227 protein-coding genes, 5 riboswitches and 1 other annotated feature (1 of these 233 only partly in view) are annotated in these 230,686 nt (G+C 37.4%); of the genes, 79 read left to right on the forward strand and 148 right to left on the reverse strand.

Going from position 1 to position 230,686, the window contains the following annotated elements; translation table 11 throughout:
* Nucleotides 1-289 precede the first annotated feature (289 nt).
* The 7 genes from BK580_RS16640 to BK580_RS16665 all read right to left on the reverse strand — a co-directional run bounded on the left by BK580_RS16640 (nucleotide 290) and on the right by BK580_RS16665 (nucleotide 7,816).
* Nucleotides 290-1,492 carry a putative glycoside hydrolase gene (locus BK580_RS16640; protein ID WP_078381425.1) on the reverse strand — a complete coding sequence of 401 codons (1,203 nt, stop codon included), beginning with the start codon at nucleotides 1,490-1,492 and terminating at the stop codon, nucleotides 290-292.
* A 226-nt stretch (nucleotides 1,493-1,718) separates the two neighbouring features.
* On the reverse strand, nucleotides 1,719-1,895 hold the full coding sequence (locus tag BK580_RS23680) for a hypothetical protein (RefSeq protein ID WP_169865070.1): 177 nt from the start codon (nucleotides 1,893-1,895) through the stop codon (nucleotides 1,719-1,721).
* A 102-nt stretch (nucleotides 1,896-1,997) separates the two neighbouring features.
* Entirely contained in the window at nucleotides 1,998-2,942 is a 945-nt protein-coding gene (locus BK580_RS16645; RefSeq protein ID WP_078381426.1) for an ABC transporter ATP-binding protein, read from the reverse strand.
* A gap of 1 nt (nucleotide 2,943) precedes the next feature.
* Nucleotides 2,944-4,011 (reverse strand): ABC transporter ATP-binding protein, encoded by a 1,068-nt coding sequence (locus BK580_RS16650; RefSeq protein ID WP_078381427.1) that lies wholly within the window; start codon nucleotides 4,009-4,011, stop codon nucleotides 2,944-2,946.
* Nucleotides 4,012-4,033: 22 nt separating this feature from the next.
* Nucleotides 4,034-5,041, reverse strand: a complete 1,008-nt coding sequence (gene opp3C, locus BK580_RS16655) for an oligopeptide ABC transporter permease (protein WP_078381428.1) — start codon at nucleotides 5,039-5,041, stop codon at nucleotides 4,034-4,036.
* The gene (gene opp3b / locus BK580_RS16660) at nucleotides 5,041-5,970 is read right to left on the reverse strand and encodes an oligopeptide ABC transporter permease (RefSeq protein WP_078381429.1); all 930 of its coding nucleotides are present in this window, start codon (nucleotides 5,968-5,970) and stop codon (nucleotides 5,041-5,043) included. The genes opp3C and opp3b overlap by 1 nt, the downstream gene beginning before the upstream one ends.
* Before the next feature lie 154 nt (nucleotides 5,971-6,124).
* Nucleotides 6,125-7,816, reverse strand: a complete 1,692-nt coding sequence (locus BK580_RS16665) for a peptide ABC transporter substrate-binding protein (protein WP_078381430.1) — start codon at nucleotides 7,814-7,816, stop codon at nucleotides 6,125-6,127.
* Nucleotides 7,817-8,152: 336 nt separating this feature from the next.
* Between BK580_RS16665 and BK580_RS16670 the strand changes: the two genes are divergently transcribed.
* Entirely contained in the window at nucleotides 8,153-8,530 is a 378-nt protein-coding gene (locus tag BK580_RS16670; protein ID WP_078381431.1) for a DUF3899 domain-containing protein, read from the forward strand.
* A gap of 43 nt (nucleotides 8,531-8,573) precedes the next feature.
* Nucleotides 8,574-8,793: a binding site (T-box leader), on the forward strand.
* A gap of 66 nt (nucleotides 8,794-8,859) precedes the next feature.
* On the forward strand, nucleotides 8,860-9,852 hold the full coding sequence (gene trpS / locus BK580_RS16675; RefSeq protein ID WP_078381432.1) for a tryptophan--tRNA ligase: 993 nt from the start codon (nucleotides 8,860-8,862) through the stop codon (nucleotides 9,850-9,852).
* 106 nt (nucleotides 9,853-9,958) lie between these two features.
* Here the strand turns inward: trpS and BK580_RS16680 are convergent, their stop codons facing one another.
* The 10 genes from BK580_RS16680 to BK580_RS16725 all read right to left on the reverse strand — a co-directional run bounded on the left by BK580_RS16680 (nucleotide 9,959) and on the right by BK580_RS16725 (nucleotide 20,646).
* Nucleotides 9,959-10,708, reverse strand: coding sequence for a YjbA family protein (locus BK580_RS16680; protein WP_078381433.1), 750 nt, complete (start codon nucleotides 10,706-10,708; stop codon nucleotides 9,959-9,961).
* 96 nt (nucleotides 10,709-10,804) lie between these two features.
* Entirely contained in the window at nucleotides 10,805-11,032 is a 228-nt protein-coding gene (locus BK580_RS16685) for a YuzI family membrane protein (RefSeq protein WP_078381434.1), read from the reverse strand.
* A gap of 186 nt (nucleotides 11,033-11,218) precedes the next feature.
* Nucleotides 11,219-12,136: an oligopeptide ABC transporter permease gene (gene opp4C / locus BK580_RS16690; RefSeq protein ID WP_078381435.1), complete on the reverse strand. Its 918-nt coding sequence runs from the start codon at nucleotides 12,134-12,136 to the stop codon at nucleotides 11,219-11,221.
* Nucleotides 12,137-12,150: 14 nt separating this feature from the next.
* Nucleotides 12,151-13,101: an ABC transporter permease gene (locus BK580_RS16695; protein ID WP_078381436.1), complete on the reverse strand. Its 951-nt coding sequence runs from the start codon at nucleotides 13,099-13,101 to the stop codon at nucleotides 12,151-12,153.
* A gap of 159 nt (nucleotides 13,102-13,260) precedes the next feature.
* Nucleotides 13,261-14,937: a peptide-binding protein gene (locus BK580_RS16700; RefSeq protein WP_078381437.1), complete on the reverse strand. Its 1,677-nt coding sequence runs from the start codon at nucleotides 14,935-14,937 to the stop codon at nucleotides 13,261-13,263.
* A 109-nt stretch (nucleotides 14,938-15,046) separates the two neighbouring features.
* Entirely contained in the window at nucleotides 15,047-16,072 is a 1,026-nt protein-coding gene (locus BK580_RS16705; RefSeq protein ID WP_078381438.1) for an ABC transporter ATP-binding protein, read from the reverse strand.
* A gap of 2 nt (nucleotides 16,073-16,074) precedes the next feature.
* Complete coding sequence (locus BK580_RS16710) at nucleotides 16,075-17,052, reverse strand: ABC transporter ATP-binding protein (RefSeq protein WP_078381439.1); 978 nt, start codon at nucleotides 17,050-17,052, stop codon at nucleotides 16,075-16,077.
* Between the two features lie 438 nt (nucleotides 17,053-17,490).
* Nucleotides 17,491-18,273: a DUF2268 domain-containing putative Zn-dependent protease gene (locus BK580_RS16715; protein WP_078381440.1), complete on the reverse strand. Its 783-nt coding sequence runs from the start codon at nucleotides 18,271-18,273 to the stop codon at nucleotides 17,491-17,493.
* A gap of 157 nt (nucleotides 18,274-18,430) precedes the next feature.
* The gene (gene fabF / locus BK580_RS16720; RefSeq protein ID WP_078381441.1) at nucleotides 18,431-19,672 is read right to left on the reverse strand and encodes a beta-ketoacyl-ACP synthase II; all 1,242 of its coding nucleotides are present in this window, start codon (nucleotides 19,670-19,672) and stop codon (nucleotides 18,431-18,433) included.
* 41 nt (nucleotides 19,673-19,713) lie between these two features.
* Nucleotides 19,714-20,646 carry a beta-ketoacyl-ACP synthase III gene (locus BK580_RS16725; protein WP_078381442.1) on the reverse strand — a complete coding sequence of 311 codons (933 nt, stop codon included), beginning with the start codon at nucleotides 20,644-20,646 and terminating at the stop codon, nucleotides 19,714-19,716.
* A gap of 194 nt (nucleotides 20,647-20,840) precedes the next feature.
* Between BK580_RS16725 and BK580_RS16730 the strand changes: the two genes are divergently transcribed.
* Nucleotides 20,841-21,089 carry a hypothetical protein gene (locus tag BK580_RS16730; RefSeq protein ID WP_078381443.1) on the forward strand — a complete coding sequence of 83 codons (249 nt, stop codon included), beginning with the start codon at nucleotides 20,841-20,843 and terminating at the stop codon, nucleotides 21,087-21,089.
* A 37-nt stretch (nucleotides 21,090-21,126) separates the two neighbouring features.
* Here the strand turns inward: BK580_RS16730 and BK580_RS16735 are convergent, their stop codons facing one another.
* The 5 genes from BK580_RS16735 to BK580_RS23685 all read right to left on the reverse strand — a co-directional run bounded on the left by BK580_RS16735 (nucleotide 21,127) and on the right by BK580_RS23685 (nucleotide 24,470).
* A complete protein-coding gene (locus BK580_RS16735; protein ID WP_078381444.1) occupies nucleotides 21,127-21,315 on the reverse strand; it encodes a ComZ family protein in 189 nt (62 codons plus the stop codon).
* Nucleotides 21,315-22,283, reverse strand: coding sequence for a BMP family ABC transporter substrate-binding protein (locus tag BK580_RS16740; RefSeq protein ID WP_078381445.1), 969 nt, complete (start codon nucleotides 22,281-22,283; stop codon nucleotides 21,315-21,317). Before BK580_RS16740 ends, BK580_RS16735 begins: the two co-directional genes overlap by 1 nt.
* 135 nt (nucleotides 22,284-22,418) lie before the next feature.
* A complete protein-coding gene (locus tag BK580_RS16745) occupies nucleotides 22,419-23,201 on the reverse strand; it encodes a Rossmann-fold NAD(P)-binding domain-containing protein (RefSeq protein WP_078381446.1) in 783 nt (260 codons plus the stop codon).
* A gap of 95 nt (nucleotides 23,202-23,296) precedes the next feature.
* Entirely contained in the window at nucleotides 23,297-24,034 is a 738-nt protein-coding gene (locus tag BK580_RS16750; protein ID WP_078381447.1) for an alpha/beta fold hydrolase, read from the reverse strand.
* A 295-nt stretch (nucleotides 24,035-24,329) separates the two neighbouring features.
* Nucleotides 24,330-24,470, reverse strand: coding sequence for a hypothetical protein (locus tag BK580_RS23685; RefSeq protein WP_169865073.1), 141 nt, complete (start codon nucleotides 24,468-24,470; stop codon nucleotides 24,330-24,332).
* 273 nt (nucleotides 24,471-24,743) lie between these two features.
* Between BK580_RS23685 and BK580_RS16755 the strand changes: the two genes are divergently transcribed.
* Nucleotides 24,744-24,926, forward strand: coding sequence for a YjzD family protein (locus tag BK580_RS16755; RefSeq protein WP_078381448.1), 183 nt, complete (start codon nucleotides 24,744-24,746; stop codon nucleotides 24,924-24,926).
* Nucleotides 24,927-25,012: 86 nt separating this feature from the next.
* Here the strand turns inward: BK580_RS16755 and clpB are convergent, their stop codons facing one another.
* The 4 genes from clpB to BK580_RS16775 form a co-directional block, all read right to left on the reverse strand.
* Nucleotides 25,013-27,607 carry an ATP-dependent chaperone ClpB gene (gene clpB / locus BK580_RS16760; RefSeq protein ID WP_078381449.1) on the reverse strand — a complete coding sequence of 865 codons (2,595 nt, stop codon included), beginning with the start codon at nucleotides 27,605-27,607 and terminating at the stop codon, nucleotides 25,013-25,015.
* Nucleotides 27,608-27,705: 98 nt separating this feature from the next.
* A complete protein-coding gene (locus BK580_RS16765) occupies nucleotides 27,706-27,885 on the reverse strand; it encodes a YjzC family protein (RefSeq protein ID WP_078381450.1) in 180 nt (59 codons plus the stop codon).
* Nucleotides 27,886-28,058: 173 nt separating this feature from the next.
* Complete coding sequence (locus BK580_RS16770; protein ID WP_078381451.1) at nucleotides 28,059-28,370, reverse strand: metal-sulfur cluster assembly factor; 312 nt, start codon at nucleotides 28,368-28,370, stop codon at nucleotides 28,059-28,061.
* A gap of 26 nt (nucleotides 28,371-28,396) precedes the next feature.
* The gene (locus tag BK580_RS16775) at nucleotides 28,397-29,188 is read right to left on the reverse strand and encodes a prolyl oligopeptidase family serine peptidase (RefSeq protein WP_078381452.1); all 792 of its coding nucleotides are present in this window, start codon (nucleotides 29,186-29,188) and stop codon (nucleotides 28,397-28,399) included.
* A gap of 339 nt (nucleotides 29,189-29,527) precedes the next feature.
* Here BK580_RS16775 and BK580_RS16780 point away from each other — a divergent pair, with 339 nt between their 5' ends.
* From BK580_RS16780 to BK580_RS16785, 3 genes are all read left to right on the forward strand, one after another.
* Nucleotides 29,528-30,334, forward strand: a complete 807-nt coding sequence (locus tag BK580_RS16780; protein WP_078381453.1) for a Cof-type HAD-IIB family hydrolase — start codon at nucleotides 29,528-29,530, stop codon at nucleotides 30,332-30,334.
* Between the two features lie 94 nt (nucleotides 30,335-30,428).
* Nucleotides 30,429-30,581: a hypothetical protein gene (locus BK580_RS23690; RefSeq protein ID WP_169865075.1), complete on the forward strand. Its 153-nt coding sequence runs from the start codon at nucleotides 30,429-30,431 to the stop codon at nucleotides 30,579-30,581.
* 3 nt (nucleotides 30,582-30,584) lie between these two features.
* Nucleotides 30,585-30,779 (forward strand): DUF3813 domain-containing protein, encoded by a 195-nt coding sequence (locus BK580_RS16785; protein ID WP_078381454.1) that lies wholly within the window; start codon nucleotides 30,585-30,587, stop codon nucleotides 30,777-30,779.
* A 44-nt stretch (nucleotides 30,780-30,823) separates the two neighbouring features.
* Here the strand turns inward: BK580_RS16785 and BK580_RS16790 are convergent, their stop codons facing one another.
* Nucleotides 30,824-31,669, reverse strand: a complete 846-nt coding sequence (locus BK580_RS16790) for a YitT family protein (protein ID WP_211279042.1) — start codon at nucleotides 31,667-31,669, stop codon at nucleotides 30,824-30,826.
* A 194-nt stretch (nucleotides 31,670-31,863) separates the two neighbouring features.
* Here BK580_RS16790 and BK580_RS16795 point away from each other — a divergent pair, with 194 nt between their 5' ends.
* On the forward strand, nucleotides 31,864-32,730 hold the full coding sequence (locus tag BK580_RS16795) for a DegV family protein (RefSeq protein WP_078381455.1): 867 nt from the start codon (nucleotides 31,864-31,866) through the stop codon (nucleotides 32,728-32,730).
* A gap of 68 nt (nucleotides 32,731-32,798) precedes the next feature.
* Nucleotides 32,799-32,930 carry a DUF3941 domain-containing protein gene (locus tag BK580_RS16800; RefSeq protein ID WP_078381456.1) on the forward strand — a complete coding sequence of 44 codons (132 nt, stop codon included), beginning with the start codon at nucleotides 32,799-32,801 and terminating at the stop codon, nucleotides 32,928-32,930.
* A gap of 117 nt (nucleotides 32,931-33,047) precedes the next feature.
* On the opposite strand, the gene BK580_RS16805 is transcribed toward BK580_RS16800, so the two are convergent.
* Nucleotides 33,048-33,914: a CvfB family protein gene (locus BK580_RS16805; protein WP_078381457.1), complete on the reverse strand. Its 867-nt coding sequence runs from the start codon at nucleotides 33,912-33,914 to the stop codon at nucleotides 33,048-33,050.
* A 334-nt stretch (nucleotides 33,915-34,248) separates the two neighbouring features.
* Here BK580_RS16805 and BK580_RS16810 point away from each other — a divergent pair, with 334 nt between their 5' ends.
* Nucleotides 34,249-34,740, forward strand: coding sequence for a YajQ family cyclic di-GMP-binding protein (locus BK580_RS16810; RefSeq protein ID WP_078381458.1), 492 nt, complete (start codon nucleotides 34,249-34,251; stop codon nucleotides 34,738-34,740).
* A 135-nt stretch (nucleotides 34,741-34,875) separates the two neighbouring features.
* Here the strand turns inward: BK580_RS16810 and BK580_RS16815 are convergent, their stop codons facing one another.
* On the reverse strand, nucleotides 34,876-35,388 hold the full coding sequence (locus BK580_RS16815) for a GNAT family N-acetyltransferase (RefSeq protein WP_078381459.1): 513 nt from the start codon (nucleotides 35,386-35,388) through the stop codon (nucleotides 34,876-34,878).
* Between the two features lie 95 nt (nucleotides 35,389-35,483).
* On the opposite strand from BK580_RS16815, the gene BK580_RS16820 reads away from it, so the two are divergent.
* Nucleotides 35,484-36,353, forward strand: coding sequence for an SDR family oxidoreductase (locus BK580_RS16820; RefSeq protein WP_078381460.1), 870 nt, complete (start codon nucleotides 35,484-35,486; stop codon nucleotides 36,351-36,353).
* Nucleotides 36,354-36,505: 152 nt separating this feature from the next.
* On the opposite strand, the gene BK580_RS16825 is transcribed toward BK580_RS16820, so the two are convergent.
* The 8 genes from BK580_RS16825 to BK580_RS16860 form a co-directional block, all read right to left on the reverse strand.
* Entirely contained in the window at nucleotides 36,506-37,534 is a 1,029-nt protein-coding gene (locus tag BK580_RS16825) for a LacI family DNA-binding transcriptional regulator (protein ID WP_078381461.1), read from the reverse strand.
* Between the two features lie 97 nt (nucleotides 37,535-37,631).
* Nucleotides 37,632-39,170 carry an alpha-amylase family glycosyl hydrolase gene (locus tag BK580_RS16830; RefSeq protein ID WP_078382809.1) on the reverse strand — a complete coding sequence of 513 codons (1,539 nt, stop codon included), beginning with the start codon at nucleotides 39,168-39,170 and terminating at the stop codon, nucleotides 37,632-37,634.
* Nucleotides 39,171-39,270: 100 nt separating this feature from the next.
* Complete coding sequence (locus BK580_RS16835; protein ID WP_078381462.1) at nucleotides 39,271-40,113, reverse strand: sugar ABC transporter permease; 843 nt, start codon at nucleotides 40,111-40,113, stop codon at nucleotides 39,271-39,273.
* Nucleotides 40,113-41,405, reverse strand: coding sequence for a sugar ABC transporter permease (locus BK580_RS16840; protein ID WP_078381463.1), 1,293 nt, complete (start codon nucleotides 41,403-41,405; stop codon nucleotides 40,113-40,115). The genes BK580_RS16835 and BK580_RS16840 overlap by 1 nt, the downstream gene beginning before the upstream one ends.
* 82 nt (nucleotides 41,406-41,487) lie before the next feature.
* Nucleotides 41,488-42,777 carry a sugar ABC transporter substrate-binding protein gene (locus BK580_RS16845; RefSeq protein WP_078381464.1) on the reverse strand — a complete coding sequence of 430 codons (1,290 nt, stop codon included), beginning with the start codon at nucleotides 42,775-42,777 and terminating at the stop codon, nucleotides 41,488-41,490.
* Between the two features lie 302 nt (nucleotides 42,778-43,079).
* The gene (gene dctP / locus BK580_RS16850) at nucleotides 43,080-44,354 is read right to left on the reverse strand and encodes a C4-dicarboxylate transporter DctP (RefSeq protein ID WP_078381465.1); all 1,275 of its coding nucleotides are present in this window, start codon (nucleotides 44,352-44,354) and stop codon (nucleotides 43,080-43,082) included.
* Nucleotides 44,355-44,466: 112 nt separating this feature from the next.
* On the reverse strand, nucleotides 44,467-45,150 hold the full coding sequence (locus tag BK580_RS16855; RefSeq protein ID WP_408055247.1) for a response regulator: 684 nt from the start codon (nucleotides 45,148-45,150) through the stop codon (nucleotides 44,467-44,469).
* Entirely contained in the window at nucleotides 45,134-46,741 is a 1,608-nt protein-coding gene (locus BK580_RS16860) for an ATP-binding protein (protein ID WP_078381467.1), read from the reverse strand. Before BK580_RS16860 ends, BK580_RS16855 begins: the two co-directional genes overlap by 17 nt.
* Nucleotides 46,742-46,828: 87 nt before the next feature.
* On the opposite strand from BK580_RS16860, the gene BK580_RS16865 reads away from it, so the two are divergent.
* On the forward strand, nucleotides 46,829-47,881 hold the full coding sequence (locus BK580_RS16865) for a DctP family TRAP transporter solute-binding subunit (protein ID WP_078381468.1): 1,053 nt from the start codon (nucleotides 46,829-46,831) through the stop codon (nucleotides 47,879-47,881).
* Nucleotides 47,882-48,117: 236 nt separating this feature from the next.
* Entirely contained in the window at nucleotides 48,118-49,875 is a 1,758-nt protein-coding gene (locus BK580_RS16870; protein WP_078381469.1) for an alpha-glycosidase, read from the forward strand.
* Between the two features lie 759 nt (nucleotides 49,876-50,634).
* Here the strand turns inward: BK580_RS16870 and BK580_RS16875 are convergent.
* Complete coding sequence (locus BK580_RS16875) at nucleotides 50,635-51,507, reverse strand: helix-turn-helix transcriptional regulator (RefSeq protein ID WP_078381470.1); 873 nt, start codon at nucleotides 51,505-51,507, stop codon at nucleotides 50,635-50,637.
* A 120-nt stretch (nucleotides 51,508-51,627) separates the two neighbouring features.
* Here BK580_RS16875 and BK580_RS16880 point away from each other — a divergent pair, with 120 nt between their 5' ends.
* The 3 genes from BK580_RS16880 to BK580_RS16890 all read left to right on the forward strand — a co-directional run bounded on the left by BK580_RS16880 (nucleotide 51,628) and on the right by BK580_RS16890 (nucleotide 54,930).
* Complete coding sequence (locus BK580_RS16880; protein ID WP_078381471.1) at nucleotides 51,628-52,992, forward strand: MATE family efflux transporter; 1,365 nt, start codon at nucleotides 51,628-51,630, stop codon at nucleotides 52,990-52,992.
* Between the two features lie 198 nt (nucleotides 52,993-53,190).
* Entirely contained in the window at nucleotides 53,191-53,532 is a 342-nt protein-coding gene (locus tag BK580_RS16885; RefSeq protein WP_078381472.1) for a P-II family nitrogen regulator, read from the forward strand.
* 24 nt (nucleotides 53,533-53,556) lie between these two features.
* Entirely contained in the window at nucleotides 53,557-54,930 is a 1,374-nt protein-coding gene (locus BK580_RS16890; protein ID WP_078381473.1) for an ammonium transporter, read from the forward strand.
* 69 nt (nucleotides 54,931-54,999) lie between these two features.
* Here BK580_RS16890 and asnB read toward each other — a convergent pair whose 3' ends face one another.
* Nucleotides 55,000-56,847, reverse strand: coding sequence for an asparagine synthase (glutamine-hydrolyzing) (asnB, locus tag BK580_RS16895; protein ID WP_078381474.1), 1,848 nt, complete (start codon nucleotides 56,845-56,847; stop codon nucleotides 55,000-55,002).
* A gap of 251 nt (nucleotides 56,848-57,098) precedes the next feature.
* Between asnB and BK580_RS16900 the strand changes: the two genes are divergently transcribed.
* Nucleotides 57,099-57,674 (forward strand): DUF2777 domain-containing protein, encoded by a 576-nt coding sequence (locus BK580_RS16900; protein WP_169865083.1) that lies wholly within the window; start codon nucleotides 57,099-57,101, stop codon nucleotides 57,672-57,674.
* Nucleotides 57,675-57,968: 294 nt separating this feature from the next.
* Here the strand turns inward: BK580_RS16900 and BK580_RS16905 are convergent, their stop codons facing one another.
* Together BK580_RS16905 and BK580_RS16910 are read right to left on the reverse strand one after the other, a co-directional pair.
* Nucleotides 57,969-60,890 (reverse strand): bifunctional diguanylate cyclase/phosphodiesterase, encoded by a 2,922-nt coding sequence (locus tag BK580_RS16905; RefSeq protein ID WP_078381476.1) that lies wholly within the window; start codon nucleotides 60,888-60,890, stop codon nucleotides 57,969-57,971.
* 253 nt (nucleotides 60,891-61,143) lie between these two features.
* Nucleotides 61,144-61,476 carry a YisL family protein gene (locus BK580_RS16910; protein WP_078381477.1) on the reverse strand — a complete coding sequence of 111 codons (333 nt, stop codon included), beginning with the start codon at nucleotides 61,474-61,476 and terminating at the stop codon, nucleotides 61,144-61,146.
* A gap of 168 nt (nucleotides 61,477-61,644) precedes the next feature.
* Here BK580_RS16910 and BK580_RS16915 point away from each other — a divergent pair, with 168 nt between their 5' ends.
* Nucleotides 61,645-62,841: an ornithine--oxo-acid transaminase gene (locus BK580_RS16915; RefSeq protein WP_078381478.1), complete on the forward strand. Its 1,197-nt coding sequence runs from the start codon at nucleotides 61,645-61,647 to the stop codon at nucleotides 62,839-62,841.
* Between the two features lie 77 nt (nucleotides 62,842-62,918).
* Here BK580_RS16915 and BK580_RS16920 read toward each other — a convergent pair whose 3' ends face one another.
* Complete coding sequence (locus tag BK580_RS16920; protein WP_078381479.1) at nucleotides 62,919-63,830, reverse strand: fumarylacetoacetate hydrolase family protein; 912 nt, start codon at nucleotides 63,828-63,830, stop codon at nucleotides 62,919-62,921.
* Nucleotides 63,831-63,978: 148 nt separating this feature from the next.
* Here BK580_RS16920 and BK580_RS16925 point away from each other — a divergent pair, with 148 nt between their 5' ends.
* Nucleotides 63,979-64,155, forward strand: a complete 177-nt coding sequence (locus BK580_RS16925; protein ID WP_078381480.1) for an aspartyl-phosphate phosphatase Spo0E family protein — start codon at nucleotides 63,979-63,981, stop codon at nucleotides 64,153-64,155.
* 38 nt (nucleotides 64,156-64,193) lie between these two features.
* Here BK580_RS16925 and BK580_RS16930 read toward each other — a convergent pair whose 3' ends face one another.
* Nucleotides 64,194-65,369, reverse strand: a complete 1,176-nt coding sequence (locus BK580_RS16930; protein WP_078381481.1) for a DUF418 domain-containing protein — start codon at nucleotides 65,367-65,369, stop codon at nucleotides 64,194-64,196.
* Nucleotides 65,370-65,540: 171 nt separating this feature from the next.
* Here BK580_RS16930 and BK580_RS16935 point away from each other — a divergent pair, with 171 nt between their 5' ends.
* From BK580_RS16935 to BK580_RS16965, 7 genes are all read left to right on the forward strand, one after another.
* Nucleotides 65,541-65,762: a spore germination protein gene (locus tag BK580_RS16935; RefSeq protein ID WP_078381482.1), complete on the forward strand. Its 222-nt coding sequence runs from the start codon at nucleotides 65,541-65,543 to the stop codon at nucleotides 65,760-65,762.
* Between the two features lie 27 nt (nucleotides 65,763-65,789).
* Nucleotides 65,790-66,011: a spore germination protein GerPB gene (locus BK580_RS16940; protein ID WP_078381483.1), complete on the forward strand. Its 222-nt coding sequence runs from the start codon at nucleotides 65,790-65,792 to the stop codon at nucleotides 66,009-66,011.
* Between the two features lie 98 nt (nucleotides 66,012-66,109).
* Entirely contained in the window at nucleotides 66,110-66,727 is a 618-nt protein-coding gene (gerPC, locus tag BK580_RS16945; protein WP_078381484.1) for a spore germination protein GerPC, read from the forward strand.
* A gap of 16 nt (nucleotides 66,728-66,743) precedes the next feature.
* Nucleotides 66,744-66,920 carry a spore gernimation protein GerPD gene (locus BK580_RS16950; protein WP_078381485.1) on the forward strand — a complete coding sequence of 59 codons (177 nt, stop codon included), beginning with the start codon at nucleotides 66,744-66,746 and terminating at the stop codon, nucleotides 66,918-66,920.
* Nucleotides 66,921-66,923: 3 nt separating this feature from the next.
* Nucleotides 66,924-67,304: a spore germination protein GerPE gene (locus BK580_RS16955; protein WP_078381486.1), complete on the forward strand. Its 381-nt coding sequence runs from the start codon at nucleotides 66,924-66,926 to the stop codon at nucleotides 67,302-67,304.
* A gap of 21 nt (nucleotides 67,305-67,325) precedes the next feature.
* Nucleotides 67,326-67,544: a spore germination protein gene (locus BK580_RS16960; RefSeq protein WP_078381487.1), complete on the forward strand. Its 219-nt coding sequence runs from the start codon at nucleotides 67,326-67,328 to the stop codon at nucleotides 67,542-67,544.
* 64 nt (nucleotides 67,545-67,608) lie between these two features.
* Nucleotides 67,609-67,827, forward strand: a complete 219-nt coding sequence (locus BK580_RS16965; protein ID WP_078381488.1) for a spore germination protein — start codon at nucleotides 67,609-67,611, stop codon at nucleotides 67,825-67,827.
* A 331-nt stretch (nucleotides 67,828-68,158) separates the two neighbouring features.
* Here BK580_RS16965 and BK580_RS16970 read toward each other — a convergent pair whose 3' ends face one another.
* From BK580_RS16970 to BK580_RS17075, 22 genes are all read right to left on the reverse strand, one after another.
* Nucleotides 68,159-71,584: an AAA family ATPase gene (locus BK580_RS16970; protein ID WP_078381489.1), complete on the reverse strand. Its 3,426-nt coding sequence runs from the start codon at nucleotides 71,582-71,584 to the stop codon at nucleotides 68,159-68,161.
* Entirely contained in the window at nucleotides 71,581-72,756 is a 1,176-nt protein-coding gene (locus BK580_RS16975; protein ID WP_078381490.1) for an exonuclease SbcCD subunit D, read from the reverse strand. The genes BK580_RS16970 and BK580_RS16975 overlap by 4 nt, the downstream gene beginning before the upstream one ends.
* Nucleotides 72,757-72,838: 82 nt before the next feature.
* Nucleotides 72,839-76,612, reverse strand: a complete 3,774-nt coding sequence (gene addA / locus BK580_RS16980; protein WP_078381491.1) for a helicase-exonuclease AddAB subunit AddA — start codon at nucleotides 76,610-76,612, stop codon at nucleotides 72,839-72,841.
* A complete protein-coding gene (gene addB, locus BK580_RS16985) occupies nucleotides 76,612-80,124 on the reverse strand; it encodes a helicase-exonuclease AddAB subunit AddB (RefSeq protein WP_078381492.1) in 3,513 nt (1,170 codons plus the stop codon). Before addB ends, addA begins: the two co-directional genes overlap by 1 nt.
* A gap of 271 nt (nucleotides 80,125-80,395) precedes the next feature.
* Nucleotides 80,396-81,163, reverse strand: coding sequence for a membrane protein insertase YidC (gene yidC, locus BK580_RS16990; protein ID WP_078381493.1), 768 nt, complete (start codon nucleotides 81,161-81,163; stop codon nucleotides 80,396-80,398).
* Between the two features lie 45 nt (nucleotides 81,164-81,208).
* Entirely contained in the window at nucleotides 81,209-81,463 is a 255-nt protein-coding gene (locus tag BK580_RS16995) for a hypothetical protein (RefSeq protein WP_078381494.1), read from the reverse strand.
* Nucleotides 81,464-81,604: 141 nt separating this feature from the next.
* Nucleotides 81,605-83,113, reverse strand: coding sequence for an acyl-CoA synthetase (locus BK580_RS17000; protein ID WP_235864128.1), 1,509 nt, complete (start codon nucleotides 83,111-83,113; stop codon nucleotides 81,605-81,607).
* A gap of 558 nt (nucleotides 83,114-83,671) precedes the next feature.
* Entirely contained in the window at nucleotides 83,672-84,409 is a 738-nt protein-coding gene (gene fabG, locus BK580_RS17005) for a 3-oxoacyl-ACP reductase FabG (protein WP_078381496.1), read from the reverse strand.
* The gene (gene phaZ, locus BK580_RS17010; RefSeq protein WP_078381497.1) at nucleotides 84,406-85,320 is read right to left on the reverse strand and encodes an intracellular short-chain-length polyhydroxyalkanoate depolymerase; all 915 of its coding nucleotides are present in this window, start codon (nucleotides 85,318-85,320) and stop codon (nucleotides 84,406-84,408) included. Before phaZ ends, fabG begins: the two co-directional genes overlap by 4 nt.
* A gap of 22 nt (nucleotides 85,321-85,342) precedes the next feature.
* On the reverse strand, nucleotides 85,343-86,350 hold the full coding sequence (locus BK580_RS17015) for a 3-oxoacyl-ACP synthase (RefSeq protein ID WP_078381498.1): 1,008 nt from the start codon (nucleotides 86,348-86,350) through the stop codon (nucleotides 85,343-85,345).
* Entirely contained in the window at nucleotides 86,347-86,532 is a 186-nt protein-coding gene (locus BK580_RS17020) for a hypothetical protein (RefSeq protein WP_078381499.1), read from the reverse strand. The genes BK580_RS17015 and BK580_RS17020 overlap by 4 nt, the downstream gene beginning before the upstream one ends.
* Before the next feature lie 11 nt (nucleotides 86,533-86,543).
* A complete protein-coding gene (locus tag BK580_RS17025) occupies nucleotides 86,544-87,542 on the reverse strand; it encodes a branched-chain amino acid ABC transporter permease (protein ID WP_078381500.1) in 999 nt (332 codons plus the stop codon).
* A gap of 4 nt (nucleotides 87,543-87,546) precedes the next feature.
* Complete coding sequence (locus BK580_RS17030) at nucleotides 87,547-88,407, reverse strand: branched-chain amino acid ABC transporter permease (RefSeq protein ID WP_078381501.1); 861 nt, start codon at nucleotides 88,405-88,407, stop codon at nucleotides 87,547-87,549.
* Between the two features lie 13 nt (nucleotides 88,408-88,420).
* Entirely contained in the window at nucleotides 88,421-89,128 is a 708-nt protein-coding gene (locus BK580_RS17035; RefSeq protein ID WP_078381502.1) for an ABC transporter ATP-binding protein, read from the reverse strand.
* Complete coding sequence (locus tag BK580_RS17040) at nucleotides 89,112-89,879, reverse strand: ABC transporter ATP-binding protein (protein WP_078381503.1); 768 nt, start codon at nucleotides 89,877-89,879, stop codon at nucleotides 89,112-89,114. The genes BK580_RS17035 and BK580_RS17040 overlap by 17 nt, the downstream gene beginning before the upstream one ends.
* Nucleotides 89,880-89,980: 101 nt before the next feature.
* Nucleotides 89,981-91,198, reverse strand: coding sequence for a substrate-binding domain-containing protein (locus tag BK580_RS17045; RefSeq protein WP_078381504.1), 1,218 nt, complete (start codon nucleotides 91,196-91,198; stop codon nucleotides 89,981-89,983).
* Nucleotides 91,199-91,416: 218 nt separating this feature from the next.
* Nucleotides 91,417-94,635, reverse strand: a complete 3,219-nt coding sequence (locus BK580_RS17050; protein WP_235864062.1) for a BTAD domain-containing putative transcriptional regulator — start codon at nucleotides 94,633-94,635, stop codon at nucleotides 91,417-91,419.
* 164 nt (nucleotides 94,636-94,799) lie between these two features.
* On the reverse strand, nucleotides 94,800-95,324 hold the full coding sequence (lepB, locus tag BK580_RS17055; RefSeq protein WP_078382810.1) for a signal peptidase I: 525 nt from the start codon (nucleotides 95,322-95,324) through the stop codon (nucleotides 94,800-94,802).
* 124 nt (nucleotides 95,325-95,448) lie between these two features.
* Nucleotides 95,449-96,054 carry a TVP38/TMEM64 family protein gene (locus BK580_RS17060; protein ID WP_078381506.1) on the reverse strand — a complete coding sequence of 202 codons (606 nt, stop codon included), beginning with the start codon at nucleotides 96,052-96,054 and terminating at the stop codon, nucleotides 95,449-95,451.
* Between the two features lie 390 nt (nucleotides 96,055-96,444).
* Nucleotides 96,445-96,867: a VOC family protein gene (locus tag BK580_RS17065; RefSeq protein ID WP_078381507.1), complete on the reverse strand. Its 423-nt coding sequence runs from the start codon at nucleotides 96,865-96,867 to the stop codon at nucleotides 96,445-96,447.
* A 141-nt stretch (nucleotides 96,868-97,008) separates the two neighbouring features.
* The gene (locus BK580_RS17070) at nucleotides 97,009-97,374 is read right to left on the reverse strand and encodes a VOC family protein (RefSeq protein WP_078381508.1); all 366 of its coding nucleotides are present in this window, start codon (nucleotides 97,372-97,374) and stop codon (nucleotides 97,009-97,011) included.
* Nucleotides 97,375-97,544: 170 nt separating this feature from the next.
* Nucleotides 97,545-99,530: a S9 family peptidase gene (locus BK580_RS17075; protein WP_078381509.1), complete on the reverse strand. Its 1,986-nt coding sequence runs from the start codon at nucleotides 99,528-99,530 to the stop codon at nucleotides 97,545-97,547.
* A gap of 182 nt (nucleotides 99,531-99,712) precedes the next feature.
* On the opposite strand from BK580_RS17075, the gene BK580_RS17080 reads away from it, so the two are divergent.
* Nucleotides 99,713-100,090, forward strand: coding sequence for a YhjD family protein (locus BK580_RS17080; RefSeq protein WP_078381510.1), 378 nt, complete (start codon nucleotides 99,713-99,715; stop codon nucleotides 100,088-100,090).
* Here BK580_RS17080 and BK580_RS17085 read toward each other — a convergent pair.
* Both BK580_RS17085 and BK580_RS17090 read right to left on the reverse strand, forming a co-directional pair.
* Nucleotides 100,077-100,802 (reverse strand): DUF421 domain-containing protein, encoded by a 726-nt coding sequence (locus tag BK580_RS17085; RefSeq protein ID WP_078381511.1) that lies wholly within the window; start codon nucleotides 100,800-100,802, stop codon nucleotides 100,077-100,079. The genes BK580_RS17080 and BK580_RS17085 overlap by 14 nt on opposite strands.
* Nucleotides 100,803-100,987: 185 nt before the next feature.
* The gene (locus BK580_RS17090; RefSeq protein WP_078381512.1) at nucleotides 100,988-101,539 is read right to left on the reverse strand and encodes a competence protein ComK; all 552 of its coding nucleotides are present in this window, start codon (nucleotides 101,537-101,539) and stop codon (nucleotides 100,988-100,990) included.
* Between the two features lie 204 nt (nucleotides 101,540-101,743).
* On the opposite strand from BK580_RS17090, the gene BK580_RS17095 reads away from it, so the two are divergent.
* Nucleotides 101,744-101,989 carry an IDEAL domain-containing protein gene (locus BK580_RS17095; RefSeq protein WP_078381513.1) on the forward strand — a complete coding sequence of 82 codons (246 nt, stop codon included), beginning with the start codon at nucleotides 101,744-101,746 and terminating at the stop codon, nucleotides 101,987-101,989.
* 67 nt (nucleotides 101,990-102,056) lie between these two features.
* On the opposite strand, the gene aceA is transcribed toward BK580_RS17095, so the two are convergent.
* The 9 genes from aceA to BK580_RS17140 form a co-directional block, all read right to left on the reverse strand.
* A complete protein-coding gene (aceA, locus tag BK580_RS17100) occupies nucleotides 102,057-103,331 on the reverse strand; it encodes an isocitrate lyase (RefSeq protein WP_078381514.1) in 1,275 nt (424 codons plus the stop codon).
* Nucleotides 103,332-103,362: 31 nt separating this feature from the next.
* The gene (gene aceB / locus BK580_RS17105) at nucleotides 103,363-104,958 is read right to left on the reverse strand and encodes a malate synthase A (RefSeq protein WP_078381515.1); all 1,596 of its coding nucleotides are present in this window, start codon (nucleotides 104,956-104,958) and stop codon (nucleotides 103,363-103,365) included.
* Between the two features lie 185 nt (nucleotides 104,959-105,143).
* Complete coding sequence (locus tag BK580_RS17110) at nucleotides 105,144-106,406, reverse strand: M48 family metallopeptidase (protein ID WP_078381516.1); 1,263 nt, start codon at nucleotides 106,404-106,406, stop codon at nucleotides 105,144-105,146.
* Nucleotides 106,407-106,555: 149 nt separating this feature from the next.
* A complete protein-coding gene (locus BK580_RS17115) occupies nucleotides 106,556-106,864 on the reverse strand; it encodes an AzlD domain-containing protein (RefSeq protein WP_078381517.1) in 309 nt (102 codons plus the stop codon).
* On the reverse strand, nucleotides 106,861-107,586 hold the full coding sequence (locus BK580_RS17120; RefSeq protein ID WP_078381518.1) for an AzlC family ABC transporter permease: 726 nt from the start codon (nucleotides 107,584-107,586) through the stop codon (nucleotides 106,861-106,863). The genes BK580_RS17115 and BK580_RS17120 overlap by 4 nt, the downstream gene beginning before the upstream one ends.
* A 336-nt stretch (nucleotides 107,587-107,922) precedes the next feature.
* A complete protein-coding gene (locus BK580_RS17125; protein ID WP_078381519.1) occupies nucleotides 107,923-108,702 on the reverse strand; it encodes an enoyl-CoA hydratase-related protein in 780 nt (259 codons plus the stop codon).
* A 79-nt stretch (nucleotides 108,703-108,781) separates the two neighbouring features.
* Nucleotides 108,782-110,377, reverse strand: a complete 1,596-nt coding sequence (locus tag BK580_RS17130; RefSeq protein WP_211279044.1) for a fatty acid--CoA ligase family protein — start codon at nucleotides 110,375-110,377, stop codon at nucleotides 108,782-108,784.
* A 147-nt stretch (nucleotides 110,378-110,524) separates the two neighbouring features.
* Entirely contained in the window at nucleotides 110,525-111,511 is a 987-nt protein-coding gene (locus tag BK580_RS17135) for a lipoate--protein ligase (RefSeq protein ID WP_078382811.1), read from the reverse strand.
* Nucleotides 111,511-112,254, reverse strand: coding sequence for an MBL fold metallo-hydrolase (locus BK580_RS17140; RefSeq protein ID WP_078381521.1), 744 nt, complete (start codon nucleotides 112,252-112,254; stop codon nucleotides 111,511-111,513). Before BK580_RS17140 ends, BK580_RS17135 begins: the two co-directional genes overlap by 1 nt.
* A 150-nt stretch (nucleotides 112,255-112,404) precedes the next feature.
* On the opposite strand from BK580_RS17140, the gene yhfH reads away from it, so the two are divergent.
* Nucleotides 112,405-112,539 carry a protein YhfH gene (yhfH, locus tag BK580_RS17145; protein WP_078381522.1) on the forward strand — a complete coding sequence of 45 codons (135 nt, stop codon included), beginning with the start codon at nucleotides 112,405-112,407 and terminating at the stop codon, nucleotides 112,537-112,539.
* Between the two features lie 71 nt (nucleotides 112,540-112,610).
* Here yhfH and BK580_RS17150 read toward each other — a convergent pair whose 3' ends face one another.
* The 5 genes from BK580_RS17150 to BK580_RS17170 form a co-directional block, all read right to left on the reverse strand.
* Nucleotides 112,611-113,009, reverse strand: a complete 399-nt coding sequence (locus tag BK580_RS17150; protein ID WP_078381523.1) for an NUDIX hydrolase — start codon at nucleotides 113,007-113,009, stop codon at nucleotides 112,611-112,613.
* A 26-nt stretch (nucleotides 113,010-113,035) separates the two neighbouring features.
* Nucleotides 113,036-113,389, reverse strand: coding sequence for a hypothetical protein (locus BK580_RS17155; protein ID WP_078381524.1), 354 nt, complete (start codon nucleotides 113,387-113,389; stop codon nucleotides 113,036-113,038).
* Nucleotides 113,390-113,519: 130 nt separating this feature from the next.
* The gene (locus tag BK580_RS17160) at nucleotides 113,520-114,053 is read right to left on the reverse strand and encodes a ribonuclease FAU-1 family protein (protein ID WP_078382812.1); all 534 of its coding nucleotides are present in this window, start codon (nucleotides 114,051-114,053) and stop codon (nucleotides 113,520-113,522) included.
* A 382-nt stretch (nucleotides 114,054-114,435) separates the two neighbouring features.
* Complete coding sequence (locus tag BK580_RS17165; RefSeq protein ID WP_078381525.1) at nucleotides 114,436-115,761, reverse strand: polysaccharide deacetylase family protein; 1,326 nt, start codon at nucleotides 115,759-115,761, stop codon at nucleotides 114,436-114,438.
* Between the two features lie 63 nt (nucleotides 115,762-115,824).
* Nucleotides 115,825-116,529 carry a MerR family transcriptional regulator gene (locus tag BK580_RS17170; protein WP_078381526.1) on the reverse strand — a complete coding sequence of 235 codons (705 nt, stop codon included), beginning with the start codon at nucleotides 116,527-116,529 and terminating at the stop codon, nucleotides 115,825-115,827.
* A 148-nt stretch (nucleotides 116,530-116,677) separates the two neighbouring features.
* Between BK580_RS17170 and uvrA the strand changes: the two genes are divergently transcribed.
* Together uvrA and BK580_RS17180 are read left to right on the forward strand one after the other, a co-directional pair.
* On the forward strand, nucleotides 116,678-119,140 hold the full coding sequence (gene uvrA / locus BK580_RS17175) for an excinuclease ABC subunit UvrA (RefSeq protein WP_078381527.1): 2,463 nt from the start codon (nucleotides 116,678-116,680) through the stop codon (nucleotides 119,138-119,140).
* Nucleotides 119,141-119,249: 109 nt separating this feature from the next.
* Nucleotides 119,250-120,989 carry an ABC transporter ATP-binding protein gene (locus tag BK580_RS17180; protein WP_078381528.1) on the forward strand — a complete coding sequence of 580 codons (1,740 nt, stop codon included), beginning with the start codon at nucleotides 119,250-119,252 and terminating at the stop codon, nucleotides 120,987-120,989.
* 52 nt (nucleotides 120,990-121,041) lie between these two features.
* On the opposite strand, the gene BK580_RS17185 is transcribed toward BK580_RS17180, so the two are convergent.
* Complete coding sequence (locus BK580_RS17185; protein WP_078381529.1) at nucleotides 121,042-121,293, reverse strand: hypothetical protein; 252 nt, start codon at nucleotides 121,291-121,293, stop codon at nucleotides 121,042-121,044.
* Nucleotides 121,294-121,548: 255 nt separating this feature from the next.
* On the opposite strand from BK580_RS17185, the gene BK580_RS17190 reads away from it, so the two are divergent.
* Together BK580_RS17190 and BK580_RS17195 are read left to right on the forward strand one after the other, a co-directional pair.
* The gene (locus BK580_RS17190; RefSeq protein ID WP_078381530.1) at nucleotides 121,549-122,304 is read left to right on the forward strand and encodes a DUF2087 domain-containing protein; all 756 of its coding nucleotides are present in this window, start codon (nucleotides 121,549-121,551) and stop codon (nucleotides 122,302-122,304) included.
* A gap of 14 nt (nucleotides 122,305-122,318) precedes the next feature.
* Entirely contained in the window at nucleotides 122,319-122,660 is a 342-nt protein-coding gene (locus BK580_RS17195) for a GIY-YIG nuclease family protein (RefSeq protein ID WP_078381531.1), read from the forward strand.
* Nucleotides 122,661-122,715: 55 nt separating this feature from the next.
* On the opposite strand, the gene BK580_RS17200 is transcribed toward BK580_RS17195, so the two are convergent.
* From BK580_RS17200 to BK580_RS17230, 7 genes are all read right to left on the reverse strand, one after another.
* Nucleotides 122,716-123,726 carry a LacI family DNA-binding transcriptional regulator gene (locus tag BK580_RS17200; protein WP_078381532.1) on the reverse strand — a complete coding sequence of 337 codons (1,011 nt, stop codon included), beginning with the start codon at nucleotides 123,724-123,726 and terminating at the stop codon, nucleotides 122,716-122,718.
* Nucleotides 123,727-124,434: 708 nt separating this feature from the next.
* Nucleotides 124,435-126,627 (reverse strand): YhgE/Pip domain-containing protein, encoded by a 2,193-nt coding sequence (locus tag BK580_RS17205; protein ID WP_078381533.1) that lies wholly within the window; start codon nucleotides 126,625-126,627, stop codon nucleotides 124,435-124,437.
* Between the two features lie 72 nt (nucleotides 126,628-126,699).
* The gene (locus BK580_RS17210) at nucleotides 126,700-127,272 is read right to left on the reverse strand and encodes a TetR/AcrR family transcriptional regulator (protein WP_078381534.1); all 573 of its coding nucleotides are present in this window, start codon (nucleotides 127,270-127,272) and stop codon (nucleotides 126,700-126,702) included.
* A gap of 239 nt (nucleotides 127,273-127,511) precedes the next feature.
* A complete protein-coding gene (hemY, locus tag BK580_RS17215; RefSeq protein WP_078381535.1) occupies nucleotides 127,512-128,948 on the reverse strand; it encodes a protoporphyrinogen oxidase in 1,437 nt (478 codons plus the stop codon).
* A 24-nt stretch (nucleotides 128,949-128,972) separates the two neighbouring features.
* Nucleotides 128,973-129,914 carry a ferrochelatase gene (gene hemH, locus BK580_RS17220; protein WP_078381536.1) on the reverse strand — a complete coding sequence of 314 codons (942 nt, stop codon included), beginning with the start codon at nucleotides 129,912-129,914 and terminating at the stop codon, nucleotides 128,973-128,975.
* 30 nt (nucleotides 129,915-129,944) lie between these two features.
* Nucleotides 129,945-130,982 carry a uroporphyrinogen decarboxylase gene (gene hemE / locus BK580_RS17225; protein ID WP_078381537.1) on the reverse strand — a complete coding sequence of 346 codons (1,038 nt, stop codon included), beginning with the start codon at nucleotides 130,980-130,982 and terminating at the stop codon, nucleotides 129,945-129,947.
* Between the two features lie 323 nt (nucleotides 130,983-131,305).
* Nucleotides 131,306-133,444 carry a transglycosylase domain-containing protein gene (locus tag BK580_RS17230; RefSeq protein ID WP_408055263.1) on the reverse strand — a complete coding sequence of 713 codons (2,139 nt, stop codon included), beginning with the start codon at nucleotides 133,442-133,444 and terminating at the stop codon, nucleotides 131,306-131,308.
* 265 nt (nucleotides 133,445-133,709) lie between these two features.
* Between BK580_RS17230 and BK580_RS17235 the strand changes: the two genes are divergently transcribed.
* Entirely contained in the window at nucleotides 133,710-134,231 is a 522-nt protein-coding gene (locus BK580_RS17235) for an antibiotic biosynthesis monooxygenase family protein (protein WP_078381539.1), read from the forward strand.
* 38 nt (nucleotides 134,232-134,269) lie between these two features.
* On the opposite strand, the gene BK580_RS17240 is transcribed toward BK580_RS17235, so the two are convergent.
* The 4 genes from BK580_RS17240 to BK580_RS17255 form a co-directional block, all read right to left on the reverse strand.
* Nucleotides 134,270-134,911 (reverse strand): response regulator transcription factor, encoded by a 642-nt coding sequence (locus tag BK580_RS17240; protein ID WP_078381540.1) that lies wholly within the window; start codon nucleotides 134,909-134,911, stop codon nucleotides 134,270-134,272.
* A complete protein-coding gene (locus BK580_RS17245) occupies nucleotides 134,912-135,976 on the reverse strand; it encodes a sensor histidine kinase (RefSeq protein ID WP_078381541.1) in 1,065 nt (354 codons plus the stop codon).
* The gene (gene liaF / locus BK580_RS17250; protein WP_078381542.1) at nucleotides 135,963-136,778 is read right to left on the reverse strand and encodes a cell wall-active antibiotics response protein LiaF; all 816 of its coding nucleotides are present in this window, start codon (nucleotides 136,776-136,778) and stop codon (nucleotides 135,963-135,965) included. The genes BK580_RS17245 and liaF overlap by 14 nt, the downstream gene beginning before the upstream one ends.
* A 170-nt stretch (nucleotides 136,779-136,948) precedes the next feature.
* Nucleotides 136,949-137,623: a phosphatase PAP2 family protein gene (locus BK580_RS17255; protein ID WP_078381543.1), complete on the reverse strand. Its 675-nt coding sequence runs from the start codon at nucleotides 137,621-137,623 to the stop codon at nucleotides 136,949-136,951.
* A gap of 125 nt (nucleotides 137,624-137,748) precedes the next feature.
* On the opposite strand from BK580_RS17255, the gene BK580_RS17260 reads away from it, so the two are divergent.
* A complete protein-coding gene (locus BK580_RS17260; protein ID WP_078381544.1) occupies nucleotides 137,749-138,918 on the forward strand; it encodes a M20 family metallopeptidase in 1,170 nt (389 codons plus the stop codon).
* Nucleotides 138,919-139,150: 232 nt separating this feature from the next.
* On the opposite strand, the gene BK580_RS17265 is transcribed toward BK580_RS17260, so the two are convergent.
* The 3 genes from BK580_RS17265 to BK580_RS17275 form a co-directional block, all read right to left on the reverse strand.
* Nucleotides 139,151-139,873, reverse strand: a complete 723-nt coding sequence (locus BK580_RS17265; RefSeq protein WP_078381545.1) for an EcsC family protein — start codon at nucleotides 139,871-139,873, stop codon at nucleotides 139,151-139,153.
* Between the two features lie 108 nt (nucleotides 139,874-139,981).
* Entirely contained in the window at nucleotides 139,982-141,196 is a 1,215-nt protein-coding gene (locus BK580_RS17270; RefSeq protein ID WP_078381546.1) for an ABC transporter permease, read from the reverse strand.
* Nucleotides 141,189-141,920 (reverse strand): ABC transporter ATP-binding protein, encoded by a 732-nt coding sequence (locus tag BK580_RS17275; RefSeq protein ID WP_328589094.1) that lies wholly within the window; start codon nucleotides 141,918-141,920, stop codon nucleotides 141,189-141,191. The genes BK580_RS17270 and BK580_RS17275 overlap by 8 nt, the downstream gene beginning before the upstream one ends.
* 744 nt (nucleotides 141,921-142,664) lie before the next feature.
* On the opposite strand from BK580_RS17275, the gene BK580_RS17280 reads away from it, so the two are divergent.
* The 4 genes from BK580_RS17280 to BK580_RS17295 all read left to right on the forward strand — a co-directional run bounded on the left by BK580_RS17280 (nucleotide 142,665) and on the right by BK580_RS17295 (nucleotide 145,820).
* Nucleotides 142,665-143,099 carry an HIT family protein gene (locus BK580_RS17280; RefSeq protein ID WP_078381547.1) on the forward strand — a complete coding sequence of 145 codons (435 nt, stop codon included), beginning with the start codon at nucleotides 142,665-142,667 and terminating at the stop codon, nucleotides 143,097-143,099.
* Nucleotides 143,100-143,644: 545 nt separating this feature from the next.
* Complete coding sequence (locus BK580_RS17285) at nucleotides 143,645-143,824, forward strand: DUF3934 family protein (RefSeq protein ID WP_078381548.1); 180 nt, start codon at nucleotides 143,645-143,647, stop codon at nucleotides 143,822-143,824.
* Nucleotides 143,825-144,085: 261 nt separating this feature from the next.
* Nucleotides 144,086-145,168, forward strand: coding sequence for a 3-phosphoserine/phosphohydroxythreonine transaminase (serC, locus tag BK580_RS17290; protein WP_078381549.1), 1,083 nt, complete (start codon nucleotides 144,086-144,088; stop codon nucleotides 145,166-145,168).
* A gap of 127 nt (nucleotides 145,169-145,295) precedes the next feature.
* Entirely contained in the window at nucleotides 145,296-145,820 is a 525-nt protein-coding gene (locus BK580_RS17295) for a tryptophan transporter (protein WP_078381550.1), read from the forward strand.
* A gap of 49 nt (nucleotides 145,821-145,869) precedes the next feature.
* Here BK580_RS17295 and BK580_RS17300 read toward each other — a convergent pair whose 3' ends face one another.
* Nucleotides 145,870-146,052, reverse strand: coding sequence for a membrane protein YhzF (locus BK580_RS17300; protein WP_078381551.1), 183 nt, complete (start codon nucleotides 146,050-146,052; stop codon nucleotides 145,870-145,872).
* A 222-nt stretch (nucleotides 146,053-146,274) separates the two neighbouring features.
* Between BK580_RS17300 and BK580_RS17305 the strand changes: the two genes are divergently transcribed.
* Both BK580_RS17305 and BK580_RS17310 read left to right on the forward strand, forming a co-directional pair.
* A complete protein-coding gene (locus BK580_RS17305) occupies nucleotides 146,275-146,637 on the forward strand; it encodes a YtxH domain-containing protein (protein ID WP_078381552.1) in 363 nt (120 codons plus the stop codon).
* A 97-nt stretch (nucleotides 146,638-146,734) separates the two neighbouring features.
* Complete coding sequence (locus tag BK580_RS17310; RefSeq protein ID WP_078381553.1) at nucleotides 146,735-147,334, forward strand: HTH-type transcriptional regulator Hpr; 600 nt, start codon at nucleotides 146,735-146,737, stop codon at nucleotides 147,332-147,334.
* Here the strand turns inward: BK580_RS17310 and BK580_RS17315 are convergent.
* Nucleotides 147,321-147,659, reverse strand: a complete 339-nt coding sequence (locus tag BK580_RS17315) for a DUF1878 family protein (RefSeq protein ID WP_078381554.1) — start codon at nucleotides 147,657-147,659, stop codon at nucleotides 147,321-147,323. The genes BK580_RS17310 and BK580_RS17315 overlap by 14 nt on opposite strands.
* 214 nt (nucleotides 147,660-147,873) lie before the next feature.
* On the opposite strand from BK580_RS17315, the gene BK580_RS17320 reads away from it, so the two are divergent.
* On the forward strand, nucleotides 147,874-148,431 hold the full coding sequence (locus tag BK580_RS17320) for a DUF3267 domain-containing protein (RefSeq protein WP_078381555.1): 558 nt from the start codon (nucleotides 147,874-147,876) through the stop codon (nucleotides 148,429-148,431).
* A 141-nt stretch (nucleotides 148,432-148,572) separates the two neighbouring features.
* The gene (locus BK580_RS23945; protein ID WP_078381556.1) at nucleotides 148,573-148,758 is read left to right on the forward strand and encodes a hypothetical protein; all 186 of its coding nucleotides are present in this window, start codon (nucleotides 148,573-148,575) and stop codon (nucleotides 148,756-148,758) included.
* Nucleotides 148,759-148,998: 240 nt separating this feature from the next.
* On the opposite strand, the gene BK580_RS17330 is transcribed toward BK580_RS23945, so the two are convergent.
* Together BK580_RS17330 and BK580_RS17335 are read right to left on the reverse strand one after the other, a co-directional pair.
* Complete coding sequence (locus BK580_RS17330) at nucleotides 148,999-149,085, reverse strand: YjcZ family sporulation protein (protein ID WP_078381557.1); 87 nt, start codon at nucleotides 149,083-149,085, stop codon at nucleotides 148,999-149,001.
* Between the two features lie 146 nt (nucleotides 149,086-149,231).
* Nucleotides 149,232-149,318, reverse strand: a complete 87-nt coding sequence (locus tag BK580_RS17335; protein ID WP_078381558.1) for a YjcZ family sporulation protein — start codon at nucleotides 149,316-149,318, stop codon at nucleotides 149,232-149,234.
* A 419-nt stretch (nucleotides 149,319-149,737) separates the two neighbouring features.
* Here BK580_RS17335 and BK580_RS17340 point away from each other — a divergent pair, with 419 nt between their 5' ends.
* Nucleotides 149,738-150,616: a peptidylprolyl isomerase gene (locus tag BK580_RS17340; protein WP_078381559.1), complete on the forward strand. Its 879-nt coding sequence runs from the start codon at nucleotides 149,738-149,740 to the stop codon at nucleotides 150,614-150,616.
* 30 nt (nucleotides 150,617-150,646) lie between these two features.
* Here BK580_RS17340 and BK580_RS17345 read toward each other — a convergent pair whose 3' ends face one another.
* The 5 genes from BK580_RS17345 to BK580_RS17365 all read right to left on the reverse strand — a co-directional run bounded on the left by BK580_RS17345 (nucleotide 150,647) and on the right by BK580_RS17365 (nucleotide 157,665).
* Nucleotides 150,647-150,835, reverse strand: a complete 189-nt coding sequence (locus tag BK580_RS17345) for a sporulation YhaL family protein (RefSeq protein WP_078381560.1) — start codon at nucleotides 150,833-150,835, stop codon at nucleotides 150,647-150,649.
* A 63-nt stretch (nucleotides 150,836-150,898) separates the two neighbouring features.
* Entirely contained in the window at nucleotides 150,899-151,843 is a 945-nt protein-coding gene (yhaM, locus tag BK580_RS17350) for a 3'-5' exoribonuclease YhaM (protein ID WP_078381561.1), read from the reverse strand.
* 262 nt (nucleotides 151,844-152,105) lie between these two features.
* Nucleotides 152,106-153,323 (reverse strand): MFS transporter, encoded by a 1,218-nt coding sequence (locus BK580_RS17355; RefSeq protein WP_078381562.1) that lies wholly within the window; start codon nucleotides 153,321-153,323, stop codon nucleotides 152,106-152,108.
* A gap of 89 nt (nucleotides 153,324-153,412) precedes the next feature.
* Complete coding sequence (locus BK580_RS17360) at nucleotides 153,413-156,430, reverse strand: ATP-binding protein (RefSeq protein WP_078381563.1); 3,018 nt, start codon at nucleotides 156,428-156,430, stop codon at nucleotides 153,413-153,415.
* Nucleotides 156,431-156,435: 5 nt separating this feature from the next.
* Nucleotides 156,436-157,665 carry a metallophosphoesterase family protein gene (locus BK580_RS17365; protein ID WP_078381564.1) on the reverse strand — a complete coding sequence of 410 codons (1,230 nt, stop codon included), beginning with the start codon at nucleotides 157,663-157,665 and terminating at the stop codon, nucleotides 156,436-156,438.
* A gap of 207 nt (nucleotides 157,666-157,872) precedes the next feature.
* Between BK580_RS17365 and BK580_RS17370 the strand changes: the two genes are divergently transcribed.
* Together BK580_RS17370 and BK580_RS17375 are read left to right on the forward strand one after the other, a co-directional pair.
* Nucleotides 157,873-158,892, forward strand: coding sequence for a glutathione S-transferase family protein (locus BK580_RS17370; RefSeq protein WP_408055248.1), 1,020 nt, complete (start codon nucleotides 157,873-157,875; stop codon nucleotides 158,890-158,892).
* Nucleotides 158,893-158,904: 12 nt separating this feature from the next.
* Nucleotides 158,905-159,405 (forward strand): GNAT family N-acetyltransferase, encoded by a 501-nt coding sequence (locus BK580_RS17375; protein WP_078381565.1) that lies wholly within the window; start codon nucleotides 158,905-158,907, stop codon nucleotides 159,403-159,405.
* A gap of 113 nt (nucleotides 159,406-159,518) precedes the next feature.
* On the opposite strand, the gene BK580_RS17380 is transcribed toward BK580_RS17375, so the two are convergent.
* Nucleotides 159,519-160,766, reverse strand: coding sequence for an ABC transporter permease (locus BK580_RS17380; protein ID WP_078381566.1), 1,248 nt, complete (start codon nucleotides 160,764-160,766; stop codon nucleotides 159,519-159,521).
* Nucleotides 160,759-161,661 carry an ABC transporter ATP-binding protein gene (locus tag BK580_RS17385; RefSeq protein WP_078381567.1) on the reverse strand — a complete coding sequence of 301 codons (903 nt, stop codon included), beginning with the start codon at nucleotides 161,659-161,661 and terminating at the stop codon, nucleotides 160,759-160,761. The genes BK580_RS17380 and BK580_RS17385 overlap by 8 nt, the downstream gene beginning before the upstream one ends.
* A gap of 138 nt (nucleotides 161,662-161,799) precedes the next feature.
* On the opposite strand from BK580_RS17385, the gene BK580_RS17390 reads away from it, so the two are divergent.
* Nucleotides 161,800-161,985 carry a YhzD family protein gene (locus BK580_RS17390; RefSeq protein ID WP_078381568.1) on the forward strand — a complete coding sequence of 62 codons (186 nt, stop codon included), beginning with the start codon at nucleotides 161,800-161,802 and terminating at the stop codon, nucleotides 161,983-161,985.
* 129 nt (nucleotides 161,986-162,114) lie between these two features.
* On the opposite strand, the gene BK580_RS17395 is transcribed toward BK580_RS17390, so the two are convergent.
* Entirely contained in the window at nucleotides 162,115-162,879 is a 765-nt protein-coding gene (locus BK580_RS17395; RefSeq protein ID WP_078381569.1) for an enoyl-CoA hydratase, read from the reverse strand.
* Nucleotides 162,880-163,111: 232 nt separating this feature from the next.
* Here BK580_RS17395 and BK580_RS17400 point away from each other — a divergent pair, with 232 nt between their 5' ends.
* Entirely contained in the window at nucleotides 163,112-163,384 is a 273-nt protein-coding gene (locus tag BK580_RS17400; protein WP_078381570.1) for a hypothetical protein, read from the forward strand.
* Nucleotides 163,385-163,524: 140 nt separating this feature from the next.
* On the opposite strand, the gene BK580_RS17405 is transcribed toward BK580_RS17400, so the two are convergent.
* From BK580_RS17405 to BK580_RS17440, 8 genes are all read right to left on the reverse strand, one after another.
* Nucleotides 163,525-163,902, reverse strand: coding sequence for a hypothetical protein (locus BK580_RS17405; protein WP_078381571.1), 378 nt, complete (start codon nucleotides 163,900-163,902; stop codon nucleotides 163,525-163,527).
* On the reverse strand, nucleotides 163,886-164,161 hold the full coding sequence (locus tag BK580_RS17410) for a sigma factor (protein ID WP_078381572.1): 276 nt from the start codon (nucleotides 164,159-164,161) through the stop codon (nucleotides 163,886-163,888). Before BK580_RS17410 ends, BK580_RS17405 begins: the two co-directional genes overlap by 17 nt.
* A 192-nt stretch (nucleotides 164,162-164,353) precedes the next feature.
* Nucleotides 164,354-164,542, reverse strand: coding sequence for a hypothetical protein (locus BK580_RS17415; protein WP_078381573.1), 189 nt, complete (start codon nucleotides 164,540-164,542; stop codon nucleotides 164,354-164,356).
* Nucleotides 164,543-164,604: 62 nt separating this feature from the next.
* Nucleotides 164,605-165,024 (reverse strand): hypothetical protein, encoded by a 420-nt coding sequence (locus BK580_RS17420; protein WP_139364924.1) that lies wholly within the window; start codon nucleotides 165,022-165,024, stop codon nucleotides 164,605-164,607.
* Between the two features lie 268 nt (nucleotides 165,025-165,292).
* Nucleotides 165,293-166,795, reverse strand: coding sequence for a coproporphyrinogen III oxidase (locus BK580_RS17425; protein WP_078381575.1), 1,503 nt, complete (start codon nucleotides 166,793-166,795; stop codon nucleotides 165,293-165,295).
* Between the two features lie 408 nt (nucleotides 166,796-167,203).
* The gene (locus BK580_RS17430; RefSeq protein WP_078381576.1) at nucleotides 167,204-168,064 is read right to left on the reverse strand and encodes a Cof-type HAD-IIB family hydrolase; all 861 of its coding nucleotides are present in this window, start codon (nucleotides 168,062-168,064) and stop codon (nucleotides 167,204-167,206) included.
* Between the two features lie 282 nt (nucleotides 168,065-168,346).
* The gene (locus BK580_RS17435; protein ID WP_078382815.1) at nucleotides 168,347-168,703 is read right to left on the reverse strand and encodes a YlbF/YmcA family competence regulator; all 357 of its coding nucleotides are present in this window, start codon (nucleotides 168,701-168,703) and stop codon (nucleotides 168,347-168,349) included.
* A gap of 96 nt (nucleotides 168,704-168,799) precedes the next feature.
* Nucleotides 168,800-169,933 (reverse strand): DUF445 domain-containing protein, encoded by a 1,134-nt coding sequence (locus BK580_RS17440; protein ID WP_078381577.1) that lies wholly within the window; start codon nucleotides 169,931-169,933, stop codon nucleotides 168,800-168,802.
* A 221-nt stretch (nucleotides 169,934-170,154) separates the two neighbouring features.
* On the opposite strand from BK580_RS17440, the gene BK580_RS17445 reads away from it, so the two are divergent.
* The 8 genes from BK580_RS17445 to BK580_RS17480 all read left to right on the forward strand — a co-directional run bounded on the left by BK580_RS17445 (nucleotide 170,155) and on the right by BK580_RS17480 (nucleotide 177,970).
* A complete protein-coding gene (locus BK580_RS17445; RefSeq protein WP_078381578.1) occupies nucleotides 170,155-171,528 on the forward strand; it encodes a YheC/YheD family endospore coat-associated protein in 1,374 nt (457 codons plus the stop codon).
* A gap of 1 nt (nucleotide 171,529) precedes the next feature.
* Nucleotides 171,530-172,603, forward strand: a complete 1,074-nt coding sequence (locus tag BK580_RS17450; RefSeq protein ID WP_078381579.1) for a YheC/YheD family endospore coat-associated protein — start codon at nucleotides 171,530-171,532, stop codon at nucleotides 172,601-172,603.
* Between the two features lies 1 nt (nucleotide 172,604).
* Entirely contained in the window at nucleotides 172,605-173,963 is a 1,359-nt protein-coding gene (locus BK580_RS17455) for a YheC/YheD family endospore coat-associated protein (protein WP_078381580.1), read from the forward strand.
* Entirely contained in the window at nucleotides 173,960-175,156 is a 1,197-nt protein-coding gene (locus BK580_RS17460; RefSeq protein WP_078381581.1) for a YheC/YheD family endospore coat-associated protein, read from the forward strand. The genes BK580_RS17455 and BK580_RS17460 overlap by 4 nt, the downstream gene beginning before the upstream one ends.
* Before the next feature lie 46 nt (nucleotides 175,157-175,202).
* Nucleotides 175,203-175,415, forward strand: a complete 213-nt coding sequence (locus tag BK580_RS17465; RefSeq protein WP_078381582.1) for a YheE family protein — start codon at nucleotides 175,203-175,205, stop codon at nucleotides 175,413-175,415.
* A 66-nt stretch (nucleotides 175,416-175,481) separates the two neighbouring features.
* Complete coding sequence (locus BK580_RS17470; RefSeq protein ID WP_078381583.1) at nucleotides 175,482-175,670, forward strand: hypothetical protein; 189 nt, start codon at nucleotides 175,482-175,484, stop codon at nucleotides 175,668-175,670.
* A gap of 111 nt (nucleotides 175,671-175,781) precedes the next feature.
* The gene (locus BK580_RS17475) at nucleotides 175,782-176,693 is read left to right on the forward strand and encodes a PucR family transcriptional regulator (RefSeq protein WP_078381584.1); all 912 of its coding nucleotides are present in this window, start codon (nucleotides 175,782-175,784) and stop codon (nucleotides 176,691-176,693) included.
* A 173-nt stretch (nucleotides 176,694-176,866) separates the two neighbouring features.
* Nucleotides 176,867-177,970, forward strand: a complete 1,104-nt coding sequence (locus tag BK580_RS17480; RefSeq protein ID WP_078381585.1) for an ABC transporter ATP-binding protein — start codon at nucleotides 176,867-176,869, stop codon at nucleotides 177,968-177,970.
* Nucleotides 177,971-178,323: 353 nt separating this feature from the next.
* On the opposite strand, the gene BK580_RS17485 is transcribed toward BK580_RS17480, so the two are convergent.
* Nucleotides 178,324-178,566 (reverse strand): hypothetical protein, encoded by a 243-nt coding sequence (locus tag BK580_RS17485; RefSeq protein ID WP_078381586.1) that lies wholly within the window; start codon nucleotides 178,564-178,566, stop codon nucleotides 178,324-178,326.
* Between the two features lie 278 nt (nucleotides 178,567-178,844).
* Between BK580_RS17485 and BK580_RS17490 the strand changes: the two genes are divergently transcribed.
* On the forward strand, nucleotides 178,845-179,048 hold the full coding sequence (locus BK580_RS17490; protein ID WP_078381587.1) for an alpha/beta-type small acid-soluble spore protein: 204 nt from the start codon (nucleotides 178,845-178,847) through the stop codon (nucleotides 179,046-179,048).
* 139 nt (nucleotides 179,049-179,187) lie between these two features.
* Here BK580_RS17490 and BK580_RS17495 read toward each other — a convergent pair whose 3' ends face one another.
* From BK580_RS17495 to BK580_RS17520, 6 genes are all read right to left on the reverse strand, one after another.
* The gene (locus BK580_RS17495; protein WP_078381588.1) at nucleotides 179,188-179,931 is read right to left on the reverse strand and encodes an amino acid ABC transporter ATP-binding protein; all 744 of its coding nucleotides are present in this window, start codon (nucleotides 179,929-179,931) and stop codon (nucleotides 179,188-179,190) included.
* A 17-nt stretch (nucleotides 179,932-179,948) separates the two neighbouring features.
* Nucleotides 179,949-180,650 (reverse strand): amino acid ABC transporter permease, encoded by a 702-nt coding sequence (locus BK580_RS17500; protein ID WP_078381589.1) that lies wholly within the window; start codon nucleotides 180,648-180,650, stop codon nucleotides 179,949-179,951.
* Nucleotides 180,637-181,461, reverse strand: coding sequence for an amino acid ABC transporter substrate-binding protein (locus tag BK580_RS17505; RefSeq protein ID WP_078381590.1), 825 nt, complete (start codon nucleotides 181,459-181,461; stop codon nucleotides 180,637-180,639). Before BK580_RS17505 ends, BK580_RS17500 begins: the two co-directional genes overlap by 14 nt.
* Before the next feature lie 349 nt (nucleotides 181,462-181,810).
* The gene (locus BK580_RS17510) at nucleotides 181,811-182,425 is read right to left on the reverse strand and encodes a TetR/AcrR family transcriptional regulator (RefSeq protein WP_078381591.1); all 615 of its coding nucleotides are present in this window, start codon (nucleotides 182,423-182,425) and stop codon (nucleotides 181,811-181,813) included.
* A 361-nt stretch (nucleotides 182,426-182,786) separates the two neighbouring features.
* Nucleotides 182,787-184,817 carry an ABC transporter ATP-binding protein gene (locus BK580_RS17515; RefSeq protein ID WP_078381592.1) on the reverse strand — a complete coding sequence of 677 codons (2,031 nt, stop codon included), beginning with the start codon at nucleotides 184,815-184,817 and terminating at the stop codon, nucleotides 182,787-182,789.
* On the reverse strand, nucleotides 184,814-186,571 hold the full coding sequence (locus tag BK580_RS17520) for an ABC transporter ATP-binding protein (RefSeq protein ID WP_078381593.1): 1,758 nt from the start codon (nucleotides 186,569-186,571) through the stop codon (nucleotides 184,814-184,816). Before BK580_RS17520 ends, BK580_RS17515 begins: the two co-directional genes overlap by 4 nt.
* Before the next feature lie 761 nt (nucleotides 186,572-187,332).
* On the opposite strand from BK580_RS17520, the gene BK580_RS17525 reads away from it, so the two are divergent.
* Nucleotides 187,333-187,533, forward strand: a complete 201-nt coding sequence (locus BK580_RS17525) for a cold-shock protein (protein ID WP_078381594.1) — start codon at nucleotides 187,333-187,335, stop codon at nucleotides 187,531-187,533.
* Between the two features lie 218 nt (nucleotides 187,534-187,751).
* A complete protein-coding gene (hmpA, locus tag BK580_RS17530) occupies nucleotides 187,752-188,987 on the forward strand; it encodes an NO-inducible flavohemoprotein (protein ID WP_078381595.1) in 1,236 nt (411 codons plus the stop codon).
* Between the two features lie 462 nt (nucleotides 188,988-189,449).
* Here hmpA and thiE read toward each other — a convergent pair whose 3' ends face one another.
* The 12 genes from thiE to BK580_RS17590 form a co-directional block, all read right to left on the reverse strand.
* Nucleotides 189,450-190,109, reverse strand: coding sequence for a thiamine phosphate synthase (thiE, locus tag BK580_RS17535; protein WP_078381596.1), 660 nt, complete (start codon nucleotides 190,107-190,109; stop codon nucleotides 189,450-189,452).
* Nucleotides 190,106-190,909, reverse strand: coding sequence for a bifunctional hydroxymethylpyrimidine kinase/phosphomethylpyrimidine kinase (gene thiD / locus BK580_RS17540; protein ID WP_078381597.1), 804 nt, complete (start codon nucleotides 190,907-190,909; stop codon nucleotides 190,106-190,108). Before thiD ends, thiE begins: the two co-directional genes overlap by 4 nt.
* Before the next feature lie 15 nt (nucleotides 190,910-190,924).
* Complete coding sequence (locus BK580_RS17545) at nucleotides 190,925-191,950, reverse strand: thiazole biosynthesis adenylyltransferase ThiF (RefSeq protein WP_078381598.1); 1,026 nt, start codon at nucleotides 191,948-191,950, stop codon at nucleotides 190,925-190,927.
* On the reverse strand, nucleotides 191,947-192,714 hold the full coding sequence (locus BK580_RS17550) for a thiazole synthase (RefSeq protein ID WP_078381599.1): 768 nt from the start codon (nucleotides 192,712-192,714) through the stop codon (nucleotides 191,947-191,949). Before BK580_RS17550 ends, BK580_RS17545 begins: the two co-directional genes overlap by 4 nt.
* A 1-nt stretch (nucleotide 192,715) precedes the next feature.
* On the reverse strand, nucleotides 192,716-192,919 hold the full coding sequence (gene thiS, locus BK580_RS17555) for a sulfur carrier protein ThiS (protein ID WP_078381600.1): 204 nt from the start codon (nucleotides 192,917-192,919) through the stop codon (nucleotides 192,716-192,718).
* 5 nt (nucleotides 192,920-192,924) lie between these two features.
* Entirely contained in the window at nucleotides 192,925-194,052 is a 1,128-nt protein-coding gene (gene thiO / locus BK580_RS17560) for a glycine oxidase ThiO (RefSeq protein WP_078381601.1), read from the reverse strand.
* The gene (gene tenI, locus BK580_RS17565) at nucleotides 194,049-194,663 is read right to left on the reverse strand and encodes a thiazole tautomerase TenI (protein WP_078381602.1); all 615 of its coding nucleotides are present in this window, start codon (nucleotides 194,661-194,663) and stop codon (nucleotides 194,049-194,051) included. The genes thiO and tenI overlap by 4 nt, the downstream gene beginning before the upstream one ends.
* A gap of 133 nt (nucleotides 194,664-194,796) precedes the next feature.
* Nucleotides 194,797-194,903, reverse strand: a riboswitch (TPP riboswitch).
* Between the two features lie 58 nt (nucleotides 194,904-194,961).
* Nucleotides 194,962-195,762 (reverse strand): energy-coupling factor transporter transmembrane component T family protein, encoded by an 801-nt coding sequence (locus BK580_RS17570; RefSeq protein WP_078381603.1) that lies wholly within the window; start codon nucleotides 195,760-195,762, stop codon nucleotides 194,962-194,964.
* Nucleotides 195,743-197,215 carry an ABC transporter ATP-binding protein gene (locus tag BK580_RS17575; RefSeq protein ID WP_078381604.1) on the reverse strand — a complete coding sequence of 491 codons (1,473 nt, stop codon included), beginning with the start codon at nucleotides 197,213-197,215 and terminating at the stop codon, nucleotides 195,743-195,745. Before BK580_RS17575 ends, BK580_RS17570 begins: the two co-directional genes overlap by 20 nt.
* A gap of 12 nt (nucleotides 197,216-197,227) precedes the next feature.
* Nucleotides 197,228-197,809, reverse strand: coding sequence for an ECF transporter S component (locus BK580_RS17580; RefSeq protein WP_078381605.1), 582 nt, complete (start codon nucleotides 197,807-197,809; stop codon nucleotides 197,228-197,230).
* Between the two features lie 12 nt (nucleotides 197,810-197,821).
* Nucleotides 197,822-198,505: a thiaminase II gene (gene tenA, locus BK580_RS17585; RefSeq protein WP_078381606.1), complete on the reverse strand. Its 684-nt coding sequence runs from the start codon at nucleotides 198,503-198,505 to the stop codon at nucleotides 197,822-197,824.
* 153 nt (nucleotides 198,506-198,658) lie between these two features.
* Nucleotides 198,659-198,765, reverse strand: a riboswitch (TPP riboswitch).
* A gap of 186 nt (nucleotides 198,766-198,951) precedes the next feature.
* Nucleotides 198,952-200,952: a transglycosylase domain-containing protein gene (locus tag BK580_RS17590; RefSeq protein ID WP_078381607.1), complete on the reverse strand. Its 2,001-nt coding sequence runs from the start codon at nucleotides 200,950-200,952 to the stop codon at nucleotides 198,952-198,954.
* A 268-nt stretch (nucleotides 200,953-201,220) separates the two neighbouring features.
* Nucleotides 201,221-201,322: riboswitch (purine riboswitch) on the forward strand.
* Between the two features lie 127 nt (nucleotides 201,323-201,449).
* Between BK580_RS17590 and ade the strand changes: the two genes are divergently transcribed.
* The 3 genes from ade (at nucleotide 201,450) to BK580_RS23695 (ending at nucleotide 204,441) form a co-directional block, all read left to right on the forward strand.
* On the forward strand, nucleotides 201,450-203,183 hold the full coding sequence (ade, locus tag BK580_RS17595; protein WP_078381608.1) for an adenine deaminase: 1,734 nt from the start codon (nucleotides 201,450-201,452) through the stop codon (nucleotides 203,181-203,183).
* A 101-nt stretch (nucleotides 203,184-203,284) separates the two neighbouring features.
* Complete coding sequence (locus tag BK580_RS17600; RefSeq protein ID WP_078381609.1) at nucleotides 203,285-203,797, forward strand: universal stress protein; 513 nt, start codon at nucleotides 203,285-203,287, stop codon at nucleotides 203,795-203,797.
* Between the two features lie 155 nt (nucleotides 203,798-203,952).
* Nucleotides 203,953-204,441, forward strand: a complete 489-nt coding sequence (locus BK580_RS23695; protein ID WP_078381610.1) for a hypothetical protein — start codon at nucleotides 203,953-203,955, stop codon at nucleotides 204,439-204,441.
* A 116-nt stretch (nucleotides 204,442-204,557) separates the two neighbouring features.
* On the opposite strand, the gene BK580_RS17610 is transcribed toward BK580_RS23695, so the two are convergent.
* Both BK580_RS17610 and BK580_RS23700 read right to left on the reverse strand, forming a co-directional pair.
* Entirely contained in the window at nucleotides 204,558-204,887 is a 330-nt protein-coding gene (locus BK580_RS17610; RefSeq protein ID WP_078381611.1) for a hypothetical protein, read from the reverse strand.
* A gap of 13 nt (nucleotides 204,888-204,900) precedes the next feature.
* Nucleotides 204,901-205,053 carry a hypothetical protein gene (locus BK580_RS23700; RefSeq protein WP_169865088.1) on the reverse strand — a complete coding sequence of 51 codons (153 nt, stop codon included), beginning with the start codon at nucleotides 205,051-205,053 and terminating at the stop codon, nucleotides 204,901-204,903.
* Nucleotides 205,054-205,230: 177 nt separating this feature from the next.
* Between BK580_RS23700 and BK580_RS17615 the strand changes: the two genes are divergently transcribed.
* The 4 genes from BK580_RS17615 (at nucleotide 205,231) to BK580_RS17630 (ending at nucleotide 207,163) form a co-directional block, all read left to right on the forward strand.
* On the forward strand, nucleotides 205,231-205,827 hold the full coding sequence (locus tag BK580_RS17615; RefSeq protein ID WP_078381612.1) for a TetR/AcrR family transcriptional regulator: 597 nt from the start codon (nucleotides 205,231-205,233) through the stop codon (nucleotides 205,825-205,827).
* Nucleotides 205,827-206,168 carry a DMT family transporter gene (locus tag BK580_RS17620; protein WP_078381613.1) on the forward strand — a complete coding sequence of 114 codons (342 nt, stop codon included), beginning with the start codon at nucleotides 205,827-205,829 and terminating at the stop codon, nucleotides 206,166-206,168. Before BK580_RS17615 ends, BK580_RS17620 begins: the two co-directional genes overlap by 1 nt.
* Before the next feature lies 1 nt (nucleotide 206,169).
* Nucleotides 206,170-206,484, forward strand: coding sequence for a DMT family transporter (locus tag BK580_RS17625; RefSeq protein WP_078381614.1), 315 nt, complete (start codon nucleotides 206,170-206,172; stop codon nucleotides 206,482-206,484).
* Between the two features lie 448 nt (nucleotides 206,485-206,932).
* Entirely contained in the window at nucleotides 206,933-207,163 is a 231-nt protein-coding gene (locus BK580_RS17630; RefSeq protein WP_078381615.1) for a hypothetical protein, read from the forward strand.
* A gap of 58 nt (nucleotides 207,164-207,221) precedes the next feature.
* Here the strand turns inward: BK580_RS17630 and BK580_RS17635 are convergent, their stop codons facing one another.
* Nucleotides 207,222-208,124, reverse strand: a complete 903-nt coding sequence (locus BK580_RS17635) for an aldo/keto reductase (RefSeq protein WP_078381616.1) — start codon at nucleotides 208,122-208,124, stop codon at nucleotides 207,222-207,224.
* 195 nt (nucleotides 208,125-208,319) lie between these two features.
* On the opposite strand from BK580_RS17635, the gene BK580_RS17640 reads away from it, so the two are divergent.
* The 3 genes from BK580_RS17640 (at nucleotide 208,320) to BK580_RS17650 (ending at nucleotide 213,009) form a co-directional block, all read left to right on the forward strand.
* The gene (locus tag BK580_RS17640; protein WP_078381617.1) at nucleotides 208,320-209,162 is read left to right on the forward strand and encodes an STAS domain-containing protein; all 843 of its coding nucleotides are present in this window, start codon (nucleotides 208,320-208,322) and stop codon (nucleotides 209,160-209,162) included.
* A 179-nt stretch (nucleotides 209,163-209,341) separates the two neighbouring features.
* A riboswitch (cobalamin riboswitch) is annotated at nucleotides 209,342-209,536 on the forward strand.
* A 164-nt stretch (nucleotides 209,537-209,700) separates the two neighbouring features.
* Complete coding sequence (locus BK580_RS17645) at nucleotides 209,701-211,947, forward strand: ribonucleoside-diphosphate reductase subunit alpha (RefSeq protein WP_078381618.1); 2,247 nt, start codon at nucleotides 209,701-209,703, stop codon at nucleotides 211,945-211,947.
* Between the two features lie 18 nt (nucleotides 211,948-211,965).
* Nucleotides 211,966-213,009, forward strand: a complete 1,044-nt coding sequence (locus tag BK580_RS17650; RefSeq protein WP_078381619.1) for a ribonucleotide-diphosphate reductase subunit beta — start codon at nucleotides 211,966-211,968, stop codon at nucleotides 213,007-213,009.
* 61 nt (nucleotides 213,010-213,070) lie between these two features.
* Here BK580_RS17650 and BK580_RS17655 read toward each other — a convergent pair whose 3' ends face one another.
* The 4 genes from BK580_RS17655 to BK580_RS17670 form a co-directional block, all read right to left on the reverse strand.
* Complete coding sequence (locus tag BK580_RS17655; protein WP_078381620.1) at nucleotides 213,071-213,331, reverse strand: hypothetical protein; 261 nt, start codon at nucleotides 213,329-213,331, stop codon at nucleotides 213,071-213,073.
* Between the two features lie 132 nt (nucleotides 213,332-213,463).
* Complete coding sequence (locus BK580_RS17660) at nucleotides 213,464-215,113, reverse strand: DUF2339 domain-containing protein (protein WP_169865091.1); 1,650 nt, start codon at nucleotides 215,111-215,113, stop codon at nucleotides 213,464-213,466.
* 90 nt (nucleotides 215,114-215,203) lie between these two features.
* On the reverse strand, nucleotides 215,204-215,983 hold the full coding sequence (locus tag BK580_RS17665; protein ID WP_078381622.1) for an undecaprenyl-diphosphate phosphatase: 780 nt from the start codon (nucleotides 215,981-215,983) through the stop codon (nucleotides 215,204-215,206).
* 18 nt (nucleotides 215,984-216,001) lie between these two features.
* Entirely contained in the window at nucleotides 216,002-216,586 is a 585-nt protein-coding gene (locus BK580_RS17670; protein ID WP_078381623.1) for an undecaprenyl phosphate transporter UptA, read from the reverse strand.
* 199 nt (nucleotides 216,587-216,785) lie between these two features.
* Here BK580_RS17670 and BK580_RS17675 point away from each other — a divergent pair, with 199 nt between their 5' ends.
* The 4 genes from BK580_RS17675 (at nucleotide 216,786) to BK580_RS17690 (ending at nucleotide 219,386) form a co-directional block, all read left to right on the forward strand.
* Entirely contained in the window at nucleotides 216,786-217,139 is a 354-nt protein-coding gene (locus BK580_RS17675) for a hypothetical protein (RefSeq protein WP_078381624.1), read from the forward strand.
* A 503-nt stretch (nucleotides 217,140-217,642) separates the two neighbouring features.
* Nucleotides 217,643-218,062, forward strand: a complete 420-nt coding sequence (locus tag BK580_RS17680; RefSeq protein ID WP_078381625.1) for a hypothetical protein — start codon at nucleotides 217,643-217,645, stop codon at nucleotides 218,060-218,062.
* 57 nt (nucleotides 218,063-218,119) lie between these two features.
* A complete protein-coding gene (locus BK580_RS17685; RefSeq protein WP_078381626.1) occupies nucleotides 218,120-218,773 on the forward strand; it encodes a hypothetical protein in 654 nt (217 codons plus the stop codon).
* A gap of 418 nt (nucleotides 218,774-219,191) precedes the next feature.
* Nucleotides 219,192-219,386, forward strand: coding sequence for a hypothetical protein (locus tag BK580_RS17690; protein WP_078381627.1), 195 nt, complete (start codon nucleotides 219,192-219,194; stop codon nucleotides 219,384-219,386).
* Between the two features lie 40 nt (nucleotides 219,387-219,426).
* Here BK580_RS17690 and BK580_RS17695 read toward each other — a convergent pair whose 3' ends face one another.
* Both BK580_RS17695 and BK580_RS17700 read right to left on the reverse strand, forming a co-directional pair.
* Nucleotides 219,427-220,581, reverse strand: coding sequence for a 1-deoxy-D-xylulose-5-phosphate reductoisomerase (locus tag BK580_RS17695; protein WP_078381628.1), 1,155 nt, complete (start codon nucleotides 220,579-220,581; stop codon nucleotides 219,427-219,429).
* A gap of 150 nt (nucleotides 220,582-220,731) precedes the next feature.
* The gene (locus BK580_RS17700; protein ID WP_078381629.1) at nucleotides 220,732-221,730 is read right to left on the reverse strand and encodes a hypothetical protein; all 999 of its coding nucleotides are present in this window, start codon (nucleotides 221,728-221,730) and stop codon (nucleotides 220,732-220,734) included.
* 268 nt (nucleotides 221,731-221,998) lie between these two features.
* Between BK580_RS17700 and BK580_RS17705 the strand changes: the two genes are divergently transcribed.
* From BK580_RS17705 to BK580_RS23705, 4 genes are all read left to right on the forward strand, one after another.
* Nucleotides 221,999-222,619, forward strand: coding sequence for a hypothetical protein (locus tag BK580_RS17705; RefSeq protein ID WP_078381630.1), 621 nt, complete (start codon nucleotides 221,999-222,001; stop codon nucleotides 222,617-222,619).
* Nucleotides 222,620-223,071: 452 nt separating this feature from the next.
* Nucleotides 223,072-223,173: riboswitch (purine riboswitch) on the forward strand.
* Nucleotides 223,174-223,317: 144 nt separating this feature from the next.
* Nucleotides 223,318-223,905, forward strand: a complete 588-nt coding sequence (locus tag BK580_RS17710; RefSeq protein ID WP_078381631.1) for a xanthine phosphoribosyltransferase — start codon at nucleotides 223,318-223,320, stop codon at nucleotides 223,903-223,905.
* Nucleotides 223,906-223,931: 26 nt separating this feature from the next.
* Nucleotides 223,932-225,461: a SulP family inorganic anion transporter gene (locus BK580_RS17715; protein ID WP_078381632.1), complete on the forward strand. Its 1,530-nt coding sequence runs from the start codon at nucleotides 223,932-223,934 to the stop codon at nucleotides 225,459-225,461.
* Between the two features lie 152 nt (nucleotides 225,462-225,613).
* Nucleotides 225,614-226,273, forward strand: coding sequence for a hypothetical protein (locus BK580_RS23705; RefSeq protein WP_169865094.1), 660 nt, complete (start codon nucleotides 225,614-225,616; stop codon nucleotides 226,271-226,273).
* A gap of 230 nt (nucleotides 226,274-226,503) precedes the next feature.
* Here the strand turns inward: BK580_RS23705 and BK580_RS17725 are convergent, their stop codons facing one another.
* Nucleotides 226,504-227,319 carry an undecaprenyl-diphosphate phosphatase gene (locus BK580_RS17725; protein WP_078381634.1) on the reverse strand — a complete coding sequence of 272 codons (816 nt, stop codon included), beginning with the start codon at nucleotides 227,317-227,319 and terminating at the stop codon, nucleotides 226,504-226,506.
* A gap of 145 nt (nucleotides 227,320-227,464) precedes the next feature.
* Nucleotides 227,465-228,196, reverse strand: a complete 732-nt coding sequence (locus BK580_RS17730) for a DUF3784 domain-containing protein (RefSeq protein ID WP_078381635.1) — start codon at nucleotides 228,194-228,196, stop codon at nucleotides 227,465-227,467.
* Nucleotides 228,197-228,457: 261 nt separating this feature from the next.
* Here BK580_RS17730 and BK580_RS17735 point away from each other — a divergent pair, with 261 nt between their 5' ends.
* On the forward strand, nucleotides 228,458-228,826 hold the full coding sequence (locus BK580_RS17735; protein ID WP_078382816.1) for a hypothetical protein: 369 nt from the start codon (nucleotides 228,458-228,460) through the stop codon (nucleotides 228,824-228,826).
* A 100-nt stretch (nucleotides 228,827-228,926) separates the two neighbouring features.
* On the opposite strand, the gene BK580_RS17740 is transcribed toward BK580_RS17735, so the two are convergent.
* Nucleotides 228,927-229,439, reverse strand: coding sequence for a TVP38/TMEM64 family protein (locus BK580_RS17740; protein WP_169865097.1), 513 nt, complete (start codon nucleotides 229,437-229,439; stop codon nucleotides 228,927-228,929).
* Between the two features lie 554 nt (nucleotides 229,440-229,993).
* Here BK580_RS17740 and BK580_RS17745 point away from each other — a divergent pair.
* Nucleotides 229,994-230,206, forward strand: a complete 213-nt coding sequence (locus BK580_RS17745; RefSeq protein WP_078381637.1) for a hypothetical protein — start codon at nucleotides 229,994-229,996, stop codon at nucleotides 230,204-230,206.
* Between the two features lie 85 nt (nucleotides 230,207-230,291).
* On the opposite strand, the gene BK580_RS17750 is transcribed toward BK580_RS17745, so the two are convergent.
* Nucleotides 230,292-230,686: the 3' portion of a hypothetical protein gene (locus BK580_RS17750; protein WP_078381638.1), read on the reverse strand. 82 nt of this gene lie beyond the right edge of the window; 395 of the gene's 477 nt are visible here — the last part of the coding sequence; its start codon lies beyond the right edge, outside the window; it ends in the stop codon at nucleotides 230,292-230,294.

Below are 230,686 nucleotides of genomic sequence, written 5' to 3' on the forward strand. Positions count from 1 at the left end.
GTATCACCTTTGGCAGAAAGGACTTTGTTTTGAATTGCAAACTCATCCAGTGATACCTAGCCTTCTATGAAGTTCGTATTCCTCAGACCGGAAGTTTGCCGCCCGCTTCCTTCAGATTCCACGTCACCATGGACACCCTTGCGTTAAGCTAACCGTTACTTCTGCCTTCACAGTTCGGGACTTGCACCCTATAGATTGCACCCATGCCGGGCGCACAATATTAAAAAGCTGCCTCATAGAAGGCAGCTTTTTAGTTGGTTGACACGGCAAAATATAAAGAACTTGAGAATTAATCTCCTAAAGGTTTAAAATTCACACCATCTGTATAGGTATTTCCTGCATTCCATAATAGAAACTCATCAATCCCATTTTCGTTTAACGCTCGAATTTGATCTTCAATTTCCTTTTTACCATATGGAATATAGTTTCCAGATCCAAGCCAGGTTGCAGTAAAGTCTTGAATCCATGGCCTTGATACTGGTCTGTTTTCCAGTTCATCTAGCTTTTGATTTTCGAATTTAGCATATTCTGCAATAATTTTATAAGGCTCTAAGTCAGGCTTTGCAACACCAAAATATGAAGTCCAATGGCTTGGATAAATCATGGATGAAATAACATCGACATGCTCAGAAATTCGAGAAAAGTTTTGCCCAATTCCTGGTGCTTCTGGCAAGGTAGCTGTATAGCCGAAAATATCAACCGATACTTGAATATTGTATGGCTTTAAACGCTCCCTAGCATACTCCACAAAATCCGTGACAGATTCCACTCGCTTTTGTACATTATCCATCTCTTCATTTTTATATTCACCATAACTGTATTTAAGTGAAGTATCTCTTTTTTCAAATCCTTCGGGATAACGAACATAATCAAACTGGATTTCCTGAAAGCCCATTTTCGCCGCTTCAATTGCTATATCAATATTGTAATCCCATACTTCTTTTAAGAATGGATTAACAAATGCCTCTCCTCTTCCGTTTTTCCAAACCTTACCATTATCAACAAATGATAAATCAGGACGTTTTTCAGCTAAAACAGAATCCTTAAAAACAACGATTCTTCCTATCGGATAAACTTCCTTCTCTTCTAATTTCTTCATCATTTCTTGAGGATCTCTAATGTAAGGCTGAGCAATATCCAAAAACGGAGATTCTTCCTCAGGAATATACGTTAAATATCCATGATCGTCTTTAATGTCTATGACCATCGCATTTAGCTCACTGGAATCTATCAGGTTCAATAATCTTTCGAATCTTTCTCCCCCAGCAGAGTGGGCAGTGACGTAAATTCCTCTTACAGCATCCGGATAATTGAACTCATAGCCAGAGTCGAATGCAAATCTTGCTAACGATACGGGCAGTTCTCGCTCTTCTACAGATATTTTTTTCGTTCCATGCTTTCCAACCTGAAGAGTCTCTTCAGCATGAGTTGGCGAAAAGCATACTATGCTTAATGCAATTGTTGCAGCTAAGCCTCCGAACCATTTCTTCATAACTCTCCCCCATTCTCTTTGTCTCTTTTCCTGTAAAGTTGATTATAAAGGAAAATCGCCATTATTATCGTAATTTCAGCAAATTTCTCCAAAAATGCTACTAGAGCCCTAGAGGAAGCTGCATAATAATTCTCTATTAAAATGAAGTTGAATTAGTATTAGTACTGTAAGTTAAGCTGCTTCTTTGAATGGATGCTTTGTACTATTTTATTAAATCATTGTCTACTTATGTATGAAATGTGGAGGAAGGTTGCATTCTTCCGAAAGTCAGCTTTATTCGTCCAGTTTCCCCTTTTATTCGTCCGAAATCCGGCTTCATTCGTCCAGTTTCCCCTTCCATTCGTCCGAAATCCGACTTCATTCGTCCAGTTTCTCCTTTTATTCGTCCGAAATCCGGCTTCATTCGTCCAGTTTCCCCTTCCATTCGTCCAAAACTAATCCGACGCCACCGTAAGGGAGTAAAAAATAAACCGACCCTCTATAAGGGGCCGGTCATTATAATCATTTATTTTCCACTATATTCAGCTTGATATTTCTTATACTCTTTCTCAGAGCATAGGACAAAATGACCAGGTTTGATTTCACGTAATTCAAGCTCTTCGTTTTCGCTATAACCATGAGACTTCGGATCATATGCTACACGTTTACGCTGACGCTCTGAATCTGGATCTGGCTGAGGAATAGCCGATAATAAAGATTTAGTGTATGGATGTATAGGATTATTGTAAAGCTCATTGCTATCAGCAAGCTCCACAATTTTCCCGAAATACATAACTCCAATTCTGTCACTTATATATTTCACCATTGACAAGTCATGGGCAATAAAGAGATAAGTTAATCCCTTTTCCTTTTGCAGTTTTTTCATCAAGTTTACTACTTGGGCTTGAATCGAAACGTCTAAAGCTGAAATTGGCTCATCGGCAATGATGAAATCAGGATCTACAGCTAAAGCTCTTGCAATCCCAATCCTTTGACGTTGCCCACCACTAAATTCGTGTGGATAACGACCTGCATGTTCTTTATTTAATCCAACTGTCTCTAATAGGTCGTATACTTTTTGCATACGCTCTTTTCTAGTTTTAGCCAGACCGTGAATATCGATTCCTTCTGCAATAACATCTGCAATCGTCATTCTTGGATTTAAAGATGCATATGGATCTTGGAAAATCATTTGCATTTTGCGATTGAATTTTAGTAGCTCTTTTTTGGATTTCTTCCCATGAACGTTTTCACCTTCATAAAGAACCTCTCCATCTGTTGCATCATATAGGCGAATAATAGTACGCCCTGTTGTAGACTTTCCACAACCTGATTCCCCTACAAGACCTAACGTTTCACCGCGATAAATATCAAAGTTCAAACCGTCTACAGCACGAACCATATTAGGTTTTCCTTCATTGAAATATTGCTTTAAATTACGAATTTCTAATAGCTTTTCATTTGTCGCCATGTTATTCACCGTCCTTTATCATAACAGGCTTTTCGAAATTATTAGGCATTTTACGTCTACGCTTTTGAACTGCAACTGGCGGCTCAACTTTTGGAGCGTCTTCATGTAATAACCAAGTTTTCGCAAAGTGAGTTTTAGAAATTTGGAACATTGGAGGCTCCATTTCCAAATCAATTTGCATCGCATATTCGTTACGAGCCGCGAACGCATCTCCAATTGGTGGATCCGTTAAATCTGGTGGAGTACCAGGAATCGCATAAAGTTCCGCCTCATCACCTAATTCTAAATCTGGCATAGAGCTTAATAATCCCCATGTATATGGGTGCTGTGGATCATAGAAAATTTCATCCACTGTTCCCATTTCAATAATTTGTCCACCATACATAACGGCAACTCTATCTGCAACGTTCGCAACCACACCTAAATCATGTGTGATAAAAATAATAGAGGTTTCAATCTTTTGCTGTAGATCTTTCATAAGATCCAGAATCTGTGCTTGGATAGTAACATCAAGAGCAGTTGTTGGTTCATCTGCAATCAATACTTTAGGATTACACGCTAAGGAAATAGCGATAACTACCCTTTGTCTCATTCCACCGGAAAATTGATGAGGGTACTGCTTAAAGCGTTCTTCTGGCATCGGTATTCCAACTAAACGAAGTAAGTCAATCGCTTTTTCTTTTGCAGCACCTTTACTTACTTTTTGGTGTTTAATGATTCCCTCCATGATTTGTTTTCCAACAATCATCGTAGGGTTAAGTGACGTCATAGGATCTTGGAAAATCATCGCAATATCTTTTCCTCGTATGCCTTGCATAGCTTTTTCAGATAGCTTTGCAAGGTCTTTTCCATCGAATAAAATTTCTCCACTTTTTATGTTCGAGTTATTCTTTGGTAGAAGTCGCATTATTGTTTTCGTTGTGACAGATTTCCCTGACCCAGACTCTCCAACAATCGCTAAGGTCTCCCCTTTTTTCAAGTCAAAGTTAACGCCTCGAATTGCTTTAACCTCTCCTCCAAATGTATCAAAAGAAACGTGTAAGTTCTTCACTTCAAGAATTTTTTCCATGTTCCATTCACCTGCCTTTTTACTAATCCTTCATTTTAGGGTCTAATGCATCACGCATACCATCTGCAACAAGGTTGAATGCAATCATCAATAAACTGATAATAATTGCTGGGTAAATCATGATGTGTGGGAAAATTTGCAATGATTTATAACCGTCTTCAATTAACGTACCAAGGGATGCCATCGGTGGTTGAAGACCTAAACCGATAAAGCTTAAAAAGGCTTCGAAGAAAATCGCACTTGGTATTGTGAACATTGTGTTGATTATAATAACACCCACAACGTTTGGCAGTAAGTGTCTTGTGATGATTTTATTGTCCGACGAACCAAGTGTTCGCGATGCAAGTACAAATTCTTGACCTTTAAGTTTCAATACTTGTCCCCGGACGACTCGGGCCATTCCGACCCATCCCGTTATAGTAAGAGCAATGATAATGGCTAATATTCCCCGTTCCATTACTAAAATCATTAAGATAACGATAACAAGGTTAGGAATACCTATCAATACTTCAATGATACGTTGCATAACATTGTCGACACGACCACCATAATAAGCGGAGATTCCACCATAAGCAACTCCGATAACCATGTCTATTAATGCTGCTAACAAGGCAATAAATACGGACACTCTAGTTCCTTCCCAAATACGCGTCCATAAATCACGACCTAGACCGTCTGTTCCAAACCAGAAATAGTCGGTGACACCACGTTGCTCATAAACATCCACACCATTTCTAGTTCCGTCCATAATACCTAAGTTTTCAATACCTGGTACCTTTGCAGGTAAATTGGCTCTTAATAGATTTTGATCATTGAAACCATGACTATTCATGAAAGGTCCAAAAAGAGCTAGAAACGTAATCACGAAAAGGATAAAAACTCCTGCAATTGCAGCTTTATTTTTCTTTAATCTCAACCAGCCAGTTTGCCAATACGTTAAACTTGCTTTGGAAATTTTCTCGCTTTTATTAGGATCTTGTTTTGCTGGGTTAAATAACTCTTTAGGAAGTTTTTCATAATTGTTATTCATTATTTTTTACCTCCTGCTAAACGAATACGCGGATCGATAATTCCATAAAGAATATCAACTATTAGTACAATAAAGATAAATAAAGCAGCAAAGAATAGCGTTGTACCCATGATTACTGGATAATCATTTGTCATGATAGAACGAACAAACTGCTCACCAAGTCCTGGAACTGCAAATATTTTTTCAATTACTAATGTACCTGTCATTAAACTTACCGCAAGTGGACCTATTACTGTAACTACTGGAATTAATGCATTACGTAAGGCGTGCTTAAACGCAATATCAAACGAAGATGCACCTTTTGCTCTTGCTAATGTAATATAATCAGAGCCTAATACCTCGATCATTTCCGTACGCATGAAACGTGCTGCAATAGCGATTGGGAACATAGATAGCGCTATTGTAGGCAGAACGGTATACTCCCAACCACTCCAAAAGGCCACTGGGAACCATCCAAGCTTTACTGCAATATAGTATTGTAATAATCCAGCGAAAACGAAAGATGGTATTGACTTACCAAGAACCGCTAAAATCGTCGAACCGTAATCAACCCAAGTATTTTGTTTAAGGGCAGCAATTACCCCTAAAAATATTCCTATAATTGTTCCAACAAGCATGGCCTGAAAGCCTAATTGTGCAGAAGGACCAATACGTTGCATAATTAGATCGGTTACATTTCTGTTGTCATATTGAAAGGAAATACCTAGATCCCCCTGTGCAAGACTTATAATATATTTTGCATATTGTACTGGTACAGGATCATCAAGACCATATTTTGCATAAAGGATTGCTTTTTGCGCTTCAGTCATTTTTTCCTGCATAGTAAACGGAGTACCTGGCATAAGTTTCATTAAGAAGAATGTAAAAGAAGCGATTATAAATAAGGTGATAATCATATAAAGAATACGCTGCAGCAAGTACTTAGTCATTTTCGCACCTCCTATAAAAATTTGAATAGTCGAATTGTATATAATTTTCCCTAAAATTCGACAATTTGAATACAGGGAAAAAGAGAGTATATAATCCAATATACTCTCTTTTTCTTTAGTTTCAAAGAAATAAATTTATATCAATATAACTTTATTAGTTTTTACCGCTAATGTATGCCCACTTGTAGCTGAAATCAGGACCAAAATTATGCATGTATACGTTTTGTACGTAAGGCTGCCATAATCTTGTAGTACCACGTTGATAAATTGGAGCAATAGCTGCATCTTCGTCAATAAGAATACGATCTGCTTCTTGCATTGCTTCAAAACGTTTTGCTGGCTCATTAGCATAAGTTGTCATAACGTCTTTTAATAATTTATCATATTCTGGGTTAGAGTAGCCCATTTTGTTATTTCCACCATCTGTAATCCAAAGGTTAGCGAATGAAATTGCATCTAGATAGTCAGGACCCCAACCAGCTAATTGCATGTCATAGTCCATTGCTGAATCTAAATCAAGTCTTTGAGCAAATGGTACTTCTTTCAATTTGATTGTTAAACCTGGTAGGTTTGTTTCAAATTGATTTTGAATATATTGTTGCATATTTTTTGCTGTTTCAGTGTCTCCACCAAGAATCTCAATTGTTAAAGAATCAGTTCCTAACTCTTCTAAACCTTTTTCCCAAAATTCTTTTGCTTTTGCAGCATCGAATTTGTTGAAGTCACCATGTTTGTCACGGAAATCTTCACCAGTTTCAGGATGTTGAACGAATCCAACAGGAACAGAATAGTTAGCAGGTACAGATCCATTGTTTAGTACAACATTAGCTAAGTCTTCTTTATTAAATGCCATAGAAAGCGCTTTACGGATATTTAAATTTGCTAAAGCTTCATTTTTTGTTTGGTTCATTTTAAACCAGAAAATTGTTGGCTCTAAATAAGAAACGATTGTTGGATCTTCTTTGTATAACTCTACAAATTCAGAAGTTAATCCAGGTGAGATATCAATTTGCTTTGCAGTATAAAGGTTAACCCCTGTAGAAACTTCTTTAACTACTTTTACATTGATTTCATCTAAGTTAACTGTTTCAGCATCCCAATAGTCTGCATTTTTCTTCATTTTCCAACCTACTTCATGCTCCCAGCTATCTAATACGAAAGGACCATTGTAAATCAGGTTTTCTGCTTCTAATGCATACTTGTCACCTTGCTCCTCAACAAAACCTTGATGTTGTGGGAAGAATGTAGGGAATGTCATTAAAGATTCGAAATATGCTACCGGTTGTTCTAATGTTACTTCTAGTGTGTTATCGTCTAATGCTTTAACACCAAGCTCTTCTAATGGAAGATCTCCAGCAGAAACTTTTTCTGCATTCATAATTTTACCATTCATCATATATGGTCCATATTCTGAACCAACTTCAGGGTCAACAGCACGCTGCCATCCAAAAACAAAGTCTTTTGCAGTTACAGGATCTCCATTAGACCATACTGCATCTTCACGTAATTTGAATGTATAAGTAAGACCATCTTCACTTACTTCGTGACCAGTTGCCATACCTTCAACAACCTCGTCGTTTTCACCAAGTCTGTAAAGACCTTCAAAAACGTTGTTCATTACGTTAAATGCTACTGCATCTGTTCCTTTAACTGAGTCCATTGTCGGAATTTCAGCAGAATCTAAAACATTAAGTACTTGAGGGCCAGTTGGTTCTCCCTCACCAGCAGGAAGTTCTTCCCCTTGTCCATTGTTGTTCTGTGCTGAATTTCCACCGCCACAAGCAGCTAAAAATGCACTAAGTACAAGTGAAAGCGCTAAAAGTAATAAATATTTTGACTTTTTCATTTACTTGACCTCCTAAAAAAATATGTCGAATTTTGTTCATCAATTGAAGTAACGATTTTCATTATACAAGTTTTCTAAACATTGTGCATTCATAATTTTAACAACAATTTAATAAAATACTGATTTTTCAAGATTAATCATTACAAAAATGGTTCTTTGTACCTATAAAATATTCGGTATTAACCTGCCTTTTATTACATTTTCTTTACAAATATTGCGTTATATTTACATATATTTTTTTACAAGTAATCCCTTTTGTATTATCTTTAAGTTTGTCATTTTCTATTCATTTCTTTACAATACATTTTAGTAACATTTTTCTATGTAGGAGGACTTATGAAAAAATCTTATAAACCAACACTCATTTTTTTCTTTATTCTGACACTAACAACTATCCTGTTCGGTTTTCTTTATTATGGAACTTTCAACTTACTAGTTTTTATTAATACTTCTTTCTTCTTTTCAGGATTATTTCTTTCCCTTTCCTTACTTATTCTTGTCACAAAAAATGGATTTTTTGATGGAATAACATTTGGATTTCGAAAAATAATTGCATCAAGGCAAATGGATAAAGATTTAGAAAATGATATTCGAAATGAGATGAGACCTCCCTCTGAATTAGTAGATCCTATTAGTTTATTTCCCATGTTTACTGGTTCATTTTTGCTTTTTTTATGTATGATTTTCTCTTTATTTGGCTATTACTATAGTTGATATTTACCAATAATTAAGCTATAATATAGAATACTTAATATATCCATTTGCAATGATAAAGAGTAGTACTAAACTGCTTAGTTTACTAGAGAGTTTGTGGTTGGTGGGAACAAACAACTAACGTTTAGGAATGGACTTTTGAGCATCATGCCGAACAGAAATTAGTAGGCACTGACGTTTCCTTACGTTACAAGGCAAAGTGATTTCAGCAATTTTTTTGCTTGAAATAATAAGGGTGGTACCACGGTCCATTCGTCCCTTTATGGGGACGGATGGGCCTTTTTGTATGCATTTTTATTTAATATCCATCATCATTAAGGAGTGAAAATATGAAAACTATATTTTCTGGCATTCAGCCAAGCGGTAATGTTACATTAGGAAATTATATCGGTGCAATGAAGCAATTTGTCGAATTACAAGATGAGTATAACAGCTATTTTTGTATCGTAGACCAGCATGCTATTACAGTCCAGCAAGACCCAATCGAGCTTAGAAAAAACATTCGAAAACTTGCAGCTCTCTATTTAGCTATTGGTTTAAACCCTGAAAAAGCAACACTTTTTATCCAATCGGAAGTTCCAGCACACGCCCAATTAGGCTGGATGATGCAATGCGTTGCGTACATCGGAGAATTAGAACGTATGACGCAATTCAAAGATAAATCAGCTGGAAAAGATTCCGTTACTGCTGGTTTATTAACTTATCCACCACTTATGGCAGCAGATATTTTGCTATATAATACTGATTTAGTACCTGTTGGAGAGGACCAAAAACAACATTTAGAACTGACACGCGACCTCGCTGAGCGATTCAATAAAAAATATCGTGACATACTGACTGTACCTGAAGTGAAAATCCCTAAAGTAGGCGCAAGAATTATGTCGTTAGCTGAGCCTACGAAGAAGATGAGTAAATCAGATCCAAACCAAAAATCATTCATTTCTTTATTAGATACACCTAAACAATTAGAAAAGAAAATAAAGAGTGCTGTTACAGACTCTGAAGGTATTGTTAAGTTTGATAAAGAAAACAAGCCAGGAGTTTCCAACCTACTTTCTATTTATTCTATTCTAGGAAATAAAACAGTAGAGGAATTAGAGATCTTCTATGAAGGAAAAGGTTATGGAGATTTTAAAGGCGACCTAGCCGAAGTAGTTGTAAATGCACTAGAACCAATTCAAACAAAGTATCATGATTTAATTGAATCTGACAAACTAGATGCGATTCTCGACGAAGGTGCCGAAAGAGCGAACCGAGTAGCAATGAAAACTTTAACTAAAATTGAGAATGCCATGGGCTTAGGAAGAAAACGCAAACGATAACAATATAAGCGTGGTTAACCAACTAGTTCATGATCAACTAAAAAAGAGGCCGAAAAAGTGCTCAACACTTTTTCAGCCTCTTTTTATTTTATTGCCTCGGAAACAATTAATTTACCTTTGGATGTTGCTCTAGTTCCCAAAGTTTTTCAAAGAAGGGTTGTCCTTTTACTAAATGCTCACAAAAATGCTGATGTTTTAGTGACCAGCCATGTCTTGTTTCCTCAAATAGTTGTACCCAAACTTCGTCAAATGACATTTCTTGAATTTCTCTATAATGCACAGGGTTCCACTCTGTATACCAGTAACGAACCTCTGCAACATTACATGTCGATTTTAATTGATCTAAAGCCATAAACAAAAGCTGCTTTAATTGGCGTTCTTTTCTTGTTAGCCCATTCATAATCTCTGGTGATGGTGAAAGAATATGATACTCCTTCTCCATTTTTACGTTTTTTGTAAAAGGATAATCTGCATAATCGCTGTTTTCAATCATGTCATAGACTAATTGCTCTTGCCTTGGAATAAGTCTACTCTTCCTAATTGGAATATTGTATCCAATCGTGTCGACTGCTAGAATTCCTAACCCATCTGTCACAACAAAACAATAATCCAATTGAATCCGTTCATGATTTTTTCGAATATAGCTTTTTTGAAAAATTTCTTCAAGTAAAGATTGAGGTAGCTCTTGGAGGTCGTTTTCAATGTAGTTGAATAGAACAGACTCTACTTTTAATAATGGAACTTGATCTAACAATTCCACACTATCGTCTTTTCTCCATTCGTGAAAATGGCAAACATTATACCCGTTTTCTTCTCCTTCAAACCAATTTACCCATACGTCATGAAGATACAACATATCATACCCCTCACTTCACATCTACTCTTTATTTATCCAACAGTATTGGCAGTGAAGTGCAAAATTATTCCATAAAAGCCAGATATTTTTTATGAATTAGTCTAAATCTCGAAATATAGGGTTTTCATGTTGAGGAATGTATAAGCTTGAAGCAACAACAATAACTCCTAGAGGCAACAGATAGCACTCAACTCTCGTAGTAATAAAAAGAAAAAACTCTATCATAGTAGTTCCGGTTGCGAACAGGTTTAAATATGCTATTGTACTAATTCCTCCTGCAACAGCAATGCCAAATCCAGCTAAGAAGAAAAAAATTCTAATCATCAGCCATCCCTTATTAATAGATATCTCTTTTTCATGCTAACAAACTCCTTGTCCACACTTGTACTATCATTTTATGTAAAAATCCTAGAGATGATGACAATTTTATAGAAAACAGGTAGCAGGATTAATCATAGTAAGCAAAAAAAAGACAAAAAAGAAAAGTCAAGATTTACTCTTGACTTTTCTTTATTCGTTAATCCTTGGATCAAGTGCATCACGCAAGCCATCACCAACAAAGTTAAAACTTAGAACTGTTAAGAAAATTGCTAAACCTGGGAATAATGGATACCACCAATGTTTTAACATGATTGTAAAGTTCTGTGCATCTTGCAACATATTGCCCCAACTTGGTGTTGGTGGTTGAATCCCAAGACCTAGATAACTTAGTGCGGATTCAGCAAGGATAACTCCTCCAATAGCTAACGTTGCAGCAACAATGATTGGCCCAAAAGCATTTGGAAGAATATGAGAAAAAATTATTTTATAACTTCTTGTACCTATCGTTTTAGAAGCTAATACAAATTCTCTCGTTCTTAATGATAAGAATTCCCCACGTACTAGACGTGCTGTGCTAGTCCAACCAGTTAGTGCAAAGATTATAATTAACTTGTCCACTCCTGGTTGAAATATAGTAACAAGTGTAATTAACAAGAATAAGGTTGGAATCGAAAGAATTATATCTACAATACGCATTAGAATGGAATCAATTAATCCTCCAAAATATCCCGCTATTGCTCCAACACTTACACCGATTGTAATGGAACCTGCTACTGAAGCAAAACCTACTAATAAGGAGATTCTTGCCCCATACAATAAACGTGCGAAAACATCGCGTCCAAAACGATCTGTCCCTAGCCAATGCTCACCACCAGGATCTTGAAGTTTATTTAGTAAGTTTTGTTCACTGTACGAATGTGCTGTAAGCCAAGGTGCAAAGATTGCTCCAGAGATAATAATAGCTAAGATAATAGCTCCGATTACAGCAAGCTTATTCCGCAGAAACTTTCGTATTGTTATTCTCGTTAGCGTATCAGGTTTTGCCTTTAAATTGGGGTCTAACGATAGATTATTATTGTTTGATTGAGGCGATGTTTGAGTTTGCATCGATGTTCCCCCTTCTAGTATTCAATTCTTGGGTCAAAGACTGCATAGAGAATATCTGCAAGTAAGTTCCCGATAACTACTAAGACCGCTGAAATTACTGTTAGTGCCATTATGACTGGATAATCACGCTGAAAGGCAGAGTCAAGGAATAATAACCCAATCCCAGGCCAGTTGAATATTTTTTCCGTAATAGCTGCTCCACCAATAAAGGAAGGAAGCATTAATCCAAAAATAGTGATTACAGGAATTAATCCATTACGTAAACCATGCTTATATACAACTTTGTTTTCCTTTAAGCCTTTAGCTCTTGCTGTACGCATATAATCTTGACTTAATACTTCTATCATACTTGAACGTGTATATCTCGTTAACCCCGCCATGTCAGCAGTAGCGAGTACAAATGCAGGTAAAATTAAATGTTTTATTCTATCTACAATACTAAAATCGGCATTTAAGGTAGCGACACCACCAGTTGGTAACCATCCCAACTGTACAGCAAACACCATGATAAGAATTAAACCAATCCAAAAGTTAGGGGTAGCTAGTCCTACAAAGGAAGTAATGGTTACAGAATAATCGGTTAGACTATAACGCTTTCTAGCTGCTATTACTCCAAAAGGTACCGCAACCACAACTGCTAATATTGTAGAGACAATCATTAGCAATAATGTATTAGGTAATCGGTTCATGATCATTTCACTAACTGGAACTCCACGACGTATCAAAGAAGTACCAAAATCTCCTTGGACCATGTTTCCAACCCATTTGATGTATTGTTCATGCACTGGATCATTCAATCCATATTTTTCCTCAAATTTCTTCATATCTTCAGCACTAATATTAGGATCCATCATCAGGGACGAGGGGCCACCAGGAGCCATTTGGATAATGGCAAAGGATAATATTGTGATACCGATAAGTAAGGGAATAGCCATTAAAGAACGGCGAATGATATATGAGATCATAGCTGATTCTCCTTTTCTGTCTTTACTTTAACGGGGTCGTTAACGTGAATGTTCTATATAAATATTGGAGGCTATTCATAGCTCCCAATATTACTGTCAATTTTCATGAAAAGAGGAAAGGAATTTCTCCCTCTCCTCCAATCTCAAGGCTAATGGCTATTAGTCTTGTTTTAACCACCATTCATTGATTTTGTAGAAGTCATCCTTCGCGTGGAAAACATATCCTTCTAAACCAGCAGGCATAGCACGGTGTACGTTTGGATAGTACAAGAATGTGTATGGTTGCTCTTCAGCAATAATGTTATTAACTTCAACGATGTAGCCTTTACGCTCATCTTGATCCATTGTACTCATGTTAAGATCCATAAGCTTATCAGCCTCTGGGTTAGAGTAATTAACGAAGTTTAATCCTTCTTCAATTTCTTTCGTGTGGAAGATTCCACTTGGATCTGGATCAGTACCTAAGCTCCATCCTAAGATGATAGCATCGAATTTCCATGCAGGAGGGTTAACATCCGCTAAGAATGCAGACCATTCCATAATGTTTGGTGTAACATTAATTCCGATTTCTTTTAATTGTTGTTGAACAACAACCGCGATGTCTTCACGTACTTTGTTACCTTGGTTAGTTTTTAATTCGAACTCGAATTTTTGACCGTCTTTTTCAAGAGTTCCGTCAGCACCAGGAGTCCATCCAGCTTCTGCAAGTAAAGCTTTTGCTTTTTCAGGATCGTATTCGAATTTAGGTGCATTTGAATCATCATAAGCCCAGCTTAATGGAGATTCAGGGAAGTGAGCTACTTCTCCATCACCATTCATTACAGATTGAACGATAGTTTCTCTGTCAATTGCATGAGTTAAAGCTTGACGAACAGTTTTTTCTGCGAATAAAGGATTACGTAAGTTATATCCTAAGTATGTGTAAGAAAGAGCTAAACCAGATTCGATTTTTAATTTCCCTTGTGTTTCCCATTCTTGAACTGTTTCTAAGTCAGTAGAAGGTACAAGAGAGAAATGTACGTCTCCAGTGTTTAATTGAGTTAATAACTGATCAGCATCAGTTACAATTTTGTAAGTAACAGTATCTAGATATGGACGACCTTCATGATAATCATCAAAAGCTTCTACTTTTACATATTGTCCATCAACCCACTCAACAAATTTGAATGGACCAGAACCGATAGGAGATTTAGTATTGAAATCATGCTCCCCTAAGTCAGCTACAGGCACATCGCCTAAGATATGTTGAGGTAAGATTCCATAACCTAAAGTTACATGGAAAGCTGGATCAACAGAGCTTAAAGTGATTTTAACTGTTAATTCATCAATGATTTCAACAGTAGAGATTCTTTCGAAATAACCTTTACGTGGACCATCATAGTCTTCATGTAATGGAATATCAAAAGTAAATTTAACATCTTCAGCAGTTACAGGCTCACCATCGTGGAAAGTTAAACCTTCTTTTAATTTTAAAGTATGAACTAAGCTATCTTCTGAAACATCCCAGCTCTCAGCCATAGATAATTCAGGTTCAAATTCAGTGTTACCACTCACTAAGGAGTCAAACACAAATCCTTCAATTGCAGAACTTGCAGTATCTGCAGAGTAAAGTGTGTTGAATAGTGTTGGGCTTCCAGAAGAACCGATAATTAGGTCTCCACCTTGTTGTGGTTCATTGCTATCTGCTGGTTTCTCTTCAGTAGTACCACCATTATTATTGTTGTTGTTATTGTTATTATTGTTTGGACTAGTTCCGCTGTTGTTAGAAGAACAAGCAGCAAGGAACAATGATAGCACTAATGTTAAAGCGATTAGAATTAATGACTTTTGCTTCACGTTTAACTCCCCCTTAAAATTTTAATGTTCTGAAAATGAAAGGTAAAGAATATTTACTTTTGAGATTATCTCCCCCTTTCAATGGGTATATATTTTATGTACTTGTCACCTAATCGTATAGGTGACAAGCAACAAAATGATTTGGTTTAACCTCTTTAAATTGAGGTACGATTTGTTTACAGGAATCCATCGCTGCTGGACAACGAGTATGGAATACACATCCCTGTGGCGGATTCGCTGGACTTGGAAGTTCACCTTTTAGAACGATGCGCTCACGCTTCACTTGACCTTTACGACGAGTAGATGGTACTGCTGAAAGCAAGGCTTGAGTATAAGGATGCATTGGTTCACTATATAAATCATTTTTGCTTGCAAGCTCCATCATTTTTCCAAGGTACATAACTCCCACTCTATCGCTTATATGACGAACAACACTCAAGTCATGGGAGATGAAAATATACGACAGTCCCATTTCCTTTTGTAAGTCCTGCATTAAGTTGATAATTTGGGCTTGTATGGAAACATCCAATGCTGAAACTGCTTCATCAGCAATAATCAGTTCCGGATTTAATGCAAGTGCTCTCGCAATCCCAATACGCTGACGTTGTCCACCTGAAAACTCATGCGGATATCTGTTTATATAAGATGGATCTAATCCTACTTTTTCAAGCAATTCTTGCACTTTTTCTTCTCGTTCTTTACGAGTAAATAGATTATGTGTGTTATACGGCTCTTTTAAAATAGATCGTAATGTCTTTCTAGGATTTAACGTTGCAAATGGATCTTGGAATACCATTTGTATATCACGTCGTACTGTCTTTCTAAGTTCACTCTCACTCATTTTTGCAATGTCACGGCCCTTGAAGATGATTTCACCTTCTGTGGGTTCGTATAGACGGATTAGTGTTCTTCCTGCAGTTGATTTACCACAGCCTGATTCCCCTACGATACCTAATGTCTCACCTTTTTTGATAAAGAAGTTAATATCGTCCACTGCTTTTACGTTTCCAACATGTCGTTGTAGCAAACCTGCTTTAATTGGAAAGTACTTTTTCAATCCTCTTACTTCAAGGAGGTTATCGGCAGAATTATCTGTTTGAATCAAATCTACATTTTGCGTATCTGTTGATATCATGCTTATGCCCCCTTCCCATCATATAAGAAGCATCGAACCGAACGATTCCCTTCTTTCTTTTCAAGCGCAGGCACTTCTGAAAAACAGCGGTCAAACGCTTGTGGACAACGCGGGGCAAAGCGGCAACCTACTGGTAAATTTGTTGGCGGTGGTACATTCCCTTTAATGGATTCCAATCTTGAAATATCAGCTTCAATACTTGGAATCGAATTCATCAATCCTATTGTATATGGATGCATTGGTTCATCGAATAAATCGTCGACTGATGCTTCTTCGACTACTTGACCGCAATACATAACTACTACTCTATCAGCTATCTCTGACACAACACCTAAATCATGAGTAATCAAAAGGATAGAGGTATCAAACTTATGACTTAAGTCCTTCATTAAGTCCAAAATTTGAGCTTGAATCGTTACATCTAATGCAGTAGTAGGCTCGTCTGCAATGAGTAATTTGGGATTACAGCTCATTGCCATTGCTACCATAACCCTTTGTCTCATCCCACCAGATAAGCGATGTGGGAAGTCATTTACAAGTTGTGCAGCTCTTGAAAAACCAACAAGTTCTAACATTTCAATTGCTTTTTTCATAGCAGTTGTTTTCGTCATTTTTTGGTGAAGCATTAATACTTCGATAATTTGTTCCCCGATTGTTAAAACAGGATTTAACGATGTCATCGGCTCTTGGAAAATCATAGAAATATCATTACCTCGTACTTTACAAAGTTGATTTTCTGTAAGCTTCACAAGATCCTTGCCATCAAATAATATCTCTCCACCTACGATTTTTCCTCCTGGGCTAGGTACGAGTCCCATTATAGAAAGCGAGGTTATCGATTTACCTGACCCTGATTCCCCAACCAGTGCAACAGTTTCTCCCTTCTTTATGGAGATATCTACACCATCTACTGCTGGAATAGCTTGCTTTTTTCTAAAAAAGTGAGTTTGTAGGTTTCTCACTTCTAATAAAGCTGACATTTAGCCTTCACCATCCTTTTCTCTTTCGATGCATGGTCTGTATGATGTCTCAGTAATTCCATTTGTAATTTAATTGTTAAAATATTTAGTTAATTATTAACATAAATATTACAAATTTATTAAACTACCATTTGTTACTTGATGTATTCGTTCATTCTTGCTGGATTTCCATGCCAATTATTACAGTATTAATTCCCGGTTAGCTTGAACTTCACCTATAAAAACTAAATTATCGGAAAATAATTATCGTCTGTTTGTATAGTATTACAGTTTCGTTACAGAATCAAGCTAATTTTGAAAATTAACTAAAAATTTTTTAAATTGAGACTTGCAACAATCTTCTACAAAAACTGATTATATACAAATAAAAACAAAAAAACTAGCTTTATTTGCTAGTTTTCTAATTTTTTTGATATTATCATAACATTCCTTAAAGAATTATATTTCTAGTAGGTTCCTTACATCTGACAAACTCAGTTTCATGAGTAAAGGATAAGAAACTTTGTCTTCCTGCAACAGTTTTTGAATTAAATAAAAACCTACACAATAGCCAACCATCTTAGGGTAAAATCCTTTTCCGTATAAAATCTTCATATGTTCTCTCTCGTTTTTTTTCAAATCCTTATTAGGTAAAATAATCCTTTCAAGAAAGTTTTGAAGTTCCTTCGAGTTGTAATAGTTGGTCCATTTTGCTGTATATTTTTCGCCTAAGTGATGTTTCACTGCACTTTCTGCCAATCCTTCAATCAAAACGGATTCGACTAATGTGTAATGATCATCATTTTTTTTATTGTTTGCTAGCACACAAATGTGATTATATTCGTGTGTAAAAAGAGCTCTTAATTCATTTACTTCTATATCTACTGGCAAAAACAGAAATAGCTTATCTTTAAAGGCCACTCCTGATTTCCCTTTAAATTCTCTCTTTATTTGAGTATTCTGTTCATCAGATGGAAAAATAAAGATAGGGATATCAGGGCCATTCCATATTTTCTTTAATCTCTTCCATTCTTTTAATACAATGTTCCAGCAATCAAGATTAATCAATTTCTCCACGGTCTCTTTCCCATTTTGTACAGGCCGGTACATGCCATGCATAATTAAATAGTCATAAAGTTCCCGCTCGGTTACGTCCTCAAAATATTTAAGAAGCTTTTTGGAGATGTTCAATGGTTGATGGTAATCCTCTTCTAACCATCGATCTGTATGAATTATACTCATTTTCTACATCCCTTTTCTTCACTTTTCCACATTGTATGATAGCTGTTACAAAAAGGTGAAGTAAGGGTTGGATCGTCTTAATCCGCTTTCTTTTATTCAAAAAAACATCAGATTCTCTATAAAAGAATCTGATGTCTTTGCTTATTTCCAAAAAGAATTATTTTTCATAGCGTTTAAATACGATTGTTGCATTATGCCCACCAAAGCCAAGGGAGTTACTCATTGCTGCCTTAACCTCTTGGTGACGGGCAACATTTGGTACGTAATCAAGATCACACTCAGGGTCAGGTGTTTCATAATTAATCGTTGGAGGGATGATGGAATTTTCGATTGCTTTAATAGCAAAGATTGCTTCTACTCCCCCTGCCGCTCCTAGAAGATGTCCAGTCATGGATTTAGTTGAGCTGATTGCTACCTTTTGTGCATGCTCTCCCATTACTTCTTTGATCGCGAGCGTTTCGAACTTATCGTTATATTCTGTACTTGTTCCATGTGCATTAATATAATCAATTTCATTTGGTTGTAGTCCAGCGTCATTAATTGCCATTCTCATAGCACGAACGCCACCTTCTCCACCAGGAGCAGGTGCTGTGATATGATGGGCATCTCCAGTTGCACCATAACCAACGATCTCTGCATAAATACGTGCTCCACGTGCCACTGCATGCTCTAAATCCTCGAGTATTAATATTCCTGCTCCTTCACCCATCACAAAGCCATCTCTGTTTAAGTCAAATGGTCTGCTAGCAGTTTTAGGATCAGCATTGAAAGAAAGTGCCTTAGCAGAACTAAAGCCAGCAAACGCCATGTCTGTTAAAGGAGCCTCAGTACCTCCTGAAACCATCACATCAGCATCGCCTCGTTGGATTACTTTAAATGCATCCCCAATGGAGTTCGTCCCGGTTGCACAGGCAGTCACGGTACAAGAGTTTACTCCTTTTGCTCCAAGTGCTATTGAGATTTGACCTGTTGCCATATCAGGAATCATCATTGGTACAAAAAATGGACTAACACGACGAGCACCTTTTTCTAAAAAGGTTTTATACTGTTGTTCAAAAGTTTCCATTCCACCGATACCGGAACCTACCCATACCCCTACTCGCGGAGCGATCTCATCAGTAATCGTTAAGTTGGCATCTTTCACAGCCATTAAGGAGGCTGCTATAGCATATTGAGTGAAGCGATCCATTCGGCGGGCTTCTTTTTTATCCATATAATCTTCAGCTTTAAAATCTTTGATTTCTGCAGCTACTTTAGCTGGGAACATTTCACTATCTACTCTTGTTAAGAGACCTACTCCAGATACACCATTAATGGCATTTTCCCAAGCCTCATTTACATCTTTTCCAATTGGTGTTATTGCACCTAATCCTGTTACAACTACTCTTCTTTTTTGCATTACGTTGTACTCCTTCCAACACTATATCTATTATGTTAATCTTATTTTCCCCATCTTAAGGCAATTGCACCCCAGGTTAATCCGCCACCAAATCCTACCATAACTATAAGGTCGTCATCCTGGATTTTCCCATTTTCCAATTCCTCCACAATAGAGATAGGAATGGATGCTGCAGAGGTATTTCCGTATTTATTGATTGTTTTGGACATTTTCTCTTCAGGTAACCCTAATCTCTCTCTTGCTGCTTCCATGATGCGAATATTTGCTTGATGTGGGATTAAGTAATCGACATCTTCTTTAGTTAACCCAGCTTTTTCTAAAACATTGATAGCAGACTCACCCATTTGTCTTACTGCAAACTTAAACACTTCACGACCATTCATAATGATTGTCTCATCTTGGTATAAATGCTTCGCTCCTGTTCCGTCTGCTCCAAGCTCAAATGATAGAATACCTCTTCCGTCTGATACTGGTCCTATTACTACTGCACCGGCTCCATCACCGAATAATACTGCTGTATTTCGATCTTCCCAGTCCACAATTTTAGAAAGCTTTTCTACACCTACTACTAAGACATTCTTGTATGTCCCTGCTTCTACAAACTGTTTCGCAGTAATAATTGCGTACATAAATCCTGCGCATGCAGCACTTATGTCAAAAGCATTTGCCTTTTTTGCACCTAAGCGTTCCTGGATCATACAGGCTACAGATGGAAAAGGATTGTCTGGTGTGACCGTTGCCACAATAATCATGTCCAATTCCTCAGCAGTAATCCCAGCATTTTCTAACGCTTTTTCCGCAGCAAAAAATGCCATATCTGAAGTATTTATCTCATCGCTCGCTATTCTTCTTTCCTCTATACCAGTTCTCGTTTTTATCCATTCATCCGTTGTATCTACCATTTTTTCTAAGTCAGCATTTGTTAGTACCTTTTCAGGTACATATCTCCCGATTCCAACTATACCTGCATTCATAGAAATAACACCTAACTCTCTTTTAATATCAAATATTATGACTTGGTACTAATTTTAACTCATTATTTTGATATTGACAATATATATGTGCCCTAAAATGGTTCTTCTTATCAAAATGAGCCAAATGCCCAACCATTTTTCTACTGGTTGCATACACTATTTGTGACAACCCAGTTAGTTATGAGGTGAATTAATTGAGTGAAGATCAAAGCAAAAAAGAGGAGAAAGTAGAGGACATTGACCCCTTTACAAGGATGATGTTTGGTCGGCCAATAAAAAGTGAAAAAGTAGAACCTAAACCAGAAGACTCTTCCAAGAAAAAAGTCGGTGAGGAATATTATGCACTAATTGAACAAGTTGATTCTATCATGGAATCTGTAAATAAATTAAAACCGATGTTAAAGGAATTTTCTCCATTGATCGATTATTTCAAGAAAAAATAAGAAAAGAGACTGATATCTTTGTCAGTCCCTTTTTCTTTTACTCTATATCTAATGCATTTTGCTTTCCTAATTCGTATGCTTCATCCATTACTTTTGTAAGAAGCGAAACTAGAGGCTGGATGTGCTGAGGTTGTAATTCTAAACCAGTTTCATCAAGCATCTGCTTAGCCTCAGGTAAATATTTCATTGCGATTGCCATATATTGCATTGTTCTATCTTGTTCCATTAATCAGACCCACTTTCTAATTGATTTGGTAATAAACCAGATTCTTTATAAACAGCAATATGTTTATTTATTTCTTCTTGATATTCTTTACTCACCAGTGGACTATATGTACCTAAGGATATTACCTCATCCTCAAAATCAAAGTAAATATTACCAGAATTTAGCTCTCCTGCTAGGAATCGCTTGGCCACTAATACATATAACTCTGGGACATGTTGTACAGTACTGGTCAAAACAGTATTTTCTCCTAAATCAGATTGATCGGATACAAAACCAATGGCATAGAGCCCTTTATCCTTTAATGTATTAATAACAGGAATATTGAAACCATCTCCTGCTGGATAAACAATATCAACCTCTTTTTCAAGCATTCTCTCAAGCTTTACAGAAGCTATTTCAGGATTATCCCAATCTTGGGTATACTCTATGTAAACTGTTGCATCTGGATTTTCATATAAGACACCCTCAAAAAAACCATTTACTTCTGGCTGCCATTCAAATGCTGCGATAATACCTAGATTATTTGTTTGGGACATCTTCCCAGCAATCATTCCACCAAAAAAGCCCATCGCATTTGCATTGAAATTCAAACTTGTAACATTATTACCACTAACATCTGAATTAAAACAAACAAAGTGAATATCTGAATATTCCTCAGCTATATCACTAAAAACCTGCGCATATTCACTACCATGACCAAATATAAGATTAATTCCTTCTTTTTCGAAATCCTTTACCGCCTTTTTAATAGCATCTTCACTAATGATACCTTCTTGATAAAAGACATCCACATTAAACTCTGATTGTATACGCAAGAGACCCTTATACCCTTTTGTCCCCCATACCTGATCACTAATAGTATCTGGAACTAACATTCCAACCTTTTGTAACTGAGTATCTGGATTAGGTTGTCCACAAGCTGCTAAAAAGAGAAAAACGAGGAGAAATAACCCAATTGGTTTTTTCATGATGAAACACCACCTTAGTTTTTCGGAAAAAAATCCCATTTTCTTCTTATATATATGATTCCTCTTTTATTGTACATCTCGAGAGACGAAAGGAAAAGTTAAATTTTCAGTTTAATATGTTTACAAAGTAATCTATCACAAATTCAACTTCAACCTTTTTGCTGTATTTTTTCTTTGATTAGATAATGCCTCCAAAATACTGATCGTTGAATTAATATAAAAAACTTCTTCGATTTCCTCTTGTTTATCCTCTTTCAGGTCTAAATTACTCTTTTCTATAATCGTAAAATTCAGCTCTTTGGCAATTGCTTCTAATGCTTTTTTCTCCTTATTTACTAAAGAGATAGAATGACCGATATTAGGTCTTTCCCCTAGCGTTAACAGAGCTTCTGCCAAATCATCCACATATAAAATATTGTCTTGTAGAACTTCTAATTTATCATTTAGGGGTTCCTCTGATATTTCTTCAATAATTCTCTGCTGAATTGGTTCGCTATCTGGCTGCCAAGGTCCAAAAACGGATGGATACATAACTAGATGAACATTTTCAGTCTTAATTATCTCTTGCAGTTTCGTTCTGCTTACGTCTGATTTTACTGGTAAAACAAAAAATACCTTCTTCGCTTTGTTAGCAATTCCCTGAAAACTACTGATTTCCTCTCTAACAAACACATCTTCTTTCTCTAAACAAAAGTAGGCAACATCAAATTCTGTTTCCAAGAATTCATCATCTGGCTCTTGCTTTTCTTGAAAATGGAAGAAGGCATTTCTTCCAATTTCCATTAGCTTTTCTTCCGCTTGGTCATTAGGACTTTTAGTAAACGCAATCCCTACTACCTGAACTTCCTTTTTTATTAATTGCTTGCATAGTGCAAAACCAATAAAGTTTGTAGCACCCACTACCATAACATTTCTCATTTCACATTCACCCCAGCCGTTGTTATAGATATTGTATCGTATGCATATAGACATAATAATAGTCCCTACCATTTATGTATCCAGATAGGGACTTCCTATAAATGCTGCTCATATTTTTTAAAGAATTGACAGATTGAATTTCCATAAGAGTATCTTTTTTCCATCAGGTGATACGTAACGGAGATAGGTATGTTATTTCTTTGTCTTAGTTCCTCGTACCTTTTACAATGTAAATTCGGATCAAATGTATTATTCGTTGTTGTTTGCCATATCTTCACGGGTAGAGGACTTTGAAATTGTCTAAGTGCCGGGAAATTCCGAAAGGTATCTAAGCTGTCTACCGATATACCATATGCCATCGCTAACTCTCTTTTTAATTTCTTGAAAAAGAATTTTCTATCTTTCTCATGTTCTATTTGCGCTTGTAAATCAATACAAGGATTAATTAAAGCAATTGATCGAATTTGTTCCTTCATGATTTCCGCTAATTGTAGTGCTGTTAGCGCCCCCATACCTTCTGCAAGTATATGGATTTTATCATTTAAAATTTCTTGCTTTTGGATAATATGATAAAACTGCCTTGCTTGCAATACTGACTTCTCGCTTCCCCAATGGATTCCAAACAAATTAGAATAGAAAACAGTATAGCCTGCTCTAACGATTTCCTCGATTATTCGATTTCTGCCAATGTGCTGGATCCATAAGCTGTTTTGTTCATCCACGAAATGATTAGTATCTCCTATAATTAACACACCGAATCCGTTAGGTTTTTCCGGCACATGCACCGCATTCCACTGTCCGCCCATTTGAAAAAAGCGTTTGTTACCATTCATTCTCCTCACCTAGCCTCCAGATTACATACTCGTATACTTCATGCTATGTAAATCAATCCTGCTCTGACAAAGGCAAAAGGCTGAAATTACAAGAAAAGCGAAGTCGGCTCGTTCAGCTCCGACAAGCATAAGAGGGTTTCTGATAGTGGTCATGCACTTAGACCGCTATCAGAAATCAGCTTATGACTCGAGGAGCTAGCCGACGCAGCTAGACACCAAGAAAAGCGAAGTCCGCTCGTTCAGCTCGACAAGCAACTGAAAATAAAAAGGAAAGGCAAACGCGATTACCTCTTCCTCAATTTGCCTCATATTGAAGCTCTTGTTTTAAACGATTCAATGTTTCGACTCCAAGTTCTGTCAAATTACTCTCTTCTTGCGCTAAGAGCATTTCTAACTCTCTGAATTCTAGCTCCCGTCTTTTTTCATCACTGTTCATAATAAAACAACCCCTTTTTCGGAAAGCTTTAATATTTTTACATTTATTATATGCTTCATTTGTGATAAAATATCCTCTGAATACAAAAGCGGAAGCACCTCGTTCAGACCTGAACCTTGAGCTGCGAAAATCTTCACCTTTCTGGTCTATTTTAACCGTAAGTTACGGGAAGCATAATCGTAGAAGTAACGGGCTAGGCGTTGAAGCTAGACGTAACAAAATATTATCCACTTTACGTTAACCTAATTTCAAAAGAATGGAGGGGAAGTCAAGATGCGTGCATTTTGGACTATTTTTTGGTCACTTCTTCTAATAAACATGGTATCTTATGTTGTTGCTAATATGCAGGGGGATACATACAACTACATTCTGTCTTCAGCTGTAGCTGTAGTCTTCGCTGTCTTAGTTATGTTAGTTGGGGAAGCGTTACCAAACGAACCTGTAGAAAAACACTAAGCGTTTAGATCTCTACCATTTAATTGTAAGGTGAAAAAGAACTTGCTCCTAATGTGGACAAGTTCTTTTTTTATTTTCTATAATTATTAATTAGTCGCTAATTCTAGTTTTCCTTCTTTTATATCAATAATAATTTCTTGAAAATCTTGGATGGTTCCTTTTATGATTTCTTTCGCAATTAATGTTTCGATGTGTTTCTGAATAAATCGCTTAAGAGGACGTGCGCCGTAAACAGGATCAAATGCACGATCTGTAATGTGTTTTTTTGCTTCTTCTGTTATTTTTAAGGTTAGATGCTTATCTTCTAGCCTTTTTTGTAATTCTTTTATTAGTTTGTCCACGATTAATCCAATATTGTTTTTAGATAACGGAGAGAATATCACAGTATCATCTATTCGATTTAATAGCTCTGGACGAAAATGCCCCTTTAATTGCTGCATTACTTTATCTTTAGTTTCCTCTGAAAGCTCCTCACCAGAATCTTCCAACAAATAGTGCGAACCAATATTGGAGGTCATAATAATTACAGTATTCTTGAAATCCACTGTTTTCCCTTGGGAGTCGGTAATTCTTCCATCATCTAGTAATTGCAATAAAATATTAAAGACATCAGGATGAGCCTTTTCAATTTCATCTAATAAGATAACGGAATATGGTTTTCTTCTCACTGCTTCTGTTAACTGACCACCTTCATCATAACCGACATATCCAGGAGGGGCTCCAATCAATCTAGAAACCGCATGCTTTTCCATATATTCAGACATATCTATACGAATAATGTGTTCTTCATTATCGAAAAGTGATTGTGCTAATGCTTTCGCTAACTCGGTTTTTCCTACCCCTGTAGGACCTAAGAAAATAAAAGAGCCAATCGGACGATTCGGATCCTTTATTCCTGCTCTTGCTCGAATGACTGCTTCTGACACAAGCTGCACGGCCTCTTCTTGCCCTACCACTCGTTCATGTAATATATCTTCTAACTTAAGAAGTTTCTCTCTTTCTCCTTCTACTAGCTTCGTTACAGGGATTCCCGTCCATTTTGCTACAATACCAGCAATTTCTTCCGCTGTTACTTCTTCTCGTAAAAGCCTGTGCGCCCCTTTTTCTTTCTTTGCTCGTTCCTCAAGTTGTGAAAGTTCTTTCTCCATGGCAGGTATTTTCCCGTGCCGTAACTCAGCCGCTTTGTTTAAGTCATAATTGCTTTCCGCGGTTTCTAGGTCTCTTTTTGCTTTTTCCAACTCTTCTCTTTGTTCTCTCACATGTTGAATAGCATCCTTCTCAAGCTGCCATTGCACCTTCATGCTAGACGATCGTTCTTTAAGATTTGCTAATTCTTGTTGCAATTGTTGTAATCGATCTAAGCTTGCTTGGTCTTTTTCCTTTTTTAATGCAGCTTCTTCAATTTCCAATTGCATAACTTTTCTCGTTACTTCATCTAATTCAGATGGCATCGAATCAATCTCAGTTCGAATCATCGCACAAGCTTCATCAACTAAGTCAATGGCTTTGTCAGGTAAAAACCTTTCTGAAATATACCGATCAGAAAGGACCGCTGCTGTTACTATCGCACGATCATGAATATTGACTCCATGATGAATTTCAAATCTTTCCTTTAATCCACGTAAAATGGAGATCGTGTCTTCGACGGTTGGTTCTTCAACAAGTACTTGTTGAAAACGACGTTCTAGCGCTGGGTCCTTTTCGATATATTTACGATGCTCATTTAAGGTAGTTGCACCGATACAATGCAATTCACCGCGAGCGAGCATTGGCTTTAACATATTACCAGCATCCATTGCGCCTTCAGTTTTTCCTGCGCCAACGATGGTATGAAGTTCATCGATAAATAGTAAGATTTGACCATCACTCTTTTTTATTTCATGTAAAACAGCCTTTAATCTTTCTTCAAATTCACCACGATATTTTGCACCTGCTATTAATGAGCTTAAATCTAAGGAGAATATTGTTTTATCCTTCAATCCATCTGGTACATCTTTTCTAACAATTCGTTGGGCTAAACCTTCGACAATTGCTGTCTTTCCCACTCCTGGCTCTCCAATTAGTACTGGATTGTTCTTCGTTTTCCTAGAAAGGATTCGAATAACTCTTCGGATTTCTTGGTCCCTCCCTATAACAGGATCAAGCTTCCCGGCTTTAACTTCCTCAATCAAATCTCTACCATACTTTTTTAGCGATTCATATGTATTTTCTGGTTCTTGTGATGTCACCCTTTGGCTCCCCCTTATCTCTAAAATTGCCTTTTTCAATTGGTTTTCAGATATTGAAAATGTACTTGTGAGTTCTTTCCATTGATAATTATGATGTTCCTGATTAAATAGAGCGAGTATCACATGTTCGATGGATAAATACTCATCCTTCCACTCTTTTTTCCATTCCTCAGCTTTTTGAAACACTTTATTTAAATGATTTCCCACATATACATTAGTAGTTGTCCCACTTATTTCTGGTTTAGTTTTCAGAAGACTAATTATTGCTTCCTGAAGATTATTTACATCCACATTTATTTTCTCTAAGATTCTTCTTCCTAAGCCATCTTCTTGCTGTAAAAGAACAAGGAAGAGATGCTCTGCTTCTATCTGTTGATGACCACGCTTTTCTGCTAGATCTTTCGCTTTGACAATTGCCTCTTGTAATTTGGTGGTCATGTTATTTATATCCATTTTAACACCCCGCACATTAAGTTTGACCTTTCCTGACCTTATATATTTATTATAATCCAAAAAACGTCATCCTATCAAGAAGGATGACGTTTTTCTCATTATGGCCTACGTTTCTTTGCCCACAAACGGTTATGGTTCGAAGTCTCCGGGAAGGTGTCGCCCGCTTTAAGATGCAATTTCTGTGGGTTTTTCACCATACTCCCTGTTTCTCCTATTTCCAAGTAAATACCGTTGTTAGGGGCTTTTTGTCCAGGTTTGAATTGTTGATTTTGGCCCATTCTATTCCCTCCTATAAAAAGCACATGTCTCATTCACTTCAGGTAGATGGGGTATCTGAGATTATTGTATCTCCATTCTATTTTTCCCAAAGTGTTATTTTTCATGTCACCATTTTATGTAGGAGAATGGATAGATGGTTTGATCCACTGCCACAACAAATTAATTAATGGAATTAATCTGTTACATTCAAAGCAATCTTTGCTAGTCTGGACATCCGTTCCTTACCCCATGGTGGATTAAACGTAATATTAACATCCACTCCATTTACTCCCTCGATTGGAGATAGCTTGTTCTTAACTTTTTCTACAATCTCTCCAGCAAGTGGGCAACCTATGGATGTTAAGGTCATCGTAATGATAGCTTGTTTGCTTTCATCCATATCCACATCATATACTAACCCTAAGTTGACAATGTCAACGCCTAGCTCTGGATCCTCAACCTCTTCTAATGCTTCCATAATTTTATCTTTCAATGCTTCCTCCATCTAAAATTCGCTCCTTCTCAATCCTTTTATGAGTTGCTTTTCACCGGGCTACTTAAATGAGTAGCAAACCAATCTACGGTTGCAAGTACACCTTCTCGAGTAACTTTATGCTCTGCACGATCATCTACAATTAGTTTTATATTTTCTGGTTTATTTTTATAATGACCCTTTATATTATTTATAAACTCTAAAACCGGTTCAATCGGAACTTCTTGATCCTGTGATCCGTGCCAACAAAATAGCGGCCTCTCGCTCATACACTCTATATCTGTTGAAAGATCATATTTAGCAAGTTGCTCCACATACTGTTCGATTTCTGATTCATTGAACGGTAAAACTAGACCCATTTCCGCCACTTTTTCTATTTTCCATTTTGCAAACTCTTGATAGCTTGGACTCCCCATTAAGCTAACGGCAGTCTTTATCCATGGGTATTTTTTTAGCGCACCAAATGTAATAATTCCACCCATTGAGGTTCCGGCCACACCTATAGAATCCTCTTCAGCTAGCTTTTCTTCAAGAAGGTGATTTTTCAGTAATTCTATTTCATAAATGGATTGTATGACAATATCCCAAAACGCTTGCATCATTTCATTTGAGCGTAATCCATTATCGCGCTCTCCATGATGAATGCAATCTGGTAAAATAACGCGAAAACCTTTTTCAGCTAGTAAGTATGCGTAATGCAAGTTATTTTCCTTCGCACTTTGAAAGCCATGTATAAATATAATGGTTGGTTTTGGTTCTGCAAACGATATTGCTTCACTTATATGTAAAAACGATATTGCTCCTGTATTGCCTTTGGTTACATTAATCAATTTTTTTCCCCCTTGGATTCACAATTAGCTTTTTTCTTACTGGATATACTGATAATGTTAGGTTATCTTTCGAACTTCCTGTTGATTTTCCGTGCCAGGCGTTCGCTTTCCGCGGGCGGTCCGGGAGCCTCCTCGGCCTGCGGGGTCTCCCCTGTCTCTTCCTCCCGCAGGAGTCTAACACCCTGCACTCCGATCAACAGGGGAGACGAGTTAAACATGAGCTTTAAGAAAGCCGTTTTTTTATTTCATCTATTGGTCCAGTTTAACATGTAGACAGGTAAAATTAAAAAAGGTTACACTTAGATGGAATGAGAAATATTTTAAAGGAGGCTGGTTGCATTGGAAAAGCATTTAATAGCAGTTGACCTCGATGGAACATTATTAACCGATGATAAGAAGATATCACGTCGAAACAAACTTGCACTACAAAAGGCTAGAGAATTAGGTCATGAAGTGGTTATCGCAACAGGGCGTCCTTATCGTGCTAGTGCCATGTACTATGATGAATTAGGTTTAACTACTCCAATTGTTAATTTCAATGGCGCATTTGTTCATTTTCCAGGCAATGATGCTTGGGGTGTCTATCATGAGCCTCTCGATTTAAAAACGGTAAAAGATATTCTTGAGGTAAGCGAGAAATACCAAATACATAATATTTTAGCGGAAGTGATTGATGATGTTTACTTTCATTTCCATGATGAAAAGTTATTAGATATTTTTGGTTTTGGTAACCCAAAGATTGAAACTGGTGATTTGCGCCAAGTTCTTCAGAAGGATCCAACATGTATCTTAATTCATGCAAATGAAGATGAAGTAACAAAAATCAGAAATTATTTAACCGACGTACATGCAGAAGTCATTGATCACCGTCGCTGGGCTGCTCCTTGGCACGTAATCGAAATCGTTCGTATCGGATTGAGTAAAGCAGTCGGTTTAAAACGAATTGCTGATTACTATAAAATTCCACCAAGTAATATCATTGCTTTTGGAGATGAAGATAATGATTACGAAATGATTGAATATGCAGGTACAGGAGTTGCAATGGGAAATGCAATTAACGGGTTAAAAGGAAAAGCGAAAGAAATAACCCTAACAAATGAAGAAGACGGGATTGCTGTCTTTTTAGAAGATTATTTCAAGTTATAATCCTGACCAAAATTTGCCCATTATATTTTTTCTTAATTGTCTCACACTATATAGTGGACGCTTGTTGTCCTATATGAAAAGGGGGGCTTTCATAATGGGTAGAAGCAGCAAATCCAAACGTTTTGTACAACAAGGTAAAAACTCTGTGCAGTTACATGATCAACAAATTCCTTATCATTTAACGATGGAACAAGCAGAAGAGCGGAAAGCCAAATCGGCTCAACAAAATTCGCTTGGAGGGTTTTAGATTATGGGCAATCAGCTTTTTCAATCCGCACGTGAGGCTGTCATGAATGCGGAAAAAGCCAACCAAAATTCTTCATCCGTACAAAATGCTATGAATGTTGCAAAAAACGCATTATCGTCCGCCTATTCAAACACTAATGAGGCTGAACAGCGCCAGCTTCGTGAACTACAAGAACGTTTGCAGAATTTAGAGGAATAAAAGAAAAATAGCATGGCGCCGTTTGTGGTGCCATGCTATTTTTTTCAATCCTTACGGAAAAAGCCGAAAATCCCTGTAGTCTGAACAATATTTGTAAATGCATTTGGATCTGCTTCTTTTATTATTCGTTCCAAATCATATAATTCATAACGAGTAATAACCATCATTAACATTTCTTTGTCCTCGCCTGTAAAAGCACCTTGAGCAGGAATCGAAGTGATCCCTCGCACCATTTTTCCGTGTATTGCTTCCTTTAATTCCTTGCCTTTTTTCGTTACAATCATCGCTGTTAGCTTTTCATGCCTAGTATGAATTGCATCAATCACTCGAGTGGAAGCATAGAGCGTAACAAGTGTATACAAGGCTTTTTCCCACCCAAACACTAAACCTGCTGTCACAATAATGACAGCATTTAGGGCAAAGAAATACGTTCCAACAGGCTTATCCTTCATTCGTGATAATATCATTGCAATAATATCTAAACCACCTGTAGATGCTCCCCATTTTAACGTTAACCCTACACCTACAGCAGCAATAACTCCACCGAATACTGCATTTAAGAGAATATCATCATTCACCTTATAAATCGGAACTATTTCTAAAAACACGGACATTAAAAAGACGCTTAAGAAACTATAAATAGTAAAAGACCTGCCAACCTTTTTCCACGCTAAGATAGTAACCGGAATATTTAATAAAAATAATGTAATACCAGTTGAAATTGTAAAGGGCAAATAGTCCTCAGAAATACGGAAAAATAACTGGGCGACCCCTGTAAATCCACTTGCATATACATCTGCAGGAATTAAAAAGAAATTCATTGCAATCGCATTTAATAATGCTCCAATTAATACAATTATTACTTTTTTACCATGTTGCTCTATCATCATAAAAAATCATTACCTCCTACCAACCTTCTGCCCTATTTTATGTATCTTTCCTTTTTTTACCCATTTCAAACGATAATCACAATTTCTTTTCTTGAAGAGTGGTCATTTAATAGGTAAACTAAAAAAAGGAGTAATTTTCCTAGATAGGAAACAAAAACTACCATGCTTGTTAGTATAATAAAGAAGGTGACAGAATGACAATAAAAATTATTGCAGATAGTGCATGTGACTTACCAAAAAGTTTTTTTGATCAGAATCATGTGGAGCTAATTCCACTTAAAGTACTATTTGGGGAAACAGAATATGAGGATATGGTAACCATCGATTCTAAAACGGTATATGATGCAATGCGAGAAGGTCAAGTAGTCAAAACTTCGCAAGCATCCCCCAACTATATGAAAGAGCTTTTCACAGAGATTGCCAAAAAAGAGGAAACAGCAATTTATATTGCCTTCTCCTCTGAATTATCAGGAACTTATCAAACTGCAGTACTTATGCAGAATGAGGTATTGGAAGAATTCCCTACGCTTAACTTAACCATTATTGATTCTAAATGTGCTTCATTAGGCTTAGGACTGGTAGTAAAGCATGCAGCAGAACTCGCAGAAAATGGCGCATCCAAAGAAGAATTATTAGAAGCAATCTCCTATGATTGTGCACATGTAGAGCATGTTTTCACCGTGGATAATTTAGACTACTTAGCTAGAGGAGGTCGTGTTAGCAAAGCTTCTGCATTCGTGGGAGGTCTCTTAAATATTAAGCCCTTGTTACATATGGAAGACGGTAAGCTTATCCCTTTAGAAAAAATTCGTGGTCGCAAAAAGGTTTTACGACGCATGCTAGAAGTAATGAAGGAACGAAATGGTTTCTCTACTGTCAATCAACGAGTAGGGATAAGTCATGGTGATGACGATGTAACCGCTATTGCCCTCCAAGAATTAATTCAAGAAGAATCAATATCTATTAGCAATTTTACGATTCATACCATCGGTTCTGCTGTCGGAGCTCATGCTGGTCCAGGAACCATCGCACTTTTCTTTCTTAACCAAAACAAAGCTTAACTTCCTGACACATAGAAAATTCGTACTTGGATATCCTATTCCTATCTACTGTTGAAAGGGGTAGGACTATGCCACATACTAGTGATAACGATAAAAAAGCCCAAGACAATAATGCAAAACGGCATGAAAAAAACATGGAGCGCGAAAAAAGCCGGCAAAAAGGCAAGCGCCAATATTCTAAAAAAACCGATCATATTTAACTAAAAAACAAACGCCTGGAACGAACATTAACCAGGCTAGCTAATCTAACAAAAAGTGCCAAGCAAATTTGCCTGGCACTTTTTGTTTAAATAAAATTGTTGGCGAAAAAGAAATCCTTACTCAGCTTCATTCTCATTCTTCTTAAAAGTCCACCCATCCTTTTGAGTGACAATCCCCTCTTTTAAAAGCTTCCCTAGTGCACGTTTAAAAGCAGCTTTACTTATTAGGAACTGCTCCTTAATATCTTCAGGCGAACTTTTATCGCTATATGGCATTGTTCCCCCACGCAATTCTAAGTAATCTAAAATTGCTTGAGAATCGTCATCCATTGCATCCTGTTTCCTTGGTAGTAAGGATACGTTTATAGTGCCATCATCCTTCACATCAATAATTCTACCCTCCACGATTTGGCCTAATCTTGGCTCTACTTTTCGCTCAGAGTTATGAATGAACCCAACATACCCTTCATTCGTCACCATATAGCTTCCTACTTTTAAAACTCGATAAATGGTGCCTTGAATGTTTTGGTTTAAAATTGTAGTAGGTGCTTGGATAGAGCGATCTAGCATAACATCCTGTGATGCAAGTTTACCGATCAATTTACCACGACGATCTGTTTTTACGCGACACAATAATAAATCTCCTACTTGTGGCCAAACATTTTGGTGAAGCGGCAGATCTTCTTCTGGGATTAAAGCATCCTTTGCAATTCCAATATTGATAAATACTCCAAGTCCTTGCAATACCTCTACTACTTCTACCCATTCATGTCCATCTAACCCTTTAGGTACTGTCATCGTTGCTGTAACACGGCTTTTATTATCCGAATACAGAAAAACTTCAACCGATTCATCTTGCTGTAATTCTCTTGTCGCTTCATTTTTGTGAAGCAGAATTGTTTCTTCGCCATCTGTAAGCATATAACCAAGTGGCGTTTCTCTGTCCACTGTTAATTCCAACACTATTCCTGTTTCCATACTCATCTATACCATTCCTTTTCATTCATTTATATACATTAGATTTTTTAAATAGATTGTTGTGTTTCGTTCACCGTTTCTTCTTTAAAGACTCTGTTAAAACACCGCTGTACTTTAACAGAAATTCTTTATAAAGGTTTCCTTTTCGAAAAGACCCATGATAAAAAGTTTAGTGATAGCAAAAAAGTAACAACGTTTTTTGAAAAAGCCTTATGTAAAGTTTACCTAACTTTCATTAAGTTGTCCAAACTGCTATATTCTACTATAATTAAGGACAGAAAGCGATGTTTTTATTCCATTGCCTTTTTGAAATATATTAAACCTTAATGGAGGGATCCCCTTGGCTAAAGAAAGCTCCTTTGATATTGTATCAAAAGTAGACTTATCCGAAGTAACAAACGCAATTAATATTGCCTTAAAAGAAATTCAAAACCGCTTTGATTTTAAAGGCTCTGTAAGTGATATTAAGCTAGAAAAAGAAGAACTTGTCCTTCTCTCTGATAGTGAATTCAAGCTTGATCAAGTAAAAGATGTCCTAGTCAGCAAAATGATCAAAAGAAACGTACCAACCAAAAACATTCAATATGGAAAAATTGAGGATGCTTCTAAAGGAGCGGTCCGTCAACGTGGCACTCTTGTACAAGGCATCGACAAAGAAAACACAAAAAAAATCAACACCATTATCAAGAACTCTGGACTAAAGGTCAAAACACAAATTCAAGATGACCAAGTTCGTGTTACTGGTAAAAATCGTGATGACCTTCAACAAGTAATGGCAGCCTTAAGAGCGGCAGATTTAGACATTGACCTTCAGTTTACTAACTATCGATAAGAAAAACTGAAACTAGAACTAATCCCTGCATAGTAAAAGTATGCAAATCTTACTTAGTAAGAAGAACTACATAGTGCCAGGTCCATTTAGTTTGGCTCCTGGCACCTAATTTTTCAAGCATTCGGTTTTTCTTCTTTATTTCACAAACTGCCCCATTACATATTCGTCTGCGTAAGTCCCATCTTCAAACTTCGCATGCTTCTCTTTTTTCCCTTCCATATTGAACCCGAGCTTTTTGTATAAATGAATCCCTCGGTCATTGTGAGAAAAAACTTCTAAACTTACCTTTTCAATTTGTGGATCTTGAGTTGCCCAGTCAAGTAATATTTGTATCATCCTCTTGCCAAGACCATTATTGCAATAAGCCTCTTGAATACTTATTCCGAAATGGCAGATATGCTCGACTCTTTTTCTAGATCCTCTTCTAGCATTGAGCATTCCAACAATATGGTGATCTTGTTCCGCTACAAGCACTAAGTTGTTTTTTTCTTTATTATCCTCGATCCAGGCAATCTCTTCTTCTACGGTGATTGTATATTCTTCAGGTGCAGTAAGCAGATTTCTACTTTCAGAAAAAGCTATTTTGCAATGCTCAATAATTTTTGCAGCGTCATCTTTTGTAGCCTCGCGAACAATAACGGTAGACATCTTCTCCCTCATTTCCTAAAAAAGTAATCTATCTATAGTTAGGATAAATTATAAGCTTTTTTCCAATAATACGAAAGATTAATGGAGGTGTTTTTATGACAAATCAACAACAGCAACAACAAACTTTGCCTGCTCAGCACCAAAATCAGCAGCCTGGCATAGAAAGTCAAATGAATCCCAAACCTAAATCGGAGGACCCTCAGTACAAGGGGAGTGGAAAGCTCAAAGATAAGGTTGCCATAATTACAGGTGGTGATAGCGGAATTGGAAGAGCCGTTGCTATCCTCTTCGCAAAAGAAGGCGCAGATGTGGTAGTTACTTATTTAAATGAACATACAGATGCGAATGAAACGAAAAAGCAAGTAGAAGAAGAAGGTCGTAAGTGTCACTTAATCGCTGGAGATATTGGACAAGAGTCTGTATGTAAAAAGATAATAGAGGAATGTATGTCGACATTTAATAAATTAGATATCCTTGTTAACAACGCAGCAGAACAGCATCCACAAGCTAGCATTGAGGATATTACAGCAGAGCAACTCGAAAAAACATTTCGCACCAATATCTTCTCATTTTTCTATTTGACAAAAGCAGCGCTTCCTTTCTTAGCTAGTGGTAGTTCTATTATCAATACTGCTTCTATTACAGCTTACGCGGGAAATGAAACTTTACTGGACTACTCTGCGACAAAAGGAGCAATCGTTACTTTTACCCGTTCTCTTTCTATGCAATTAGTTAGCAAAGGGATTCGCGTAAATGGCGTTGCCCCTGGCCCAATCTGGACACCACTAATCCCTTCTACCTTCTCAAGTGAAAAGGTTGCAAGTTTTGGGGCTAATACGCCAATGAAGCGACCAGGACAACCCGAAGAAGTCGCCCCTAGCTATGTTTTCTTGGCAAGTGATGACTCATCTTATATGAGCGGACAAATGCTACATATAAATGGCGGTACTATCGTGAATGGGTAAGGTTCACAATTGATTGGATGAAAATACAAAAAGCCCTTAACTTTGTGAAGTATTGGAAACTACGAGTTGAGGTGCTTTTTGGGTGGACATCCTTTGTCCAATAACCCTCCATAACTCAAAAAGCCAGCCATGACGGCTAGCTTTCCTTTATGTTAGTCACCTTTAAATTCTTTACATGTTTGACGTATTACCATATTATGAGGGATCGTTATACGTTTTGTTGGCTCTGAAGGATCTTTTACCATTTGAATTAATGTCTTTGCCGCCTGGAAACCTAGCTTAAAAATATTAATGTCCACAGATGTAAGAGGCGGTCTTGCTACTTCAGCTAATAAAACGTTATTAAAGCTGACAATCGACATTTGATCCGGGACTAATATTCCCATATCATGCAAAGTATTTAAAATACCTAATGCCATTAAATCGTCTGCTACCACAAGTGCGGTTGGTGGTTCGTCAAGTGATAATAGCTCTGAAATTGCCCCTTGACCGCCTTCTTTTAGGAACTCCTCCTGAATGATATATTCATCTTTGTAAGGAATTGCTGCATTTCTTAATGCCTTTTCATACCCTAATAAACGATCAATTGTAACAACTAGATGGATACTCCCCCCAACAAAAGCTACCCGTTTATGCCCTAGTTCAATTAGGTGTTCGGTTGCCTCTCTTGCCGCACGATAGTTGTCATTATCAACATGAGTGATTTCTTCCACTTGTTCAAATGGTTTGCCGATTAGCACAAATGGAAAATTCTCCTTTTGTAAATACTTGATTATCTTGTCTTCTACAGCGGAATAAAGAAGGATAACTCCATCAACACGACGTCCCTGTACCATCTGCATGACACCTTCGTAAATTTCATCTTCCGTTTCTCCAGTAGACATTTGCAGCGCGTATTGCTTTTCATGAGCTGCTGTACTTATTCCCCTTAACACCTCTGGAAAAAATGGATTTTGAAATGTTTTATCTGCAGAAGCCGGCATGACAAGCCCAATAACCTGAGTCGATTGGTTTGCCAAACTTCGAGCGATAAAATTCGGGTGATACCCTAACTCTTCCATTGCTTCTCTCACGCGTTTTTTGGTTTTTTCACTTATGCGTGGACTGTTTGCTATCACACGAGAAACTGTGGAAGGTGCAACATTGGCGATCTTTGCAACATCTTTAATCGTAACTGCCATGCACCTTTCCTCCCCTTTAATTATAAAACTTTTTTGTAAACGGATACATATTCATCGTGAGGCATATCCTCAAAAAGAGAATAAGCTCACCAATTAATTAATCGTTATGCTTCTTTCTTCGTACTACTGCAGCCACGATAAACGCTACAAATCCACCATAAATAAGCACCATTGCCCCTACAAAAGGAACATTTATACCAGAGTCTTCTTTTACTGTGTAAATTTCAGCCGACTCTCGGTCTAGCCCTATCATATAGTGTCCGTCTGAGTTTCGTACTAACTCATCACTTAAAGTTCCGCGCAATTCTAGGTCATCCCCGAGAAGCTCCATTTCAATAGGTGCTACTTGAGTTCCGGTAGTATTATTAATGGCGATTATCGTTGTTTCCTCTTCATATTCACGTTTAATAATCGCCATGCCACCTTCTTCATACAGCATTTCGATTGTACCATGTGTTAAACTAGGCATATTTTTTCGCAGCTCAGCAAGCTTTGAAATATAGTCGATAATTTCTTTATCTGCTCGAAAATTCATATCTCGACGGTTGTCAGGATCCGCTCCGCCATCAAGGGCAATCTCCGTTCCATAATAAATGATTGGAATCCCCGGGGTTGTATACATATAAGCCAACGCAAGCTTTAATCTTGCTGGTGGATATTGCTTCTTTTTTATAGCGGCTCTTGTAAAACGTTCCACATCATGATTATCAAGGAATGTTCCTAGCACATATGGATTATCGTAAAAATTTTGATTGTGTGCCCATACTGTATCCAAGCGACTTAATGATTGATTAGGCGCTGAGAACACACGTGTTAATTCGTTGTATAGTGGAAAATCAACGAATGAATCGATTCCTGTTTCCTGATAACCTGCCACATAACGTGGGTCATCATTCCATACCTCTCCAATTAAAAAGAAGTCTTCCTTCACCGTCTTCATTTCCTGTGAAAACTCCGTCCAAAAGTCTTTTGGAACATGTTTTACTGTATCTAGTCGATACCCATCAATATTCGTTTCCTCAATCCACCATTTCGCCATATCTAAGAGATAGCTTCGAACCTCAGGGTTTTCCTGGTTTAAATCAGGCAACCCAAAAATCCAGCCATTTTCCACTTGTTCTTGGTCATTCCAATCTCTAATATCTTTGTTTGGATGAAACCAATCTTCTTTATCTTTTTCTTCTAACCAAGCATGTTGATAGCCCGTATGATTCACTACTAAATCGACGATTATTTTCATATCGCGTTTATGTGCCTCTTCTACAAGTTCTTTAAATTCTTCAAGCGTACCAAAATGCTCTTCCACATTGTAGAAATCTTCAGTCCAATAGCCATGATAACCTTTTTCTTCATTTTGAACGATTGGGGTTAACCATAATGCAGTAAATCCCATGTCTTTAATGTAATCTAGCTTATCGATTATTCCACGAAAATCTCCCCCGTGGTAGGCTTTGGGATCATCACGATCTACATCATAATCATTTGATGTGTCACCATTGTTGAAACGGTCAATCATTATAAAATATATAATCTCATCTTGCCATGCGTGTTCTTCTTTTTCAGCTTTTACAGGTTGGACAAACCAGGCAGAAAAAAGAAGAAACGGAACGAGAATGAGCCCCATCACTCTTTTCATCAATTCCGCTTCCCTCCCTTAAATCGTTTTAGTATTTTTAGCTATGCGTTCCTTCTATATAAGAGAACTTTTGCTTTCCATAAACGATTATATACTATTATTATCCTTTTGTACCACCGGCAGTTAATCCAGCAATAAGATAACGTTGAAGGAATAAGAACATTAACGCTATCGGGATCGCAATTAAGATAGAACCAGCAGCAAATCTAGTAAAGTTATTTGCAAATTGGTCGTTGATGAAGTTAAACAAGCCAAGTGCAAGTGTGAATTTTTCAGGATCCCTCAAAATAATTCGTGGTAAGAGGAAGTCCGTGAATGGCGCCATGAAATTGAATAGTGCAACTACCGCTAAAATTGGCTTTGCAAGCGGAAGCATAATTCTAAAGAATACGCCAAAGTGACCAGCACCATCCATTCGTGCAGCTTCATCTAGCTCTTTTGGAATCGTATCAAAATATCCCTTTACAAGCCATGCATTAAATGGAATTTGTCCTCCAATATAAACTAATGTCAGTCCTACTAATGAATCATCAAGACCAATCATATTTAAAAGAATGTAGATTGCAACCATCGCCATTAAGGCTGGGAACATTTGCAATAATAAAAATGCGTACAATCCATATGTTCTTCCTCGGAAACGGTATCTCGAGAAAGCATACGCGACAAATGATGTTACCACTACAGAGAAGAAAGAATTTGCTACTGCTACCATTACACTGTTTTTATACCAGAGCAAATAGTCACTTTGTGGTGATGTAAACAACCATTTGTAATGAACAAGAGACCAGTTCTCAGGAATCATCGAAGCTGAATACAGACTTGTACCTGGATTTAACGATAATCCAATTGTCCATAACAACGGATAGGCAATAATGATGAACATGAACCCGATGAATAAGTAGATTAAGGATACCTCAATCTTAGATTTTGTGTTTGTGTTCATTAAATATTACCCTCCTCTTTAAACGAACGAGTGCGACGGAACTGGAAGAAGGCAAACCCTGCAACAATTAGTCCTAGTAAAATAGAGATTGCTGCTGCCATATTATAGTTGTTCGTCTCGAACGTTAATTTATAAACCCAGGAGATTAGAATGTCTGAGCCACCGGCATTTTGCCCGCGAACTGCTGGTCCACCTTGGTTAAATAAATAAATGATAGTAAAGTTATTAAAGTTTCCTGCATACTGCATAATCATTAATGGAGCAGTAGCGAATAAAATGTGCGGCAATGTGATAAAGCGGAATTTTTGAAAACGAGTTCCTCCATCAACATCTGCTGCCTCATACCAGTCTTTCGAGATACTTTGTAGAACTCCAGTTAATAATGCAAATACAAATGGGAATCCTAACCAAGTTTGAATCATGATTATTGCGATTTTTGTATAAAAAGGATCGGTCAACCATGGAAGTGCCATGTTTATCGTGCTTAAGATGTCACGGTTAATTGCACCAAAACGATCATTAAACATTGCTGCAAAAATTAAGATGGTAACAAAAGCAGGCACTGCCCAAGGTAAAATTAACATCGTACGAATAAAGCGTTTATATTTAACACGGGGGTCGTTAACAATTAACGCTAAAAATAGTCCTAGTGCGATTTGTAATGTTGTTGCAACTACGGTCCAAACTATTGTCCAGGAAAAAACACTTAAAAAGGTTGATTTCCAAAGTGGAATCGATACCAGATTGGTAAAATTCTCAAATCCTACCCAGCTTAAGAGATTTCTTGGTGGTGAGTTGTATAGATTATAATCAGTAAAAGCTAAAGAAACCATGAAGATTAGTGGTAATACTACGATAAAAATCAACATGATTAGGCCTGGAATAACCATAAAATATGGGAATCCTGTATCGTAGAAATTCTTTAAAGCTTCCCTAACGGAAGGTTTCGTTTTTCCAATCGTAATATCGATAGCATTATTTCGAGCATCCACTACATTTAAATAATAGAGTGCTACAGCAAAAACAGTAATGATAATGGAAATTAATCCCTGAATTAATAAAAAGATAGAGTGGTCAACTCTAGGTATTTCACCTAGTGTGAAGATTCCCCAGTACCCAATATTTAAGAAGTTCCAAAAAGTAATTAAAAATGCAGCTTCAATGATGATGAATGTAATACCTTTCGCATATCTGCGGTTATATAATTGCCCTAACCCTGCAAAAACTATGGAAAGGATCATCGCTAAGGTTGGGTTATGATTCCGCATTTTAGGTGTTGCTGTATCAGACATAGCAGATCCTCCTTGTTAAAGAATAAGGGTGGATAGACAAGCTTTAAAGCTTCATCTATCCACCAACTCTAAATGCTTTTAATTATTGAGCTCCACTTGCGGTTATATTATCCTCTATTTGCTGAACAGCTTCAGATAATACTTCTCCAACATCATCACCATTTGCGATAAATTGAAGTGCACTTCCCATTGGATCCCAAACTTGTTGCATTTGTGGAATGTTAGGCATTGGCTCACCATATTGAGTTTGCTCTGCGAAAGCACCGATTAGTTCATCGTTAGCAATTTCTTCGCTATCAAGTGCTTCTTGTAACGCAGGCATTTCTCCAGCAGCTGCATAATATTTCATCGCATTTTCATACTTTGTTGTGAACTTCATTAAATCAATAGCCCACTCTTGATTTTCAGAATAAGAGCTTAACATCCAAGTTTTTACACCTACGAAAGATTTAGGAACATCACCATTATCTAGCTTAGGTAAAATAGCAGTACCTAATTTATCTCCTAAAGCTTCTTTATAAGTTGGAATATTCCAAGGACCTGTAATAACTGACGCAACTTTTCCATCTGTGAATAATCCATTCATGATATCACCGTTGATTTCTTTCGGAACGTAACCATTAGAGAACCATGATTGTACTAATTTTCCACCTTCAACTGCGCCTTCATTTGCTAATCCAATATCCTTAGCATCGAAGCCAGAACCATCATTATTGAACACATATCCACCATTTCCAGCGAAGAAAGGATAGATGAAATAGAAGTTTGTTGCTTCCATTAAGAAACCATATTTATCTTGAGCTTGATCTGTATTCTCTTCCGCTACTTTCATAAGACCTTCCATAGTCGCTACTTCTTCAGCAGAAACTAGATCTTTATTATAGAATAAACCATAAGTCTCAATAACATGTGGTACTCCATATAATTCTCCATCTACTGTAACTGCATCAATAGCAGTTTGGCTATAAAGTTCAGCATCTTCACCTAAATCGATAGGATCTGCTAGTCCTTGAAGAACGATATCACCGATACGATCATGTGGTTGGAAGAAAAGATCCGGACCTTTTCCAGCAGGAGCATCAAGCGCTAAAGCTGTGATTTGGTCTAACATAGAAATTCCATTGGCTTCTACTTTAATTCCTGTTTCTTCTGTATAAGCAGCAAATATCTCTTCTAAAGCTGCTTTTTGTTCTTCTTGATCATTTACCCAAACTGTTAGCTTTTCTGGTTTCTCTACACCTTCAGTTGTGGTACCTTCACCCTCAGCTTCATTTTTTCCACCTGCATTGTTTGTTTCACGTTGTGGACCACAAGCAGCTAATACGCCTAAAGTTAAGACTGCAATCATTAACATTACTAGGAACTTTTTCATTTTGACCCCTCCGTCATGTAAGTATATCTTTTTACTAGATTGTACAAACGGTTGCACTTTCATGTAAGCGAAATCATATAGCGCTTACATTTACAGTGAAAACGATTGCACAACTTTCATTTTTATTATACATGTATTCGCCCAATTGACAAACAGTTTTTTTAAAAATATTAAATAAATAGTTTATAACCTTATCAAAATCGTAGATTCCAAGCGCTTTTATTAAGGTAAATAGTCTAGAAAAATATTTTCAGAAAGAAAACACGATGGGTACGCTCTCCCATCGTGTTTTCTGCAATTTATTATGCACTTTCCTTCAATACATTCATTTCTGCGATTGCATTAGTGCTTTTTGTTTCATCAAATTCATTTTCAGCCTTTGCTACAACAATTGTAGCAATTCCGTTTCCAATTAGGTTGACGATTGCGCGCCCTTCACTCATGAAGCGGTCAACACCGAGTAGCAATGCCAAACCTTCAAGTGGAATAACTTGCAAGGCTGCTAAGGTGGAGGCAAGAACGATAAATCCACTTCCCGTAACACCTGCCGCTCCTTTAGACGTTAGCATTAATACAAGAATAATCGTAATTTGTTGTCCGATTGACAAATCTATTCCAAAAACCTGCGCTAGGAACACGACAGCCATCGATAGATAAATAGACGTGCCATCCAGATTGAAGGAATAGCCGGTCGGGATAACAAGACCGACAACAGATTTAGAACACCCATAGCGTTCCATTTTATTCATCATTCTAGGAAGAACAGATTCTGAAGAGCTTGTTCCTAGTACAATTAAAATCTCATCCTTAATGAACTTCAAATAGTTCCAGAGACTAAAACCATACATTTTACATATTAAATTCAGTACGACAAAGATGAATAAGAACATGGTTACATATACAGCTATCATCAGCTTTCCAAGCGGAACTAGTGATGCTAATCCGAAATGTCCAATCGTATAGGCCATTGCTCCAAAAGCACCTAGTGGAGCAGCTTTCATTATATACCCGATGATTTTAAAGAATACATGTGAAAGCTTGTCTAGGAAATCAATAATTGTCTTCCCTTTGTCACCAAGTGCTGCAAGGGCTACACCAAATAAAATAGAAAAGAATAAAACTTGTAAAATATCTCCCTTTGCAAAAGCATCCACCATGTTAGAAGGTACTATATGAGTGACAAATTCAATCCAATTGAGACTTTGTCCACCATCTTGTGTATATTGTGATACATCCCCTTTTTCTAATTCATTAAAATTTAGGCCAGCGCCTGGTTTCATAAGATTAACGACAACTAGACCAATCACAAGCGCTAATGTAGTAACTACCTCAAAATAGATAAAAGCCTTTCCTCCAACTTTCCCTACCTTCTTCATATCTCCCATTTTTGCGATACCAAGAACGATGGTTAAGAAAATAATAGGTGCAATTACCATTTTTACTGCATTAATAAAGGTATCTCCTACTGGCTTCATTTCTTTACCAATATCCGGCCAAATGAGTCCGACCATTACCCCGATGAAAATCGCCGTTAAAACTTGAACTGTTAAGTTTTTAAAGACTCTTAGTTTTTTCACCCATCTCATCTCCTTTGTCTGACTATTCTATCTTAATAGAATGATAGCGTTTTCAAAGTAGAGTGAGAAGTTTATGGTCATAACGGATGTTTTGTTCATTTTGGTCTTCGTTTTACTTGTTCATGACATACCGATTAACAGGTCTACCAACACCCCCATATTGAACATCTAGCTTAATGACACTTGTTTTTTCCAAGTAATCTAAGTAACGCCTCGCAGTCACTCTTGCAATGCCTATTGAATTAGCCACTTCCTCTGCAGATCGTGGTTTAACTTGTTCTCGTAAAAAGGTAATGACTTCCTTTAAAGTGAAATCATTTAAACCCTTTGGCAGGTTCTCTCCGCCTTTTTGGGCATTTTCAGTATAAAGTAGCAGATCAAGTTGCTCCTGTGACATCGTTCCCGATTCTTTTAGACTCTCTCTGTATTGGCGATATTTTTCTAACGCTTGCTTAATGCGACTGAACTTGAACGGCTTTAGTATATAATCCATCGCTCCATTTTGTAGCATTAGTTTAATCGTTTCTTTATCCTTTGCTGCTGAGACGACTATTACATCTGCATTTATTTTCTGCTTTCTCAATTCCTGCAGGGTTTTAATCCCATCCTTTTTCGGCATGAATACGTCTAAGATGATTAAATCCGGTTGCATTTTTTTTACAAGCTGAATACCCTCCTCACCATTTCCTGCTACCGCTTCTACAACAAACCCTTCAACACTAGTGATGAATTCTTTATTAACCTCCTGAACCATTGGATCATCCTCGATAAGTAGCACTTTAATTTTCTCTACCATGTGCTCCATCCTCCTCTTCCATTGGAAATGTAATAATGAATGCTGCTCCTTCACCTAGTTGAGATTGCACTTGTATTTCTCCTCTGCCTTTCTCCACAATCTGCTTTACTAAATATAAACCGTAGCCAGTCCCTCCATCTTTGCCTGAAGTAAATCCTTTTTCAAAAAGTTTCGGTAAATGTTCTTCATGAATACCGTAGCCATTATCTTCGACTAAAACAGAACAAGTGTCTAACGTTTGTTCAATACTGACAACTATTCTTTTATCAGCTGAATCGGATATTTCCAAAGAACCAAAGGCATTTTCAATCAAATTCCCTAACAATAGCACAAAGTCATGATGATCTAAACCACTCGGAAACTCCTCGAGATTGCTGTTTTTATCAATCTGTACTTCTATATCTAGCTCTTTTCCCCTTCTTACCTTGCTTAATAAAAGACCTGCTACTGCATCATCTTTAATAATTTCATTCAAGAATCCTGAGATATTTTCCAATCCTTCTGAAGCTTCAAAAGCAAGCTCAAGTGCCTTGTTAGATTTTCCAAGCTGGATTAAGCCTGCAATTGTATGTAACTTATTCATATGTTCATGGTTTTGTACTCTCAGTGCCTCTACAAAGCTTTTTACACCTGTCAACTCCTCAGCAAGCTTTGCAACTTCTGTACGGTCTTGAAAGATAGCTACTGCTCCAATTAATTCATTTTCTTTTCTAATTGGTATGCGTGTGCTTAAAATCACTTTTCCGCTCACTAATATTTGCTCATTATAAACTGGTTCATTTTTTTCGACTATCTCTGGAAGCCTTGTGTCCTTTAATACAGACCTAATTGGTTTCCCAACAACATTACCCGTCACTTGAAAAACCTTTTTAGCTTTTTCGTTAAAAATCGTGATGACGTCCTGATTATCAATAGCGATTACCCCTTCATTCATCGCATGAAAGGTAGCTGTTCTTTCTTCAAAAACCCTCTTAATTTCATGTGGCTCAAGCTGGAACATCTGTTTTTTTATATGATTAGCAAGCATATAGGAACCTATTAATCCAAGCAATAGTGTCAAGATGACAATAAAGGAAATTTCGCTCGCAAAATTCAATAAAAGGTCCTTATAACTGAGAATTTTATTACCTACCACTACAACACCAATCTGATTTAAGTCACTATCCTTAATTGGATGAAAAGCTCGTATTACTGTTCCAATCTCACCTCTTGCTTTAGAGAAATAAATATGTTCTGCAAAAGCTGCCTCCTCATCTTCGCCCTTTGAACGAAATCCAAGCATTTCATTAACGGGGTGAGCATAACGAACTCTATCCATATTCATGATAACTATATAATCTGCCTCATTAATAATCCGAATTTCTTCTACAACTGGATTCACCGTCTTCCATCCTCTAGTCTCATGAATGCCCACTTTCACATCTGAAAGCTCTGCCACTGTTCTGGCAGTATTCATGGATCTGATTCGTAATTCCTTTTCCTCTTGCTGCTGAATATTAGCAATAACGATGATTCCGCCTATTAATAAAGAAAGAATAACGACACTATAGGATAAAAGCGTGATTTTCCAACGGATAGGCATTTGCTTCATAATCCTCCCCCTTTTCTATATATGTGCTTTACGAATAATGGACTAGAAGAGTATCATTACATAAATGGGTAAAGAGGTGATACGTTGATGAAAAGCACTTATAGCTTTATCCTTCTTTTTAGCATTGTTGCTACCGTTTTCATTTTTGGATTCCTTCCACATTTCACTCAAGAGGAATTGCCATATGATGATGACCAAGAAGGGCTCAGTAAACAAATTGTCTTCAAATTTAGCCATGTTGTCGCTGAAAACACTCCAAAAGGACTGGCAGCTGCCAAATTTGCTAAGCTTGTTTCCGATAAATCAAATGGCAATATTAAAATTGAAATATTTCCTAATGGAAGTCTGTATTCTGACATAGAAGAAATCAATGCACTCAAGGAAGGCCATGTTCACTTTATTGCGCCCTCTACTTCAAAGCTTGGAATGCTTTCTCCTAAATGGGGTGTCCTTGACTTACCTTTTGCCTTTCCATCTGATGCTGCGATTACCGAAGGGCTCAATGGACCAATTGGAACAGAACTTCTTCACTCACTGCAAAGAGATGATATTAAAGGCCTTGCACATTGGAGAAACGGCTTTAAGCAGCTCACCACTAATAAGGGCCCTTTAATCACTCCGCAGGATATAGAAGGTCAAACCTTCCGTATTATGCAAAGTGGAGTATTGCAACAACAATTCGACCGTTTGAATAGCCATGCTATACAAGAATCCTTTAATTCTACTTACAAATTGCTAGAAAGCGGTAAAGTCGATGGTGAAGAAAATACGATCTCAAATATCTATTCTAAAAAATTTTATAACTTACAAGAGTATTTGACAATCAGCAATCACGGATATTTAGGTTATGCCGTTATGATGAGTGAAAAAGTTTGGGAACAACAAACGGAGGAAACAAAGAGAATTTTAATAGAATCGATGGAAGAAACAACATCCTGGAACACACACCATTCAATTAAAATGAACAACGAACAATTAGATCTTATAAAAGAAAAATCTCCAATAAAAATTTATGAACTGACAGAACAAGAAAAAGAGCAGTGGAAAAAGGTCCTTGATCCTGTCTATGATACCCTTACTCCTCAAATTGGAAAAGAGTTGGTAGATGAGATAAAGAAGTTACGCAAACGATATGAGTGAGAAATAAAACTCTGAGCATATAAAACTGCTGCTCAGAGTTCTTTTACACATTTTGCCCCCTTTTTAACATCCTTGACTATGCAGTGAGATAAAGCATGCGGACAGATTCACTTTTCATTGACATCCAATCCAAATTGACATACCCTTATGGTGAATGAAATGGCAATGAAGCGATTTCAACCATTTTTTTCTCACACAAAATGCAAACGATTGCATGAAGGAGAGGTTGAATAAAAATGCTAAAAGAAGCGATTTACCATCGTCCCAAAAACAATTTTGCTTACGCTTACAACGACACCACGCTTCATATTCGATTACAAACAAAGAAAGATGACGTGGATACTGTAGAATTAATTCATGGCGATCCATACATCTGGGAAAAAGATCAATGGGTTTCTACTAAAAAGCCCATGACCAAATCTGGTTCCGATGATCTATTTGACTATTGGCTCGCAGAAGTGACTCCAGAATTTAGAAGAATGCGTTACGGTTTTTCCCTTACTTCAAAAGATGAAAAGCTAACATATACAGAAAAAGGGTTCTTTGTAGAAGAGCCAAAAGACTGTGGTCTCTATTTTTGTTTTCCTTTCTTAAATAAAGGAGATGTGTTCCATGCTCCTGCTTGGGCGAAGGATACTGTATGGTATCAAATTTTCCCTGAACGCTTTGCGAACGGGAATAAAGCAATCAATCCAGAAGGTGCCTTGTCATGGGGAAGTACAGAACCTACGACAACTAACCTCTTTGGTGGTGATTTTGAAGGTGTTATCGAGCATATCAACCATCTTGTGAACCTAGGGATAACTGGTATTTATTTCACTCCTATCTTTAAAGCCCGTTCTAATCACAAATACGACACGATTGATTATATGGAAATTGACCCACAGTTTGGTGATAAAGAAACTTTTAAAAAGCTAGTAAAAACTTGTCATGCACACGGTATAAAAGTAATGCTAGATGCTGTTTTTAATCATAGCGGATTTTATTGGGCTCCTTTTCAAGATGTCCTTAAGAATGGGAAGGATTCTAAGTATAAGGATTGGTTCCATATTTGGGACTTCCCAGTACAAACAAAGCCAAAGCCAAATTATGATGCCTTTGCATTTGTTTCCGATATGCCGAAATTAAATACGGAAAACCAAGAAGTGAAAGATTACTTATTAGAAGTAGGTCGCTATTGGGTCAGAGAATTCGATATTGATGGCTGGAGACTTGATGTTGCGAATGAGGTGGATCATCAGTTCTGGAGAGAATTTAGACATGCGGTGAAAACTGAAAAAGAAGATGTTTATATCTTAGGTGAAATTTGGCACGATTCCATGCCTTGGCTTCAAGGTGACCAATTCGATGCAGTCATGAATTACCCATTCACCACAGCTACACTAGATTATTTAGCTAAAAATAAAACAAAAGCAGAGGATTTCGCGCATTCGATTTCAAAAGTTCTACATTCCTACCCTGTGAACGTGAATGAAGTAGCCTTTAACCTTTTAGGAAGTCACGACACTCCTCGTATTTTAACCATTTGCGAGGACGATAAAAATAAATTAAAGCTATTATTCTTATTTCAACTTTCCTTCATCGGTGCACCTTGCATCTATTATGGAGATGAAATCAGTATGACCGGTGACCAGGATCCTGGTTGTCGTAAATGTATGATTTGGGAAGAGGAAAAGCAAGACCTAGATATGTTTGCATTCGTTAAGAAATTAATCCAACTGCGTAAAGAAAGACCAACCTTTGGTAATCATGGAGATATCCGCTTTATTGAAGCAAACAACGAAACAAATCATGTAATATATGAAAAAACCTCTAGTGACGAAACAATATTGTTTATAGTAAATAATAGTGAGCAAGATTTAGTTGTAACATTGCCCGAGAATACAAAAGGGAAAGTATTGCGCGACATCTGGAACAACAGTGAATTTGCAGCCGATGCAGACTCCTTATCTGCCAAATTACCCGCGTATGGCTTTCATATTTTTGCTTATTAAATAAAGGCACTTAGGGTTTGTGCCCTCTGTTTGCTTTTTGGAGGTTTTGAGGGTACGATCACCATTGATCGTTCCCTCTTTTTGCTTTTTTGGCTTTTTGAGGGAACGATTACGACCTGATCGTGACCCCTATTTGCTTTTTCGACGTTTTGAGGGTACGATTACGCTCTGATCGTGACCTCTTTTTGCTTTTTCTGCTTTTTGAGGGTACGATTACGACCTGATCGTGACCTCTTTTTGCTTTTTCAGCTTTTTGAGGGTACGATTACGCCCTGATCGTTCCCTCTTTTTGCTTTTTTGGCTTTTTGAGGGAACGATTACGCTCTGATCGTTCCCTCTATTTCCTTTTTTGGCTTTTTGAGGGAACGATTACGCTCTGATCGTGACCCCTATTTGCTTTTTCGGCGTTTTGAGGGAACGATTACGCTCTGATCGTTCCCTCTTTTTGCTTTTTCAGCGTTTTGAGGGTACGATTACGACCTGATCGTTCCCCCTATTTGCTTTTTCGGCGTTTTGAGGGCACGATTACGACCTGATTGTTCCCTCTATTTTCCTTTTCGACGTTTTGAGGGCACGATTACGCCCTGATCGTGACCCCTATTTGCTTTTTCGGCGTTTTGAGGGCACGATTACGCCCTTATCGTTCCCTCTATTTGCTTTTTCGGCGTTTTGAGGGTACGATTACACCACTTGAGAACACTTTTCCTATATTTGCTTTTAAGACGTTTTTCATAGAATCCCTTGCTGCCACCCCTGCTGTTATTTCCGCTGCACTAATCTCCTATATTCCATCGGCGTTGTCCCTTCCACCTTTTTAAACAACTTTGAAAAATAAGTAACATCCTCTATTCCGACTTCACGTGAGATGGTAGATACTTTATATTCCGTTTCTACTAGCAATCGTTTAGCTTGGTGTAATCGATAATGTGTTAAGTATTGAATCGGGCTAATTCCGATCGTTTTTTGCATGCAACGTGTTATGTAATCAGGATGAAAATTAAGTCCTTCTTTTAGCGACGTCATTGTAATTGATTTTTGATAATTTTCTTGTATTAGTTTCATAGCAAGCTCACAAACTTTTTCTGTTGCACTTGGAATGGAGAATGCTTCCTTTTGAAGCTGTAAAATAAAATCGGAAAAGTATATTTGCTGTTTTAAATAGTCATCAGGGACATGTGCATCGCCTTCTCTGAAACTCAGCATGTTATCAAGCTGTTGCTCTACTATCTCTCTTCTTTTCACTTCTCCATGCTGCGGAATATGAAAAAGGTAATGCCCTTGTTCGATGAAAGTTGGCTCTTTTTTGTATACAAAGGACCAATCCAACTCTTTGTCGGCAACAATTTGATAGTCATCATTAGGTATGACAAAATGTAGCCAAAAATAGGTGGTATCCTCTTCACAGTTTTTGTAGCCAACATGATGTTTCCCTGGTACTAAAATTACGTATTGCCCTTCTTGAACTTCAAATCGTTCCTCGTCCTCTTCCATATAAAGCGTGCCTTTTTTTACATACAAAAGATCAAATACGGTAAACACTCGGGAGAAATGGCTCTTCCCTTTCTGGAACGTAAACTCTCCACCCCTTATAAATGTTGGAAATGGGGGAATGGAAAACGCTATCATTGACATCTTCTACACCTCAAGTCGTAATACTCCAATTAGAATCGAATTCATCTCTTTCTATTATAATAAATACCGGTTAAACTATAAATTGTTTTATGTCGGAATCATCAAAAGGAGTAACCACCTATGAAAGATCAGAATACGAAAAAATTGACCCTTTTTGCCTTGACTTGGCCTATATTTATAGAAGTATTATTACACATGCTGATGGGTAATGCTGATGTTTTGATGCTCAGTCAGTATTCAGATGAATCAGTAGCTGCTGTCGGAGTGGCAAATCAACTTCTGTTTATGATTATCGTTATGTTCGGTTTTATCGCAACAGGTACTTCCATTCTCGTTGCACAATATTTAGGAGCGAAAAATCGAAAATCAGCAGCAGAAGTAACTGTGGTATCCATTGGAGCTAATTTACTATTTAGTATCGTTATCAGTATTGTCCTCTTTGCCTTTAGTTCAAAATTATTACTCTTGATGAACCTGCCTCCAGAATTATTATCAGAAGCGGATACGTATTTAAAAATAGTGGGGGTTTTCTCATTCGTTCAAGCACTAATTATTACGATGGGAGCAACCATTAGAAGCTATGGATTTACAAGAGACGCGATGTACGTCACCATTGGAATGAATATTATTAACGTCATCGGTAACTATTTATTTATTTTCGGACCTTTTGGAATTCCCGTCCTTGGGGTAGAAGGTGTGGCAATCTCCACTGTTATAAGTCGTGCACTCGGAATCATTGCCATTACTGTCTTATTGTTTAAACGTATCGAAGAAACACTTCCGTTTAAACAAATATTTTCTTTACCGATTGAGCATTTAAAAAATCTATTAAAAATAGGAATCCCCTCTGCCGGGGAGCATCTATCCTATAACATCTCCCAAATCGTTATAACCTATTTTATCGTAATGATCGGAACAGAGGCGCTAACTACAAAAGTATATGCGCAAAGCTTGATGATGTTTATTTTCTTATTCGGCATAGCCATTGGGCAAGGTACGCAAATTATGATTGGTCATCAAATTGGTGCTGGTCAAATAGAAGATGCCTATAAGCGTTGTATTAAAAGCTTACGTCTTGCAATTTTAATATCTATCTTAACAGCCATTCCAATTGCTATATTTTCAGATACACTATTAGGTTTGTTTACGAGCAATCCTGACATCATTGCACTTGGAGGGACGTTAATACTTCTTACGATTATTTTAGAACCTGGTCGTTCCTTTAATCTCGTTGTTATTAATTCCTTACGTGCAGCAGGTGATGTTAAATTCCCAGTCTATATCGGAATATTATCGATGTGGGGCGTTAGCGTTACTGTCTCCTATATACTAGGTATTCATTTTGGACTCGGACTGATTGGTGTTTGGATTGCCCTTATTTTAGATGAATGGCTTAGAGGGGTACTGATGCTTTGGCGTTGGAAATCAAGAATCTGGGTAAATAAATCCTTTGTCGATGCAAAAAAAGCTAAAACTGCTTCTTAATATAACTTTCCATAGCCTCCAATTTCGGAGGCTTTTTTGTGTTTTCATCACTTTGTCAGCTTTTCTTACACACTTGTAAACGTTTTCGCCTGAATTTTTCGAAAATTCATATTGCATCTTGAATAAAAATGCAATATGATAATAAACATATCATATGATGTTAGGAAATATAACACGAAATAATAAGGAGAGATTTGAATGAAAAAGGTAGAAGCAATTATTCGCCCAGAAACATTTCGCACCCTTCGCGAACGTTTAGTAGAAGTAGGAATAAATGGCCTTACCGTTTCCGAAGTAGCTGGTTGCGGTCAGCAAAAAGGACAACAAGGAGTGTTTAGAGGAAATACTTTTGAAATCAATCTACTCCCTAAAGTAAAAGTGGAAATGGTTGTTGAAGCAGAATTTGTAGACGAAATCGTTCAAATTATTCAAGAAACATGTAGTAGCAATTCAGTAGGTGATGGAAAAATCTTTATTTATCAAATAGAAGATGCTATTAGAATTCGCACTGGAGAAAGCGGAAAGCTAGCAATCATTTAGTCTAATCACGGGAGGATGAAGAAAATGAAAAAGAAAATTGGCTTACTAGTAACAGGAGGCTTATTACTTGGATCCACGGCACATGCGCAAACTCCTACAGTTGAGACTTTAAGTATTTCCATGGATATGGTATGGATTATGGTCGGCGCACTTTTAGTATTCTTTATGCATGCTGGATTCGCCATGTTAGAATCTGGGTTTACTAGATCAAAAAATTCCCTCAATATTTTAATGAAAAACATCTTAACTATTTCGATTGGTTCTGTTCTATATTTAATCGTTGGTTACGCAGTGATGTTCGGTTCTTCAGCAGGCGGCATTATAGGAACAGAAGGTTTTCTACTAGCTGGACATGAGGGAGAAATTGGCTTCTTCGTTTTCCAAGCCATGTTTGCAGCTACTTGTGCTACCATCATTTCTGGGGCTGTTGCTGAGAGAATGAAGCTTGGAAGTTATGTTCTCTTAACGATTGCCATGACAGCATTTATCTATCCAGTTGTTGGACATTGGGTTTGGGGAGATGGCTGGTTAGGATCCTTAGGATTTACAGATTTCGCTGGATCCACCGTCGTTCATTTAACTGGTGCATTAGGAGCTTTAGTTGCCGTTCGCTTCTTAGGAGCAAGAATCGGGAAATATTCCAATGGCAAAGTGAACGTTATTGCTGGTCATAATATACCTTTAGGTGCATTAGGTGTATTCATCCTATGGTTTGGTTGGTTTGGTTTTAACGGAGGTAGCACATTAGCTGCTGATCCTGAACTTATCCCACATGTTGTAACCACTACTTTATTATCTGCCTCTGGCGGGGTAATTGCTTCTGCATTGTATTCGAAATTACGTTACAAAAGAATTGACGCCACACTTACACTAAATGGCGCCCTAGCTGGTTTAGTAGGGATTACAGCCGGCACTGGAGACGTTTCTCCAATCGGCGCTCTTATCATCGGTCTTATAGCTGGGGTTATCTTGGTCGAAGCTGTTTCATTCATTGACCGCGTCTTAAAACTAGATGATCCTGTAGGAGCAATAGCAGTTCACGGAGTATGTGGTATTTGGGGTACACTTGCTGTTGGATTATTTTCTACTTCAACTGGTTTATTTTACGGAGAAGGATTTGGTCAATTAGGTATTCAAGCTATTGGAGTTATTGCTGTAATGGCTTGGACCATCGGCTCAGTTGGTATCTTCCTCTACCTGGTTACACGTGTTAGTAAAATTCGTGTTTCGAAGGAAGAAGAAATCGCTGGACTTGATTTCGCTGAGCACGGTTCTTCCGCTTACGAATTAAAAGAATCCGTTTTCTCTGATAACAACAGTTCTACACCGGAATTCGGAACAGGACTTGTTCATCGTTTAAATAACTTAGGTACGAAACCTAAGGCTAAGCAAGTTTAAAGAGCAATACTTAAAAATGATTATAACAAAAAGCGATCCTAGGTTATTGCACCTTGGATCGCTTTTCTTTTATTCCTTAACAGACACTCCATACTCTGTAAACCACACATGAATCTGAGCTAAATGCGCTAATAATTGTGGCCCTGTCATTAGTTGCCCAAACCACGGAACTTGAAAAGCATTTCCATCTGTATTTATAATTTCCTGAAGCTTTTCCTTTTGAAAAAATTCCAGTAATGGCGTATTTTTATCAAGAAGAATATCATTCAACCAATTTTTTACGACCTTCGTATAAACCGGATGATGCGTTTTCGGGTAAGGACTTTTCTTACGATAAAGCACCTCATCGGGTAATACCCCTTCTAACGCTTTTCTCAGTAACCCTTTTTCTCTATTGCCGTACATTTTCATATCCCACGGAATATTCCATACATATTCAACGAGTCGATGATCGGCAAATGGTACACGGACTTCCAGACTAGCCCCCATACTCATACGGTCCTTCCGATCGAGTAACGTGGTCATAAACCAAATCATATTCAAGTAAAATAATTCTCTTCTTTGTGCTTCTAATTTACTTTCCCCATCTAAACGAGGAGTTTCTGCGACTGTTTCTTCAAATTTAGCTGTTATATATTCATCTAACCGAAGTTTTTTCTTCCATTCAGGTCGTAGTAGCTCCATTCTAGCATCAGTAGAACGCATCCAAGGAAAATTACTAGCCGCTAAGTCTTCTGGACGATGGAACCACGGGTATCCTCCAAAAATCTCATCGGCACATTCCCCTGACAAACTAACAACATAGTTCTGCTTAATTTCCCGACAGAACCAAAGCAATGATGAATCAATATCTGCCATTCCAGGTTGATCCCGAACTAGCACAGCCTCTTTTAAATTAGCCGCTAAGTTTTCTTGCGAGATTACCGAATAATGATGAACCGTTCCAAATGTGTCCGTCATTTTTTGAATCCAGTACTCGTCAGAATTTGGCTGAAATTCATTCGCTTTAAAATACTTATCATTTTCCTCATAGTCTATCGAATAGGTATGCAAAGGAGGCTTTCCTTCTTTTTGAAAAGAATTCGCTGCAATAGCAGTGATTGCACTAGAATCGAGACCCCCTGAAAGAAAGGTACAAACTGGTACATCAGATACTAATTGTCTCGTTACAGCATCTGTAAATAAATAACGAACCTTTTCAGCAGTTTCTTCTAAGCTATCTGTATGGGGCTTGCTTACTACATTCCAATAACGTTTTACCTTTAGTCCATTACGCGAATAGATTAATAGATGCGCAGGACGTAGTTCATTGATATCCTTAAACAAACCATGGCCCGGTGAACGCGATGGTCCTAACCCAAATATTTCTGCTAATCCATCAAACCCTACCGCACTTGTCACAGATGGGTGTGCTAAAATGGCTTTTATTTCTGAACCAAATAGTAACCTTCCATTCTTCTCATGAAAAAAAAGCGGCTTTACTCCAAGTCGATCTCTTGCGATAAACAACTGCTCTTTTTCTTCATCCCAAACCGCAAAAGCAAATATACCATTTAGATGATGGACGCACTCTTCCTTCCATTCCAGATAAGAAGTAAGTAAAACTTCCGTATCAGAATGTCCACTGAAGGTATACCCCTTCTTTAATAGCTCTTTTCTTATATCTTCTGTATTATAAAGCTCACCATTATAACAAATCGTATAGCTTTTACCATTTTTCACTCTTGTCATTGGCTGTTTTCCACCTTGAGGATCTACTACGACTAAACGCTTATGACCAAATGCTACATGCTCGCTCATCCAAATATTTGTATCATCAGGCCCTCTAAACGCTAACGTTTCAGCCATTTTTTTAACAATGTTTTCCTCATGTTTGATTGATTTCTGATAATCTATCCACCCAGTAATTCCACACATATCGTGCCATCCACTCCTTTACTAAACAGAAACAAGGCTTTTTTATACTATGCGATTAGGGCTTATACCATGAATTATTAAAGCGTTTCATCTTCCTTTTTCCTGTTTGTCTATCTTCCATACTATTTTTATAAAGAATGGGGAATGTAAGAAAGACGAAGGGTTCTTGTTTAAACGGCTAGAAAGTAGGACAGAATTGGGAAAAAGAAGAATTTACGTTACACTATATGTTTCGCACTGGAGGAAAACCTGTGAATCTTCAAAAAAGAAAAAACATTATATACGGACAAAAACGTTCTTATACATGCGGCACAGTCGAAAATATTAATGAACAGTGGATTTTTTTTGATGCAGAAGATGATGAGGCCTTCTTGCTTGAGGAAATTACGGAAGATGGGATTGAAATCCTTCTGTCGAATGAATGGGTACCAGGTGTCCTGTTAGAAACAAGAGAGGTTTTACTACATACTCAACATCTTTACGAACTTAATAATGGAGATGCTGTAAGGGTCCGAAAAAGACTTCCTCTCCCCTATATGGAATTATTAGAAGAGTTATCAGAAGATGCTTTTAATCATTTTACTAAGCTATTGAATTCGATCAAGATCTCGCTATATGATTGTATTTATTGCTACAATACTATGCAGTTTCTAGATGAAAAGAATCAAAGTGGGGTTAATTTTTTAGTGTATGATAACGAGACCTTTATTTGTAGTGTTCAACATCACTTTTCGAGAGGGAAGCATCGTTCTGATCGTTTTGAGTATACTTTACAAACTGGAAAACGTTATATGTTTACTAATTTAGAGAGACGTAAGGCGGAATAAGTTGGGGTGTTTGTCTCCGATATATAAAAAAGTACCGTTCCCTGTAGTTCAGTTTGCAGGAAAACGGTACTTTTATTTTATTAGCTACCTTGAAAATAAAGGGGCACTTTTGAACACCCTGTAGATCTCCGTGCCAGGTGTTCGCTTTCCGCGGGCGGTCCGGGAGTCTCACACCTTGCACTCCGATCTACAGGGGAGACCGATTAAACATTGCCTTTAATATAAATCTTAGCTTCTTATCTTCATCCGTCATGGTGCAGGTTTGATTTGCATGTTGAGTTTTGGTATGGACATTTAATTTAAGCTTGGATGGCGTTTTTCGATAAATTTTACATAGTTTTCAGCTGCAAGGGGTTTGGATAGGTAATAGCCCTGTGCGACATCACATGTTAAATGATGAAGTAACTGTAGTTGCTCTTCTGTTTCTATTCCTTCAGCAATGACTTTCAAATTTAACCCTTTTCCCATTGTAACAATGGCGTTAACAATTGCGACGTCTTTAGAATCAAATCGTAAGTTTTTGATAAAGGATCTGTCTATTTTCAAATTATTTATAGGTAAATCTTTTAAGTAACTTAAAGAGGAATATCCTGTACCAAAATCGTCTACAGAGAGTTGCACCCCAAAATCTTGCAGTTCTTTCATAACCGCAATACTATAAGTTGCATTTCTCAACATAACACTTTCTGTAAGTTCTAGCTGCAAGAAACATGGTGCTAGACCACTTATATCCAAGGCTTTTTTTACCTCTTGAATGAAAGTTGGTTGTTGAAATTGATAAGCCGAGACATTCACAGAAATAGTAAAATCCCCTAGCCCTTTGTCATGCCATTTCTTTGCTTCTTGACAAGCAGTTTGTAAGACCCACACCCCTATGTCTGTAATAAGACCCGTTTCTTCTGCTAATGGGATGAATTCTGCTGGTGAAACTAATCCCAACTTCGGGTGATCCCAACGAATTAGTGCCTCTGCGCCAAGTACAGCATTTGTTTGTATTTCGATAAATGGTTGATAACACAAAAAGAATTCATTCTTTTCTAAAGCTTTTCTTAAATAACTCTCTAATTCAATTCTGAAAAGAGCTTGATTGTTCATATCGTTAGAGTAAAATTTAATGCGGTTTCCACCCAACTTTTTCGCTTGATTCATAGCCGCGTCCGCATTTTTCAAGAGGCTATCTTCATCAACACCATCATCCGGATATAGACTTACTCCTAAGCTAGCTGTCACATAAAATTCTTGTTCATGATACAAAATGGGCTTATTTATCGTATTTAATAGAGCTTGTGCAACATCAATCACTTCATCCATATTTTGAAAAGAAGTTAATGAAAGGATGAACTTATCGCCACCAAATCTCCCTAAATAACTATTAGTTGGAAGGATTTTTCTAATTCTCTCAATAATTGATTTTAACAATTTATCTCCTACATAATGCCCTAAGCTATCGTTAATAATTTTGAAACGGTCAAAATCAATAAACAGTACTGCTAATTTGTGTTTGTTCTTTCTTTTCTTTATTTCTCTGAGATCTTCACTTAATCGATCGCTGAAATTTTGCCTGTTCGGTAAGGATGTTTCTGGGTCAAAATACGCTAAGTAAGCGACGCGTTCTTCCGCTTTCTTTTGGGCCGTAATATCTCTTCCAATTGCATAAATCCCTGCCCGCTCCCCATTCACAATAATGGGTATATGTTTAATTAAATACGTTTTTTCTTGTCCATCTCTTTCCTTAAGTTCGACTTCATAATTTTGTTCAATACCCTGTAAAGCTTTATAAAAATGATTAGTTACCCGTTCTACATCCTTAGGCTTTAAAAAATCCAGGGCATTCTTTTTTAAAATTTGCTTCTCAGAAAAGCCGAAAATTTCAGAGAATCTGGGGTTAACACTTAGAAATCTCCCAAATAAATCAATGGAGAATACAATATCTGAATTATGTTCAAATAATGATCTGTACCTTTGTTCTGAGTTTTCAACATTTTTATTAAGCTTTAGTATGTCTTTAGAGGATGCATTAATTAATTGGGTTAAAACGATAATGGCTTTAGATTCATCTGGAATATCATAATTAATAGTAACGGAAGGGGGGGTTTTCACTTCATTTGTTTCACTCAGTGCAAGATAAATGGTAGAAAAACTTACATACTCTACCTTGCCTTTTGCTGGATTATCAATTTCACCATAACAAAAGAAGCCAAATGTAGGTGCAATTTGCTCGAGAGCTTCTATTTCTTTTTGTACATAATGATGAAAATAACGTCTTCTAGCCGTGCAGTTAAAAATGAGAATCGACTCTACTGGATTTGTTTGTAGCTGATCCACTTTTTCTTTTGTAGATTCTATAATTCCTTGTGCATCTGCATAGGAAAATGTAAATTCTTCCCCTTGTATCACATTTTTGTCTACTTTTAGAGATCCACCATCTTCTATTTGAAGGGCAAATAGGGGGACCTTTTGACCATTTTTAATTGTCATCATCGGAAATTGAGCACCGCTTTGAGGCAGCCCTTGCACAAAATGATCTCCCAAATATTTTGTTAAAATATCTAATGGTTTTTTATTATTTATTTCATAGATAATCTTTCCCTTTGCCTTTGTAATCGTAAAGGTTGAGCCAACTTCCTTCCAACCATTGTTGGAAAAGGGGCTAACAATTAGTTCTTCACTATTTAAAGCAATGGCTACTAGTCCACTATTTGTCACATGCTCATTTAACCAAACTAAGGTTTCTTCAAAATCCCCATTTGCTCCTGCAAAAGCTCCAAAAATGAGCGTGTCATGAGAGACTTTAGATAACCCCTTTACTAAACTGTCATAATCAAAATGGAGTCCGTTTGCTAAAATCAACAAAAGCTTGGTTTTATCTGTAAGCATCTTTTCTGTAATATCTTTACCTAATTTATCAAGTGAATGATAGTGTTCTAACGGGAAAAGAGATGTATGGATACTTGTTTTTTCAAATACTAAAAAAGAAATCACTACTTGATTAGATGATACTTTTCCATTACATATCTCACCATCGGTTGTTGCACCCACTATAGAAACTAAAGGGAGAGCATTCTTTATTTCACTAATCATTTCATTAATCGTTTGTTTCTCCATAATCCCAGAATACATTTGAACAAATACAGTAGAATCTTCATTAATTCGATGTTTATGAATAAATGGAACTATATCTTTTGATTGAGTGCAGGAGAGATTGAAAGTTTTCATAAGTAAGAACTCCTATATGTTCTACATCTTTTTACAAAACAAGTGTTTATTTTACATTTTATTCATTATAACTTTACCATAGTTAGTGGAAGGAAAATACGAAAACTTGAAAACATTCGTAGAAGAATATCTTACCTTTTAAAATTTCCTATAACCTTTAGGGGCAAGCCGCTCAGCTAGACAATAACCTAGTATTTTATGTAAAAAAAAGAAGTGTCAGACCTATGTCCAGCACTTCTTTTTTACGGTTATACTACAAACTAAATCCTAAATGAATTACATAAGCTAGAGCCGCCAGGAAAATAACCCAGAAAACTACGGTCGATTTTTCTTTTCTAGTACGAACAGAGATCATCTCCATTAATCCTATTACAACAATCCCTAAAGCAGCTTTTAAGAAATATTCCCCTGTAATATTTATCTTGAATAGTAGTTGAACTCCAGTTACTACGATTAATATGTAGAACACTCTTAAAATCATGGAAACTATTTTAGCTCCCTTTGCTTTCCCACTTTTTTGTAATACAAGAGCTACTACAAATAAAATCAGTGCGATCGCCCACGTTGAAATATGTGCATGTGTCATGCTTTCCCCTCCTTACCTATATAAAAATTGCAATACTTTTATCATATCATGTTTTACTAAAAAACCTAAATAAATCGACTTTTTTCCCTTAAGATAAGCTTTTGATTTTTATCAATGATATAATACTTTTTGAAAGCCATTACATTGCTAGATGGAGGTATTTCATATATGACAACAAAAACACATGATATCATTAGTATGACAGAAAAATTTGGTGCCAATAACTATCATCCACTTCCAATCGTTATTTCGAAGGCAGAGGGTGTTTGGGTGGAGGATCCAGAAGGCAATAAATACATGGATATGTTAAGTGCTTATTCTGCCGTGAACCAAGGACATCGTCACCCAAAAATCATTCAAGCCTTAAAAGATCAAGCTGACAAAATTACTTTAACGTCTCGCGCGTTTCATAATGATCAGCTAGGTCCTTGGTATGAAAAAGTAGCACAGCTAACAAATAAAAACATGGTTCTCCCAATGAACACTGGCGCTGAGGCAGTAGAAACTGCAGTAAAAGCTGTACGTCGCTGGGCTTATGATGTAAAAGAAGTACCTGTTAATCAAGCAGAAATTATCGTATGTGAGGACAACTTCCACGGTCGTACAATGACTGCTGTATCCATGTCTTCTAGCGAGGAATACCAAGAAGGGTTCGGTCCAATGTTACCAGGAATCAAAGTCATTCCTTATGGAAGCATTGAAGCTTTAAAAGCAGCGATTACACCAGATACGGCTGCCTTTATTTTTGAACCAATTCAAGGTGAAGCTGGTATTAACATTCCAGAAGAAGGCTTTTTGAAAGAAGCTTATGACGTTTGTAAAGCCAATAATGTCCTTTACGTTGCAGATGAAATTCAAGCTGGCTTAGGTCGCTCTGGAAAACTATTTGCTTGTGATTGGGAGAATGTTGAACCTGACATGTACATTTTAGGAAAAGCATTAGGTGGTGGAGTATTCCCTATCTCTTGTGTTGCTGCAAATAAAGAGATTCTTGGTGTTTTCAACCCAGGCTCTCACGGCTCTACTTTTGGTGGAAATCCACTTGCCTGCGCCGTTTCTATTGCAGCATTAGAAGTATTAGAAGACGAAAATCTCGTAGAGCGTTCCTTTGAGTTAGGAAACTATATGCAAGAAGAATTGCGAAAAATAAACAACCCTATCATTAAAGATATTCGTGGAAGAGGTTTATTTATCGGAGTTGAACTCTCAGAAGCTGCCCGCCCATACTGCGAAAAGCTAAAAGAAGAAGGCCTTCTATGCAAAGAGACTCATGAAACTGTCATCCGATTTGCACCTCCTCTTGTTATCTCTCAAGAAGACTTAGATTGGGCAATCGATAAGGTGAAGAAAGTATTAGCTGTATAACATAAAAGTTAAAACTGACCAGGCCGCCTCCAACGTTATATTTGGAGGCGGCCTGGCTCATTATGCATCTATTTCTGTTACGCTTTTTCCACCTGATTTATTAAACTACCTATCCCTTCCACATAAACCTCAACGATATCTCCCTTTTTCAAAAATCTTGGTGGCTTAAAACCTTTCCCAACTCCTGCAGGCGTACCAGTGGCTATAATATCACCAGGTTCTAACGTCATTCCTTTAGATAGCGTTGCAATTATTTCAGGGATAGTAAACATCATGTAGCTAGTACTAGCATCTTGCCTTGTTTCCCCATTTACCTTTGTGCTTATCTGTAGCATATGCGGATCTTCAATGGCTGATTTATGAACAAGCACTGGTCCCATCGGACAAGTTGCATCTAAACTTTTCCCAAGAAAAAATTGCTTATGGCGCGCTTGCAAATCTCTTGCTGTAATATCATTTATAATTGTATAGCCAAACACAAAATCCATTGCCTCTTGTTCATCTATCTGTCTTCCTTGCTTACCAATAACAACTGCTAGCTCCCCTTCATAATCTAATTGGTCTGTTAGTTCTTTATGTAATAAAATGTTTTCTTGATGTCCTATAACCGTGGTTGGAGCTTTGGTGAAAATCATAATATGTTCTGGGATATCGCCCTCACTTCCCATTTCGAGGACATGATCTTTATAATTTTTACCTACACAGAAAACATTCTTACTCGGCCGTGGAATAGGGGCAAGTAAGGTAACCTCTTTCATTTTACGAAAATAGGAAGTGGAATCTTTTTGTGTAAATACCCAATCTCTTAAACTTACTACAATCTCTATAAATTCTTCTCCCAGTTTAAGGCATTCTAGCAATGTGCTTGGAAGCGTAATTCGTCCATTCTTTTTCTCTTCTATTAGCTGTAAATCTAGAATAAAACCTTGTGATTCATCTGTTAATCCGATAAAGGTCTTCCCCTCATAAATGGCCGTTACAAAGTGCATATTATCGACTCTCCTTATTTTATCGAAACGTTTTTTTGTTGTATCTTGTAACATTATGACTTGTTTTATCGAAGTCCTTTTTTTCTTATCCATACCGTGCCATAATAAGGACAATCGCTTGCATCTTATTATATTGGAGTAGAGTCTTATGTTAGCCTTTAAAATTGAAATGAAAAGAAATCAAATGATTCACTATGCAAAAGAATACGGGTTTACCGCATCAGAAACAGTTAGATGTAGTCAGGAATTAGATGCTCTTCTTAACAAACAATGGAAACAACAAATACATTCCATTCGGGCAAATAAATATTCCTTTGCGCAATGAACAAAGATGTGAGTGACCCACTCACATCTTTATTCATGTTATTTTTTCCTGAATACTGACCTGCTGCCATAAGTTCCTAGTCGCCAGAGCCATTCAATTGGACCATAATGAAAATGATCTAACCATACTTTACTTAAACCAATTTGAACAAGAAACACTCCTATTACTAAAAGTAAACCATAGAAAGGATTGAAATTCCCATATAAACCAAATCCATAACTATAAAAAATGAACGTACATAAAACAGACTGGAATAAATAGTTAGTTAAACTCATTTTTCCTACATACTTTAGCGGAGAAAGTAGCTTCAAGCCAAAATCCTTCCTAGTAAGTAGAACCACTGTTAAGAAGTAAAACAGAGCACTTGCTGGTCCACCAAAAGAATCCTGTAAATATTCTGTGACAATATTTTTATCTGAATAATATGGAAGAAACTTAAAAACTAATGCCAAAAGGAACGTAACTACCCAGAGCTTTTTTAACATACCAAGTTTATCATCCAATTTTTCTAACCAATTATCCTTGGCCGCTGCTGCTCCCAATAAAAACATCGGCAGAATAGAGATTATAATAAATAGTGTGTTCCCTCCGAAGTTAACAAAAGACCAATCTGCCACCCTTTGCTTCGTTATTTCAAAAAAAGATCCATTTGCATATACCTCTAAAGAATGCATCGCAGATCCCTGCAAAGTGGCATAGATACTTTCATCCATTACCATCATTACCATAAATAATAATAAAGACATAATGACTGTCGGTATTATAATAAGTAAGATTCCGGTCCAGACCAATGCTTTAGAAGTCATATTTCTCATCGCAAGTAATAGGAAGCCAATTACTGCGTATGTAATGAGTATATCTCCATGCCATACAAAAAAGGCATGAATACAACCAATTAGTAGTAAGACAACTAATCTTCTAGAAAAATATTTTGGTACCGATAAGTTTTTCTCTTCCAAACGCTTAGTAAAGATGATGAACCCATACCCAAATAAAAAGGAAAACAACGTATAAAAACTAGCTTGGGCTACGATATCAACGAAATTCACTGCCCAAATATCTAATGGCTTCGTCCAGTATGTATGTGGTTCTATGTATAAAATAGGCGAAAAAAATGATGGCATATTCACGAGAAAGATGCCAAGTATTGCTAATCCTCTAATAATATCTAAAGCTATAATTCTATCTTTTTCTTGTATTGGTACTGCTCGCATTAACATTCCTCCCTTTTATGTTTACCTATTTTATTATAACTACTTTTCCTGAATATTCCTATATTTTAACGTACACTTGTACAATTTCACAATCACATACTCACCTTACCGGGCATTTGTCATAGGATATAGTGAAAAGCACGATCATTATTTTAAAAGGAGTCAATACTTATGCCAGCAATAGTCGGAGCCGTGAATGTAAACAGTATAGGAAACTCCGCAGTTTTTCACATAGGCGATGTTTTTCAAATGTCTCTGTATAGCGAAGCAAAAACATTTGCAGGAGCCGGTAGCTTTAATACTGGTGACCGGATTACAGTTAGCAATACAAACAGTCAAACCAACACCTATGATCAGGATCTGGTAGATCAACCAATTGCTCTAAATATGTAAACTCTCTTTAAATAAATGGGGGATAGTATGGCTACAAATTTTTTTATTCACCAAAACATTGTCATCCATCAAATTAAAATAGGCGGAGTAACCAACTCTTCAGTCTTTCAAATAGGAAGTGCCGGAGTCATTAAATCACTTTCAAATCTTTATAATACCGGAGACTTTAGTGGTCCCGCTCCGACTTCAAGTGCTGAGATTCAGCAACTAGAGGGTCCATATGTACCATTAGTCGGACCAATAAGATAATCTAACTTCCATTTGGGCATTCACCCAATACACTTTATTTGCATACAGTATTAATGCCAGAGAAGCGTGCTGGGTAAGTAAACGGAAGGGGTGATCGAATGTATTATAATTATCAGTATTTTTATGAGTCCCAGCAACAAATTAAGCAGCTACAGGATATTGTTGAAAAGCAATCAAAGCAAATAACCACACTTGAAGAAATCCTGAAAAAAATGCAACAGGAGATCATCCAAATTAAACAGAAACCTAGCATGAATATCGAAAAGATTGAATACAAATTTGACCAACTTAAGGTTGAAACATTAGAAGGGACACTTAATATTGGCCTTACTCCTGGTTCTACTGGTGAAATTGAAGACTTTGTTGTAACCCAAAACAATCTTGAAGTACCTGTTCCACAGAGAAATCAACAGCTTGCTAAGGAGATTGAAACGGATATACGGAACCAATTAACCAAAAACGGCCAAGACACCATAAAAGGATTAGCGAAAAAACAAGGAAAAGTACTCGAAGAACATTATTATGATTTTATGATACAGGACGTTTGCAAGCAATTACCAAGTCGGATTAATCATTGTTTAAATACAGTAACCTCTGAAGCGTTGGAAAAAGGCTATAGTGATGAAAAAATCAAAGCAGTTACTGTTCAGCAATTACAAGCAGATATGAATAAAGCATTCGCTACCTTTATCCAAAATCTCCCTCAAAATAACTAAAGTGTGGTGCAAATAAATGAATTTTCACGTTGTCAATCATGGATTACAGGTTGACCATATCGACGTCTTAGGGGTTTCTTCATCATCGATTTTATTGGTTGGGGATACACAGACAATATGTTTAACCTCTTATTTTGATACTCCACCAGAATCACTCATTATTGGTCCATTTGTACCTTTAACTGTAGAGTAGTAGATGATGAGAATATCACGAGTGAACGAAGTTGGGTTGATGGCACTCGCCTTTAGCTCTACCTTTCATATTGGGGATTCCTGTTATATAAAAGCCGATTCGAAAGCACTAGCAGTAAAACGAGAATTCCCGCGATTTTATGGGAATGAAGGGAATTTCTCTGCCTACAAAGTATTTACAGAAAACACTCCTACACCTGTTATCACAGAAATGGTTTCGATGCAGATATCTAACCAAAATCCTGATATCTGTGTAAATCGACTTACTGTCAATGGTGTTTCTTCTTCCTCGGTTTTACAAATCGGCTCTACTCAAACAATTTGTGCGAATTCTAGAGTCAAACACATTCGTCAGCTTTTAGGGAAGCATGCAAAATACAAATAATCATCAGTTAGGAGAATTAATATGCCAGCAATTGTAGGTCCTGTGCAAGTAAACAGCGTCGGGGGCGGAACGTTGAATTTCGGAGATTCCTTTTATATCAGCCCAAAAGATACCGGAAAATCTCATGGGGGATCTGGTTCCTTTAATACAGGGAATTTCATTAATGCCAATAATGGATTAAGCGCAACTAATACGATTGATCCAGATGTTAATGATCAAAATATTACTGCTAATGAGTAGTTAGGTTAACATATCTTTTTGTTTCACATATAGTGTACTATCACAAAAATAAAGGATGTCTTACATGCCAGCGATAGTCGGTCCCGTAGCAATTAACAGTGTTGGTGGCGGAGTTATTAATTTTGGAGATTCGTTCTATATCTCTCCTAAGAGTGCATCCAAAACCTCAGCAGGCTCTGGTTCCTTTAATACCGGAAATTTTATTATTACGAACAATGGACTTAGTGCTACAAATACTATTGATCCAGATATTAATGATCAAGAAATCGTCGCAAATAATTAGATTCTTATTTATATATAGCAAATGCCAGACCTTTTATATAGGTACTGGCATTTGTTTATTTTAATTCTACCCTACCCTGAAAAAAAGTAGGTTATCTGTGAAAACACCCTGATGATTTCCGTGCCAGGCGTTCGCTTATCCAGAGGGGCGCTTGTGGAGCCTCCTCGGCTTTGCCTGCGGGGTCTCCACAAAACGCTACTTCCCGCAGGAGTCTCACGCCTTGCACTACAATCATCAGGGGAGACGGGGGGATATTTGACGGTCCACTTTTTCATTATCCATGGTGCGATTTTCAGCATCTATGGGAAGTTTGAGTGACCAATAATAAGGTTTAAAGTTCTTCTAATTTAACGGTGGATCCTTTGCCTGTTGCGTCAGCTGGTGTTACGACTAGACGTCTTGGTAATCGGGCTCTTAGCTCCTGGACGTGACTGATAACTCCTACTGCCAGATGATTGGATTGTAGCTTTTCTAATGCTGTTACAACCGCGTCTAATAGTTCATGGTCTAATGTTCCGAAGCCTTCATCCAAGAAGAAGAACTGTAATGGGTATTCCCCTCTCAGCTGTATTTGAGCCGATAATGATAAGGCTAAGGCAAGTGAGGTTAGGAAGGTCTCTCCTCCAGATAACGAGGAAACAGGTCTCCTTACTCCCCCATTAGCATCATCTCGTATGACAAATCCGCCTTGAGAATCCATTTCTAACGCATAGCGCTGACGTGTAAGATGACCGAGTCTTTCCGATGCATCTCTGCTAATTTGAAGAAGCTGTTCTTCCGCCAAATATTCCACAAAGCTATTTCCTTTAAAGACAGATTGAAGCTTCTGAAATGCTTGTGTTTCAACCGTTAGCTTTTCCTTATTGTCTTCTAAAACTCTATACCTCTCATTGCGTTTCTCTATAGAAGAAAGGTGTTGAAAGGCTGCACTCTTCGCTTCTATTTCTTCTCGTAGCTTTTGCCTTTTCGCCTTTAGGCTTTCCTGAAGTTCTAACCATTCTGCTTCCTTTATCTTTTCTTCTCCAATTAAGGAATTTAAACGTTCCCAATCCTTTTCTATCGCGTTACGCTCTTCCCAATATTGTTGCACCTTCTTCTGCCATGAAATCTTGTATTCAAGGAATAGAATGGCTTTCTCTACCTCAGCCTTTGACGAAAAAGCAGCTTCCTCCAAAGCACGTGACCATTTTTCTGCAAGATTTTTTTGACGAGACGTTGTTTCTTCTAGCATTTGCTCGCTTTGCTTCACCCTTTTGTCATACTCATGGTAGTTAGTTTGAGCGGAATTCCATGCTTTGTAGGATTCTGCCTCTAACTCATTAATATTTGCTACATCTTGTTCCACCTGCTGCAACAAACGAGAAACAGGCTCATTCCCTGCAATGCTACTTATCTCAGCTTTTGTTTCTTCCATACGAGCACTCATTTGCTTTCTTTCTAGATTATCTTGAAAAAGAATTTTCTCTGCTTCTATTCTAGTTTCTTGCACTCTTTTAAGCTCTTTTTCTTTCTCTTCAATAAAATCCACACTTTTATTAATTCTTTCCTGGAGCTCTTTCATTTGTTTTTCTACTTCTTTTGCATGATGGAACTGCTGCTCAATCTCCTCGAAGCTTTCTTCAGCAAAGGTCGCACCCCAAATAAGTTGCTGCTCATCCAAATCTGCTTTTATTCCTTGCATCCTTGAACTCCAAGTAGACCATTGTTCTTCATAAGTTTGCTTTAATTTTTGAGATTCGTTCCAAGCGGATGTCCATTTCCTTAAAGCTTGATCAAGTCGCACTTTTTTCTCTTGAGTATGAATCATATCCTGAAGCAGTGCTCTCTGTTCAGCTTCAATATCATGGTATTTTTCTATTAACAGTGCAGCCCCTTCACTTGTTGCATCATATTGTTTTTCCCATTGCTCTATTTTCTCACCTGTTGGACTTGGGCTAGGTAATGACCGTTCACCTTCTAAATCGCGATATAATTCAGTAGCAACCTGCTCTAATTTCAACTTAATTTTGACATTCTCTTGCTTTTCCTGCTGAAGCAACGAAACGAGCCTCTCTAATCCGTTGTCTTCCTTACTACTTGCAATTTCACGCATTCCATCATGTGTAGCACGATTAGGATGATCGGTCGATCCACAAACTGGACAAGCTCTTCCTTCTTCAAGAGATGTTGCTAAATCGAGTGCGAGCTGATGTATTTTCATGGATTCATCTAATCTTTTTTCGTCTAAAAGCTGCTGCTCCACCTGTTGGCTTAACCAATCCAACTGAAGGGTAAGCTCGGAAGATTTCGCATAATGTTTTTCAGTGTTTGAGAAACACGCTAGCATTCCTTCTTTCACCTTTGTAAGCTCTGCCTCTGCCTTTACATTTTCTGCTCTAAACTGATTCATTTTTCCAGATAAGGTTTGAACTTCCTCATTCGTTTCAGTTAGTTTTTTCTCCACCTGAATTATCTCTTGTTTTTTGTCAAATGCGAGCTGAAGCTTTTCAAACCGATTTGGAGCAAGTGAATTGGAAGCTAACTCTACTTTTAGGCTTTTTTGCTTAGTTACTGCCTTTTGATACAGTTCTTTTGTTTTTTTCTCGTGAAGCTCTACCTCGGCTAATTGTTCTTGCTTTTTCACAAGATTTTGATCAAGTTGTTCCAAATTAGTTTGAAGAACTTTCATTCCTTCTTCTAGCTTTCGAGCTCTTTCTAGCTTTTCCTTCTTTGAAAGAAGTGCTGGTTGTTCCTTTTCCTTTTTCTTTCTCGCAACTTCATAAGCTTCCATAGCTTGGTGCAAAGCCTCTTTTGCAGTATGGTACATTTTTTTATCTTCGCCAAACTTAGTACTCCATCGCTTTAATGCACTTTCTATCTCTGTAAGATCATCTAATATTGGCTTAATCGCAGTAGCACGATCGGCAAGAGAAAGTTTCGTTTCAAGGTCTTTTATCGCTGGTTCCTGTTCTTGATAACTAAGGAGAGAATCTTCTACCTTCTGTTTTTCAGCTTGCCATTCCCATTTTTTCTTTTTCTCTTCAAACACCACTTCTAGTTGCTGTAAGCCCATTTCCGAATTTTCAACGCTATTAGCTATTTCTTTAAAAGCTTTTTTAGCCTCTTTTACTGCAATGTCAGAAGCTTCTCCAAGTCCTAGCTGTTCGGCATGTATTTCACCAAGTATACGTGTCTTCGTTTGAAGTTCGTCCTTTATTTTGCGAGAAAGCTCATCCCCGTATTTTTCTAATTGAAATAAACGTTGAAGCATTTGCCTTCTATCTGCTCCTTTTAAAGAAAGAAATTCGGCAAATTTCCCTTGAGGGAGTACAACGGCGCGAGTAAAATCATCAATCGTGAGACCGATTATCTCTTGAATAGCAGCGTTCACTTCACTTGCTTTATCCGCAATAACGATATGCTCTTCATGCTTGACCTCGGATAAGCGACAAATCCCCGATTTCACACGAATATCATCGGTACGTTTAAAAGAGCGCTCTACTTTATATCGTTGTTTGCCTTTTGCATTCTCTAATTCAAAAAGGAAAGACACATCTAACACATTTTCTGCATGGTTCATAATTCCTTGTGTATTATTAGAAGCACGTTCGACCTTTCCATACAACGCCAAGGTCATCGCATCTAAAATCGAGGATTTACCACTACCCGTCGGACCAAAAATCCCAAACACTCCACCTTGACATAGCGCTTCAAAATCAATAATCTGTTTTTCACGGAAACTCTGTAATCCTGCTACCGTTAACGTTATTGGCTTCATTCTGCCCCCTCCTTCCTTTCTTCATTTAATAAGGATAAAAATAAATGAACTAATTCTTCTTCCGGCTCGGCCCCACCTGTTTGTTTTTCATAAAACCTTACAAACAGCTCTTCAATCGGTATGCTATCCATTTTTACTGCTGTTAGCTCCTCTACCATCTCTGGAAAAATTGGTCGGATATGGAGTATTCCTTCATGAAGCTTCCGAATACGATGTATTTCTTCCATAGATAATGCGTGTTTAACATGTATCTCTAAATCAATCCATGCATTCGTATCCCTTCTTTCTTCTAACCATGTGAAAACCTGCTGTAAACCTTCTGTTGCTTTCCACTTTACTAAAGGCTTGCCACTAGATAAGTAAATTTCCTGTGTGCGAACTTCTTTTCCTGGCTCAGCATCTATAATTGTGACACTCTTTGTATAGCCTGCTTCTGAAAAGCTGTATGCTAAAGGTGAGCCCGCATAGCGAGCAGTTGTTTTCGCCCTTTTAATCGTTTGAGGACGATGTAAGTGACCAAGTGCGACATATTGAGCTTGATGCGGTAAGCTTTCAGCAGCAACCGTAAACGCCCCACCCACCTCAATTGGACGCTCTGAATCAGTAGAACTACCACCTGCTACGAATAAATGACTCATGGCCATATTGACAGAATCAGGAGTAAACTGCTCACACATCTTTTCAAAAAGCTGACGAATCCGAGCATCATATTGATCCCTTATTTGCTTTTCGTCAAATTGCTCGGATAGTACTTCATTTAATCGTGATTCGGATGGATAGGGTAAAGATGCAAGTTTCAACATTTCATCTGTAGTAGGAATATAAATCGTTTGAACATCCATTGTAGGATAGCCTAACAAGGAGATATTTTGAGTGGCAGCAAGTGGCCAAGACGCGGACAAGCGATCAGGATTATCATGATTTCCAGCAATTACTGCAACTGGACGCTTCCCTTTGTTTGAAAGCTGCTGTAAAGACTCATAAAATAATACTTCTGCTTGTGCAGGAGGATTTACCGTGTCATAGACATCACCTGCCATTAAAACGACATCTATTTTTTCTTCTTCTACAATCGCTAAAAGCTCCGCTAAAAATTGTGCTTGCTCTGGCAATCTACTTCTTCCTTCTAATGTTTTACCTAAATGCCAATCGGCCGTATGAAGTATTCGCAACTTTACTGTCCCCTCCCAATTAAAAAGAGCTCAAGCTGACATGTCTGCTCTCTTAACATTTGCTTGAGCCCTTGCCTCTCTTTTATTCAATTTTCACTAAATGACTCCCATCAAAGAAATACAAGTATTTAGCTGTAAGTTTTTTATTCCATATTTTCTCTACTGCTGTTCCATATAAAGTAACTTGCTCTATATAGCGATTTCGTAGAATAGGTTCCGCCTCTTTGAACCCATTAGCAAATCGAGTGGAAATGGCATCTGTTTTGTAATCAATTAATACTAATCCGTCCGCATCTTCTAATAGACAATCAATTACCCCTTGGACTAATACTGTTTCTTCCTTTAATTCTTCTTTATCACCAATCTCATTGCCCTGTAAAGCGAAACTAAATGGTACTTCACGATGTACTTTCTCCGCAAGAAGCATCCGCTTACCAATTGGTGTCATAAAGAATCCTTCGATCGCATCGATATTAACCACTTTTGCTTGTTCACTTGTAAGCAGTTCTTTTTCTACCATCTGCAGGATTTGCGCTTGTACTTCCTGACGATCCAAGCTGCTCTTCGTTAAATCGATGTTTTGCATCACTGTATGCATGGCAGTCCCTATTTCAGATGGCGAAAGGCTCTTCTTTTGTAAAAATGCTGGACGGTCTAAAAAGTACTTGCGCTCAGTTTGAATAAAGGAATGATCTGCATAAGGGTCCTGCTGTTCCTTCATTCTCTTTAATTCTGAAACAGATTGCTTAGAACGATGCTTACTAGCTTCCTTATATGGATATTGCCAGTTTAGTTGCTCCCTTACTTGTTCTTTCAGTGGGCTTTCTATATCAACAGGTATACCTTGCTTTACCTTATCAAGTAAATTATTTTCTTCCAATTTCTCAACTTCTATTTCCTCAAGTAAATCCTGTACATTTATAATAGAAACCTTCCAAGAAGCATGATGGTTCGTTATCTCAACTGGAATTAACGATGGCACCTCACTACCAGCTCTTAGCTCTGCTGTATCCTTATGGCGAACTAATGCTGGTCCCACCCAATCCATATAGGATTTAACTCCAGCACGCGCATAATCTGGTAGCAGCCAGCTTTCGATTGTCACATATTCGTTCCATTGGGTTTGAGATTTTTCAAAATCTTTTACAGTACCCACTAAATAAAGTTTTTCCTTTGCCCTTGTTAACGCTACGTAAAGCACACGCATCTCTTCTGCGATAAGCTGTGCTTTCGCCTTGCGTTTTAAAGCTAATTGCAAAATAGTTGGATACGTAATTCGTAAGCGAGCGTTCACATACTTTGATCCAAATCCAAGCTCTTTATCTAACAGATAACTGCTATTTAAATCCATCATATTAAATTGCTTTGATAAACCTGCCACAAACACAATCGGAAACTCTAGCCCTTTACTCGAGTGGATAGTCATGAGACGGATAACATCCTCCTGCTCTCCTAGGGCTCTTGCTGCTCCTAAATCCTCGCCTCGATCTTGCATTCTTTCAATAAATCGTAAGAAACGAAACAGGCCACGGAAGGATGTAGCTTCATATTGACGCGCACGATCGTATAAAGCCCGCAAATTAGCTTGACGTTGTTTACCACCTGGCATTCCTCCGACATAGTCATAGAAATGCGTATCTTGATAAATTTTCCAAATCAACTCAGACAATGCACCTTCTCTAGCTGCAGTGCGCCATTTCTGTAGCAATTCATGAAAGATCTGTACTTTTTTAATCGTTTTCTTTTCTTCTAAACTATCTGGAGCTTTTTGCAAGAAGGCAAGTAACGCTTCAAAATAAGATCCTTTTCTTTGTTGAATTCGGATAGAGGCTAATTCATTAGAATCAAGTCCAATAATCGGTGACCTTAAAACCGAAGCCAATGGAACATCTTGATAGGGATTATCTATTATTTTTAATAGCGAAACTAGGATCGCTACCTCCGTTGCTTCGAAATAACCCGTACTTAAATTAGCATATAACGGAAGCCCCTCTTGTTTAAATTCCTCGATAAACTGTGGCGCCCACGGCATCGATCTCATCAAAATTACACAGTCTCGAAAAGTGATTGGTCTCATTCGTTTTTCATTTTTATCATAAATCTCATAGCCAGATTGGATAAGGTGTTTAATCTTTTGGGCAATCATTTTCGCTTCAACCTGTGCCGTTTCTAACTCTGCTTTATCAAAGCCTGTTGCACTACCCTCTTCTTCAAATTCATTGGTGACATCCGTTGTAGAAGAATGGTCGCTACGGTCTAACAGTAATAATTCTGCTTCTCTATTAGTAGCTTTTGGATAATTGGTTGCTCCAAATTTCAATTCTGCGTCTTCATCATACTCAATTTCTCCAACTGTTTCGCCCATGATTTGTTTAAAGATAAAGTTGGTCGCATCTAGCACCTCAGGGCGTGAACGGAAGTTCCGGTTCAAGTCTATTCGAAGTCCCGTTCCTTCTCCATCTGTGTTAAACCTCTTATATTTACTTAAGAATAGAAATGGTTCGGCTAAACGGAAGCGGTAGATTGATTGCTTAACATCCCCAACCATAAACATATTCCCAGCTTGCTCTTCATCTTTTGTAACAAGTTTTAAGATAGCTTCCTGTACCATGTTGGTGTCTTGATATTCATCTACTAACACCTCTTTAAAAGTAGATTGGTATCTTAACGCTGCTTCAGATCGTTCCCACCCATTTGTTGTTTGTTGGCGAAGAACACTTAAGCATAAGTGCTCTGTGTCTGAAAAATCAACTAAGCCTTTTTCTTGCTTTAAGCTACTAAACTTACTGCCATATTCATTTACGAGATTAACTAGAATTCTCATAACTGGCGCCAGCTCTTCTAAATCCTTGAGGTAAGATTCTGGTCTTCTAGCAAAAAGCTCATCTTTTATCCCTTGAAGCATTCCTTTTGCTTTATTACGGACTTTTGTCCAATCTTCAAGTAACCCTTTATCATATCCATCACCACGACAGGTTTTGGCTCTTGGAAAATCAAGAGACTGCATTTCGTCATATAAAACACTCCAGGATTGCAAAAGAGCTTTTTGAAGTCTTTCCAACTGGGCCAAATCCTGTTCGATATTTTCCGCACGAGGAGCAGGACCCCCTGGTTCGAGAGTGATGCCCATTGCTTTATTCAGGAGACTGTCCACCCCCTGAAATTGAAGCTCTATTTCTTTTTTTAACATCGAAATGAAGGGAAGTTCGTCTAAGGTAAGCTCATTTGTTGATTTGTAGAATGCCACTATCTCCTCTAACCATAACTCAGGAGCAGGGTTAGCTCTTGAAAATTCATATAAGTCTAACACTAATTTTTGAAGTGCTCCATCAGTTCTATCATTTGTATAGCGATCGACCAAATCGAAAAATGCATCATTATCTTCCTTACCATATTCTTCTTCAAAGACAGCCTCAAGTACTTCTTCCTGCATTAACTGAATCTCTGTCTTATCTGCAATTCGAAAGCTAGGGTCGATATCGATTAAATAATAGTATTTTCGCACTACCTCTAAACAAAAGGAGTGGATGGTTGAGATTGATGCCCGATTTAACAAGCTTAACTGTCGTCTTAAATGAAGGGAGGCTGGTCGTTTTTCCAGCTCCTGTTCTAATGCTTCTCCGATTCGGTGCCTCATCTCAGCAGCGGAAGCATTAGTAAACGTCACAACAAGTAATCGATCGATGTCCACATGCTCCTGAACAATCTTATGGATCATTCGTTCAACAAGGACTGCTGTTTTTCCAGATCCTGCTGCTGCCGCTACTAAAATATCTTTGCCACTGGAGACAATCGCTTTCCACTGTTCGTCTGTCCATTGAGCATCCTTTGGTTTTGGCAGTAATTCCATTCCCATTACTCACCGCCTCCTTCCATTTTTCTTTTCATTGCTTCCATCACTTCTTCTTTTGGAAGATTGGATAACGTTCTATAATCATTCTCTTCTAAGGAAGTATCAAACTGACAGAAAGATTTAAATGAACAAAATGTACATGGAATTTGATTCTTTAACTTATACGGGGAAATTGTTGTTTCCCCCTCTGATATCTTCATCCCAATTTCTTCAAACGTTTTCCGCACATAGTCCCTAAGCTGAGTAAATTCCTGTTCACTTGCAACAGAAGAGTTAGAATAAAACCCTCCATTACTTTTTAACCCAGCAGCCACAATCTGAGAATGTCCCTGTTCTAAGGTTTGATCCATTAAGCGAACTGATTCCTCATCTCCGAGCAATAGACCTTTCATTTTAAAGCTTTTAAAAATTTCTTCTTCAATGATATCCTCCGGAGCCATTCCGTTTGTTTTAATCATTGGGTTATGAACATGGAAATAAAGCACGCCAGCAGGTGTTGCTTGACTCCCAATCCATCCTTCTGAATGCGTAATAACAATATCTAAGTACGTCAGCATTTGTAATGCTAATCCATAGTAAACCTCTGTTAAATCTAACGCCTTATTGCTTGATTTATAGTCGATGATTCGTAGCAACAAACCATTCGTTCCTTCCGCTTTATCGACCCGATCTATCCTTCCAATAAGCTCCATGGTCACACCATTCGGGAGATTGACCTGTATCGGTGGAAGCTCTTCTTTTTGGCCAAAGCCAAGTTCCAGACCAATTGGCGTAAACTTACTAGCTTTAGAATGTTCACTTAGAATTTGTGATGCTCTTGTAATAATTGTTTCTAATTTTTTCTTAATATAATGAAAACGATTAGAGCTAAGTAAAATTTCTCCCTGCAGCCTTGGTGCTATAATATTTACCGCTTCCTTTGCTAACACTTCACACTCTTGCTTTGTTAACGCCTTCCAATCACTACCATTTTGACGTAACTGATCGGAAATATGCTTAAGCGCAGCATGAAAAAGCTGACCAATATCAGGGGCTTCTAGTCGATAGATTTTTCGATCCTTCAACTTTAATCCATGTGAAGCAAAATGTGAAAAAGCACATGCACTAAATTTCTCCATACGTGAAACACTTGCTTCCATATGGTCGCCATACAACTTCCTACTAACTGGAACGGTTAGTTTATTAGCTTCATTTTTGTAAAATAAACTTCGTAACACATGTTCTGTTCGATCATTCCACTCTTCGTTTTCTAAAAGAATGTTGTATACATCCCACCAAATAGGTTCAACTGGATATTTTTTCATCCATGTTTGCAGCTGTACCGCTAAATTAGATAGTGTAGTAGAAGGTGTATGAACGAACGTTAATTGCTCTTCTTGTGTGAGTTCTCCTGGTTCATTAAGCAACAGCTTTTCCTCTAGTTGAGGAAACATTTCTTTTACTCGTTTTATATAGGATGAAGGTAATAAAGCTTTTCCTTCTTCATCTGCTAATGAGTAGCTTATATAGAGATGCTGAGTAGGGCTTAAAAAAGCGGAGTACACTAGAAAATGATCATCTAGTAATCTTTCCAAACTAGAAGGAGCAAGCTCTAATCCGTAGTTCGCTAAAAGCTCTCTTTCATCTTCTGATACAAAGCCTTCATCCTTAATTTTGGCTGGAATAACCCCTTCATTGACTCCAATTACAAAACTATGTTTAATATCGGTTAGACGAGATAGGTCAAAGTTCGCGACAATGACTTGATCAATAGCTGGAGGGACAAGACTAAAACGTAAGCTTTCTAGTCCACTTTCTAGCATTTTCGTAAACATAGCCATGGAGGTTGGTTGCTCCCCAATCAGTTCGACCATTTGATCTAATAATTGGATAATAGCTTTCCATACTTGTTCATGCTCTTTTGCTGCCGTTAAGTTCCCTTCCTCTTCTGCTCTTTTCATTCGAAGCTCTAGCTTTTGTGGGACTTGAAGATCCGTTAGGTATTCGTATAACGCTTTGCAGTAGCCCATTATTGACTTGGATTTCTTCCAGCGTTTCTCCAGCATAGAGAGTGGCTCTACAATCATATCTCTTAGCTCATTAATTTCACGTTCATATGCCAATTCTTCATCTGTCTGTACATATGGTCCTTCTGAGTCAATACTGAAAAAACGACGATATGTCCATGGCTCTTTCATCGTCCACTTCTTCCCTTGAATCCCATAGGACAAGCAAAAATTCTCAAGCTTGTCTGTTTTTTCTCTCATTTCATTCATATCTTGATCCACTGCGTAGAAGAAATCTGTTTTCACACAACGGAAGACGGACTCATAGCGCCAATTTCTCGAGATTACCTCTAAACTTGAACGTAAAAGCTCGACTAAAGGGTGATGGAGCATTGTCCTTTTCTGATCAACGAAAAATGGGATATCAAAGTCCTTGAAAATCGTATTTACTAGATCAATATAAGATTCTGCATTTCGCACAATTACCGCAATGTCCTTATAACGATTGCCCTGGTCGCGCACGAGCGATGTAATTTCTCTTGCAATCCCTTCTATCTCAGCTCTTCTATTAACTGCTTGTAAAATAGAAACCTGACCTTGAGTCGGATAAACGACAGTTGGTCTAACATCAAAATATTGTTCTAAATGGCGTAACGAGTCAGACGCCAGAAATCGATAAGCATCCTCCATCAAAATAGGTGACCCAAGCTGACATCCCTCTTCTAATGCAAGGTGACGGAGCTTTTGATAGGTCGTTCCTGTTGTTCTAAATAGATGCAAATCATATGGTGGTTCCTCATCATAAGGCTTGTCTAACGTTAGCGCTATGATAACGGAATTTGCATGAAGCATTAACTGCTTTAAGACTTCAATTTCCTGTGGTGTAAAGCTATGAAAACCATCTATATAAATATCAGCTTCTTTAATATAAGAGGAGTGAGGAATTTTTTCCGCTAGGAGCTGTAAATAATCTTCGCCATCGACATACTTTCCTTCTAACAGATGCTCAAGTTGACGGTACACCACTAAAATGTCTGTTAATTTTTTGGCAAGCATTTTTTCATGATCAGATATTGTGGAGTCTTCTCCTATTCGAACAATTTCTTCTTGTAGTAAATCCGGTGTTATACAATACCGTTTAAACTCCGTTACCATACTCTCCATCTGCTCGATAAAGCCAAACTGGTCAGCAGACCTTCCAAATACTTGGAATTGTCCTTTATGCTCTTCTATCACTTTCCTTAGTAACATGTGGATTCCAGTTTGATCTATATGAAACCGACTAATACCGCCGACCTCTTGTAAGATCCGCCAAGCTAAACGGGTAAAACTAAAAACTTGAGCTCGAATCATCCCGTGTACTTCTGGTGATTGAACGATTCCATATTCCGATTGAAAAGTCATTTGCTCTGGAACTAAATAGATAATCGGTGGTCCTTCTGGTTTTTCCTGTAACTTGTGAAGGATTTGCTCGTTACACCATTTGGTTTTTCCACTGCCTGTTCTCCCAATTAAAAAACGAATTGACACCGCATGTCCCCCAAACTATTATATCGATAAAATAAGACGGCGACCCATCATTCACTGGCTCGCTCTACTTGATTATTCTTTTTTTATAACTTCCATTATTATTATTCTCTTAATTATTGTACTGAAAAATTGGACATATTGCCAACTTCCAAGATACAATTTTTGGATGATTAGATTTCAATAGCTACGATTCATTCTTCATTTTCCTTATCCCTTATAAAAATAAAAAACACTTGAACTAGAAGATTCATTCAAGTGTTTTTTCTATAGTCTAAGAGGTTACTGCTGGTACCTCTTTTGTTTCCTTTAATAGCTTCATGCGTTTTTTCAGATAGAGCCCTTGTCCAATTCCGAAGAGATTTCCTATTACCCAGTATAATGCTAAAGCAGAAGGTAACGTCAATCCCGCAATCAGAATGAATACAGGGATAAAATTCATCACCATTTTCATTTGCGGTTGAATCTCATCCGTCAGTGTTACTCTTGTTTGTATAAAAGTCGTAATTGCTGCTACTACAGGTAAAATATAATAAGGATCAGATTGTCCTAAGCTAAACCAGAGAAACGAGTGCTCTGCAAGCTCTGTCGTTCTTCCAATTGCATAGTAAAACGCCATAATAACTGGCATCTGAATCATAATTGGTAAGCAACCGCCTAAAGGGTTTACTTTATGGGTTTGATAAAGTTCCATTAATTCCTTTTGCATTTTTTGTTGGTCGGCAGGATCTTTTTTATCCTTATATTTATTTTGAATTTCTTGCATTTCAGGGCGAATCTTCTGCATGGCAAGTGTGCTTTTTTGTTGTTTCATTAAAAGTGGCAAAATAACTAAACGAACCATAATAGTTACCAAAATAATAGATAATCCATAATTACCGCCTGTCCAATCAGCGACAGACGTCAACAGAAGAGAAAGGGGATAAACGAAATAGTGATTCCAAATCCCCTGACTATCTGCCGTAATCGGCTCACTCATATTACAACCTGTTAACACAACCAATAACAAAATAGGCATCAACGCCATAACTAATTTCTTCATTTTCTTTTCCTCCTACTATTTCTCAAAATTATTCATTTGATTAAGTTAGTAGAAAGAAGGTTCCTCTTCATCCTTGTTAGCTTCTTTAGTAGGTCTTTTTCTGAAAACAAATGTAAACAACTTTTTTCTTTTTCCATTCACATAATGGACCGTGCTTACACTTTTATCTATGGATGTTGATAAAGTGCGAGACTGATACATAATCTGTTTGGATTCTAAATAAAAACAATAAGTGACTAAACAAAGTAGAGTTGCTGTCACATATGGAGCGTATAGTAATAAATCGAGATAAAATTCCATTTATAGAAACTCACCTTCGTGGTTAGTTTGTTTGTGTTAGTTAATAGTACGAGCATAAGTGGGTAAAAGTTTCATTTAAAGTATTTCCGTATAACAAAAAGATACACCTAGTTAGCGAAAAATACTAGGTGTATCTTTTTGTTAATTCTTTAATTCTTTGTTTACCTCTTCACAGGAAAAGATTTCTTTGTAGCAATGGCTAAGAGATTTTTTATCTATTTTACCAACTACGGTTTTAGGAATGTCTGGTACAAAGACAAATCGTTTCGGAATTTTAAATTTCCCTAATGTTCGAGAACAAAATGTAGTTAGTTCCCGCTCAGTGACAGGACTTTTCAAAGAAACCACGGCAAGGACCGCTTCTCCCCATTTCGGATGCGGAATTCCTACCACACTAACCTCTTTAATTGCCTCATGCTGGGTAAGCGTTTGTTCCACTTCGGACGGATAAATATTCTCTCCCCCAGATATTATTAAATCCTTTACCCTGCCAACAATGTAAATGTAACCATCTTCATCTCTTCTTCCTAGATCTCCAGTACTTAACCAGCCATCTTCCTTTACCTTTTCAGTTTCTTCTTGTTTTAACCAATACCCCTCAAAAACATGGCGGCCCTTCAAATAAATTTCGCCCACTTCGTTAATGGCTGCCTCTTGGTTTCGTTTTTTCATAATTTTCACATCGTTAAACATCATCGGCTTTCCAACTGACCCTTTTTTTCCATATGCTTCAGTAGGATCGATATAGAAATTATTTGGACCGGCCTCTGTTAAACCATAGCCTTCTTTGAATAATATCCCTTTTTGATAAAACACCTCATACACTTCCAGTGGGCAAGGTGCTCCCCCTGACAGAAAGGTTTTCATAGTTGGAAAAGTCTCTAATTGAAAACGCGGGTGTTCAATTAATAGGTGGTACATGGTCGGAACCATTAAGAGGACAGTACATTGGTAATAATTTAATAAATCTATCACTTTATCAACCTGGAATTCTTGCATCAAAACAACCGTCCCACCTGCCATTAATAGCGGAGTTGACAAAGCATTTAACCCTCCAGTATGAAACATTGGCAAACAGGTGAGGGTCACATCTAATTCATTAATCCCCCAACTGACAATCGTATTTATTGCATTACTAGCTATATTTTCATGTGTTAAAATCACTCCCTTTGGCTTACCAGTCGTTCCGCCAGTGTAGATAATAGCTGCACGGTCATTTATAGTGACTTGGATACTATCTAAAGAAATACTGTTGGTAGGAGGTAGTCGTTGTAAGTCTACTAAAGAAATTATCGGACACGGCGCATTCCGAATGTTTTCCTTGTATGCAGACTGCACGATGACACATTTAGCCTCACAGTCTTCTAAAATATACACTAGCTCCTCTTCCGACAACCGCCAGTTCAGTGGAACAAAAATGGCACCTAATTCGCCACAAGCAAAAAGCAAATCAAAATAAACAATATCATTTGAAGATAATAACGCTACCCTATCCCCTTTATTTATACCGAGTGAATGAAGTCTACCCTTCATATCTAGCGTCCGTCTGTACACTTGTTTATAATTCCATCGCTCTCCAGTTTCACCATCAATTACGGCGATCCTTGTTGGAGACAGTTGTGAACGTTTCTGCAACCACGAACTATCCATAGCCACTTCCATCTCTCCCTTACACGTTACAAGTTATACTCACTATAAGAGAATGAAGTTACAAAAAAGTTACAAGGTCAGCTTATTGGCATCTATCGGAAGGCTGTTTTCGTAATGTTTGTTGCTAAAAAACAACAGGCAAATTAAAGAGGATGGGACATTAATAAAATCCCCATCTCTATTTACGAACGATTTAATCTAAATGCCCTTTTAAAGTACACTTTTGATTTTTAGAGTACCTAGCTGTTGATTGGAGCACAAGGCGAAGACTCCTTGCTTAGAGGTAGCGTTTTGTGGAGACCCCACAGGCGAAGCCGAGGAGGCTCCACAAGCGCCCTCTGGATAAGCGAAGCCTGGGGCGGAAATCCACAGCGGTGTTTAACAGAACCAAACTAAAAAAATCCGAACTAATGCAAAACTCTACTTAGAATTTCGCATAATAGTTCGGATTTTTCTTTAACAAATATTCTCTTGTCCCAGCCTCTTCCTTAATCTAAAAGACTACGAGCTCAACATAAACAAAGTGCTCCCTTTCACAATCTTCCCCTTTACTTAAAATCACATCATAATTCCACCATCGACATGTAATACTGTTCCATTGACATAATCAGACTCATCTGATGCCAGATATAGATACGCATTCGCAATGTCACTTGGCTTCCCTAAACGCTGTAATGGAATTACTTGAACAAGACCTTGTATTACTTTTTCCGGTACAGTTGCGACCATATTTGTTTCAACAAAGCCTGGAGCCACGGCATTCACATTAATACCTTTTCGTCCAAATTCCTTTGCCCACGATTTGGTCATCCCTACAACCGCTGCTTTTGATGCCGCATAATTTGTTTGTCCGACATTCCCATAAACACCAGAAACAGAGGAAGTATTAATGATTTTCCCTTTCCCATTTTCGAGCATATAAGGGACCACAGCCTGCGTACAATTAAAGACACCATTTACATTAATGTCCATGACTTGTTGGAATTCATCGCTGCTCATTTTCAACAACATATTATCCCTTGTAATGCCTGCATTGTTTATTAATATGTCAATCTTTTCAAATCTTTCTTTTACCATGCTGACCATTCCTGTTACTTGTGCTTGATTGGCTACATTCACTTGAAAAAATGCTACCTCTCCCTCTGCTTGTAGTTCTGCTGCTCGTTGTTCGCCAACTATTGCATCATAATCTACTAAAGCTACTTTTGCTCCTTCTCGTAAAAATACGCGAGCGGCTTCTAAACCGATTCCATTTGCTGCACCCGTAATAATTGCTACTTTTCCTGCTAATCTCATTGATATGTTTCCTCCTGTTTCTGCACAAATGTTGTAATCGCTTCCAATAGTTGTGGCAAATCATCCACTAATGCAGAGTGACCGCATCCCTTTAACGAAACAAATGTCACTTTTTCACCTAAGTCTTCCAGGATTTCATTTGTCATCTGCTTTGAAATTACTAAATCTTTTTCTCCAGCTAATACAAGGACAGGGATGTTTATTTTACTAGTTTCATTCGTACCAGCCTTTAACCCATTATGCTGATTACTAATATTAAATGTATTCAGTGCATGCAAAATTTCAGGATAATTACGTTGAGTCAGCATATCCTCTAAATATGCTTCATAACGAGCTTCTTCAGGCCTATTGTCATGATAGATGGCATAATCCCAGATCATTCTAAGAATCTCTTTATTCTTTGTTTCATAGGCTTGGGTAATGACAAGGGTCCTTGTTTTATCCTGTAAAATTTCTTCATAGTTAGAAAGCCTCTTTGTCAAATCAGGTTGGCCAGCTTCATTTGTTTCATACAACGGATATCCTCTCGTAGAAGCTGAAGCAAGTAGGATAAGTTTTCTACAATAGCCTGGGTTGTCCGCAACAAATTGCATGCCTACGGCTCCACCTGTTGACCAGCCGATAATAGCGAAATTAGTGAGCTTGATAGCATCGACAAAAAGCTTGATATCAGCTGAAAATTCTTTAATAGAATAGAGTTTTTCATGATAAGTAGATTCCCCAAATCCACGCATGTCTAGCGCAATTATGTGATAGGCCCGGTCCATGTTTTCCATGACAAGATCCCAGTGTTTGGAGGAGGTCATATTTCCATGAATCAATACTAATGTTTCCCCCTCTCCCTTCCGCTCCCTATACCCAAATGTTTCACCGTTTGTAAGTTTCACCGTTTTCTGTTCGATTACAGTCAATTTCTCGCCCTCCTACTTAAAGTTATCCCCATCTTATTGTCGTTGCTCCCCATGCATATCCTATTCCTGCGCTTACTAAAACCACAATGTCACCAGGTTTTAACTTCCCATTTTCTTCGGCCAACTCTAACGAAAGAATTTGATCAATCTGCCCTATGTGACCATAGTCTTCTAAATAAATAGACTGTTCTTCGGACAATCCGAGTTCCTTTAACACGTATTGATGGGCGGACTTTTTCATATGAAGAATACCTAAATAATCTACATCAGCTTCAGTTAGGCCACTCTTTTTTAATGAACCTCTAACAACTTGAAGGAAATTGTCCATCGATTTTTCTTCAAGTCTGCTTTTCATTCCATCAGGATCCAACACATCTAGCTTATTCAGCCTATTTTCAAGCGCAAGTTGTGAAATAGGATGCTTCGTTCCGCCTGCAACCACTACCACATCCTTTGAAAAAGAACCGTCTGTTATGATGTTCGTTGATAAAAGTTCATTCTTCTCATAGTTTTTCTTTAAAAGTATGGCGCCTCCACCTGCTCCTAAATTGAACATAAAACGAGTCCGGGCATTTTCATAGTTGATAAAGTCTTCATTTCGATACCCACCAGCTAGTAATACGGTATTCATTGCTTCATCTGCAAGCATCAGGTCTTTTGCAATTTTCAAAGCCATAATGGTCGTGCTACAGCGTAACGCCATATCAAAACCAATTGCATTTACTGCTCCTAGCTCCTGTTGCATATATAATGCCGCCGTCCACAATGGATACTCCTTGTGCTCTTCCCCAATATAAATAATTAAATCAATTTCTTCGGGAACAATTGCTGATTTCTCTATGGCTTTACGTGCCGCCTGAATTCCCATTTCACACGTATGATCCTGACTGGAAGCTATTGGCTTTTGTTTAATACCCAGCTTTTCCTCCACCACATATATAGGTATTCCAGATTTTTCTGAAATCTCCTTGCTTGACATGAAATTTTCCGGGATGAAAATTCCTGTACTAACAATTCCAATGGATGTCATAACTTTCGCCTGCTTATAACAGCTTTCATATATTCATAACCTTCTTCTAAGGAAGTAACCGTGATTTCTTCCTCTCCTTGGACATGACTAACTGTAATTCTCCATACAGGTTCCACTTGATTCCCATCAATCAAACTTGCACATCGCACGACAAAAGATGCAACTTGAGGCTGAGCGATCATCGTACCCCCTCCTAACCTGATATATTATTTTCATTTTTAATCGCTGTTTGCTTGGCTTTTCTTTTTCTCCACCACATTCTAATTGTTCCGATAATACCTTGTGGGAAGAACATGACAATCAGTATATAAAGAATGCCAAAGAAGATTATCCAACGTTCAAATATCCAATGAACCTTTGCTAGATCGGTTAACCAGTGATGAGCAAATTCTATTAAACCAGCCCCTAATATAGCCCCAACTAATGTTCCAACTCCACCAATAATGGTCATCAATAATGCATCCAGTGTGACATCTACTGCAAAAACGGAGGTGTTTACATAGCGTAGTGTTAACACATAAAGACTTCCTGCAAAGCTAGCAACCACACCTGCTACGACACTTGCTATGACTTTATAATGAAGAACATGATATCCTAAAGATTCGGTGCGGCCTTCATTTTCCCGGATAGCCTGAAGTACTCGCCCTAATGGAGAATGAATAAACCTTCTTAATAAGAGGAAGATAACTACCATTAAAAACAAAGCAAGAAAATACAAGGTCATTCGGTCCCTTAAAGGATCTGGAATAGAAAATGTAAACCCATCATTTCCATATGTGAGAGATCTCCATTTTTCTGCAATTACTAAAAAAAGACCTGAAAAAGCAAGCGTCAGCATGGCATAAAAATGACTTTTTAATCGTAAAGAAAGCATCCCTACTAAATAACTAATAATTGCTGCAAGAACCGCACCCACTAAAACCGCTAACAATAGCGTTGCAATCGTACTATCAAATTGTTTTAGCATCACGCCAGTAGAATAGGCACCAATACCAAAAAACATCGCATGGCCAAATGAAACAATTCCTGTATATCCAAGTAAAATATCATAGCTCATTGCAAAAATAGCAAACAAGAAAATTTGTGTGAACATAATTAAGAGTGTACGAGAGTCAGAGACATAAGGTAGCGCAAGCAGCATGATAAAAATAAGGAAATACACAATGTTCGGCTTGGTTATATATCTGTTCATGCCCTCACCCCTTTACTCCAAATAAGCCTTGTGGACGGAAAATTAATACGATAGCCATTAATAGCATATTTACTGCTAATGCTAAGTCCGGTACATAATATGCCATAAAGGATCCGCTCAATCCTACTAAAATTGCTGCAAGAACAGAGCCAGTTATACTCCCCATTCCACCTATAACTACCACGATAAATGCTAATATCCCAAACTCTAATCCCATTTCTGCATAGATAACACCTGAGTAAGGGCCAAGAAGCATCCCACCGAGTGACGCCATTGCTGCTCCCACCATGAAGACTAGCATAAAGACTCGCTTAATATTAATTCCAAGTGCTTGCACCATTTCCTTATTGATGACTCCTGCACGAACGATGAGACCGATCTTCGTATTTTTTAGAATATAGTAAATCGTAACGAAAATTAAAGCTCCTACGACAATAATAAACAGACGGTATTTGATAATGATGATATCACCAAATTCCCAACTCCCACTAAAATAGGATGGTGTTCTTGCACTTAGCTGATTTGGGCCAAATACAACTTTAATCATTTCACTAAGTACCAACATAACCCCTAAAGTAATGAGAATTTGCTGTACGTGATTTCCATAAACCGGTTGGATAATGAATCTCTCTAAAGCAAAACCAAGAATAAGTCCAGTTCCAATTGCCACAAGAATACCAATTATAAAACTTCCTGTTGTGCTATATGCCCATATACCTGAAAATGCCCCCCATGCAAATAGCCCTCCGTGAGCAAAGTTTAGTACATCCATGAGACCGAATATCAATGTTAAACCTGCAGCAAGCAAGAAAATCAGCATGCCTGTCGCTAATCCATTTACAGCAAGATTAATAAAAACTTCCAACACGCTTCCCCCCTTACGCTATTCCCAAATAATTCCTTCTAAGCTCTTCATTCTCTTTTAGCTCATCCATTAAACCGTGATGGACGGTTCTTCCATCATCTAAAATATAAAAACAGTCTCCAATCGTACTTGCCATATGAAAATTCTGCTCTACTAGGATAATCGTGGTTTCATTTTTCATCTGTTGAATGGAATCCATCACCTTTTCTACCATGATGGGTGCCAACCCCTTACTAGGCTCATCAATTAGCAATAGCTTACTGTTATTCACATAGGCTCGGGAAATTGCGAGCATTTGCTTCTGACCACCACTCAAATTCCCCCCACGTTTTTTCCAGAATGTCTTCAAATCAGGAAACAAATCTAGTATCCAATCTAGACGAGCCATGGATGCGTCATCGTTCTTTCTCATTGCTACCTTCATATTCTCTTCTACTGTTAATTCGCCAAATACTCCTTGGTCCTCAGGCACAAAACCAATGCCTTTTTTGGCTATTTCATACGTAGCTAAACCAACTAAGTTTTGACCATCAAAAGTGACAGAGCCCTTTTGTGGTGGATTTAATCCCATCACACTACGAAGGGTGGTTGTTTTCCCTGCCCCATTTCGACCTAATAATACCGTTACCTCCCCTTGTTTTGCTTCAAAATCTACACCTTGCAAAATATGAAACTGTTCGATAAAGGTTTGAATTCCTTCTACCTTAAGAAGCGTTGTCATCATAGAGACCTCCCAAATACGCCGATTGCACAGTGTCATTATTCATAATCTCTTCAGGGGTTCCATCTGCTAAAAGCCTTCCATTGAATAGGACTGTCACAGAATCCGATAAATCTAAAATCATATCCATTTTGTGCTCAATTAATATAATGGTCCGATCTCCCTTTGTTTTAATCAATTTGATTACCTCTAAAATGGTCGGTACTTCTTCAATAGACATTCCAGCTGTGGGTTCATCCAAGAGCAATATTTCTGTCTCCAATGCGAGAAGCATCGCAATCTCAAGCTTGCGTTTTTCACCATGTGCCAAGTTCTTTGCTAGCGAATGTGCTTTCTTTTCCAAAAGCACAGTTGATAATAGCTCCATCGCACGCTCCTCAAACTCTGTGAAACGCAAAAAATGCGAAAACATATTGTACCTTACTCCTTGTTGGGATTGAACTGCTATTCGCACATTCTCTAAAACAGTTAAGTTTGGAAATACATTGGTTATTTGAAACGATCTTCCAATCCCTTTTCTTGTTCGCTTCATCGGCGTTAATTTCGTGATATCTTCCCCTTTCCAAATAACCTGACCTCTTGTTGGCTTTAACTGTCCACTTAATAAATTGAAGAAGGTCGTTTTTCCAGCACCATTAGGACCAATAATCGATTTAAACTGATTAGGCTCTACAGCGAAGTGCACACCATCCACTGCGATATGTCCTCCAAATGCAATAGTTAAATCCTTTGTTTCTAATATTGGATTCACCCTGCTTCTCCTCCCTTTTTGTATGTACTCCCGAACATTAGCATGAAGGAACTTTAGAGCACGCTCCAAAGTTCCTTTCTCTTTTCAAAAATAGTACTATATTAATTTCTCACAGGTGGAGCTGTTTCCTCTGGAGTAAGCTCTCTAATAAGTACTGGAACAGGATGGTCTATTCCATCTACTTTTTCTAAACGAACAGCATATAAGGTTTGTAAGGCTTGATGATCTTCTGGACGGAATGTCATTTGACCTTTTGGTGTGTCAAAACTCATCCCCTCCATCGTTTCAATAATAAGGTCTGTGCTTGTTTCTCCTTCTGTTTTCTTTAAAGCTTCCACTATCGCGATTGCTGCACTCATTCCACCTGGAGTGAACAGATCTGGAACGTCTCCATCGTACTTTTCTTTATGTTTTTCTACTAACCAATCATTAATTGGATTATCCGGTAACGTATGATAATATACCGAGAATCCTTCCATACCAATTAATTGTTCCATTGTGTAAAGTGCCGCAATATCTGGTGCGCCTGTAGATATCTTGATACCTCTTTCTTGCACTCTCATATCAGAAATTTGATTCCAAGGAGAGTTTGCTCCTGCCCATACTACAAATAGATAGTCAGGTTTTGCATCTAAGATCTTTTGAATATTTGATGTAAAATCTGTTGCTGTTGGATCTGCATATTCTTCTAATACAATATCTGCCCCAAGTGCTACCGCTGCTTCTTTAAATGCTGCCACTCCATCATGCCCAAAGGAGTAATCAGGCGCTAATGTAGCAATTTTCACTCCTTCACTAGCAATCGCTGCTGCTCCTGCTACAGCATCTTGTGAAGAGTTACGCGCTGTCCGAAAAATGTATTTATTCCAATCGGCACCAGTAATACTATCTGCTACTGCCGGCTCTACAAGCATTACTTTTTCATATTCTTCTGCTAGTGGTAAAACCGCTAATGTATCTCCAGAGCTCGATGACCCAACTAAGAAATCTACTTTGTCATCTTCTAGAAGCTTAGTTGCCTTTTGAATCGCTACTTCTGGTTTCGTTTCTGTATCCTCTACTACAAATTCAATTTTGTGTCCGTTCACTTCCATTGTTCCTTCTGTTGCATACTCTAATCCTAATTCAAAACCTCGTACCGTCTGTTTACCATAACTCTCCAATGCCCCTGTTAAAGAAGCGAGGACCCCAACTTTGATTACCCTTTTATCTTTATCTTCACCTGATGAATCAGAGTCTGTCCCTGCATTACTATTACAGCCGGCAAGAACTAACACAATCATACTGATAAGAAGAAACCCTATTTTCCACCTCTTCATTACCCTTCCCCCTCAGAACTTTAATTTGTAAAAGTTGTACTCTTATCGTAAGAGTGGAAGGTTACAAATGAGTTACAAGTTTGAGATATTAGATATTTGCTGGAACAGAAGCAAAAATGTTGGAGCTGGACGTCAAAACCCTTGCCTTCCCCTTGAACTTTTTTTATACTTCCTTACTCTAAAATAAAAAACCCGCCGCTTAGACAGGTTTTTCAAAGTTAGTTCGCTTTCCCTAGAATCAAATCATACATTTGTTTTGTTGTAGACATCGGTTCGACCCCTAGTTCATTTTCCAAATAATTTTTACATTTCGCAAACCACTTTATTGCTTGAGATCGATTATTTTTTTGATAATAGCAAAACATTAGTAAGCGATAAGCCTCTTCCCATGTTGGATCTTTTTCAATTATTTTCTCACAGTAAAAAATCGCTTGATCAAACTCTCTTCGTGCAACTAGTAGCTGTGCGAGCTTTTCACAACATCGCAAATAATAGACCGATAGCCGCTCGCGTTCATTAAGACACCAATCAGCATACTTTTGCTCAGGAAGAAAATCACCTTTATACAAAGCTAAGGCTTGCATTAACAAGGATATTGCTTTGTTTGCCTCCTTCTCCTCTAATCCAATATTAGCTAGATTTTCAAACTCTACGCAGTCAATCATATAGCCACTGTGTTGATTTAGCCCATAGGTACTGCCAATACGCTGAACAAAGAAAGGTTCCATCCTTGCCTTTCGATCTGGCTCTAATGCATTATTAAGTGCATTCAATACAACTTTAAAGTCTCTAGCCACCGTCTTTTCAGCGATATTGGGCCATAGAGCCGCAAAAATCTCATCCTTCACTAATTGTTTTTTTCGTTTTGTTACAAAAAACTCCAACAACTCTTTTGCTTTACCACGTTGCCAATCTTTCGACTCTATCTCCTTTTGGCCCAGCCAAACTCGAAACGTGCCTAACGTCTGTATTTTCAATGTATAGCCTGGATGATTTTGTGCATTTGAAAAGCCTAACTCGTTTAACAATGACGTCACATAGGAGCGTTGAATATCACTTTTTTGTGCTTTCAATAGTAGCGGCGTGAACTTTTGTAGATCTCTTGGTCCAAAGGTAGTTCGATTAAACAAGATATATTCATAATTGCCTGTTTGTATGAAAGTCAAAAAACGGTTCATAGACTCTGAAAACATGGACCATTCTTCTTTTTCAAAAAAATAAATAGCTTGCCAAAAATATAAAAGCACCGCTCCATACTCATCGCCACATTTGTTTAGTAGTTTATATGCTCGAATTCCATAATATTCTACTTTTTCCCATCGTTCATTCATAATCGCTGCTATTTTCATAGAGAGATAGATAAGACCAGAAAGCCAGTTATCCTTCACCTCTTCGGTTTCCTTTAAGGCTTCTTCCCCGCAAAGGATTGCTTTTTCATATGCACCCTGATTAGCATATAAAAGACAAAGTCCCATATTCGCTTCTGCTTTTCCTCTAGAGATATTTAACTCATCCATAATAGTTAATGCCGTCTCATAGCATTGTTTGGCAAGTGTTACATCATACATCTCCATTAGTTGAACAGCATGTCCTAAACGAATCCAACCACAGGCTTCAACAAAAGGTGCTTGTAGCTTAATGCCTTGTTTAATTCCCGCATCCGCTAATTTTTTTGCCTGCTCTGCATTTCCCATTAATGCTTCGACTAAAGATAACAAAAGATCTGTTTCTCTATGAGACTGTGGTAATATCCCTTCTGCTTGTGCCTTTTTCTGAGAGAGTAATAGCTTTTTAGCTGACTGTAATTTCCCTGAACGAAGCATAATACGCGGCTCTAAATTACTTTCTTTATATGTAGCCTCGACTTTATCAAACCATGCCAACGCTTTGGAAGCTTGACCAGCATTTATCAAGTTCTCTGCCATGATTGAGTAGAGCTGATTTTGTTCCTTCTTATCTATTTTTATAGTATTCATAAGCTGAATGGCTTCCGAAAGGAGCCTCTCCGCTTTTATTGGTTGAATGGTATCTAAGTAAATTTTGGCTATTCCTTTCAACGAACGAATAGCCGCTAGTTTATCTTCTGAAGCCTTGGCAGCTTGCAGTGCTAATTTATACGCGTTTTCTGCTTCTTCATATTGACAACGATAGCGATAGATTTCACCTTGGATATACCAGAGCATATAATACTTTTCTTTTATAGGATCATTAATAATTAATAGTTTTTCTAAAATATACGATAACTGTCCCTGTTCAATTAGTTGAGAACCATATTGATGAATTAAAGCAGCAATGGCTGAATAATCCTCTATCTTTTCAAAGTGTGAGAGCGCTGCGAGAATTTCCTGTTGCTTCATATACCACTTCGCACAACGTTTGTGAAGTAGCCTATATTGACTCTCCTGGGTTCTTAGCCTTCTTTCAAGAAACTCCTTAAATAATGCATGATATCGATATTGATTAGTTCCAGTCACGCTTATAAAGATATGTCGCTCCGCCAAGGATTGCAGAATATAGTTTGATCCACTAATTCCCAAAACCTCATCACACATCTCACCTGTCATAATTTCTAATATAGAAGTTTGTTCTAAAAACTGCTGAACCATTGGTGTTTGTTTAGTATAGACCTCCATCGCCAAATATTTAAATAGGTCATCTAATGTTCCTTGCGATGCTTCAATGTCATTTGTCATCGGTTGTTCACTTAATCGTTGGCTCAATAAACCTATTGCCATAACCCATCCCTCTGAAAGAGAATATATTCGCTGAACCTGTTCTTCTGTAACATCCACCAAATAAATATCTTGTAATAATACTTCTACTTCTTCTTTGGAAAACTTCAAATCAGCCTCGGTAAATTCTAACAGCTCATTCTTCACTTTCATTGCCGTCAGAACATCCCAGTTAGGGCATTCTCGCGTGATTAAAACAACATGCAAATTTACGGGTATATGCTGAAGCAGCCAATGAAACCACGTAACGATTTCTTGATTAGACTGGATTAAATGAAAATCGTCTATTACAAAAATATGTGGGGAATCAATAAGGGAAATTTCATTAATGAATAACGAGCATAGATCCTGAATTTCTTCATCACGAATATAGCGATCCATTCTTTCCAAGTAACTAAGTATCTTCTCCCCAAAATCCCCCCTCACCCTCCTAATAGCATGTACCACATATCGGAGGAATGGGATTAGCTCATCATCAAATGAGGTGGCTGTATACCAATATGTAGGGGTATCAAAAGTAGGGATAAAAGAAGCTATTATCGTACTTTTTCCATATCCAGGACCTGAATGCACAATGGTTACATTATAATTCGTAACCGCTTTCATTTTTCTCGCTATCTTTGCTCTTCGTAACACATAATCCTTTATAATCGGTGGCGTTATTTTTGTTTGGAGGATCGTATTGGTATCAGATGAAGTCATCATCCAACCCCCTGTTCAGAATATTTAATCTTTTTATTTTATTATAATCGATAAATAAGAAGATATATAACTTTTTTAAGTCTTTTCTTAATCAACGGTTATTATTTACAGGGTAGCCAAAAACATAAAAAAAGAACAACTCATCATGTTTAAGTTGTTCTCCCATACTATTTAAATCTTGTACCAAAATCATCTACCGGCCAATAACGCACATGAACCTTTCCTACGATATCCTCTATTTTAATAAAACCAAAATGACGGCTATCTAAACTACTAAGACGATTATCTCCTATCACAAAAACATGTCCTTTTGGGACTGTTTCTTCCCCTGTTAGTTCTTGTAAAGAAAAATCACCAGTGAAATTCCCACCAAAGACTCTTAAGTGTTCGGATCTAATGAATGGTTCAAGAACTAACTTATCATTTACATAAAGCATATCTTTCTTATACTCTATTTTATCTCCGGGTAACCCAATCACTCTCTTCACATAATCATCTTCACTCATACCTTGATGAAAAACCACCACATCAAAGCGCTCTGGCATGGAGAAGGTGTAAACCATTTTATTCACCATTAGGAAGTTACCTTCTTCTAATGTAGGATTCATCGAATGTCCCTCGACAACATAGTTGGAGAAGAACAGGGCGCGAATCATAATAACCAAAAGGAAAGAGACAATTAACCACTTCATTGCTGATTTATGTTGCTTTTTTGTTTTCTCTACTTTCAAATTATAACCCCCGAAGTTAATCTGATAGGTCTATTGTACCAACACTAATATATTATCATAATATACTGAATTATTGTAAATATTCTTATTTATCTGCAGAAAGTTGTAATCTCAACTCTACTTTTTTTCCAATATACCATAATACAAACATAATCGTTAGAGCCGTAATCGTTTTAATTGGTGCGCGTATAAAGGAGATTAAATCGTAACCAATATAACTGATGGTAAAAATCATCACCATTTTTCCTGCAATTAACGCAAGGAAAAATTGATAGAATTTTATCTTTGACAAGCCTGAAACAACATTAATCAAAAAGGATGGGGTGAATGGAAAACACAATAAGAAAAATATTGGTCCAAATCCATGTCGTTCTATCCATGACATCATCTTTCGAACTTTCTCTTTTTTAAGCAGCTTTTGGACCCATCTATATTTTTTCAACTTTGTTACACAAATATAGACAATGACTGCACCAACCACTGCACCAGTCCAAGAAATTAAAAAGCCAACCCATAATCCAAATGCCGCTGCATTTGCCATCACAATGACGATTAACGGCAAAAAGGGTAAGAACGCTTCTAAAACGACCAATAAAAATCCAGGGATTGGTCCAAAAGATTTATACTCTTCTAGTATTTCTAGTAAATTTTCTAATGTAAGTAATTCCTTTAAAAAACTTATGATTTCCATTTAGGTTAGCTCCGCTTCTGTCCAATCTTTCTTCTCTTATTGTACTAGTTATTCCTTCATTCACCCAATAAATTACACCTAATTTTAACATTTTCTTAAAGTTTTTTTCTATAGTCAAGAATTATCACAATTGTATATACTCTAAATTGATAATTATCTAACAGTTTAAATAATGGCTCTGTTACTTCTGTCTAAGGGAGGAGAGGGACAATGGAGATTTACAGGGAGTTAACAGGAAACTTACCTATTTTCGGGATAGACTAAATAAAAAATAACCATCTATTTTACCTGAATAAAATAGATTGGTTATTTTTTGCTAAGTAACTATATTCATTTCGCCTTTAAAAGAACCTGAACTCGTTTTCGACGATTCTTTCGATTTAGTAAAAGCTACGCTTGGTCTTGATTATCAGCAGCTTCCTCCATATGAAATACTTCCCATAAGTGACCGTCAAGATCTTGAAAACTCCACCCATACATAAAACCATGATCGATTGGATCATTATAGGGCTTAGCACCAGCATCTAATGCTTTATTTACAATCTCGTCCACTTTATCTCTGCTAGCAGCCGAAATAGCTACAATAACTTCGGTACTTTTGGTTGCGTCTACTATTTCTTTTTTAGTAAACGTTTTAAAATAATCCTCTGTCAATAACATTGCAAATATACTCTCACTAATCACCATACATGTAGCATTTTCATCCGTAAATTGCGGATTAAATTCAAAACCCACTTTTGAAAAGAACTCAATCGATTTATCCAAATTTTTTACAGGTAAATTCAAAAATATTTTATCTGCAGTTAATGCCATTCCTTCACCAACCTATTCTATTTTTTAAATTGCGACGCTCTATATTTCAATCCCTACTTAAGCAAGTAACAAATAACAATGCGTAGTAACCTTATTAAAGTATACGAAAGGAGATGCTACTATTCATTTATTCCATTGTTATCACTTGCGTTGTGTAAACGCCCAGCGGTGTCCATCCACATCATCAAGCTCAAACTCCACATCTCCCCATGGACGAGTAAGCGGTTCTGTAATGGGCGAACCTCCACTTTGGTGATCTATTGGAGTCAGACCGTTTGCTTTCACAAAGTTAAAGTGTTGGACTACATCCTCTACCGCCGCATGTACTTCCGTGTCCGCTGGGTTCACACTTTCTGCAGGATGCAACATTATAAGACCACTTCCAAAATGGAACCAATGCATCCCCTCGTATCCGTGTGAATACGTAAACCCCGCTTTTTCGTACCATTCCTTTGATTTTTCTGTATCTATACAAAACAATACAATTTGATCTAGTCCTTTAATCATCTGTTTTCTGCCTCCGGAATATTTTATCATCACTTACCACTCTTTATAATTCTGGAAAGTTCCCATAAATCCTTTTAGAAAATTGAATATATTTCTTCTATTAATTACTAATTCAAAATCCTATTGAAAAAAGGGCCCTCTATAAACGAGGTGCCCTTCTTAAAAAACTTTTACACTTCCAAATACTCCACAAACCAATTCTTAATATTATCTAATCGATGGATGCGCAACGCAGGGTTCCCGCTTCGAGATAATTCATGATTGGAATCTGGGAAGCGCACAAATTTCGTTGTCTTCCCTTGCTTCTTCAACGCAATAAATAATTGTTCAGCTTGCTCAATGGGACAACGATAATCCTTTTCACCATGTAGAATTAACAATGGAGTATTTACATTTGCCACATATTTTATTGGGGAATGATCCCAAAGCTTTTCTACTTTGTCTTCCATATTTCCTTTTACTTCCCACTCGGAGAAATAGTAGCCAATATCACTTACTCCATAAAAACTTAGCCAGTTGGAAATCGAGCGTTGTGTAACAGCAGCTTTAAATCGATCTGTGTGGCTGACCACCCAGTTCGTCATAAAACCACCATAACTGCCCCCGGTTATTCCAAGATTTGTTTCATCAATAAAATCAAACGTTTCTAAGGCATAGTCCATAGCGCTCATTACGTCCAAATAGTCTTTCCCACCATAATCACCACGAACTGCATCTACAAACTCTTGACCGTAGCCGTGACTACCACGTGGATTGGTAAATAGCACAACAAAACCTTGGGCCGCTAACGTTTGGAATTCATGAAAATACGTATTGGCATACATGGCATGTGGCCCACCATGGACTTCTAGAATCGTCGGATATTTCTTTCCTTCTTCAAATCCGATCGGCTTCATTACCCACCCATGAATATCCCAGCCGTCTGGAGCTTTGAAGTTAATTGGCTCTGCAATGCTAATCTCTACATCCTCTTTCCAAGCTTGATTCGCATTTGTCAGCTGCTTTTTTGTTTGATTTTTAAAATCAAGGTGATACAATTCACCAGGATCAGCCGAATTACTAATTCCAACAATCGCTTCATGCGTACCAGTTAACATGGATACAGCGTAAACATGCTCATCTGGCAAATGGATTGGATACACAGCACCATCTAATGAACCATAGGAAATTCCTGTCCCACCTTTATCACTTATGACGAAGTAGAAACCTTCACTGTCTTCGGTCCACATTAACCCAGGATTCACATTACCCGAGTGAAAATCACCGATTGCAACATCGCCAACTTCTATATCTAGATTCTCAGTTAAACATTGTAGCCCTTCTGCTGCTATCTCGTACACCCATACTCTTGTCAAAGTCGCGCTTTGAAAATCTTTTTCATGACCTAAGAAACCAAGATATTTTCCATCAGGGGACCATGTAATCGTTGAAAAGTACCCATTACTCTTCGTCACTTTCTTCTTTTCTTTCGACTCAAGCTCCATTATGTACACATCGGATACTAATGTTTCGTCTGGATTTTCTTCTAGATTCGTGACGAAAGCAATGCTTTTCCCATCTGGCGACCAAGCAGGACTGCCATAATCTCTGTCACCATGAGTGAGAAGTGTCAGACTTTTTGACTCTAACTCTAAAACAGCTAAATGATCGTTTTTCTTATCTAGAAAGCCTTTTGCATCTGATTTATAGCGTAATTTTTCCACTACTAGTGGTTCTGGCTTTTTCTTCTGCTCATTCACTTTAGAGTCTGGTTGTAAATCTTCTTCTAATTCTACTGATGTACTAAACAAAATTTTCGTACCACAAGGAGACCAAATGGGATTTCTAGCACCATACTTACAGAAAGTTACTTGCTCCGCTTCTCCTCCATCAACCGGCATCACGTAAATTTGTGCCTTTTCATTACGGGTGGAAACAAAAGCAAGCTTACTTCCATCTGGCGACCATCTTGGAGTAGTTGCTCTACCTTTTCCCGTTGTAAATAGCTTTGCTTCTCCTTCTAGTGTGCCTACATATATTGAGGATTGATACTCATTTTCCTCCTCGTTAATGGTAGTTTGCACATATGCGTAGTTACGAGAAGCTTTGTCCCACTGCGGATCGGTTAATGATGTTAATCGAAATAAATCTTTTGCTTCTATTTTGCGTCTTGTCATTATCAGCTCTCCCTATGTATAAATTTCTATATCCTTTATTTCGACATTAGAAATAAATACCCTCTAACAAAATAAGAAAAAGCTCGAATTTTTTCAAACTCAAAATCAGCTTGCATATTTTCATTGTTTTAGTATAAAATAAATACGAACAAACGTTCCGTTCAGAAAGGAAGGATTATAGTATGACAAGACTATCTAAAGAACAAATACAACTCTTTGAACAAGCAATCTATCTTCCTTTATTACTTATTGTCCTTGAAAAAGATACGAGCATTATAAGCAAAAGCACCATAAAATTAAAGGAACCTTACCTTATGCTCATTGATGAAGTGATGAAAAGTGTGCAACTCCAGTTAAAACAAGTCAAATTAAACATGAAACAGCAAAAAATGAAGCTGCATAAGCTAAGCCAAGATGAATCCTTTACCATGTACTCCTTTTTATTTAATGGTTATGAGGAACAACATAACTATTTTAATCCTAGAATTCGTAATAAAGTGAATGACATGCTGATGCATTATTTAGCAAAAAAAGAGGAGAAATTAATTAGTGAAAAATAGGGACCACTTCTGTTGTATCCGGATTTTCTAAACATACATGTAGTTTATTTTGTTCATTCACAGCCGCATAGAACACGTCTTTTACATTGGCCACTTTCAATTTCAAAAGCTCTTCTCTTAGCCAGGACTCATTCAACCCTTTAAAGGCCAATGTATCATAGAGGAGTTTCCCTTCAATGATTACTGTATATTCAATGGAATGAGGCTGTGAATCAGTACGCACATGCTCCACCTTTGCTACTTCCTTTTCTGGATTTAATTTCACAGATAATTCCCCATTCGCTTCAATTAATGCAAAGTGAACATCCTCCACTTTAAATACATCCTTTTGTCGAAGCATTTGTAGAACATTGTCTATGGAATAGCTTATTTTACGCATGTTTTTTATATGAAATTGCCCTTCGTATATAACAAGAGTAGGCTCAAAGGATAAAAGTTTGCCGATTCTACGATTCTTAATCTTCCACCAAGCTATCACTTTTTGTAAAATTGCAATGCCAATAATTGCGCCCACTGTAGGAAAATGATGAATTTCTGGATCAGCGATGTCTGCCCCTACCACTGATCCAAGCGTTAAAATTACAAGGAAATCAAAAACAGGTAATTCACCAATTGAACGTTTGCCCATAAATAAGGTCATCACGAGCATCAAAGGTAAAATAGTCACAATCCGAAGAAGCACCTTTAACAAATCCATGATAAGTTCCACCATATACTTCCCTCCTTTTCCATACACTTATCGTTTTTCAAAAAAGGGAACATATACACAGAACTAGCAAACTTAGGGATTTATTTTAACTTGATTGTGATCAAACTGTTTTATAACGCTACATGATCAAGAAAAGAGAACATAAATAAAACCAGAACATCTTATTCTGGTTTCATCTCATCAGTTAATCATTTATCATTTTTAGAACGATACGAAGCACCAGGTGGCGCTATTCTAGAATCTCGATGTTCCAATCCGATAACATGCCCATTCACGCGCTGGTAGAGCCTAGTTCTTAAAAAGGAAGCACGCTGCATTTGCTTTTCAAATGATTGGGGTGAGAGTGGTAGTTCCACCTCTTCTTTGTTCATAAATTTGACGTATGTATTTGATATAGTAGTTGGATGAGATTCTAAAACATGATGAAGTGAAATCCAATTACATTCATCATTTTTAGGTGAAGATGTTGGAAAGAAATATAAATCACTCATTGGATCAATCGCAATAGGTGGTTTGTGCGTAAGCCCAGCAACCATCCTACTCCCTTGCTTTCTTCCTTCATAATTTGATCCATAGTAGCTACAGCTATTTTCAACTATCATTAAGGGAGTTAAGTCTACAAATAGTTCTCCTTCTACCTCTAATACTTTAGAATAGAGCTTTCCCCCTTTTTCTACTGAAAGAATTGCCATTGTATAGCGATTAATTTCATATTCTGTTACGAAATTGACATCATTCACCAATCTTCACCCTTTCCACTTTTATTATTTACTTTTTTTGAAAATACAGCACGAAAGAACTAGTAAATTGTCTATTTATGTATATTTTTACAAAAACAAACCATAAAGTAAAGAGTTTTTATTTTTTTCTAAATATTTTTAATTTTTGTTGATTTTATAGAAGTTCCTCAATATACTATTAAAAAGGCTCGAGGTGAGGAACTCATGAAGAATGAGAAATCTTATACGGAATTGATGAAAGCAAGAAAGATGAACAAAAAGATATCCGTTGAAGCCTATATGATGAATATTTATGTCCAGATGATTATTGACGAGTCACTCTTCCACTACCACAAGAAACTCCTCCAAGAAAAAATTGATAATGCCATCGATTCGAAAAATCTTTCACAGTTTCATTCCTTAAGTACAAAATACAAACAATTCTTGATCGACTGGGGCGATTCTGCATAATGAATCAAAGTAAGACGTAAAAAGGAGAAGAGTCGATAACACCTCTTCTCCTATATTCATTCTACATTTAGAATTGCGCTTCCTCTGTTGAGCCTGTTAATGCTGTTGTAGAAGACGTACCACCTGAAACAACCTTAGCTACTTCATCAAAATACCCTGTTCCAACCTCTCGCTGGTGACGAGTTGCTGTATAGCCATGCTGCTCACTTTCAAATTCAGCCTGTTGCAGTTCAGAATACGCCCCCATTCCGCGATCACGATAGCCTCTTGCTAGCTCAAACATACTATGATTGAGCGCATGGAAACCAGCTAGTGTGACAAACTGGAACTTGTAACCAAACTGGGCAATTTGCTGTTGGAAGGTTTCAATCGTTTCATCATCCAATTTAGATTTCCAGTTAAACGATGGAGAGCAGTTATAGGCGAGAAGCTTTCCAGGAAATTGCTCATGAATGGCATCTGCAAAAGCTTTCGCTTGCTTTAGATTTGGTTCTGACGTTTCACACCAAATGACATCTGCATAAGGGGCATAAGCTAATCCACGCGCAATCGCTTGATCAAGACCTGCTTTCGTTCGGAAAAATCCCTCTGGCGTCCGCTCTCCCGTTAAAAATGGTTGGTCATATTGATCGATATCACTAGTAATTAAGTCAGCAGCATCTGCATCAGTTCGCGCAATCAACACGGTTGGCACTCCCATTACATCCGAAGCTAAGCGAGCAGAAATTAAATTCTTAACAGCTGTTTGAGTAGGCAATAACACTTTTCCACCAAGATGACCACATTTCTTCTCTGACGATAGTTGATCCTCAAAATGAACACCAGATGCACCTGATTCGATCATGCCCTTCATAAGCTCAAATACATTCAGCTGCCCCCCAAAGCCTGCTTCTGCATCGGCCACGATTGGAGCAAAATAATCCACCTCTTCTTTGCCTTCTACGTATTGAATTTGGTCAGCGCGCTGCAAGGCTTGATTAATTCTTTTTACTACATGAGGTACACTATTTGCCGGGTAGAGGCTTTGGTCTGGATACATATTTCCTGAGAGGTTAGCATCTGCCGCAACTTGCCAGCCACTTAAGTAAATAGCCTTTAAACCAGCTTTAACCTGCTGAATCGCTTGATTTCCTGTTAAAGCTCCAAGGGCATGCACATATTCTTCGCTTTTAAGAAGGTTCCAAAGTTTTTGTGCCCCTCTTTTGGCTAAAGTGTGTTCAATATCAATGGATCCTCTAAGGCGCAGCACATCCTCTGCACTATACGGTCTAGCCACTCCATTCCATCTTTGTTCAAGCTCCCAGCTTTCATCTAACTTTGCGATTCTTTCTTCTCTGTTCATCTTTTTCTCCTCCTTGTTTTCTTTTTATCTATTAATCTTCCAACAAGCGATATGCAGGAAGTGTTAAAAACTCCACAAATTCATCATCCTCAATTAGCTGTTCGAACAAAACAGCAGCCTGCTCTAATGTTCCTGATTTAAAGCGATTCGGACCAACCTTTTGCTGAATTGCTTGCTTTTCTTCTTGAATCATATCCTTCACGAGCCCAATGGTAATCTTCGTACCACTCTCTATTTTTGCCTCTGGATGCCTCACCCATTGCCACACCTGTGAACGCGATATTTCAGCAGTCGCCGCATCCTCCATTAAGTGAAAAATCGGAACTGCCCCATTGCCATCCAGCCATGCCGTGATATATTCCATGCCAACATGAATGTTTTTACGTAGTCCATCTTCTGTTATCGTTCCTGCAGGTAGCTGCACTAGCTCCGCTGCATTTGCTTTTACATCTTCTCGTTTACGATCCAGCTGATTTAGACCCTTCATATGTTCATTGAACACTTCTAAAGCCACAGGAACTAAGGCTGGATGGGCTACCCAAGTCCCATCATGACCATCTTTCACCTCACGCAGTTTATCCTCCCTCACCTTGGAAAATGCTATTCCATTAGCTTTCTCATCATTTTTCACAGGAATCTGAGCTGCCATTCCTCCAATAGCATGAGCACCTCGCTTATGACAAGTTTGGATAACTAGCTGTGTATACGCTCTCATAAAGGGCACCGTCATCGTTACTTGACTTCTTTCAGGAAGCAAATAAGATGGTGTATTTCTAAATTTTTTAATAAAGCTAAAAATATAATCCCATCTCCCACAATTTAAGCCTGCTGCATGTTCCTTTAGCTCATACAAAATTTCATCCATTTCAAACGCAGCTGTTATCGTTTCAATAAGCACGGTAGCCTTAATCGTCCCTTGAGCAATACCAAGCTCTTGCTGGGCGAAAACAAATACATCGTTCCAAAGTCTTGCTTCTAAATGACTTTCTAGTTTCGGAAGATAAAAATAAGGACCACTTCCGTTTGCAAGTAATTGCTTAACATTGTGATAGAAATATAATCCAAAGTCGAAAAGACTTGCTGAAATTGGTTCCTGATTGATGAGAATATGCTTTTCTTCTAAGTGCCAGCCACGAGGTCGAACAAGTAAAGTAGCGATTTCTTCCTTCAGCTTATACTCCTTGCCATTTGCCGCTCGAAAATCAATGCTTCTTCTAATTGCGTCCCTTAAATTAAGCTGTCCTTCGATTAAATTGCTCCAGGTTGGCGATGTCGCATCCTCGAAATCAGCCATAAAAACCTTGGCCCCTGAATTCAAGGCGTGGATAATCATCTTTCTATCAACTGGACCAGTGATTTCAACTCTCCTATCCTGCAGATCCAATGGAATAGGACCTACTTGCCAGTCTCCTTGACGAATGTGTGAGGTGCTTTCTAGAAAATCTAATTTCACACCCTCATCGATTTCCTGTTGCCTTACTTTTCTTTTTTCAAGAAGCTCTTTTCTGTCTTGATTAAAATTCGTGTGAAGCTTTTCAATAAAAGAAAGAGCCTCCTGTGTTAGTACAGCTTCATAGCCATTTTTCCATTCACCTGTTACAACAATGCTTGATGTGCCTGCGTTCACGTAACTTACTACCTCCTTTTGTTATGAAACAGTTAATCTATTTGTTTTGTATTATATAACAGATTTTTCAAAATAAAAAGCCCTTTTTGGATTTCTTTACTAATTTTTTTCGACAAACCGAAAAGTAGAAGCGGCTCGCTCAGGCCCGACAAGCAAAAAAAGAAGCGAAGCAGGTAACAATCGTCCTACTCCTCTTCTTCTAAAATCTTTTCTAAATTGGCAATACGGTCCACAATCGGCGGGTGTGTATAACGCAACCACTTTACTAAAGCTGGAGGATTCACTTCACTTAAGCTCGACCTTGTGATTTCTTGAAATGCTCCGATTGCTGGTTCCACCTTTTCGGTTAATTCAATTGCATATTGATCTGCTGTCTGTTCTTGATGTCTCGATACTGCATTCGTTATCGGACTGGCTAGAAACAAAACAAGTGACAATAACAGCAAGAGTAACGGGAGAGATGCTAGCTGATTTAAACTAGTGATCCTCAAAAATTGACCCCATTTATTAATAATTCGCCTTGCACTCCAATGAACAAAATAAAAAGCGAAAAAAGAAAACACAATGTATCCAGTTATTCCAATTACAATATGATTCAAGACGTAATGTCCCATTTCATGCGCCATGATGAAAAGAATTTCATCCTCATTCAATCGAGTTAGCAATGTATCCCATAAAACAATGCGAGAATTCCCTCCTACTCCCGTCACATAAGCATTAATGCTATTTGTTTTTTGCGCCATATTCACTTCGTACACACGATCTGCTGGTATATCTGATTCAGCAGCAAGAGCAAGAATTTTCGCTTCTAATTCTTTATTCTGTAGCTCGGTAAAGTCGTTATACAAAGGATCAATGACCACCGGCTGAATGTACATCATAAAAAACACAAATGGAATAAATAATGCCCAGGCAATAACCCACCATCTTTTCTCAAAGCGACGAATAAGAAAATAAATAACCGCTACAACAATCCACATGAGGAGAATGCCTTCCCAAAAGCTAACGACCTGATCACGCATCCAATGTGAAAAGGTTTGAACCGTTATGTTATAGCTTTTAGAAAGAAAGAAGCGTAAATAGCTAAGAGGAAAACTAACAAGCGTCGCAAAAAATGTCAGCCAAAACACATAAATCCCAGCCTGTAGCCACTTATACTTTACTACTTTTTCCGACCAGCCCTGTATAGCTCGGGCACCACCTAATATAAGAAGGAGAAAATAAAAGACCCAATCAATAGGGAGAGAGATGAAATACATCATGTTACGTATCTTCGAGTATTGCTCCGATTGAAAAAGCTCCTCCGACGATAAAAACGTTTGAGGATCAGCCTTTGTTCCAACAAGATGAGCCGGTAATGAGGTGTCTGCACCTAACCAAATATAATAAACCATTGCCAACACATATACTAGATAACCTAAAATCGTAAAGCCTACTATTTTTTTCATCTATGTAATCCCCTTTTTCTATAAATCACACTTATATATAGCATATGGCAGATAGTAAAGATTTATAAGTTTTCAAAGTTAATTACAATATAGAACATACAAAAGACACCGTGATAAGCATTTCGCCCTATCTCGGTGTCTCTTTATTTTCATCCGACTATCCACGAATAAACACTTAAAGCCGCAATCGCACTGATAACGACTAAAATAACGTTCGCACCTAAATAGGCGACTACTAATGCTACGACTACTCCAATAACTCCATACATAATATCCTCATTGATTAAAAAGATTCCAGGAACAATCAAAGCTCCAAGCACGGCATATGGGACATTTTTCAACACAGATTGGATAAAAGGAGGAAGTTCCTTGCCTTGAAACATAACAAATGGAATTAGTCTTGGCAAATAAGTGACGACAGCCATTCCGACAATCATAATGATAATCATATTATTCATGGACCTCTTCCCCCCTTAGTTGATGTTTTTCTAAAGATGAATTCAATGCCGACTGCACTAATGATTGTTGCTAGAACAATGGACCACCCTGGAGCAATACTTAATACTAGTGAAAAAATAGTATTTAGAATCGCGGCAGTTCCTGCTAGAACAACGACCTTGCGATGCCTTTTTAATGACGGTACAAGTAAACCAATAAACATCGCATATAATGCAACAGCCATACTTTCCTGTAACGAGGCAGGCAAACTACTCCCTATTACATAACCAATCCCTGAGCTTACCACCCAGCTTGAATACGCGATAAAAATGACACCAAACATATATCCAGTTTGAATTGTCCCTTCTTTCGTAGCCGCCACAGAAAAAGTTTCATCCGTAATCCCAAAGGAATACAACGCTTTTTTCCAGAGCGTTTCCTCCTCTACCTTTTCATTTAGAGAAGCACTCATTAGAAAGTGTCGGATATTCAAGATAAAGGTAGTCATCACAATCTCAAATACACCTGATCCTAATACAATCATATTTAAAGACATATATTGAGCAGCACCAGCAAAAACAAGGAGACTCATTAATACTGTCTCAGAAATTGTAAGACCAGCCGATTTCGCCAAAAGTCCGAATGTAATGGCGATAGGTATGTATCCAATCGCAATGCTCGCCCCTGCTTGTAGCCCATTTCGAAATGCTGTGCTATTTCTCGTTGCAATTGTTGTTGCCATTCTACATTTCTCCTACATCAGTATTTTTGTTATCTACTAATATACTAATTTTTAGCAAGATTTGTAAAGAGTATTTCGAATTTCGTTATTTAGTAAAAAAGTTGGGCTTTATTAAATTTTGTGCTTTTTTAGAAGAGAATGATTACTTATTTCATCGATTTCTAGTAAAATTCATTCTCCTACTACATAGAAGCTACAAAAGCTCCCCAAAATTCCCCATATTGACAGGACATTCCGGGTCTATCTAACATTTCCCAAAATAGAGTATGTAGAAAGCAGCAAAAGAAAAAGTGCCACCCTTAATAAAGAGCAGCACTTCCGATTCCAAGTATCCAGCTATTTCCCCTTAAATTCCGGCGCCCTTTTCTCTTGAAACGCGACTAGAGCCTCGACGCGATCCTCGGTTGGGATAATCACCTCATAAGCCTTACGCTCAATCTGTAAGCCTGTTTGCATATCGACGCCCATTCCTTGTCTAATGGCAAATTTAGCTTGTTGAACAGCAACTGGACCGTTTTTCAGCATCTCTTGAGCAAGCTCCACAGCTCCAGCCAGTACTTGTGAGCTATCATCTACTAATCTCGTAACCAACCCGAACTGATTAGCTTCTTCTCCTGTAAAGCGACGGGCAGTCAAGATTAATTCCATTGCTTTAGCTTCCCCAATAATACGCGGCAGACGCTGTGTTCCACCTGCACCTGGAATGATGGCTAAGCTCGTTTCGGTTAACCCCATCTTCGCATCACGCGATGTAACACGGAAGTCACATGCTAGTAAAAGCTCCATGCCCCCACCAAATGCGTACCCATTGATGGCAGCAATCGTCGGCTGTGGCAAATCGGCAATGCGATTAAATACATCGCCAATTTTATACACATTTCGACGAACCTGTTGCTCAGTTAAATTTCTTCTTTCCTTCAGATCCGCTCCAACACTAAATGCTTTCTCCCCAGCAGCCGTTACAATAACCACTCGTACTTCTGCATTCGTCCGAAGCTCCTCTGCTACATTCCCTAGCTCTACCAACATATCATAATTAAACGCATTCATCGCATCAGGTCGATTCAGCGTCACCGTCGCAATATAGTCTTTTATTTCTACTTGAATGAAAGTCATCTGTGTCATCCTCCCTGAGATTGTTAGCGGTTACAAAATTCGCTATTTTTATAGATTCTCTAAGAGGTGCGAAAATCCTTTAAACTCCTAGCTTTTCTTTCAAAGCTCTGCGTAATATTTTCCCTGTCGTATTCTTTGGTAACTCTTCTAAAAATTCAATGGAGGACGGGACTTTATATTTTGCCAAACGCTCCGCACAATAAGCAATCAACTCAACCTCTGTCATTTCTTCTTTAAAAACAACAAAACACTTTACTGCTTCACCGAGCTGGGGGTCAGGCACCCCAACAACGGCTACCTCCACGACACTCTCATGCCCATACAAAACCTCTTCCACCTCACGCGGATACACATTATACCCACCAACAATAATCATATCCTTTTTACGATCGACAATGTAAAAGTAGCCCTCATCATCCATTCTTGCTAGGTCACCTGTGTATAACCAATTGTCACGAATGGCATGAGCTGTCTCCTCAGGCATTTTGTAATAACCTTTCATTACATTTGGTCCACGAACAACAAGTTCTCCTACATCACCTGGGGTGACCTCTTCGCCAAACTCGTTCACCACTTTATTTTCCACATTCGCAATCGTTGTCCCAATCGATCCTGGTTTTCTTGGCTTGTCTAATGGGTTAAAGCAAGTAACAGGAGATGCTTCGGATAAGCCATATCCTTCTGAAATAATAACCTTATATTTCTTTTCGAAATTTTGTAGCAGCGCAACAGGCATCGAGGCCCCACCAGAAATACATAGGCGTAGCGATTTTAAATCAGCAACCTCTCCTTGAGATTGCAGTAAGAAATTGTACATCGTTGGTACTCCAGCAAACACCGTTGCCTCGTATTTTTTCACGATCTCAAAAATAGCCTGTGGGCTAAATCTTGGCACAATAATCACTGTCGCTCCATTCATTAATGGCGCATTAAGGGCAACCGTTAAACAGAACACATGAAACATTGGTAACGTCGCAATCACTTTGTCACCATCATTCATTTTTAAGAAATCAGCAGAATCTTTCGCATTACAATACAGATTCTTATGAGTTAACATCGCACCCTTTGGTTTCCCAGTTGTTCCTGATGTGTAAAGAATAACTGCCACATCATCGTCTTGTAATTCTGGGCCAGTGTATGTATGGCTACCCGCAGAAATTATATTTGTAAACGATTTCATTTTCGGGTATATAGAAAGCTTTTCAATAGGAAAATCCGCTACTTTTTCTTTACCAGTTGGAGTTTCACAAATAATAAAATGTTCCGTCAAAGGTAGATGCACGTGAAGCTTTTCAAAAAGTGGAACGAGAAGGTCTAAGGTGATAACAGCTTTTACATCGCCGTCTTTCAAAATGTAGTGTAGTTCATCAGGTGTATAAATCGGGTTAATTGGAATAACAGTCGCACCTAAACGGGCTGCACCATATAGACCAATAACATAATAAGGAGAATTTCCAACAACTAGTGCGATATGATCTCCATGTTTAATCCCCATTGCTTCAAGACCCGAAGCAAACGCATTGATTGCTGCATTTAGTTCTGCATACGTTTTCGATTCCCCTTCAAAAACATATGCCGCTTTCATTGGATTTGTTTTGGCTGTTTGAGCCAGCTGTGATGAAATATTCAAAAGCACATCTCCCCTATCTATAAAATTGAATGACCATTCATTCATCTCCCAATAATCATTATAGTAGATTGCTCTCGCTCTGTCATTAATTATGTCAATAAAATTCAAATTTTCTGATAAAGTATACTAACAAAACAATTTCTCCCAAATATATAAAAAGAACGTGAAGTTTTATCCTCCACGCTCCTTTAATTAATATATTAGATCTAACAATTCTTCCCTAGTAATATTACCAAAATAATGTTTTACATCGATTCCCTCAATAGCTTGGTCGATTTCAGCTTTTTCGTATTTGACACCAGTAAGTAATTGTTCGATTTCTCCAATATCTCCAACGCCAAAGAAATCGCCATAAATTTTGCAGTTTTCAATGGCGCCTTTTGTTACATCAAGACGAATATCAATTTGACCAACAGGGAAACGGTGGGAGTGCTGCAAGTTAAACTTTGGTGATTTCCCGTAGTTCCAATCCCAATTTTGATAACGTTCTTTCGAAAGCTCGTAGATATTCTTCCAATCCTCTTCCGTTAATTCATACGTTGGAATATCCTTAGTTTTGAAAATCGCTTCTAATAGAAGCTGACGGAATTGCTCGATGGTTATATCCTCTGTTAAAAACTCTTTAATATTTGCTACACGACTTCGAATCGATTTGATTCCCTTCGACTCAATTTTATCCTTTTTCACATTTAAGGCAGACACCACATGCTCAATTTCGGAATTGAAAAGTAAGGTTCCATGACTGAACATACGCCCTTTTGTCGAGAACTGCGCATTTCCAGAAATTTTTCTGCCTTCCGCAAGAATGTCATTACGACCACTCATTTCCGCTTGAATCCCTAAACCATTCAGTGCCTCAATAACAGGTGCGGTGAATTTTTTAAAGTTATGAAAGCTTTCGCCATCATCTTTTGTGATAAAGCTAAAATTCAGGTTACCATGATCATGGTACACAGCTCCTCCACCAGAAAGGCGGCGCACGACATGAATTCCGTTATCCTCCACGTATTTCGTATTAATTTCTTCCACACTGTTTTGATTCTTTCCAATAATAATGGAAGGCTCATTAATATAAAACAGCAAATACGTATCTTCAATGTCTAAATTTTTCAACGCATATTCTTCAATCGCAAGGTTAATTCTTGGATCTGTAATCCCTTTATTATCAATAAAAAGCATCATTTATTTCCACTCTCCCATATGTATCCTTTGTGTGCTAATGCGATTTCACCTTGATAGATAGTTGAGGCTTCGACAACAAGGTCACCTATATTCCCAAAGTGAGGTAAATGTGTAAGTAAAAGCTTTGGTACCTCAGAGGCCTTCGCAACTTTTGCAGCATCATGACTATTCATATGACCTGCTGCCTGGCCATTTTGATGAGCGTATAAATTACATTCTGAAATAAGCAAATCCGCTCCCTTTGTAAAAGGAATAAAGGATTCTTGATAACTTGTATCCGCCGTATAAACAAAAGAGCTATTCTCAGCAGAAACCTTCATGGCATAACATGGAACAGGATGGCTCGTTTTCAAAAATTCAATCGTAAATGGTCCCACCTGCAAGGCCTGAGTTGGATCATAGGCCACTCCTCTTGTATATTCCTTGTGAGATAGACTTGCAAATCCCTTACTGTCTTCTTGATGCCCATAAATCGGCAGCTGTGTAACAGACTTCCCCATATAAAAGGAAATCAATCTCGCAAACTGCAATGGACCAATATCAGCCACATGATCATGATGATAGTGAGATAAAATAACCGCATCTAAATCTGTGACATCTATGTAATTCTGAAGCTGTGCTAATACACCACTTCCACAATCAATTAACAAACGAAAATTATTATGCTCGACCAAATACCCAGATGTTGCACTATTTACAGCGGGGTAACCGCCCCAATACCCTACAACAGTAAGCTTCAACCTTACATCACCCTTTACATATTTCTTCTTGATAAGAATATCATAATCACACCTAATTTCCTATTTTGTTAGTTGTTTTAAAACAGATGTTGACAGTACAAGCTCTGTTATAATACAATAAGTACAAATAACAAAACGGAGGGTGATAACATGTTGATTAAAAGTACAGAATTTTTCAAGACCTTACCACCTAAAAAATGCGTAGAATGCAAAAAAACAATGGATGAGCAGCACGAATGCTACGGCAACCATTGTACGAATTGTTTATCGAGTCAGTTGAAATAGATTAATAGATACTTTATAGAAGCAGGATATCCGCTATTAAATAAAGCGGATATCCTGCTTTTTAATATGTATCAAAACTTTGTGATAGATTGAATACTTTCCGCAACTTTAATAGGTCTTATATCTATAAAAGATAACTTGCTAATCTCCAACCAAACTGGCTCATACTTACCTCTATTTCTGTTCAAGTCCGTATACTCATCTCCTTGACCAGTACCTATCACACCTTCCAAAATATCAGCCAGATAAAAGTATTGCGTGCCTTTATATTCTACTTTCTCCAGACATTTCTTAACATTAATTATCACGCCCAATTCCTCGAAGGCTTCTCTTTTCGTTGCCTCTTCTGGCGATTCCCCTTTATCTATCCCTCCACCAGGAAAGACATAATAAACAGAATTATTTATAGTTCTTTTTATTAATACGACCTTATTATCTTGTAGAATAACTGCTGAAGCTCTATCTCTCATACACGTACTCCCTTTGCTGAATTTTTTTAGCTATAGATAAAGAAGAAGTAATACATAAGCGCCAAAAGACTAGCAAGTGTAATTAGAAAGGCTCCCCTTTTCACACTAGTGCCCCACATTTCTAAGCCACCATAAAACCAAGAAGTAATTATCAAAAAAACACCGATATGTCTGATAAATTCCTTGGAAACTCCTATACTTGTAAAAAACAATAATAATCCAAGATATCTTGGCAGAATACCTAAAAGGCACGAGGGAGTTTTAAACTCCTTCCAAAATTGCGAGCGTTCTTTTTGATTAAGCTTTTTATACTCTTTAATAAGTAAAAAGCATGGTATTCCCCATAATATGCACAAAAAAAACACACTTATTAAATCCATCCATCATTCCTCCAACAGTTTTAACTTTCAACCGTTGTAATATATTCCATAATCTCAATATTTTTCCCTGCTATTTATCTTGTTATTTCTACATCGGTAGTTCGAAGGCCCTGCTCCGCTCATTGATAATCTATACTAACCACTGAACGATATTCTCATGCTTATATCGACACTTAGCTTCTGAAATGATGTGAGATAATAGCGGGGTTAATCTATGTAATATTTCCTGAACCTCTCCACCTTCAAACCGCTCAAGGGGTTCAACTAGCTCCTCCTCATCCAAAATTACATAATCTCCATTTGGAAAAACCAAGATATCTATAATTAAATCCTCAAAAACTACATATTGGTCCGTGAAGGAGGTATTTTTTACAATATTAAAATAGGCGCCTAAATAGTTCCCATTCGAGTCTCTCCAAATATATAAATTGTAGGGATGATCCTTCCAATAATAAGCAATGGTATAGCAGCCTTTCGTTACGGTTAGTTCATCCTTATTTGTAGTCATGGTAAAAGGGGTTTCGATTCGATGAAATAGCACCATCTGCTCACTTTGTTTTTCTACTAGCACACAATGGTGCTCGACCACAGAAGAATCATAGCGGATTTTCCTTTCAGTGATGGGATAGCCTCTTCTAAGAGTAAATGTTGGATCGATTTTCATTCTTTTCTCTCCTCTTTGTGATAAAAAGCTTTCTCGATTTCCTGTTTCCAAGGAAAACCACCAGTCATCTTGAAAAATTTATAAGTCTCAGTGTAGCATTACGATACCATCGTCCGAAAGGCATTAAAAGAGGACAAATCACTTCAAAAAAGAACATATCACCTTCAAAATACCTTCCAAATGAAATTTTTTACTCCGAAGCGTGCAATTCTGGTCTGTTTTAAGCCGTAAAAGGAAAAATTTCGGGTTGATTCAACTCATTTTATAGTTTACCTAACACATCTCGGAGTTTACCTAACATATCTCGAATTTTATCTAACACTCTGGAAAGGACGGTTCGCTAGACTAATTTAGCCTAGCTCATTTTCCTTTATGAAAGGCATTACTGATAAGCTTTAATTTTTAATAGAGTTTCTAAATCTACTATTTCGAAATTCTGTTCTTTTAAGGCTTCGATCATGATTGGTAGAGCTTTTGCTGTCTCTATTTTTTCTGAATCGGAGTGCATGAGAATGATATCGCCATTTCGGACGTTTGCGATAACGTTGTTCACAATATTAGCTGACTCCATTTGCGACCAATCAAGGGTATCAATGGACCAAAGCACAATGGAATATCCCGCATCCTCCGCAGTAGATACAACTTTTTTAGTTGTTGCTCCATAAGGAGGTCGGAGGATAGCTGGTTCTTTTCCGGTTACTTCCTTAATGGCATTTCCGGCTTTTTCTATTTCTAGTTGCAGTGCCGCTTGATTTAATGTTGTTAAATCCACATGGTTATAGCTATGACTTAAAACTAAATGTCCCTCTGCATCAGTCCGCTTCACAACGCCTGGGGACTTCTCCACTTCACTACCTAAATAGAAAAAACTCCCCTTTACTTGGTATTGCTTTAATACATCTAAAATTGCCGGAGTAACCGATTGATCTGGTCCATCATCAAAAGTGAGGGCCACCATTTTCTGATTCGGTCCATTAATATAGACATTTTTCTGCTCTCGTGAAAAGGTAACAATTTCTTTGCGCCATTTTTGCATACTTTTCCAAGCCTTAGCAGATAACTGATTCGAAGTTCCTTTTATATCAAGAAGATATTCCTCGTTCTCCTCTCCGGCCTGTGCTAACGCGCGACTAGAATGAAAAACAGACAAATGGGCGACTCCTTTCTCCTTCAAAGGAATAATCATTTTCAGCTCAATGTTTTGCGCTAAATTAAAGACATAAATCCGTTCATTATTGCCTCCTCTTACATCCGTCGGCTTTCCAAGTTCCTCTTCTAATAATTCATAGGTAATCTCACGAAGGTCCTTAGAGTAGGATCGAATATCAAAAACCTCACCGGCCTCGTTATACCCAATCGTCACCTGCTGAGTAGGAAAGCTCGCATAATAGCCATGACCCGCTTGATCAACCTGATCAGGCTCGCCCCATTCCTTTTTCACGGTTTCTATTGTACTTTCCATGACATTAAAAGAGCTTTCCTTAATCATTCCTTTTTGCGCCGACGCGATGATCTCCTTAAGAAGCTTGTTAACAGACGCTACATCATTAGAAGGTTCATTTTCATCCTGATTATTAGGCTCTTCTGTTTCTTCCTGACTTGGTTGATTATTCACTGGCTCTGACTCCCCTGTTTCACAGGCAGACAAGATTAAGCTAATAGTTAAACATATTACGAACAAATATGTAGGAATTTTAAAATTAATCATTTACTTTCCTCCTTAATTATCCCTGCTCCCATAGGTATCCAACTACTAAGAAAAGACCCTAAACTAACGATCCTTTTGCTCTACTATCTCACACAATTTATGTAAATAATACATACCACGAAGCTGTTCTTTAATTAAATAATCCTTATATACTAGAGAATCTCGGACAATTTTTATAGCATGTGCTAGATTAAATAAATCGACTTCTTTTAAGACATCTCGGACAACCTCTAAGGAATACACGGCTGCTTGCACGGTTCGGATAATTAGTAGCTTCCGCAAATCTGCTTGACTATATTTTCGATAACCACTATTTGCATCCCTATCTGGTTTAATCAGTTCTTCCTTCTCCCAATGTCTCAAGGTCGAATCAGCGACTCCTATTCTCTCTGCTGCTTCTTTTATCGTATACCATTTTTTATGATTAAACGAAGAAAAGCTATTTAACTCTTCCAGCTCCAAGATTTGCAACGCTTCCTCTGCCTTTCGTTTTTCCTTATGTAACCGTACTTGAACATCATTCACAATCCATAATGCATCTGTTACTTTTTTTTGTTGAATCAAGGGCATAATGTCTCTAACCACAGTCATACCAAAGCCAGTATTCATCGCACGAATACACTCAAAATAAGCAACATGCTCTTCTGTATAAATTCGGTAGCCATTTTCCTTTCGCTCTACCTTTGGAACAATGCCCCATGATTCATAATGACGTAGTGCACTTGTACTAATGTTTAATTTGCGTGCAATATCGATTGGTTTTATCATTGACTCTCTCCTTCATTAAACATTACTCCAAAACATTAAAGTGCTTAGACGGATTTATGCTTATAATATTAATACGTATTATGTTTAACTTTAGCAATTGCATTAATGTTATACAATAGATATGTACAATAAAAAAGGAGGAAAATAAATGAGAGATACCATTGAAATTATTGGAGCACGAGAACATAACTTGAAAAATGTGTCCTTACATATCCCAAAGCACAAGCTTGTCCTACTAACAGGACCTTCTGGATCTGGGAAATCTACCTTGGCCTTGGATACATTACAGAGAGAATGTCAACGTCAATACATGGAGTCGATGGGAATGACCACAGATGCCTATAGCAAACCAAAGGTCGATTCCATCATTGGCTTATCCCCGTCTATAAGCATTGGCCAGCATGTAACAAACCGTAACCCTCGCTCCACAGTTGGAACCATCACGGATATGTACACTTATTTACGCCTTATTTTTGAAAAGCTTGGCGAGCGCCCTTGCCCAAACTGTCATCAGACTATTTTTCCAACGATTGATAAAGAATCCTATGAAGAAGAAACCGGCTTTAAACAGTTTATCCAATGTCCAAACTGTCAGCACCGTTTAGAAAAGCTAACGCGAAGCCATTTTTCTTTTAATAAGCAAGAAGGCGCTTGCCCTAGCTGTGATGGGTTAGGGAAAAAGGTAGATATTCGAATCGAAAGCGTATTTCATGAGGATTTAAGTATAAAATTTGGTGCGGTTTCTATTTGGAAGGGTGCTTATAGTGATTACCAAATAAACATTGTCCAAGCTGCTGCTGACTATTATGATCTAGGCCTGGATATCAACCAACCATTGAAGGATCTAGACGACAGAATACGAGAATTATTATTTTACGGAGTCGAAAGTGAGCACTTCTCCTCTCACTTCCCGGATAAAAAGCCTCCAAAAACCGTAAGTGGGGGTAAATTTGAAGGGGTATTAACTGGAATTTGGCGCAGATATAAGGAAAAAGACGGACAGTCTGGTGAGGCAGCCCTTTTCTATTCGAAAACATGTCCAGAATGTGATGGAAAACGCCTTAAAGAAGATAGCAGGCAAGTAAAGGTAGCAAACGCTTCTATTACAGATGTGACTAGCTTTTCCCTAGAAGAAATGAAAGATTGGCTCAAACAGCTCGAACACGCCTTGCAAGCTGCCGATATCACAATTGTCGATACTTTTCTTCACGACTTACAAAAGAAGGTAACACGAATCATCAATGTCGGCTTAGGATACTTATCATTGGAGAGACAAACTATTACGTTATCAGGTGGAGAATCTCAAAGGCTTCGCTTAGCTTCGATTCTCGGATCTGCTCTAACTGGTGTCCTGTATATTTTAGATGAACCAACAGCTGGTCTTCATCCTAAAGATACAAAAGGCTTAGTAAAGGTCATGAAGGAATTGCGGGATTTAGGGAATACCGTATTAGTAATCGAGCATGATTTAGAGGTAATGCGTGAAGCCGATCATGTGATTGACATCGGACCAGGGGCTGGTAAATATGGTGGAACCGTTGTAGGGCAAGGTACGTTACAGGAACTAATGGAGCAAGAGCTTTCGATAACTGGAGCCCACCTTAAGGAGCAACGACCTACTCCTGGGCTCCGTCGCATGGGAAATGGTCATCAGGTCACGGTACACCATGCGACCAAACATAACTTAAAGGATGTGACCGTCTCCTTTCCACTTGGCTGCTTTATCTCCGTGACTGGTGTATCAGGTTCAGGAAAGTCCACTTTAGTGTTTGATATACTTGCCTCCATGGAAAATGGTTACTATGAAGGCTGTGATAAAATTACAGGATTTGAAGCAGTTGAAAATCTAATTATCGTGAATCAATCACCGTTAACTCGCATGCAGCGATCTAATATCGCTACTTATTCTGAAGTGTTTATCCTTATCAGAAATCTATTTGCTAGCCTTCCAGAAGCAAAGGAACAAAAGCTTACACCGAAGGATTTTTCCTTCAACACTCCTGGCGGAAGATGTGAGCATTGCCAAGGACTTGGCTTTGTTACGACCAATATGCACTTTCTTCCTGATGTCGAGGTAACCTGCCCTGTTTGTAAGGGTAATCGCTTCAAAGAACATATTTTAGCTATCACTTTTAAAGGAAAATCGATTTCTGAACTACTCGATTTATCGATTGAAGAAAGTCTTCCTCTATTCCGTGACCATAAGAAAATCGCCATTATTGTGGAGCTTTTATGTGAAATTGGGTTAGGTTATTTAAATTGGGGCCAATCTGTTACCACTTTATCTGGCGGAGAGGGTCAGCGCTTAAAGCTTGCAAAAGAGCTATATAAAGAAAAATCGAACCATACGCTCTATTTGTTAGATGAACCTTCCACAGGTCTACATCCAGGGGACGTCGAGAAATTACTTCTGCTTCTCAATAGATTAGTGGATGCTGGGAACACCGTGATTGTCGTCGAGCATAATAGTGAAGTAATCCGCCAAACGGACTGGATTATTGATCTTGGGCCTGAAGGTGGAGATGCTGGAGGAGAAATCATCGCTCAAGGAACACCAGAAGAAGTTTCAACGATAAAAGCATCCCATACAGGTGCATATTTACAACTTTAATTACTGTTACATGATAGGATAGAGAAGGATGAAGCATTCGGGAACATATAGGACTATCTTCCCGAACACTTCATTCTCGTTTAATTTTATATAAAGGAGTTACACAATTTTGGAAAACAAACAAAAAAAGGGACTCAAACCCTTTATCACCCTAATACTCTCTACTAAAATCCCTAAATTAGCCCTCACAATAGGTTTAATAGGTAGTATTTTAACAACACTTGTCAGTCTTTCTATCCCTCTATTAACAAAAGAGATGGTCGATGGCTTCTCCGCAGATTCATTAAATATTTATCTCATTATTGCTATTGGAGCTGTCTTTATCATACAAGCAGTAATCGATGGATTTTCCACTTACTTACTTGCGTATGTCGGACAGAAAATTGTTGCGAAGTTAAGAGAAATCATGTGGGTTAAGCTCATTCGCTTACCTGTAAGCTATTTTGATAAAAAAACAAGTGGGGAAACGGTAAGCCGTGTCGTTAACGATACAGGAATTGTGAAAGATTTAATTTCCGCTCATTTCCCTCAATTCATTACAGGGGTTATCTCCATAATTGGTGCCATCATTATCTTGTTTATTATGGATTGGAAAATGACGCTTTTAATGTTAATTTCCGTTCCGATTACGACACTCATAATGATTCCACTTGGGACGAAGATGGCCGCTATTTCACGTGGCCTTCAAGATGAAACAGCAACCTTTACAGGCAAGGTCCAGCAAACATTAAGTGAAATTCGCTTAATGAAAGCATCTACTGCTGAGAAAACAGAAGATAAAAAAGGAATCAACGGTATTGAAAAACTACTGAGCTACGGATTAAGAGAAGCGCGCATCTTTGCCCTTATCGGCCCGCTTATCTATACGATTATCATGTTTGTCATCGTTGTGATTATTGGCTATGGCGGGATTCGGGTCGCAGAAGGTTCGATGACAACTGGTTCCCTTGTTGCATTCTTACTTTACTTATTCCAAATTATTTACCCAATTACGTCCTTTACGATGTTCTTTACGCAGCTCCAAAAAGCAAAAGGAGCTACCGAGAGAATTATAGAAATCTTAGAAATAAAAGTAGAAGAAGGACAAGATGGCTTGGAAATGGATATCTCTAATCAAACGGTATCTGTAAAAAATGTATCTTTTGCTTATAGTGGTGAGGAAGAACCCGTACTGAAAGATATCTCTTTTGATGCAGAGTCAGGAACAATGATTGCTTTTGCCGGCCCAAGTGGTGGAGGAAAGACTACCATGTTCGGACTAATCGAACGATTTTACGAGCCGACAAGCGGAGAAATTTTTATTGGGGATACACCAATAAAAGAGTTATCGATGGATTCATGGAGAAGTCAAATTGGTTATGTATCTCAAGACAGTCCAATGATGGCAGGTACGATCCGTGAAAATCTTTCTTATGGCTTAAAGAATATCGAGGATATCCCTGATGAACGTCTCTGGGATGTAGCGAAAATGGCCTATGCGGACCAATTTATTAAGGAATTTCCAAAAGGTTTAGACACGGAGGTTGGGGAACGTGGTGTCATGCTTTCAGGTGGTCAAAGACAAAGGATTGCGATTGCCCGTGCATTTTTACGCGATCCTAAAATCCTCATGATGGACGAAGCAACGGCAAGTCTTGATAGTCAATCCGAAAGCATTGTTCAACAAGCCTTAACACGACTAATGGAAGGTCGAACAACATTTGTTATTGCCCATCGCTTATCAACCATTGTTAATGCAGATAAAATCATCTTTATCGAAAAAGGCCAAATTACTGGTATTGGTACGCATCAGGAAATGGTCCAAACTCATGATTTATACCGTGAGTTTGCCGAGCAGCAGTTAACCTAATTAAGAGAAAAAGCCCGAATGAATGTTGACATCATTGGGGCTTTTCTTATTGTTATCGCTTTTTTAGCTTTCCATCTCGCTCATTACCATGTTTAAAATTTCCCGTAATTTTTGCTAAAATAAGCTGCTCTTCTATTGTGTTACCTTCTACTGCTTGTAATCTACCTAAAATTCGCTCTGCATCCTTTTCCTTTACCACCATTATTTGCTTTCCTTTATAGCTAATAAGCACGGTCCCCTTTTTCGTAGCTTGGTAGCTAAAAGGCTCTTCCCCTAATCTGTTTCGTTTATCTATTTCGCTCATGTAAAGCCTCCTAATTAACTGATAATTATTTATATTATACGCTATTTGATAAAGGAGTGGTCTTATTCGATAGTAAATTACTCACATTCCTCCTGCATCCGCCGACTAAATATTGATCCAGCATATCAGATAATGCATTTATATGAAGCTAATTGACATAAAACTAACATTCGTTTAATATGTTTATTAAATAAATAAACATTTACTTAAAATGTTTATTTGTAACCAAAACAATAATAGTGGGTGTATAGGAAAATGAAAAATTTAGATTTTTTTTGGAATGCTTCTCTTGAAGAACTAAAACAAGGATATACAGAGGAAAAAAACAACTTCACATGCCTTTTATGTGAGGAAAAGATAGAAAAGGGTATCATCTATCCTTATGAGAATACCCTTTACGAAGCAGAGAGATATATGCGTCTTCATATTGAGTTTACCCACGGATCAGTGTTTGAATATTTAATCGGACTTGATAAAAAGATTACTGGTCTGACGGATCATCAGAATAATCTCCTTCGTCTTTTTTTTCAGGGTAAAGATGATGTAGAGATCCAAAAAGTGTTGGGGATCGGTAGTGCTTCCACCATCAGACAGCACCGCTTTGCATTAAAAGAAAAAGAGCGCCAGGCAAAAACGTTTTTAGCTATGATGGAATTATTGAAAGAACAGGACAAACATACACCAGCTTTTGTTCCGCTGCATAAAACTGCCACGATGGTGGATGACCGCTATAACATTACCGAAGAAGAACAAGCTGAGGTGGTAAACAAATTCTTTCCTGGAGGACTACAGGAAGGCTTAAAAAAATTCCCGCTAAAAGAGAAACAAAGACTAATCATCCTTCGGGAAATTATAAAACTTATAAATTCGGAGAGAACCTATACAGAAAGAGAATTAAACGAACTATTAAAAACTGTCTATGCGGATTATGCAATCATTCGTAGGTATTTAATTGAATATGGCTTTTTAGATAGAAAATCAGATGGAAGCCAGTACTGGTTAAGAAAATAAGGAGCGTGGATAAAATGGATCGAAAGAAAGAGCTGAAACAATTATACAAAGAAACACCGATAGAAGCAGGAGTTTATCAAATCAAAAACAGCAGAAATCAAAAGCTACTTATTGGTAGCACAAGAAACTTGAAAACCTTAAATGGGCTAAAATTCACCCTCGAAACAGGAACAAATACTAATAAAGAACTTCAAAACGAGTGGAAGCATTTTGGGAAAGAAGCCTTTGAGTTTGAAATATTAGAAGTGTTAAAAAAGAAAAATGACCCCTATTTTAATGAAAAGGAAGAACTGGAGAAGCTATCGAATAAATGGCTTGATAAGTTGCAGCCATATGGTGAGCGCGGCTATCATTAATAGGAATGAATAAAATAAAAAGAGCACCATCCCCACAGTGCTCTTTTTGAAAATTCTATACGTAAACCCCTTGTTTGACCGTTGATTCTCGAATAATTAATTCGAGATCGTATTCATAAATTTCTTTATGGCGATAGCGCTTGGAGCGCACCTTTTCCATCATGACTTGAAAGGCTTTGCGAGCCATTTCTTCAATTGGTTGGTAAACTGTCGTAATAGATGGTTCGACCAATTCCGTAATGGCTTGATTATCAAATCCAACAACAGCTAGATCCTCTGGTACCTTCCAATCATGTTTCTTAGCTTCAGTTATTATCCCAGCGGCTACCTCATCTCCACCGGTAAAGATTGCAGTTGGTTTTTCCTCTAAAGCTAAAATATCTCGAAGAATTCTTCTCCCATCTTCAATGGTAAAAGCATTTTCAAAAATAAATTCGTCTTGAAATGGTACATCAAACTCTGCCAACGCTTTTTGAAAGCCCGCTTCTCTACTTTTTGCCACATTACTTTTATTTCCACCAGTACAGTAGGCAATTTTTCGATGACCAAGCTCCAATAAATGTTTAGTGGAAATATATCCCCCATATGTTTGGTCTAATCGAACAGATGGAACTTGTGCTTCCTCTTCAAACTCATTGCATAAAACGATAGGTCCATATTCTAAAAATGGTTCAATCACCTTCCAGTCGTTTTGAATCGAAGAGAGAATAATGCCGTCTACTTGTTTCGTTTTTAAAAGGTTTAGGTAGTCTAATTCCTTTTTCGTGGAATATTTCGTTTGACAGATGATCAGTTGATAGCCGTTTTCTGCTGCTGCCATCTCCATTCTTTCAATTAATTCACTGAAAAACGGGTTCATGACACGCGGAATTAACAGCGCAATCATTTCTGTTCGTTGACTACGTAAGCTTCTTGCCGATGAGTTTGGAACATATCCCAATTCACTCATTGCATTCATTACAAGCACTCGTTTTTTCTCCGAAACATACGGGTGGTTATTAATGACACGGGAAACTGTCGTTCTCGATAATCCTGCTAGTTTTGCTACATCTTCAATCGTTGCCACGAGTCTTCCCACCTTACACTAGAATTTAATATTATCATAGAATAATTGAAATCGTTTTCATAACTACTAGTATAAAAGGAAATGTAAGTGTTTTCAAGATTAATTTTACTTTTTTATAGAAAAAGGCTTTTAAACTTCACTTAGTTCTTAGGATTTAATATTCTTTTACTAATATAGGATTTAGTAAAAAAGCTACCCTGAAAAAAGATAGAGCACTGTTGAACTCCCTTTCGATTTCCGCTCCAATCTACAGGGGGGATGGGGATACTTAACATTCCCCTTTTTCGTCATCTGTGGTGCAATTTTTCTTTGAATGGAAGTTTACGACTTTCGCTTCAGTCACCAGCTCGGGATAGCCATATCTTTTAACAAAGCCAATAAATAAAGAGACTGGGAGAAAAGTGTTTTAGTCTAAGGAAAAACCCGAACTAATTTAAGTTTTAAGATCAAATTAGTTCAGGTTTTTTTATGTGTTCAACTATAACGTTTAATTTTTACGTTACTCCAGCGGTTGATTGGAGTGCAAGACGAAGACTCCTGCTTAGAGAAGTGGCCAATGTGAGACCCCGCAGGCGAAGCCGAGGAGGCTCACGAGTCACCACGGAAAGCGAAGTCTTGCACGGAAATCAATAGCGGTTTTTAGAGCCGGTACTTAAATTGTTCGTCTTTTGTAAGAGTTTTTTTAGTTTTGTCACATCCTCTTTATGATTATCCCTCTATCACTCTATGTTCTTTTCTAAATTTACGTATAAAATACATCCAAGTTCCAGCTATTAATACTGTAATATAGCCAAATAGGATGGCTGCGTTTTGCCACATAAATGCATAGTCTCCACTTGAGATAACTGCTTTAAATCCAGCTACCGAATAGGTCATTGGTAAAAGTGCATGGAAGATTTGGAGAGAGCCAGGGATTAGTTCTAATGGGAATGTCCCTGCACTTGTTGTAAGCTGCAAAATTAGGATAATGATTGCGACAAATCGCCCAGGATCCCCGAGTAAAGTAACTAAGAACTGGATTAAGGCAATAAACGATAAAGATGTAATGATACTAAATAGGATAAATAAAGGAACGCTTTGTACCTCTATGCCTAGTCCTAATAATAGTACCGCATCTGCTAATAGTGCTTGTGCTACTCCAACTGTTGCAAGAACACTAAATTTCCCAAGAAACCAGCCCGTTCCAGAAGTTGGAACCTGCTCTGTTTCTCTTAATGGATAGACAATGGATAACAACAATGCCCCGACAAATAATCCTAGTGATAAAAAGTATGGAGCAAAACCGGTCCCGTAATTTGGAACTTCATTGACTACTTCAGATTTCACCTTAACTGGGTCTGCGAACATCCCATAGGTGTCCTCATTCCCCTTTACACCACCGGCTTTCTCTGCGGCATCACTTAGTTTGGTTTCTAGTTCTTGTGTGCCTTCTCCAACTTGTTGTATTCCTTGATTTAATGTTTCAGACCCTTTTGCCAATTCTGCTGTACCTGTTTGGAATTGCTTAGAACCGTTCTCTAGCTCACCCATTCCTTCTAAAAGCTTTTGGCCCCCTTGTGTAAGTGCCTGACTTCCTTGTGTTGCTTCCGCTAATTTTCCGCCGAACGTCGACATACCATTTATAATTTCTGTTTGTCCATTCAGTAATTCATTGGAACCTTTTGCTAATTGATCAGCCCCATTAACTAGTTCTGATAAACCTGAGGCTAACTGTTTTTCTCCTTCCGCTAGCTGTGATAAAGAAGTTTCAGTTGTAACTAGACCACTTTGAAGTCCTTTTACTCCTTCCCCTAAAGCACCAAGACCTTGAGAGAATTGTTCGCTTCCTTTAATGATTTCCTGTAGATAAGCTTCTACTAATGCTCGCTCATTTTCATCTGCTTCTGCTAACATAGGTTGAAGTAATTGTTGGAATTCCTTTAAATTACTTGATAGCTGTCCGGATTTTTGCTTGACATTTTCCACTTCCGTTTGGATGACCAATCCGCCACCAGATAATTTCTTCGCCCCTTCTGCTAGTTGGCCAGATGCCTTGAAAAGTTCTTGTTGTGCGGTATACGCTTTTTCTAATCCCGCTTGACTTGCTGCAGATCCTTGTTGCAGTCCTTTCATTCCTTCTAAAAGTTGATTGGTTCCATCAGCCAAGCTTTGGTGTCCTTCTTGCAATTGCCCTAGCCCATTTGCTAATTTTGCGTTCCCAACATATAGTTCTTGAACGCCACCATAAGCTGATTCAATTCCAGTACTAAAAGTAATCGATTTTTCAGCAGCTTGTAATAATGCTGCTTTCAAGTCACTAGAGCCGTCTCTCAATTTTGAGATACCTTCATTTAGTTCCTTTGTACCATCTGTTGCTTGCTGGAATCCCTCTGCCATCGTTTCGATATTTGTAAACATTTCTTCTGCATAAGTAGTGACTAACTCATTGGAAACTTCCTCTTTAATTTTTTCCACGGCAGTAGAACCTATTTGTGAGGATAAAAAATTATAGCTCTCATTAGGGATGTACTTTAACTCCATTGGAATCGGTTGTTCATCCAATAATGTCGTCGCTCGTTTTGAAAAATCCTCTGGTATTTCAATTACCATATAATAGCGTTGCTTTTCTAGCCCTGCATATGCCTCGTCCTTTGAAACAAATTCCCATTCAAAGGCTGGGTTATTCTTCAAGTTATCAACAAGATCTTCTCCAATGGCGAGCGTTTCACTCTCAAATTCAGCTCCTTCATCTAGATTCACCACTGCTACTGGTAGATCATCTAATCGTTCATACGGATCCCAGAAGGCCCATAAAAACATCCCACTATATAATAAAGGTATAAACAGTACAGCTAACACTGGAATCAGAATCTTTTTATTGGAAAAATGGTCTTTCCACTCTGATCCGATAAACTTATTCATAAACTATTCCTCCAATAAACTTTTTGACCAAAATTCTCATTTGGTCATTTTATTGTAAATAATAAAGGACTATCAAGTAGACAATCCTTTAAAAAAGTATAACTCAAATAGTTGAGCAATCTTTTCTTTTGATAATGGTGGGTGATTTGCTTCCCAGTCGACGATTAAAGCAAGATAAAATTTAAGCATTAAAAAGGCGGTTACTTCTGAATCACACTCCATAATTTCCGCTTTAGCTATCGCTATCTCAATCTTTTCTTGAATATAGCTAATGATTACCTGTTCTACTTTCCTCAGCTCATCTTTCACAATTGGCGTTCCAAGCTCTTTCTCCTCTTGGATTAGTTTCACTGTAAGTTGATGTTCATTTCGAAACTCCAATATTCGGGTAAGTGCTCGGTGGGCATTTTCATAAAAGGAAAGCTCAGGGTCTATCGATTCGTCAGCAACTCCCTTCATTTCCTTAATAATATTGGATACGATTTCTCCAAAAAGCTTTTCTTTATTCGAGTAGAACGTATAAATCGTTCCTTTTCCGACATTTGCTATTTTCGCAACTTGGTCCATAGTCGTTGCTTTATAGCCGAACATCGAAAAAGATTTAGCGGCAGCTTCGATTATACTTTGTTTTCGATCCATTTTTATACCCCCTGTACAACCAATATGACCGAAATTCTAATTCGGTCATCTGGTCATCATTATATCCTGTGCAGTTTTAAATAGCAACTAAAAAAATTTATTAGAAGAAAAAGGTTTCTTGAAAAATGCCAGGACCTAACTCGTCGTCGGCCTTCACCACTAAAAAAACCTCCAATTTATTTAACCACACAACGCTAAAAAGCTGCCCAATTTGTCAGGAAAACCTAACCTTGGGCAGCTTACACTTATTTTATCGTAACTAGTTCTTCAACCTTCAATTGCGCTAATACCGCTGACACGACCGCTTTTCCTTGATCTATACAATCCGGTAAGCCAACGCCTTCAAAGGAGCTTCCTGCTAAGTAGACTCCTGGCATCTCTTCTGACAAACGCTCATTTATTTCCTTTAGCATTTTTTTATGTCCTACTGCATACTGAGGCATTGCTTGCTTCCAACGACTTACAATCGTGAAATCAGGGGATGCACCGATATCCATAATTTTATTAAGATCATCTAATACTACCTGTTTGATTTCTTCGTCACTTTGTTCAACGATTGCTTCATCACCAGCTCTTCCAACATAGCAGCGCAAGAGAATTTTTCCCTCTGGAGTCGTGTGTGGCCACTTTTTATGGGTCCAGGTACACGCTGTGATTGTGTAATCACTATTTCTCGCAACCACAAAGCCTGTTCCCTCGACATCATCTTTAATCGCTGACGCATCAAAAGCCATCGCTACTGTCGCTACAGACGTAGATGTCATTTTTTCAAGAGGCGCTATAGAAGTGACATTCGGTAATATGTTTGCTGTTGCAAAGTGTGGAGTAGTAATAATAACACTGTCAGATACCAGTAACTCTCCATTACTAAGCGAAAGCTCATAACGCTGTTCATCTAGCTTTTCAAGCTGCTCCACTTTCACTGCCTTTAACACTTTCACATCAATTAAGCTCTTCTCGATCTCATCTACAAGAGATTGTAGCCCACCTGTTAAGGTTTGAAACATCCCTTTTTTCGATTTCGGTTGGTTGGCAGGCTTTTTGGGAGTTGTTTGTTTCATACCTAGTATGAGACTTCGATACTTTTGCTCAACCTGTTGGAATTGAGGGAACGTAGCTTGTAAGCTTAATTTATCAATATCACCTGCATAAATGCCTGATAATAAAGGTTCAATTAAATTCTCTACTACTTCATCTCCCAATCTTCTGCGAAAAAAGGCGCCTAATGATTGGTCTTCCCCATTATTACCTGAAGCTGGTAAAACCAAATCTGCTGCTGCTCTCATTTTACCCATCGTAGAAAATAAACCAGTCGTTACAAAAGGAGATAACTTAGTTGGAATTCCCATTACCGCTCCTTCTGGCATTGGATAAAGCTGACCTTTTAGAAGGATATGAGCTTGACCAGTTGCATTATTGGTCAAGTGATTCTCAAGGCCCACTTCCTTTATTAACTGAGCCGCACTAACCTTTCTTTCAAGGAAAGAATCTGGCCCGCGTTCAATCGTAAAGCCATCCTTCTTAACGGTTTGCATTTTCCCACCTAAACGATTGCTTGCCTCGATGAGTATTATATCTATATTTAATTTGTTCTCTTTAATTGCTTTTTGAAGATAATAGGCGGCAGAGAGACCCGTGATTCCTCCGCCGATGATGACAACCTTCTTTTTCTCCTCATTCATGGTATCATCGCCTTCTTAGTTAGTTTACTGGTTATGCTTTTTTAACTCTTCTAATACAACAGAAGCCATTGCATCGATAAACTCTGGTTGAGTGTTCGGCATTTCAGGACGATAGTATTTCGCATCAAGCTCATTCGTGACAACCTTACATTCTATATCATTGTCATACAACACCTCTAAATGATCTGACACGAAACCTACAGGTGTGTAAACAAAGGATGTGTAGCCTTTCTCTCTATGAAGGTCCCGTGTAATGTCTTGTACATCTGGACCTAACCATGGATCAGGAGTGTTTCCTTCACTTTGCCATGCGATACAATAGTTCTCTATTTCTGCACCTTTTGCGATTAAATCTGCTGTTTCTTGCAACTGATCGCGGTATGGATCACCCATTTGAATAATCTTCTCAGGTAAGCTGTGGGCAGAAACAATCAGTACTGCATTCTCTTTTTCCTTAGCATCCATCCCATCGAACGTTTCCGATACTCGCTTCACCCAATAGTCAATAAACTTCGGCTCTTCATACCAGCTTTCTACAGAATAGATTGCAGGACCACCGATTTTGTCAGACTCCTCTTGGGCACGATTATTATAGGATTTGATGCTATAAGTAGAGAAATGTGGAGCAAGTACGATACTTACCGCTTCTGTAATACCATCTTCCTTCATTTGTTTAACAGCATCTTCTACGAATGGCTCTATATGCTTTAAACCTAAGTAAACGTTAAATTCAACCTTATCTTGTATCTCATTTAAATGTGCGCCAAGTGCATCTGCTTGCTCTTGTGTAATCTTGGCTAGCGGAGAAATGCCTCCGATTGCATCATAGCGGTCACGCAAGTCTTGAAGCATTTCATCAGAAGGTTTTTTTCCTCTGCGAATATGTGTATAATAACGCTCTAAATCTTCCTCTTTATAAGGAGTTCCATAAGCCATCACTAATAAACCCATTTTCTTTTTTGCCATTGTATTTTACACCTCGGTCTTTTTATCTATCTATTTAGAAGTATAATCGTGAACAAACTGCGCTAAACGTTTTAATGTTTCTGGTTTCACTTCTGGGAATACTCCGTGCCCAAGATTAAAGATATAGCCTGGTTGTTGCATGCCCTGGTCTAAGATTGCTTTTGTCTTCTCTTCAATAACTTCCCATGGAGCAAGCAAGATAGCAGGATCTAAGTTACCTTGAACAGTTTTAGTAATGCCGCGCTTTCTTGCTTCTGCTATTGGTAAACGCCAATCTAATCCAACGACATCTAACGGTAAGTCATGCCATTCGTTTGCTAGGTGACTTGCACCAACACCAAACATGATTAGTGGGACATTTTCTTCTCTTAAAGAAGAGAAAATACGCGTCATCACTGGTTTGATGAAATAACGATAGTCTTCTATATTTAATGCGCCAACCCAGCTATCAAAAATTTGAATCGCCTTTGCTCCCGCATTAATTTGAGAACGTACATACGTAATTGTCATATCAGCCAGCTTGTCCATTAATGCAAACCATGCTTTTGGTTCTGCATACATGAATGCTTTTGTTTTGTTATAGTTCTTAGATGGTCCGCCTTCAATCATATAGGAAGCTAATGTAAAAGGTGCACCAGCAAAGCCGATTAAAGGAACATCTAATTGTTCTTTTGTTAATAATCTGATTGTATCAAGTACATAAGGAACGTCCTCTTCTGGATTGATTTCTCCCAGCTTCTCCACGTCTTGTACGGAACGAATCGGATTGTCAATAACCGGTCCAATTCCAGATTTAATTTCCACATCCACTCCGATTGCTGGCAGTGGACTCATGATATCCTTATAAAGAATTGCTGCATCGACATTATATTGATCAACAGGAAGCTTTGTTACATAAGCACAAAGTTCTGGTTGGTGAGTAATTTCAAAAAGTGAATATTTCTCTTTAATTTTTCTATATTCAGGTTGAGAACGGCCAGCTTGCCTCATATACCATAATGGAACATGCTCCGTTGCTTCTCCTCTACATGCTTTTAAAAATGTATCATTAAACTTACTTTGACTCACTGTAATGACCCCTTCCAATTCTCTTCTTTATTACGTTTCACTTCTGTCATTTTACACTATACCTATAAATGTAAAGAAAGTATAGAAGTAGCGCATATTGTTCATAAAATAGACGATTTATTTAGCAAATACCATGAACAATCTACGTATTTACTCCAATATTTTTTTGCTTCCAGTGGAAAGTCTATAATCATTAGAATGATAAAAGGATGTACCTACAAATCTGTACATCCTGCTATCGGTTGACTTAGGTTAAGAAATATAAGGAGACAGTTAAAAATTAACATAACTGTTCGTTACCAATCACCCGCTCGTTCTATCTATTAGCGAAATGTCGGTTTTACCATTTTTGATGGCTCCCCTTCTTGCTCAGTTTGAATATTATAAGGTACTACATAATAGGAAGGAGCGGAAAAAACATTTACATGTTCAATTTCAAACGTACCTTTTCCTGTTACTTCATCAACCAGTGTTACCGTCTCATCGTCGACAGAATAGATACGGTAGACAATGCGCTTGTCGTCGGACGTGGACCAGTTTAAAACAGCTGTGAATAATCCGAATGCTCGAAAAGTCATCGACGCATTTATCTCATCTATAGAATGCAACTTAATCGGCTCTTCTAAATCAATCACTCCTACGGGTACGGAGAACATTTGATTGTCTAACCCAGATTCCCTAATGATATCTTTAAACAATTTCGTTGGAAAGGATCCACCACCTGTTAAATACTGTTCCTTTGTTGTCACATCATACCCCATCCATACTGTCCCAACGATAGTTGGCGTATAACCGACAAACCAAGTATCCTTAATCGCGCCTTCCACATTAGGATAATTAGTTGTTCCTGTTTTACCTGCTAAGTCTCCCTTAATAGAACCTGCTTGTGCAGTTCCCTCTTCCACAACACCTTCTAGCATTCTTGTCATCGACCAAGCGGTTTGTGGACTGAACACTTGTTTTTCTTCAGTTTTTGCACTTGCTATTACTTCACCACTTCTATTTTTTATTTCTTTAATAAAATGTGGTTCTACAACCTTTCCGTTCTTCCCAAAATTCCGATAAGCTTTCGTTAATTCTAAAGGAGTTACCCCTTCTTTTAATCCCCCGAGTGCAATTGCTAAACCGTTATCTGGAATCGAGAGGTCCATTTTTTCTAAATAGCCCTTACTTTTTTTAATTCCTAGTTCATTTAATGTCCAAACAGCTGGGGCATTTAAAGAATCTCTAACAGCGTCATACATCGATACTTTATCTAGATATTTATGATGATAGTTTCGAGGTTCATAGCCATCATAGGATAATAGCTTGTCCGTTAATAAACTATATGGTTCATAAGTCGCTTCTTCTATTGCAGGAGCATAAACAGCAAGTGGTTTAAAGGTGGAACCTGGCTGTCTTTTAATTGAGACTCGGTTAATGCCTTGAGTTACATAGTTGCGTCCTCCCATTACAGCAAGCACACCACCTGTATCTTGATCCATTAAGACGAACGAACCTTCCACACTCTCTTTCTTTCCTGGAAAATATTCATCTTGTTGAAAGAGTTCGAATGCAACATCCTGTGCAACGACATTCATTGGCACGGTAATTGAATAGCCACCTCTATGCAACTCTTCATTCGTTAAGCCATACAAAGCTGCTGCTTCCTCTACCACCATATCTATATACGTTAAATAAGCTTGATTTTCTTTCTGTTCTACAATCTGAACGCCTAACGTTTTTCCTTGCAAGGCGATAGCCTCTTCTGCTTCTAAAAAGCCATTCCTATGCATCAAGCTAATGACTAGATCTCTTCTTTCTTTCGCCACAATCGGATGATTTATCGGCGAATAACCATTAGGAGCTTTAGGCAGTGCCGCCAATAATGCTCCCTGCTCAATGGTCAAATCCTTTGTACTTTTATTAAAATAAAACTTAGAAGCTGCCTCAACACCATAAGCACCATGCCCAAAGTAGATTTGATTTAAATACATCTCTAATATTTCATCTTTTGTATAACGTCGCTCTAGATTAATAGCGATGACGGCTTCCTTTGTCTTACGAAGCCAAGATTTTTCGTTGGTAAGAAAGACGTTTTTAGCAAGTTGTTGTGTTAAGGTGCTTCCTCCCTCCGCCTTACTTCTTGTGATGATATCTCGATATACGGCTCGTCCAATAGCACGAACATCAATACCACGATGTTCATAAAAACGCTGATCCTCCACCGCTACAAACGCTTGCTGTACATGTTTGGGAATTTCATCAATTGTAACAATTTCACGATTTTCAAAGAAAAGCTTTGTGATTGGCTTCCCTTCTTCATCCACTAAAGTTGTAGTGGAATCCATAATCAGCTTTGTATCATCAATTACATAATTCCCTGCAAAGATAATCATGATATACCCGATAAGTCCAAGGAAAATGGAGCTAATTAGTACGATGGGTAGGAGAAAATATTTATTTGAAAAAAACCTATTAATATTTGGTATACTACTCGACTTCTTTTTTCTTGTGAATCTCTCCATGATGTTTACCTCCTCTTAAAAAGCGGTAATAATAAGAAACGTGTGTATGATTTAGGTACTGTAGTATTTATGAAAGATTTGTATTTCTTTTCTAGTTATTAAAAATAGAGCATACTTTAATAAGTACAAATTTTATTTTAGCTTATAAGAGAGAATCTTTCTTGCATTTACCTTATTTTGCTATAACATGCATTATATTAAACATGAGGGGCGATGAAAAATGAATTTTTATATGACATTTGGCACAGCAGGTTTTTTAGAAGGGATACAAGAAGGAATAAAGGACGGAGAGTTATTACTAATGCATGGTGATGATAATACCGTTCTCATGCACGAAACTCCAGAACAATCGAGCTTTAAATCAGGCAAGAAATACGAAGTGTTAGATGCTGTAGGAGAGCTTTCAAAAGGCAGTTATGCAGTATTGAATAATATTCCGGTAACTGATGAGGGGCGGCCAGTCTTTGAATATCGTTTCAAAAATCGAGCGGGATTGATAGAAAACGAACAAGGCTTTGCGGCTATTAGAGTTTTACGTCCAATGGATTCTGATACTTATGTCATTTTGACACTTTGGGAAGATATCAAATACTTCAAACAATGGCAGGAATCCAAAGCATATAATAAAGCACATGAAAAACGTGAAAATTCAGAAGGCGGAGAGCAAAAACAACAGGTTTTTCCCCGTCCATCTTACGTAACAACTTATCATGCACAATTACCAGAAGAAGAAAAAGAATAAAAGTACAAAAAATAGGAAGAAGTAGAAGGGAGTTCCTTCTACTTCTTTCTTAAAACCCCATGCCGATTAGCGTATATCGCTGCTTGAGTCCGATCTGCAACTTCTAGCTTACTCAAAATATTGCTAACATGTGTTTTTACAGTTTTTACACCAATAAAGAGCGCTTCACTAATTTCTTGGTTTGTTAATCCATCACCTAAACACATTAATACATCCATTTCTCTATCGGTTAAACTCTCATGCGGTAATTTTGAAGGACTTCGAAAGCGATCCATCATCTTGCTTGCTACTTTAGGCTCAATAACAGGTTCATTTCGAACTGCTTTCTCAATGGCACGGATAATATCCTCCGCCCTTGCCGTTTTTAATAAGTAGCTATACGCTCCCGCTTCAATCGCTGGAAAAACTTGTTCGTCATCATAGTAGCTTGTGATAATAATAATTTTGCACGTTGGATGAAATTTTATAATTTCTCTTGTTGCATCAATTCCTGTTCCATCCTCCATTAATAAATCCATTAAGATCACGTCAGGCTTTTCCTTTTTTGCCAATTCAATCGCCGCTTTGCCACTAGATCCCTCTCCTACAATCCTAATAGTAGGCTCAGTAATCAAATATGCTAATAATCCTTTACGAACCATATCGTGATCATCTATAACTGCAACCCTGATTTTCTCCACTTATAATTCCTCCCCACTTACCGGAATATGAATTTCTATATGTGTACCTTCCCCAGTCTTAGAGCGAATTGTAAATTGACCACCAATTTCTTCGCAGCGCTCGCGCATATTATGGAGCCCATATGAAGCTTGTTTTTGATGATTTACTTCAAAGCCCTTACCGTTATCACTAATAAATATGTATACATACTGATCATCCTTTTGATGCATGTCTATTTTGACAATGGTTGCATCTGCATGTCTTAGAATATTAGACAGCGCCTCTTGAATAATACGAAATAAGTGGTCCTCTGTTGCACTTGAGAGAGACAATATTTCTTTAATATCATGCTCAAATGTTATCGGTGTTCGTTCTTCTAATTCTTCCAAGAGCTTATGAATCCCTACACAAAGCGTATCGTTTGTTAAAGAAACAGGGCGCAAATGTAGCAATAAAGCCCTCATCTCACCTTGTGCTTGAGCAGCAATGGCTGCAATATCATTTATTTGCTTTTTCGCTTCTTCCGGATACATATCAAACATCCTAATAGCAGCGGAGGACATTATACTTAACGCAAATAGTTGCTGACTAACAGAATCATGCAGCTCCCTCGCTAGTCTTTGCCTCTCTTCAATCGTTGCAGCAGTATGTGCTTTTAACGCTAATTGATTTTTTTCTTCTGCTAGCTTTTGTAAGGATCTTACTTGATTTTGAATTTTATTTGCTAATTGATTAATGTCTTCCGATAACCGTCCTAATTCATCCTCTTCCACAACATTAATTCGTTCTGAATATTTCCCTCTTCCAAGTGTAGCTATAAAGGTGGATATATCTTCTACTCTTTTTTTCAAATAGCTACTGTGCCGGTAACCGATATAGACACTTGTCACAACGGAAAGCAGTAAGCTAATACCCGTCATAACGAAGGTGATGGAAACATTGATTTTCATATCCGGAAATAGTAAGACCATTAGTTGAAGAAAGATGAAAAACAAGGAAGAAGAAACAATCGCTACTGTGATAAAGGAACGAATTAACCAAAAACGTAAACTGTTTATTTTTTTTTGTTGTTTAGATTCGATCAATTCGCACATCCCCTATTTTTAAATCTAATGCGATATTTAATTTTCTAGTAGCACTACTATAATTTGGCGATTCATAGATAATTCTAGAGCTTTTCCCCTGTGATACTTCATCAAATACTCTTACTTTCCCCATCTTTACGTAAGCATCTATTCTGATTGGTAAATCTTCCGGAACAAGCATTTTTAAGTCCGCTACCATCCCTTTTATTTCAATAGGGGTTTCTTTATCTGGAATATAAGCTTTCGAAAAATCAAAGTAGTAATCCCCTACAACCGTTTTTAGAGTTAAGGGCTCGACCGACCAATTAGGTTTATTCATTTTTATTTCCCCAATAGTAATGACTTTTTTGGGTGGGGGTGGCTTTTTAATTTCTTTGTAGTTTGGCTCGGTTTGATACTTTGGCACCTCGTGATCCTCAGAGAAAAACGTAAAATCATGATCTCCTTTTGTAACGGTAACTTTTACCGGCTTTTTTCGTATAAAAAGTTTGATACCTAAATAAATAAAGAGCAGCGGCCAAAGCTTCCAGATCATGCTTAATTCAAAATGGATAAGCCCGACACGATCTAGAACAAGCAGTCCTCCAAAAACAAGGAGGGTCACACTAATAAAAAGTGCTTGTTTTCTTCTATAAATCGTATCGATCATTAGTTTTAAACCGTATAATACTATCAACACAGGAAAATATGTGACAAATAACGTTTTAATTTCCAAGGAAATGACACCAATATTAACAAGAAGTAACATGACCCCTATAAAAACAAGCATAATTGCAATTATTTTCTGATTAAAAGTCGCCATAGTTTCTGTTTCTATCCCTCCTTTATCTTTTATTAGACATAGTATCCTAGAATTCCTTTTTGTATAGTATTAGTTTACTATTTTCTTCTTATAATTAAACCAACCTGTAGTTCGTATGTTTATCCGTCTTTAGACGGAATTATAATAAAAAAAACAGTGCATCCAAGTAGCTACACCGTTTTTTTTCCGAAGAAATAATGTAATCTTTCATAGAGTAAAATTCCCACTAAGAGGCACAGATATCCTGCTGCATAACCTGCCAATACATCAGAAGGATAATGATAATTAAGGAAAATTCTACTCGTACCAAGTAAAAAAATAAAAATAATTCCAGATATAAGTACTAATAAGCGGCGTCCACAAGTTTTCAAATAGGTAAGTAAATAGTAGACTAGGAGACCATAAAAGAATAGCCCAATCATAGCATGTCCACTTGGGAAGCTAAGACTTTCTGCACCTGGACCAGTCATTGGTCGCTCTCTTCCAGTGAAATCCTTTAACCATTTATTAAGCTCGTTTACTATTATTACTCCCCCAACAAGAATCCCCATTGCTATATAATCCTTTGCTTTCCACCAAATGAAAACAATCGATAATAGCATGACAATAATAACTCCTGTTTTGTCGCCAAGGGTTGTAAAGAGATGAAAGAAATTCACTAGCCAAATTAGTTCCCAACCATTTACGGCATTACGAATAGCCGCATCAAAAGCTATCGTGTTTTCTGCGACTATTTGTTGAAAGGACCAAAAGAAGAACAATCCACAGAGAATAAAAAAAGAAAGTCTGCTCCATGTCCTAAACTTAGGTATCGCCTCTTGCCTCTGCGCTTTTTCAGCTTGCATTCTATCTCCTCCATAATACTTTCTACCTATCCATCATACTGAATTTCGAAAAATATGACTATTCTTTTTTATAAGACTCATATAAAATACTATAAAACTAGTATTTTTTCTGAAAGGGGTACACCATGTTAACTAAACTAAATGAACTGTTAGAAAATCATTATGATGAAATGGTGGAAATAAGACGTTACTTACATCAATTCCCTGAACTATCGTTTAAAGAGTTTCACACTGCTACCTACATAGCTGATTTTTACAAAAATCTCGACATCCCGGTACAGACGAATGTAGGAGGTAATGGTGTTGTAGCGAAAATAGTTGGGGCACTACCGGGCAAAACGGTAGCACTTCGAGCAGACTTTGATGCACTTCCGATTCAAGATGAGAAGGAGACAGAATACAAATCCAAGGTGCCAGGTGTAATGCATGCATGTGGACATGATGGACATACTGCTACATTACTTGTATTGGCTAAGTGCTTGAACGAGCTAAAAAATGAGCTGGAAGGGACCGTGGTTCTTATTCACCAGCATGCGGAGGAATATGCTCCAGGTGGGGCAATTGCCATGATACAAGATGGATGTTTAGACGGAGTCGACGTTATCTTTGGTACTCATCTATGGGCCGGTTCTCCTCTTGGTAAGATCCAGTACCGTGTTGGTCCAGTGATGGCTGCTGCTGATCGCTTTTCAATTAAAATTCAAGGTTCTGGAGGACACGGAGCCCAGCCACATAAAACGAAGGATGCAATTGTTACTGGAGCACAATTAGTTTTAAACTTACAACAAATTGTTAGTAGAAGAGTGAATCCCATTGATCCAGCAGTTATTTCTGTTGGTACGTTTGTTGCCGAAAATGCTTTTAATGTGATAGCAGACTCCGCAAGAATAGAAGGAACAGTCCGAACCTTCAATGATGAAGTACGAGATCAAATTGAAGCGGAGATTGATACTGTTGTATCTGCAACTTGTGCCCTCAATGGCTCCAGCTATGAATACAATTTTGATCGTGGTTATCCAGCAGTTGTAAACCATAAAGAGGAAACAGACTATTTAGTAGAGGTTGCGACAAACGTTGCGGATGTTGACAACGTCGAGGAAACCGAACCTCATATGGGTGGAGAGGATTACGCTTACTACTTAAGGCATGTGAAAGGTACCTTCTTCTTTACTGGCGCCAAGCCTGAAGGAGTAGAAATAGCTTATCCACATCATCACCCGAAGTTTGATATTAATGAAAAAGCACTATTAGTCGCAGCTAAAACACTTGGTGCAGCTACTGTATTATATAAATAATTTTTTAGACGCCGTACTTTTCCAAGTCCGGCGTCTTTTTTTTAGGCTCTTTTCGTAAAGGTTGTTGCTTTAAGTCGGTAAAAAGTCGGTATTGGGACTTTTTACCAGTCATTTTGCTTGGGAAATTGATGAGAGTACTTCCATTACTGATGGAAAAGAGCACGATTGCAACGTTTATAACGGGGTGATTTCTATTTACGAAAAGCAACAAAGTATGCGAAAACAGCCTTTTTTATGACATGAGCCCTTGTTCTTTTAAATAGCGCATCCGATAACAATTCATCGCAGTCTTCCCTAAATGATCTAAGAAATTATAGTTTGCATAGGCACCTACAATTGCACCAAATCCTGGTATCATCTGAAGCATCTTAATTAAATCAATGTAATCTCGATATTCCTGTTGAAAAACCTGCCAGTCTAATTCCTTTACTTCCTCTTTATTTTGTTCCCAGTTATCTATGAATGCAAGCATCTCTTTGCGATGATCATCCCCAGAAAATGCTAGCTGAAAGATATAAAGAATAAATACGCGTTCTTCATAGTTTTTTATGTTATAACCATAAATGGACGCAACATCAAAAAGAAATTTCATTTTGATAGAAAGCAGTAAAGGAAAGTCTGCAAGAGCTAATAATAATCCTCCTGCTCCTGTACCTGCACCTTCCACAGCAGCCGTTCTCTTGTATTTATCTAATTTTTCAAGCACATGTTTATCTTTTTCCTCTAATGATAAAAGCGTTATATCTTCTCTTATTTTAGTTGTAATATTACTGCCCACTAAAGTTGCCTGTACCATCTTTTTGATACTTTCTGTCATCACAGTGTGTACTTTTTCTGGAATCATGGCATTTATTTTATTTTGTGCCCCTTTTGAAAGACGTTGAAACATGGTTGATTTTTTCCGCAACTGTAATTTCCATTTTGTTACTTCGTGTACTAAATTTTGTTCGTACAAGGAAAACACTCCTCCTAATCATTGTGATTATATATACGTTGTTTAGAACAATTGGTTTCAACAAGTACAAAAATACACACAAACGACAACCAGTCGTCTGCGTGTATTTTACAATGATGCTATTTTCTTTTTTATTACTCCATGTACGTATAGACTAGCAAAAAGAAGCCCACCAACTAACACGATTACCACTTCTATCCAAGTCGCAACAATTGCTACTAAAATACTTAGAAGAATGGTCTGCACAATAAGTATCAACTGGAGCATTTTTAGAAACGATTTGCTTCTTTCTTCCTCTTTTACCGGGTATATAGAGAGCCATAATTTATTGTAATGATGGCGCCACATTGGTACTAATTGAAATGCTGTTAAATATAACACGAATAAAGGTGCAATGTATGTCGCATATCCGACAGGCAGCAAGAGAATGAACACTCCACCGATAACTAATAGTCTAAAAAACAGCCCAAAATAATCGCCTGATCGCAGGAATGTTCGTAAATAGAGATATTTATACGACTGTTTTTGATGATAGGACGCAACAGGCAATACAACATCTAACCACTTTCTTCTCTTCACCTTTTCCTTTAAACCAGGAACATCGACAAACAGATTCGCAACACGATAGAAAAGCTGCATTCTTTTTGTTTCATTTTCAATTAAGTATTCCCATTTCCAATTTAACTTTTTGGAGGCTTGTTGGAAATAGATAAACAAAAATGCCATGATGACTAAGACTAAACCAATAAATATGGAGTCCGCTCGTACAAAAACTAAATACAGAAGAGCAAAGTTTAAAAGGAGACGAATCCACCAATCTGCCAAGCGCACTTTCTTATTTGTGTAAAAACTCATAAGCCAAGCCATCCATAAATTCCATGCTTTTATCACAAAGAACAATAAAATAATCCCTAACACTGTTTGAATCGTTGCATCTGTTAGCGTAAAGAACAACGGAACAGATACCCCAAACACAAGAAGCAAAAAGTAGCTTTCTAAAAGAATCGAATATAAAAATGATTTTTTAATATATGGCTTTAACTTCTCCTCAAGTGGGAGTAGAAAAACCAAATCCGGGTCCTTCAAAAAGGTGTGAATACTTCCTCTTGTCATCAGTAAAGAAAGGACTAATCCCATAAGTAGTGCGTACGGAAAGTCAGGTGGTACAACCTCGAGCCAATTTTGATAGGCAAGCGCTAAGCCGCTTAGCAAAAAAATCATGACGATCACTAGATGATCATTGAACATATACCTTAAGTATTTGCGAGTATCCTTTATATATTGATTGAACCTAGTTTTCCACAGCTGATCTACATTAATCATTGTTTTCTTCCTTTGTTAGCTGGATATAGAGATCATCTAATGAAGCACGTGGCATATTGAATTCTTTTCTAAGGTCCTCGAGCGTTCCTTTTGCTCGAACTTCTCCTTCATGTAAAATAATAAAGGAATCGCAATACTTTTCAGCTGTCGCTAATATATGAGTCGACATTAGAATTCCAGCACCACTCTTCTTCGCTTTGTCCATAATTTCAAGTAAAGAATGAATGGCAAGTGGATCCAATCCAACGAAAGGTTCATCCACAATATAAAGCTTCGGCTCAATTAAGAATGCAGCAAGAATCATCACTTTCTGCTTCATTCCTTTTGAAAAATGGGCTGGAAACCATTTAAGACGCTTTTCCATGCGAAACTCTTTAAGCAAAGGATGAAGACGTGCCTCAAACGTCTCCTTTGACAATCCATACGCCATTGCCGTTAACTCTAAATGCTCATAAAGCGTTAACTCATCATAAAGAATGGGTGTTTCAGGAATGAATGTAAATGTAGAACGATATTTCGTCGTATCATCCTGAATCGAAATACCATCTATTTTTATGGATCCCTTCTTCGGCTCCATCGTCCCAATCACATGCTTGATTGTCGTACTCTTCCCAGCGCCATTCAACCCAATCAATCCAACAAGTTCATTTCTCTTCACCGAAAACGAAACATCCTTCAACACTGCCTGATTCGTATATCCACCAGTCAACCCACTAATCTCCAACAAATTAACAGACACATTCACCAACAACCTTTCCTACTTACAACTATATATAGATACGTACTACACAAAAATAAAAAATCCTGCTGAGGTCTGGCCCCTAAAAATTATTTTTAATTTTTTTTTTAACAATAACATAATTTTAACGTAAGTGTGCATGATAAGGAAGGAAGGGGAACGGAGGGCAAGAAACAAGCCTTTAAGGTTAACTTTTTGAGAATGAGGTGGCTGTCCAAGACAGTTTTGCTGAAATCGCAGAAGTTACATTAATTTTCTCTCGTCGTTGTGGGACTTAACCGGCTACAACAACTCGATCATCATGGACTGAACTCCTGCTGATCATTTAAAATGAGGTGTTTACGGGCGACTCTTTATTCTTAAAGTATTAACCGTGAGTATTCATTTTGAAAATGAGGTGTTCGTCAAAGACTCTTTAGTCGAAATCCAAGTTACTAATGTCTAAAAAACTAAGTAACAAGGGGATGGTTGTTTTGAACAGGATAGCTGATAATTAGACACATTTTTAAAAAATCAAATGAGGTGTTTATCAAACACAGTTATTTGTAAGCTAAAAATGTTGTTTAAAGGCTTCTCCTAATTCAGATAGAGAAGCTTGTTGCCCTCCTTCCCTTTCTTTAAAGCAGAAGCTCTCCGCTTCTGCTTTTTAATTTCCACATCCAGCCAATCACATTATGCTTCCTCGTCCAAAACATGGTAAAATAGATAAAAAATAAAGAGGTGAGAAGGATGCAAGATTGTATTTTCTGTAAAATTATAGAGGGAGATATCCCCGGTGCCAAAGTATATGAAGATGAACATGTATTAGCTTTTTTGGATATAAGCCAAGTAACAAAAGGTCACACTCTCGTTATCCCAAAAGTACATAAAAAAGATATCTACGAACTTACGCCAGATATTGCAGCAAACCTTTTTAAAGCAGTACCAAAAATCGCCAAATCGATTCAGAACCAATTCCATCCAATAGGTTTAAATCTTCTTAATAACAACGGTGAAGATGCTGGACAATCCGTCTTCCATTATCACATTCATATCATTCCGCGCTACGGAAAAGGCGACGGCTTTGGTGCAGTTTGGAAGTCAAACCAAAGCGAATATACATCAGCTGACCTACAAGAAATCTCATCAAAAATTGCTGCTGGAATAGAGTCAACAAAGGATTAAATTAAGAAATACCCAAGTGCGCTACAAATTCAGCAGTGGATTTCAGAAATTATGGAATCTCACTGCTTTTTGTATCTTAAAGAGAAAAATATGTTATGGTTGATAATGCTCTATTTAAATCTGGTGAACAAAATAATTCCCCCTTTAGATAGAGTTATATCGGACTTTTAGAATATTTAAATGGAGTAAGTATTAAACACCTAACAATAAACCACCTTATAACCTGCGTTAACGCTTACTGTTGCACCATGGATAATAAAAATGAAAAAGCGGAATGTTAAGTTTCCCCGTCTCCCCTGTTGATTGAAGTGGAAGGTGTGAGACTCCTGCGGGAGAAGCGTGTTTCGGGAGACCCCGCAGGAGCGACAGCGACGAGGAGCCTCCCGGACCGCCCGCGGAAAGCGAACACCTGCAACGGAGATCAACAGGGAGTTCAACATGCATCCTACTTATCTTCAGGGTAACATTTTATAAAGTCGGTTTTCCAAATAAATAACTAACCCATAACAGATGTCTAAAGGAACAAGAAAAATGGAGTTGATTTTATGAGTAAAGCAAAAAGTAAAGGCGGCGGAACTGGCCGAGGAACTGGAAAAAAAGGATGGAATCGTTGGCAGACAAGTGCCAACAAGGCAAAAACCAAACCCTATAAAAGCAAAGGCGTAAAAAACCGCACGGAGACAAAAACCACTAACAATAGTAGTGATAACTCCGAAAATCAGTAAACTCTCATAATAGAGAATAACGATAAGTGCTCATTCATTTTAATTTTGGATGGCACTATTTTTTATTTCTCCTCTAAAATCTCCTTCATATATCCCAATTGGCAAATCACCCGTTTTCAAACAACTACACGATTTGTTTTTTCGAATACACAACACCACAGTACCACTTTTTATTTTCTAAATATTTTATGTATTCTCACACGATTCATGGTAGGATATATAATAATATTTTCATAGAAAGCATTGGAGGAGAGTCAATAAATGAAAAAGGTATATAATTTTAATGCCGGTCCAGCAGCACTTCCTAAAGAAGTTTTACAAAAAGCACAGAGTGAGTTACTAAACTATCAAGAAACAGGTCTTTCTGTAATGGAATTAAGCCATAGAAGTCCTCATTACGAGCAGATTCAACATAACGCAACAGAACTTCTGAAAAAACTAATGAACATACCAGAGAATTATGAAGTTCTCTATATGCAAGGTGGCGCAAGTCTGCAGTTTTCTGCTGTACCTTTAAACTTTCTTCCAAGCGACCAGACAGCAAATTATTGCTTAACAGGTTCTTGGTCAGAGAAAGCTTTGAAAGAAGCAAAAAGAGTTGGTAATACACATATTGCAGCTACTTCGAAAGAACAGAACTATACTCATATTCCTAATTCTTTAAACCTTTCTGACAATCCTGCTTATCTACATATTACGAGTAATAATACTATCTTTGGTACCCAATGGAAATCCACACCTTCGATCCCCTCTTCCATTCCTTTGATAGCAGATATGTCTAGTGATATTCTCAGCAAGCAGATTCGTATAGAAGACTATTCTCTTATCTATGCAGGTGCGCAGAAAAACCTCGGACCATCTGGCGTCACGGTAGTGATCATCAAAAAAGACTTGCTAGAACAATGCTCAACTAATCTTCCTACTATGCTCAACTATCAGACATACGCAAAAAACAACTCACTCTATAATACCCCTCCTACATTTTCCATCTATATGCTGTCATTAGTATTAGATTGGGTAGAGAAACAAGGAGGTATCACAAAAATAGAACAAATAAACGGTGAAAAAGCAAACACACTATACCATGTAATTGACTCTAGTAATGGCTTTTACCACGGCCCTGCTCGAAAAGATAGTCGTTCTTATATGAATGTAACGTTCACCTTACCTACTGAAGAATTAACGACTACCTTCTTACAACAGGCAAAAGAACATGGCTTTGTGGGACTTGCTGGACATCGCTTAATAGGCGGTTGCCGAGCTTCCATTTATAATGCCGTACCAATAGAGGATTGCAAAGAATTGGCAAAATTCATGGAACAATTCCGTACCAATTTTATGTAAATCACTATTTTTCTCTTCTCAAAGAGCGAAAAGATTTGTATAATAGCATTTATAATCTGCATTAGACAATGAGTGTACTAATGGGATTATCAAAAAAAAGAGTAGTAGAGATGAGGAGAGTTGAGTAATGAAAACAAAAACTTTAGTGTCATTAGCTTTATTGGTAGGAATAGGTGCGGTACTTCATACGATAGTTCCTCCATTTATCCTTGGAATGAAACCAGATATCGGATTAACGATGATGTTCCTAGGAATTATTTTATTTCCTGAAAAGAAAAACGTTTTATTGATTGGGATTACAACAGGCTTGATTTCTGCTTTAACCACTGGATTTCCAGGTGGACAAATACCAAACATTATTGACAAACCTATTTCCGCATTTTTATTCTTTTTCATGCTATTAGCATTGAAAAAGGTAAATAAACCATTAGTAAAAGCGGGATTACTTACTGCAATCGGAACAGCAATCTCAGGAGCTATCTTTTTAACGACTGCCTTGATGTTTGTTGGTTTACCTGGTGGTGAAGCATTTTCCTTTTTCTTTATCACAGCAGTATTGCCGGCCATAGCCCTAAACACTGCACTTATGATAATCATCTATCCAATCGTAACCTCGATTGCAAAACGATCAAGAATTTCAGCATCAGCTTAACTTAAACAAGGGATGGATCCTAATTGGATCCATCCCTTTAAATTTTGAGTTATGTGATGGTAAATACAAGCACCCCTAACAAAAGTGTAGCGACACCTGCTCCACCAATAACGAGGGCTTTTTGCTGCAACACTTTTTTGGGTGGATAAACTCCTGCTCTCTGAGAAGCGAGAAAATAGTTCCCGCCTCCAAATAAAAGCAAAATACTTATCATAATTAATACGCCTGCCATACTACCGCCCCCCTTTCTCCATATTTATGCATGGAAACACTTTCTTATGAACATGTCTTTCTCTATTTAATAGAATCCATTTCAACATATTTCTTTACTAATTAATAATTTCTTCCACATAAGTAAATAATAAATAGAGGAATTTTTTCATAAATGTTGAATTATATAATAATCTTAGGGTATTGAACTATACTTACATAATTTTAATACGAGGTGATAACAATGAATGGCAAATCATTCATATATGGAATTTTGATTGGAAGCACAGTTGCAGGAATAGCTACATTACTATCCACTCCTTCTTCTGGAGAACGAATGCGTACAAGAGTTAAAAGTACAAAGCAACAAATTCAAGTAAGTTTAAATGAATTGAAAGAAGAAGCGTTAGGGATAAAAAATCAAGTTTCACAAGCGGTTGAGGAGAGTAAAACTGTGGTCACTAGTCTATCTAATGATCTCAAAACCTCCGTTGAATTATGGCAAAATTCAATCCAACCACATAAAGACACTATTCAACAAAATATTGCATTAGTAGAACAAGAATTGGAAAAATTGGAAAAAAGCTTAGTGAAAAATACAGAGTGAAATAAAAATTTTAATTTTTTGTAAATTTTGACCTTTATTAATTTTTATTTTATTGTCATAATAGATAGTAATATATTAGAAAAAAGTAGGTGAGTTCGTGAATACACAGAATGGTCAGTATTCATTAAAAGAAGCAATGCTTTTTAGCCAACGTGTCGCCCAGTTAAGTAAAGCTCTATGGAAAACAATTGAGAAGGACTGGCAGCAATGGATTAAACCCTATGATTTAAATATTAACGAACATCATATTCTCTGGATTGCCTATCATTTAAAAGGGGCTAGTATTTCAGAGATTGCTAAGTTTGGAGTAATGCATGTCTCAACCGCCTTTAACTTCTCTAAAAAACTTGAAGAACGTGAATTATTACAGTTCTCAAAAAAAGAAAATGACAAACGGAACACTTATATTGAATTAACGGAAAAAGGGGAAAAAATCTTACTAGATTTAATGGAAAGTTATGATCCTAGTAAAAATTCCGTATTTAGTGGGGCACTTCCAATGCATGATTTATACGGAAAATTCCCAGAGCTATTGGATATCATGTGTGTCATTCGTAATGTATATGGCGAGGATTTCATGAAGATTTTTGAAAGATCTTTTAATAATATAGAAGAAGATTTTGTTGAAATCGATGGTAAACTTTCCAAGAAGGTTCACGAGCCCGTAGAACAAAATGAAAGCGTTACTTCTTCTTAATAAGCTTTAAAAATTCTAACATAAGGGGCTCGAACATCCCTTGCTCATACATTGCCTGAATTGTTTCTTCTAAAGGTAAGTTGGGATGTAGAAGTTGTTTATATTTAGTAAGAAGCGGAGTGAAGGTAACAAATCCTTCCGCTTTTTGCTTTTTCATCTCTATGCTCAATTCTTCACATAGTTTTAGTAGATATGTAACATTATCCCTACTCAATTTTCCTCGTATAACCAAAATGTCAAAAGGATACTGATCTACCCTTACTTGTTTTAATAATAACTCCATATGATATTCCAGTTTAGCCATTCTTTCTTCTAAATTACTCATTTTCGTCTTCCTTCTGCTAATTAATTAAGTTTTTTCTTTTTACCTTTGGTACAACTGCTTCTGCAATTCCTATTCTACCCTATAATTCTCCTTGTACCAATATTTAGATAGAGGTCTCTGAAAAATAAATTAGCGACACCTATTGATTTTCACATAAAAAAGGCGTAAATTATTTTAGTAATTTTAACTCGCAAAATTGGAAGGTGAATTAACCATGAACTGCTGGAAATCCATTAATATTACAAGACAATATGGAATCCATCGCATCATTCTCATTTCATTTATTATCGCTTTACTTTCATTTATCTTGTTCTTTCTGTCCTTTAGCCTTATTTTTCAAGGGGAGGCTGTTTCTTCCCACTTTTTCGGTTGGTTCTGCCTGGCAATAGCCAGTATATTTCCATTGCATAAGCTTTTCCATGCATTACCCTTACTCGCAACAAAAAAAGAAATGAAATTCCGATGGGAAATTATAGGGTTAATCCCCTTAATTACGCTTAAAATTCAAAAACCATTTTCTAAAATCCAATCATACATTGTCTTTTTAACACCTTTCGTTTTCATCACATTTATCATGATTTTATTAGCGACAATATTTCCTAACTATTATCATTATTTTTCCATACTAGCTGCTCTAAACATTGGACTTTGCATACCAGACTTACTTTATGTAAAACAAATCCAAGCTGCACCACGTTCATGCCAAATCGAAGAACTAAACAATGATGGTTATGATATATTAGTAATAAGTGAGAATGAGATAGCGTCCTAACAGTGCTTTAGGATACTACTTCATATTTTTGTAAAAGTTTTGAATTGTCAAGGTATCTTTTTTCTTAAATCTTTGGTAAGGTTGTATGTATAGTAATAGAATATTTTCTTATAACAGGAAGCCAAGAAGGAGGGATCTTATATGGCTATCTTATTTATCGTGGTGGCTGTATTTATACTCTTCTACATAAACAAGTTAACTAATGCATTATGTGTTCAAAAGGAAATTCCTGAGGAGCGACAACCTAAAGTTTTCCGAACCATCAATGTACTAATAACTATTCTATTGATTTCTTCTTATGTAGATATCTTATTAAAATCTCTGTAACTATTGAATTGGCTTGCGACTTACTTGCTTAGCCTACGCTCTAGCTAGGATTATTGTAATTGAATGTAAAAAGCACTGTTCCATCTATGGAACAGTGCTTTTTTTTCATATACTTTCTCATTTCTAAGAACAAAAGCGTTGGCATTGGCCGTAATAGTCCATGTTAAATGTACACTCACCTGGCGTTTTTTATTCTAAGAAAAAAGGCGAGGAATCTCTCCCCCACCCCTGTTGGTTATATTAATATAACCAAGCTGCACCTACGATTACTAATAAAATGAATAGTACCACGATTAACGCGAAACCACCTGCATATCCACCTGACATCTTATTTCCTCCTTTTGTTTTATAAAATGAAACTTCCTTGAGTGAGGTTTTCATTCCCCACTTTAGGTTTAGTTGAACCAATCGGGGTGTTAACGCCCGTTAGCCTTCCCTTGAAGGTCGGACGGGTGAACTTGGATAAAATGTATTTAGTTTAACCAAGCTGCACCTACGATTACCAACAAGATAAACAATACTACGATTAACGCGAAGCCACCTGCATATGGAGTACCCATCTAGTAACACCTCCTTTTTGAGTTGTTACGATATCTTATGCAACAATTTCTTAGGAGGCATAGGCGTTTATCCTGCCTCTAAGGTTTTTTACATGAAATCTTAGGGCTTTTAAAATAAGTCTAAGTATTTCATGTTTCTGTTTATCATATGTGGGTTAAAAAAAATGGATTGGACGTTTACCCATTTTTTTTAAGAAAAAAGCAGATAACCCATTTCTTTAGGAGATTAATTTTGTCACCGTAAGAAAACAGGCCTGCGCCATGACTAATCCAATTAGAAATGTTCTTCTTACATAGTAAGAACCAAACCCAGGACAAATTCCTTATCTTTCATCATTACTCAGAGTTGAAATTTCTTTATATTAGGAGATTATGCTATAGTATAATTTGTACGTTTAATACATATGGGAGTTGTTAGAATGAAAAAATGGATGATTGCTTTTACTGCTACAACAACTATCTTAGCTCTTGCTGCCTGTAACAATGAGCAAGGAGAAAATTCTGAAGTTGTCGTAGAAACCACTGCTGGAAATATTACACAAGCAGAACTATATGATGCGATGAAAGAACGCTTCGGGGAAGTAGTGCTACGGGAGTTAGTGTATGAAAAAGTCCTAGGTGAGACGTATGAAGTAACGGATGAAGAATTAGATGCACGAGTTAGTGAATTAAAACAAGAATTAGGTCCACAGTTTGACATGGTACTTTTGCAAAGTGGATTTAAGGATGAGGAACAACTAAAGCAAACATTGCGTATTTCTATGCTACAAGAAAAAGCAGCAATGGCTGATATCGAACTTACAGATGAAGAAGTTCAAGAATATTATGATGCAATGAAGCCACAAATCCGTGCTAGTCACATCTTAGTAGCTGACGAGTCAACAGCAAAAGACATTAAGAAACAGCTTGACGAAGGTGCAGATTTTGCTGAACTTGCCAAAGAGCATTCAACAGACACCGGATCTGCTGCAAATGGTGGCGATCTAGATTGGTTTGGTGCAGGTAAAATGCTACCTGAATTCGAAGAAGCTGCTTTTAGTTTAGAAGTAGATCAAATTAGCGAACCTGTGGAAAGTATGTATGGGTTCCATATCATTAAAGTGACTGATAAAGAAGAAAAGCAACCGCTAGAAGAAATTCGTGCAGATGTTGAAAATGATTTACTCCGCTCTAAAGTTGGAAAAGAAACAGTAGATGCTGCTGTCAAAAAGCAAATAGACAACGCAAAAGTAAAAGTCAAAGATTCTACCCTTAAAGATACCTTTAAAGAAGAAGCAGAAGAAACAACAGAAGAATAATAAAAAGCTGGAGCATTTTGCTCCAGCTTTTTATGCGTTTGTACTATTAGAAAAGATATGCTTTCTCTTTTCCCGTTCCTCTTGAATTCTATCCATGTAGACTTGTCCTTCTTTTTCAATGATGACAGTTTCTACCTCTCTATCTTCTTTGGCTGTTCTTAGTGTCATATAAGCACTAAAGCAGATTCCAATCACCACAAGTAACATCCACCAAGGCATTATAGTTCCTCCTTCCAATCTTGCTAGTATATTTATATGAAAGAAAGAGTAAACCTATTACCCTTAGTTATGAAAAGTAGGTTTATAGAAGGAGCGGTTATCCATTGCAAAGATTCTTTCCGAATAGTCACCAGGCTTCACTCGTTCAAGTGCACGGTCTAGCATATTCATTTTCGCGTCAATATTATCAATATAATGTAAGATTTCCGCTTCTTTTATTAGAGGTAATTTGGGACTTCCCCACTCTAGCTTTCCATGATGACTTAATACTAGATGTTGAAGAACCATTACTTCTTCGCCTTGAATGCCTAATTCATCGGCAGCTTTTCCAATCTCATTCACCATAATGGAAATATGACCAATAAGATTCCCTTCTATCGTATATGTAGTAGAAACAGGTCCAGAAAGCTCCGTTACTTTTCCTAAATCATGTAAAATGACTCCAGCATATAATAGATCCTTATCTAATGTTGGATATAGGGTACTAATCACTTTCGCTAAATCTAGCATCGAAACTACATGATAAGCTAAGCCTGAAACAAATTCATGATGATTTTTTGTTGCGGCAGGATACTGCAAAAAGTCCTGCTGATGCTTCTTTAAAAGATGACGGGTAATCCGCTGAATGTTCGGGTTCTTCATCTCAAAGATTGCTTGAGTTATTTTGTCCATCATTTGTTCTTGTCCGAGCGGTGCTGTTTCAATAAGATCTGAAACCGTCACTGTTTCATGATCTTCCTTTGGCTTTATTTTACGTATTTTCAGTTGGTTACGTCCTCTATAATGATGGATATCCCCAAGTACTCGTACAATACTTTGAGGGCTATAGAGCTCCTCATCCCCAGCTGAAGCGTCCCACAGCTTTGCTTCTATTTCACCACTTTTATCTTGAAAAATAAGCGTTAAGAAAGGTTTACCGTTACTAGCAATCCCTTTTGTTGCATTTTTTATTAATAAATGAACATCCACCTGTTCGCCGACCTCAAAGTGGAGAATCCCCTTCTTCATGTACTACTCCCCCAGACTTGATAAATATAATATAGTATAGCATAAAAAGAAAAGCGGAGGTGGCTTGTTCAGCTCCGACAAGCATAAGAAGGGTTTGGTAAGAGGTCATGCACTTAGACCTCTTACCAAACACAGCTTATGACTCGAGGAGCTAGCCACCGCAGCTAGACAATAAGAAAAGCGGAGGTGGCTTGTTCAGCTCCGACAAGCATAAGACGACTTGCCTAGGATGAAGCTTTTTTACCTCCAGAGCAAAATCGAATTATGACTCTACCGCTACAGTTCTTTGTTTTCTTGCTAACCAAATCTTTGTCATAATTAAACCAAACAACATCACAAAAGAACCAAATAAATAAGGTATATGGATATTGATTTCAAAGAAAATTCCTGCAAGAATTGGACCAACTACATTTCCTAAACTTAAAAACGAATTATTCAACCCCATCACAAGCCCTTGTTTAGTGCCAGCAAGCTTAGATATAAAAGAATTTAAAGATGGTCGTAATAGAGAGTTCCCTAAGAAAAAGATGCTAGTTGTTAAAAGAACCAACATAAAGTTAGTTGCAAGAGTCATTAGAACAAAGCCTATCGCACTTATTAAAAGGGCCCACGTTACTACTCGTTCTTCCCCAAATCGCTTCGTAAGCCTACCTACAAGGACTCCTTGTACGACAGTACCAACTACACCTACTAATAGAATAATCAATCCTACATCACTAGGGTTATAGTGATAACGCTGCATCGTGTAGTAGCCAAAGATAGATTGAAAATTGGCTAATCCAAAACTCATTATAAACACTAAAAGTAATAGAAAGCCTACAGGACTTTTTAATGCTTTTCCCATTACAACGAATTGGTTGTCTTGTTTTTTCCCTGCTTCTAGAAGCACATCTTGTTCTCTTTTTTCCTTTGGATAAGATTCAGGTAAAATAAGTATAGACAAAATTCCAGCAAGTGTTGCGGCAATACCAGCTACAATAAACGGAATGGCTAAGTTAATTTCCCCAAGCCATCCTCCTATTCCCGGTCCAACTACGATTCCTAGCCCCATCGCTGCTCCGAGGATTCCCATCCCTTGGCCACGTTTTTCAGAAGTTGTCACATCCGAAACATAAGCCATAGCTGTCGGCATTAATGCTGAGCCAAAAATACCAGCAAGTATTCTAGATAGAAATAACATCCATAGTCCATTGGCAAAGGCAAAAACAAACTCCGCAACAGCAAATCCAAATAAACCAATGGTGATTAAAGGCTTTCTCCCAATTTTATCGGAAAGTCTTCCCCATATTGGAGCAAATAAAAACTGCATGAAGGCAAAAACCGCAACAAGCAATCCTAATATGCGGGCATTTGCACCGAATAACTCCATATAAAAGGGAAGTATTGGAATAACCAGTCCTATCCCTACCATGACGATAAATAAATTAAAGCTTAATAGTAATAATGGTGCTTTTTTGCTTGATACAAGTCTTTCTTTCATTACATATTCCTTTCAACGACTTCCTTTTTTGTTTATACAAGCTTAGCGTTCGTCTTTTCGTAAATCAATTATAAACTAGTACGAACATCTCAAACAGAATGTGGAACGTGAGCATGTTCCATATTATACACACTTACATTTCCTTCTTTTTCAAATAGATGTTTCATATGCTTATGACAAGTAAAAAATAATAATTGTTCTCCCTCTTCTGTAAGCTTCCTCATTAGACTTATTGCTTGATACGTCCTCTCTTGATCAAAGTTAACGAAGGTATCATCCATCATAAATGGAAAACGTTGTTGCTTACTCCAGACAGATGCAACAGCAAATCGTAATGCAAGATAAAGTTGCTCTATCGTTGCTTGGCTGAGCTCCTTTGGCTCAAATGTTAATCCGTTTTTATGCTTTACCATTAGTTTTGTCTCTAAGTTGGAATCATAAACTTGAACATATTCCTCTTTCGTTAAAAAGCTAAAATATTGAGATGCTTTGTCCAATACTTCAGGAAGCTTTACGGAGCGGTAAAAGTCCATTGTTTTAGCAAGAAGCTGTTGTGCAGTCGAAAGAACGGCCCATTTTCGTGCATATTCCTGTAGTTTGCCTTTCGAAAGCTCCAATTGCTGTATAGCATCCGAATAGGTGCCTTCTTCTTCTAATGACCGTACCGTTTCGACATTTCTAGTTTTCAATTGATACAGGAGTGACTTTTCCTCTTTTAACTCCGTAAGTTCTTTTTCAAGCTCTGCTTTATCCCTCTCCCAAATAGCATTGGTTCTCCCCTTAACTAATGGGAACCCAAAAGACTTCTCCAATTGTAAGAGTTGAGAATTTACTAGAGTTTGTTTTTGTTCTAATATAGTTGCTTTCTGATAAAGTTGATGTTTCACTCGAAAGTCTTCTTCTGAAGATGCATGTGCCTGTTTCATTAAGCTATTAACTTGCTTGTTTACTTCATTCCACTGAATGGACAATAATTTTGCTTCTTCGTCTATTGCTATTATCTTTAGTTCAAGTTCATTTCTCAGATGCTGTAGCTTTTTGTTTTCTTGAAGTTGTCCTTTCAAATAATAAAAGGCTTCCTCTATTGATGTCGTGGAAAAACTAACAATAGCTAACAGCTTATTAATCTCAATTTCAAACTGCTCCACGATAGCTTGATACATTTGAATTTTTGCCACTAAGGATAGTTTTTCGCTAATTCCATTTTTAATTTGAACAGCCCGATCAAAAGCCTCTTCCAAATGACTGATTGGAATAGATTGTAGACGCCGTAGTTTCATCCAATCCACTATTTTCTCTTCTAACGTAAAATGTTCCTTCTCCCACTCCTCATACTGACGAATTATTCTGTCATAGGCTCTTTCACTTTGAGCGAGTAAAAGTCGTTCTTTTTGAAGAAGTTGCTGTATCTGCTCTTCTTTTGCCAGAAGAAGTTGATTGGCTTCTTTATTAGTTCTATATGGTGATTCATACAACTTTTCTTTTAGACTAGCTAGTTTTACTTTCAAGCCTGCTTTTTCTTGTTCTAGGCGGGCTAGGATTGAACTTTGATTATTAGAGAATAAAAGAAAGGCTCCAATTGTAGCTGATAAAAAGAAGCAGAGAAGCGCAAATAATAAAAGATCTTGCATATATAAACCTATAGAACCAACACTACCTATCACTACACTCGTCCCAGCTACAAGTTTTCTTTTCTTCATACTATTTGTTAAGTCTGCCTGATGATGAGCTAATTGCTTATCCATCTGAAGCAGCAGTTGCTCATGAATTGTAATTTCTCTTTCTAACTGATCTGTGGATTGCTCTTTTATCTCCTTACGCACACGTTGTAATAGCTCAGAAGGTTGTTGTTCTTTTTCTAAGGAAGTTATCTGTTCTTCATGTTGTTCTAAGTCGTCTTTTGCTTGTTGAAAATGCTCATCTAGTCGCTGCTTCTGCAGAGATAGTTTCTGCTGTGTTTGCAATACCTCTTTTAACTGAGCTCTCGCAGCGAGACTTGTATCAATTTCCACTATTTGTTTTTCCGTATATCCATCCCATGATAACTCAGTGGTCCAAACTTGGATTTGCTTTATACACCGTTGCTTTTCTGCTCCTAAAAGTCCGATTTGCTCGGTGGCTTGCTGATGCTTATGAAGATTTGTTGACAAGCCCTCTATTCGTTCTTCCAAACTTAATAAATCATTATTTATTTCTATTCTCTCTATTTTTCCTTCTAGTAAAGCTTTATCTTGGTCTAACTTTTCTAGTTTGGAATGGTAGATAGTCTGTTCTGTTAGCAGTTTTTCAAGCCTAGCGATCCCATCTGTCGGAAAGCGTGGGTAGTCTCCTAACGTTGTAAGTTCTGCTTGAATTTGAACTAATTGATCTTGAATAGGCTGCATAACTAGCATTGCTTCAATCTGGCGAAGTTCCAAGGAAAGTTTCTCTTTTTCTATGTCTATCACGCGAAGCCTTTCTTCGGATTTCTGAATATCTTTCTGAAGTGTTTCATAGTGTTCTAGCTTTTGCTTCCATTTCTGTACTTCCTTCTCCTCTTCTCGAAGGTCTGTAAGCAATTTATTAATAATAGGCTTTCTTCCACTTGGTTTAAATTGTTCATCTAAAGATTTTACTAGCTGATCAGAAATTCGCTGTAACTTATCCGTACCGATTAGGCCAGAGGAAAATAAATATCCACCTAACTGTTCCACATCGATAAGCTTCAAGTTTTGCATATCCATAATGTTGAAGGAAAAGATACCTTTATAGATACTTTTATCTAAACCTGCAAGTACCTGTTCTAAAGGATATTCGTTACCTTCCTTGTCTAAAACGCTAACATCTCCTACTGCCTTTCCGGCTATTCTTTCTATTGTTAGCGTACTCCTATCATGGGTTTCTATATGTAGCTTGCCACCATATTTAAATCCTTTTTTCGGTTCATATCTAAGTTCTGTTTGATTTTTAGTTGGAAAGCCAAACAGAATCGCGTGAATAAATGCCATTAACGTGGATTTTCCAGCCTCATTTCTTCCATAGATCACTTGAATTCCTGGGGAAAAGGAATCAATTTTTATATTTTCTAATTTCCCATATCCGTAAATCTCTAATGCTTTTATTTTCAATTATCTCACCCCTTTTCCCCCTCTAGAAATTTTGTTACCAACCACTGCTCGGCTTCTTCTAATATCGCTTTCTTTTCCTCTTGGTTAAATGGCTCTAAGAAATGCCTTGCCTCTGAATGTTTGAATAAAGACGATAAAAAAACATCGATATTATCCGTTTGATCTACTACTTGATAAAAGTCTTGATAAAATGATTTTTCTTTTAAAACCGCTTTCGAATAATCGGGTGTAGTTTTATTAGCAAATGAATAAACATACTGAAAAGATATACTATCTGCTTCTCCACTATTTAAATATAAAAGCATATCCTCTAGTTGGCTTTCGTCTAGAAGATGAGAATAAAGCGGACCACTTCCGGATAGGGTTAATTGAATAAGAGATTTTTTAAACGTTTTTCTCGTTTCTTCTATTATGTCTTTTATAGCTTGTATAAGTTCATCCATTGTCTGAAGTGACTCAATTGAAAGGTCTATATTTCTCCAAATTATTGATGCAGTTTCTACAAAGGACAACGTTGCTTCTCGATGACTTAGCTCTACTAGATAACAACCTTTCTCCTCTGTTTCTTTTTTGTTTCGTCCTTGGATATTACCCGGATAAACAATTGGAGGCTTACTGCATAAAATTTCCTTTTTATGAATGTGTCCAAGAGCCCAATAATGAAAATCCTTTTCTAAAAGCTCAGATAATGTGAAAGGTGCATAAGGGTCATGCTCCTCTCTACCAGATAAATTTCCATGTAAAAGACCAATATGAAAGGGTACTTGATCCCTTTTTTGATATTCACTTGTTTTATTTTGAAGGATATGACGCTGATAATAACTAAATCCATAAATATTTGCTAGGTGAATCCCATTTTTCACAAAGGGTTTTACCTCAACATTTTCTCCAAAAATATGAACATTTTTCGGATACCGAAAGCTTTCATGACCCTTAGTTAGAAAATCATGATTACCATGAATCACGTAAACTGCAATGTTTGCCTTTTCTAATCGAAGAAATTCCTCTCTTAGTTTTGCTTGAGCTAGGAGGCTTCGTTGTTCCAAATCAAATAAATCCCCTGCAAGAAGCAGAAAATCAACCTCTTTCTTTATCGCTACATCCACTAAGTTAGTAAGCGCGATAAATGTACTTGCTCTAACCTGTTGAAAAATCTCATGTGGTAGATAGTTTAATCCTTTAAACGGACTATCTAAATGTAAGTCTGCTGCATGAATAAATCGAATAGAGTTCATTATATTACCTCATCATTCACTCTTTTTCTCTATTTTACCATGCCAGAAATACGAATGCACGTTCGGAAAGATAACTTCCCTATATTTAATTTATATAGTAAGCACTTCACTGAATAAATTGACTGAAAACTCCCAAAAGTAATAAAATACCTTATAAGCTTCTTTTTATAACATACAAACCGCTCACTATTAAGGGGATGAATTAAAGTGAAACAAAATAACCAAGTAGGATCAACAAAAAGTGTTCCGATGAAAGCAAATGAAATTTCTTCAGACGGATCTTTCAAACGACAAACTAATAGATTTATCACTCCTTTCGGAAACAATTCTAACGAACTTCCAGTTGAGGCGAATCGCTATCGTCTGTTATGGACCGCAGCTTGCCCTTGGGCCCACCGAACGGTGATTGTTCGAAAAATCCTTGGACTAGATAATGTTATTAGTTTAGGCACAGCAAGCCCACTTCGCCCCAAAACCACACAAGTAGATTGGGAGTTTTCTCTTGATGAAGGTGGCGTCGATCCTATCTTAGGCATCCAATATATGAGCGAAATCTATCAAAAGACAGATTCAGAATACAAGGGTAGGCCAACTGTTCCTGTGATGGTGGATCTTAAGGCTCAACAGGTGGCAAATAATGATTATTTTAGACTCACCAACTATTTTGAAACAGAGTGGAAACCATTCCATAAAGAGAATGCACCGAACTTGTATCCAAAGGATTTATGTGGAGAAATTGATGCTTTAAACGATGTCATTTTTCACGACATCAACAATGGGGTGTATAAATGTGGTTTTGCCCTTTCTCAAGAAGTTTACGAGGAAGCATTTGACCGTTTATTTGCTAGATTGGATGAACTCGAAGAACGTCTCTCTACTCAACGGTTCTTATTCGGAGATTACATAACAGACTCTGATGTACGCCTGTATTCTACGTTAGTTCGTTTCGACGTCGCTTACTATACTGCATTTCATACAAATAGAAACCTTATAAAAGAATTCCCGAATTTAGGTGGATATGTGCGTGATTTGTACCAAACTCCAGGATTCGGAGATACAACTGACTTTGACGCTATTAAACAGCATTATCATGTTTCAATTACAATTTTCGTAGATAAAGAGGATGTGAAAATACTTCCAAAAGGTCCGGATCTATCCGGCTGGAATGCCCCGCACCATCGCGAAACCTTAAGTAATAGCAAAGAAAAATTTCTAATCGATAACTGAGGAGTGGATGAAATGATCCTACGAGATGCACTCACAAGTGAATTACTATTCATCCGGCAACAACGTGTGGCGGCTTATAGTGAATATGCAGACGCCCTTCCTGAAGACCATTGGAACGCACTAAAACAATCGATTCTTTCAGAAGCAGATTTGCAACCAGGAGTAGAAATAATCGTAGCGGAAATTGCAGGTGAAATAGTAGGAAGTGTTGTATTATTTCCTCCTAAAATAAAAGCATATGAAGGATTCGGTGATGCACTGGACCATTCTGAGATAAGAATGTTAGCTGTAGCCCCTACTGCCCAAGGCAAGGGAGTGGCCTCTTCCCTAGTAACTGAATGCATGAACCGAACAAAAAATAAAGGTCATCGCTCCATTGGCCTACACACCGGTGAATTTATGGCAAACGCCATCAAGCTTTATAAACAATTCGGATTTCAACGGATACCAGAACATGATTTTGAGCCAGCAAATGATGGGATTATTGTAAAAGCATTTCGGTTGGATTTTTGATAAATAAAATGGGCTTGGAGGATAGGAGTAACAGTAATGATAGTTGCTCCTATCCTTTCTTGCCTTTTAAAAAAACAAACCCCAAATGTAAAATTCAGGGTTTGTTTGTCATATTATTTTTCTTTTGTAAGCTGCAAAGCTTTCTTAATATCCTTCAGTGATGAGGTCTTTCCATACATTAGTACCCCGCCACGATAAACTCTTGCTCCGAAAATGGCAAGAAGAATTATTGTTGTAACTAGTAGTCCAATTGACAAACTAATTTCCCATAATGGAACTTCTAGCATTCCTACTCGCAAAAACATAATCATTGGAGCAAAGAATGGAATAAAGGAGGTTACTTGAATAAATGTATTATCTGGGTTATTTAATCCAAACATTGAAATCATAAATCCAGCCACAATAAGTAAGGTCATCGGCATGATCATTTGTTGAATTTCTTCAATTCTGCTTACTAGTGAACCAAGAAATGCAGCAAATGTAGCGAATAAGAAATAGCCGAGTAAGAAGAATACGACCGCATAAACAATTGTAGAAATTGGTAGATCACCAACACCGAAATATTCAAAAATCCCACCTGTCATACCTTCTAGATTACGGCTTAATGAAAAGGATCCTATAATAATCCAGAAGGCCATTTGCGTAAGACTTAACAGGGCAATTCCTAGTATTTTTCCGAACATGTGCATAATTGGGGAAGCAGAGGAAATAAGAATCTCCATTACTCGTGAAGACTTTTCAATCGCCACTTCCGATGCAATCATACTCGCATATAAAATAACGGTGAAGTAAATAACAAAGAGCAACACATAAACTAAGCCACGAGCTTGATCTAACTCTTCTGCTGTTTTAGCTGACTCTTCTAAAGAAATAATATTAAATGTAATGGGTTCATAAAGAGTAGCGATTTCCTCTTGCGTGAGACCAATTTGATTCGTTGCTATTTCTACCTTTATTTGTTGAAGTGCTTGTTGTACTTGTGAAATAGTTATCGTATCGGTGATGGACGATGCTTTGTACTCCCCTTGAGGTAATCCAGCGTCATCAAACCTAACAACTAAAAGTCCCGCATAGTCTCCATCTCTTACCTTGTCGTCCATATCAGACAAATCAGTTACCTGCTCGACCTTCCAATCATCAGATATAGTCGATAACTGTGCTTCTAACAATGGCGCAGCAAGATTATCTTCATCATAAACCGCAAGGATCTTTTCTTCTTCTTTATCAAAGAAATTAATAATCATTGGTAAATTCGAAAGCCCAACAATCAGCAATGTCGTGATGATGGTCGTGATAATAAATGATTTAGATTTTAATTTACTCAAATACGTATGAAGTAGAATCGTAAAAAACTTATTCATGATAGGATGCACCTACCTTTTCAATGAAAATATCATTTAAGGATGGTTCCTCTAGAATAAATTTCCTCACATTGCCTTTACCAGTAATCTGTTTCAGAATTTCTTGAGAAACCGCTTCATCGTCTATTTGTAAAATAATTCCCTCTGCTGTATTCTTCGCTTTCGTAACTCCTCTAGTTGAGGTTAAATAATCCAAATCAAAATCCGCATGAATAATGACATTTTTTCGTCCGAATGATCGCTTTATATCACGAAGGGAACCATGTACGACCGGCTTTCCATGATGCATGATACATAAATGCTCACAAAGCTCCTCGACATGCTCCATTCGATGGGAAGCGAATACGATCGATGTTCCCTGATTTTTTAAATCTAACACTGCTTCTTTTAGCAATTCCACATTTAGCGGGTCTAAACCACTAAAAGGTTCATCCAAGATTAATAGCTTCGGTCTATGAATCGTAGAAGCGATAAATTGGATTTTTTGTTGATTTCCCTTAGATAGCTCCTCTACCTTCTTGTTCAAATACTCCGGTACTTTAAAGCGCTCTAACCAATAGTCCAGCTGTTTAAGAATTTCTGATTTTTCCATTCCGCGCAAGCGCCCTAAATAAATTAATTGTTCTTTTACCGTTAGCTTTGGATAGAGTCCTCTCTCTTCAGGCAAATAGCCAACTAAATGACTTTCCTTATATGTAATAGGCTTCCCTGCCCAGGAAATTTTACCGTTCGTCGCTTCCAATAATCCTAGTATCATTCGAAACGTAGTCGTTTTCCCAGCTCCATTGGCACCGAGAAAGCCAAACATCTCGCTCTCTGGAATCTCTAAAGATAAATCATCAACCGCCACATGATTACCGAATTTTTTTGTTACACCTTGAATTTGTAAAGCCATTAAGCAGCCCTCCTCTCTTCTCTAATACCTATACGTAAGAAAAGACAATTAGTTTCATATTTTTTTTACAAAAATGCGATCCAATAGTAAAATAAAAATAATGAATGAAGATTCATTGAGCTAACTGGAGGGATAAAGATGGGGAAATATACGTTAACGGTGTTTAGTAAGTCAGGGGAAACTTTATTAGACGAAAGCTTTGAAGCAGCAAATGAAAAGGAAGCGAAACAAACAGGAGAAAAGAGATTAGCAGAATTAAATTATTTAGATTCCACACATCGCTGTACGAATGCAAGTGGGAAACTCGTTTTGTTTCACCGTTAAGTTAGTTGGCTAATACTATCGTAATCTCTAAACCCATATGGGATTTTTTGATTTCTTCTACCCTTACTTAATAGTTAAAAAGCGCTTAGGTTTATGTTTCCTAAGCGCTTTTCCATTCTGACTTTATTATTATTTTGCAAAATTCGGCAAGCGCTTTTCTAAAAATGCTCGAATTCCTTCTTTATGATCGTCAGACTCCCGCATTCTTCGTTGTGCGTTCTTTTCGAGCTCAAGAATTTGCTGAAGATGCGGCAAGGATGTTTTCGTATAGATTGCTTTTGTTTCAAGCATCGCCTGCAGAGGTGCTTGGAGAAGTGCTTTCACTTGCTTTGTTATCGCTTCCTCCATATTGTCAACTACTAAACGATCAACCAATCCCATTTCCAATGCAGCTTGTGACGAGATGGTTTTTCCTTCCCAGATCACTTGCTTCGCCTTCGCTTCACCTAATCGCTTTTCCATGAAAAAGTGACCACCACCATCTGGGATGAGTCCAATTTTTATAAAATTCATTGCTAGTTTGGTAGAGCTATGAGCCACTACAAAGTCACTAGCAAGCGCCAAGCTGAGACCTAAACCAGCTGCCGCTCCATGAAGGGCACTAATTGTAATTTTTGGCATCGTATAGAGGGTAGTAATAATTGTCGAAATATCATCCATTACATCCTCAAAATTACCTTCATCCTCTTGTACCATCATCTTAATGTCCCCACCAGCACTAAAGACATTTCCACTTCCTCTCAAAACAACTACTTCAGAATCATCTTTTGCCAACTTTGTTAATTCTTCTGCTAAAACTGTCAGCATCTCCACATTTAGCGCATTTAAACTTTGCGGCCTATTCAACTCCACTATAGCCACTTTCCCCTGCCTAGTTACCTTAACCGTCTTCATCAACCTCACATCCCCTTCTTTTATTCTCGTGTATCATATGTGCTAGTATCATTATAATATGAAAGCGCTAAATAATGAATGATTATTCATTCAATAATATAGAATTCCTCCTTTAGATAGCTAAAACCTTCTACACTCCATCTTAAGTGCCTACTTAAAAAAGGAAAAAAGCGCTCCTTGTCGAAATTACTTTAGAACATAAATGGAAATTTATCACAAGGGGTTGGAAAAGTTGAGTAAAAATCTTATCACCATATCTATTATCTTTTTTGGAATTTGTTTTCTGATTGGAGCATGGAAAATTGCTGATGCCTTAGAAATAATTGGCTACAATAACCATACAAACATTCATACAACAGAAGAAGAATATAGATATGAACTAATTGTCGTAAATGAAAATAACATCATTTTCTTTGATAAAGCAACCGGGGAACATTGGAGAAAGTTTATTGATAGTGAAGAAGGGCCAACCGAATGGGAAAAACAACGAATCCCATGGGAATAGCCTACTTATCAAATCACTGTATTAAATAAAATGGTCGGTTTATAAATAAGAAAGGAACCTCTGATCTTCAGAAGTTCCCTTACTTATTCAGTAAAAGGCTTGTTTAACAGAGCCTTAATTTAAAGAGAAATATAGGATAATTATCGCTTTTTTAATAATTCTTCTATTAAAATCTCTGTATTTTCTTTATCTAATGTTCCATTTAGCTCCATTAGATTGGTGCTTAAAATGGTTGCAGTTTGATCTTTTTCAAACCAAATCCTGTATTCAAATGATTTTTTCGGCTTATTTTCTTCCAATTTCATAAAAAGAGTTGCTTTTATATCCTCTCTGCTTGCCATCAATACCTGACGAGTAGGATACCACTTAACTTGTTCAAAAATATTTTTCAGTTCATTTAATGTTTTTTCATCTGTAATCCTCACTTCGATACCATAACTTCCATCTTCAGCGACTTCTTGAACGTCCAATCTAGTTAATTGTTTTTCTAAGGGATTTTCTTCATTGGCAACGTCCACGACGACTTCTCCATAGCCATCTCGATTTATTAATGACAAGCCGATAGATCCATGACTTGAAAGATTTAATCTCTACTCTTGTTTCATAGTTCTTGTAGCACCAGATAAACACATCTTGTACTATATCTTCTGCTAGCTTCCATTCCTTCACATAGTTATAGGCTAACTTGGTGAGGCGTTCACCGTACTCATCCATCATTAACTCCAGCCAGGCATCTCGATCTTCCAAAGCACCTTCATTCTCCCTGATCTTTCTCACACGCTTCTCACCTCATTCCAATTTAATGCTAAGACGAATAAGTTAGGTGTTGGTTTCATTTTTTTTGAAAGATACTACGATAATACTCCTGTTTTTTCAGAAAAAATATGGGAACCTCTGATTTTCAGAAGTTCCCTTTCGGCAGTATTTTATGAGCGTTCCAGTTAGTCGAACTAAAAATAGCTAATTAGCTCATCCTTTCTTTTTTAAGATAAATAACTCTCTAATAAATGCACCTAAAGGTATTGAGAAGGCTATAACTGCAATTAAAGATATATTTTTAACAAAGGAAAATGGATTAAAAATAACTTGTAAGCTATGAAAAATAATTAAAATACCAAACAATATGCTGAACATAATTAACTGCTTTTTTTCTTTCACCTTTTACTCTCCCCTCATTAAACTAAATTTCCCATTGTAGATGAGAAAACGCCCGTGGATACTTAGTGCTCTTCCTCTAATAAACTATTAAGTTCCTCCTTAAGTTCCTGAGCATTCAATATTTTATATGTTCTACGCTTACTTTCAGGCCCTCCAGGCTCATACCAAATATTAAATTCACCTAATAATATAAACTTATGGGAGCTTTGATTATGGTCTAAACTAATTTGAGTATGAATCTTATCCGTATGATACGGAAAGTAACTTTTAAATGTTCTTTTGGATTTGTACTTACTTAATATGTTAATTAATTTCTTTTCATCAACTGAAACTTCGATCCCATTATTCTCTACCCAATATATATGAATATTTTCCGTCTCACTAATTATGTTCTTGGGGCTAAAAATATGTATCAACATAAATAAAACTAAAGCTGTGATGATCGTTGTTAGAATGATACTCAGCCATCTTTTTTTGTTCAAACTCATTCTCCTTCCTCTAGTGGTCATTCCTACAACAAGCACACAAAAATAGTATTAGATCGCTTTCTGATTTACACAATAAGGCTATGAATCTACTTCCACTATACAATTTAACAACCATTATTTTTTACAATAACATAAAAACACCAATTTATATGACATATTAATTGCATAATGACAAATAAAAATGACCAAACAGCTAGGTTCCTATCCATAAAAATAGCCGGTCAAATTCATCTACGAATTAGACCGGCTATTCAACCAGTAGTTACTTCTCCACTACCTCACCAAAAAACAATTCATCCAGAATCCGTATCTTTTCCTCTGTATAATGCAAAAATCCGTCATTATAAGACTTTGGATCCTTTGGGTTAGCAAACCTTGTAATCTTTCCAGTCGATGGATGCACAAATTTACTAGATGCCCCACAACCAAGACCGATAATCGTTTGCTTTTCTTCCATAATCATGATGTTATAAATGCTATCTTGACCTGGAAGGGAATAGCCAACATTTTCAAGATTTCCAAGGATATTTTTTTGACGATAGAGGTAGTATGGTACATAATCATGCTCTCTCGTCCACTCTGTTGCCATATCCATCATTTTGCTAATCTCGTTGCGATCCGCTACTTTATATTTCCGCTTATTTTGAGTCATCTCAGATGCACGTTTAAAGGAAAGTGTATGAACTGTCAATGATTCTGGCATAAGCTTTTCGGTTTCCTTTAGGGTATGGTCAAACTCCTCCACACCTTCTCCAGGCAACCCGATGATTAAATCCATGTTAATATTGTTCATGCCGAATTCACGTGCAAGATGAAACTTATCAATCGTCTCCTCTACAGTGTGATGGCGTCCAATTGCCTTCAATGTCTCTTGCGTATAAGACTGAGGGTTAATGCTAATTCGGTCGATATTCCATTTTTTCAAAACTTCCAATTTCTCAGGAGTAATCGTATCAGGACGGCCCGCTTCCACTGTTACTTCACGAACTTGATCCATGTCCGGAAATGCTTGATACATTTCTTCATACAACATGTCCATTTCTTGTGCCGTAATACTTGTTGGAGTTCCTCCGCCATAATAAACCGTTGTAATTTTTATACCTTTTTCTTTTAACCATGTCCCGATCTCTTTTATTTCATGATGAAGTCCGCCTAAGAAGGAGTCGACCTTTCCTTGCTTGCCATTAATTGCATAGGCTGGGAATGTACAGTAAGCACATTTTGTCGGACAAAAAGGTATCCCAATATAAATGCTCACTTCCTTACCAAGCTCGTAAAGGTCAGGAACAACAGAAAGCTGACGTTCGACGATTTCTTGCATAAGTGCTATTTTTTCATCCGTAATTAAATAATCCTCTCGAAGTTGCTGATGAACCTTCTCTTTTGCCTCGCCATTGTGAAGCTTCGAATGAAGTAGCTTTGTCGGTCGTATTCCCGTCAATATGCCCCACTTTTGAATGATTCCGGTATATTCCTGAAGTAGCGTTAAATAAACATAAGAAACGGCTTGCTTCTTACGTTTAAAACGCTCTTTTTCGATGGAATGCGCCAAGTCTTTTTCGTGACTAGCTGTGTAGTTATTCAGCTCTCCCTTCACAATAAAAGACTCTGCCTCTTCCATTATCGTAAATGTTACTACTAAATCAGCTTCATTCAATTTATTTTCCGTAAATGATACTTCTGTTTCTTCAAAAAACAAATCCGAAATTAATGATAACGGACGCTCATATCTATCATCAGTCAATCCTTGTATAACAATTTTCAACAAAATCACCTTTCAATCCTCGCATTTTCACTTTCTCTAGTGTAACGGAACAAAGAAGCCTTTATCAAGCATGACTAAAAAGAAAGTGAAAGCCCACCTTTGCTTCCGCCTCAAGAACAAAATCGCGAACGCGAGTTTACCTTAATAGATCACGCTCTGATTATGCCCTCTTTTTCGCGTTTTTCGGGTTTGAGGGGTCGATCACGTTTCGATCGTTCCCTCTTTTCCGTATTTTTCGGGCTAGAGGGCACGATCACGCTTTAATAGTTCGCTCTTAATATAACTATTGAACTACACTAACCTTGAATTAACCTTGTAATGTAAATTCTTCCACTAATCGGACATTCCTATAATTTCCTATACAATATAAAAAGAAAAGCCCACTAATGAGCTTTCCTCCCAATTCCATTAAATTTTCAATCTATTTAAAAATGCTGCCCTTTGCTGTTTCCGGAAATGCTCTTTAATCATATAGGCGACACCGGACTCGTCATTCGTACGCGTAATCCAATTCGCCACTAGCTTTACTTCTTTTGGCGCATTGCCCATCGCTACACCTAATCCAGCAATCTCAATTAATGGCAAGTCTTCTAGACTATCTCCAATTACGACCATTTCCTCTGGACGAATTTTCAACACATCTCCTAGGGTTAGCAAGCCATCTAGTTTTGTTCCCCCATCTGGTAAAATATCCACTTTTCCGTCTGCGTGTACCTGTACTTCAATATCTTTAAATGCAGATTTCAAGGTCGATAGCACTCTTTCCCGTTCCTCTGGCTCTGTAAAATAAACCTCCATTTTAGGAGGAGCAATTGGGTTATCAATGAGCGTATCTCCTAATGATTCTACAAATTGCATCGGATAGATTAAAGGATCGCTCGAACCTAAAACTGCTCTCGCCATTAAGTTGTTGGCTCCTCTAAGTCGATTTCCAATCGAATAACGCTCATGCAATATTCTAACAGTACAATCATAGTTTTCTAACACCTGCACTAGATTAAATGTTTTGTCTTCTGATATGCGCTTCACATGGAGAGGCTGATCTAGTTTAGAGGCAATAAATGCTCCCCCATGAGTGATTAAAAAGGTGTCTAACTTTAAAGATTTAGCTACCTTCTTAGCAAAGGCAAAATTCCTGCCTGTCACTAACGTTACATAGACCCCTTTGTTCTTTACATACTCGATGGCTTCCTTTGTTTCTTTTGCTAATCTTCCATTCGATTTCAGCAAGGTTCCATCAATATTGATAGCTAATAAGCGGTATATCATGGAGAGGCCTCCTTATCTAAGATGTTTGTACTTACTGATATGAGTATGAATGACTACGTGAAAATAGAACAAAGAAGCCCTCGAAGGATTTGAAAATAGTACGTCTCATTTGAACGGAAGGAAACATTTAAAAAAGGCAAGAAATTAGGAAAAATGTCTAATAGAAGCTGCTATATAATCTAAAGTATGTGGTTTTTCCGTTGAAAGTCTTATTCTGTCTGACACCCTTCCTATTCAAGAGAAAAGAAGCGCACCGCAGTACGCTTCTTTCCTTTCCCATAATTAGTTAGGGTCTACATCGCTATACAATTCTTCCAAAGGCTTCATAATGATTTTGTTTAGCTCACTCACCGTCATGCTCATGCGTTGCTCTGCTTCCATTAGCTTTGCAATGCTTTCGTTTTGTTGTACGAGTGCTACTGTTTTTTGAGCTTGATCTATTTCCTCTTGCGTGATCTCTTGACCGCTCATTTGCTTTTGTTGTAATTCTAATTGAATGTTACGGAAGTTTTCAAACATCCCTTTTGTCGACTCATCTGCAAAAACCTCTTTATATAAATGTTGAAGATTTTTGAATTCATCACTTTCTCTTATCACTTTTTCTAGCGCATATGCTGCATCATAAATATTATTTGACAAAACAATCATTCCTTCCATTTTCGCCCAACTTTAGAGGCATGCTAGTGACCAGTATAACAAACCTCTCATAGTCATTCAAACAATTCACTGTCTGACCTAAATGAAAAGGACAAAAATCCCTTGTAAAAGACCAATCATACCTCCTAGTAACGCACCAAGATAGGTAATCATTTTCAACTCTTTTCTGCTAACGGAAAGAACCATTTCTTCTAATTGTTGTAATGAAAAAGTTTCTACTTGTTCACGAATAACGTCTTCAAGCTGTAATTTCTCGAGTAACTCCTCTAACTTTTCCATAATTAATTGGCTTCCCATAGCTAAAAGGGATGGTACGAACTTTTCCATCAGCCATGGATAAGCCGGTTGTACCACGTCCGACATGCTTTTGGTCATCCATCCAGGTATATTTAACGTCCGATCAAATGCTGAATGGATGCTAGAAAGAATGGTTTCTTTCGTTATTTTCTCTTCGACTTCTCCAATATCCATCGCTTTTACTTTTTCCCATTCACTATAAAAGACCTGTAATAGAACATCTTTTGTGCCATCATGCTTTAAAAATTTTATGATTTCGGGCTGTAACTTATCAGCAATACTATAATTCCCCATAAACATTTGAACCATATTTCCGAGCATACCCCGGGTAGCGATAAAGTCCTGGAACATCTTTGTTACCTGGCTTTTTCCTTCTGGACTCTCGAAATAATCGATACCTTTTTTCAATATATATTCTGCAGCCATTGGAATATTGCTTTGTACAGAATGAATAAGACTTGCTGGCAATACTTGCTGCAACGGCTTTGAGCGCATTCCCATCAACACTTCTTCATATTTGGATTCCACTATTTTCTCCATATTTCCCTTTAGCAAATTTTCCGCATCTTCTATACGGCATTTTGCTAATAACTCACTTACTGTCATCCCACTATCTAAAAATCTTTGAAGCTCCACCTTGACCCATTGTTCCATTTTTTCCTGAAACGAACTATTCTCTAGCTTACGTTTCATACTTTCACCGGTTAACAAATGCTCCATCACTATTTTTCCAAGCTGCTCTGCAAGCTCCTCTCTTCTCTTTGGAAGCAATCCGGGTGTGAATGGAACTCTTTTACCAAAAACGTATAACGGTTTATACGGTCGAAAAAGCATACGTATTGCCAATGAATTAGTTAGACCACCGATTAAAGCACCTACGATAACCATTGTTGAAATTACAAAAATCATTTTCATTTATATACAACCTTTCTCTTACACATAATTCAGCCATTTTCATACAATAAAGGGAAACTTCCAAGTGTGTGACTACATTCTTCACACCAAGTTAGTTGAACCACTCGAGGTGTTAGCTACTGTTACATTTCAATTGGAAATAGGACACTAACACCCGAAAAAACAAACATTATATATAGCTTCTACCTGCCCTTACCACAGGTAGTAAATGAGGGAAAACCATGAACTTTCAAGTAGTAAGAGTAATTCCTTTTGAAAGTACCTATACAGTACCAATTATACAAATAAGTGAAGCTTTAGCAAAAAAATTGAAGCTTCCCCCTACTATTTCATTACTTGAATTGCAATGTAGCCGGAATACAATATCTGCTCCTGTCGTATGTATCAAGGGAGAGGATTATACAATGAGACTCGACCCTACTATTCTACACACTTTATTGCTTTTTGAGGAAGAAAAAAAATACCTAATCACCTACGACTCAAAACGAATGAGGCTGCTCATCGGCCCAGTCATTGGGCTTTTAACAGAAATTACAAGCAAGGAAGAGAATATCGACCTTAAATCGATTCAAGCATACAGTATCGAGCTTGCCAATTATTCCGAAGAGATAGGTGCTATTTTTTATGTTTTTTCTGTTCCTGAAAACTGGAGCAAACCTCAGATAGAAGGCTATTTTTTTGAAAATAATGTCTGGAACAAAGCGATTCTTCCTTTTCCACAAGTCATTCATAATCGCCTTCATAAACGTACGAATGAGAAGCGCCAATTGTTTCAGCAATTTTCTAAACAATTACAGGATTGGAATATTCCTTATTTTAACGACCATTTCCTTGATAAATGGACGGTATACGATCAACTTAAAGAAGCTGAGCACCTTCAGCCCTATTTACCGGAAACCATTTTATATTCAAAGGATGTTTTAAAAGATTGGCTTGATAAGTATCCAAGTCTTTTTCTAAAACCTATTAATGGCAGTCAGGGGAAACAAATATTTAAGGTTTGTAAATTAGGTGAGGGATTTTCATTAAGCTATTCTTCCATTCAACAAGAAGTATCTACAACTTACAGTACTTTCACAGAATTGTACAAGCGACTTTCCTCACATATCAAGAAAAAGCGCTATATCCTGCAGCAAGGACTCGAATTATTCGATTTAGAGGGCCGACCTGTAGATTTTCGCTATCTTTGTCATCGAGGCGAAAATAATCGATGGCGTGTCACCTCCTCTACTGCAAGGGCGTCTAAATCAGGACATTTTGTTTCAAACATTGCCCAAGGTGGCGAAATGCTCTCGGTTTCAAAAGTATTACGTACTAAACTCGAAAAAGAAGAACTTGCACATCTACGGCAACATTTAAAGGAGCTTGCATTAGAAGTAGCAAATGAAGTGGGAATGGCTTCAGAAGGAATCTTCGGTGAACTTGGAATTGATTTGGCCATCGATCAATCTGGTCGCCCATGGATTATAGAAGTAAATACGAAGCCCTCTAAAAACTTGGATAGCATGTCCCGCTCCTCTAGTATTCGACCATCAGCTAAAGCTATTATTCTCTACTGTTTATACCTTATCAATGAAAATGTGAAGGAGGCTTAATATGATTGCCCTAGGTGTACTTTCTTTCACGAAACCAACGACATATATGACTAAATTGGCACAACATGCGTCGAACAGTTCGGTATCTCTATATTATTTATCACCCGAGCAAATAAGCGGAGAGGATACTATTAGTGGAATGCGTTTTTGTCCAGCAAAACAGGAATGGGAAAATGCCATGTTTTCCATTCCTCCTTTTATTTATGATCGCTGTTACTATGTATCGAAAAAAGCACAATCTAACTTAAACAAGGTAGAAAAGTTAAAACAACGAAGCGATGTACAATTTTTAGGGTATGGACTCCCCAATAAATGGATTGTCTATCAAGCATTATCCAGTAGTCCGACACTCCAATCCTTTTTTCCTTATACGCAAAAGCTTTCTTCAACAGCCGATTTCTTAGCCCATCTGGCGAACCACTCTATTTGGTTGCTTAAGCCTATTCATGGATCGCAAGGGAGGGGACTTATAAAAATCGAAAAAAGAAACGGACTCTACATGATTAAGGAAGTAAAACAACCAGGGGAACAGCTCTTCACCTTTACGACAACCTCCCATTTTCTTCAATGGTTACATACTAGAATGAAGACCACAACATTCATTTTCCAACCCTTTTTACCGCTTCAAAATAAAGAAGGGTACCCTTTTGATCTCCGATTACTAATACAAAAGGACGAAAACGGGAATTGGAAGGAACGAGTTAGAGTACTTCGAACTGGCATTAAGCATCATATTACTTCAAATTTAGCTGGAGGAGGAAAAATGATTCCTTTTTCCTCCTTACTTCAAAGTCTCCCTCTAACGTATAAGAGAAAAATAGAAGAAGATATTCAAACAGTTATTGATACTCTTCCTCTTGAATTAGAAAGAGCATTTCAACCTTTATTCGAATTAGGAATCGATCTTGGTTGGGATGCCAAGCAGAATTTATGGATTTTAGATATTAATTCAAAGCCAGGTCATAAGATAGTATCAATGGCCTCGAAGTTTGTGCAAAAAGAGATATATGAAGCACCAAGCAAATATAGTCATTACTTAGCTACTTCATTAGGAAACAAAATGGGAGTTGAATAATATGAAAGCACTCTTATCTGTAAAATGTAAAACAGAATGGAAGGATTATAAGGTATCACTTCCAGAAACACTTAAAGATTGGAATGTTTCATCGATTGCTTTTGGTACGCTACAATTTCCATGTCAGCCTAGTTATCATTCGGGAAGAAATTTATTTCTCTCTCAAAAACTATTTGACGATTTAAAGATTCCCTATGAAGGAAATATACATCTTTTTATTCATGAAGAAGTGCTCCACCTAGGTCCACTAATCGGGATCTTTACTGCAGGATTTACAAATTCCATTCTGCGCCCAATTGGAGAACGCACCTTGTTTTTTTCAAAGCTATTGTCAACTGAGAAAAAAGTCGGTGCCTACGTCTTTCTATTCGGGGCAAACCATATTAATTGGGATGAAGGGACAATGGAAGGCTATATGTTCACTGATCAAGGATGGTGCAAAAAGATCGTCCCTTTTCCACATGTTGTATACGACAGACTGCCCAACCGTCGAACCGAAAAGCATAAACTCTTAACGGAAACGAGAGAAAAAATGCAAAAGGATTACTCGATTCCTTGGTTCAATCCCGGATTCTTCAATAAATGGGATATTCATCAAAAGTTGATGATTGAAGAAAGCATTGTCCCCTACTTACCAGAGACAGATAATAAAATTACGATTGAAAGGTTGGAGAAATTTTTAACTAAATACTCCTTTATCTACTTAAAGCCAACCAATGGTAGCTTAGGGCTAGGTTTGTACAAAATAATCTATAATCGTGAGGAAGATCTTTATTACGTTCGGTTTAAAAATGCAGAATTCCAAAATAAATTACAACGATTTACATCCCTAGAAACCCTACTCGGCTCTATAATGAAAAACAAAGACTTATCAAGCTACCTTTTGCAGCAAGGAATTCCATTAATGAAAATGGAAGATTCCTATGTTGATTTTCGTGTGCATACAAACAAAGACGACAGTGGAAAATGGATTGTTAGTGCGCTAGCAGCCAAGCTGAGTGGAAAAGGGAGCGTAACGACCCATCTCAATAGTGGCGGCCAAGTAAAGACCATCCCCGAGCTTTTTCCAGAAGAAGAGGAACAAATAGAAGTGATTCAGAAATTAACACAAGCCTCCTTATTAATAAGTGAAGCCATAGATACACATCTACCTGGCTTTATCGGGGAAATAGGCTTTGATTTTGGAATGGATAAGGAGAAAAAAGTATGGTTTTTCGAAGCCAATTCCAAGCCAGGCAGATCGATATTCTATCACCCAAAACTAAGAAACGAAGACATGCTTACTCGAAAGCTTTCCATTGAATATGCCGTCTATTTAACCGAAAAAACAATCCATTATCCAGATGGTATCTTCTCATGAAACAGCTTTATTACGACTTAAATAAACAATCCTGGTACCATAATTCGCCTAACGTTGAAGAGAATGTTTCTCTAGGCAAATATTATTCTGTACCATACAAAGATACTCACCCTACAGATTATCAACCATTTTCATTTCTTTTTGATGACAATAAAGCAGGGCCTCTTATTGGCATTTTAGCAAGCCCTAAGCAAGAAGGCTTTATCGGAAATATCGGGTTGTTTAAAAGAATTCAACGATCTTTACATCAGACTGGAGGGATTTCCGTCGTCTTCACTCCAGATAAGCTTACCGAAAATGGAATCAATGGCTATTGCTATCTTCCTACTCATAATCATTGGATAAAAATGAACGCTCCTCTTCCAGATCTCATTTATAATCGATTGTATAGCTACGAGGATGAAGAGAAACATTTAGAACATGTCCAAAACCTTGCAGATTTATATCATATTCCATTATTCAACCCACAATTTTTTGACAAATGGGAGCTTTATTTACAATTAAAAAGCCATGAAGAACTAGCTGCCCACCTCCCTCATACAGCATTATTGACCGAAGAGGCATTAGAAGAATTTCTTTTTAACTATCCAGCAGTCTATGTGAAAAAGAGAAAAAGTACAAAAGGGAATGGTGTTTCACTAATTGTAAGAAACGGCTATACTTTTTTATTAAAGACGACTTCTACGAAAACCATTTTGTTCCCTACTATAAAAAAGCTTGCCCAATATTTTAACAAAGAAGGAACGCTGCCCTCCTATATTGTACAGGAGGCGATTCCCACGATCCCTTTTGATGGAAAGAAATTTGATTACAGAATCCTTGCTCACTTAAAACAGAAGCATTTTGTGGTGACAGGGATTGGAGTCAGAGTTGCCCATACACAACAGGTGACTACTCATGTTCCAGCAGGTGGAGTCATCGCAAACGTGGATGACTTACCTCACTCCATTGATCTAACTAAGATTGAACGCCTCATAAAACAGTGTGGAAAGCAGCTTCTTACCTTCTATGATGCGCTTGGTGAATTCTCTGCTGACCTTGGGGTAACACAAGATGGCAACTATTACTTATTCGAATTAAACGCAAAGCCGATGGATTTTGATGAGCCCACAATAAAAAAGGCTTCCATTGATAGGCTAACTAACCTTTTCTATGAACAAACGATGAATCAAATAAAGGATTTCACCCATTAATGTCGAAACTATTATTACCTTAGAAATAACGTTCAGGAGGAACAGCATGATTTCACATTTCCAACTAAAGCCACTATATAAAAATAACCAACTCCCAGGCTGGCACCTTTCCTTCTTTTACAAAGGGCAAAATTTAAAGGCTATTTATCACAAAGATGGGAGAATTGAATGGGACCCTTCCTTTTCCTATTCTGATGAAGATAAACAAAAAATTGAAATCCAAATACATGAGCTTATGCTTTTTCATGTGTATGAATAACATAAAAGTGTATATGTATCGTTTCCCCTACTCCTACACATACTAAGAGTATAGGAGGGAGCTATAATGCCACATAAAAAGAAAAGCAAAAAACCATCAGAACCAAGCTATGAAGGGCGCGAAGATTACTTCATGGATGTAGATCGTATGATTAATGAAGGTATGGCAGGCGGAAACGTTTACGAACGCGACGACTATACCAATATTGAAGAAGCGCGAGACCTTATAAAAGAAGATCCACCAAATGAATCATAACCCCACTCTTCCTTATCTAGGAGGAGTTTTTTAGTTTTGTGACATACACTTCTTTTTAAACTCCCCTCTCCCTTTGGTATAATAGGTAGAACAAAAGAAAGAAGGGTATCTATGTATAATCAATTAAAAAGAATTTATAAAGACTCGCTTCTTCAAGCAAGCATTCCACATAGCTTTGATCGCTACGAATGGTTCCTCTCCCCTTCTAACGATTATTTCGGAATAGAAAAAAACAGGTTAGAAGAGAAAGAAACCTTGTTGTTAGAAACATTCTTACAAAAGGTAACAGAAAACCAATTCTCACTGACTACTACAGAAAAATGGTGGCATTCTCTTTTATTTCAATACGAACATAGAGTAGACTCATCGCCCTACTCAGTTAATGAATACTGTCGCTTTATTCACTTTCAATTCTCTGAGCCTTTTTTACATAAAGAAGAGTGGAAAGAAGCACTAACTGCTTTTTTCAATTCGAAAATAGAACTCATTTGGGAGACCGCGACATCAGGTGTTTTAATAGAAGTTTTTTCAAACTCTCCTAAACCTGATGAAACCATTTCGTTTTCCGACATAGTTGATACGACAGCAAGTGATTTTTATACAAATGTAAAGCTTTATCTCGGTGCAATAACCACGATTAACAAAAAGACTAAAGAACTTTATCTATGGGAAAAACAGTGCTTCACACTTTCGCTTAAAGCTAGAAAAAAGAATGCGATCCACACCTTTGAACAAGCAATTCCCTATTTAATTACAGGACAATTAGACAATGATTTAATTGCACAGATTAAAATGCTTTTTGGACCTGTGTTTGAAGACGAACAGGAATTACTTCAAAGTATAAAGATTTATATCGAAAACAATCTCAATGTTTCCTTAACTGCAAAAAAACTATTCATGCATCGGAATAGTCTTCAATATCGGATTGATAAATTCTCAGAACGAACTGGGATAGACATTAGAAACTTTCAAGGAGCATTGGCTACTTATCTCGCCATTATCATATTAGAGACAGAAAGATAAATCTTCCTTAGTTGCCATTTTAAATAGGGAATGTGAGTGATTGATCTGGGTCAGGGTAACGTTGCACAAAAGCGTTACCTTTTTTTGTGCAACTTGTACATTTACGAAATGTATCCGTTTTCGGTAGACTTATAACAAGAAAAGAAAACGATTTCATAGGGGGACATTAAATCATGGCTGAATTAAAATTAGATCATATTTACAAGGTATATGAAGGCGATGTAACAGCAGTAAAGGACTTCAACCTACACATTAAAGATAAAGAGTTTATCGTATTCGTAGGTCCATCTGGTTGTGGTAAATCTACAACTTTACGTATGATTGCAGGTCTTGAGGAAATTTCCAAAGGGGATTTCGAAATTGACGGAAAAAGAATGAATGACGTAGCACCAAAAGACCGCGACATCGCGATGGTATTCCAAAACTATGCGTTATATCCACATATGAATGTATATGATAACATGGCTTTCGGATTAAAGCTTCGTAAGTTCCCAAAAGAAGAAATCGATCGTCGTGTAAAAGAAGCAGCTGCAATCTTAGGATTAGAGCAATACTTAGATCGTAAACCAAAAGCTCTATCTGGTGGTCAACGTCAGCGTGTAGCTTTAGGACGTGCTATCGTTCGTGATGCAAAAGTATTCTTAATGGATGAGCCTTTATCTAACCTTGATGCTAAGCTACGTGTAGCGATGCGTGCGGAAATTTCTAAGCTTCACCAACGTTTACAAACAACAACTATCTATGTAACGCATGACCAAACAGAAGCAATGACAATGGCTACACGTCTTGTAGTAATGAAAGATGGGATCATTCAACAACTTGGTTCTCCAAAGGAAGTATACGAAAATCCAGAAAACGTATTCGTTGGCGGATTTATCGGATCTCCAGCAATGAACTTCTTTACTGGTAAATTAGAAGATGGCTCATTCTTACTAGGCGAGCAAAAAATCTCTGTTCCAGAAGGAAAAATGAAAGTATTACGTGACCAAGGTTATGTTGGAAAAGAAATCATCCTTGGAATTCGTCCAGAAGATATCCATGATGAGCCTGTATTCATCGAAGCTGCTGTTGGCTCTACTATTAGCGCAGTGATTGAAGTTGCCGAATTACTTGGTGCTGAATCCATGTTATACTCTCAAATTCACGGCCAAGACTTCGTAGCACGTGTTGACTCACGTTCTGATGTGAAACCACAACAAACACTTCAGCTTGCATTTGATATGAATAAATGTCACTTCTTTGACGCTGAAACAGAATCTCGTATTCGTACAAAATAATAAATGACCCAACCCCTAACCAGGCTACTTCTCCTCTGAAATAGCCTGGTTTTTCATTCTCCAACTCTGCTAAACCCCCACTGCTCATTGAAGTACAAGGCGTGAGACTCCTGCTTAGAATGCTAGTCGAAAAAAAATACCCATGCATAGATAATGAAAAAGTGGACCGCCAAGTATCCCCCGCCTCCCCTGTAGATCGGAGTGCAAGGTGTGAGACTCCTGCGGGAGGAAGGGACAAGGGAGACCCCGCAGGCCGCTAGGCCGAGGAGGCTCCCGGACCGCCCGCGGAAAGCGAACACCTAGCACGGAGATCTACAGGGTGTTTAATGTGCTACTCTTATTTTCAGAGTAGCCTATTCTTTCACAGCAATCATTTGCTCACTATCACACGTTGGACAACTTATGACATGCATACAAATATTATCATCCAAACTACTCACATTTCCATCTACCATCTTCAACAACTCAATCTCCATATACGCACTATAATCATCTAAGAAATCTGTAACCTTACCAGCATCAACAAGAAGATCCCCACAAGAAGAACAACTTTGTTCATATTTCTCAAATCCATTACATAACGGACACATCCCCATACCTGTTCCTCCATTTTTCAACTTTTCATGTTTCCCTTATCTTTACTCAAAAAAATTCAATTATGCTTTGGAGCAGGAGAAGCTTAATAAAGTTATTAAATCCAACTACCAAAAATTACCTGATGAAAATACGAATAAGGATTTTAAGAAATTCCTATAATACAAGTAACCTCTTATTCACAAATGGACCAAGCCGAGAGGGTAACAGTAAACAACTGTTGAACTGGTGCAAACCCAGTTGGTCCAGCCAAAACTATATTTCGAGGAGATGAATCAACATGGCAAACCAATCAAGAAATTCGTCTAATCAATTAGTAGCACCTGGAGCACAACAAGCACTCGATCAAATGAAGTATGAAATCGCTTCTGAGTTCGGAGTAAATCTTGGTGCTGACACAACATCTCGCGCTAACGGATCTGTTGGTGGAGAAATCACAAAACGTCTAGTTCAAATGGCTGAACAGCAATTAGGCGGAAGATAAGCTTTTAGCTTTTATGTAACAGCATAATTTTATATGTATGGCTCAAGGCACCTCATTTTATTGGGGTGTCTTCCTAGTTTTCCATATATAAATAGAAAAAACCCAGAAACCTTTGCTTCTGGGCATCTTTACTCTTCTATTAAACTCCACTGCTAATCAACTGTAAAAATTGCTTTGTCCGTTCTGCTTTTGGTGCTTCAAAAATTTCTTGCGGTGTTCCTTGTTCAACAATTACGCCATTATCCATAAAAATTACTTTATCGGCTACTTCGCGAGCAAATTTCATCTCATGTGTGACAACGACCATTGTCATTCCTTCTTGGGCTAACTCTTTCATTACTTTTAACACTTCTCCAACTAGCTCTGGATCAAGGGCTGAGGTTGGTTCATCAAAGAGCATAACCTTTGGCTCCATTGCCAATGCTCTGGCAATTCCTACCCGTTGCTGCTGTCCACCTGAAAGCTGAAACGGATAGAAATCGGTCTTATCTGCTAAGCCAACCTTCGCAAGTAAACGCTTCGCGCGTTCTTCCACTTGGGCTTTCGGTTCTCTTTTAACCGTAATCGGCCCTTCCATGACATTTTGGAGGGCGGTCATATGTGGAAAAAGATTATAGCTTTGAAACACCATCCCCGTTAACCTGCGAAAGCTTGCAATCTTACTTGAAGCTACTTTGGAAGTGAAATCTAAAGCTTGACTATCTATATTCACTTTTCCGGAAGTAGGGGTTTCTAAAATATTTAAACAGCGTAATAAGGTGGTTTTTCCCGATCCAGAAGGGCCAATGACAACCACAACCTTCCCCTGTTCAATATTTAAGTCGATGCCTTTTAGCACTTCTAACTCCCCGAACTGTTTATATAAGCTCTCTACTGCTATCATTATCCATGAGCTCCTTTTTATTTTGCAATATAGCGATCTAAGCGACGTTCCAATTGACCTTGAACTAAGGACAATCCAAAACAAATTACCCAATATAACATGGCTGCTTGAATATATAATAACAAGAATTCATAATTGGTAGCTGCTATTTCTTGTGCTTTTCGAAACATTTCCGCTACAAGGATAAGTGATGCGAGTGATGTATCCTTAACTAAACTGATAAATGAATTAGACAAAGGCGGAATGGAAACTCTTGATGCCTGTGGTAAAATAATTCGTTTAATCGCTTGGGGATATGTCATACCCATGGAATAAGCAGCCTCCCATTGTCCCTTTGGAATCGAGAGAATAGCGGCACGGATTATTTCCGAGGAATACGCACCCATGTTTAATGAAAATCCGATGACTGCTGCTGGAAATGGATCAATGGTGATTCCAGCCGATGGTAATCCATAAAAAATAATGAATAACTGCACTAATAATGGTGTTCCTCTAATTATAGATACATAAATCCGTGCGATTATTTGTAACGGCTTAATACCTGAAATCCGTGCCAAAGCAGTTAAAACCGCAATAACTAAGCCTATGCTAAATGAAATCAACGTAAGTGGAATGGTATTATAGAGAGCTCCCTTCATCAGTGGAAGAAGGGAACTCTGAGCAATCGTTATTAATCTTTCTAGACGTTCAGGATCTGCAAATATACTAGTTAAGTACATCTTCACCAAACCATTTCTCTGCAATCTCTGCGTATGTGCCGTCTTCGATAATTTCAGCAAGTGCTGCATTTACTGCTTCTACAAGCTCTTCATTACCTTTTCTAAACATAAATCCACTCTGTGCTGCATTTTCGTGCTCTTCGACAATTTTAATCGCTGCATTTGGACGGTTCTTTTGGAAGTCTAGAACCGATAATTTATCATTAATCGTTACATCTACACGTTTTGAATTTAAAAGTTCAATTGCTTGGTTAAACCCATCAACACCTTCAATAACTGCACCATACTCACGTGCTAAATCTGCATAGTTACTTGTCAAGGATTGTGCTGATTTTTTACCTTCAATATCTGCAAAACCATTTATTTCTTCATTATCTTTATGCGCTACTACTACCGCAGCTGATGTGATATAGTGCTCAGAGAAATCATATTTTTCTAGGCGGTCTTCTCTAATACCAACTTGATTGGCAATCATATCAAAACGCTTTGCATCTAACCCTGCAAACATTGCGTCCCATTGTGTTTCCATGAATTTTGCTTCCACACCTAAACGTTCTGCAACAGCTTCTGCAACTTCTACATCAAAGCCTGTTAATTTTCCTGAATCGTCATGAAAAGTGAATGGAGGGTATGTACCTTCCGTACCAATTAATAATGTGCCTTCCTCTTCCACTTTCGATAATAGGTTGTCCGTTTCTTCGGATGGCGTTGTATCCCCGCCAGTTGTTCCGTTATTGTTATTAGTACCACAAGCCGCTAATACAACGACAAACGTTAATAATAGAGTAAATATAGTAAGTAATTTCTTCATTACATTAAACCCCCAGTATTCTTATCAGAATTGTTTTTTGCAACATATTGTATATTATATAAAGAATTGAATCTTGTCAAAGACTTTGTTTCATTATTTATCTTTTCCTAATCATGTTATAAAAATGAATAAAAAAGAGAGCCCTTTTAGTTGCTTTTAAAGCTTTGTATTATTCCTATACCCAAGTTTTCCATTAAATAACTAGTTCAGCGGGATAGCTTCCATAAAGAAAACGCAGGGGCTTCGAAACACCCTGCGTTTTAAGGAATATATAAGTTAATTTCTAAAAAAACAAGCTAAGTTTAGATTTTATCCTTGTTGTATTCTTCTACCACTACCATTCAAGCCTTCATTCTTTATAAAGACCTTTTTTTAACATGTTAATTTCTAACGTATAGTTTTTTAAGGATTCATCAAATGGTATTTCCTTTGCAAAAACTTGTATAAGATTTTGCAATGTTACTGCCATAATGATTTTTATGAGATGAAACACTTCCTGTTCATCCGCTATGTTCAATTTTTCAAAATTAATTAAACGAATGACTTCCAAAAAGTGATGATTAAACCTTTCTTCACTAACAATCTGAGATAATGTATTTTCCACCTTATAATTCATATTCAAAAAAGCATTTCTGAAAAAATTGCGATTTTCTTTGTTTTGGAACTTCTTAATCATAAGTTGAAAAAATTCAATAAACGTATTGAATAATTCACCATCTTGTTCTTTTAAAATTGAAATAAATAGCTCGTTGTCCTGTGTTGAATATTCCTTCAATAAGTAGAAATACACATCTTCTTTATCTTGAAAATATTGATAAAAACTTCCTCTAGGAATTCCAGCTTCTTTTATAATATTGGAAATTGATGCTTCAAACAGTGGAACTCTTGAAAATTCTTTCTTTGCTGCATGTATTAACTTGTCTTTTTTATCTATTGGCAAATTAAAAAAGGTTTGTTTAGGCACTTTTTACACTCCCATCTAAACTTTGAAATTACTTTATTTATTTATAACATTTAATGAATCACCTAATAAACCACTAAATAAATCAAGTAAAACTGACTTCATGAGTCCAAAACACCTCAAGATGACACGATGTCATATAAAATGAATAAACCAATGATAAATGACAAAATGTACTATGTCAATATAACACATGACATTTTGTCACACCATTCTAAAAACCAAATGAAACTAGCAGATCACTTAAATTTTAAATTGCCATAGAAAAAAGACGAATCCCAATACGAATTCGTCTTACCATTGACTTGCTATTTATTCTATATCTGAATCGAATTGCTTAGAAAAATCCATTTCTTGTAATGAATTACCCCGCAAGCCCTTTACTGCCTTGCTGAAGCTCATACATTTGATAATATCTACCTTTTAATTTCATCAATTCTGCATGGTTGCCTCGTTCCACAATTTCGCCACGATCTAATACTAAAATTTGATCGGCATTTTTAATAGTAGAAAGACGGTGTGCAATGATAAAAGTGGTTCTTCCTTTTTTTAATACCTCTAATGCTTTTTGGATGACAGCCTCTGTTTCTGTATCGATGCTGGCTGTTGCTTCATCTAAAATTAGAATAGCTGGATCAAATGCTAAAGCTCTAGCAAAAGAAATGAGCTGTCTTTGACCAGAAGAAAGAGTGCTTCCCTTTTCAATTACAGGCTCCTCTAACCCTTTTGGTAAAGCCGATATGAAATCCATAGCCCCTACATCCTCTAACGCTTTTTTCACTTTATCCATCGCGATAGATGGGTCCTCTAAGCTAACGTTGGAAGCGATCGTACCGGAAAATAAGAATGGATCCTGTAATACTATTCCCATGTGCTGTCTAATTGCTTGTTTCGATAATTGTTGAATATCCTCTCCATCAATAAGAATCTTCCCTTTTTCGATGTCATAAAAACGAAACAAAAGATTCATGATAGAGCTCTTACCAGACCCTGTGTGTCCAACTAGTGCGACTGTTTCACCTTTTTTGGCATCAAACGATATATCTTTCAGGACATATTCGTCTTCCTTATATCCGAAAGATACCGATTCAAACGAAACATTCCCTTCATAGCGAGGATACTTTTCATCTGCCACCTTAACACCAGCTTCATCCATCAGCTCAAATACTCGAACAGCTGATACTCTAGCCTGCTCTAAATTGGCCAACTGATTAACCATTCCAGTAATTGGACCGAACATTCTACCTAAATAATCAACAAAAGCATATAAGACCCCTAATGAAATCATCGAACCGATACCTAGCGATGCTCCACCGAAATACCAAATAACTACAACAAAAGCAATATTCCGTAGTACACCAACTAAATTATGTGAAGTTAGTGCATTTAGGCTAAGCAATTTGTTTTGATAAGAAAAATGCTCCTCATTCCATGTTTCAAACTCTTGTTTCGCTTTCTTTTGACGACGAAAAGCTTGAATAATTGTCATCCCTTGGATAGACTCGTTTATGTTTCCATTAATGTCGCTTAATAAAGCTCTAATTTTATGGTTATAAACAGAAGCATATCTACGATAAAGAATAAACCAAACGATCAGAATTGGAATCAGTAATAAACAAATTGCAGCTAACTTTGCATCTAATAGAAATAATGCAATATAAATACCTGTGATATAGATAAGTCCGGAAAAGAATGTTGCAAGTACGGTAACATATAGTTCTTTAATTGTTTCCGTATCATTGGTTATCCTTGAGACTACTTTTCCAGCTGGAAGGTGGTCAAAATATTGAATCGGCAATTGCTGTATTTGACCAAAGACATCTTCTCTCATCTTTTGGATAATGCGATTCGCTGAAGTTTGTAGATAGTAGCTTTGACCGTATTGAAAAAAGGACGCTACTACTAGTAAACCAAAGTACAAAGCAACTAAATAGATGATGTACTTTACCTCTGGTTGATAAAAGGTGATCAACTCACTATTTGTTAGTAACTCCGCTTCATAGCTAGCTTGTTGCTCACCACGTGTAATGACAAGTTCGCCATTCGACACTTTACGTTCACCATCGAAGGAGATATCAGAAGGGACAAAATAATATTCCCTACCAACTTGCAGGATTCTAGCTGTTTCTTCCTCCTCTAATTGGATGTTTTCAGCGCGATCCTCTCGAATATAATAGGTACCTTGATACAATACTCGATCTTTGCCAGCTTCTTCACTAGCAATCCATGTTTTTTCTATTCCTAATATATGGTTATCAATCATTCGCTTTGCAATAAATGGACCTGTTAGCTCTGCTGCAACTGCGATTGAAAGCATAATTAATGCAATAATGATTGTTTTCCTTTGAGTTAGTGCGTAGTTAAATAAACGCTTTCCAGCTTTTACTTTTTTCATGTTAATACCTCGCCTCCTTTTGGCGATTGAACTTGCTGTCTTTCAAATTGCTCTTTGTACCATCCATTAGCTTTCATTAGTTGGTCGTGCAAACCAGACTCGACAATTTCACCATTTTCCATCACGATAATCCAGTCTGCATGCTGTACAGCAGATAAGCGATGTGTCGTAATAATAGTTGTCTTCCCCTTGCGTTCATTACGAATATTTTCAATAATCTTCGCTTCTGTTTTAGCATCGACAGCCGATAAGGAATCATCTAATATCAAGATTTCAGGATTAGCAATAAACGCCCTCGCAATGGAAATTCTCTGTTTTTGCCCACCAGATAGTGATACTCCTTTTTCTCCTACTAGTGTTTGAAGACCTTCTGGAAGTAATTCTAAATCCTTTTTAAAGGCGGAAGAATCAATAGCTTTCGCGATATCCTCATCAGTTGCATCCTGCTTCCCGAAGAGAATATTTTCTTTCACCGTTCTTGAAAATAGCACATGGTCCTGTGGGACATAGCCGATCCAGCTTTGTATATCCTCTAACCGGATTCGCTCCATTGGTTCCCCATCAATAGAAATAGTGCCCGTACCAAGAGGATACTCTCTAAGTAACTGTTTAATAATCGTTGTTTTTCCACTACCTGTCTTCCCAACGATGCCTAAAGTTTGCCCCTTCTTCAAATGAAAGGTAACATTTTTTAGATTATCAACTGCTGAGGAAGGATAACGGAAGGTTACCCGATCAAACTCAATTGTTTGTGGATCTTGAATGGATACAGGTGAGTGGTGATCAGAAACATCTGCTTGATAGGCTAACGTTTCATTTACACGATCCAAGGAAGCATTTCCTCGTTGCATCACATTGATAAGCTCCCCAATTGCAAACATCGGCCAGATAAGCATTCCGAGATATACGTTAAAAGAAACGAGTTCGCCAAGGGTTATTTCTTTATGAAACACTAAATATGCTCCATATCCTAATCCAATTAAATAACTTGCTCCGACTAGTAATTTAATCGTCGGTTCAAACAATGAATCTATAATAGCTACCTTTACATTCTTTTTGTATACATCATCTGTCATGGTATGAAATCTAGCTTGATCAGCTTTTTCCTGCACATAAGCACGAATCACCCTTACTCCGGCAATGGATTCTAAAACACGATCATTCATATCGCCAAAGGAATCCTGCGCTTCGGTAAAACGTTGATGTATCTTTTTCCCATAAATATTCATCGCCAGCGCCATAATTGGCAATGGTAAAATCGCGGCTAGCGTTAATTTCCAACTAATTAAAAATCCCATTGTCCCAAGAATCACTAGCATAAATACCGTGGAGTCAATAAGCGTTAATACACCAAATCCGGCCGTTGTCGAGATTGCCTTCAAATCATTGGTGGCACGCGCCATTAAATCTCCTGTTCGATTCTTTTCATAAAATGTAGGTGTCATCTTCAACAAATGCCCCATTAGTTTAGATCGTAAGGAACGTTCTACTAAAAAGGAACTGCCGAATAACTGATACATCCATACATATGTGATTCCATAGATAACGAATGCAAGAACAAATAAAAACACCACATATTGAGTAAGTCTTTCTCCTGTAAACGCTCCAACTTGAATATCATCAATGGCCATCCCAATCATTCTTGGCGGAATAATCTCTAAAAACCCCGCAAAAATTAGCAGCGCAATAGCGATAACATATCTTTTCCAATGTTCTTTAAAAAACCAAGTCAATTTTCCTAAAACTGATAGCATCTATACCAACCCCTTTTTATTCTGTAATTTATTGAGGAACTACCCTCCATCTGAAGCCTCTTTATACATGATCAAACGAACAACAACATTTTTCTGATTCATTTTCATTTCCTCCGTTTTAAGTATTTGGATTTTTACCTAAGATATCATGGAAGAATATAGAAACAAAAGAAGGCAAAAAAAAGGCATACCGAACGTTAGCCGGTATGCCTAGAATTTCAGAACATAAAAAAGCACACGTCACGCTCTCTAAGTGACCTGTGTTATACATTCCTATTGCCTTTATAATAATCAAAAGGAGGTACAGAATCGTTTTTTACATCTTACAAAACGAATTCTTTATTAGGACAGGTCACGAGATTTATTAAATTGAAAAAATCTACCACTACTACATCTTTAAATAACTTAATCATCTTCGAACCCTCCCTTTCCTTTAAAATAATAGTTTCATATAATTTCCACCATACTAACTTATCACTTTGGACAAGATATTGTCAATTACTAATTTTTATGAAAATTAAAGAAAAAACTCCTGCCGGTGCCAGGCACCAGCAGGAGTTTTTTTCTCCTTGTCGAAGGGTGCTGGGATTCCTAGAGGAATATCATCTACTCTTGCTATTTTGCCAGTTTACTGTTATTCTTAAGAGGAATTATTTTTGTTCGGTATGTAAGGATTCAAAGTTAAGATTTAACTTTCGCCTTGATATTGTTTGAGCAAGAATAGTAATACATTGTGCGTAAAGCACATAGGAGGTAACAACATGTTACAAGGTACAGTAAAATGGTTTAACGCAGAAAAAGGATTCGGATTCATCGAACGCCAAGACGGAGACGACGTATTCGTTCACTTCTCAGCTATCCAAGGCGAAGGTTTCAAATCTTTAGAAGAAGGTCAAAAAGTTACATTTGAAATCGTTCAAGGTAACCGTGGCGACCAAGCAGCTAACGTAAACAAAGCATAATTATTTCACCTTATAAAAGAGACTCCCAAATTGGGAGTCTCTTTATTTTTCCTACACTTCTCTTAATCTCCTCCTAATAATCTACCATGACCTGTTTTCACAAATCAGACAAAAGAATGTGACAGATTCGTTAAAGAAGTATTTTATATATTACTTTAAACCCCTAATCCATTACAATAAAGATGTATTTAAAATATATCTTTGAAGGGGATATTTTTATGTTAAGCCAAAAGACGATCAAAATAGTAAAGGCAACAGCGCCTGTTTTAGCCGAAAAAGGCCTAGAAATCACAACTCACTTTTATAAGAGATTGTTTGAAAACCACCCGGAACTTCTGAATATTTTTAATCATGCTAACCAAACAAAAGGCCGTCAACAAACAGCATTAGCAAATACTATTTATGCAGCTGCTACCTATATTGATCAGCTAGAAGTATTGCTACCCGCAGTAAAACAAATAGCACACAAACATAGGAGCTTACAAGTAAAACCTGAACATTATCCGATTGTTGGTCAGCACTTACTACTAGCAATAAAAGAAGTGTTAGGAGAAGCAGCAACAGAGGACATCATCGAGGCTTGGGGTGAGGCATATGGTGTTATTGCACAAGTATTCATCGATGTAGAAAAAGAAATGTACACAGAAGCAGAGAATTCCAATAATGCTTGGGAGAATTTTAAATCTTTTAAAGTCGTGAAAAAAGAAATCGAAAGCTCTGTTATCACTTCCTTTTATTTAAAACCAACAGACGGTACTAACGTGCCTGCTTTTACTCCAGGACAGTACATTACTATCCGATTATCCATACCTGGAGAACAATATTTATTAAATCGCCAATATAGTTTGTCAGATACACCTAATGGAGAATATTATCGTATTTCTGTAAAGAAAGAAGTTATTGATAATCTTCCAGAAGGAAAAGTATCCAACTACCTTCATAATCATCTAAATATCGGTGATGAACTAGAACTCACAGCACCTGCTGGGGATTTTACGCTACAAATGAAGGTGGCCGAACCAGTCTACTTAATTAGTGGTGGCGTTGGTATCACACCTATGCTAAGCATGTTGAAAACTATTGCAATCACACAACCAAATCGCTCAACGACCTTTATTCATGCTGCGAAAAATGGAATGATGCACGCATTTAGTAAAGAAGTCACTGAATCAATCGAAAAAATAAAGGACGGAAAAACCGTTTTAGTATATGAAACTCCAACTAATGAAGATCGTGCATCTAAAAAGTTTCAATTTGAAGGATTTATAACAGAGGAAATACTGAAAGGTCTACAAGTAGAAGCTAGTTCGTTATTTTATGTCTGTGGCCCAGTTCCTTTTATGCAAGCTGTAGTTTCCCACTTAGAAAATATAGGAGTACCTAAAGAAAAAATCCATTATGAATTTTTCGGACCTGCAATGGAGTTAAAGCAAAAAGAAACCGTAACTTTATAATTCTTTTAAGAGGCTGGGACAAAAGAGTTTTAGTCTAAGAAAAACCCGAACTAATTTGAGTTTTAAGATCAAATTAGTTCGGGTTTTTTATGTGTTCAACTATACGTTTAATTTTTAGGCTACTCCAGCGGTTGATTGGAGTGCAAGACGAAGACTCCTGCTTAGAGAAGTGGCCAATGTGAGACCCCGCAGGCGAAGCCGAGGAGGCTCACGGGTCACCCGCGGAAAGCGAAGTCTTGCACGGAAATCAATAGCGGTTTTTAGAGCCGGTACTTAAATTGTTCGTCTTTTGTAAGTGTTTTTTTAGTTTTGTCCCATCCTCTTTAATTTTATAAATAGCATAACAACTTCATAAACTGAAAAAAACCCCACTCTAAAAGAGCGGGGGTAGGTACAAACATGTAATAAAGTAAATGGTTTACTCATTATAGCACTGTTTACTAATAATAGATATGTATTTTTTTAAACCCTCTTACTATCGGCCATTCCATGCTGAAATCTGAATGCTCTTGCAGCTTTCATTGGCGATTCGGCATGTGTGATTGCAGAGATTACTGCAACACCATCTGCTCCAACCTCCAAGACAGATGGCGCTTTAGCTAGGGTAATGCCACCGATTCCAACGATAGGTAAAAGAATACCAGCCTCTCGAATTTCACGAATCACACGTGGACCTTGTACCTCTTGAATGTCTACCTTCGTATTTGTAAAAAACATTGGTCCAACTCCAATGTAATCAACACCTTGTGCAACTGCCTCTAGTGCTTCTGCCACATTATGCACGGAAACCCCAACTAGCTTCCCAGTCATACGTTCTCTTACATCAGAAATAGTGCCATCATCTTGACCGATATGTACACCATCCGCACCTAATGACAGTGCTAATTCCACATCATCATTTACGATAAATGGAATGTTAGCCTCTTGACAGCGATTCATTAGTGCTTTACCAAGTCGTATTTTCTCTTCCCCTGTCAAAGCATGCTCACCTTTTTCACGATATTGAAAAAGAGTAATGCCTCCATCAATTGCTTCCTGTAACACTTCAACTGGATCGCGTTCTTGACAGTTCGGGCTACCCATCACTAAATATAACCGTAAATAATCTTTCATCTTGTTCATACAGTCATTCCTGCTTTCTTGTATGCCCAATGATTCGTTGGACCATGTCCGCTTCCAATTTTCAAATCCGCTTCAATAGCAGCATGAATAAATTGCTTGGCAACTCTCACTGCACTCTCCACTGAATGCCCTTTTGCAAGCTGCGCGGTAATCGCAGCTGCGAAAGTACAACCGGTACCATGGGTATTTTTCGTTGGAATTCTTTTGCTAGTCAATTCTAAGAAGCTTTCTCCGTCAAATAATAAATCGACAAGTTCTTCTTCCTTACCATGTCCACCTTTAATAACTACATAAGTTGCTCCGAGTTTATGGAGCATCCTTGCAGCCTGTTTTCGTTGATCTATCGTATCAATCGTTCTCTCTGTAAGAACTTCTGCTTCTGGAATATTTGGTGTGATAACGGTAGCTAAAGGAATTAAAGACTCCCGCAAGGAACGAATCGCCTCTTCTTGTAAAAGCTTTGCTCCTCCTTTAGCAATCATCACCGGATCCACTACTAAATTACCCCATTGATAGTTTTTCACATTTAGAGCAACCGCCTCAATCAACTCACTGCTAAATAGCATTCCTGTTTTGAGGGCATCTGGTTGTAAATCTGCTTGAATAGATGCCATTTGCTCAATAACAGCTTCTAATGGCACAGGATAAACCCCTTGAACACCCAAAGTATTTTGAGCAGTGATGGCTGTAATGGCGGACATACCGAAGACGTCTAATTCTTGAAAGGTCTTTAAATCTGCTTGAATTCCTGCGCCACCACCACTATCTGAACCAGCAATGGTCAATGCTTTATATACCATAGTCTCCTCAGTCCCTTAACCAAAATATCGATAATACAATGATTTCGCAGCACTTATCTCCTTAGTTCCATGGACAAGTACTCTTCCATCCTTAAAAGCAACCAATCTATGATTCTCTACTTCAAAAGATAAGAGATACGGGTTACTTTCAAACTGAATCCCTTGAGTCTGTAACATTCTTTTTAGTTCAGGTAAGTCCCGTTCTCCATTGTGTGAAGGACGGATTTGAACAGAGTCCCGTCCACATAAGACCGCTGTTTTAGTTTGATTTTCAAAAGAAATATTAGGATACGTCGGCGAATCCCCACAACTAGGGCAAGCAGCGTCCTTCATTTTTTGAACATCAACTGCAACATATTGATTCTTCCAAAGGTCAAACGAGACAAGTTTTTTTCGGCAATCTTTGCTATTTCCCGAAAGGATTTTCAGTGCTTCCGCAACTTGATGTGACACTACCATGCTTACAGCTGGAGCGATAATTCCCACCGTGTCACAAGTAGCTCCTCCAAGTGGTACCGTTTTAAGCAAGCACGAAAGACACGGCGTTTCGCCTGGCAAGATTGTAAAAGTAATCCCATAACTACCTACACATGCACCATATACCCATGGAATTTCATATTTCTGAGCAATATCGTTCATAATTAAACGAATATCAAAATTATCGGTTGCATCAAGCAGCAAATCGACACTTTCTTCTTGCACAAGCTTTTCTAGACTTTCGGCTGTAACATCGTTCACCAGTGCCACAATTTCCACTTCAGAATTGATTTTCTGTAAACGTTCCTTTGCGGCCACAGCCTTTGGAAGCTTATCCTGCGCATCCTGTTCACTGTATAATTGCTGACGCTGCAAGTTACTCCATTCTACGTAATCTCTATCGATGACGGTCAACTTTCCCACTCCAGCACGTACTAATGCTTCCGCATTTCCTGTTCCGAGAGCACCCGCTCCAATTAACAGAACATGCTTGGTGCTTATTTGTTTCTGGCCGTCTTCCCCAATTGGTGCAAATAAGGTTTGGCGCGAATAGCGTTCCATTATCCCACGCTCATTCCTTCACTTGGACTACTTGCCGTTGCATAGCGTTTTTTCTCCATTCGTCCTGCTTCATACCCTAATCTACCTGCTTCAATCGCAAGTTTCATCGCGTGAGCCATTTTCACAGGATCCTTTGCCGCAGATACCGCTGTATTTAATAAAACACCATCCGCTCCCAGTTCCATCGCTTTTGCAGCATCAGCCGGTGAACCAATTCCAGCATCAACAATGACTGGGATATTGGATTGTTCAATGATGAAGCCTAAATTTAATTCGTTAATAATCCCTTGCCCTGATCCAATTGGTGATGCACCTGGCATAATCGCATGTGCTCCAAGCTCTTCCAGCTTTCTCGCTAATACAACATCATCCGAAGTGTAAGGCAATACAATAAAGCCTTCTTTTATCAATTCTTCCGTTGCTTTTAATGTTTCCACTGGGTCTGGTAATAACGTTTTCCAGCAACCGATAACCTCTACTTTAATCATGTCACATAAACCTGAAGCCTTTGCAAGCTTGGCAATGCGTACCGCTTCCTCTGCTGTTTTGGCACCTGCAGTATTAGGAAGAAGTGTGTACTTATCAAGATCAAGCTTTTCTAAAAAATTCGGCTGACTTGCTTCAAAAATATTCATGCGTCTTACAGCAAAAGTTAAAATCTCCGCATCCGAAATAGCTACAGCCTCTTTTTGAATATCGAATGTTGGGTATTTCCCTGTTCCAAGTAATAATCGAGAATTAAATTTATATGAACCAATTGTTAACATATCATCCGCCTCCTACAAAATGGACTAACTCAAGTTGATCGCCTTCTGCAACAATTTCTGCTTCATGACTATCTTTTTGCAAAATCTCTTTATTTTTTTCTACGATAACTACCTTTTGATCAAGTTGAAAATGCTTTAGAAGGGCAGCAACAGTCGTTACGTCTGTTGGAACTTCTACTTGATCTCCATTTATTACTAATTTCATATCCTTCACCTCTTTAAAGGTTCTTTTAATCGATTTAACGAAAATGCCGACATATAAATTGGTATCCTCAAACCATCGACCATATCCGCAACAAGCTTACCTGTTATCGGTGCCAGCAATATTCCGTTGCGGTAATGACCTGTTGCAATTAAAACATTTTTTAATATGGGATGCCCACCTAAAAACGGAAGTTCGTCTCCAGTTTGTGGGCGGATTCCAGCCCATGAACGTTCAAAATTAGCCGTTGCGATCGCAGGCAACGCTTTTGTTGCTTCACTCATTAACGAGGATAATCCACCAATTGTGACATGTTCAGAAAATGTGTGAGGTACCATTGTTGCTCCAACCACAAGTCGATTTCCACTTTTCGGAACAATATAGCAGGAATCTGTAAAAATAGTACTTGTAATAAGTGGCCTTTCCGTAATTACAGAAAAACATTCTCCTTTTACAGGATAGGCAGGGATAGGCAAAGCTAACTCTGCTAATAAACGTTTACTCCATGCACCTGCTGCAACAAGGAATGAAGCTCCTGAATATGTTCCCTCACTAGTTTCAACTGCAAAAACGGAATCTTTATCTCTTTGAAAAGAATATACTTCTACATATTCCTTCACTACTGCTCCTAAATTGGTAGCTGCCTTAGCAAATGCATGAGTTAATTTTTCTGGATTCACATGACCATCCATCGGAATGTCCATTGCTCCGACTAACTCTCCACCAAGAGCAGGCTCTCTTTTAAGAACAGCTTCTTTATCGAGCCACGAGGCTTTTTCCCCTAGACGTTGTTGGAATTCTAACATTTGCTTTAAATGCTGAGCTTCCTTTTCCGTTCTAGCAATCTTCAACATACCTTTTTGAACTAATTCTATATCAATTCCAGAGAACTCTTTCAATTCTGATTGTAAACTAGGAAACATGGCCCTGCTTTCTTTTGCAATTTCAAAAAGTGGGCCTTCTTCTGTAACCTCCACTTGTGCACCTAGCATTCCTGCTGCTGCACTTGATGCTTTAGCTGCAATCCGCTCTCTTTCAAGTAAAAGAACTTTTTTGCCACTTTTACTTAGATAATAAGCGGAAGCACATCCGTTAACTCCTCCGCCAACGATAATAACATCATAACTAGTACTCATGAAAGCCCCTCCGTTTCTACCAGTAAACTAGATTTATAGGCCTTTGTTGCTTCCACCACATTCTCTGCATCCATTATCCCTGACATGATGGCTACTCCACTAACTCCACAAGATTTAAGCTCGAACACTTTCTCTGGTGTTATGCCTCCAATGGCTATAACTGGAATAGATAGTGACGCAATCTTCCCTACTAGTTCACTTAAGCCTTTTGGTTGCAATCCTTCCTTTGACGATGTGGAATACACATGACCATATAGGACATAATCTGCTCCCTCATGTTCCGCTTGTTTTACTTCTTCAAATGAATGAACGGATTTCCCTATTAAAAGAGTAGGAAAACATCTACGAACTTGTGAAACTCCTATACTATGATAAGCGAGCTGAACTCCCCTCAAGCCTAGAGTATGAGCCACATCGACTCGATCATTGATAATAAGCTTTCCAGCTGGCACACCCTTATCAAGTAATGCTTCTATTAATTTCATAAGTTCTCTTGCTGTTCGTTGCTTTTCTCTCACATGTATCATGTCTACGTAGGGATGTATGCTAGAAAGGATGACTACTAGTTCTTCTTTTGTTTTCTTGCCATCTGTAATTACATGTAGCTGCATTCATTTCACCCTTTTATATCAATCGAAATAGGAAAGTACTATTGGATATTTTTATACGTTCTTATTCCATAAAAAAAGCCACTCTTTGCGCAAAGAGTGGCTAATCTAAATGTGGTATGTACTTCCCCAACAATAATAGAATGGTCCACTTCCCTACGCTGGTTTTAGCCAGATCAGGTTCAAAGGGTCTGGAAATTACATTTTCCATCTCAGTCAATCATGACTCCCCTAGTGATACGTTATTTTCTTGTTGAATTTAGTATAGCATAATATATTTACTTTTTAAAGATATCAAGAATTACTTGTAACGAACATCCGTAATCGGCAAATAAGGAATGGAGGATGCCCCGTAAAATGCGACTGCATATAAAGATAAGAAAACAAGAAAAAACCAGAGATCTTTTTTGCTAAACCTAATTTCATAAAAATAAGTTCGTTGCTTTTGTTGCATAAATCTCTTCGCTTCCATAGCCACAGCTATACGATGTGCCCTTCTGATACTTTGCGACAACAAAGGTATACTATAATAATGTATTTTTTTCAAAAATGCTTTTACACCCTTTTTTTGTTCGACTCCCCTTACAATCAGAGCTTTTTTCAAAGTAAAAAACTCTTCAAACATTATAGGAAGCAAACGTACTCCAGCCATGAACCCATAGGCATACTTCGGAGGAAGCTTGCACTGTTGCATCAATGAATAGAACAGAAACACCGGCTTTGTAGTTAAAGCGAAAATCAACCCACAAAAAGCAAAGGCCATGGAACGTAACCCTAAATGCACACCTCGGTAAAAACTCTCCTCTGTAATATGGATGATTCCAGCACGAAACCAGGTGGTATCCCCTTTTCCGAATAACACCATTGAAATAGCTGAAGAAAAAAACAGCAGTAAAAAAGGGATTAGCAAGATACTTTTTAGTTTAAAGGTATGTCCAGTTAAGAAGAAATACATAATAAAAAATAGGAAGGTTACATTTATCATTACATTTATATTGTGAATCAGTATAATACTGATAAAAATCAGTATCATACCTAATAGCTTAAAGCTTGGATTTACATCGTGCATCCAAGTACTGTTTTTAGATAGCGCCAACTGCATCGCTTTTACTCCTACTCCATTCTTTTCTAGCATATTCCGATTTATCCATAATGCTTGAAACCTCTCCCTGTTTTACGAACCATATTTGATCCGCAAACTCTTTTACAATATGGAGATCGTGCGTAACCATTATAATCGTTCCACCCTCATTTTTTATTGCTTCTAACCACTCCAGCATCGAAAAAGTATTTTTGCTGTCTTGGCCGAAGGTAGGTTCATCTAATAATAAAACTTTCGGTTGGTGCACAACAGCCGCAGCTACACTAAGCCTGCGCTTTTGCCCAGTGGAAAGTTGGTAGGGGTGATTATCTCTTACATGATGTAGATGGAATTTTTCTAATAGCTCCTCTACTCTTTGCTTCGTCTCCAACTCACTAACTTTTTTCAACCGCAGTGTATAGGCAATTTCATCATAAACCGATGTTGTAACAAATTGGAATTCTGGATTTTGGAAGACAAATGTTATGAGATCAGAGGGGATTGCATCAACTGCCTCGCCCATTATTTCATAGCTTCCTTCCGTTTTAAGCAATTTCATCAACGATTCTATTAAGGTGCTTTTGCCTGCGCCATTCTCTCCAATAATGGTAATCCATTGACCTTTATAGACTTCCGCATCCTTTACCCATATTTTTTTTAGCTTTCCTCGCAAACCAGAGAAATCCTGTACCTTAATAATCGGTTCATCCTCTAAAAAGCTACTAAGGATTTTCGGCTTTCTTGTTTGTAAATAATCTCGCCAAACATTGGGATACCAAATACCATACTCCTTTAATAAGGGAAGAGAATCACGAAAAACTACCTCTGTTGGTCCATCAGTAATAATATCTCCAGCTTCATTTAAAACAACAACACGCTCAACAAAATCCAAAAGCTTATCAATTTTATGTTCCACTATAATAACTGTCTTATCTTTTCCAACATCCTTAATCGTGTCCCAAACCTCTTCTGTTCCATCTGGATCTAAAAGAGCTGTCGGTTCATCTAAAAATAATACCTCTGGCTCCATCGCAAGGACAGAAGCGATGGCTAACCGCTGCTTCATCCCGCCTGAAAGTTGTTGGATGCTTATATGTGGATTCTCTAACTCAAGCCCCACCTTGTCTAATAGCTCCAGTAATCTAGCATTCATTTCCGATCTAGGTACGGCTAAATTTTCTAGAACAAAAGCTAACTCTTCATCCACATAGGGCATACAAAATTGAGAATCGGGATCTTGAAACACATAGCCCCAAGATTCAGGGTATATCACTTCTTTGGCTATCATCGGAACTTCCAACACTTGCGGAATTAATCCTGCTAATACTTGAAGAAGAGTTGATTTTCCACTTCCTGATGGACCCAATATCAGTACCTTTTCTCCCTTTTTGATGGAGATGTTTAAGTCATGAAACAATTGCTTACCGCCAGGATACTTGAGTCGTAAATCTATCGTTTGGATTAATGGCTCCATAATGGCCTCCTTTTATCTCCTTAAAGAATCGTAGTCTTCTTTACTTGCAGGACGTAGTAGACTTGTAACTCCCGTTGCCTCTAATGCCTTTACTAATGCATAAGCAAGAACACCAGCAAGTAAAATAGCACCAATAATTCTAAAGGTTATCATCAAGGTTAAGCTCCACCAAACATAATCAAACAAATACCCTCTGAAAAGATCCAAAAGCAAGGAGCCAACTGCTGAAGCGAAACCAGCTAATGATACAACCAACATATCAAAACGTTTATATCGAAAACTCATAAAGATTAATTCTGCAAATAATCCTTGAATTACACCATAAATTAATACCATTAGACCATACTCGGAACCGACCAAAAATTCCCCAGAAGCAGCAGCCACCTCTGCTAAAAACGCAACGCCTGCCTTACGAATTAATAAATATGCTACAGACGCCGCAATAAACCACATTCCATAAGACAATTCATTAATATGAAGTCCAAATGGTGTTAAAAAGTTATAAACTGGTCCCCAAATTTTATACACGATTCCAAAGACCAATGCTATTACTATCGTTACTAATATATCTGTTAACTTTAAGCCTTGCTTCATGTTTCTCTCCACCTACGCTTTAATTTTCTCTTCTGTAACTGGCCATTGTTCCAAAGTATAGGCCATTTCCCAGAAGGAATATTCATATTGACTGCTAAACATAAAATACTCTAGCATTCTTGCTCTTTCTTCCTCTGTTGCTTTTTCTGCTAATTCATCTAATCTGTTAATCTGTTCTTCTACTAATTGACGGAACCAGTCTCCCCCATATGCTGCAATCCATTCTTGGTAAATTGGTTCATCGGGTGTTGCACCTTGTAATCTTTCTCCGATTTCGTAATAGAGCCAATAGCAAGGTAGAAGCGCTGCGATTACTTCCCCTAGTCCACCTGTTAATACAGCGCGATACATATGAGACGTGTATGCATGTGCAGTTGGTGCGACTTTAAAGTTTTTTCTTTCTTCCTCTGTAACTCCTAATCTCTTTGAAAAATTCTCATGTAATGACAATTCTGCTTCATACGTTCCTTGCGCATGGGCTGCAAGTCTTGAAGTTGTATGTAAATCAAATGCTTTTGCTCCTGCATAAGCTTGCACTCTTGCGAAATGGCTTAAATAATACGCATCTTGCAAGACATAATACTTAAACGATTCTAAAGACAATGTTCCATCCGCAATTCCTGTGACAAACGGATGGTGAAAGCTTGCTTCCCAAATATGATCGGCTTTTTTTCTAATCTCTTGTGAAAATTTCATCCTTCATTCCTCCAGTAAATATAATTTTTAAAAACAAGGCCACCCTGAAAATAGATTGTCGCCTTTATACAAACACAAAAAACCACCTTCCTCGCTTGCGCAAGAAAGGTGGTGAGTACACAAATAGTTGTTTCACTATACTTAAGAGATATAGTGCTCGACCGACCACTTCCCTACGCTGGTTTTAACCAGATCAGGTTCTAAGAGTCTTAGAGTCGCACTCTAATCTCAGCCTTCAAAAGGCACCCCTAGTGGTAAGAATTATATAGTTTTTTGGTGAATCCAATAAAACTAATTTCAGTAATTATCTTATCAGCTTTCCCTGATATGTCAAACGATTTTTTGAAACCTAGTACTTGATTTTTATCAAGGCTCTTATATAGACGCAGGTTTTTCTAAGACTGGTGGTGCCTCTACATGTTTCGGTAGCAGGAGTTTTACCAAGCTTAATCGTCATCGTCGTTCTTTCTCTTTTCACTGTCTCTATTCTTTCGACGCTCTTCTCCTCTATTACGCGATCGCTCTTTTTTCTTTTCTTTCTTCTGCACACTAACTTTATTCGGCTTTTTCAGATTGCCAGGTAACTCAAAAGATTCAACTGGCTCATCTTTTAAAGCAGCTGTCACCACTTGTTGGAAAACCTTTGCTGCTGGACTTCCAGCACCTGAAATAATTGGTAAATAAAGTTCTTCTGTAGGTTTATCAAACCCAATCCAAAATGCGCCGACTACCTGTGGCGTAAATCCTACAAACCATTGATTAGAGGTAGCTCGATGATTATTATCTCTTGTCTGCGTGGAACCAGTCTTCCCAGCTACTTCCCGACCTGAGATAAGTGCGTTTGTCCCGCTTCCTTCTTCTACTACTTCCTTAAGCATAAAAGTTATTTTTTCTGCTACTTCCTTAGAAGTAACTTGCTCTTTTTCACCTTCAAAGCTTGCGACTACTTCACCATCACCTGTTTCCACTCTTAAGATCGCATGCGATTCCACCAGTTCACCTTTGTTTGGATAAATGGAATACGCCTCTGCTAAATGCTTCGGTGCGATACCATCCGTAAAACCACCAAGCGCTAAGCTAGCAAGATTATGATCATCTTCTGTTATGGGTAAATATAGCTTCCTAGCTGCTTCCACTCCCGATTGGACACCAATTTCATGCAAAAGAGATACTGCTGGAACATTATATGAATTTAATATTGCATCATACATAGTTACTTTGCCCCGATAATCTAAAGTATGATTGAGTGGCTTATACCCTCCTATATCAATGGGCGAATCATTTAGCATGTCATACATATCGTAGCCCTGTTCTAATGCAGGTGTATAAACCAACAGTGGTTTAACTGTTGAGCCTGGTTGTTTATTAAGACGAGTTGCTCTATTAAAATCACGAAATTGGTAATCTCGCCCTCCCATTAATGCAAGTATCCCACCTGACTTTGGATCGATTAAAATTCCACTACTTTGTGCTACTTCCCCATTCGGCGCAGTAGGAAAATTCGCTGAATCTGCGAATACTTCTTCTATTGCTTCTTGCGCTTTCGGTTCTAAAGAAGTGTAAATGTTATATCCCCCAGCTAAAAGCTCACTTTCACTTAATCCATACATTTTATCGGCCTCTTCTAGTATATAATCCATAAAACTAGGATATTTACCTTCATAAGGATCCACATGTCTTGACTCTAGCTTTAGTTCTTCCTCTTTTGCCGCTTCTAACTCCTCAAGAGTAATAAAGTTTTGCTCATACATGAGATGAAGCACGAGATTCCTTCTTTGAATCGATCGTTCCTCATTATTTAAAGGTGAGAAAACTGATGGAGCTTTTATTAAGCCTGCTAATGTTGCCGCTTCTGCAAGTGATAATTCCTCTGGATTCTTTGCAAAATAGACAGCTGCAGCGTTCTTAATTCCCCATGCTCCTTCTCCATAATATATCTGGTTTAAATACAGACTAATGATTTGATCCTTTGTATAAGATTTCTCTACTTTCTTAGCAAGAAAAAACTCATCAAATTTCCGTTTAAATGTTTTTTCATGGGTCAGGAACACATTTTTCGCCAATTGCTGAGTAATAGTGCTACCCCCTTGTACTACTCCACCAGCTTTTATATTCGTAGAAAGTGCACGTGCTGTTCCAATAAAATCAAAACCATCATGCTCATAAAAACGGTGATCCTCCACCGCGACCACTGCTATCTTCATCACATCTGGTATTTCATTAGAAGGTACTCCTTCTATCTGATTAGCTGTCAGTTTACTCGCAACCTCGCCATTCCGATCATAAATGACAGTAGCCTGAGGTAAAGGTTCTGTTAACGCACTTACATCTCTTGTTTTTATATATAATTCCATTGCTAACAAACTAATCAACACAAGTAAGCTTACTAGCAACAACAATGCACGCATACTAATTCTTTTCTTTTTTTTCACTGCTTTTTCAGCCATAAGAACCCTCCCATTAATGCAACAAAGTAATTCGCATCACAACCCACTTTTTTTAGGGTATTACAGCATAAAACCATCTTTCTATTACTACAATAGAAGAAAAATTGATTTATATTGTTGTTTAAACCTTTATTTTACTCAAACACTATAACATATCCATTTTACAAGATAATGCCGCCTTTCATTAGTATTCTAATAATTGTGCTAATTCAGACCTCCTTGACTACTCGGGTTTGACCCTTTTATAATGAGGAAACTTAATATGAATAAACAATTCTATTGAACTACTCGTATAATCTTGGAAATATGGTCCATAAGTTTCTACCAAACTACCGTAAAAAGTTTGACTACGAGATGAGAAAAAGAATCTACTTTATGTCCGCACCTATTCTAGCATGAGTTCATTCCTGTAGATTTCTTCCATACTCTCTCCTATGTCAAACTCCATGATCAATTCTTGGGGTTTTTTGAATTTCTACCTATTGGAGGAGACGAAGATGAAAAGAAAACTAGAAAATTCTATCAAAGCAGCTGCAAAAAAGATCCCAGCCGATTTAGTGATTAAAAATGGAAAAATTATCGATGTTTTTAATCTAGAGATAATTGAAGCAGATGTCGCAATAAAGGATGGCGTCATTATTGGCATCGGTGATTACGAAGGTTTGGAAACGCATGATGCAAATGGTGCTTTTATTTGTCCAGGCTTAATTGATGGACATGTTCATATGGAATCCTCGATGATACATCCATATCATTTCACAAACACCATACTAACACATGGTGTTACAACGATTATTACCGATCCTCATGAAATTGCCAATGTTAGTGGTACAGCTGGAGTTCAGTTCATGTTAGATGCAACAGAAAACGTAACTGTTGATGTTTTTTTCATGCTCCCATCATGTGTACCAGCTACTCCATTCGAGCATAACGGTGCAACATTAAATGCAAAAGATTTATCTCCACTTTATCAACAAAAACGAGTTTTAGGACTAGCGGAAGTTATGGATTTTCCTTCCGTTAGAGATACAAATAATGAAATGTTACAAAAGCTAACAGATGCCCTCCTTCATCAAAAGCAAATCGATGGTCATGGTGCTGGTTTATCTCAGGATGGAATCAATATTTATCGTGCTGCACAAATAAAAACCGACCACGAATGTGTTACTGCAAAAGAAGCAATCGAACGAACACAACGCGGCATGTATGTAATGATGAGAGAGGGCTCTGTTGCCAAAGACATCAAAGCTCTCTTACCAGCTGTAAATGAACGCAACGCTCGAAGATTTTTATTCTGTACAGATGATAAACACCTCGACGATTTAGTGACCGAAGGTAGCATTGACCATAATATTCGCCTCGCAATTGAGGAAGGTCTTAACCCATTGCTTGCAATTCAGATTGCTACCCTTAATGCAGCAGAGTGCTTCTCCCTCCACGATAAAGGGGCAGTAGCACCCGGATTTTGTGCGGATCTTGTTCTAGTAGATAACCTTGAAAAATTTAAAATTAATAATGTATTTAAGAATGGAAAGCTTGTAGTAAATCAGGGGAAATTATTAGATGCGGAAACAGATAGAACATATTTTGATATTCCATTAGAACTAACAGAAACAGTATTTGCAAAGGCATTATCCAAAGAGGATTTAATGTTAAAAGTCGATGCCACAAAGGCTTGTAACATTATAGAAATCATTCCTAATAGCCTTGTTACTAATCATCTAAAAGAAAAAGTTGACACGAATAATGGTGTATTTATACCTAGCATTGGAAATGATCAACTTAAGCTAGTGGTAGCGGAAAGACATAAAGAAAGAGGGAAAATCGGCCTCGGCATTGTAAAAGGTTTTCAATTAAAACAAGGTGCCATCGCATCTACTGTTGCCCATGACTCCCACAACATAGTAGCTGTAGGAACGAATGATGAGGATCTTCTTGTAGCGATTCAAACACTTCACTCTGTACAAGGTGGATTAGTCATTGTTTCTCAACAAAATGTTGTTGCAACACTTCCTTTATCCATCGGAGGATTAATGTCTGATCAACCTCTTGAAGTTGTTTTAAATTCTATACATGAGCTTCACGAAGCTTTAACAATCGTTGGCAATCATACTAATTTCAATCCTTTTGTCACTCTATCTTTCCTTAGCCTCCCAGTTATTCCATCTCTAAAACTAACGGACTCTGGGCTATTTGATGTTAATCTGTTTCAAAAGATAGCTATTCAATAAGTTCAAAATTCAATAAATATCTTTCCTCCTACGTTTAATAACCTAGTTGTATAGGGTACTTAAATACTAAACAAATCCGATAAAAAAGGAGAGGAATAGATATGCATACTTTCAATAATGTACTAATTGCTTATGATGGTTCAGAAGGAAGCAAACGAGCGGTAAGAATTGGAATAAGTATGAAAAAGAAACTAAATACGAATATTACACTATTACATGTATTAGAAGAAAGAATGACAGGTGCTCCCATTCAAACGAGACAACCGGAAGGATTTGCAGCAGGTGGATATGGACTCGAAGGTCTTAACATGTATGCTCCTAACGCAAAACATCGAGTCCCAAATGAACAACATCTGCAAGGCTCCAATTATGACCCCGCAGAAAATTCGGTAACTAAAATGCAGGAACTTTTGGCGCAGGAGCACGTCGATGCCCCTGTTGAGATAGTTATAGGTGATGCCGCCAAATCTATTTGTCATTTTGCTGAAACAAATAACAACGATTTAATTATCATTGGGAGCAGAGGACTAGGTGGACTAAAGAAACTCATTCTAGGAAGCGTCAGTGATAAAGTCACTAATTCAGCCAACTGTCCTGTACTCGTCGCGAAATAAGAAAAGCAGAAGCGGCTCGTTCGGCTCCGATAAGCACAAGCAGATGTCAGGTTCTCTATATAGAGAATCTGACTTTTTTAGATAAGAGACTCCTTTCACCAAAATATAGGCATATGCATACCGTATAGAGAAGTTAAGGGAAAGGAGTTATCCTTATGTATCCATATCGACAATTACCAGGCATGCCGCCATTTTTCGGACCAGGTTCTGGTTCAGGACCTGGAGGGTTTCCTCCGTTTGGACCTCCAGGGCAGGGACCAAGTGGACCACCTCCATTCGGACCTCCAGGGCAAGGACCAGGTGGACCACCTTCATTCGGACCTCCGGGACAAGGACCAGGATTCGGGCCTCCAGGGCAAGGAGGGCAAAGTGGACCACCTACTGGTCCACCTCCATCTACTCCCCCTGCTCCAACAGCACAAACCTTTGGGGTAGGAGGGCCAAGTACTTTTGCAGTAGATTCAGGTGCAATGCGAAGATGCTTATTCCGTTTCACATACATTCGTTTAAATAACGGTGAATCGTTCTGGTTCTATCCTACATTCTTAGGTAGAAGATCCGTTGCAGGTTATCGTTGGTTCTTCTTTACATGGGTTTACTTTGGAATTGATACCAATCGAATTAGCTCTTTCCAGTGTGTTTAAGTTAAATCACTTTTAACTAAAACTATATAATTCTATGGAAGCTTAAGGACTATTCGAGTGAAGAATAAGGTAAATTTGTAAACTTAAACACGCCACAAAAATTGTGGCGTGTTTTGTTATCCTTCTATTTTTTTCGCTTCGATATTTATTTCTTCTTCCTTTTCTTTCATCTTATTTACCATATTATGAAATGCACTCCATTTCGAGAGTTTATCGATGGCTTCATGTTCTGATTTCACACCAGTCACACGGAAGGATTTATTATTGACAAAGACTTCATAAGCAGGTTGTTCTGCTTTTTGTACTTTTCTATTCTTTTCGCGTTCCATATGCCTATTTATTCTTCGGACACTCTTGGCATCTTTTTTTAATGCTGAACCATCTTCTACGTACTTTGCTTTTTCCATTAGTTTTTGATTCTTTACTCGCAATGTATTTTCACTCAAGAGTAAGCCCTCCTTATTGTTCTTTAGATATTGCCTTGTGTGTATTATGTTTGGATCTCTGATGTGCAGCTACTAATCTAGTTGTGTGGCCGATTGCTCGATGCTCCGCTTGAGACTTAAATAGTGCCTGTCTCCTCTCAAGCTTCTTCTTCAATCTTTTTTTCACATCAATTCCTCCCTCATCTCTTACAAATTTATTACCCCTTTTAAGAAATACAAAACATTCCTAGCTCTAAACAACCTAAAAAAATCATTTGATTTATTAAGACGTTGGTAGTATAATTTTGATATTACCTAACGAACGGTAGGTAGGACGAATTATTAAATGAGGTGATATTTAACTATGACAGTCTCCACTTCGGATAAGATAAAAAAAAGCGCACTTCAACTTTTTGCTCAAAAAGGATATTATGCTACATCTCTAAATGATGTGGCAGAAATGGTAGGAATTAAAAAACCTTCCTTATATGCACATTTTAAGAATAAGGATGATTTATATAAAACAATAATCATCGAATTAATGGAAGTCTTTACTACCAGTATTAGTTTGTCTAAAGAAGAGTTTGCCGAGCATTCTACGAGAGAACAGTTGCTGCTTATTGTAAAAAAAATGGTGGATTTTTGGAAAGATGAGGAGCTCGGTTTACTTTACAAACGATCCATGCTTTTTCCAGAAGAAAAATTCCAAGACCTTATACGAGAACAATTTGTACAAAGTGAAGTATATACGACAAATATTCTTGAAAAAATTTTTTCTAATGCACTAAAAAATCAACAAATTAGTAATCAACCAATCCAACCACTTATTGATGCTTTTTACTGTTTGATTGATGGTCTTTTCGTACAACGTTTTTTCTACCCGTTAAATGAATATGAACAAAAAGTAATACATGCCTTTGATCACTATTGGAAAGGCATTGAAACAGGAGGAACGAAGTAATGCAGTGGATTTATATTTTTATAGCTGGCTTATTTGAAATAGTTTGGGTGCTCGGTTTACGCTTTTCGAACGGGTTTACCGTCTTAGTACCGAGCCTCATTACAATTGCTACACTTTCTATCAGCTTTTATTTATTTTCTAAATCACTAAAGTTTATACCAATTGGAACTGCTTATGCCATCTTCACAGGCTTTGGTGCGGCTGGTACGGCACTAGTGGGAATATTCATTTTTCAAGAATCAGCTAGTATGTCAAAGCTCTTCTTTATTGGATTAATGCTAGCAGGAATTGTGGGGCTTAAATTAACAACCCCTGCAGAGCAACATGGGGAGGAAGGATAATATGGCGTGGATTTTTCTAACAATCGCTGGTTTTTGTGAGATAGGAGCTGTACTGGCACTGAAGAAGGCAGAAGGATTTAAACGGCTTGTCCCTTCTATATCATTTATCATCGTTGGAATGATGAGCTTTTACTTTCTTTCCTTAGCGTTAACCGAAATACCAATGGGAACCGCTTATGCGATATGGACTGGTATAGGTTCAGCAGGCAGTGTCCTACTAGGCATGCTTCTATTTAAAGAATCAAAAAGTGTCATTCGAATGTTATTGCTATCATTCATCATTATTGGAGTGGTTGGGTTGAAGATCACCTCCTAGAATCCATCTCTAGAGTTTTCCTGTTTAGATAAAGTTCGAAATCCTGTTAAATTCCCCCTATAACAGGGCCTAATTAGAGCTATTTAGCAAAATTTTTCGACCCCTAGGGTTGGTCATATATCAAAAATTGGCTTTATCATAGCCTTTTAAATGAAAGCCACTCCGACAGAGTGGCTTTTTCTTGTACAAACAAATCAAATCATTGGTTTTTCTGGTATCTTCACAAAGGTCGACTTTTTCATTTATTTTTAATACAATAATTTGCATAGTGATTTACGATAGATACGTATACACACCTTGTGTTATAATACAGACTTCAGGTACGAAAGACGGGTTGTCTTATTCCCGATTTTTTGATATAGTAAACAACGATTTTCTACTTTTCTTTTAACTATAATAGCAATCACAAATAGAAAAATTTTCATGCAGAATATTGGAGGGGTTTTCGTTGAAATTACTTTGGAGAGTTTTGGTAGCAATATTTATTTTAATAGCTGCAAAAGTTGCTATTGATTCCTATCAAATTATTAAGATTGCAGCTGGCGCCGAACACGTTCGAATTGATCCAGCATTATACTTTAACCTATCATACTTAATTTTTGGCTTTATCGGGCTTATGCTGTTTTCCGATATCTTTAAAAAATTTATGAATAAACGAAATAACCAGTTTAAATTTTAATATGGGTGTTAGCGAAAAAAGCAGGCAAAAATTGACCTGCTTTTTTCTTTGCATAAACTCAATCTACTTCCCTACCTCGATAGGCTTGATAGATGTTAAACCACTGTTCTCTTGATAAAGTATAGCTTGTGGATTCCACCGCGGTTTTCACTCTTGCTATTTTCCCTGAGCCTACGATTGGAACTATTTTTGCTGGATGCGATAAGAGCCATGCATAGAGAACCTGATCGACAGATGTAGCTCCTAGTTCTTCTTTTATTTGTTCTAGCACCTTTCTTACCCTAACAACCTTTTCATCCTCACTAGTAAAAATAGATCCTCCGCCTAGAGGTGACCATGCCATAGGTGAGATTCTTTCTTGCTGGCAAAGTTCTAGCGTTCCCTCTTCAAAATGTTCTAGATGAGTAGCGGAGATCTCAATTTGATTTGTTACTAGCGGGAAAGGTAAGTAAGAATTAAGCATACTGTACGACGTTGGTTTAAAATTGGAGACCCCAAATTGTTTTACCTTTCCTTGTTCTTTTAGTAACGAAAAAGCTTCAGCAACTTCCGCTGGGTCCATGAAAGGATCTGGTCTATGAATTAGAAGCACATCAATGTAATCGGTTTGAAAATTCTTTAATGAATTTTCTACGGACCAAATAATATGCTCTTTGCTAGTATCGTAATATTTTATTTTATGATCAGGCCTATTGGAGGATATTAGTTTGATTCCACACTTTGTCACAATCTCCATTTTTTCTCGAAGGGATGGCTTGATTGATAGAGCCTGTCCAAACTTTTCTTCCACAGAATAATTCCCATAGATATCCGCATGATCAAAAGTAGTAACGCCTAATTCCAAGCACTGCTCGATAAATGAAATTGCTTGTTCGTTTTCGTATTTCCATTCATTTAATCTCCACATTCCATGAACAATACGGGAAATATCAAGATCCTCTGATAATCGAATTCTTTCCAATTTTCCATCCACTCCTTCTACTATCTCAACGAGGATTATACTAGGTTCTCTTATTTATTTCTATTTTTAAGTTCTTTTGAAAAACTTAATATAAAACTATTCTCCTATCTGCTTTCTCTAAAGATATACATATGCCTATTTATTGATTAAAATAAACTAGATAGACAAAAAAAGGAACAAAGTGAGGACTCGATTATGACTAATGAGGTACATAACCAAATAATTGGCAATAAATTGATAGAATCATATCTTGATATTTCTGAACGTATGCTAAATGAAATTCAATTAACATATCCAGAAAACCCTCAATATCGTGATCCTGTAAATAAAGAGATGATAAAAGAAGTTTTCCATACCCTTATTAAGTTTATTGGAAATTATGTAAAAGAATCGGAAAAAAGTTTACTAGATGAAGCTAAAAACTGGGGAGAATCTGTCGGTTTCATGTCAGTTCAGGCTGGCGGATCTTTAGAAGATACTTTATCAAACATGACATTGTATAAAAAATCCCTTTGGATATTTATCCAAGAAGAGGGATCTAAATCTGGTATTCATTCTAAAAATTTAACTGAAATTTTCATTTGTATTGATGAAATATTCAATATAATTGTCTATGGGTTTAGTCACGCCTATACGGTAGCAACTGAACAAAAATTATTAGAAACACGTACTTCTTTTATCAGACTTTCGATTCCTATCGTTCCTTTATTTAAGGGCATGGGTATCTTACCTCTAGTTGGTGATATTGATGAATTAAGAGCAAGTATTTTGATTGAAGAAACCTTACAAAAAAGTAAAAACTTATCCATCAATAAGTTAATTATTGACTTCTCAGGTGTCTATAAATTAGATGAATCCGTTGTACATACATTGGACTTGCTTATCCGCTCATTAAAACTAATTGGTATCACCCCAGTAATCACTGGCTTACGACCTGAATTAAGTCTTCAGTTTATCTCTACTGGTGTAAGCTTAACAGATATACAAATTACAGGAACAATTGAACAAATTCTACAAGAAGGACAAATTAGTATATAATGAGTTGCGGTAATCGCAGCTCTTTTTATTTGGATCTGTTAAACGCCACTATTGATAGTCAAATATAACAAAGCCTTTTATTTTTGAAATGCATATTGTAATTTCAGATGTTATAAAGTATGATAATACTATCAACAAACACAAAATACAGTACACACAACAAATAAAATAACTATATATAGTATTAATGCAAAAAAGGTGTCTAAACAAAGACTTAATAGGGAATCTGGTTTAAATCCAGAACTGTCCCCGCAACTGTAAGTGCAGACGAATTGATTCACCACTGTATACGAAGGCTTAACGGCTCTTATATGGGAAGGTTCAATGTAGGAAGAAGCACAAGTCAGGAGACCTGCCTTTAGCGAGATGTTTCTTTTTCTTCGGGAGTTGAGATGATGAAACGATTTTAGAACAGTGAATTTTTCTTTCCTATGGTCTGTATGTAGGAATTAAGAGTCCCATTCTCTTCTACTATCGTTTGATCCACTCAATTTCGAGTGGATTTTTTTATTTTTACAAGGAAACGGAGTTGAATGAGATGACCACTTCAATAGTCAACGAAAATAAATATAAACAAGTATGTCTTCTTTGGACCACTGAAATATTAAAAGAATTTCCTCATTTACAAACAAATGATTTCAAAGAGAAAGCAATAAGAATAATTGAAAAACAAGAAAATTATCACATAACAGAAATCTTCCCACAGTTAATTCTAGAAGCGCTTAGTAGATTAACAGAAGAAGAACCTGATTGGACCTTTGTTGCAGAGAGATTTCTACTGAAGCAACTCTATCAAGAAGCATGTGCTACAAGAGGAACACAGAATCCGTATAGTAATCTTTCTTTCCTCTTATCTTCTTTAGTGGAAGAAGGCATTTTTAACACGACCTTAATCGATTCTTACAGCAAGGAGGATATCCTTGAACTAGAAGCTGCTATCGACCCTGATAAAGACAAGCTCTTCACATACATAGGGCTGAAAACATTAGCAGACCGCTACCTTACAAGAGATTATGCGAAGAAGCTCTGGGAACTTCCACAGGAACGATTTATGATAATTGCAATGACTTTAATGTCAAAAGAAAAAGAAAATCGCCTTGAGCTTGTCAAAGAAGCATATTGGGCGCTTAGCAATTTATATATGACGGTTGCTACTCCTACATTTTCTAACGCTGGGAAAAACTATGGACAACTTTCAAGTTGTTTTATTGATACGGTCGATGATAGTTTACAAGGTATTTATGACAGCAACACAGATATCGCTAACCTTTCAAAATCTGGTGGAGGAATCGGTGTATACTTAGGAAAAATCCGAAGCAGAGGTAGTGATATTCGTGGATTTAAGGGAGTATCTAGTGGTGTAATACCTTGGATGAAGCAATTAAACAATACTGCTGTAAGCGTCGATCAGCTCGGACAAAGAAAAGGCGCTATTTCCGTTTATTTAGATGTATGGCACAAGGACATCTTTTCTTTTCTCGATAGCAAGCTGAATAATGGCGATGAGAGAATGCGCACACATGATTTATTTAATGGCGTATGTATTCCTGATTTATTCATGGAACAAGTGGAAAGTCGTGGTGACTGGTATCTATTTGACCCTCATGAAATTAGAAATGTGATGGGATATTCATTAGAGGACTTTTTTGATGAAGAAAAAGGAGCTGGAACTTTCCGAGAGAAATATTGGGAATGTGTGAACCATCCTTCGTTACACAAGGAAAAAATTGCCGCAATTGATGTAATGAAAGGAATTATGCGCGGACAGCTTGAAACAGGTAGTCCATTTATGTTTTATCGTGATGAAGTAAACCGAATGAATCCAAATCATCATAAAGGCATGATTTACTGCACAAACTTATGTACAGAAATCACACAAAATCAGAGTCCCACTACAACTAAAGAACAATTTGTGGAAGATGGCTCCATCATTACCGTGAAAACACCCGGAGACTTTGTCGTGTGTAATCTCTCTTCCATTAATCTTGCTCGTGCTGTGACAGCCAAAGTTTTACAACGATTGATTAAAATCCAAGTTCGAATGCTCGACAATGTAATTGACTTAAATACAATTCCTGTACTACAAGCAAAATTGTCTAACGAGAAATATCGTGCTATTGGCTTAGGTACATTTGGATGGCATCATCTTTTAGCTTTACAAGGTATTAAATGGGAGAGTGAGGAAGCTGTACGCTATGCTGATTCACTTTACAAAGAAATTGCTTATTATACGATTGCTTCTAGTGTCGATTTGGCAAAAGAAAAGGGCGCCTATCCAGTGTGTGAGGGCTCCGATTGGCAAACTGGAGAATACTTTAGGAAAAGAGGCTATCAATCAGACGAACTTTTCGATTGGGATACTTTAATGGCTGATATTGCTAGCACCGGAATTAGAAATGGTTATCTAATGGCAGTTGCTCCAAATGCTACTACTTCTATCATTGCGGGCAGCACTGCTAGTATTGATCCTATCTTTTTAAAGGTTTACTCCGAAGAAAAGAAAGATTACAAGATACCTGTTACAGCTCCAGACTTAAATGCTACGACAACATGGCTATATAAATCTGCTTATCATATCGATCAGCATTGGAGTATTGCCCAAAACGCAGCAAGACAAAAGCATATTGATCAAGCAATCTCTTTTAATTTGTATGTAACAAATGCCATAAAAGCAAAGGCGTTACTAGAATTACATTTAGATGCTTGGAAACAAGGCCTAAAAACGACGTATTATGTTCGATCTACCTCAAAAGAAGTAGAAGAATGTGATTCATGTGCAAGCTAAGCTATTAGGAGGAATATCATGACCAAGACCCTTACTTCTCGTTTAATAATGGATGCAACTGCCCCTAACCGCTCTACAAAGATTATTAATGGGCAAAGCTCCAATGTATTAAATTGGGATGATGTTGCCTTTTCATGGGCATACCCAAAATACAAAAAAATGTTGTCAAACTTCTGGTCGCCATTTGAAATAAATATGGCACAGGATACGAAACAATTTCCAAATCTTTCAGAAAATGAACAAGAAGCCTTTTTAAAAATTATTGGCTTACTTGCATTATTAGATAGCATTCAAACAGATTACGCTGGAAAGGTAGCTGATTACTTAACAGATTCCAGCTTAAATGCGCTTATGATTATGCTTGCACAACAGGAAGTGATTCATAACCATTCCTATTCTTATGTATTATCTAGTCTTGTCTCTCGCTCTAAGCAAGAAGAAGTATTTGAGTACTGGCGAACAGAGCCGACCTTAAGAAAGAGAAATGACTTTATTACTAACGGATACGCAGCCTTTGCAGAAGATCCTAATGTAGAAAGTTTCCTTAAATCAATTGTTTACGACGTCATTCTAGAAGGTTTGTTCTTCTATTCCGGCTTCGCATTTTTCTACCACTTAGCACGTAATCAAAAAATGGTTGCTTCTAGTACCATGATTAATTACATCAATCGAGATGAACAAATTCATGTAGATTTATTCGTGAAAATTTTCAAAGAAGTGCTTGTAGAATATCCGGAATACAATACAGCTGAATTGAAATCTTTCGTAGAAGAAACAATTGTTCATGCAGCTGAACTCGAAATTGAGTGGGCTCGACATATCCTAGGGGACAAAATAACTGGGATTGATATAGAGGACGTAGAAAGCTATATTAAATTTTATGCAAATGTTAGAAGTAATCAACTAGGATTTGACCGACCTTTTGAAGGATATCGAACCAATCCTTTAAAATGGATTAAGGCTTACGAAGAAGTTGACTTAGGAAAATCAGACTTTTTCGAGCAAAAATCACGTCAATATACGAAGGTTAATGTCGTGGATAACGGATTTGACGAACTATAAAAACATACAGTAAGCCGTGAAGAGACAAATTTCTTCACGGCTTTTTCCATTTAAACTAAGACTACCAAACTGGATAAAAGAAAAGAGACACACAAAGATAAAGAAAACCTAAAACTAAATAACCTATGTATCGCTGCTTACGTGTTAACCATACTTCAAATCCCCGTAGCAAAAATGCACCACTCACTAACCAAAACATCCAGCCTAAGAAGTGAGTGTTTTCAGTATATACACCCACTCCCCCTAGAACTAGACCTGAGAAGAATAACATAAATTGCAAGATAACAAATGGTTTATTTCGAGATTTAATATCTTTAAACATCCACTATTCCCCCTTAAATCCTATCTTTATTTTAGCAGAATTTTTAGAGAATGGGAGAGAACCCCTCACTTCATGAATAACTAAAAAACCCCCACAGCACATCACTCCATGCCGCAGGGAATAACCTTTCCTTTACTTTTTCCGATAAAACACCCGTGATGCAACTAAACCAATCACACCAAGAACGATAAATAATAAAGCTCTAAATTGAATCGGAATAAATGGGAGATCAAGTAGAATCAGCTTCACAAGCGTTAGCACAAGTAAACCTACTCCAATATATTTTGCCAAGTTAAATCTCTTCCACATTCCAATTACAATCGTTATAACTGCTTGTGTAATCCAGGCAAAGCTTAGCCATATAGTTTGCGTTTCATATGGTAATCCATCTGTAGCGGCCATTGTAAACTGGGAGACAAAGACTAAAGATAGGAAGGTGAAAATTAAGCCTCCTATCGTTAAAGCTTTAAACTTGTTCTCCTTACTACCTTGCCATACTATCCAGATGCCAACTATAAATGTGGCAAGTAGGACCAACCACTGTAGTGATTCGATTGACCAAGGATCTTGTATGGATGAGAAGAAAACCATAGACATTCCTACAAAATAGATAAATCCAGCAAAAACTTTATTAAAGATGCTATCATATTTTACCGCAATAAAGAAGGAAGCCACCCCTTGTATTAACAATAACACTGCGATGATATCCTCATGAACAAAATGGAAGATGAAAAGGAATAAATATAATAATCCACTTGTCGCGAGGACATCTATTTTCCTCTTATCGTACTTCCATAAATAGGATAGTACTCCATATGTGGCAAGCCCCAACAATAGAAATAAGGTGACTGAAAGACTCAGATAAACACTATCCACCCACCAGTAGGTGATAAGAGCACTACTGAATACCGTCACAGCCTGTACTTTCCTAAACAGCTTGGTAGTTAGGAAAAAATATAAAATGACTGCATGCTGTATGATAATCGATGTTGCAAGTAAAAACGCTTGATCGATATTAGGCGAAAACCCATAATACAGAATCAATGTACTATTTAATAGCACAAATGATGTGACATACAAGTAGATAAATCGCTGTTGAATTGCTAAATATAAAAATACAAGAAACAAGATTGTTTCATACCCGACAAAAACATAGATAGAGGGATTGCTACTCTCAATTAAGAATGGAACAAGAAAGCCTCCAACTACACTTATCATTGCTAAAGCTTGAGATTTAAAGCGAACAGTTAGCCATGCTCCGCCTACAACCCAAAGAATCTGAAGGACAAAGGCTATGGTAGGTCCCACCATCCCATACAAACTATGCATCGCAAAGGTTGCTAAAATGAGAATCGCGATTCCTCCGCCTAATAACACCTGTCCTAATACTTCTCGTTTCTGATTCATTTGTTTGTAACCAATTAAGAGGAAACCCATTGAAGTAAGATACCCCAGTCCAATTTTCACAAAGTCGTTTAACCAACCATAGTCAGATGCTGCTTTGAAGCCCCAAATTACTCCTATTATGAAAACAAAAATAAAGACACGTGGCAGCCATGTTTGCAAGAGAATCTTTTCCCAATCCCTTGGTTCCACGCTTTCTTGTTGTGCAACATCATTAACAATTAATTTTTCCTTGGAAGCGAAAGATTGTTGCGTGGATGCTTTTCTAACGTTAGGTGTAGCTTCTAAATTCTGTACTTTTGCTCGTAATGTAGAAACTTCTTCTTCTAGTTGATGCATTCTCTCTTCCAACGCTTTGATTTTTTGATTCTGCTCCAATATCCTCACCCCATTTTCAAGACAATTGCACCCGTTTTGGTAAATAACACCATACATTCATCTTACTATGAGAAATTCACCTGTCAACAATTAGAATAAATCAAAATGTTGTAGGACGATGATAGCTATACCTAATATCCAAACATAGACTGCAAAGGTGCGTAGCGAATGTTTTTTCAAATAATTAATCATCCATTTTACCGCGAAATATCCGAATAGGCAGGAAGATAATATTCCAATTACTAATGCAAATAGTGAGATATCCTCGCGCCCTACTTGAGCAACCTCGACTGTTTGCAAAAACACTGCCCCTGCAATTGCTGGAGTGGATAAAAGAAAGGAAAAGTACGCTGCCGTTTCCCGGTCCAATTTTCGAAACAAACCAGCAACTATGGTAAGTCCGGACCGAGAAATTGCTGGAAATATTGCTGCCGCTTGAAAAGAACCAATAAAAAGTGCATCTTTCCAAGAAATGTCCTCCATTTTCTTAGCACCTTGTTTAATAGAGTCAGCGAACCACAGAAAAGCACCAGTGATTAAAAATTCCCAGCCAATTGTTACTCCGGATTTCGAAATTTCTTCAAAATAGTCCTTAAAGGTTAGACCAATTACAACGGCTGGAATTGTTCCAATAATTAAAAGAAAAGTGAGTTTATGAAAAGGATTACGAATGATTTTTGCGAATTCTTCCCTATAAAAGTACAAGACAGCAATTAAAGTACCAAAATGCAACATGGTATCTAGTAATAGACCTGCCTCTTCCAAGCCAAATAAATTTCTACCTAAGTATAAATGGCCCGTACTCGATATAGGCAAAAACTCTGTTAACCCTTGGATAATCCCTAGTATAAAGGCTTCTAACTTTGACAATTTAATTCTTCCTCCTTTCTATCCACGTTTACGATCAAACACAAAATACGTTATAGCTCCTAAAATAAGTAAAATCATCATAGGAACAATTAAAGGCTGTGCCACTTGTTTGATTTCACGCCAATTTTCTCCAAGCTGAAAGCCTATAAATAAGAATAAAATAGTCCATGGAATCACTGCTGCAATCGTGTATAGTAAAAACGGCAAGAATCGCATCTTAGCAATACCAGCAGGAATGGAAATCGCATGACGCACAACTGGAATAAAACGTGCTGTGAAAATCACAATTGGTCCGTAATTCTGAAACCACTTCTCCGATAAATCAAGATGCTTTGGGTGAATGAAGATATACTTCCCATACTTTTCTAAAAAAGGTCTTCCTCCATAGCTACCTGCCCAATACAAAAAAAGCTGAGCTAGCGTTCCACCAACTACTCCCGCTAAAGCAGCACTGAAGAAGCCCACTTCTCCTCGAGCTATTAAATACCCACCATAGCCAAGGACAATTTCACTTGGAATAATCTCTATCATTAATCCGAGTGCAATCCCTAGCACACCTAATCCAGTAAATAGTTCAAAAACAGTAAGAAAAAATTGCTCCATCTATATCGCCTCTTTTTGGAATGTTGTCCCTACCAATGTATGAGAGCAAGTCCATGAAAAGCACAGAAAAAAAGGAAGAAAATTAGGGAAATATGTTTCACTAAAATCCCCTAATTTTTTCGAGTGAAAATAAAGGAATATGAAGTAAATTGTCGAATACTATTGAGGATTGTCTAATAAATTTGTGAGGTGAATGGTTATGAAGAAATTATTCTTTCTATCCATATTCCTCCTTTTTCTTACTGCCTGTGGCCAAGCTCCAGAAATCCAGGAACGATTCTCCTATTTGGAAGTAGTGGATCATCAAGAAGATGCATCTCTGTCAGAAATTGAAGATATTGACCTAATACTAAGATCAGGTGAAGTAATTGTAGGGCTTGAAAATGCAAACGAAGCATATTCTCGATACAATTTTGAACAAACCCCTGCTTATGTCATTTTTGAATACACTGGTTACCTGACAGATGATATGATTTTGTTTACCTATGAACAAGAAGAAGCCATCACACACCTTGAACAGTTAATACAACAGCAAAAAGAAAAAGAGGAATAAATAAAGTCGGCCGCAGAACGAAACGTATACTTTTCGTTTTCTGCGGCTCGACTTTTTACATTAAATTATTATGCGGCTCAAAATGAAAGCGGTTACTTCAAGTTAACTCGTCCTCCTCTATTAGATTTGGGTGCACGGCTTGCGACTCAGACTGGCACTCTGAGGGCGACTCCCAAGACTGCCCGCGATCGCTGCCACCTGAGCTGAGGCACGGAAATCTACAGGATGTTCAAAGAGGCCACCGTATTTTCAGTGTAGCTTACTGTTAAAAGTACTTTGTAATCCAAAATAAAAATAGACTTAAACTAAATACTTTCTTTACTCAGGAGGGTTAATATGGGGAAACTTTGCTTTGGATCATATTGTATAGGATATGACTTGCTAGCAATTACAATTATTTGCTTCATTATTTTATATATCGGTTATCGGTTTCTTGGCCATGAAGATTAAACCCAGTGTTAAAAGTATGTGTACGTCGCATACTAAAGTCGAGGTGAAACAAAATGAAAAAGATTTCACTCCTTCTTTTACTGGTTTGCTTATACTTTTCACATTCAGCCTTAGCTACGCCTAACCTCCAAATAGAGGTTTTTGATGTAACAAAAAGTGAAGTTGTTAAGACGATCCCATTGGATGAAAACAAAAGAGATACAGCAATAACGCTTGTACAAAGTGTAGAATCTCTTTATCCAAAGCTTAATCCAACACCGAAAAATGGAATAATGATAAAGGTACCCCTTGATCCTAAGGTGCGTATCGATCATGAGCTTCTTAATGATCCAATAATAGAGGTTATCTTTATCTTTCCAGAAGAAGAGAGACCCTATATGCTTATATTTAATGAAAAGAAGGATCACCCATTATTTTACTATTTCTCTGAAGATTCCTCAGGTTTCCTTAAGGATTTAGGTATAACTCTATGATGGATTTCTGAAAAAATGGTTACACTAACAACATCTAAATAATTGGAGGAGCTTGAAATGAAGATACGCTTTGTACTCCTTTTGGCTATTTTTGTTAGTGTAACTGCCATAATTGGTTGTAATACAAAAGAATCAATACCAGGAAAAGCCGCCACACCACCATCTCTTCTTCCTGTATCTGGCGACTATACCTTTCAACGTTATATTGAAGACAAGGAGCATACTGAATATAGAGTGCTTTATAGCCAAGTACCGGAGAGTAAGCTTGTACAAGTGAAATTAGTTCAAGAATTGGATACTACAGATATAGCAGAATCTAATAATTTTTATGAGGAGTTAGAAGATGGAATTTATGGATATATAGTATTATCAGAGGATTTCCCGAAGGACTGGTCAGCAAAAGATATAAAAGCATTTCCAAAAACAAAAATTATTGGTTACCCCTTAGAAGTTGGAAATGAGTGGACCGAAAAATTATCAGATCTCGATGTGGATATTACTTATCATATTCGTTCAATTAATACCAGTGTAGAGACACCTGCGAAAACATTTAACGATGCAGTTGTAATTGATTTTGAAGAAAAAGATAAGGATGGAACAATTCTACGAACAGGCTCCTCCACATTTGCTCCTCAAATTGGTTGGGTACGTCATGAATCAACGGATGAATACTTGATGGATGTTCATGAATTAGTGAAAATAAACGAGTGACATTAATCAATGTATAGTTAACTGCTAACTATTTGTTGCAGTTCTCTTTGTTCTGATTGGATCTCTCTCTACTATTCACTTTGATTTCTTAAAGTTTGGCGAATTGCTAAATGCAAGCATTCCTCTACTTACTAAACTGCCAACATTCTCGTATCGTTCTTCTCCCAAGCATGAACTCTCTTTGAAAAAAAACCAATTTTATACCAATATTTCAGAACCTTTTACTCCATACATTCGTTTAAGATTAAGATATAATCTTTAATCTTTGTTTTTACATAAATGTAATGAAGAGACAGGTTAAAATCGTGTATAATAGCAGACATACGATAATTTCATAAGGGTATATAAATACCAATAAAATACATTACATTTTTCCGATTTCTTATTTAATCATAAACACTTATGGGGGGATGGACTGTTGAGGTTAAGTAAAATCATATTTGTTATTAGCATTATGGCAAGCTTCTTAATGTTAGTGGCATCTGTTATAGCATTTGTTATTCATGATATCTGGTATTTTTGGATGATGTTTGCTTTAATGGTTGTCAGTATATTGCAAAATATTTCAGTATATAAACATATCTATACAAGCGAAGAACCTGCAAAAAGTTAGACCGCACCCTTTACTAATAAAAGTGCGGTCTTTTGCCTGTTTAATGTAATATTTTCACATAATTTTTCACGGCTTTTCTTGCCCACTGATCCGCCTCGAAAATATCATCTAAGCTCGGGTCCATTTGCAGTTGATGAGATGACATTGTTTCATAAAGTAGCTTCTCTATATCAAGGAACCCAATTTTCCCCTCTAAAAATAGACGATTTGCCACTTCATTCGCCGCATTTAACACAGCCGGCATTGTTCCACCAGCTTTCCCCGCATTAAAAGCATATTGTAAGCATGGAAATCTTTCAAGATCAGGCATTTCAAAATGAAGAGTGGTAAGCTCAGCAAAATTTAATCGTTGGTAAGAACCTTTTAATCTTCTTGGATGCTCTAATGCGTATTGAATAGGAACTCTCATATCAGGAGCCCCAAGTTGAGCCATCACAGAGCCGTCAATAAATTCCACCATAGAATGAATAATACTTTCTTTATGTACGAGCACATCGATTTTTTCATACGGAATATCAAATAACCAATGGGCTTCTATTACTTCAAACCCTTTATTCATGAGAGTCGCACAGTCAATAGTTAACTTTGCACCCATGTTCCAGTTTGGATGTTTAAGAGCGTCGTAGGCTTTCAAGTGGCGCATTTCATCTCTTGCTCTATCTCTAAATGCTCCACCAGATGCGGTTACAATTAAACGTTCGATATCTTTCTCATTCTCACCGTTTAAGCATTGATAAATAGCGGAATGCTCACTGTCTACCGGAATTAACTTGCAATTATTTTCTCTAGCAATCTCTGTAACTAGTTGACCAGCTGCAACTAATGTTTCTTTATTAGCAATGGCAATATCTTTCCCAGACTTTAGCGCCTCTATTGTTGGCAGAATACCTGCAGCTCCAACAACTGAACTCATTACAATTTCAGCAGTAGTGTTTGCTGCAACTTCTATAACTCCTTCTACCCCGTAGTAAATCTCCGTTTCAGAAGGAATCTGTAACCGTAGCTGTTCAGCTAAATCCTTGTTCCCAATACTAACTTTCATTGGTCGAAATTCATTGATTTGTTGAATCATCAAATCAATATTATTTAATGCTGTTAACCCCACCACTTTAAACTTATCTGGATGCTGCCGCACCACATCTAAAGTGGAAGTTCCAATCGACCCTGTTGATCCTAGAATGGTAATTTTCTTCATATATCTTACTGCCCCTTTATGTTATCGGTTTTTTTTTGATTAAATTATTGATTTTATAAAAAACATTCCTATCACCACTTTCAAGGTTAGACGAGAATTTCCTCAAAAAAGTTTCAAAAATATTAGGAAGCTAGCATGCTAGCTTCCTAATTATAATTTCATCTCTGTTCCAAGGTATTTGCCTTTTTCATCATATAACAAAAATTTCTTTTTCGTTTTTTCTCCATCTATTAATCTTTCTGGAATTTGAACATGTAATAGAAATTGTTGATTTTTCACCTCGCTAGCGGTTTGATAAATCATTTCGTCTTCTATTTCTATCACCAAAACTACTCTTTTAACTTTATCTTTATCTGGAATTAAGCCATGCAAAAAGGTAATCTCTTTATCAGCATTCTTAATTTTCTTCTCTTCAAAACAAAAAGCTTTATCCCCTACCATCGAATACGTATCAGAATCTTCTATAGTATGTAGTGTATATCCTTCTTCACTTAGTTCAAAGCTCCCCAATACAGTGTTTAAATTGCTATCGATAAGCGAATGCAACATGAAAGTCTGATTATCTTCATCCACAAACATAATTTCCATATCTCGATAATCTGCGGCTTCAGCATCTAAGGCATCTCGTAATGTTCGATAATGAAAGATTGGCGAAGCACTACTTTTTAATAGGTTTTCTGCTTTTTTAATTTGTGTAAAATACCTTTGAGGAGGAATGTCGATACTTTTGGGTCCACTCTCATCTACTATATCAGTGTAAATGGTTTTAATAGCCAGCTTCTGATTTTCCCCAGCAAATAATACATATTTTCCTTTATTCGTCTCTAGTAATTCCGAATAAAAACTTTGTTCATCTAATATTTTCACTAATTTCAGCTTTTGATTTAGGCCTTTTTTTAATAGCATAATACCAATCTGTTCTTCCTTATGTAAAAATGTAGCAATCAACATATCCGAATTATCAACTGTAATTAATTCTAAAATAAATGGGGCTTCTTGAACGCCTTCGTTTTCTTCATACCAATTTTGAAGAAAGCTCAATATATCCCTTTCTGAATTGCTTATGGAGTAATTTTTATAATGGTTTACTATCACACTTAGAAACACCACTAGACTTGCAATGGCAATTAAAGATAATATTCTTTTCAAGTCATTACCTCCCACCAGTATTATTAAGGTTTTATATAAATTGAAATAATTTACTATTTATTAGTCCGATAGCCTCACCTTCTATCTTAGAACAGTTTAACTTAAGTGGCTATTGGGAAAGTACATTCTTCATTTACGATTTAATTCTTTATTTTCACTATCTATTTTCCTCCACCAGTAAATTAATACCACAAATAAGGAAATTATTACATTTTTTTTGAACTATGGGGTAAGTTATGTAAGGAATATACATTAAGGAGGGAATCGATTGAAAAAAATAGTATTATTTATGGTATGCTTCGCTTTCTTAATAGGGGTAGCTTCAGTATCCCCTGTTGAAGCAACCTCTCACCATACTTATCATGGCGACAAGCATGAACATCCAATGGAATGGGAGGAAGCCGATAAAGAAAAAGCAGCCGAATTAATAAAACTCGGATATGACAAACATGATATCTTTCATGCTTTAAAGCTTTCCCAACTAGCCAATGTAGAGGTGGAAAAAATATTAGCCTATTATAAGGAAAATAAATCTTGGGAAGAGACAGCCGCACATTTTGGGGTAGATAAAGCAAAGGTTAACCATCACCACAATTGGAAAAAACACAAAAAGTATCTCGAAGAAAATAAAGACAAAGTATTGCCATACTTAGCTTCATACTTAAACAAAGATGAAGCAGAGCTTACTAACTACCTAGAGGAAGGTGCTAAATTACATACTCTTGTAAAAGCATCTATTCTTTCAAAATTGGCCGGAATAGAAATAAAAGAGATACTTGCGAAATCAGAAAACGGTCAAACTTTTCGTGAGATCGCAGAAGAATACAAAATAGAAAAAGCAGACATGTTCAAAGAAATGAAAAAACTCAAACAAGCTATTGAAGAATAGAAAACAGAAGCTGGGACAAAAGTGTTTTAGTCTAAGAAAAAGCCGAACTAATTTGAGTTTTAAGATCAAATTAGTTCGGTTTTTTTATGTGTTCAACTATACGTTTAATTTTCAGGCTATTCCTGCGGTTGATTGGAGTGTAAGACGAAGACTCCTGCTTAGAGAAGTGGCCAATGTGAGACCCCGCATGCGAAGCCGAGGAGGCTCACGGGTCACCCGCGGAAAGCGAAGTCTTGCACGAAAATCAATAGCGGTTTTTAGAGCCGGTACTTAAATTGTACGTCTTTTGTAAGAGTTTTTTTAGTTTTGCCCCATCCTCATTTACCGAATAAACTGGATAGCTTTTCCTTTAAACACGAATTTATCCTCTTAATTATTCAAAAATATTCGTTTTTTACTCTTTAGGGGTTTTCAATTCCGTTTTTTTCATATATAATCACATCATAATCCAAACAATTTAATATATCCAAACTCGTATAATAGTGGGAATACGGCCTACAAGTATCTACCAAGCTACCTTAAATGGCTTGACTACGGGTGATAACTAGACAAAAGGTTTACAGATAATAGCATAGTTTTCATGCTATTATTTGTATGTTATTTTTTCATGAAACCCGAAAGTCGAAGTGGTCACTTGTAGTATTATGCTATAGTGTCATTTCGACTTTCGGGTTTTTATATTCTTAGGAGGCACAATCATGGAATTATTGCAAAAAGCCATTGTAGAAAAAGGAACTGTTCTACCAAACGGTGTGCTAAAAGTAAATACATTCTTAAACCATCAAATAGATACAGAATTAATGATTGAGATTGGGAAAGAGTTTGCCAATAGATTCAAAGACTCTTCCATCACAAAAGTCGTTACAATTGAGTCTTCTGGAATCGCGCCTAGCTTTTTTGCTGCACACGAGCTTAAAGCACCACTTTTGTTTGCGCGGAAGAAAAAATCACTTACCCTACAAGATAATGTATATACAAGTAGTGTTTATTCCTTCACAAAGCAAGAAACAAGCGAAATAACGATAGCGAAAGAATTCCTTAACTCTAACGATAAAGTATTAATCATTGACGATTTTCTCGCAAATGGCCAAGCTGCATTAGGATTAATTGATGTTGTAAAACAAGCTGGTGCAACAGTTGCAGGAATCGGGATTGTCATCGAAAAATCCTTCCAACCAGGTAGAGAAAAACTTGAAGAAGCTGGATTTCGTATTGAGTCGCTAGCTAGAATTCAATCTCTTGATAATGGCGAGGTTACTTTTTTGAAAGAAGCTGTTCAAATCTAACATGATTGAATTTTGGAGGTATGACTATGTCATCAAAAACTGTAAACTATCCTTGGTATAAAAAAGAAGATACGGACGCTTTTTTCGCATTATTTCAAAATAATCTAGCAAACTTCGTTATCATTGCTGTTACAATGCTTGGAATGGGCTTTCCAGCAAGTATCGTGTTCGGGAAAGTCATACCTGGTGCCGCAGTTGCCGTTATGTTTGGAAATATATACTATGCCTATATGGCAAATCGTTTGGCCCAAAAAGAAGGCAGAACTGATGTTACTGCTCTCTCCTATGGTATTAGTACTCCCGTAATGTTTGTATTCTTGTTTGGTGTATTAGTACCAGCAAAAACAATAACTGGTGACCCTGAGTTGGCATGGAAAATTGCAGTTGCTGCAGCATTTTTAAGCGGTTTTATCGAAGTATTAGTGAGCTTTACAGGAAATTGGGTTCGTAAGCAGTTACCGAGAGCTGCGATGCTCGGTGCAGTTGCTGGGGTTGCACTAACTTTTATTGCCGGTGAAATGTTATTTAACACCTTCTCGATTCCAGTCGTTGGCTTAGTAGCACTTGCAATTATCATCGTTGGAATGGTTGGAAAGATGGCAATGCCATTCAACATCCCCTCTTCGTTATTTGCAGTTATTATCGGAACCATTTTAGCTTTCACATTAGGCTATCAATCTCCTACTAAAATTAGTGAAGGCTTAGCACATATTGGTTTTTATCCATTACTACCATCACTAGCAGCATTTGATGGAATGACATATTTATTCGGATCACTTATTGGCTTACTAGCTATCCTTCTACCAATTTCACTTTATAACGCCATTGAGACAATGAATAATGTTGACGCAATGGCAGCAGCTGGCGACTCTTACGATATTCGTGAATGTCAAGCAGTAGATGGGGTCGGCGCTATGATTGGTGCAGCATTTGGTGGACCATTCCCTACGACTGTATATATTGCTACAGTCGGTTCTAAGTGGATGGGTGCAGGACGTGGGTATAGTATATTAAATGCGATTGTCTTTGGTATTACCGCAGTAACCGGCGTAATTGCTACCCTTGCTGCTATCATTCCTTTGGCAGCAGTTGCTCCTATTTTAGTGTTTGTTGGAATTTCTATGGTTGCAACAGCCTTTCAATCAAATGAAAAAAAATATTTCCCAGCTGTTGCAATTGCGATGCTTCCATACTTCGCAAACTATGTAATGACACGCTTTAACAACAATGCAGGTGAAGTAGTAGCTGGTATTTCAGAAGGAATTGTACCACTCGGTCAAGGTGCAATGTTTACCGCTATTATCCTAGGTGCAGTCACCGTATATGTAATCGATCAAAATTATGTAAAAGCCGCCTACTTCTCATTAATCGGTGCTGCCCTCTCCTTCGTAGGATTAATGCATGCACCTAAATTAGCGATAAACGCAGCTCCTGATTTTGCAATCGGATATATATTAATCGCAGTATTCTTCGTTTACTGCACATATCAACACGCTAAAAACACTGGAAAAACTGAAAAAGAATTTATAGCAAAGCAACACAACAAAGCTTCCTAAATAAAATTGATTAAAAATGAGCTCTTTTCTTAAAAATAGAAAAGAGCTCATTTTTGCATAGAAAAACAATACCCCACCACGACCGCTGCTCGGCACCGATTGGACATTTGCACATACAATACAAAGTAATCCTATATTGAAGGAGGCTAATTATGTTATCTCAGCGGTGGAACGGTCCCCCTAATATTAGAGGTTTTGGAGGTTTTGGAGGTCCAGGAGGATTCGGTGGGGGTTATGGTGGTTTTGGCGGCCTCGGATTTCCATTACTCGGCGGATTAGTAGGGGGGCTCGTTGGTAGTGCTCTATTTAACCCATACGGAGGTGTCTTTGGTGGAGGCGGCTTTGGCGGCGGATACGGAGGATTTCCTGGTTATGGTGCAGGTCCAGGATTCGGCGGTAGACCAGGATTCGGTGGTAGACCAGGATTCGGTGGTAGACCAGGATTCGGCGGTGGACCAGGGTTCGGCGGTGGACCAGGGTTCAGTGGTGGACCAGGGTTCGGTGGTGGACCAGGGTTCGGTGGTGGACCAGGGTTCGGTGGTGGACCAGGGTTCGGTGGTGGACCAGGGTTCGGTGGTGGACCAGGGTTCGGTGGTGGACCAGGGTTCGGTGGTGGACCAGGGTTCGGTGGTGGACCAGGGTTCGGTGGTGGACCAGGGTTCGGTGGTGGACCAGGGTTCGGTGGTGGACCAGGGTTCGGTGGTGGACCAGGGTTCGGTGGTGGACCAGGGTTCGGTGGTGGACCAGGGTTCGGTGGTGGACCAGGGTTCGGTGGTGGACCAGGGTTCGGTGGTGGACCAGGGTTCAATTGAAAAACTTGATTTTATAACAAACCAGAGATAAATAATATTGAAAAGAAATGCGGACTCTTTAATTTACAAGTAACTTAGGGGGTCCAATTTCTATTTTTATGTGCAAGTGAACGTTAACTTATCCTCTTTAACTCCACTTATTTATTTCAGTGATTTCTCTGTATTTAAACTCGAATGTCACTAAAAAAAAGAAACCCCACACTATCGGAGTTTCCTTTCGGCAATCTTTTCTATAAAAATATAATTACTAAAGGACCTACAATAAAGCAGTAGATTGCAAAATAAACAAGATTTCCTTTAGCCATAATGTTCATAAACCATTTTAACGCAAAATAAGAAGCAACAAGTGAACCAAGGAAAGCTACAGTATAAGGTAGAATCATCTCATTTAGATTAGGCATGCTGATAAGGTCCGATATCCCTAATAATGTTACTCCAAAACTGATAGGAATGTACATTAAAAAGGAAAACTTCAAAGCCGTATCTTGTCTCATTCCCATTCCCATTGCTGCTACAATCGTAGCACCTGATCTGCTAATTCCAGGGACAAGCGCGATAGCTTGAGCAAAACCAACAATTATAGCATCTCTTAATTTCAGATCTGTGTCGTTTTTCCGTCCTCTTAAGTTACGGATAAGGAATAGTGCCACACCCGTGATAAGCAGGGTTACCCCTACTACTTTTACATTACCGTCGAGTTGACCGGCAATATCGTCCCCAAATAAAAAGCCAATAACTCCTGCTGGTATAGTTCCAATGATTAAAAATAGGACAAAGCGAAAATCTGACTTATCCTCACTGTTACGTTTAACTATATATCTAGTAGCTCCAAAGAAAAGTTGAGAGATTGACTCTCTAAAAATAAAAAGAACTGCTAAGAGTGAAGCGAAATTTACAATAATTTCGAATGTTAACCCTTCTAGTTCAATTCCTAACAATTTTTGCAATATCAGAACATGACCACTCGAAGAAACTGGTATTGGTTCAGTTACACCTTGAAATATCCCTAATAACAAGTATTTTAGTAAATTAATTAAATCTTCCATAAATAATAAAACCTCAATTTCATTTAATAATAAAATTTAATATAACATATATAAGCTTACAAGGATACCCTTCTATATTCACTATAAAGTTTTAGGATTTTATATAGGCGAAAAAGTAGCGTTAAAAATAGCAATGCCCTTCCGTTTAATTAGTATTTTCTATTTCTTGACTAAGGTGATTATACCAGTTTTCCGTTTGAATAGCTGACTTGGAATTAATAAAAATTTGCTGATCTTCTAGCTCAATATACAAATAGGGTGCATCTCCCTTATACAGATATAATAAGCTATTTCCAAAATCTTTAACTTTAAAATGTCCTTTCGACATAGTTGGCAATCCAAATCCATTGGTTCTATAGGTGACCTCAGGCATTACTTCAAATAGTTCTACACGTCGGATCTCCTCGTACTTCCATTCATCACCATATAAGCCAGTTACTTCGAACGTATCCTCTTGAATTACCAACTCAAACTCTTGATATCCTAAAACGGATAAGCCCGCAACAAACCCGATTACCACAATAAAAAGCACCATACTAATGATATAACTTCTCTTACGTTTATTTATCACTTCATATTTCGATAAGTAAATAAACCCACCAAGTAAGAATACAAGCATAAAACTAAATTGTACCTCGAGAGCATATGTAAAAGGAGTAAATATTAATGGAAACAATATTAACATTCCAAGTGCAGTACCAATCAATAATTTTCCGATTCTTTGTGGATATCCGTTTTGGATTAACTCTGCTTGTTCCGCCTCTGGTCGCGATTTGAAGTTAGAAATAAGGCCGTATGCCTCTTTTTTTAAGATTGCCCACCCTAAAATTAGGAATGTAAGGACCACCGAAAGTTGAATAAAAAACAATAACCACATTCTCTCTCCCCCTTTTCTCGAATTACTCTTCCTAAAAAGTTTATGCTATTTTCCTTTATTTTTGCAAGTTTCATCGTATTTCTCATGTCTAATTATTTAATGGCATATCTTAATAGTAGCAAGAAAGGAGGACACAAAAGTAAGATGAGTGCTCTTGCGTTGTTTATTCCATTAATAATTTTCTTTCTTTTTGTTATTTGTCTGCTAGGGTTCCTAACAGCCAAATCCGCTACTACATTCGACTGGAAAAGAGGGGCAAGCATGATTAGAGTTGTATATTATTACTTAATTTTATTCATGACATTAATGATGACGATTGGAGGTAGTGTGGCAGCATTTATGGCAATTGCTGATATTGTGTCACCTCCAAGCTATTATCACAGTTACATCGAGTATCAGGAAATGAAAATAGCCAATAAAACGAAATACAATGATCAAGGTGAGGCTATCTCAACTCCTGAAATTAATGAAGAAGAACTACGAGAGGAATACAATCTCGTAGTTGCTCAAGATAAAGAGAGAAATAAAGAAAGAGCTTGGAATACCCTCATCAAAGGCTTTGGCTGGATAGTCATTCCTTTGCCTATCTTTATCTTTTACCAACGTAAGATAAGGAATAATCAAGAATAAGAACTTAACGCGTATAAAACTCTCGACAAATAAAATAAAGCCTCCCAAAATCCCAACTCTTGGAGGGGCTTTATCTTTAACATGGCATTAAACTAAAAAGCTACTGCCTTCCTACCTTCCATTTCTTCTTATTTACCCCAAAGCTAAATTTCAATTTTAATTTTCGGTATAGATAATAACAAGGAATCGAAGCAAATAATAGTCCAATTATGATATATCCTTGTATCTCTTCAGTTAATAATCCATTTGCAATAGCGCTGAGCAAAAACAAATACAACATATTCCCTACTGTTGTAGCTAAAAGAAATTGAGATAACTTTATAGAACTAACCCCAGAGACTGTATTAATAATACTTGAAGGGATAAAAGGGATTACTCTTAAATTAAATACAAATAAAAATCCATTTTGCTCCATTTTCTTGATAAGCGAAGCATTAGCTTTTCTCAGAAGTATTGATTGAAACCAGTATCTATATAATAGGAAGGATAATAGCGCACCGACTACACTTGTCGCAACACTCCATAGGTATCCATTGACAAACCCAAAGAGCATTATGTTTACCATTATGATGATAATAATGGGAATAAGCGTAAATAAATTTTGGATTAACATTAATAGCAACATAATAAAAAGAGTTATATATAATTCCTGCTCTAAAAAATTTAGGATAACATCAATATCTCCACTTTTAATAATAGAAAACCATTCCGAATTAAAAACCCAAATTAATAAAATAACTATTACAAGCAAAGATAAGGTTTTTATTATCCTCTTACTAGATATAGGAGCCCCCCCTTTCTCATATTCCTCAAGAATAATGATTATTTTAACATTTAAATTATCTTTCTACGGTATACAATTTAATAAGTTAATATGAACAAATGCAGAATTTATCAAGTTACTCGATTCAAAATTATATGTTTGAAATTTCTATATAAAGCATTAAACATTCATTTTTGTTTTCATCATCTTTCAGTATTAATACATTTCTAATTTAATCTCCTTTCTAATTCTACAATACTCTGTTTTTGCCATTTTATCCAATCATATGAACATATTTAACTATTAAAAATAAAAGCTTGTATCCGGTCTAAACTTCAGTTTTATTCAATATTTTAGAAAAAGAAGATCCTAGAAAAAATTTTAATCATTAAGGGGGACCAGGGATGTTTGTCGTTCATTATTTAACAGATAACGCAATTGTATTAACTCAGTTTAAAAAAAATGTTCCCGCTGAAGGTGATATTATCACAATTAAGGGACGTAAAGGAAAAGTGGAGATAGTAAAGCAGAATGAAGCAAACCATATTCAAGTTCATATTGTCTTTGAAAAAGTAGTAAAAAAGCCATTAAATGTAATTGATAAGAAAAAACGATAAATTTATATACCCGAGCATACAAATCATGATTTTCATTAAAACACATAGATTCACAGCCCTTTATTTTACAAAAAAAAGCGATCCTCTAATAGAATCGCTTTTTAAATCCTTCTTCAATTAAATACTGCTTCGCTTCATTATAGGATAGGAATGTTCCGTCTAAATTTTTACCGGCATAGACATTCCACATATCATCTTCATTTATAAGAATCAGGCTTTGCTGATCTTCATTCGCCCATCGTTCTTCCTCAAACTCAACCGTTTCAGAAGATACTTCTGACTCCTCATAGCTCATAGATACCAAAGCTTTTTCAATTACAGTACGTAATTCTTCTTCCGAAAATTCTCGAATGTTTACCATTCCTTTTTCGTCTACTCGGTATCCCTTTATACCTTTCGCATATACATAGCCATTTCCATTTGGATGTAAATGAAAGACAACGTTCTTTTTATCACTACGACTTTCGTTATACTGGAAGT

Origin of the sequence: Sutcliffiella halmapala (assembly GCF_002019665.1) — a bacterium.
Lineage (GTDB): Bacteria > Bacillota > Bacilli > Bacillales > Bacillaceae_I > Sutcliffiella_A > Sutcliffiella_A halmapala.

What these genes read in the sequence shown, in the direction of transcription:
- BK580_RS17020 (WP_078381499.1), bottom strand. Translation starts at nt 86,532, where the DNA reads ATGATCGCTCAGCCTCAAGTTGCATCTTTTGTCGTGCGATGTGCAAGT.
- BK580_RS16765 (WP_078381450.1), bottom strand. Translation starts at nt 27,885, where the DNA reads ATGGGCCAAAATCAACAATTCAAACCTGGACAAAAAGCCCCTAACAAC.
- BK580_RS17060 (WP_078381506.1), bottom strand. Translation starts at nt 96,054, where the DNA reads ATGGAAATCATAAGTTTTTTAAAGGAATTACTTACATTAGAAAATTTA.
- BK580_RS17745 (WP_078381637.1), top strand. Translation starts at nt 229,994, where the DNA reads ATGTTTGTCGTTCATTATTTAACAGATAACGCAATTGTATTAACTCAG.
- BK580_RS17330 (WP_078381557.1), bottom strand. Translation starts at nt 149,085, where the DNA reads ATGTCAGGTGGATATGCAGGTGGTTTCGCGTTAATCGTGGTACTATTC.
- BK580_RS17645 (WP_078381618.1), top strand. Translation starts at nt 209,701, where the DNA reads ATGACCACTTCAATAGTCAACGAAAATAAATATAAACAAGTATGTCTT.
- BK580_RS16995 (WP_078381494.1), bottom strand. Translation starts at nt 81,463, where the DNA reads ATGGAATTTTATCTCGATTTATTACTATACGCTCCATATGTGACAGCA.
- BK580_RS17205 (WP_078381533.1), bottom strand. Translation starts at nt 126,627, where the DNA reads ATGAATAAGTTTATCGGATCAGAGTGGAAAGACCATTTTTCCAATAAA.
- BK580_RS16755 (WP_078381448.1), top strand. Translation starts at nt 24,744, where the DNA reads ATGCGTGCATTTTGGACTATTTTTTGGTCACTTCTTCTAATAAACATG.
- liaF (WP_078381542.1), bottom strand. Translation starts at nt 136,778, where the DNA reads ATGGCGACTTTTAATCAGAAAATAATTGCAATTATGCTTGTTTTTATA.
- yhfH (WP_078381522.1), top strand. Translation starts at nt 112,405, where the DNA reads ATGTTGATTAAAAGTACAGAATTTTTCAAGACCTTACCACCTAAAAAA.
- BK580_RS16920 (WP_078381479.1), bottom strand. Translation starts at nt 63,830, where the DNA reads ATGCACTTTGTAACGGCCATTTATGAGGGGAAGACCTTTATCGGATTA.
- serC (WP_078381549.1), top strand. Translation starts at nt 144,086, where the DNA reads ATGAAAAAGGTATATAATTTTAATGCCGGTCCAGCAGCACTTCCTAAA.
- BK580_RS16820 (WP_078381460.1), top strand. Translation starts at nt 35,484, where the DNA reads ATGACAAATCAACAACAGCAACAACAAACTTTGCCTGCTCAGCACCAA.
- aceA (WP_078381514.1), bottom strand. Translation starts at nt 103,331, where the DNA reads ATGAACAGAGAAGAAAGAATCGCAAAGTTAGATGAAAGCTGGGAGCTT.
- BK580_RS16750 (WP_078381447.1), bottom strand. Translation starts at nt 24,034, where the DNA reads ATGAATGGTAACAAACGCTTTTTTCAAATGGGCGGACAGTGGAATGCG.
- BK580_RS16835 (WP_078381462.1), bottom strand. Translation starts at nt 40,113, where the DNA reads ATGAACACAAACACAAAATCTAAGATTGAGGTATCCTTAATCTACTTA.
- BK580_RS17305 (WP_078381552.1), top strand. Translation starts at nt 146,275, where the DNA reads ATGAATGGCAAATCATTCATATATGGAATTTTGATTGGAAGCACAGTT.
- BK580_RS17165 (WP_078381525.1), bottom strand. Translation starts at nt 115,761, where the DNA reads ATGATTAATTTTAAAATTCCTACATATTTGTTCGTAATATGTTTAACT.
- BK580_RS17025 (WP_078381500.1), bottom strand. Translation starts at nt 87,542, where the DNA reads ATGAACAGATATATAACCAAGCCGAACATTGTGTATTTCCTTATTTTT.
- BK580_RS16725 (WP_078381442.1), bottom strand. Translation starts at nt 20,646, where the DNA reads ATGAATGCAGGTATAGTTGGAATCGGGAGATATGTACCTGAAAAGGTA.
- trpS (WP_078381432.1), top strand. Translation starts at nt 8,860, where the DNA reads ATGAAAACTATATTTTCTGGCATTCAGCCAAGCGGTAATGTTACATTA.
- BK580_RS17440 (WP_078381577.1), bottom strand. Translation starts at nt 169,933, where the DNA reads ATGAAAATGATTTTTGTAATTTCAACAATGGTTATCGTAGGTGCTTTA.
- BK580_RS16840 (WP_078381463.1), bottom strand. Translation starts at nt 41,405, where the DNA reads ATGTCTGATACAGCAACACCTAAAATGCGGAATCATAACCCAACCTTA.
- BK580_RS16880 (WP_078381471.1), top strand. Translation starts at nt 51,628, where the DNA reads ATGAAAGATCAGAATACGAAAAAATTGACCCTTTTTGCCTTGACTTGG.
- opp4C (WP_078381435.1), bottom strand. Translation starts at nt 12,136, where the DNA reads ATGCAAACTCAAACATCGCCTCAATCAAACAATAATAATCTATCGTTA.
- BK580_RS16940 (WP_078381483.1), top strand. Translation starts at nt 65,790, where the DNA reads ATGGCTACAAATTTTTTTATTCACCAAAACATTGTCATCCATCAAATT.
- BK580_RS17080 (WP_078381510.1), top strand. Translation starts at nt 99,713, where the DNA reads ATGACAAGACTATCTAAAGAACAAATACAACTCTTTGAACAAGCAATC.
- BK580_RS17670 (WP_078381623.1), bottom strand. Translation starts at nt 216,586, where the DNA reads ATGGAGCAATTTTTTCTTACTGTTTTTGAACTATTTACTGGATTAGGT.
- BK580_RS17050 (WP_235864062.1), bottom strand. Translation starts at nt 94,635, where the DNA reads ATGATGACTTCATCTGATACCAATACGATCCTCCAAACAAAAATAACG.
- BK580_RS17125 (WP_078381519.1), bottom strand. Translation starts at nt 108,702, where the DNA reads ATGACTTTCATTCAAGTAGAAATAAAAGACTATATTGCGACGGTGACG.
- tenI (WP_078381602.1), bottom strand. Translation starts at nt 194,663, where the DNA reads ATGCAGCTACATGTAATTACAGATGGCAAGAAAACAAAAGAAGAACTA.
- BK580_RS16735 (WP_078381444.1), bottom strand. Translation starts at nt 21,315, where the DNA reads ATGGAACAAGATAGAACAATGCAATATATGGCAATCGCAATGAAATAT.
- BK580_RS16645 (WP_078381426.1), bottom strand. Translation starts at nt 2,942, where the DNA reads ATGGCGACAAATGAAAAGCTATTAGAAATTCGTAATTTAAAGCAATAT.
- BK580_RS16930 (WP_078381481.1), bottom strand. Translation starts at nt 65,369, where the DNA reads ATGCGAGCAGTACCAATACAAGAAAAAGATAGAATTATAGCTTTAGAT.
- BK580_RS17625 (WP_078381614.1), top strand. Translation starts at nt 206,170, where the DNA reads ATGGCGTGGATTTTTCTAACAATCGCTGGTTTTTGTGAGATAGGAGCT.
- fabF (WP_078381441.1), bottom strand. Translation starts at nt 19,672, where the DNA reads ATGCAAAAAAGAAGAGTAGTTGTAACAGGATTAGGTGCAATAACACCA.
- BK580_RS16925 (WP_078381480.1), top strand. Translation starts at nt 63,979, where the DNA reads ATGTTAGCCTTTAAAATTGAAATGAAAAGAAATCAAATGATTCACTAT.
- BK580_RS17320 (WP_078381555.1), top strand. Translation starts at nt 147,874, where the DNA reads ATGAACTGCTGGAAATCCATTAATATTACAAGACAATATGGAATCCAT.
- BK580_RS16870 (WP_078381469.1), top strand. Translation starts at nt 48,118, where the DNA reads ATGCTAAAAGAAGCGATTTACCATCGTCCCAAAAACAATTTTGCTTAC.
- BK580_RS17575 (WP_078381604.1), bottom strand. Translation starts at nt 197,215, where the DNA reads ATGGAGCCATTAATCCAAACGATAGATTTACGACTCAAGTATCCTGGC.
- BK580_RS17580 (WP_078381605.1), bottom strand. Translation starts at nt 197,809, where the DNA reads ATGAAGCAAGGCTTAAAGTTAACAGATATATTAGTAACGATAGTAATA.
- BK580_RS16800 (WP_078381456.1), top strand. Translation starts at nt 32,799, where the DNA reads ATGCCACATACTAGTGATAACGATAAAAAAGCCCAAGACAATAATGCA.
- BK580_RS16745 (WP_078381446.1), bottom strand. Translation starts at nt 23,201, where the DNA reads ATGAGAAATGTTATGGTAGTGGGTGCTACAAACTTTATTGGTTTTGCA.
- BK580_RS17590 (WP_078381607.1), bottom strand. Translation starts at nt 200,952, where the DNA reads ATGGCTGAAAAAGCAGTGAAAAAAAAGAAAAGAATTAGTATGCGTGCA.
- BK580_RS17500 (WP_078381589.1), bottom strand. Translation starts at nt 180,650, where the DNA reads ATGTACTTAACTAGTATATTTGCAGATCCTGAACGTCTAGAAAGATTA.
- BK580_RS23685 (WP_169865073.1), bottom strand. Translation starts at nt 24,470, where the DNA reads ATGAACAGTGATGAAAAAAGACGGGAGCTAGAATTCAGAGAGTTAGAA.
- thiD (WP_078381597.1), bottom strand. Translation starts at nt 190,909, where the DNA reads ATGGTATATAAAGCATTGACCATTGCTGGTTCAGATAGTGGTGGTGGC.
- BK580_RS17015 (WP_078381498.1), bottom strand. Translation starts at nt 86,350, where the DNA reads ATGACATCCATTGGAATTGTTAGTACAGGAATTTTCATCCCGGAAAAT.
- BK580_RS16855 (WP_408055247.1), bottom strand. Translation starts at nt 45,150, where the DNA reads ATGGTAGAGAAAATTAAAGTGCTACTTATCGAGGATGATCCAATGGTT.
- BK580_RS17170 (WP_078381526.1), bottom strand. Translation starts at nt 116,529, where the DNA reads ATGATAAAACCAATCGATATTGCACGCAAATTAAACATTAGTACAAGT.
- BK580_RS16965 (WP_078381488.1), top strand. Translation starts at nt 67,609, where the DNA reads ATGCCAGCGATAGTCGGTCCCGTAGCAATTAACAGTGTTGGTGGCGGA.
- BK580_RS16650 (WP_078381427.1), bottom strand. Translation starts at nt 4,011, where the DNA reads ATGGAAAAAATTCTTGAAGTGAAGAACTTACACGTTTCTTTTGATACA.
- BK580_RS17235 (WP_078381539.1), top strand. Translation starts at nt 133,710, where the DNA reads ATGAATTTTTATATGACATTTGGCACAGCAGGTTTTTTAGAAGGGATA.
- hemH (WP_078381536.1), bottom strand. Translation starts at nt 129,914, where the DNA reads ATGGCAAAAAAGAAAATGGGTTTATTAGTGATGGCTTATGGAACTCCT.
- BK580_RS17135 (WP_078382811.1), bottom strand. Translation starts at nt 111,511, where the DNA reads ATGCTTTTTATTGATAATAAAGGGATTACAGATCCAAGAATTAACCTT.
- BK580_RS17445 (WP_078381578.1), top strand. Translation starts at nt 170,155, where the DNA reads ATGAACTTTCAAGTAGTAAGAGTAATTCCTTTTGAAAGTACCTATACA.
- BK580_RS17280 (WP_078381547.1), top strand. Translation starts at nt 142,665, where the DNA reads ATGCAAGATTGTATTTTCTGTAAAATTATAGAGGGAGATATCCCCGGT.
- BK580_RS16950 (WP_078381485.1), top strand. Translation starts at nt 66,744, where the DNA reads ATGAATTTTCACGTTGTCAATCATGGATTACAGGTTGACCATATCGAC.
- BK580_RS17355 (WP_078381562.1), bottom strand. Translation starts at nt 153,323, where the DNA reads ATGAAAGAAAGACTTGTATCAAGCAAAAAAGCACCATTATTACTATTA.
- BK580_RS17085 (WP_078381511.1), bottom strand. Translation starts at nt 100,802, where the DNA reads ATGGTGGAACTTATCATGGATTTGTTAAAGGTGCTTCTTCGGATTGTG.
- BK580_RS16830 (WP_078382809.1), bottom strand. Translation starts at nt 39,170, where the DNA reads ATGAAAAGAGTGATGGGGCTCATTCTCGTTCCGTTTCTTCTTTTTTCT.
- BK580_RS16825 (WP_078381461.1), bottom strand. Translation starts at nt 37,534, where the DNA reads ATGGCAGTTACGATTAAAGATGTTGCAAAGATCGCCAATGTTGCACCT.
- BK580_RS17615 (WP_078381612.1), top strand. Translation starts at nt 205,231, where the DNA reads ATGACAGTCTCCACTTCGGATAAGATAAAAAAAAGCGCACTTCAACTT.
- BK580_RS17675 (WP_078381624.1), top strand. Translation starts at nt 216,786, where the DNA reads ATGAAGAAATTATTCTTTCTATCCATATTCCTCCTTTTTCTTACTGCC.
- BK580_RS16680 (WP_078381433.1), bottom strand. Translation starts at nt 10,708, where the DNA reads ATGTTGTATCTTCATGACGTATGGGTAAATTGGTTTGAAGGAGAAGAA.
- lepB (WP_078382810.1), bottom strand. Translation starts at nt 95,324, where the DNA reads ATGAAGTGGTTAATTGTCTCTTTCCTTTTGGTTATTATGATTCGCGCC.
- BK580_RS16665 (WP_078381430.1), bottom strand. Translation starts at nt 7,816, where the DNA reads ATGAAAAAGTCAAAATATTTATTACTTTTAGCGCTTTCACTTGTACTT.
- BK580_RS17525 (WP_078381594.1), top strand. Translation starts at nt 187,333, where the DNA reads ATGTTACAAGGTACAGTAAAATGGTTTAACGCAGAAAAAGGATTCGGA.
- BK580_RS16640 (WP_078381425.1), bottom strand. Translation starts at nt 1,492, where the DNA reads ATGAAGAAATGGTTCGGAGGCTTAGCTGCAACAATTGCATTAAGCATA.
- BK580_RS17715 (WP_078381632.1), top strand. Translation starts at nt 223,932, where the DNA reads ATGTCATCAAAAACTGTAAACTATCCTTGGTATAAAAAAGAAGATACG.
- BK580_RS17340 (WP_078381559.1), top strand. Translation starts at nt 149,738, where the DNA reads ATGAAAAAATGGATGATTGCTTTTACTGCTACAACAACTATCTTAGCT.
- opp3b (WP_078381429.1), bottom strand. Translation starts at nt 5,970, where the DNA reads ATGACTAAGTACTTGCTGCAGCGTATTCTTTATATGATTATCACCTTA.
- BK580_RS23690 (WP_169865075.1), top strand. Translation starts at nt 30,429, where the DNA reads ATGGGTAGAAGCAGCAAATCCAAACGTTTTGTACAACAAGGTAAAAAC.
- BK580_RS17070 (WP_078381508.1), bottom strand. Translation starts at nt 97,374, where the DNA reads ATGATTAAAGGACTAGATCAAATTGTATTGTTTTGTATAGATACAGAA.
- hmpA (WP_078381595.1), top strand. Translation starts at nt 187,752, where the DNA reads ATGTTAAGCCAAAAGACGATCAAAATAGTAAAGGCAACAGCGCCTGTT.
- BK580_RS17035 (WP_078381502.1), bottom strand. Translation starts at nt 89,128, where the DNA reads ATGACAACGCTTCTTAAGGTAGAAGGAATTCAAACCTTTATCGAACAG.
- tenA (WP_078381606.1), bottom strand. Translation starts at nt 198,505, where the DNA reads ATGAAATTTTCACAAGAGATTAGAAAAAAAGCCGATCATATTTGGGAA.
- BK580_RS17495 (WP_078381588.1), bottom strand. Translation starts at nt 179,931, where the DNA reads ATGATAGCAGTAGAGAGCTTATATAAACAGTTCGGGGAGTTAGAAGTG.
- BK580_RS16970 (WP_078381489.1), bottom strand. Translation starts at nt 71,584, where the DNA reads ATGAAGCCAATAACGTTAACGGTAGCAGGATTACAGAGTTTCCGTGAA.
- BK580_RS17450 (WP_078381579.1), top strand. Translation starts at nt 171,530, where the DNA reads ATGATTGCCCTAGGTGTACTTTCTTTCACGAAACCAACGACATATATG.
- BK580_RS16715 (WP_078381440.1), bottom strand. Translation starts at nt 18,273, where the DNA reads ATGAGTATAATTCATACAGATCGATGGTTAGAAGAGGATTACCATCAA.
- BK580_RS17470 (WP_078381583.1), top strand. Translation starts at nt 175,482, where the DNA reads ATGCCACATAAAAAGAAAAGCAAAAAACCATCAGAACCAAGCTATGAA.
- BK580_RS16710 (WP_078381439.1), bottom strand. Translation starts at nt 17,052, where the DNA reads ATGTCAGCTTTATTAGAAGTGAGAAACCTACAAACTCACTTTTTTAGA.
- BK580_RS17640 (WP_078381617.1), top strand. Translation starts at nt 208,320, where the DNA reads ATGACTAATGAGGTACATAACCAAATAATTGGCAATAAATTGATAGAA.
- BK580_RS16890 (WP_078381473.1), top strand. Translation starts at nt 53,557, where the DNA reads ATGAAAAAGAAAATTGGCTTACTAGTAACAGGAGGCTTATTACTTGGA.
- BK580_RS17365 (WP_078381564.1), bottom strand. Translation starts at nt 157,665, where the DNA reads ATGAACTCTATTCGATTTATTCATGCAGCAGACTTACATTTAGATAGT.
- BK580_RS16915 (WP_078381478.1), top strand. Translation starts at nt 61,645, where the DNA reads ATGACAACAAAAACACATGATATCATTAGTATGACAGAAAAATTTGGT.
- BK580_RS17725 (WP_078381634.1), bottom strand. Translation starts at nt 227,319, where the DNA reads ATGGAAGATTTAATTAATTTACTAAAATACTTGTTATTAGGGATATTT.
- BK580_RS16795 (WP_078381455.1), top strand. Translation starts at nt 31,864, where the DNA reads ATGACAATAAAAATTATTGCAGATAGTGCATGTGACTTACCAAAAAGT.
- BK580_RS17380 (WP_078381566.1), bottom strand. Translation starts at nt 160,766, where the DNA reads ATGAATAAGTTTTTTACGATTCTACTTCATACGTATTTGAGTAAATTA.
- BK580_RS17685 (WP_078381626.1), top strand. Translation starts at nt 218,120, where the DNA reads ATGAAGATACGCTTTGTACTCCTTTTGGCTATTTTTGTTAGTGTAACT.
- BK580_RS17550 (WP_078381599.1), bottom strand. Translation starts at nt 192,714, where the DNA reads ATGTTAACAATTGGTTCATATAAATTTAATTCTCGATTATTACTTGGA.
- BK580_RS16695 (WP_078381436.1), bottom strand. Translation starts at nt 13,101, where the DNA reads ATGATCTCATATATCATTCGCCGTTCTTTAATGGCTATTCCCTTACTT.
- BK580_RS17255 (WP_078381543.1), bottom strand. Translation starts at nt 137,623, where the DNA reads ATGCAAGCTGAAAAAGCGCAGAGGCAAGAGGCGATACCTAAGTTTAGG.
- BK580_RS17385 (WP_078381567.1), bottom strand. Translation starts at nt 161,661, where the DNA reads ATGGCTTTACAAATTCAAGGTGTAACAAAAAAATTCGGTAATCATGTG.
- yidC (WP_078381493.1), bottom strand. Translation starts at nt 81,163, where the DNA reads ATGAAGAAATTAGTTATGGCGTTGATGCCTATTTTGTTATTGGTTGTG.
- BK580_RS16905 (WP_078381476.1), bottom strand. Translation starts at nt 60,890, where the DNA reads ATGAAAACTTTCAATCTCTCCTGCACTCAATCAAAAGATATAGTTCCA.
- BK580_RS17335 (WP_078381558.1), bottom strand. Translation starts at nt 149,318, where the DNA reads ATGGGTACTCCATATGCAGGTGGCTTCGCGTTAATCGTAGTATTGTTT.
- BK580_RS23705 (WP_169865094.1), top strand. Translation starts at nt 225,614, where the DNA reads ATGTTATCTCAGCGGTGGAACGGTCCCCCTAATATTAGAGGTTTTGGA.
- BK580_RS17185 (WP_078381529.1), bottom strand. Translation starts at nt 121,293, where the DNA reads ATGAGCGAAATAGATAAACGAAACAGATTAGGGGAAGAGCCTTTTAGC.
- BK580_RS17570 (WP_078381603.1), bottom strand. Translation starts at nt 195,762, where the DNA reads ATGCAGTTGGCGCTATCTAAAAACAGTACTTGGATGCACGATGTAAAT.
- BK580_RS17430 (WP_078381576.1), bottom strand. Translation starts at nt 168,064, where the DNA reads ATGATATACCGCTTATTAGCTATCAATATTGATGGAACCTTGCTGAAA.
- BK580_RS23945 (WP_078381556.1), top strand. Translation starts at nt 148,573, where the DNA reads ATGGCTATCTTATTTATCGTGGTGGCTGTATTTATACTCTTCTACATA.
- uvrA (WP_078381527.1), top strand. Translation starts at nt 116,678, where the DNA reads ATGAGAGATACCATTGAAATTATTGGAGCACGAGAACATAACTTGAAA.
- BK580_RS17620 (WP_078381613.1), top strand. Translation starts at nt 205,827, where the DNA reads ATGCAGTGGATTTATATTTTTATAGCTGGCTTATTTGAAATAGTTTGG.
- BK580_RS17515 (WP_078381592.1), bottom strand. Translation starts at nt 184,817, where the DNA reads ATGAAAAAAGTAAAAGCTGGAAAGCGTTTATTTAACTACGCACTAACT.
- BK580_RS16740 (WP_078381445.1), bottom strand. Translation starts at nt 22,283, where the DNA reads ATGAAAAAACCAATTGGGTTATTTCTCCTCGTTTTTCTCTTTTTAGCA.
- asnB (WP_078381474.1), bottom strand. Translation starts at nt 56,847, where the DNA reads ATGTGTGGAATTACTGGGTGGATAGATTATCAGAAATCAATCAAACAT.
- BK580_RS17000 (WP_235864128.1), bottom strand. Translation starts at nt 83,113, where the DNA reads ATGGATAGTTCGTGGTTGCAGAAACGTTCACAACTGTCTCCAACAAGG.
- BK580_RS17475 (WP_078381584.1), top strand. Translation starts at nt 175,782, where the DNA reads ATGTATAATCAATTAAAAAGAATTTATAAAGACTCGCTTCTTCAAGCA.
- thiE (WP_078381596.1), bottom strand. Translation starts at nt 190,109, where the DNA reads ATGAACAAGATGAAAGATTATTTACGGTTATATTTAGTGATGGGTAGC.
- BK580_RS23680 (WP_169865070.1), bottom strand. Translation starts at nt 1,895, where the DNA reads ATGAAGCCGGATTTCGGACGAATAAAAGGAGAAACTGGACGAATGAAG.
- BK580_RS16885 (WP_078381472.1), top strand. Translation starts at nt 53,191, where the DNA reads ATGAAAAAGGTAGAAGCAATTATTCGCCCAGAAACATTTCGCACCCTT.
- yhaM (WP_078381561.1), bottom strand. Translation starts at nt 151,843, where the DNA reads ATGAAGAAGGGGATTCTCCACTTTGAGGTCGGCGAACAGGTGGATGTT.
- BK580_RS23695 (WP_078381610.1), top strand. Translation starts at nt 203,953, where the DNA reads ATGTATCCATATCGACAATTACCAGGCATGCCGCCATTTTTCGGACCA.
- BK580_RS17075 (WP_078381509.1), bottom strand. Translation starts at nt 99,530, where the DNA reads ATGACAAGACGCAAAATAGAAGCAAAAGATTTATTTCGATTAACATCA.
- BK580_RS17095 (WP_078381513.1), top strand. Translation starts at nt 101,744, where the DNA reads ATGAAGAATGAGAAATCTTATACGGAATTGATGAAAGCAAGAAAGATG.
- BK580_RS17460 (WP_078381581.1), top strand. Translation starts at nt 173,960, where the DNA reads ATGAAACAGCTTTATTACGACTTAAATAAACAATCCTGGTACCATAAT.
- BK580_RS17295 (WP_078381550.1), top strand. Translation starts at nt 145,296, where the DNA reads ATGAAAACAAAAACTTTAGTGTCATTAGCTTTATTGGTAGGAATAGGT.
- gerPC (WP_078381484.1), top strand. Translation starts at nt 66,110, where the DNA reads ATGTATTATAATTATCAGTATTTTTATGAGTCCCAGCAACAAATTAAG.
- opp3C (WP_078381428.1), bottom strand. Translation starts at nt 5,041, where the DNA reads ATGAATAACAATTATGAAAAACTTCCTAAAGAGTTATTTAACCCAGCA.
- BK580_RS17045 (WP_078381504.1), bottom strand. Translation starts at nt 91,198, where the DNA reads ATGAAGAGGTGGAAAATAGGGTTTCTTCTTATCAGTATGATTGTGTTA.
- BK580_RS17465 (WP_078381582.1), top strand. Translation starts at nt 175,203, where the DNA reads ATGATTTCACATTTCCAACTAAAGCCACTATATAAAAATAACCAACTC.
- BK580_RS16875 (WP_078381470.1), bottom strand. Translation starts at nt 51,507, where the DNA reads ATGTCAATGATAGCGTTTTCCATTCCCCCATTTCCAACATTTATAAGG.
- BK580_RS17150 (WP_078381523.1), bottom strand. Translation starts at nt 113,009, where the DNA reads ATGAGAGATAGAGCTTCAGCAGTTATTCTACAAGATAATAAGGTCGTA.
- thiS (WP_078381600.1), bottom strand. Translation starts at nt 192,919, where the DNA reads ATGAAATTAGTAATAAATGGAGATCAAGTAGAAGTTCCAACAGACGTA.
- BK580_RS17155 (WP_078381524.1), bottom strand. Translation starts at nt 113,389, where the DNA reads ATGGATTTAATAAGTGTGTTTTTTTTGTGCATATTATGGGGAATACCA.
- fabG (WP_078381496.1), bottom strand. Translation starts at nt 84,409, where the DNA reads ATGAGATTAGCAGGAAAAGTAGCAATTATTACGGGTGCAGCAAATGGA.
- BK580_RS17065 (WP_078381507.1), bottom strand. Translation starts at nt 96,867, where the DNA reads ATGGCATTAACTGCAGATAAAATATTTTTGAATTTACCTGTAAAAAAT.
- BK580_RS17710 (WP_078381631.1), top strand. Translation starts at nt 223,318, where the DNA reads ATGGAATTATTGCAAAAAGCCATTGTAGAAAAAGGAACTGTTCTACCA.
- BK580_RS16805 (WP_078381457.1), bottom strand. Translation starts at nt 33,914, where the DNA reads ATGAGTATGGAAACAGGAATAGTGTTGGAATTAACAGTGGACAGAGAA.
- BK580_RS16785 (WP_078381454.1), top strand. Translation starts at nt 30,585, where the DNA reads ATGGGCAATCAGCTTTTTCAATCCGCACGTGAGGCTGTCATGAATGCG.
- BK580_RS16790 (WP_211279042.1), bottom strand. Translation starts at nt 31,669, where the DNA reads ATGATGATAGAGCAACATGGTAAAAAAGTAATAATTGTATTAATTGGA.
- BK580_RS16935 (WP_078381482.1), top strand. Translation starts at nt 65,541, where the DNA reads ATGCCAGCAATAGTCGGAGCCGTGAATGTAAACAGTATAGGAAACTCC.
- BK580_RS17110 (WP_078381516.1), bottom strand. Translation starts at nt 106,406, where the DNA reads ATGAAAAAAATAGTAGGCTTTACGATTTTAGGTTATCTAGTATATGTG.
- BK580_RS17600 (WP_078381609.1), top strand. Translation starts at nt 203,285, where the DNA reads ATGCATACTTTCAATAATGTACTAATTGCTTATGATGGTTCAGAAGGA.
- BK580_RS16670 (WP_078381431.1), top strand. Translation starts at nt 8,153, where the DNA reads ATGAAAAAATCTTATAAACCAACACTCATTTTTTTCTTTATTCTGACA.
- BK580_RS17115 (WP_078381517.1), bottom strand. Translation starts at nt 106,864, where the DNA reads ATGAATAATATGATTATCATTATGATTGTCGGAATGGCTGTCGTCACT.
- BK580_RS17735 (WP_078382816.1), top strand. Translation starts at nt 228,458, where the DNA reads ATGATTAGAGTTGTATATTATTACTTAATTTTATTCATGACATTAATG.
- BK580_RS17160 (WP_078382812.1), bottom strand. Translation starts at nt 114,053, where the DNA reads ATGAAAATCGATCCAACATTTACTCTTAGAAGAGGCTATCCCATCACT.
- BK580_RS17680 (WP_078381625.1), top strand. Translation starts at nt 217,643, where the DNA reads ATGAAAAAGATTTCACTCCTTCTTTTACTGGTTTGCTTATACTTTTCA.
- BK580_RS16685 (WP_078381434.1), bottom strand. Translation starts at nt 11,032, where the DNA reads ATGATTAGAATTTTTTTCTTCTTAGCTGGATTTGGCATTGCTGTTGCA.
- BK580_RS17375 (WP_078381565.1), top strand. Translation starts at nt 158,905, where the DNA reads ATGATCCTACGAGATGCACTCACAAGTGAATTACTATTCATCCGGCAA.
- addA (WP_078381491.1), bottom strand. Translation starts at nt 76,612, where the DNA reads ATGGGAATGGAATTACTGCCAAAACCAAAGGATGCTCAATGGACAGAC.
- BK580_RS17730 (WP_078381635.1), bottom strand. Translation starts at nt 228,196, where the DNA reads ATGTGGTTATTGTTTTTTATTCAACTTTCGGTGGTCCTTACATTCCTA.
- BK580_RS17395 (WP_078381569.1), bottom strand. Translation starts at nt 162,879, where the DNA reads ATGAAGACGGTTAAGGTAACTAGGCAGGGGAAAGTGGCTATAGTGGAG.
- BK580_RS16960 (WP_078381487.1), top strand. Translation starts at nt 67,326, where the DNA reads ATGCCAGCAATTGTAGGTCCTGTGCAAGTAAACAGCGTCGGGGGCGGA.
- BK580_RS17270 (WP_078381546.1), bottom strand. Translation starts at nt 141,196, where the DNA reads ATGATTAATGTAGATCAGCTGTGGAAAACTAGGTTCAATCAATATATA.
- BK580_RS16845 (WP_078381464.1), bottom strand. Translation starts at nt 42,777, where the DNA reads ATGAAAAAGTTCCTAGTAATGTTAATGATTGCAGTCTTAACTTTAGGC.
- BK580_RS16815 (WP_078381459.1), bottom strand. Translation starts at nt 35,388, where the DNA reads ATGTCTACCGTTATTGTTCGCGAGGCTACAAAAGATGACGCTGCAAAA.
- BK580_RS17455 (WP_078381580.1), top strand. Translation starts at nt 172,605, where the DNA reads ATGAAAGCACTCTTATCTGTAAAATGTAAAACAGAATGGAAGGATTAT.
- BK580_RS16770 (WP_078381451.1), bottom strand. Translation starts at nt 28,370, where the DNA reads ATGGAGGAAGCATTGAAAGATAAAATTATGGAAGCATTAGAAGAGGTT.
- BK580_RS17285 (WP_078381548.1), top strand. Translation starts at nt 143,645, where the DNA reads ATGAGTAAAGCAAAAAGTAAAGGCGGCGGAACTGGCCGAGGAACTGGA.
- clpB (WP_078381449.1), bottom strand. Translation starts at nt 27,607, where the DNA reads ATGGATATAAATAACATGACCACCAAATTACAAGAGGCAATTGTCAAA.
- BK580_RS17485 (WP_078381586.1), bottom strand. Translation starts at nt 178,566, where the DNA reads ATGGGGATGTGTCCGTTATGTAATGGATTTGAGAAATATGAACAAAGT.
- BK580_RS16860 (WP_078381467.1), bottom strand. Translation starts at nt 46,741, where the DNA reads ATGAAGCAAATGCCTATCCGTTGGAAAATCACGCTTTTATCCTATAGT.
- BK580_RS17315 (WP_078381554.1), bottom strand. Translation starts at nt 147,659, where the DNA reads ATGAGTAATTTAGAAGAAAGAATGGCTAAACTGGAATATCATATGGAG.
- BK580_RS17480 (WP_078381585.1), top strand. Translation starts at nt 176,867, where the DNA reads ATGGCTGAATTAAAATTAGATCATATTTACAAGGTATATGAAGGCGAT.
- BK580_RS16955 (WP_078381486.1), top strand. Translation starts at nt 66,924, where the DNA reads ATGATGAGAATATCACGAGTGAACGAAGTTGGGTTGATGGCACTCGCC.
- BK580_RS16910 (WP_078381477.1), bottom strand. Translation starts at nt 61,476, where the DNA reads ATGACACATGCACATATTTCAACGTGGGCGATCGCACTGATTTTATTT.
- BK580_RS17650 (WP_078381619.1), top strand. Translation starts at nt 211,966, where the DNA reads ATGACCAAGACCCTTACTTCTCGTTTAATAATGGATGCAACTGCCCCT.
- thiO (WP_078381601.1), bottom strand. Translation starts at nt 194,052, where the DNA reads ATGAGTACTAGTTATGATGTTATTATCGTTGGCGGAGGAGTTAACGGA.
- ade (WP_078381608.1), top strand. Translation starts at nt 201,450, where the DNA reads ATGAAAAGAAAACTAGAAAATTCTATCAAAGCAGCTGCAAAAAAGATC.
- BK580_RS17655 (WP_078381620.1), bottom strand. Translation starts at nt 213,331, where the DNA reads ATGTTTAAAGATATTAAATCTCGAAATAAACCATTTGTTATCTTGCAA.
- BK580_RS16865 (WP_078381468.1), top strand. Translation starts at nt 46,829, where the DNA reads ATGAAAAGCACTTATAGCTTTATCCTTCTTTTTAGCATTGTTGCTACC.
- BK580_RS17695 (WP_078381628.1), bottom strand. Translation starts at nt 220,581, where the DNA reads ATGAAGAAAATTACCATTCTAGGATCAACAGGGTCGATTGGAACTTCC.
- hemY (WP_078381535.1), bottom strand. Translation starts at nt 128,948, where the DNA reads ATGAATGAGGAGAAAAAGAAGGTTGTCATCATCGGCGGAGGAATCACG.
- BK580_RS17520 (WP_078381593.1), bottom strand. Translation starts at nt 186,571, where the DNA reads ATGCTATCAGTTTTAGGAAAATTGACTTGGTTTTTTAAAGAACATTGG.
- BK580_RS17190 (WP_078381530.1), top strand. Translation starts at nt 121,549, where the DNA reads ATGAAAAATTTAGATTTTTTTTGGAATGCTTCTCTTGAAGAACTAAAA.
- BK580_RS17300 (WP_078381551.1), bottom strand. Translation starts at nt 146,052, where the DNA reads ATGGCAGGCGTATTAATTATGATAAGTATTTTGCTTTTATTTGGAGGC.
- BK580_RS16705 (WP_078381438.1), bottom strand. Translation starts at nt 16,072, where the DNA reads ATGATATCAACAGATACGCAAAATGTAGATTTGATTCAAACAGATAAT.
- BK580_RS17490 (WP_078381587.1), top strand. Translation starts at nt 178,845, where the DNA reads ATGGCAAACCAATCAAGAAATTCGTCTAATCAATTAGTAGCACCTGGA.
- BK580_RS17120 (WP_078381518.1), bottom strand. Translation starts at nt 107,586, where the DNA reads ATGGCAACAACAATTGCAACGAGAAATAGCACAGCATTTCGAAATGGG.
- BK580_RS17390 (WP_078381568.1), top strand. Translation starts at nt 161,800, where the DNA reads ATGGGGAAATATACGTTAACGGTGTTTAGTAAGTCAGGGGAAACTTTA.
- BK580_RS17740 (WP_169865097.1), bottom strand. Translation starts at nt 229,439, where the DNA reads ATGTTAATCCAAAATTTATTTACGCTTATTCCCATTATTATCATCATA.
- BK580_RS17260 (WP_078381544.1), top strand. Translation starts at nt 137,749, where the DNA reads ATGTTAACTAAACTAAATGAACTGTTAGAAAATCATTATGATGAAATG.
- BK580_RS17345 (WP_078381560.1), bottom strand. Translation starts at nt 150,835, where the DNA reads ATGCCTTGGTGGATGTTACTTGTGGTGATTGGAATCTGCTTTAGTGCT.
- BK580_RS17505 (WP_078381590.1), bottom strand. Translation starts at nt 181,461, where the DNA reads ATGAAGAAATTACTTACTATATTTACTCTATTATTAACGTTTGTCGTT.
- BK580_RS17130 (WP_211279044.1), bottom strand. Translation starts at nt 110,377, where the DNA reads ATGAATGAATGGTCATTCAATTTTATAGATAGGGGAGATGTGCTTTTG.
- BK580_RS17195 (WP_078381531.1), top strand. Translation starts at nt 122,319, where the DNA reads ATGGATCGAAAGAAAGAGCTGAAACAATTATACAAAGAAACACCGATA.